The organism is Achromobacter sp. E1 (assembly GCF_037039475.1).
GTDB lineage: Bacteria > Pseudomonadota > Gammaproteobacteria > Burkholderiales > Burkholderiaceae_B > Achromobacter > Achromobacter mucicolens.
On record NZ_CP146253.1, the window covers coordinates 5,666,375 to 5,892,219 of the forward strand.

The following is a 225,845-nucleotide window of genomic DNA, read 5'->3' on the forward strand; positions in this document are numbered from 1 at the left end:
ACTCGGCCCGCCTGTCGTGGACCCGCGAGGAAGTGGATGCCCGCCTGCACGCCATCATGCGCGACATCCACGAAAACTGCGTGCGTCACGGCCACTCCGAGCGCGAGTACGTGAACTACCTGGACGGCGCCAACATCGCCGGCTTCGTGAAGGTCGCGGACGCCATGCGCCAGCAAGGCTTGTATTGATCGCTGCCCGCTTACCCTCGCCCGCAGCGGCGCAGGTAAGCGGACCAAGCAAAAGGCCGACTCATTGCGAGTCGGCCTTGTTATTGGCGGCGGCGGCAAGGCCGCAGCCGCTTGGCAAGCCTGCCGCGTCCCGGGGACGCGGGCCTGCCAGGATCAGTGCTTCATGCCGCCATGACCGTGGCTCATGCCGGGGTTGTGCGAGGCCGGCATGACCTTGAACTGCACCGCCACTTCGCCCGCCTTTTCGAACTTGAGCGTGGCGGGCACGGTGGCGCCGTCCTTGAACGGCGCCTTCAGCTTGATGAACATGACGTGGTAGCCGCCCGGGCTGAGCTTGACCTCGGTGTCGGCGGGCAGCGCGATGCCGCCTTCGACCTGACGCATCTTGGACACGCCGTTCTCGGTCTGCACGGTGTGCAGCTCCACGCGCTCGGCGGCGTCCGATGTCACGGAAAGCAGGCGGTCCGGTGCCTTGGCGTCGTTGTCGATATCCATGTAGCCCGCACCGTTGGCCTGGCCCGGCGCGGAAGCGCGCACCCAGAGATCGTCGATTTCGACCTGGCCAACCTTGTAGTCCTTGGCCCACGCCGAACCGGCGGTGCACAGGCCAATCGCGGCAATGGCGGCAAACTTGCGGATGTTCATGCGTGTCCTCCTGAGACGTTAACGGCGCCTGACCAGGCTGCGGGCGGCTGACAGCACCGCGTCGGTCAAGGCTGCCATGGCCTCGGAGTTTACCCGCCAATGCTGCCAGTAGAGCGGCACGTCCTCCCACGCCCGGCCGCGTAGCAGGACGAGTTGACCGGCATCAAGGTGTTCCTGCACCAGCGGCAGCGGGTTCATGGTCCAACCCAACCCGCCCAGCGTCGCCTGTACGAATGCGCGCGTGGACGGCACCCACCAGACCGGCGGCTCCCACGGCGCGGGATCGGCGATCTTGTGCGCAAAGCGCGCCTGCAGGGCGTCTTTGCGGTTGAACACCAGCACGGGCGCCCGGGCCAGCGTCTGCGCATTGACCCCCGACGCGAAGTAGCGCTTGTGGAAGTCGGGCGTGCAGGTAGCCACGTAGCGCATGCTGCCCAGCGCATGGATGCGGCAACCCTGCACGGGATCGGCCAGCGTGGTCACGGCGCCCAGCACGGAACCGTTGCGCAGCAGGGCAGCCGTGTGGTCCTGGTCTTCGGACAGCATGTCGAGCGTGGCGCGGGTGCGCGCGGCGAACTGCAGGGCGGCGTCGACGAACCAGGTTTCCAGGCTGTCGTGATTGACGGCGATCGGGATGCTGGCGTGGGGGATGTCGTCATCGGCAACGCCCAGCCGGTTCAGCGCGTCGTGCTCGAGCAAGGCGGTCTGCTCGGCCAATTGGACCAGCACCTGGCCGTCGGCCGTGGCGGCGGCCGGCACGGTGCGCTGGACCAGCAGCCGGCCCATGCGGTCTTCCAGGGCCTTGATCCGTTGCGACACCGCCGACGGCGTGACGCTGAGCGACAGCGCCGCGCGCTCGAAACTGCCTTCGCGCACCACCGCGGCCAGTGCGCGCAGGTTGCCGTGATCGATTCTCATAACATTAGCTATGCTTAATATAGTGAAGGAAAATTAGCTGTATTTCATACACATGGCAAGGGAAAATCACACCATGCCGCCCGCTCCACGCGCCCGGCAACCCATCGAAGCGCCGCCACAGGCGTTGCAGTCACCGGTTTCACAGGTATCCCTTCCATGTTTGCCACGTTGTCATCCCCCGCCTTCCTCACCGCCTGGGCCAGCGGCACGGCCACGGGCCTCGGCCTGTTCGCTGTCGTGGGCGCGCAAAGCGCGTTCATCCTGCGCCAGGGCCTCATGCGCGCGCACCTGCTCAGCGTGGTCGCCATCTGCGCGCTGATCGACCTGGTGTTCATCTTCGCGAGCGTGTCCGGCCTGCAGGCGCTGACCGCGTGGTTCCCCTGGCTGACGACGGCCGTGCTGTGGTTCGGCGTGGCCTTTTTGACCTGGTACGCGGCGCAGTCCGCGCGCCGCGCCTGGACGGCCACGGGCGGCCTGGCCGCCGCCCGCGACGTGGTGCCGTCGCGCCGCGCCGCCATGCTGGGCGCGCTGGGCTTTTCGCTGCTCAATCCGCATTTCTGGCTGGACATGGTGGTGGTGGGCTCGCTGGCGCACGGCTTCGAAGACGCCCGCATGGCCTTCGCGGCCGGCGCCTTCACGGCCAGCCTGCTGTGGCTCGCCGTGCTGGGCATCGGGTCGCGCCTCTTCGCCCCGTTCTTTGCCAGCGCGACGGCCTGGCGGGTCCTGGACGGCGTCATCGCCGCAGTCATGGCCGGGTTGGCGGTCAGCCTGGCGGTCAAGGGCGTCTGAGGCTCGCAGGCCCGCACTTTTATAATCGTTGCCTCACCACTTTCCGTCGGGCGCAGGGCCGGCCCGCCACCGCTCCATGCGCGGACCTTCCCCTTCCAAAGACGTGCGCCTGCCGCCGCTTGCCGCCATCCAGGCGTTCGAAGCCGCGGCCCGGCTGGGTTCTTTCGAGCGCGCCAGCGAAGAGCTCTTTGTCACCGCCAGCGCCATCGGCAAGCGCATTGCCTCGCTTGAAACGCTGCTGGACGTCACCCTGTTCATCCGCAGCAGCCGCGGCGCAACCTTGAGCGCGGCGGGACGCGAGTATCTGGAACAGGTGCGCACGGCGCTCGACCTGCTGTCGGACGCCTCGCTGCACAAGCGCAACGAACCCAAGCTGGAAACGCTGCGTGTGGTGTCCACACCCACGTTCGCGCGGCAGGTGCTCATCCCCGCCCTGCCCGGCTTCACCGCGGCACATCCCGATGTCGAACTGGAAATCATGCTGTCCATTCCCTACCTGGACATCATGCCGCCCAACGCCGATGTGTGGATCCGCTTCGGCAGCGGCAAGTATCCCGGCCTGCATGCACACCCCCTGACGCACGATCCCGTGTTCGCGGTGTGCTCGCCCGGCTATCAGGCGGCGCGCGGCCCGTTCCAGCGCCCGGCGGACCTGGCCCGCGCCGACCTGCTGCGTTGCCCGATGGAGCCTTGGCGTCCGTGGCTGGCGGCAGCGGGCCTGGACTGGCCCGAACCGTCGCGCGGCGTGTGGCTGGTGGACCTGGGCATGGTGCTCGCCGCCGCACGCGCGGGCCAGGGCGTGGCGCTGACGCGCCGGTCGCTGGCCGCCGAGTGGCTGGACGAAGGCAAGCTGGTCCGCCTGCTTGACGTGGAAATCCCCGGCGAGTCGCAGTACTACCTGTGCACCGAAACCACACGCGCACCTGGCGGCGCAGTCCAGGCGTTTTCCCTATGGCTGACCGAGGTCTGCCAGCGCGCAGCCCAATGGCCATGCGGGCCCGAGGCCAGTCAGGAATAAATTTCCACTCGATGGCGGAATGATTTTCCGCACGACGCCGCACCCTGATCGCTAGGATGCGGCCAGCACGTCTGCGCGCGCCCGGCGCATCGATAAGGCTACCGGCCCGCCATCAGGCTAACGATGTTCAGCAGTCTGAAAGGAACCTTGCAGCGGCACTAGGTATTTACGCGGAAAAGCGCCGCCGGGTCAGATTCGCGTAAGCGATTAAGCAGACAGTCACGACACGCAATAAAGGAGCGCGCCAACAAAACAACCCACGCCGACTGGCGCCGGCACACGGCTTTCCACGCAGTTCACCCAATTACAACGGAGACATCCATGGATTTTCGTTTGAAGCTGCTTGCAGGAACCCTTGCATTTGCCGTATCGGCCGCGTCCTACGCCGCCGACCCCATCAAGATCGGCGTGGCCGGCCCCTACACCGGCGGCTCGTCCTCCATGGGCGTCAGCATGCGCGACGGCGTGCGCCTGGCCATCGAAGAGATCAACAAGAACGGCGGCGTGCTGGGCCGCCAGCTCGTCGCCGTCGAACGCGATGACGAAGCCAAGAACGAGCGCGGCGTGCAGATCGCGCAGGAGCTGATCAACAAGGAACAGGTGACCGCCACCGTCGGCTACATCAATACGGGCGTGGCGCTGGCCTCCCAGCGCTTCTACCAGGACGCCAAGATTCCGGTGTTCAACAACGTGGCCACCGGCAGCGTGATCACCCATCAGTTCAAGGCGCCGGAATACCCGGACAACTACGTGTTCCGCAACGCGGCGCACGACAGCATCCAGGCCCCGATGATCGTCGAAGAAGCGATCACGCGCCGCGGCTTCAAGAAAGTGGCGATCCTGGCCGACTCCACCAACTACGGTCAGCTTGGCCGCGAGGATCTGGAGAAAGCGCTGGACGCCAAGGGCATCAAGCCCGTGGCCGTCGAAAAGTTCAACATCAAGGACGTCGACATGACGGCCCAGCTGCTCAAGGCCAAGGCCGCGGGCGCCGAAGCCGTGCTGACCTACGGCATCGGGCCCGAGCTGGCGCAGATCGCCAACGGCATGACCAAGCTGGGCTGGAAGGTGCCGATCATCGGCAGCTGGACGCTGTCCATGGCCAACTACATCGACAACTCCGGCGCCAACGGCGAAGGCGCGCGCATGCCGCAGACCTTCATCCAGGACCCGGACACGCCCAAGCGCAAGGCGTTCATCGACGCCTACCTGGCCAAGTTCAAGCCCAAGAACAACCGCATCGACTCGCCGGTGTCGGCCGCGCAGGGCTATGACTCGATCTTCCTGCTGGCAGCCGCCATCAAGCAGGCGAACTCCACGGACGGCCCCAAGGTGCGCGAAGCGCTTGAGAACCTGCAGACCCCGGTCGAGGGCGTGGTGATGACCTACAACAAGCCCTTCTCGCACGACAACCACGACGCGATCACCGCCAAGGAAGTGGTCATCGGCGAGGTCAAGGGCGGCCGGGTCGTCAAGGCCAACTAATCCCGACAAGCAGGAAGGCGGCGGCTGCCCGGCCGCCGCCGCCCGCGCCCCAAGCTCAGGGCGCGGGGCATGCAGCCGCCTGAAAACAGCGTTCTGCCCAAGGGGGTTGGGACGGAACACAGCGCCTCAAGACACACACCATGATTCTTCTACAGCTAATCTATAGCGGTATCGCGCTAGGCATGATCTACGCGGTCATTGCCTTTGGCTACCAGCTCACCTTCGCCACGTCCGGCACCTTGAACTTCGGCCAGGGCGAAGCCCTGATGCTGGGTGCGCTCGTCGGTCTGACGCTTGTCGGACTGGGCGTGAACTACTGGGTCATGATTCCCATCGTCTGCATCTTCGGCTTCGCACAAGGCGCGCTGGTCGAGCGCGTGGGCGTGCGGCCCGCCATCAAGACGCGATCCGAATTCGGCTGGATCATGGCCACCATTGCGCTGGGCATCATCTTCAAGAACGTGGCCGAGAACATCTGGGGCCGCGACGACCTGCGCTTTCCCTCGCCGCTGCCCGAGGCGCCCATCCAGGTGCTGGGCGCGAACGTCTTGCCGATGGAGTTGCTGGTGGTGTTCGGCGCGCTGGGCATGATGATCCTGGTGGAAATCTTCAACCGCAAGTCGATCTACGGCAAGGCCTTCGTCGCCACATCCAACGACCGCGACGCGGCCGGCCTGATGGGCATCAACACGGGCATGGTCATCACGTTCTCGTACGCGCTGTCGTCGCTGACCGCGGCGTTCGCAGGCGTGCTGGTCGCGCCGCTGACGCTGACCGGCGCCACGATGGGCGCGGTGCTCGGCCTGAAGGCGTTTGCCGTCGCGATCATTGGCGGCCTGTCCAGCGGGATGGGCGTCGTGGTGGGCGGGCTGATCCTGGGGATCGCCGAGACGACCACCGGTTTCTATCTATCAACGGGATACAAAGACGTGCCGGGATTGGTATTGCTGTTGCTCGTTCTGACCTTCAAGCCCGCCGGCCTGTTCGGCAAGACCGCGATCAAGAAGGTGTAAGCGATGAAACCCCTGCACCTTCTCCTATCCGTCGTGGCCGTGGCCTGCCTGGCCGCCGTGCCGCTGGGCGTGACCAACACGTATTACCTGCACCTGATTGAAACCATCATGATCTATTCGATCCTGCTGTTCGGGCTCGATATCGTGGTGGGATACACCGGCCAGGTGTCGCTGGGCCACGCAGGCCTGTTCGGCATCGGCTCGTATGTGGCCGGCGTGCTGGTCTTTCACCTGCAGATTCCGATCTGGCTGACGTTGCCCGCCGCCATCCTCATCGCCGCCGCTTTCGGCGCGGTGCTGGCCCTGCCGGCGCTGCGCGTCACGGGCCCCTATCTGGCGATGGTGACGCTGGCTTTCGGCACGATCATCCAGATCCTGATCAACGAAATGACCTTCCTGACCGAAGGCCCGCTCGGCATCAAGATCTCCAAGCCGTCCATCGCGGGGCACGTGCTGACCAAGGCCGAGTATTTCTGGCTGGTCGCCGCGCTACTGGTGATCTCGCTGATCGTGGTGCACCGGATCCTGAAGTCGCACCTGGGCCGCTCGTTCGAAGCCCTGCGTGACAGCCCGATCGCATCCGACTGCATGGGCGTGTCGGTGTACCGCCACAAGGTGATCGCCTTCGTCATCAGTGCCGGTTTCGCCGGCCTGGCGGGTGCGCTGTATTCGTATTCGGAACAGTACATCTCGCCGAACACGTACAACTTCGAACTCACGATCCTGTTCCTGCTGGCCATCATCATGGGCGGGCGCAAGAGCCGCACCGGCGCCTTGCTGGGCGCGTCGATCATCGTGCTGCTGCCCAAGATGCTGGACGACATCGGCACGTTCCGCCTGATCGCGCTGGCGGTGGCGATCCTGGTGACGGTAGGCAGCGCCGTGGCCATCTCGAAAGGCCGCACCGAACCGCGCAAGGTGGCGGTGCCGGTGATCGGGACGATCGTGCTGGCCATCTTCTCGTACTGGCTGGAGGCCGTGACCGACTGGCGACTGACCATCTTCGGCGCCATGATCCTGTTCGTCGTGTATTACCTGCCCGACGGCATCGTGGGCTTCGTGCGCAACCTGTTCTTCTCCTCGCGCCGCGCGGCGCTGGCGGTGAAGAAGGACCTGGTGAAGGAAAAGGACGCCGTGCCCGACGCGGTGGCCGGCAAGGGCGAAACCCTGCTGGCGGCCAAGAACGTGCTGATGCAGTTTGGCGGCCTGAAGGCGCTGAACGAAGTGGACCTGACCGTCAAACGCGGCACGATCCACGGGCTGATCGGACCGAACGGCTCCGGCAAGAGCACGATGATGAACGTGCTGACCGGCATCTACGTGCCCACGGCCGGTGCAGTGGAGTTTTCCGGCAAGTCGCTTGTCGGCCTGCCCCCGGCTCACATCGCAGAAGCCGGCATCGCCCGCACATTCCAGAACGTGCAGCTCTTTGGCGAGATGACCGCGCTGGAAAACGTGCTGGTGGGCCTGCACCACACCTTCACGACGGGCCTGGCGGCCATCGCGCTGCGCACGACCAAGTGGAAGACCGAAGAACAGGGCGCACGGGCGCGGGCCATGGCGCTGCTGGAGTTCGTGGGGCTGGAGTCGCTGGCCAACGAAGAGGCGCGCAATCTGCCGTACGGCAAGCAGCGCCTGCTTGAGATCGCACGCGCGCTGGCGCTGGATCCGCAACTGCTGCTGCTGGACGAACCGGCGGCCGGCCTGACAGCGCCCGACATCGTGGAACTGCTGGCCATCATCCGCAAGGTGCGCGACCACGGCATCACGCTGATCCTCATCGAACACCACATGGACGTGGTGATGGGCGTGTGCGACACCGTGTCGGTGCTGGACTTCGGCCAGAAGATCGCCGAAGGGCTGCCGAATGAAGTGCAAAGCAACGCCAAGGTGATCGAGGCGTATCTGGGCGGCGCGCCCGCCTGACTCCAAGGGGACAACAAGATGCTATCGATCAAGAATCTGGAAGCAGGCTACGGGAAGGTGAAGGTGCTGCACGGCATCAGCATGGAGGTGCCCAAGGCAAAGGTGGTCACGCTGATCGGCTCGAATGGGGCCGGCAAGACGACGACGATGCGGGCATTGTCGGGGATGATCCGGCCGACGGCGGGCGAGATCACGCTGGGCAGCAAGCGCATCGACGGGCTGGAGTCGCATCGCATCGCGCGGCTGGGGCTGGCGCATTCGCCGGAGGGCCGCCGGGTGTTTCCGACGCTGTCGGTGACGGACAACCTGCTGCTGGGCGCCTTTCCTCGCCTGACGGGCAGCCGGCCGAAGGGTGACGTACAGGCGGATCTGGGGCGGGCGATGGATCTCTTCCCTCGGCTGAAGGAACGGCGCGATCAGCTGGCAGGCACGTTATCGGGCGGCGAGCAGCAGATGCTGGCGATGGCGCGTGCGGTGATGCTGAATCCCGAACTGGTGCTGCTGGACGAGCCGTCGATGGGACTGGCGCCGATCCTGGTGGAGGAAGTGTTCCGGATCATTGCGCGGCTCAAGGAAGAAGGCGTGACGATGCTGCTGGTGGAGCAGTTCGCGGCGGCGGCGTTGAATGTCGCGGATTATGGGTATGTGCTGGAGAATGGGCGGATTTCTGTGCATGGGAGTGCGGATAAGCTGAAGCATGATCCGGCTGTGGTGGCGGCTTATTTGGGTGGGTCGCATTAGGTTTTATGGGAGTGTTTGTTGTTTAGGCTGGCGTTGTGGGGGGTTCTTTAGACGCCCGCCGCAGCGGGGGCGGGAGTGTCCGGATTTTTGTGTGCAGGCCTATGATGGTTTTCAAGGAGACCGACCATGGCACGCACCCCGAAGTCTGCGAAGCAGTCCAGCAAGCCGGCGCTGCCGGCCAGTGCTGAGCAGTTACTCGATGAGCTTGTAACCGGACCGATGACGGCTGAGGCGGTCCAGGACACGTTCATGCTGCTGAAGAAGGCGTTGATCGAACGGGCGCTGGGCGCCGAGCTGGGTCAGCACCTGGGATATCCGGCAGGACAGGCCCGTCCCGAGGCGTCCAGCAACCAGCGCAACGGCAAGAGCCGCAAGACGGTATTGACCGATGACGGGCCCCTGAAGCTCGATATCCCGCGTGATCGGGACGGCAGCTTCGCCCCGATCCTGATCCCCAAGCACGCCCGGCGTTTTACGGGGTTCGATGACAAGATCATCGCGATGTACGCCCGTGGCATGAGCGTGCGCGAGATCCGGGCATTTCTGGACGAGCAATACGGCACTGATGTGTCGCCGGAATTCATCAGCTCGGTGACTGATGAAGTCATGGAAGAGGTGCAGGCCTGGCAGAACCGGCCGCTGGATCCGATGCTGCCGGTGGTGTTCTTCGACGCACTACGGGTCAAGATCCGGGATGAAGGCCTGGTTCAGAACAAGGCGGTATATCTGGCGCTGGGCGTGCTGCCGGATGGCTCACGCGAGATTCTAGGTTTGTGGATCGAGACCACTGAAGGCGCCAAGTTCTGGATGCGGGTGTTCAACGACCTTAAAACGCGAGGCGTGCAGGACATCCTGATCGCGGTCACCGACGGTTTAAAAGGGATGCCGCAGGCGCTAGAGGTCGTGTTCCCGGCCACGACGCTGCAGACCTGCATCGTGCACCTGATCCGCAACAGTCTGAGCTACGCGGGCTGGAAGGAGCGGCGCACCATCGCCGCGGCACTGCGCCCGATCTACGCCGCCGTGAACGCTCAGGCCGCGCAAGAGGCGCTCGATGAGTTCGCTGCGAGCCCATGGGGACTGAAATACCCCATGATCGTTAAGGCCTGGAAGGACGCGTGGGAGCAGGTCATCCCATTCTTCGTGTTCCCGCCCGCGATCCGCCGCGTGATCTACACGACCAATGCGATAGAGAGCGTAAACGCGCAGCTTCGCAAGATCATCAAAACGCGCGGCCACTTCCCCACCGACGATGCAGCTATTAAGCTGCTCTGGCTGGCGCTCAGAAACATCGCCGTCAAATGGGGATCGGCCACACACCATTGGACCGAGGCCATGCAGCAGTTCGCCGTCCTCTATGAGGAACGATTTACCCGGCCCCGTATCGACTCACAGCCGGCTGGCTAGCTAATGATGCAACGTCAGAGCAAATGCCTAGAACACAAAAATTCTGACACTCCCGCGGGGGCCGAGGCGCGCGGGGCTACGATTGCGGTCCGGAGCCTTCGCTCCGGACTACCCCTTCGTCAACCTCGTACGCCTTCGGCTCCCTTCGGTTTCCCTCGGGCGCATCTACACGCCCCGCGCGCCTCGGCCCCCGCTGCGACGGGCTCTTGTAGATTCAGCTTTGCTGTCTGCGGGGCGAGTGGGGTTCTTTAGGTTCTTGCCCACGGTGGGGGAGAGAGAAAGATCTTGCGGGGCCCGCCCGCGGCGGCCGCGCGGGCGGCCTTCGGGGGCTTACGCGGCGTCTTGCGTCGGGGCGATGACGCTTCGCGTGTGGCTGCTTCTGCTCTAGGTGTCTGACACCCGGGGAGATTCGCGTCATACCCAGTGCATCTCCCAAGGGTGTCAGACACCGGCAGCGGCAGCGGCAGCGGCAGACGCTCTCGACAGAATGAGGTGTCTGACACCCTGCTGAGATTCGCTTCACACCGAGCGCGTCTCCCGAGGGTGTCAGACACCGGCAGCCGCAGACGCTCTTGGCAAGTTCAGACAGCGACGGCAACAGTCGTCAGTTGAACTCCAGTGCCCGATGGGCGGCGCGTACGGGTCGGCAAGTTGTAGCTGACCGTCGCCGCGCCGCCCATCACCGCTCTCCCCCCTCTGACGAGCGTCATTCGAACACCGATTTGCGCCCGCGCGCAAGCGCCCGCCGCCACGACGTCCCACTGCCCCGATGCCGATTGCCGCCGCCCGGGCGGCAGCAATTCGGCGGCCCCGCAGATCTCCTGCCCTGTCCACAGGTCTTGTAGCGCGCAAACCAAAGACCCTCGCAGCACGGCGTCGCGGTCACCGTGGGTGCGAGCGCCGTCGATGCGCCCGAGGGAATCTGAAGGGAGCCGAAGGCGGACGAAGATGACGAAGGGGCAAGTCCGGAGCGAAGGCTCCGGACCGCAATCGTGGGCGATCGTGCCCACGGTGACCGCGGCGTCGGGCGACCTACGAAGAACCTCGTGGCAGACCTACATATAACCTACGGAGACCCTAGTGGCACGAAGAGCGGTCGCCCTGAAGAAGTCACATCACAGCACGAGGATCATCAATCCACGAACCGTTGCGCCATAAAAAATGGGCCTATGCAGGCAACCGACCAACTCGGTCATCCCCTGCAAGGCCCACTTCGCCGTCACATCACCCTCAATGCGACGTCAACCTCAAACGATCGTCAGCGTCACATCGATGTTGCCGCGCGTGGCGTTCGAGTACGGGCACACGATGTGTGCGGCTGCGACCAGCTTTTCGGCTTCGGCACGGTCCAGGCCCGGCAGAGAGATCTTCAGTTCGACTTCAATGCCGAAGCCGGTGGGGATCGCGCCGATGCCGACGGTGCCGTTCACGGACACGTCTGCCGGGATCGCGATCTTGTCGCGGTTGGCGACGAACTTCATCGCGCCCAGGAAGCAGGCCGAGTAGCCGACGGCGAACAGTTGTTCCGGGTTCGTGCCCGCGGCGCCGGCGCCGCCCAGTTCGCGCGGGGTGGTCAGTTTGACGTCCAGGTTGCCGTCGTCGCTGACGCCACGGCCTTCGCGGCCTCCGGTGGCGGTGGCGTTGGCGCGGTAGAGGACTTTTTCGATAGACATGGTGTGGTTCCTTTGAATGAAGTTTGTACTGCTTGCCTTGCGGGACCCTTCCCGTGTTGGCGGTCAACGATGAACTTGCGGCTTGCCTGAAACTTTAAATCGTGAACAACAATATCGTGCGCTACTTATAAAACCGGATGATGACAGTCATCACCCGCAACCTCAAAGACTTTCGACCAGCTTTTCCCGCAGCGCGTGCAGCGTCTTCGTCATGCCCTGCGCTTCGTCCAGCGAACACTGCGCCGCCGCACCGACCGCATGCGGCACCGCTTCGGCCTTTTCGCGCAGGTCGCGGCCCTGCTTGGTCAGGCTCACGATCACCTGGCGTTCGTCGTTCACGGCGCGCTTGCGCGTCACCAGGCCGGCGGCTTCCAGGCGCTTGAGCAGCGGCGTCAGCGTGGCGGAATCCAGGAACAGGCGGTCGCCGATATCCGTCACCGTAATTTCGTCGCCTTCCCACAGCACCAGCATCACCAGGTATTGCGGATAGGTCAGATCCAGCCCGCGCAACAGCTTGCGGTACACCTTGTTCATCGCCAGCGAGGTCGAGTACAGGGCGAAGCACAACTGGCTGTCCAGCAGCAGCGGGTTGAAAGCGCCTTTGGTCTTGTTTCTGGATTTCATGGCGCAATATTAAATAGCGCGCGATTTATCGTCAACACTTTTTTTCGCGCCTTGGCTTGCCCCGGCTTACGCCGCCTGCTCCGTTTCCGACGTGCCCCGATCCGAGCCGTATTGCTTCAGGCCGTCCAGATCCAGCACGCGCACCGCACCGTATTCGACATTCAGCAAACCGGCTTCCTCCAGCTTGCGCAGCGCCTGATTGGCGCGCTGGCGCGAGACACGGGCCAGATAGCCGACTTCTTCCTGCGTAATCGTCAGGCGCATGCCCATGCCCGGATACAGCAAAGGGTTGAAGAGCTCGGCCAGACAGCGGGCGACGCGCGCGTCGGGATCCAGCAGACGGTCGTACTCCGCCTTGCCGATGAACTGCGCCACGCGCTCGTTCAATTGATGCAGCAGATAGCGGTTGAAGGGAATACTGGTATCCAGCAACCAGTCGAACGTCGCACCCGGCAGGCGCGCCACCACCGAGTCGCGCAGCGCCACGATGTCGTATTTGCGGACCTCGCGCTTCAGGAGCGAACCTTCGCCGATCCAGCCGCCGGCGGGCACGCCCGTCAGCGATGCGACCTTGCCTTCCGAATTGCCCACCGACACTTTCACCAGTCCCGCAAGCACACCGATCCATGCCTGGGCGAGTTCGCCTTTGCGCTCTATGATCGATCCGGCAACGACCTGCTGCACGGAAAGGTCCCGCTCCACGCGCGCTTGCTGTTCGGCGTCGAGTACGCGGAACCAGGCGGCGGCGAGTTGCAGGGAGTCGGATAGCTGCATCGGGAATACCCTAAAAGGTCCTTGAATGTCGCGATGGTGACAGTTGGTAGCAACCCAACCTTATACCTTAACTCCTGCCGTAAATCTAAAACCAACTGGTCAAGCACGCCGCCGCAGCCGCTTCAACGCAGGCACCGCGCGCGATGCGCCCAAACCGGAGGAGACAACGTGGCACATTCATCGCCCGCATCTGCACAGATGCCGGCGGCGCCGGACACCTTTCCGGCGCTGCTGCTCGCGCATGCCAACGTTCGTGGGTCGCGGCCCGCGATACGAGAGAAAGACCTGGGGATCTGGCAAACCCTGACCTGGTCCGAAGTGGCGGAGCATGTCCGTCACGTCGCGCAGGGTCTCGCATCGCTTGGCATCCAGCCCGGCATGCACGTGGCCGTCATCGGCGAGAACCGCCCGCGTCTGTACATGGCCATGATGGCCGCGCAGTCGCTCGGTGCGATTCCGGTTCCGCTCTATCAGGACGCCGTCGCGCAAGAAATGGTCTACGTGCTGCAGGATGCGGAGATCAGCGTCGCGATCGTCGAGGACCAGGAACAGGTCGACAAGATGATCGACGTGCGCGAGCAATGCCCTGCGCTCAAGCACGTCGTCTTCGACGACCCGCGCGGCCTGCGTCACTATGCCGATCCCATGCTGCTGTCTTATGAGCAACTGGAAGCGCTGGGTGGCGAATACGCGGCCAAGCACCCCGACTTTTACACGCGCGCCGTGGCCGCCGTGCAGCCGCAGGACCCCGCGGCGATGTTCTACACATCCGGCACGACGGGCAAGCCCAAGGGCGTCGTGCTGACGCACCACGCGCTCATCGACCGCGCGCGCGCCGTGTCCGACATGGAAAAGCTGACCGACCAGGAAGACGTGCTGGCCTACCTGCCGCCCGCCTGGATCGGCCAGAACATGTTCTCGTACACGCAGCTGCTGGTCACGGGCTTCACGGTGAATCATCCCGAGTCGCCCGATACCGTGTCGATCGACATGCGCGACATCGGCCCCACCTATTACTTTGCGCCGCCGCGCGTGCTGGAAGGGCTGCTGACGCACGTGATGATCCGCATGGAAGACGCGGGATATCTCAAGCGCAAGCTGTTTGGCGCCTGCATGAAGCTGGCGCGCCGCGTCGGCACCAAGATTCTGGACGGCGAGTCCGTGAACGCCTGGGACCGCATGCGCTATGCATTGGGCAACGTGCTGATCTATGGCCCGTTGCGCAACGCGCTGGGCATGAGCCGCGTGCGCGTGGCGTACACGGCTGGCGAAGCGATCGGGCCGGACCTCTTTGTGTTCTACCGCTCCATCGGCATCAACCTCAAGCAGTTGTACGGGTCCACCGAGACCTCGGTGTTCGTCTGCGTGCAGCCCGACGGGCAGGTGCGCGACGACACCGTCGGACCGCCCGTGGCGGGCGTGGAAATCCGCGTGGCCGACAACGGCGAGATCCTGGTCAAGAGCCCGGGCTTGTTCAAGGAGTACTACCGCAATCCGGACGCCACGGCCGAGGCGCGCAGCGCCGACGGCTGGTTCCACACAGGCGATGCCGGTTACCTGGACACCGACGGACAGCTCAAGATCATCGATCGCGCCAAGGACGTGGGCAAGCTGGCCAACGGCAGCCTCTTCGCGCCCAAGTACATCGAGAACAAGCTCAAGTTCTTCCAGCACATCAAGGAAGCGGTGGCGTTCGGCGCGAACCGCGAGGATGTGTGCGCGTTCATCAACATAGACCTGGAAGCCGTGGGCAACTGGGCCGAGCGCCGCGGCCTGGCCTACGCCGGCTACACCGACCTGGCGGGCAAGGACGAGGTCTATCAGCTCATTGCCGAATGCGTGGAGCAGGTCAATGCGGACCTGGCGACCGATCCCAAGCTGGCGGCCTCGCAGATCAGCCGCTTCCTGATCCTGCACAAGGAACTGGATCCCGATGACGACGAGCTGACCCGCACGCGCAAGGTGCGCCGCGCCTTCATCGCGCAGAAGTATGGCGTGCTGATCGATGCGCTCTTTGGCGGCAAGCAGTCGCAGTTCATCGAGACCGAAGTGAAATTCGAAGACGGACGCACCGGCAAGATTTCGGCGGATCTGCGGATCTGCCCGGTCAAGACGTTTCCCGCCATCACCGCCCGAGCCGCGTAGAGATCATGAGCCATAACGACCGCGACCAGCGTATCGGCGATGTCATGCTGGACATGCAGAACATCTCCCTGTCTTTCGGCGGCGTCAAGGCGCTGACCGATATTTCCTTCAACGTGCGCGAGCACGAGATCCGCGCCATCATCGGGCCCAACGGCGCGGGCAAGAGCTCCATGCTCAACGTCATCAACGGCGTGTACACGCCGCAGCAAGGCGGCATCGAATTCCGCAACCAACGGTTCTCGCGCATGAACCCGCGCCGCGCCGCCGAGATGGGCATCGCGCGCACGTTCCAGAACCTGGCGCTGTTCAAGGGCATGAGCGTGCTGGACAACATCATGACGGGCCGCAACCTGCGCATGAAGAGCGGCCTGCTGGCGCAGGCGTTCCGCCTGGGGCCTGCCGAGCGCGAAGAGATCCAGCATCGCGAGTTCGTCGAAAACATCATCGACTTCCTGGAAATCCAGGCCTACCGCAAGACGCCGGTCGGCCGCCTGCCCTACGGGCTGCAAAAACGTGTCGACCTGGGCCGCGCGCTGGCGATGGAGCCGCGCCTGTTGCTGCTGGACGAGCCGATGGCCGGGATGAACATCGAGGAAAAGCAGGACATGAGCCGCTTCATCCTGGATGTGAACGATGAGTTTGGCACGACCATCGTGCTGATCGAACACGACATGGGCGTGGTCATGGACATCTCGGACCGCGTGGTCGTGCTGGACTACGGCAAGAAGATCGGCGACGGCAAGCCCGATGAAGTTCGGGCAAATGAAGACGTCATTCGCGCCTATCTCGGCGTGTCGCACTAAGCCGGACAACCCAAGGCGGAAAGACATGGGATTTTTTCTAGAGACCTTATTCGGCGGCCTGATGAGCGGCATGCTGTACGCGCTGATCGGCCTGGGCTTCGTGCTGATCTTCAAGGCGTCCGGCGTCTTCAACTTCGCGCAGGGCGCGATGGTGCTGGTGGCGGCGCTGTCGATGGCGCGCTTTTCGGAATGGCTGCCGCGCTGGCTCGGCTTTGACAACATGATCCTGGCCAACGTGCTGGCGTTCATTGTCAGCGCGATCGTGATGTTCCTGCTGGCCGTGGCGATCGAACGCTTCGTGCTGCGCCATCTGGTCAACCAGGAAGCCACCACGCTCCTGATGGCCACGCTGGGCATCAGCTATTTCCTGGACGGACTGGGCCAGATCACGTTCGGCAGCTCGGTGTATTCCATCAATGTCGGCATGCCCAAGGATCCGCTGTTGATCCTGGACTCGGTGTTCGAGGGGGGGCTGCTCATCAACCTGGAGGACCTGACCGCCGCGGTCATTGCGGCGCTGCTGGTGGCGGCGCTGGCGCTCTTCTTCCAGTACACCTCGACGGGCCGTGCGCTGCGAGCGGTGGCCGACGACCATCAGGCCGCGCAGTCGATCGGCATTCCGCTGAACCGCATCTGGGTGATCGTGTGGAGCGTGGCGGGTCTGGTGGCGCTGGTGGCCGGGATCATCTGGGGATCGAAGTTCGGCGTGCAGTTCACGTTGTCCACCGCCGCGCTGCGCGCGTTGCCGGTGGTGATCCTGGGCGGTTTGACGTCGGTGCCGGGCGCCATTCTGGGCGGGCTCATCATCGGGGTGGGGGAAAAGCTGTCCGAGGTGTATCTGGGGTCGCTGGTGGGCGGCGGCATCGAAATCTGGTTCGCCTATGTGCTGGCGCTGGTGTTCCTGCTGTTCCGTCCGCAAGGGCTGTTCGGCGAGAAGATCATCGACCGCGTCTAAGCCTGCGTCACCGAGGATAAAACATGTTCTATCGCGAAAACGGCCAATTCAAGACCAGCTATCGCGCTGACCAGCAGATCTTCCCGATCCGCCAGGATCGCGTCTTCATCTGGCTGCTGATGGCGGTGGCGTTCATCGCCGTGCCGGCGATGGCCAGCGACTATCTGCTGCGCGCCATCCTGATTCCGTTCCTGATCCTGGCGCTGGCCGCCGTGGGCCTGAACATCCTGGTCGGCTACTGCGGCCAGATTTCGCTGGGCACGGGCGCCTTCATGGCGGTGGGCGCGTATGCGGCGTGGAACTTCGGCGTGCGCTTTCCCGGCATGCCGCTGGTGGTGCAGATTCTGTTGGGCGGCTGCTTTGCCACCCTTGTCGGCGTGATCTTCGGCATCCCCAGCCTGCGCATCCGTGGCCTGTACCTCGCGGTGGCGACACTGGCCGCGCAGTTCTTCGTGGACTGGGCGTTCCTGCGCATTCCCTTCTTCACCAACTATTCGTCCTCGGGCAGCGTGTCGGTGCCGCCGCTCACGGCCTTCGGGCTGCCGGTGCAGAGCGCCATGGAGAAGTACCTGTTCGTGCTGATCCTGGTCGTCATCTTCAGCCTGTTGGCCAAGAACCTGGTGCGCGGCGCCATCGGACGCCAATGGATGGCGATCCGCGACATGGACGTCGCCGCTTCCGTCATCGGCATCCGGCCCATGTACGCCAAGCTGACGGCGTTTGCCGTCAGCTCGTTCATCGTCGGCGTGGCCGGCGCGTTGTGGGGCTACATCCACCTGGGATCATGGGAGCCGCTGGCGTTCGACCTGGGCCGCTCGTTCCAGCTGCTGTTCATGGTCATCATCGGCGGGCTGGGCTCGATCATCGGGAGCTTCTTTGGCGCCGCGTTCATCGTGCTGGTGCCCGTGGCGCTGTCCAACATCCCGCACATGCTGGGCCTGCCGCTGTCAGTGGACACCGCCGCCCACATCGAGCACATGGTGTTCGGCGCGCTGATCGTGTTCTTCCTGATCGCCGAGCCGCACGGCCTGGCGCGGCTGTGGAGCATCGGCAAGGAGAAGTTGAGGATCTGGCCGTTCCCGCACTGATCGTGTTTCGTTTTGATTTCCGTGGGTTCATCGCAGCACAACCGCGCTGGACCCCCGCCCCGAATACCCGGCTCAAGACCGGGTCAATCCCGGTGTCACAGGGTTGACCGACCCAAACACCACGCAGGAGGTAAATGGAGATGAAGCGTCTTAACCTGAAGTTGGCGGCAGCCTTAATGGCCGCAGCCGGCGCCGCAGGCGCCGTGGCCACGCCGGCAATGGCGGCCGAAGAGCAGTTCGTTCCGTTGCTGGTGTATCGCACGGGATCGTTCGCGCCGCTGGGCATTCCCTGGGCCGATGGCAAGCTGGATTACCTGAAGCTCGTGAACGAGCGCGATGGCGGCGTGAACGGCGTCAAGATCACGTATGAAGAATGCGAAACCGCCTACGCCACGGACCGCGGCGTGGAATGCTACGAGCGCCTGAAGGGCAAGGGCACCGGCGCATCGGGCTTCGACACACAGTCCACCGGCATCACCTTCGCGGTCAGCGACAAGGCCATCGTCGACAAGGTGCCCGTGGAAACGATGGGCTACGGCCTGTCGCAATCGGTGGACGGCAGCGTGTTCGAGTGGAACTTCCCGCTCTTGGGCACGTACTGGACCGCCGCCGACGTGATGATCCAGGACATCGCCAAGAAAGAAGGCGGCATGGACAAGCTCAAGGGCAAGAAGATCGCCCTGGTTTATCACGACTCGCCCTACGGCAAGGAACCGATCCCCCTGCTGCAAAAACGCGCCGCCAAGGAAGGCTTTGAATTGCTGCTGTACCCGGTGACGGCGCCGGGCGTGGAGCAGAAGTCCACCTGGCTGCAGATCCGCCAGGCGCGCCCGAACTACGTGCTGCTGTGGAGCGCGGGCATCATGACGCCCACCGCCATCCGCGAAGCGCAGGCCAGCGGCTATCCGCGCGACAAGATGTACGCGATCTGGTGGGCCGGCTCGGAAGGCGACGTCAAGGACCTGGGCGATGTCGCCAAGGGCTACAACGCCATCACCATCCACAACAGCGGCGCCGACAGCGACAAGGTCTACGACGATCTGAAGAAGTACGTCTACGACAAGGGCCAGGGCGCGGACAAGACCGGCAAGACCACGTTGGGCACCATCGCCCACACGCGCGGCATGATGATCTCGATGCTGCAGGTCGAAGCGATCCGCGCCGCGCAGGAGAAGTACGGCAAGGGCAAGGCGCTGACGCCGGAGCAGGTGCGCTGGGGCTTCGAGAACCTGGACCTGACGCAGGAAAAGCTCGACAAGCTGGGCTTTGGCCAGATCATGCGTCCGGTCAAGACCTCGTGCGCCAACCACAAGGGCGACGACTGGGCCCGCATCGTGCAGTGGGACGGTTCCAAGTTCAAGGTCGTTTCCGACTGGTATCAGGCCGACAAGACGATCCTGGACCCGATGGTCAAGGAATCGGCGGCCAAGTACGCCAAGGAAAAGAACATTACGCCCCGCAAGTGTGAGTGATGCCCCTGGAGCGCCCGCGGCGGCCACGCCGCGGGTGCGCAACGCATGTTGATATGACCCGGCGGCCGGCTTTCCGGCCGGCCGCCGCCACGCTGCAGGAATGTTTATGAACGACGCCAATATTGCCGCCGCAGGCGCCCCGCCGGTGCTGCTCGATGTGAACGGCATCGAGGTGATCTACAACCACGTGATCCTGGTGCTCAAGGGCGTGTCCCTGCAGGTGCCCGAAGGCAGGATCGTGGCGCTGCTGGGCGCGAACGGCGCGGGCAAGACCACCACGCTGCGCGCGATCTCCAATCTGCTCAAGGGCGAGCGCGGCGACGTCACCAAAGGCCACATCCAGTACCGCGGCCAGCGCATCGAAAAGCTGACGCCGGCCGAGCTGGTCAAGCGCGGCGTCGTGCAGGTGATGGAAGGCCGGCACTGCTTCGCCCACCTCACCATCGAGGAAAACCTGCTGACCGGCGCCTATACGCGCAGCATGAGCCGCGGCGACACCACGGCCGCGCTTGAACGGGTCTACCAGTATTTCCCGCGCTTGAAGCAGCGGCGCACCAGCCAGTCCGGATACACCTCGGGCGGCGAGCAGCAGATGACCGCGATCGGCCGCGCGCTGATGGCCAACCCGAACATGATCCTGCTGGATGAACCGTCGATGGGTCTTGCGCCGCAGATCGTCGAAGAAATCTTCGAGATCGTGCGCGACCTGAACCAGCGCGAGCGCGTGAGCTTTCTGTTGGCCGAGCAGAACACCAACATCGCCCTGCGCTACGCCGATTACGGCTACATCCTGGAGAACGGGCGCGTGATGATGGACGGCGCCGCGTCCGACCTGGCGCAGAACGAGGACGTCAAGGAGTTTTACCTGGGCATCTCCAGCGGCGAGCGCAAGAGTTTCCGGGACAACAAGTTCTACCGCCGCCGCAAACGCTGGCTGGCCTGATTTCCGACGCGGGCAAGCCAGCGCTTGCCGCATGGCGCCGGCAACGGCGCCGCCAACCGGCACACGAGAAGGTGCGATTCCATGTCCGAGTTTTTCGATGACCTCGAAACCCGCGCGCCCGAGCAACGCGAGCGCGATCTGATGGCGGCCCTGCCTGGGGCGATTGCGCGGGCCATCGCGCGTGCGCCGGCCATCGCCGAGCAATTGCGCGGCGTGGACCCGGCCACGGTCACCTCGCGCGAGGCGCTGGCCCGGCTGCCGGTGCTGCGCAAGCACGAGCTGCTGGAACGCCAGCAGCACAGCCGCGATGACGCCGCCCGGCCCGCTGGGCCCGCCAAGGCCTTCGGCGGCTTTTCCGCGATCGGCTGGGGCGAAGCGATGCGGGTGTTTGCCTCGCCCGGCCCGATCTACGAACCGGAAAGCGCGCGCTCGGATTACTGGCGCTTTGCGCGCGCCCTGTACGCGGCGGGCTTTCGCGCCGGCGAACTGGCCTACAACTGCTTTTCCTATCACTTCACGCCGGCCGGCTCGATGATGGAGACAGCCGCGCACGCGGTGGGCTGCACCGTATTCCCCGGCGGTACCGGACAGACCGAACAGCAGGTGCGCGCGATCCAGGACTTGTCGCCCAGCGGCTACACCGGCACGCCCAGCTTCCTGAAGATCATCCTGGAAAAGTCCGATGAACTGGGCGTGAAGCTCGATTCGCTGCGCCGCGCGCTGGTTTCCGGAGAGGCCTTCCCGCCCTCGCTGCGCGACTGGCTGGCGGCGCGCGGCATTGACGGCTACCAGGCATACGGCAGCGCCGACCTGGGCATGATCGCTTTCGAGACGCCTGCCCGCGAGGGGCTGGTGGTGGGCGAGGACATCATCGTCGAAATCGTGCGTCCGGGCACTGGCGAGCCCGTGCGCGACGGCGAAGTTGGCGAGGTCGTGGTGACCACGCTGAACCCCGATTACCCGCTGGTGCGGTTCGGCACCGGCGACCTGTCGGCGGTGATGCCGGGCATTTCGCCGTGCGGGCGCACCAACACCCGCATCAAGGGCTGGATGGGGCGCGCCGACCAGACGACCAAGGTGCGCGGCATGTTCGTGCACCCCTCGCAGGTGGCCGACGTGGTCCGGCGGCATCCGGAAATCCTGCGGGCGCGGCTGGTCATCAGCGGCAGCACGGGCTCGGACCGCATGGTGCTCAAGGTGGAGTCGCGCGAGCAGAACGATGACCTGGCCAAGCGCATCGCCGATTCGGCGCGCGACGTGACCAAGCTGCGCGCCGATGTGCAATGGGTGGACGAAGGCGGCCTGCCGAACGACGGCAAGGTGATCGACGACATCCGCACGTACGAGTAAGGCGGCGGACGCGGGGTCAGGCCCCGCCGCGCCGGGCGCGTTCGATGATGGCGTGGATCGCCATCCCCGCAAGCATGGCGACCACAAAAATACCGGCCTCGCCGATGCCGGCCGCCGCGGCGACGACGGCGGGTCCGGGACAGAATCCCGCCACGCCCCAGCCCACGCCAAACGCCAGGCTGCCGCCGGCCAGACGCCAGTCCAGCTGCGTGGCCTGCGGCCAGCGCATGGGTTCGCCCGACAGGCTGGCGCGGCGGCGACGCAAGCGCGCAAATCCGATGCTGGCCACGACGACGGCGCCCCCCATCACGAACGCCAGGGTGGGATTCCACAAGCCCGCCAGGTCCAGAAAACCCAACACGCGCGCGGGGTCGGCAAGTCCCGACACCAACAGGCCGAATCCGAAGACGAGCCCGGCGGCAAAAGCGTAGATCGCAGCCATGTCAGCCTCCCACCGCGTGGCGCAAGACGTAGACCGTCACGAATCCGGCCGCCATGAAGATTGCCATTGCGACGAACGAACGGCGCGATCCGCGGGACAGGCCGCAGACGCCGTGGCCGCTGGTGCAGCCGGACCCGTATCGCGTGCCGATCCCGACGAGCAGGCCGGCCACGATCAGCCGGGGCGTGCTGGCATCGACGGTGATGGACGGCAGGGTGGCGAACAGCCGGTAGACCCACGGCGCGGCGCACAGTCCCAGCAGGAAGGCCACGCGCCAACCGTCGCCTCGCGTCGGGGTGAAAAGACCGCCCACGATGCCGCTGATGCCGGCAATGCGGCCGGCGCCAAGCATCAGCAAGACCGCGCCGGCGCCGATAAGGAGCCCCCCCGCCGTACCGGCGAGCGGCGTAAAGGCAGACCAGTCCACGTTCATTTGAGCGATTCCAGTGCGCGTCCGCAGTACAGGCTGGACAGGGTTTTCATCACCTGGCTGACCTCGAAACTGGCCATCTGGTAGTAGACGTACTTGCCTTCGCGCCGCGTGACGACGAGGCCTTCGTCGCGCAGCACGCCAAGCTGCTGCGAGAGCGTGGGCTGGCGGATCCCGGTCAGCGATTCCAGCTCGCCGACGTTGCGTTCGTGGTGGACCAGCTGGCACAGGAGGAGCAAGCGGTCTTCGTTGGCCAGGGCCTTGAGCAGCGTGCAGGCCTGGGAGGCCGATTCGCGCAGGGAGGAGACTTCACATTCGGTAAGCGGGGCATTCATGACGGGGCGCAGACAGTGGAGGAAAAACGAGGCAACAGCGTCGTCATTATATTTATGAATAAACTATTCGCAAATATTATTTTTTTACGTAAACTGTTCCGACGTGCCCGCCCTCCATTCCCGAGCCCCCATGAATCCGCACATCCAGGCCTTCTTTGATCCCGTCACCTCGACCATCACCTACGTCGTTCACGAGGCAGGGCCCGGCGGCGCCTGCGCCATCATTGATTCGGTGCTGGACTTCGACCCCAAGTCGGGCCGCACCAGCACCGCCAATGCGGACCGTGTGGCGGACTATGTCCGCGCGCGCGGCCTGCGGACGGTCTGGCTGCTGGAAACCCATGCCCACGCCGATCACCTGTCCGCCGCGCCTTATCTGCAACGGCAGTTGGGCGGCGTCATCGCCATCGGCCAAAGCATCCGCAGCGTGCAGGGCGTGTTCAAGAAGATCCTGAACCTGGAGCCGGCCTTTCAGCTCGACGGATCGCAGTTCGGCCATCTGTTCGCCGACGGCGAGACCTTTCAGATCGGCGCGCTGACCGCCACGGCGGTGCACGTGCCGGGACACACGCCGGCCGACATGGCCTACCTGATCGGCGACGCGGCATTCGTGGGCGACACGCTGTTCATGCCCGATGTCGGTACGGCGCGCTGCGATTTCCCGGGCGGCGATGCGCACCTGCTGTACCAGTCGATCCGGCGCCTCTTGAGCCTGCCCGACGACACGCGCCTCTTCATGTGTCACGACTATCCGCCCGAGGGCCGCGACGCTGCCTGGCAGACCACCGTGGCCGACCAGCGCCGCGGCAACATCCACGTGCGCGATGGCATCACCGAAGAAGAATTCGTCGCCATGCGCACCCGGCGGGACGCGACACTGTCGATGCCCACACTGATCCTGCCCGCCATCCAGGTGAACATCCGCGCGGGACATTTCCCGCCGGCCGAGGACAACGGCGTGCAGTATCTGAAGATTCCCGTCAACGCGCTTTGATACCTGGCCGCGGCGCACTTGCGCCGTACGGCCATATCCCGCAAGATCGCCCGATCGCAGCAACCCGATCCGACGCATCCATGTTCGCCGAAGCCGAAGCAGACCCTACTCTCTCCAAAGATGAATTCAAGGCGCTGGAAACGCGGCTGCGGGTCGGACTGCTGAATGCACAGTACGAACGCCTGCGCCAGGCCGACAAGACGCTTCTGGTCGTCGTGGCGGGCATCGACGGGGCCGGCAAGGGCGCCACGATCAACCTGCTCAACGAATGGATGGATCCTCGCCACATCCGCACGCTGGCCTATGGACCGCGCGAGGGCGACGAACTGGATCGCCCGCCGTTGTGGCGCTACTGGCGCGATCTGCCGCCCAAGGGCAGCACCGGCATCGTGTTCGGCTCCTGGTACACACCGCTGGTCATCGAGGCCGTGCGCAAGAAGCCCAACGCAGACGCCATCGAGGCCCATGCCGCCGCCATCATGCGCTTTGAAACGATGCTGGCCGCGGAAGGCGTGCAGATCGTCAAGCTGTGGTTCCACCTGTCGGCCAAGGCGCAAAAGGAACGGGCGCAGCGCCTGCTCGCCAGTCCCGAGACCGCCTGGCAGGTCAGCCCGATCGACATGAAGGTCAACAAGCGTTTCGACCGCATCCGGTCGGGCGCGCACGTCGTGCTCAATCACACGGATTGCGGTCACGCGCCCTGGGTGGTGATCCCCAGCGCCGACGAGAACATGCGCACCGCGCGCACGGCCGAAGCGGTGCTGACGGCGCTGCGCCGGCGCGGCGTGCCGCGCCTGCCGCCCGCCTTCGTGGCGCATTCCAGCACGACGCGCATCGTCGATCGCCTGGGCAAGCTGGACTATGACGCCAAGGTCGAGAAGGAAGACTACGAATCCGAACTCGGCCTGCTGCAAGGCCGGCTGGCGCTCGCCGCCCGCTCCGACAAGTTCAAGGATCGCTCGCTGATCGTGGTGTTCGAGGGACAGGATGCGGCCGGCAAGGGCGGCGCCATCCGCCGCGTCACGCACGCGCTGGACGCCCGGCAATTCGACATCACGCCCGTGTCCGCGCCCAGCTCGGAAGAATTGGCCCGTCCTTACCTGTGGCGGTTCTGGCGCCGCATTCCCCGCCATGGCCGGATCGCGATCTTCGACCGCTCCTGGTATGGCCGCGTGCTGGTCGAGCGCGTCGAGAAGCTGATTCCCCCCGCCAAGTGGCGCCGGGCCTACGCAGAGATCAACGACTTCGAAGAACAGCTGGCGGCCAGCGGCGCGCTGGTGCTCAAGTTCTGGCTGGCGGTCACGCCGGACGAACAGCTTGCCCGCTTTCGCGAACGCGAAAAATCGCCGTTCAAGAATTTCAAGATCACGCCCGAGGACTGGCGCAACCGCGAAAAATGGCCCGAATACGCCGCGGCGGCCAACGAGATGATGATGCGGACCGACGTGCCCTACGCGCCTTGGCATCTGGTGTCGGCCAACGACAAGCGTTACGCTCGGCTGCAAGTGCTGCGGCATATCGTCGAAGCCATGGAAAACCAACTCTGAATGCCGCCAGGAGGCTCCGCCCCATGAGTACCGCAGATATCCGTCCCATCGTTGCCGCTGACTTCGACGCATGGCTGCCGCTGTGGAAGGGCTACCAGGACTTCTACCGCGTCAGCATCGACGACGCCGTCACGCGCAACACGTGGGCGCGCTTCCTGGATCCGGCCGAGCCCATGCACGCGGCGCTGGCCTACGAAAGCGGCCGCGCGGTGGGCTTGGTGCACTGGATCTTCCACCGCTCCACCTGGACCGCGGGCGATTACTGCTATTTGCAGGATCTGTATGTGGACCAGGAGGCGCGCGGCACGGGCGCCGGGCGCAAGCTGATCGAACACGTCTACGCCGAAGCCGCCGCGGCCAATTGCGCCCGCGTCTACTGGCTGACGCACGAAACCAACGCAACCGCCATGCAGCTCTACGACCGCATTGCCGACCGGTCCGGCTTCATTCAGTACCGCAAGGTGATGGCTTGAGCGCGCGCGATCCCAACTGTCCGCTGTGCCAGGAAGACGGCGGCACGCTCTTGTGGCGGGGACCGCACCTGCGCATCATCGAGGTCGAGGACCCCGACTATCCGGGGTTTACGCGGGTGATCTGGAACGCTCACCTGGCCGAGATGACCAGCCTGTCCACGCACGGGCGCGACCTGCTCATGCGGGCGGTGTATGTGGTCGAGGAAACGCAGCAGGCGATCCTGACGCCCGACAAGGTCAACCTGGCATCGCTCGGCAACATGGTGCCGCATCTGCATTGGCACGTGATCCCGCGCTGGCGCGGCGACCGGCATTTTCCGGATCCGATCTGGGCGGCGCCGCGCATCGCGCCGGGCGCCGAGCCCGATTCCTGGAAGCGCCGGCAAGAAGCGGTGTCGGCCCTGCTGCCGCGCTACCGCGACCGTCTGGTCGAAGCGATGAACGCGCTGCTGTGGCATTGAGCGGTCCAGCGCACTGAGCGTTTTACCGCACTGGGCTTTCTACCGCACTGACCGTTCTACGGCATCGAGCCGCTGGGCGCCGCGGGGGCCCGCCCCCGCCGTTCTCCCAGCCAGCGTGCGTAGGCCGCTTCGACCAACTGCGCCGCGCGGTCGACGCTGAAAAGCCCCTGCCCCCGAATGAGCTCCCGGCCCGCTTCGCCCATGCGGCGGCGGCGTTCGGGGTCAGCCAGCAGGCTTTCCAGCGCGGCGGCCAACGCAGCGGGATCGCGCGGCGGCACCAGCAGGCCGGTCACGCCCGCCTGCATGGTTTCGGGAACTCCCCCCACGTCCGTGCCAATCACGGGCACGCCCATGGCGGCAGCTTCGACAAATGCCGTGCCGAAGGCTTCGCGATGGGTCGGCAAGGCGAATACGTCAAACGCCTGCAGCACGTTGCCGATGTCATGCCGCCGGCCCAGAAAGTGCACGCGGGACGCCAGGCCCAGCGCCTGAACCTGTCCCTTCAGGCGCTCGAACACCGGCATGCCGTCCCCGGCCAGCACCAGATGGGCTTGCGGAAACGCGGCCAGCACCCGCTGGAAGGCGTCGATCAGGTCGGCATGGCCCTTTTCCGTGCGCATGACGGCCACACAGCCCACGACCAGCGCATCGCCCGGCAGGCCGAGTTCCTGCCGCAGATTGCCCTTGCCGTCGCCTTCGGGCAACACAATCGGCGAATGGATGGTGGCGACGGCCTCGGGCGGCGCGCCGCCATCCAGCAATTGGCGCTGCACGTGCCGGCTCACGGCGATGACGCGGTGGGCCAGCCACGTGTAGGCATACAGCGAGTTGATCGGCTTGGCCAGGTGGCGGGTGCGCACGATGAGCGGGGTGCGGGCAAGGCGCGCGCCCATTGCCGCGCGCACCGTGTCGCTGCGGCTGTGCGTGTTGACCACGTCGAAGCGGCCGCGCGCCGCCACGCGCCGCACGAACGCCACGCTGCGCACGAAATTGACAGCGCCGTCCATGTTCACGGTGTGCACGGTGAAGCCGGCGTCGCGAAGCCGCTGCGCCAGTTCGGCGTGCGGCTGGCAGACCGCTTCCAGGTGATGGCCGCGCTCGCGCATGGCGACCATCTCCTTATAGATACAGAATTCCTGGCCGCCAAAGGCCGTGGCGGCTTCCGTATGCAGGATGCGCAAGGGGCCGCCCGTCCCGGCGTGGCTAGCGGGAAGATCGTCGGAATTCAGCATGGGCGGAGCAGCGGGCTGCTGCAGGCGGTTTGCGCAGGGGCCTGCCGATGCCGGCAAAGGGTGTCGGCGGTGCCAGGCAAGGCAAGGAGGACGGGATGATGGCGTGGCGGCATGACGGCAAGGGGCGCCAGGCAGCCTGGCCAAGCCACGACTGGTGGGCGTGGGTTCAAAAAAGGCCGACTGGGTCGGCCTCCAACGGAGTTGTTACATAGAATTTAAGCGAATGTAAACCACAACGCCGCAGCCCGACAAGCCTCTCTGTCGCCAGGCGGGGACACAGCCCGCAGATGACGTGACTTCGGTGGCAATAGACCTCGATTTCAGGGAAGAAAGACGCAGGTTATGTACATTCAGTTACCGTTCAGGTTATTGCCATGGCGGCTCAACGACGTGCGAGCTGACCGCGCGTGTGGCCTTGGGCGCTCGGCCCGTGAAGTAGACTGTCCGCACCCACGTCGCAGGAGTCGGCATGAAAACGTCCCGCATCATCGTGCAGCGCGTTTACGAAGGCACCGGTCCGCAAGGGCATTACCTTGCCCTCGTCGACCGCATGTGGCCTCGCGGCCTGCGGCGCGCGGACCTCGGCCTGGACGAATGGGCCCGCGACATCGCCCCCAGCGCTGAATTGTGCAAATGGTTCAGCCACGTCGAGGAACGCTGGGACGCATTCCGCGCCAAATACCTGGCCGAACTGGCCACGCCCGAGCAGCAAGCGCGCATGGCGGCCTTGCTGGAGGCCGCGGGCGATCGCCCCCTGACCCTGCTGTACGGTGCGCGCAACACCGAACACAATCAGGCCGTGGTGTTGCGCGACGCGCTCCTGGAATTCGCCCGCCATCACCGCAAGCGCGCGGCCTGAATCTCCCCCCGCTGTCTTGGTACGCTTATGCCCCGCCGGCGCCGCGCATCCTCGCGCGTGCGAGGCGACGCCTAAGAGGAATTTCATGTCTTTCAGCTCCGACGCCTGGACCCGCAACGCCGCGCTCTACGAAAAGACGCGCGACATGCCGTTCAACCGCGAACTGGCCAGCGGCCAGCTTGCCGAGGATGCGTTCAAGCACTACATGATCCAGGACGCGCACTATCTGGTCGCGTTTGGACGCGCGCTGGCCATTGCCGCCGCCAAGGCCGACGACGCAGACGGCGTCGTGCAGTTTGCCGAAGCCGCCAAGGGCGCCGTCGTGGCCGAACGCAGCCTGCATGCCGGATTCATGCAGCAGTTCGGCATCGATGCGGCCACGTTCGAGGCCACGCCGCTGACGCCGGCGAGCCATCACTACACCAGTTTCCTCATCGCCACCGCCTGGAGCGCACCCTATCCGGTCGCCCTGGCTGCCCTGCTCCCCTGCTTCTGGATCTACGCGGAGATCGGGCGCCACATCCACGCGCGCGCCGTTCGGCCCAATCCGTACGCCGCCTGGATCGACACCTACGCCGGCGATGACTTCCACGCGCTGGTCCGCGCGGTGATCGCCACCGTGGACCGGGCCGCCCAAACCGCCTCGCCCCAGATCGTCGAAGCGATGCACCAGGCCTACACGCGCGCCGCGCAACTTGAATGGATGTTCTGGGACTCGGCGCACCGGCAGGCCGGCTGGCCGGTCTGAACGGGCGGGCGGCACCGGTCGGGCTGACCAGGCGGATATGCCAAAATCGCGCCCATGCCGATCGACAACCGCCTTACACCCAACGCCCTGGCCACGCAGGCCGGGCAACTGCCTGCCGCCTGGCAGGCCGCCCTGTCCGCCGATCCCGCCGTGGCCGCGGCCCTTGCCGCCGCGACCAGCCATGTGGAAGCGCGCCTGGCGCAGGGCGCCGTGGTGTATCCCGCCACGCCCTTTCGCGCCCTGCAAGGCCTGGCGCCCTCGGATGTACGGGTCGTGATCCTGGGCCAGGACCCTTACCACGGCCCCGGCCAGGCGCAGGGGCTGGCGTTCTCGGTGCCGGACGACTGCAAGCGCCCCCCCAGCCTGCGCAACATCTTCAACGAGATTGCGCGCGACTATCCGGATCTGGGCGTTCCGGCAGGCAATGACCTCACCGCCTGGGCCGAGCAGGGCGTGCTGCTGCTGAACACGGCGCTCACCGTGGAAGACGGCCAGCCCGCCTCGCACGCCAAGCGCGGCTGGGAAACGGTGACCGATGCCCTCATCAAGCTCGTCGCGCGTGATCCGTCGCCCAAGGTGTTCATGCTGTGGGGCGCCCACGCCCAGGCCAAGCGGCTGTTGCTGCCGCCCGACAGCGGCCATCTGGTGCTGATGTCCAACCACCCCTCACCGCTGTCCGCCCGGCGCCCCCCGGTGCCGTTCCTGGGCTGCGGTCATTTCCGGGCCACCAACGCGTGGCTGGAAAACCAAGGGAAAAACCCTATTGATTGGGGACTGGACAAAAAAATAATTCCCTTGCAGGGTGAATTCAGGTTATGATCGCCGCACTGCACAAAACGAGTTCGGCATTTACCGCCTTGATTTAGCGGAATTTTTTGCAGTCCGCCGGGAAACCAACCCCCGGCCTCATGCCGAACTATCATCGATTCCTGACCCCTTTCCTTTCGCCCTGCGTTCCATCAGTACAAGAGAACGCGCCACGCGCATGGTTGATCCGGTCGGCACGATGCTCCATCAACCGTCGCCTGGATCCGGCCGCCTAATCCCCTGGCCCGACCAAGCACTGCGTCGCATTGATTGCGGCAAGGGAAAGTAATGTCTTTCGAAACCCTGGGTCTCGCGCCCGCCCTGTTGTCGGCCGTTCAAGAAGCTGGCTTCACCACCCCCACCACCGTTCAAGCCGCCGCCATTCCGCAAGCGCTGGCCGGCCATGACCTGATGGTGTCCTCGCAGACCGGCAGCGGCAAGACCGCGGCCTTCATGCTGCCCGCCCTGCACCGCATTGCCCAGATGCCCGCCAACAAGGGCGTCGGCGTGCAAGTGCTGGTGCTGACCCCGACCCGCGAACTGGCCCTGCAAGTCACGGAAGCCACCGCCACGTATGGCCGCAAGCTGGCCGACCTGCGCACCGCGACCGTCGTGGGCGGCATGCCCTACGGCGCGCAACTGAAGGCGCTGTCGCGCCGCGTCGACGTGCTGGTCGCCACCCCCGGCCGCCTGATTGATCACCTGCAATCGGGCCGCGTCAAGCTCAACACCGTGCACACCCTGGTGCTGGACGAAGCCGACCGCATGCTGGACATGGGCTTCATCGAAGATATCGAGACCATCATCGAGCGCCTGCCGCAAGAGCGCCAGACGCTGCTGTTCTCGGCCACCCTGGACGGCACCGTTGCCAAGCTGGCCGCGCGCATGATGCGCGAGCCGCAGCGCATCGAGATCGCCGGCGCCAAGGAAAAGCACACCAACATCACGCAAAGCCTGCTGTACGCGGACGACGCCAGCCACAAGATGCAGCTGCTGGACCACGTGCTGCGCGACGCCTCGCTGGATCAGGCCATCGTCTTCACGTCGACCAAGCGCGGCGCGGACGACCTGGCCGACCGCCTGGCCGACCAGGGCTTTGCCGCCGCCGCCCTGCACGGCGACATGAACCAGCGCCAGCGCACCCGCACGCTGTCGCAACTGCAACGCGGCCAGCTGCGCATCCTGGTGGCCACCGACGTGGCCGCCCGCGGCATCGACGTGCAAGGCATCAGCCACGCCGTCAACTTCGACCTGCCGATGCAGGCTGAAGACTACGTGCACCGCATCGGCCGTACGGGCCGCGCCGGCCGCAGCGGCCTGGCGTTCACGCTGGCCACGCATTCCGAGCGCCACAAGGTCCGCCGCATCGAGCACTACATCGGCCAGTCGATCACGCCTGAAGTGATCGCCGGTCTGGAACCCAAGCGCACCCCGCGTCCGTCCACCGGTGGCGGCGGCGGCAAGCCCTTTGGCAAGCCCTTCGGCAAGCGTCCCGGCGGCTTCGGCGGTTCGCGTCATGGGTCGGGCGGCTTTGCCGGCGCCCGCGATGGCGCCCGCGATGGCGCCCCGCGTGAAGGCCGTTCCTTCGGCGGCCCGCGTGGCGAGTTCAAGCCGCGCGACGGCGGCTACCAGGGCAACCGTTCCTTTGAAGACCGTCCGTTCGGCGACCGCCCGCAGCGTTCGTTTGGCGACCGTCCCAGCTTCGGCGATCGTCCGCAGCGCGAAGGCGGCTACCAGGGCAATCGCCCCTTCGGCGACCGCCCCCAGCGTGAAGGCGGCTTCCGTGGCGGCGACCGCGATTCGCGTCCCAGCTTTGGCGACCGCCCCAGCTACGGCGACCGTCCCCAGCGCGATGCCCGTCCGTTCAGCGAGCGCGGCCCCCGTGAAGGCGGTTTCCGCGGTGGCGATCGCGACGCGCGCCCCAGCTTTGGCGACCGTCCCAGCTTCGGCGACCGTCCCCAGCGCGAAGGCGGCTTCCGTGGCGGCGACCGTCCCGAAGGCGGCTTCCGTGGCAAGCCCTCGTTCGACAAGCGCCCCGGCGGCCCCGCCAAGCGTTTCACCAAGTCGACCGATCGCCGCGGCTAATCTGCCCGTCTGATCCGAAAAAAGCCCCGCGGCCATGCTGCGGGGCTTTTTTTTGGGAAAATGCCGGTTTGCCCCGTACCTTCCGCTCATGCAACGCCCCGCCCCCGCCAATCTTCCGCCCCTGTCCCCATCCGCGCGCGAACACAGCGACGCCACGGCCGCCCACCTGCGCGCCGCCATCGCGGCGAGCGGCGGCTGGCTGCCGTTCGATCACTGGATGGCCGAGGCCCTGTACGCGCCGGGACTGGGCTATTACGCGGCAGGCAACGTCAAGCTGGCCGATGCCGACGACGGCGGCAAGACACCCGCCGGCGACTTCGTGACCGCGCCGCAGCTCACGCCGCTGTTCTCGCGCACGCTGGCGCGCCAGGCGGCCGAGGTGCTGCGTCAGACGGACACGCGCGCCGTGCTGGAATTCGGGGCCGGCACCGGCGCGCTCGCCGAAGGCGTGCTGCGCGAACTGGACGCGTTGGGGCTGTCCGACACGCGCTATCTGATTCTGGAAGTGTCGGCGGACCTGCGTGCGCGCCAGGCCGAACGGCTGTCGCCCTTCGGCGACCGGGTGCAATGGCTGGACGCCCTGCCCCACGCGTTTTCCGGATGCGTGCTGGCTAACGAAGTGCTGGACGCGATGCCGGTTTCCCTTTTTGTCTGGAGCGACGCCGGCCAGGTGCTGGAACGCGGCGTGGCGGTGGATGCCGACGGCGGTTTCACCTGGGAAGATCGCCCCGCCCCGGCCACCCTGGCGGCCGCCGTCGCGGCGCGCATGCCGGCGCTGCCGGGCTACGTGTCGGAAATCAATCTGCAGGGCGAGGCGTGGATCGCGGCGATGGGCAGCTGGCTGGAACGCGGCGCGGCGCTGCTGGTGGACTATGGCTTTCCGCGCAGCGAGTACTACCACCCGCAGCGCGCGGGCGGCACGCTGATGTGCCACCTGCGGCACCACGCGCACGGCGACCCGTTCACCGCACCGGGCCTGCAGGACATCACGGCGCACGTGGATTTCACCGCGATGGCGGACGCCGCGCTGGCGGCGGGAATGCAGGTGCTGGGCTACACGTCGCAGGCGCGCTTCCTGATGAACGCGGGCCTCATGGACCTGCTGGCCGGACTGGATCCGTCCGATGCGCAGGCCTACGCGCAGGCGGTGGCACCGGTGCAGAAGCTGCTGTCGGAGGCGGAGATGGGCGAGTTGTTCAAGGTGCTGGCCGTCGGCCGCGGCATGACGGCGCCGTTGAGCGGGTTCTCGCGCGGCGACCGGCTGGGCAAGCTGTAGCGCGGAACCCGGATCAGACTGCCTGCAAATCGGCCAGACGCGCCAGGCGCGCCTGGCGCACGCTGTCCTTGATGCGCGCCGGCTCGCCCGCGCAAGCCTTGGCGATGGCGCCCGCGTCCACGCCGCGCACCGCCGCCACCCGCGATTGCCACGCGGGAAGGTCCACCGCGCGCAACACGGCCGCGGCATCCAACAGTTCAAAAAAGCGTTCCGGCTTGCGCAAGGCATCGGCGCGCTCCATCAGCGCCAACTGCGCATCGGCCCTGCCCGGGCCATCCGGCATGCCATCCTGCGCACCCAATGCGTCGAGGACTTCAGGCAAGAGTCGCGCGTAGTCGTTGCATTCCGTGGGCACGCGCATCCGCCGTCCCAGCGCTTCGCGCTGCGGCGTCAGGCGGCACATCAGCGCGTAGCGGCTTGCCAGCGGCAAGCCCTGCCGCGCGGCGCAATCCAACTGCGCAGCCACTTCGTCCACGCCCTGCAATTCGGGCATCACGCGCGCCAACGCGCCGGATTCGTTCAGCACGCCCAGCATGCGCGAAGGCGCCTGCGCCATCAGGCCGCGCGACAATTCCTTCCAGACGCGTTCTGCCACCAGCGCATCGGCCTCGCCGGCCTCGACCATGCGGCGGCACAGCGCCATCGTTTCCGGCGCAATGCTGAAATCGCCAAAGCGCGCGGCAAAGCGGGCGAGGCGCAGGATGCGTACGGGATCCTCTTCGAACGCATCGCCCACATGACGAAAGACCCGGGCGCGCAGGTCGTCCGCGCCGCCCAGCGGGTCCACGAGCCGGCCGTCTTCGTCCTGGGCAATGGCATTTACCGTCAGGTCGCGCCGGCGCAGGTCGTCCTCCAGCGTGACGTCCGCGCCCGTGTAGAAGGTGAAGCCCTTGTAGCCGCGCCCCGACTTGCGTTCGGTGCGCGCCAGGGCGTATTCCTCTTTGGTGCGGGGGTGCAGAAAGACGGGGAAATCGCCGCCGACGGGGATGAAGCCGCGGCCGGTCATGTCTTCAGGCGTGGCGCCCACCACGACCCAATCGTGATCGCCGTGCGGCAGGCCGAGCAGCGCATCTCGCACCGCGCCGCCAACGATATAGGCGCGCAGGCCCTCGGTCGCCGGATCGCGCGTCATGGCGCGGCGGCGGTTTCGGTGCCTGCCGGCACGACGTTGCCCAGGCGCTCCTTCAGCGATTGCGGCTGGCCGGTGAACATGGCCGCGTAATACGTGGCGTTGGACATCACGTTCTTGACGTAGATGCGGGTTTCGGTGAACGGAATGGTTTCGGCAAAGATGGCGCCTTCGACGGGATGCGTGAACGTCGAACGCCAATTACGCGGCCGGCCCGGACCCGCGTTGTAACCGGCGCTGGCCAGCATCTGCGAGCCGTCCAGGCCGCGCAGCACGATGTTCAGGTAGTTGGTGCCAAGCTCGGTGTTGGTGTCGAAATCGTTGACGCTGGCCGGCGTGAAGTCGCTCATGCCGATCTTGCCAGCCACCCACTTGGCCGTGGCGGGCATGAGCTGCATCAGCCCCGAGGCGCCCACGTGCGAGCGCGCATCCATGATGAAGCGCGATTCCTGGCGGATCAGCCCGTACACCCAGGCCGGATCCAGCGCGATGGCGTTGGCCTTGGCGGTGACGCGGCCCTCGAACGGCGCGATGAAGCGCTGGCTGAAGTCGAATTCCTTTTCGGTGCGGTCCGACGTGTTGACCACGCGGTCGTAGATGTTCTCGGCGCGGGCCAGCTCGGCGGCGGCCAATAGCTGGCGGTCGTTCATGCCGCGCAGCGTGAAGTTCCACTCGGGAACGGCTTCGGCGCGCCAGCCCAGGCGGAACAGCAGCACGGCGCGTTGCAGGCCCGGATTGGCGCGGGCCTCGGCGATCTCGCGGTCGCTGATGGGTGCGGGACGCGGCGGCACATTGATGCGGCGGCCCAGCTCTTCCGCGGCCAGCTGGCCGTAGAAATCAAAGCGGTCGGCGATGCTGGCGTAGGCGGCCTGCGCCTTGTCCTTGTTGCCCGTCGCGGCCTGGCCGCGGGCCTTCCAGTAGACCCAGACCGTCTCGGCCTGTTGCGAAGGCGGCATTTCGTCGATGGATTCGATGACCCACTTCCAGTCGATTTTCGGCTGGCGCAACGCGGCGCGCACCTTCCAGGCGGCGTTGTATTCGGTCATGCGGATATGGCCCGCCTCGCGGTACCAATCGTTCGCCCGGCTGTCCAGGCCCAGCGCGGCGGTCAGCGCGTACTGGCCGCGCACCCAGGCCAGGTTCGACTTGGACATCGACTTGGCCCATTCGCGGCGCAGGTAGGAGTCGGCGACGCTGACGTCCGAGCGCGCCAGGCGGGCCAGCGCGATCGTGACCAGTTCCTTTTCGTTGCGACCCACGGGCATGCGGTCCTGCCGCGTCAGCCACTTCATGGGGTCTTTCATGATGACGTCGTAGGTCTTCACGTCGCGCGGTTCGAACATGTACTGCACGAACTTGCGCGCATCGGTGGTCTTGTTGGCCTCGATGGCATCGCGCAGTTGCGGCTCGAGTTGCTCCCAGCCCAGGATGCCGTCGGCCACGAGCTGGTCGTACAGCGCCCAGCACGCGCTGCCGGGCGAGAACACGGCCATCGCCTGCGCGGCCGTGGCGCGCTGGCCGGTCATGTGCTTGCCGTCCAGGATGGCGCATTCGATCTGCGCGTTGCTGTTTTTGACGGGCGCCAGCTTGCGCACCGTTTCGAAGTCGCCGCTGCGGGCGGCGGCGAGCAGCCAGTCGCCGCGCAGGCGGTCGGCCAGGTAGGCGTCGCCATTGCTGTTGATGAACTGCTGCAGCGCCGCCACGGGCCGGCCCGAGGCGGGCGGCGTCCAGAGCTGATAGCGCAGCAGCCAGTATTCCGGATACATGCCCAGCGGGTCGCCCTTGGCCTGCGGCACCAGGGCGCCCAGCACCGACCACTGCTTGCGGTTCATGGCTTCGCGGGCGGCGACCACGGCGGCCAGCGCGGGCGTTTCCGCGGTCGGCGGCAGGCCCGCCAGCACCACGGGAGGCACGGCGATCATCGGCTGGGCCGCCTGCACGGCGGGCTGAGGCTGGGGATTGACGGCGGCGCTGCGCTGCTGCGCATCGACGGGCGCACAGGCAGCCGTGAAAAGCGCCACCAGCGGCAGCAAACGGCGCAGCCCGGCGCGGGCGTCGGCGGCTTGCAACGAGGAATTCTGATACCGTGGGGGCTGCCGGGCGCCTGTCTCGCGACGCACCCGCATGCTGAGCATACGCATGTTCGTCTTCAGCATGTTTGCCTTCATATTCAACCCCCCGGTTACAGCCACCGCATGACTACGCAAAATACTCCAGAGGATACCGCAGTCCACCGCACGCGATTGCGGAAATTGCGCACCGAAATGCCTGAAGACCAGCGCAGCCGGGGCGCTTTGCTCATGCGCGCACGCCTTTTCACCTGGCTGAATGTGGCCCGCGACCAGGCCGTGCAGGCCGGCAATCCGGCACCCACCACCGTGGCCGCGTTCTGGCCGATGGCCGACGAGCCCGATCTGCGCCCGCTCCTGACGCAATGGAGCGAGGCCGGCATGACGGTGGCGCTGCCGGTCGTGCGCGAGCGCAACGCGCCGCTCGCCTTCCTGCCCTGGACGCCCGAGGCCGAGCTGCGCGCCGGCCCCTACGGCATCCAGGAGCCCGTGGCCGGCCCGGAACTTCTGCCTGACGTGGTGCTGGTGCCCACGCTGGGTTACACCGAACTCGGCGACCGCCTGGGCTATGGCGGCGGCTATTACGACCGCACCCTGGCCGCCCTGCGCGACCGCGGCCACCCCTTCACTGCCGTCGGCATCGCATGGAGCTGCGGCGAGCTGGACCCGGGCTATGTCCCCGCCGCGCACGATGTCCGGTTGGACGCGGTGCTGACGCAGGACGGCTGGGTGCCGCACGCGCCGCTGGAGCAAGGCGGCAAGAGCGGATCGGTGCTGCATTCCTATCGCATGAATTGACGCGTCCCCGCTGACGCACCAGTTTCGTCCGGCGTGACGCACCAGCTTGGTGCGCGCGCCCGGGCAGCGCTCCAGCCGCCCTCGCCCCCCTGGCGGCCTCCCGTCCCCGGATTACGCCGTCGTCCGCCCCGGGGATGGCATTTCCCCCGCCCGCAGCGCATATTGATGCCGTATCGCCCCGTCTGCCGCCAAAGCTGGCATGCGGGTTGCTTGTACACCTTGACCGGCCGGCCACGGCCGGATGACGGCCGCGTGCAAGCGGCCGCAAGCATCTGCACGGAGGAGCCATGAAGGACCTACCCGCCCGTCCATCCGCCTTTGACGAAATGCGCGATGGCGAGAACCGCATCCGCTCCCATTACCAGGCATTCGAGCGCTGGCACAACGAGCAGTCGGACGAAGCCATGTCCGTGCGCCGGCTGGAGGCCGACCTGAGCTTTCGCCGCGTCGGCATCACGTTTTCGGTTGCGGGCGACGCCGCCGGCACCGAGCGCCTGATCCCTTTCGACCTCATCCCGCGCATCATTCCCGCCGAGGAATGGCGCCACCTGGAAGCCGGCCTCAAACAGCGCGTGCGCGCACTGAACCTGTTCATCCGCGACATCTATCACGGCCACGACATCGTGCGCGCGGGCATCGTGCCGGCCGAGCAGGTCTTCCTGAACGCGCAATACCGTCCGGAGATGCAGGACGTCGATGTTGCCGAGGACATCTACTGCCACATCGCCGGCGTGGACCTCGTGCGGGCGGGCGCCGGTGAATTCTATGTGCTGGAGGACAACCTGCGCGTGCCGTCGGGCGTGTCGTACATGCTGGAGAACCGCAAGATGTCGATGCGGCTCATGCCCGACGCGTTCGGCCGAATCAAGGTCGAACCCGTCGCGCACTACCCCGACCTGTTGCTGGACAACCTGCGCGAGGTCGCGCCGCACGGCGGCGACGATCCCACCGTGGTGGTGCTGACGCCGGGCATGTACAACTCCGCCTACTTCGAGCACGCCTTCCTGGCCCAGCAGATGGGCGTGGAACTGGTGGAAGGCCAGGACCTGTTCGTCGAGCAGAACACCGTCTACATGCGCACCACGCGCGGGCCGCGCAAGGTCGACGTGATCTACCGCCGGCTGGACGACGATTTTCTCGATCCGCTGTCCTTTCGCGCCGATTCCGCGCTGGGCGTGCCGGGCCTCTTGTCGGTGTATCGCGCCGGCCGCGTCACGCTCGCCAACGCGATCGGCACCGGCATCGCCGACGACAAGTCCACGTATCTCTACGTGCCCGACATGATCCGCTTCTATCTGGGCGAGGAACCCATCCTGTCGAACGTGCCGACCTGGCGCTGCGGCCGGCCGGACGAGCTGTCGCACGTGCTGGCCAACATGCAGGACCTGGTCGTCAAGGAAGTGCATGGCGCGGGCGGGTACGGGATGCTGGTGGGGCCGTCCGCCTCGCGCGCCGAGGTGGAATCGTTCCGGGACCGCGTGCGCGCCAATCCCGCCAACTACATCGCGCAGCCCACGCTGGCGCTGTCGACCACGCCCACCTACGTGGAATCGGGCGTCGCGCCGCGCCACGTGGATCTGCGGCCGTACGTGCTGTGCGGCAAGGAGATCCGCACCGTGCCGGGCGGCCTGTGCCGCGTGGCGCTGACCGAGGGCTCGCTGGTGGTCAACAGCAGCCAGGGCGGCGGCACGAAGGACACCTGGGTGCTGGAGGACTGATCATGCTGAGCCGAACCGCCGACAACCTGTTCTGGATGTGCCGCTACACCGAGCGCGCCGAAAACACCGCCCGCATGCTGGACGTGAACCTGCAGATGTCGCTGCTGCCGCAGGACACGCATACGCGCGAGGGCTCTTGGCTGGGCGTGCTGCGCATCTCCGAATTGCAGGGGCTGTATCAGAGCAAGTACGCGTCGATCTCGCCGCACGACGTGCTGGAATACATGGTGCGCGACCCGGAGAATTCCTCGTCGATCTATTCGTGCATGCGCGCCGCCCGCGAAAACGCGCGCGCCGTGCGCGGCAGCCTCACGACGGAAGTCTGGGAAACCTACAACACGACTTGGCTCGAGCTGCTCAAGCACCTGCACACCGGGCTGCTGGAACGCAATCCGGGCGAATTCTTCGAGTGGGTCAAGTTCCGTTCGCACCTGGCGCGCGGCGTCACCATCGGCACCATGCTGGAAGACGAGGCGCTGTACTTCATGCGCATCGGCATGCACCTGGAGCGCGCCGACAACACCGCCCGCATGCTGGACGTGAAGTTCCACGAACGCAGCAGCGCGGGCGCGCAGGAGAGCCGCGCGGAACCGGCCAGCGCCGCGGCCGTGCAAAGCGAGTTCTACCGCTGGTCGGCGCTGCTCAGCTCCGTGTCCGGCCTGGAGATCTACCGCAAGGTGTACCGTGACGTCATTACCCCCGACCGCGTGGCCGAACTGCTGATCCTGCATGGCGACATGCCGCGGTCGCTGCTGGCCTCGATGCGGGCGGTGGCCGACGACCTGGCGCGCGTGGCGAACCAGCGCTCGACCGAGACCGAGCGGCGCGCGGGCATGTTGTGTGCTGAGCTGCAGTACGGCCGCGTCGAGGACATCCTGGCGAGCGGACTGCACCGGTACCTGGACCGGTTCCTTGACCGCATCAACGACCTGGGCAACCGGATCAGCCAGGACTTCCTGGTGCCGCTGTCGGCATAACACGGAGACAGCCATGAAGCAGATCATCACGCACGTCACGCATTACCGCTACACCGCGCCGGTCAACTACAGCATCCAGACCCTGCGCCTGACGCCGCGCGACGACGAACACCAGCGCGTCTTGCGCTGGAACATCGAGGCGCCGGGCGAGCTGGACAAGCAGGTCGACGCCTACGGCAACATCACGCACACGCTGACGTTGAACCAGCCGCACAGCGACATCGAGCTGCGCGTGTCCGGCCAGGTGCTGGTGGCGCCGCTGGTGCGCGGCGTGCTGGGCGGCGAGGACAGCCGGCTGCCGGTGCATGCCTACTGCGTGCAGACGCGGCTGACGCAGGCGGACGAGACGGTTCTTGCGTTCGCGCGCGCGGTGCTGCCGAACGGGCTGTCGACCTCGGACGACATCCTGACGCTGGCGGGCGCCATCCACGGGCGCGTGGCGTACGAGCCCGGCACCACGGACGTCACCACCGCCGCCAACCAGGTGCTGGCGTTGGGTCATGGCGTATGCCAGGACCACGCCCACCTGTTCCTTGCCTGCGTGCGCGGCCTGAACGTGCCCGCACGCTATGTCAGCGGCTACCTGTACACCACGGCCGAGCACGCGGCCAGCCACGCCTGGGCCGACGTCTGGCTGCCCGACCTGGGCTGGACCAGCGTGGACATCACCAACAGCCAGTTCGCCTCGGAATGCCATTGCCGGCTGGCCGTGGGCCGGGATTACGACTCGGCGTCGCCCGTGCGGGGGGTGCGCACCGGCGGCGGCGAGGAGTCCATGGAAATCAGCGTCCAGGTCCAGGCCGGCGCGCAGCAGTAGGCCGTAACATCCGCCCCGCCCCGCCGCAATACAATGCGGGGTGGCTTTTCCCTCTTTCCGATCATGACCTACTGTGTAGCTGCCCGCCTGGACGCCGGCCTGGTGTTTCTTTCCGACTCCCGCACCAATGCCGGGGTCGACCAGATCAGTGTCTTTCGCAAGATGACCGTGTTCGAGCGGCCGGGCGAGCGCGTCATGGTCCTGATGACCTCCGGCAACCTGGCGGTCAGCCAGGCCGTGCTGAACGTGCTGACCCGCCAGCGCGAGGAAGGCGCCGACACCCTCTGGAACGCCCCCGACATGTTCACGGCCACGCGCCTGGTGGGCGCGGCGGTGCGCGAGGTCTATCACAGCGAGGCCGCCGCCCTGCACGAACAGGGTGTCGACTTCAACGTCAGCATGATCTTCGGCGGGCAGATCGGCATGGAGCAATGCCGCCTGTTCCAGGTGTATTCGGCCGGCAACTTCATCGAGGCGGGCCAGGAATGCCCGTACTTCCAGATCGGCGAGGCCAAATACGGCAAGCCCATCCTGGACCGCGTGCTGCAACCGGACACCTCGCTGGACGAGGCCGCCAAGTGCGCCTTGATCTCGATGGATTCCACACTGCGCTCGAACATCTCGGTGGGCCTGCCGCTGGACCTGCTGGTGTACGACGCCAATTCGCTGCGCGTCACGCACTTTGCCAGCATCGACGAGCACAACGAGTATTTCCGCATGATCCGCGGCACCTGGGGCGAACGCCTGCGCCAGGTCTTTGCCGAAATCCCCGATCCGCTGTGGACCAACCCCGACGCGCCGGGCTCGCTGGTGCCGCCGTCGCGCGTGCACCAACCCCTGCGCATGGAACCGGCCGATGCGGCGCGCGGCGCCTACGTGACGCCGCAGGTGCTCGCCGAAGACCCGGGCAAGGACCAGCCCAACTGATCAGGTTCGGGCGCCGCGCTGGGCGCCCTCCCTTTTGTCAGCGCCGCTCGAACTTCGGCGCGCGCTTTTCTTCGAATGCCTTGCGGCCTTCCTTGGCGTCGGCGGTGGCAAAGCAGATCGCCTGCAGATCGCGCTCGTATTCCACGGCCTTTTCCAGCGGCATCGACAACGCGGCGCGCAGATTGACGCGGGCCGTCTCGGCCGCAATGGGCGCGCGCGAGGCGATGGTGGCGGCAAGCGCCTGCGCGCGCTCGCGCAGCTGCTCCTGCGGCACCACCTCGCTCACCAGCCCCCAGGCCAGCGCCTGCTCGGCGCGGATGGGATCGCCCGTCAGTACCATCAGGGCGGCATTGCTCGGGCCGATCGCATGGACAAGCTGCGCGGTCATGCCGCCGCCGCCAATCCATCCCAGCTTGATCTCGGGCGCGCCCAGGCGCGCGTTGTCGGCAGCGATGCGGATATCGCAAGCCAATGCCATTTCCAGGCCGCCGCCGAACGTATAGCCGTTGATCGCGGCCACGGTGGGCTTCTTCAACATGCGCACGCAGTCGCAGTAATCGAGCCGGTTACGGAAATCCCAGGGCGTGGCGTAGCGGTCCAGCTCGGTGATGTCCGAGCCGGCGCAGAAGGCCTTGGGACCCGCGCCAGTCAGGATCACCGCGCGCACCTGCGCGTCGGCATTGCACGCTTCCACCGCGGCGATCAGCAGGTCGGCCATCTCGGGCGTCATCGCGTTGAGCTTCTCGGGACGGTTGAGTTCGATGATGGCGACATGGCCATCGATACTGAGATTGACGAGTGCGCTCACGTCGAAATCCTTATGCTGCGGGGTGCGGGGAGGCGGCGGCCAGGCTGGCCTGAAAGCGCTGGGTCAGGCCGCGCGCCAAGGTGTGGGAGGGTGCGCGTGCGGCAACGCCGTCGCGCAGGAACTGCGAGGCCTCGCCCTGGAAGGCGATGTAGCCGTCGTGCCGCGGCCGGATCGAGGCCGCTTCCAGTGTGCGGGCCGTGTTGGCATAGAAGTTGCCGCTGGCCGCGTTCACGTCTGCATCGGCCCAGCTGCCGCGATGGCTGGGCTGGCCTTCGTGCTGCGGGATGAAGCGGCTTTGGGTGTCGGCTGCCAGCAACCACAACAGGTGCGCGCGCAACTCTGGGCCCACGATGCAGCGCCGCGATATCGCAATGCCGGTCCCACCCAGGATCGATCCGGGCCGGCCAGCGTCGGCCTGGGGCGCGTCGCGGAACGTGAGCGGCTTGGCGACCGCGGAAGTGGCGTAGTTCACGTAGCCATAGACCAGCGGGCAGAGCGTGATGTCGTCGCGCGCGCTCATGTGGCCCAGCAGCGCGATCGGGTTGTAAGCCAGAGCGTGCGCGGGCGTGCGCCGCGCCAATTCGGAAAGCACGTCGCACGCGTCGGCGAGCGTCGCATCGTCGTGCCAGGCGCCGTGCGGCCGCAAGTCCGTATCGGGTGCGAGCGCGGCGGCGATCGACAGCAGCGACAGAAACGGATGTGGTCCGCCCCAGCTGAGCGCGACCGAGCCGCTGCGTTGTGACAGCGTCAGCACCTCATGCCAGGTGCGCGGCACGGGGCCGTCCAACCGGTCGGCGCGCGTGGCCATCACCTGCGTGGCGGCGTCCAGCGGCAGCGCCCATTGGCGGCCGGCCATGCGGTAACTGTCGTACGACAGCCCGATGCTGTCGCGCGCGATCCGCGCCAGCTCGTCGGGCGCGAACACGGTGTCCAGCGCTTGCAGGCAATCGTGCGCCAGGGCTTCGCCAAGATGGGGGTGATCCAGCACCACCAGGTCATAGCGGGCGCAGAGTTCGGCAATGGGCGCCGACTCGAAACCCTCGAGCGATTGCTTGTCCCAGTGCACCAGCGGCGTGTGGGCGGTGGCCGCGTGCAGGGCGTTGTAGCCGCGAGGGTGATCCCAGGTCAGGCCGCGATAGGGCAACGCACGCTCGCTCATTCCGAGGCCCCTCGCAGCACCGCGCCCGAGGCCGCATGTGCGGCGATCTCGTCGGCACTGAAGCCGAAATCGCGCAGCACTTCGTCGGTGTGCTGACCGGTAAGCGGCGCGCCGCGCACCACTTGGCTAGGGGTCTTGGAAAAGCGGATCGGAAAGCCCGGCGTCTTGATCCGGCCTTCGGTCGGATGCTCGTATTCGACGAACGTGCCGTTGTGCGCGATCTGCGGATCGTCGACCAGATCGGCGTAGCCATACACGGGGCTGCACCAGATGCCGGCGGCATCCAGCTTGGCGAACCAGTCGGCGGTCGAGGCGCGGGCCAACGTGTCGCGCACCAGCGCGTAGATCTCGTCGCGCTTTTCCCAACCGTCGCGCTCGCCGGCGTAGTCCGCCAGGCGCGGTTCTTCAGTCACGCGCGCCAGCACCTTCATGTCGGGCATGGCCAGCGCCAGATAGCCGTCGCTGGTCGCAAAGGTGCCATAGGGCGCGCGGATGTACACGTGCGCGTGCGGCTCGGCACTGCGCACCTGCGGTTTGTGCCCCACCGTGTACACCGAGAGCTCCTGCATCTGGATCGTGGTGATGGCATCCAGCATGTTGACCTCGACCTTCTGGCCTTCGCCGGTGCGCTCTCGGTGCAGCAGCGCGGCCAGCACGCCTTCGAACGCGCAATACGCGGTGACGGCGTCAACCACATACTGGCCCGCCGCGCGCGGCGCCTCGCCGGCCCGGCCCGACGACAGCATCGCGCCCGACATCGCCTGCAGCAGCAGATCCTGTCCGGGACGCGTGGCATAGGGGCCGTCCTCGCCGAAACCCGACATCGATACATAAATCAGACGCGGGTTCAGGGCCGACAAGGTCTCGTAGTCCACGCCCAGGCGGCCGGCGACACCCGGCCGGTAGTTCTGGATGAACACATCGGCCTGCGCCGCGAGCTTCTGGATGATCTCCTTGCCGCCGGCGCTCTTCAGGTCGATCGCCAGCGAACGTTTGTTGCGGTTCAGCGAAAGAAAGGACACGTTGATCTTGTTGCCCGTGATGCCGCCGGCGGGCGCGTGCCGCTGCCATTCGCCGATGGGCGGCTCGATCTTGATAACGTCGGCGCCCAGGTCGCCCAGGCGCTGCGCCGCGAACGGCCCCGCCATGGCGATGGAGCAGTCCAGAACCTTGTAGCCAGAAAGAATGCTCATTGCTTCTACCCTCTGCGTGGCGCCGATGCGCCTTTCAATGCATGACCCAGCCGCCGTCCACCGCCAGCGTCTGTCCGGAAATGAAACCCGCCTCGTCCGAGGCCAGGAACACGATGGCCGCGGCGATGTCGCCGGCGTGCCCGCGGCGCTTGACCGACTGGCGTTCAAGCACCATGCGGTTGTAGCCCTCGGGATCGGGATGGATCTTCTCGGCGTCGGTCGGAAACGCGCCCGGCGAGATGGCGTTGACCGTGATGCCCCACTTGCCAAACTCGCGGGCAAAGGCGCGCGTGACGCCCACCATCGCGCCTTTGGATTGCACGTAGGGCAGCAGGTTTTCCCACCCGCCCGACAGCGTGATCGACGAGATGTTGATCACGCGGCCCCATTGCTGTTCGCGCATGCCCGGCAGCGCCGCGCGCACGATCTGCACGGCGGCCTCCACGTTCACGCGGTGCACGCGCGCCAGCTCGGCATCGCTGTATTCCTCGAACGGGCGCGAGGGATAGATGGCCGCGTTGTTGATGACCACATCGATCGTGCCCTCGGTGGTCAGCCGCTCAAGGTGCGCTTGCAGCGCGCTGGCGTCGGCAAGGTCCGCCTGCAGGATCTGAAGCTGTCCGGCAAGCTGCGCCGGCACGGTGCTGCGCAGGCGATCGATATGCCCGGCGTGGTTGTCAAGCGCGATCACATGGGCGCCCGCTTGCAGCAGCGCGACCGTGGTGTCCACGCCAAATCCACCCGCCGCGCCTGTGTACAGAACACGGCGGCCTTGCAAGGAGAAGCGCGCGCTCATGGGCGCCCCGCGATGGGCGCAAAGCGACCCGACAATGGCGGATAGTCGGTCTCGGGCTGCTCCGCGATCGCGCGGATGCGTGCTTCGCAGGCCGCGATGTCGGCGGCCGAGCCCAGCGCGCTGAACGTCGTGTCGTAGCAGCGCTCCTCGCCATGCGCCAGCCAGATGAGCTCGTTGCGCTCGCGCGCCGCGCCCTGGCCCAGCACATGGTTGGTGGAGGGTTCGATGCCCATCGCGTACTGGCCCGATTGCAGGTTCTGCCACTGATACTGGCAGGGGAATTGATGCTTGTAGGTGCTGACCTGCATCCCGAGGCCCAGCGCATCGTTCACCAGGGCGACCGGCACGCTGCCGTCGGCCGCGGCGGCCATCTCGTGCTGCCACACCTGCTCATGAAAGCCCAGCTGCGGCGCCGGCATGCGGCGGTAGCCCACGCCCTGCTTGCGGTAGTCCTGCTCGTGCGCGGCCCACACCACCTCGCGGATCGGCGCCAGATAGCGCGAGCCGGCGTCCAGCACCGGATAGCCCAGGTTGATGTGATAGCAGAGCATATGGGGCGTGCGGTAAAAGCCGCGATTCACCACACGGTCCGACAGCTTGATGTCGTTGGCGCCCACCTCGATCTCGATGCGGCGGTGCAGCTCCAGATGCTCGCCAAAGACGGTGCCTTGGCTTACCACGCCTTCGGCCCACAGCACGCAGCGATCGCCGTCCCAGCGTTCGCCGTAGCCGGTCAGCCGCGCGGGAATGGTGCCGACGCGGCCATGGATGGATTGCTTGGCCGTCTTGCGCGGGCCATACACATAGTTGTCGGCCGGCGCGTCGTACATGAACAGGATGTGATCCAGCCCGCAGGTCACCATGAGTCCCGAAAACGAGCGCATCCAGCCCAGACCGCCCTCGCCTTCGTAGTCATGCAGTCCGGGATGGCGAAAGCCCGAGGGCGATTGCCATCCCATGGCAAATCCGCGGTATTCGCAATCGGCGATGTCCATGGCACGATCCACCAGCACCGTGAAACGCAGTCCCGTGCCGCTGCGGAACTCCAGCATGCGGATACCGCGCTCCAGCCCGTCGTCCAGCGTCATCAGGCGTACGCCGGCAAACTGCGCAAGCTGTCCGGTGCGCGCCTCTACGTCGCGGCGCGTCATCCAGGTTCCGTAAATATCAGGCATGAGTTCTCCCTGGCAGATGCGCGGGCGCGCGTCTGCCGGTGTCGGTGTTCAGAATCGTGTTCGAGCGGCGCGCCGCGGGCCTTGTTCGAGGATGGCTTCGCGGTGCGCCTGGCTTGCGTGCGGCGCCGGCCTACAGACCGTTCGCGCGCAGCCGCTCGTCGAGGAATTGCTTGGCGCGCGGCACGTCGTCTTCGGTCAGGTGTTCGATGATGATGGGGATGTTGGGGTGCTTCTTTGCCAGGCGCTGCAAGTACAGGTCGTAATTGAGCGCGCCCAGGCCCGGCGCCGGCAGCTCGATCTCGCCGACCCCCCGGAACGTATGGCTTTCCGCCGCGCCCTCGTCACCGATATCGCTGTGCTTTTCGGACTTGTCATCGCCCGAACGCTTCACGTCCTTGGCATGCGCGATGCAGATCTTGTCCGAGAGCGCGTCGAACACCTGATTGAGCGTGCGGTCCATCTGGTCGATGTTGTGCGCTTCGAAGTAGTTGGTCGGATCCATCAGGAGGCCCAGGCCCGGGTGATCCACCTCGGCAAACATGCGCAGCGTCTCCTCGACCGATCCCACCACGTTGTTCACGTAGGTCTCCAGCAGGAACACCGCGCCATGGTCATAGGCATGTTGCGACAGCTCGGCAATAACCGCGCGGCACTGGTCCCAGCCTTCCTCGGTCTTGTTCTTGGGGTGATGCACCCAGTCGCTTTCGGTGTCGAACGTGCCCGTTTCCGAGATCACGTAAGGCGAACCCAGCGGGCGCGCGTGCGTGAGTATCTCCTTGAGATAGCCGTTACGGCGCTGGCGCTCGGCGGGATCGGGATGAACGATATTGGTATAGGCCGAGATGCAGGACACCGGCAGGTCATAGTTGCGGAACGTGTCGCGGATCTGCGTGCATTTCTGCGCGGTCAGCTGCCCCGGGCCGAGCTCCATGTCCTTGAAATGCAAGTCCAGCTGCACGGTGTTGAAGCCGTGCGAGCGGATCACCTTGGCGGTGCGCTCCAGTTCATAAGGAAAGTAGCCCGAGAAGATTCCGGTCTGGATCATGATGGTTGTCTCCGTCTGTTTTTCTGTCTGGTTATTCAACAGCCGGCAGCCGTACCGTGCGGCCTTCGGCGATGGACGTATACGCGGCCTCGACCAGCGCCATCGTGCGTACGTTGTCGGTCACGCTCAACGCAGGCTCGGTGCCGCTGGCCAGCGCGTACTGCAACTGCTCCATCACGCCAATGAAGGCATGCGGAAACCACATCGTGTCCCACGTGGGCGTCACCCATCGGCCGTCGGTATGGCCTTGGGCCGCGCGCGAGGCGTAGCTCAGGGTCGACGGCTCGCCGGTGGGCCAGCCAATGGTGCCGCGCGCCACCCCCTCGGTGCCTTCCACGCGCCAGCGGATGTGCTGGTCGTCGGGGTATCCCTCGGCCCGCGGGCCGGACCACACGTCTTCGAGCGACAGCGCCAGCAGGCCGTTGCCAAATCGCAGCGTGGTGCAGACCAGCCCATCCCGATGCGCGAACTCGGTGCGCGGGTCGGGGCGGGTGATGCTGGTGATCTCGGTGGGCTCGCCAAACAGGTAGCGCAGGGCATCGAGGTGATGAACGCTCATGTTCGAGAGCGTCAGCCGGTCATAGCCGCGCAAGAAATCCTGCCAGTGCGGGATCGCGTGCATGTCGATCTGCGCGAACACCGGCGTGCCCAGCACGCCCTGGTCGAGCAGCTGCTTGAGCGTGCGCATCGACTGGTCGTAGCGCATGTTCTGGTTGACCGACAGGATCTTGCCGGCGGCGCGCGCCTCGTCGCGCAAGGCGCGGGCTTCCTCCAGCGAGAGGGCGAGGGGCTTTTGCGCCAGCACGCCGCGCACGTGCGGGGCGGCCAATGCGGCGCGAATCAGCGCGGGCTGAAGGTCGGGCGGATACGCGATGTCCACGATCTCGATCTGCGGATCGGCGATCAGGGCCAGGGGATCCTCGTGCACACGCGGGATGCCGTAGCGTTCGGCGACTGCGGCCGCTTTGCTGCGGGTACGCGACGCAATCGCCGCCACCGTGAAGCCGGCCTGCTGGTAGGCGGCCAGATGGCATTCGGCCATGATCATGCCGGCGCCGATGCAGCCGATGCGAAAGCGCCGTTCCCGGACGGGCGGGTCGGGCACCAAGGTAGGGTGCGACATGGTCTCCTCCTGCCGGCCTGGTGTGCCCTGTCGACTGCCTGGCACCCTGCCGTGCGGTGTTTGATGTATTGAGCCGCGATATTCACATCAAAACAATCAGGGGTAAAGGCGGTAGGCGCTCATAGGGCGGCGGCGTTACCTTTTTGATCTCGAATGATTGCAAATGATGGCTTATGATGGCCGCGCTGCCATCGTCCTGATGGTGTCTTGAGAGCCCGATCCCGCATGCGCCCCACCATTTCCCTCATTGCCCGCGAAGCCGGCATGTCTACCGCCACCGTGGACCGGGTACTGAACGACCGCGACGGCGTGCGCGGCAAGACCCGCGACCGCGTGCTGGCGATTGCCAATCGCCTGGGCTACTTCGTCCCGGGCGCCGAGGCCGCCAGTCAGGACGTCCGGGTCGATTTCGTTTTGCCCGCCGGCACCAACAGCTTCATGACCGCGTTGGGCCGGCACCTGCTCGAAGAAGCCGCCACCCGCCCCGATGTGCAGGCCCGCCTGCATCTGATCGAGGGGTTCGATGCGAACAAGCTTGCAAAGAAACTCTACGAGCTGCGCGAACAGACGCAGGCCGTTGGCCTGGTCGGACTGGACCATCCCCAGGTGCGCGACGCCATCATGGCGTTGCGCGACAGCGGCGTGCACGTAAGCACCCTGGTGTCGGACATTCCGATCTCGGCGCGCCTGGGGTACGTGGGCATCGACAACCGCGCCGCGGGCCGCCTGGCCGCGCTGTTGCTGGGGCGGTTTCTGCCGCAGCACACCGAACGGAAGGTCGCCGTGTTCGTCGGGTCATTGGCCTATCGCGGCCACGAAGAACGCGAGATGGGCTTTCGATCGCTGCTGAGCGAAGAGTTTCCGCACCTGCGCGTCGCCCACATTCTTGAGATCGGCGATGACCGCGACCGCGCCTTTGCCGTCACGCAGGATCTGCTGCGCAAGGACCCGCCGCACGCAATCTACAACATCGGCGCCGGCAATCAAGGCATCGCGCGGGCGCTGAAGGAGGCGCGGCCGGCTGAGGGATGGGCGGCCGACGCGGGGCCTGACGCGGCCCGGCCTGACGCGGCCCGGCCTGACGCGGCCCGGCCTGACGCGGCCCGGCCGATCACGGCGCCCTCTGCGTCTCGCATCGTCTTCGTCGGTCACGACCTTACCGAGGCCACGCGCCGCCTGCTGCTCGATCGCACCATGGACGCCGTGATCGACCAGAACCCGCGCGTCGAGGCGCGCGAGATCGTCAAGCTGCTGGTGGCGGCCGTCAAGGGCGCGCCCGAACCCAGCTACCTGCCGCGGCTGCAGGTGATCTTCCGGGAAAACATCCCGGAGCCGTGATGGCCCGGCGCGGGCGCATTCGGGAACCCGTGCGCGCAGTTCGCACCGGCCCGGCCCCAAGTGAGACCCTGCCCATCCGAGGCGCTACACGCACGCTTCTTATCGCTTCTGCGGGCAAATCCACGTAAACCCTCCTTTCCGCGCGCCGAAGCCCGGCTTGCGAAACCGCGAATTCCCAACCTCGCCCTTGTCGCGCCACACTGCCGATGCCTGCCCGCCATGCGCAGCATCGCGGGCCAAAGACACTACAAGGAGCGAGACATGTCCCACCGATACGCGCGCGCGATCAAACGCGCAGCCTGGCCCGTGCTGGCCCTGTCCTGCCTGGCTGTTGGCAACGCCGGCGCGCAAGGAGCCTACCCGAATCACCCGATTTCACTGGTCGTGCCGTTTGCCGCGGGCGGTCCCACCGACGTCGTGGCCCGCAGCCTGGGCGCCTCCATGGCCAAGACGCTGGGCCAGAGCGTCGTCATCGAAAACCGCACCGGCGCGGGCGGCACGCTGGCCTCGCAACACGTGGCCCGCGCCGCGCCCGACGGCTACACCTTCCTGATTCACCACAACGGCATGGCCACGGCGCCCGCGCTGTATCGCAAGCTGTCGTTCAATCCGCTGACCGACTTCGCCTATGTCGGCCAGGTCGCCGACGTGCCCATGACCCTGCTGGGCCGCAAGGATCTGCCGGCCGACGGCATGGCCAACTTCATCAAGTACGCCAAGGAAAACGGCAACAAGATCAACCTGGCCAATGCGGGCCTGGGCGCCGTGTCGCAGCTGTGCGGCATGCTGCTGCAGGAGTCGCTGGGCGTGCAGTTCACGACCGTGCCCTACGCGGGCACCGCGCCCGCCATGACGGCGCTGCTGGGCGGCCAGGTGGACGTGCTGTGCGACCAGACCACGCAGACCATCCCGCAGATCAAGGCCGAACGCGTCAAGCTGTACGGCGTCACCACCCAGGAACGCATCAAGACCCTGCCCGACGCGCCCACCCTGCAAGAAGGCGGCCTGAAGGGTTTCGAGGTCAAGGTGTGGCACGGTGTCTACGCCCCCAAGGGCACGCCGCCCGAGGCCATCAACAAGTTCAACGCCGCGCTGCGCGCCGCACTGAAGGACCCGGCTTTCACACAGAAGATGGCCGAGCTGGGCGCCGAAATCGTGCCCGAGGCCAAGCAGACGCCTGAGGGCCTGCAGACGTGGCTGAACTCTGAAGTCGACAAGTGGGGCGGAGTGATTCGCAAGGCGGGCGTGTACGCGGATTGAGGCCTGCGGCGCCCGCCTGGGCGCCGCGGCGGAACAAAACAAGGCCATCTCGGCAGCGCCCGTATGAAGGGGTACGCCTCCGAATGAAGGGGTACGCCTCCAAAGCGGTGGCCTTGTCGAAAAACACTTGATGCAGCCAGGGACGTTGGCGTTCGGACGGCTTCGCTCTAGGCGGTAGACCCGCGCTGGTTCACGATGACGCAGGCTTATGACGTCATCGCTTGAGCCTGCTCTAGGGGGGAATGCGGTCGCCGCTGATGCCAATGGCCCCTGGCTGGATATCGTCGAATCCGCACAGCTGGTCAATTTCCTTGGGAAACCGAGCGTAAGGCACGTTGTACTGAATGAAGGCCTCCACGCTGTCGGGGAAAACAATGATCAAGAGCCAGCCGATCCACAGCGGAATGGTGATCGGCGCTTTCAAGACGCCGTAGGGCCGAACGAGTCTGCCGCGCAATCCGGCATACCAGTCTCGGTAAGGTTGAAGGGTCTCTTGTGTGCGGCTAAGTCGAGGGGGTAACGGCGCAGGCTGGGGCAAACCTTCGGGTCCACGAGCCATAAAGGCTTGGAGATAAGACCACAGCGACTTGGCTGATCGGTCTCCGTCCAACAGGCCGAGGTTGCCGCATGCCGCACAGATTTCAGTTGGCGGATCCATCGCATAGTCGACGCCGATCAGGTAAAGCGGGTGTCGGCTGGTATAGCCGCTTGCTGAGACGATAGGGATGTAGCCGGCCATCGCTTCGAGCTCGTCCCAGTCGAGAACGTGAAGGAGCTTCCGGCTTGGATAGACGAAATACAGTTTACGAGTGCCTCGATGGATGCGTACGAACGCGCCACGACTTCTGTGGGCGCCGCTGGCGAGATAAAAGATAAACGCCATGACGGTCAGAGCAGGCGACAGGGCAATCATCATCATGGTCCGTTCCAGGGTCATATTTTCGAGGCCAACCGCAAGGACGCCGACGATAAATGTTGCGATGGCGATGTTTATGGACATGCCGATTGATGCTGCGGCACCGCGTTGTGCATAGTTGGCATAGGTATCGAGCTCAATGCAGTTCGCGTTGACCCTTCGTACGCCATCCGGTTCCGGACTTGCAGACAGGGCGTCCCTTTCAGATAGAGGTGTGCCTCCAAAGCGAAAGCTCTTTGGGAGGCGCTTTATTGTGCCGGTCATCTCGGCGCACCTATGGGTTCGAGTTTTGCCGGATCGATTGAGTTACGAAACCAACCACTCGAAGTGAATACCATTGGCGCAGGCGCATCAGGTTGTCGCAGCATGAGATCAGGGTGTTCATCGGGGTCGGGGAAGTAGAGATATTGCAGTTCTACTTTTGTGTCCTTATGCATTTGAATCGCCCAGCCGCACTCATTGCCAGTGCTGCCTAATGAGGTAACGAGGCATTCTCGGCGGTAGTCGATCGCGCTCGACCCGCGGGCGAGGATGATTGGTCCATGCACGGGAGAAAGCTTTATGCCGCTTAAGGAGAAGACCAGTTTTGTCTGGAATCTTTCTGCCGGCATGTCGCATATTCCAGGGATTTGGCAACTGATCCGGAGGTTGCCCACTGAATGATCTGGCGCATTATTCCAGGCGGGTGTCAAACGCGGTCGGTAGTACAAACTGTGGATAACGTCGAGTTCTTCATGGTTGGAATAATGACGTTCGTGAACCCCCCACGCACTGTGTTTAAGCCAGATTTCGACCGGACCGTGTTTGGCCAGGTCGGCACCGAATGCAAACCCCACAATGAAAATAACTGCGACGCCCGCGACAATTGTCCAGCCCAACGGAGTGAGCCCGAGGGCGGCAACGGCTGCCCCGCCATTGCTGATAGTCGCGGCTGCTGCCATGCCGCCTCCCCACGTGGCTGCGGTCAGCACGCCACCTGCTAACGCTGAACCCATCAGCATTCCCCCCAGGACAGGGTTACTGTCTTTAAAAGCGCTGATCGATCTGATGGAGTCAGATGCGGACACAAGTCCGGATCCCAATGCTCCAAAAACTGCCATCCCATATTTTGCTGAAAGGATTTTCATTCCCCTTTCGGCAAGTTTGCTCGCACGTCCTGTGGTCGTGCTGGAAACCATAGATGTGCCAAGTTCTATGCTGGCAGCGACGACCGTACTCATGGCTCCGAAAAGACCCACATAGTTGGCAACCGGAGCGCTGTTGTCTTTCTGTTTCTTCCAGGCACTAGCCAAGCCTTTTAAAGCTAAGAGCCCACCCAGACCGGAAAACAAATGTCCTAGGGGCCCTCGCACACGGTTCAACATATTGATGAACGGATTGCCCGTCATCTGAATTGAACGTGGTGCCGGGAGTGCAGATCGATCGCCTCGGATCGGATCAGTTGTTCGGGAAGTCGCGTCATCAACCTGCACCCAGTCAAAGACTGACGCCCTTCTTGCGGAGTCTGCGGGATTGATCTTCGGGGGCGGCATCTTCCACTCACGAAATTTCTCTTCGCCTAGGGCTTGATACCCTTGAAATTCGTAAGCTGCACGCTGCAAATCCGCAATTCCGAAGTCATATCGCACAATGGTGATGCCGGCTCTGATCTCCATCACGTGCCGCAGACGAGGCACAAATGCCTCCGCCACTTTGGATTCCGGCACAGCCTGCAGCAGCCCAATGAGGGCGTTGGAAGCTGCCGTTAGCTTGTGCTCTTCCAGAAACCTGTCCAAGACGCTGAAAAGATTCTTGGCAAGCTCCCCGGAACTGGCCTTCAGACGAGCAAGAAGCAGTTCACTGCCATTGGCCAGCGCGAGCCAAAAGGGACTTTTCTCGACCGGAAGATTGATCAGGTCATTCAACACCTGTATGCCATCTTTCGCGTGCACCAGACCGCCAATGCACTGCAGAACGGCGTCCTCATAGTCATGGGCGTTGTGGATCACGCCGCGATCAAAGCAACGCAGCGCCTTGCCCAGCAACCGCGAGGCGTCGATAAGGCGAACCCACGCAACGGAATCCGCTACCGCTGCTGCGATAGTGCGGTCAAACGCTTCGATTTCCTTGGCGTAGACGCCGGGGAATGACATGGCGCCGCTGTAGTTCACCAAGTTTTGCTGCCGCGTGATCGTGTTGGCGACGTCTGGGTTTCTACCCGCCTCTTTCTTCATCGCCTCGAAGTAATTGCGGATGAGCGTTGCGCTCTGCAATTTGTGCGCATTGCGTCCAGCGTATTCCGTCTTGCGGGTCACGGAATGGGTGACCCGATAATGAAGCTCGCTGGCAATCCCGATCGGATCCTGCAACGCAACCACCAGGGGCGTGAAGTCCTTGCGTGGCAGCAACGCGAGGTACATGTTGGCTTGAATGTTGTGGTGATTTGGCGCCTTTTCCGAGAACTGGGTTTCGCTCCATCCAAACGGCCGGGGCGCGCCATGTCCGGATGGCGAGACGAGTTCCGGTGCGGCCTCGCCCAGCAGCGTCGCGTCGAAGATGTGTTCTTGATACGCATTGCCCGCAGGCCTGCACTGTGTGCTCAATGCATCGCGAAGGCCGCCGTCATTGGTCTCGATGGCCCACAATGTGCGGTGAGACAGCAGCGTGTCGCTCACCAGGATGTGTACGGTTTCGGCAGTCTTTGCGTCCGGCGCGAAGAGATACGTCTGAGCGCCCACCGTATCGGGCCGGCTGAGCCGGCCCGGCGTGGCATCGTCGTCGTCCGCATCACTCCACCAGATACGGGCGAATCGGACGTCTTCGGTGACTTGGTAATGCTGCGTCCACATGCGCCCATTCTGGAAGTGGAAGAGGTAGACGTAGGTGCCCGGACGCAAGGTGCGCAATCCGTACGCTTTGCCTGCCGTGAGTGCGGGATAGCCCTCGGTGTTAAGGCGGGGAAACACCTCCCTGTCCCACGCGTGATCGGCAATGCCATAGCGCAGCGGATACAGGGGCACACCGCGTTCGCAGGGCGGTGGGGAGATGGCCTTGCCCAGGCGTTTTTCATTCGGGCGAATGGAGCCCAGTGCCTTTTTGTAGTTCACCGCTTTGTCGTCCACCTGATGAGGCTCCTTTACCGCGCCACAAGGGTCGAGAGCCGCGCTTCGGCGTCCACCAACCGCTGTTTTCCCGGAATGTGCCGGCTGGTCAGCATTTCGCGAAGCGCATTGTCTGTGGAGAAAAACGCTTGCGGGTAGCGAAAGCGCAGATCGACGTAGCGGCGAACGTCGCGTTCCAAGATGAGTGCGAGTTGATCGCCCGCCTCGTGCATGAAGAGGTCGATGCAACGCCACAGGACTGGTTCATTCTTTGGATCGTCGTAGGCCGGCGTTCGCTGGCGAACACTGCGCGCGCAGTCACGCATGAACCACGCGAGGCTGGCCTCGTCGAGTGAGATCTCATCGGCTTTCGTCAAGGCGATGGGCTCGTCCAGCGCGGTTGTGGCTTGCCCCGGGAAGGGAGAGTCCGCAACCAGCCATTCGCCCTGATGCTCGTCGCCCGCATACCAGATGAAGCGTTGGATGGGGCCGAACAGCCTGGCCAGGGCGTGCGCGTTCAAGCCTTCGCAGAACTCTTCAAGCACCCGCGCGCCGTTAAGGCTGAAGCTGATCGGAAGTCCGTCTGAACCCGTCAGTTGATGCAACTGTTGCAGATGGGCGACCAGGGTGTCGTGATCGTCAGAGGCGAGCAGGATGATCCCGGTTTGCTGACGGAACCAATGGTCAATGGCGTGATTGAACAAGGCCTCGTCGAGGGGCACGAGCAGGGGACCATGGCGATAGCCTGGGTTGCGGTACTCCCGAGGCGTGTCGCGCCACACCCACCGGTGCTCGAATGCCCTTGTGATTCGCAGAACGTCGCTTTCGAGTGCGTCGCTGCGGGCGCCGTCCAGAAAAATCCAGGGGCGGATACCGTGTTCCAGCGAGGTCCAATCCGGACATGGCAATGTACTTACCACCCGACGCGTCCATCTGGACGCATCGGCCATCAAATCAGTCGCCGCTCCCGCCATGTGAGTTTCACTCGTTGATTGAACAAAAAGTCGTTCAATCTAAGGCGGAGCCGCGCCCTTGCACATATGAATACTTCGAAACTGCTGAGGCGCGAGTCTGAGTTACCAGAAAGAAAAATCCCCACGCAGCGTAACGCTTCGTGGGGATCGATCTGACCAACTTATTAAGACCGGGGAAGACGCCGGCCTCTCACGACGGCAGCCCGCGGCATTTCCGCCGCCGCGCCGCCGACCGCTTACACCGTCAGTTCCTTCCAGATCGCCAGCGGCGCTTCGGAATGGTTCAGCGTGTAGAAATGCAGGCCGGGCGCGCCGTTGTCCAGCAGCGTCTGGCACAGCTCGGTCACGACGTCCACGCCAAAGGCGCGGATCGAAGCCTTGTCGTCGCCGAATTCGGCCAGGCGCAGGCGGATCCAGCGCGGGACTTCCGCGCCGCACATCTCCGAGAACCGCAGCAGCTGCGTGTGGTTCGTGATGGGCATGATGCCCGGCACGATCGGCACGTTCACGCCCTTGGCGCGGGCCCGGTCGACGAAGTCGAAATAGGCGTCGGCATTGAAGAAGTACTGCGTGATGGCGGCATCGGCGCCCGCCTTCACCTTGCTCACGAAATGATCCAGGTCGGCCGAGGGATTGGCGGCCTGGGGGTGCATTTCGGGATAGGCGGCCACTTCGATGTGGAACCAGTCGCCCGTTTCCTCGCGGATGAACGACACCAGCTCGTTGGCGTAGCGCAGCTCGCCCGCGTCGCCGCCCATGCCCGACGGCAGGTCGCCGCGCAGAGCCACCACGCGCCGCACGCCTTCGCGCTTGTAGGCCTGCAGGATGTCCCGCAGGTCCTGGCGCGAGGCGCCCACGCACGACAGGTGCGGCGCGGCGTCACAACCCAGGTTGCGCAGCGTGCGCACGGCGTCGGCGGTGCCGGCGCGCGTGGAGCCGCCCGCGCCGAACGTCACGCTGACGTACTTGGGCTGAATGGCCAGCATCTGCTTGGCCGCGCGCACCAGCCGCTCCTGGCCGGCCAGGTCGCGGGGAGGAAAGAATTCCAGACTGAAAGCAGGAGAAATCGATTCGGACATATCAGTATTTTTATGGCGCCATGCGCCGCATTCAGCAGGTGCCCCCTTCGCGGGGTGCCGCGGATCCGGGCTCCGCCGGTCCGCAGGCACGCCCCTGGGGGAAGCGCGCAGCGCTCGGGGGGGGCCCTCTACGGGATCAGCTTGGTCAGGAGACCGGAAATGATGCTGTACAGGATCGCGCCACCCACGGCCCACCAGAACCCGTTGACCTGGAATCCCTTGAGCACGGAGCCCACGAACCAGAACAGCAAGGCGTTGATGACGATGAGGAAAAGCCCGAGGGTAACGATCGTGATGGGCAGCGTCAGCAGCACCAGGACCGGCTTGACCAGCATGTTCACCAGGCCCAGCACCAGCGCGGCGATGAGCGCCGAACCGAAACTGGCCACCGTGATGCCGGGCAGCAGGTAGGCAACGGCCAGCAAGGCCACCGCGTTCAGGATCCAGACGAGTATCAGTGTCACCATGTTCGAACTCCTGTATTGACGCTCCGCGGACCCGTCGACGCCGGGCGAAGACGGGCGTGACCCGCAGATCGGAAAATCCGCGCCGACATGGCGCGGCATTTTCCTATTGTGCTACATCCATCAATAGCGGTAGTGATTGGGCTTGTAGGGGCCCTCGACCGGCACACTGATGTAGTCGGCCTGATCCTGGCGCAGCGTCGTGAGCTTGACGCCCAGCTTCTTCAGGTGCAGGCGGGCGACCTTCTCGTCCAGGTGCTTGGGCAGCACGTAGACTTCGCCGGACTTGTAGGCTTCGTTGCGCGTGAACAGTTCGATCTGGGCGATCGTCTGGTTGGCGAACGAGGACGACATCACGAACGAGGGATGGCCGGTGGCGCAGCCCAGGTTCACGAGACGGCCCTGCGCCAGCAGGATGATGCGCTTGCCGTCCGGGAAGATGACGTGGTCGACTTGGGGCTTGATTTCTTCCCACTGGCAGTCGGCCAGGGCAGCGACGTCGATTTCGTTGTCGAAGTGGCCGATGTTGCAGACGATGGCCTGGTCCTTCATGGCGTTCATGTGTTCGCGCGTGATCACATGGTAGTTGCCGGTGGCGGTGACAAAGATGTCGCCGTGGGCGGCGGCTTCTTCCATCGTCACGACCTTGAAGCCTTCCATGGCGGCCTGCAGGGCGCAGATCGGGTCGATTTCGGTGACCCACACTTGCGCGCGCAGCGCGACCAGCGCCTGGGCGCAGCCCTTGCCCACGTCGCCGTAACCGGCCACAACCGCAATCTTGCCGGCGACCATGACGTCGGTGGCGCGCTTGATGCCGTCGACCAGCGATTCGCGGCAGCCGTACAGGTTGTCGAACTTGGACTTGGTGACCGAGTCGTTGACGTTGATGGCGGCAAACGCCAGCTCGCCCTTCTGCGACATCTGGTACAGGCGATGCACGCCGGTGGTGGTTTCTTCGGTCACGCCCTTGATCAGCGCCAGGCGGGTCGAGTACCACTTCGGATCGCGCTTGAGCGTTTCCTTGATGGCGGCGAACAGGATGCGCTCTTCATCGCTGCCCGGGTTGGCCAGGACGGAGAGGTCCTTTTCGGCCTTGGTGCCCAGGTGCAGCATCAACGTGGCGTCGCCGCCATCGTCCAGGATCATGTTGGCGTTCTGGCCGTTGGGCCATTCGAAGATCTTGTGCGTGTACTGCCAGTACTCTTCCAGCGTCTCGCCCTTGACGGCGAAGACCGGCGTGCCGGACGCGGCGATGGCCGCGGCGGCGTGGTCCTGCGTGGAGAAGATGTTGCACGAGGCCCAACGCACTTCGGCGCCCAGCGCCACCAGCGTTTCGATCAGCACGCCGGTCTGGATGGTCATGTGCAGGCTGCCGGCGATGCGCGCGCCCTTGAGCGGCTGCGACGCGGCGAATTCCTCGCGGATGGCCATCAGGCCGGGCATTTCGGTTTCGGCGATGGCGAGTTCGCGGCGGCCCCAGCCGGCCAGCGACATGTCGGCGACGAGGTAGTCGGTAAAGGATTTATCAGTCACAGCGTTCATGGTGTGTAGGCTCCACGTAAATTCCGAACGGCGCACGAGATGGCCGGACAACGCGAATACACCACGACAGTCGAGTGCTCGCCTTTCCCGCCATACGCGACAAAAGTGAGCGCCGTTGCTGTAGCGACGCGCAAGGCGCGGCGCTTGAACAAGGATTCCTGAGCCTGGCGAGCCGGGGTCCGCATGGGGTGGCCGCGCAAGGGGGCCACCTGGGGGACCGCAGGGTCGTCGCAACGCTCCTCAGGATTGCCGGGCATTGTACAAGGTTGGCGCCCCGAACGGCCAGCACATCCGGGCCGCGCGTCTGTATCAGGTTGTGGTGGCCCAGGCGTCGGCCGCCCCGCGCGAATCCCCCTGCGTCAGCGGCACCAGTGCATCCAGCAGGTCCGCGGCGACCGAATCCCAGCTGCGGGTCAGCGCGTGTGCCCGCACGGCGTCGCGGTCCAGCGGCAGCGCGGCCAGGCAGGCGTGCTTCAGGTCGTCGCCCAGCCGGCCCGTGACGCCCTCCTGCACCACGGCAATGGGCGCCTCGCTGCGGAAGGCGGCAACCGGCGTGCCGCAGGCCATCGCCTCCAGCATGACAAGCCCGAAGGTATCGGTCAGGCTGGGAAACACGAAGACGTCGGCCGCCGCGTAATACCCCGGCAGCGCGCCGTCCTGCTGCATGCCGAGGAAGACGGCGTCCGGAAAGCGCTTTTTCAGGCGCGCCTCGTCGGGCCCCGCGCCCACCACCACCTTCGTGCCCGGCAGATCCAGGGACAGGAAGGCATCCAGGTTCTTTTCCTTGGCGACGCGGCCCACGCTCAGCCAGACGGGCCGGGGCAGATCCCGGAACGCCTGGCTGGACGCGGGCTGGAACTTGCGCGGATCCACCCCGCGCGACCAGACCCGCAGATTCGCCAGACCGCGCCGCACCAGGATGTCGCGCACCGTGGGCGTGGGCACCAGCACGCACTGCGATGGCCGGTGAAACCAGCGCAGGTAGCGCCACGGCAGCGCGGCGGGGATGCCCATGCGCGCCTCCAGGTAGTCCGGAAACATGGTGTGAAAGGACGTGGTGAAGCGCCAGCCGCGCCGCAGCGCCATGCGGCGGGCCGCCAGCCCCAGCGGGCCTTCCGTGGCGATGTGCAGCGCATCGGGAATAGTGTCGCCCAGCACGCGGCGCAATTGCCGGCCGGGCGTGAGGCATAGGCGCAGATCGGGTTCGGAAGGCGCGGGGATGGTTCGGCTGCCCTCGGGGCTCACCACGATCAGCTCGTGGCCCCATTCGCTGAGGATCTGCCGCATGGTCGTCCAGGTGCGGACGACGCCGTTGACTTGCGGATGCCAGGCATCCGTGACGAGAACGATGCGCATGATGGAGCCGGAAGTGGGCAATGGCGCTATTGAGCCTACGCCATATGACAAGCCCAAGACGGGGACAGGGTCCCGGCCCTCAACGCCACGAAAGCGGTGTGGCGCCCCCGGCGCGGCGCGTCAGTTGTTGCGCCGCGGATACCCTTGCGACTGGATGCGGATCCAGACTTCGCGCTTTTCGGCTTCCGACATGAACACCCAGTTGGCGACTTCCATGGCGGTGCGGCCGCAGCCGCGGCAGATGTCGTCAAACAGCGTGGAGCAGACGGCCACGCAGGGCGAATCCGAGGCCTTGAAGGCGCGTTGCGCGTCCTCGGCGTCGGGCAATTCGGAAAGATCGGCGAAGTAACGATTCATGGGGCGAAGGTTAACACCAGGGGTGCGTCCCTTTTTGGATATCCCTATCGCCCGCCAAGGCTTGGTTGACACGCGGACCCGCCCGGCCTGCCTCAGCGCCAACCGAAGAAATCGCCTGCCTCGGCCAGCACCGCGTCCGGTGATTCCTCGGCGAGATAATGCGCGCCGGGTAGCGGCCCGCCCGTCACGTCGTCGGCCACCGCGCGCCACAGCGCCAGCACATCGAAGTTGCGGCCGACGGCCCCGCGCTCGCCCCACATCGCGCGCACCGGCATGCGCAGGCGCTCGCCGGCCGCGCGGCCCGCTTCGTCATGCGCAAGATCGATCGTGGCCGAAGCGCGGTAGTCCTCGCAGATGCCCGTGGCCCACCCGGGCTGACGCGCGGCGCGCTCGTATTCCGCCATGGCCTCGTTGGAAAAGTGCGCCAGCCCGCCCGGCCGGCCGCCCATCACGGACCGCAGGTAGAAGACCGGGTCGTGTTCGATCATCGTTTCGGGCACAGGGGCCGGCTGGATCAGCCAGAACCAATGGAAATAGGCCTGCGCAAAGGCGCGCGTCGTGCCTTCGTACATGTCCAGCGTGGGCGCGATGTCCAGCAGCATCATGCGGGCGACGGCCTCGGGATGATCCAGCGCCAGCCGGTGCGCGACCCGCGCGCCGCGGTCATGGGCCAGGATTTCGAAGCGGTCGTGACCCAGCCCGCGCATCAACGCCACCATGTCCGCCGCCATGACCCGCTTGGAATGAGCGGCGTGATCGGCGCTGGCGGCGGGCTTGCCGCTGTCGCCATAGCCGCGCAGGTCCGCGGCCACGCAGGTGCGATGACGCGTCAGCTCGGGCCAGACGCGGTGCCAGATGGCGTGGGTCTGCGGATGCCCGTGCAAGAGCAGCAGCGGCGGACCCGAGCCGTCAATGCGGGCGGCGATCTCCAGACCGTTGGCGGCAAAGCGCCGCACCGGCAGGTCGAAAAAGGCGGTCATCTGCGTCATCTCCTATCGTCGTGGCGCGACAGCCGCGTCAGGCGGCGTCCAGCCGGTCGCGCACCTGGCGCGCCACGTCCTTCATCCACGGAAAGCGCGCCCAATGGCGGGCTTCGAAACGCGCGACGTCGGGCAACTGCTGCAGCGTCGCGCCCACCATGTCCTGCCCCTGCGCGAACATGCTGCGATGCCGCGCCGGCAGGTCAAAGCGGGCCTGCCAGCCATCGGCGGCGCGCACCTGGCCGGCCATCACGTCGATGCCGACGCGGTTGGATCCGGCCGCCGGGGTATTGGACACCTTCGAGAGCAGCGCGTCGACCTCGGCGGGCGGCAGCGTCACCAAGAGCAAGCCGTTGTTGAGCGCGTTGAAATAGAAGATCTCGCCAAAGCTGGACGCGATCACCGCCCGGATGCCGAACTGCTGCAAGCCCCAGACGGCGTGTTCACGGCTGGAGCCGCAGCCAAAGTTGGGGCCCGCCACCAGAATGCTGGCGCCCGCATAGGCCGGCTGGTTCAGCACGCAGTCCGGCCGCGGCGCGCCCTGCTCGTCAAAGCGCAGGTCGTACAGCAGGCCCTTGTCCAGCCCGGCCTTGTCGATGATGCGCAGAAACTGCTTGGGCATGATCTGGTCGGTGTCCAGATTGGAATACGGCAGCGGCGCGGCCACGCCTTCGATCATTGCAGTCATTTGGCGTCTCCCCATGCGCGCACGTCGACGATACGGCCGGCCAGCGCGGCGGCGGCGGCCATGGCGGGACTCATCAGGTGCGTGCGCCCTGCCCGCCCCTGGCGTCCCTCGAAATTCCGGTTGGTGGTGGATGCGCAGCGCTCGCCCGGGCGCAGCACGTCGTCGTTCATCGCCAGGCACATCGAACAGCCGGGCTGGCGCCATTCGAAGCCCGCCGCGATCAGGTCGGCCGCCAGCCCCTCGGCTTCGGCCTGGGCGCGCACGGCGCCGGACCCCGGCACCACCATCGCGCGCACCCCCTCGGCCACCTTCCTGCCGCGCGCCAGATCCGCGACGACGCGCAGGTCCTCGATTCGGCCATTGGTACAGGAGCCGATGAACACCCGATCGATCGGCACCCCGGCAATCGGCTCGCCGGCGGCAAGGCCGATATAGTCCATCGCCTTCTCCAGCGCCAGCCGGGCCAGCGTGTCCGGCTCGTCGCGCGGATCCGGCACCGCGCCGTCGACGGCAATCGCCTGGTCCGGGCTCGTGCCCCATGTCACGAAGGGCGCAATGCGGCTCGCGTCGAACACGTGTTCCACATCGAAGTGCGCGCCGTCGTCCGAGCGCAGCGTGGCCCACCAGGCGCGCGCCTCGTCCAGCAACGCGCCGCGCAGCTGCGGCGCGTGCGCCGTGACGTAGGCGTCGGTGACGGCGTCCGGTGCGATCAGCGCGGCGCGCGCGCCGGCCTCGACCGTCATGTTGCACAGGGTCATGCGCGCTTCGGCGGACAGCGCGGCCACGGCCTCGCCGCAGAACTCCACGGCATGGCCGCGCGCGCCCTGCGCGCCGATGCGGTGCACGATGTAGATGACCAGATCCTTGGCCGACACATGCGCCGGCAGCGTGCCGTCGATGCGGATCCGCATGTTGCGCGCCACGCGGTACACCAGCGTCTGCGTCGCCAGGATGTGCTCGACTTCGCTCGTGCCGATGCCAAAGCCCAGCGCGCCCAGCGCGCCATATGTGGTGGTGTGGCTGTCGCCGCACAGGACCACCATGCCGGGCAGGATCATGCCGTGTTCCGGCGCGATGACGTGCTCGATGCCCTGTAGCGGATCGGTGGTGTCAAAGAGCGCGATGCGCTGTTCGTCGCAATTGCGCTTCAGGTTCAGCGCCTGGCGCGACGAGGCGTCATCGGCGATCACGCGCAGCGCGGACGGCACGGGATGCGTGGGGATGATGTGGTCCACCACCGCCATCTGCTGACCCGGCCGCAACACGCCCCGGCCGCGCGCGGCCAGGCCGCTGAAGGCTTGCGGGCTGGTGTACTCGTTCATGATGTGCAGGTCGACGTAGAGCAGCACGTGCTCGCCGTCGATCCGGGCCACCTCATGGCTGGCCACCAGTTTGTCGTATAGCGTCATGCCGGGCATGTCTGTGCTTCCTTGCTTGAAGAATGCGCCCGCGGCGCGCGCGGGCGGGTAATGCGCGTTAAACCTTGGAAGGCGATCAATTCGCCTCGATCCCGGCTTCCTTGACGATGCCGGACCAGCGCGTCATCTCCGCGGCCACCATCGCATCGGTCTTGTCCGGCGACGTGATCAGGGGTTCGAAGCCCTCTTTCTGCATGCGCTGCGTCAGCGCGGCCGATTTCAGCGCCTGGCCAAGCTTGGCGTTCAGCGTGTCGATGACCGGCTGCGGCGTCCCGGCGGGCGCGCTGATGACGAACCAGGTGTTGAATTCGTAGCCGGGCAGGCCGGACTCGGCGATGGTCGGCACGTCGGGCAGCAGCGGCGAACGCGCCGTGCCCGTCACCCCGAGCGCGCGCAGCTTCTTGCCATCGACCTGCGGCTTGGCCGCGGACAGCACCGGAAAGCTCATCTGCACCTGTCCGCTGATCGTGTCCAGCATGGCGGGACCGCCGCCCTTGTACGGCACGTGCATGATCTGCGTCTTGGAAACGGACTTGAACAACTCGGCCGCCATGTGGAACGTGCTGCCAGTGCCGGCCGAGCCAAAGCTCAGGTCGTTGGCGGGACGGGCGCGCACATAGGCCAGCAGTTCGCTCACCGACTGCACGGGCAACGCATTGGTGACCGTCAGCACATGCTGCGACGTGCCCACCGTGCCCACCGATCGCAGGTCCTTCGCGGTATCGAACGGCATGGTCTTGAAGAGCGCCGGATTGATGGCCAGCGACATGGTGTTGATGCCCAGCGTGTAGCCGTTGGGCTCGGCACGCGCCACGGCCGTCATGCCGATGTTGCCGGACGCGCCGGCGCGGTTCTCCACGATCACGCTCTGCCCCAGTTCCTTGGCCCACGCGTCGGAGATCAGGCGGGCCGCGATGTCCACGCTGCCGCCCGGCGCGAACGGCACGATCAGCGTCACCGCACGCTCGGGAAAGGCGTTGCTGGCGGCGGCGGAATGGGCCCAACAGGATGCGGCAAGGGCGGCGCACAATGCGCCGGCCAATCTGGCTGTCTTCATTTTTCGGGTCTCCTCGGTTGGCCGCGTGGATGCGGCTCTGTATCGGTGAACCCAGTGTATAGACCCAGTCGGTTCTTATAATTCGGAGAAAAAATAAAGCTTTGTTAAATCGGATTTATAAATAGCCATGGATGCGCTCTCCGATCTCGCCTTTTTCTCGCTCGTGGTCAAGCACGGCAACCTGTCCGCCACCGCCCGCGAACTGGGGCTGACTCCGCCCGCGGTCAGCACGCGCCTGGCAAAGCTGGAGCAGCGCCTGGGGGTGCGCCTCTTGAACCGCACCACCCGCCGGGTCAGCGTGACGCAGGAAGGCGAGCTGTATCTTGCCGAGGGGTCCCGCATCCTGGCCGACCTGCAGGCGCTGGAGCGATCCGTGTCCAGTGCGCGCGCCCAGCCCCAGGGGCTGCTGCGGCTGAACGCCACGTTCGGCTTCGGACGGGCCCACATCGTGCCGGCCGTCTCGGACTTTTGCCGGCAGTACCCCGATGTGGAAGTGCAGATGCGGCTGACCGACAGGCCGCTGAACCTGATCGAGGAAGGCTTCGACGTGGCGGTGCGGTTCGGCGACCTGCCCGATGCGCGGCTGACCGCGCGCCGGATCGCGTCCAACCGGCGCCTGCTGTGCGCATCGCCCCGCTACCTGGAAACGCATGGCGAGCCGCGCACGCCCGGCGACCTGCAGCGCCACCGCTGCATCGTCGTGCGCGAGAACGACGTGGCCTACGGCACCTGGCGGCTGGAATCGGGCGCCCGCGCGGAAACCGTGAAGGTGCGCGGGCCGGTCAGTTCGAACGACGGCCAGAGCGCATTGGAATGGGCGCTGGACGGCCACGGCATCGTCATGCGCTCCGAATGGGAAACCGCGGCGCACCTGCGCGAAGGCCGGTTGCGCGAGGTCCTGAGGGACTGGCGCACCCCGCCCGCCGACATCCACGCGCTCTATCCGGAACGGCTGAACCTGCCGGCCAAGACGCTGGCCTTCGTCGACTTCCTGTCGCGGCGCTTTGCGCGCCGCGTGCGTGCGCCAGGTTCGGACGCCGCGGTGTGGTGAGCGCTCAGATCTCGTCGATGGGCGTGCGGGCGGCAGCGCCCGCGGGCGCGCTGTCCGCGTCGATGGCGTAGCGGTCGCGCGTGCGCACATAGAAGCTGGCGCCAAACCGCCCCACCGGAAAATAGTCCTGCAGCCGCACGCGCCACGTTTCCGTGTCGATCAGCCCGTCGCGCGCATGCAGCCAGCGGACCTGGCCGATGAAGATCTGGCGGCTGGCCGTCTCCAGGGTTTCAAAGAGCGTGCATTCGAACGCGACGGGGGCCTCTACGATGCGCGGCGGCGCCACGCGGTGGCTGGGCGCGGCGTCCAGGCCCGCATGCGCCAGTTCGCTGACATCGGACGGCACGCGGTCGCCGCAGCGGTGCATCTTTTCCGCCATGGCCTCGTCGGTCAGGTGGACCACGAATTCCTTGTCCCGCGCGATGTTGACCGCCGTGTCCTTCAGGCCGCCGTCTTCCAGGCGGTTGATGCTGACCATCACGATGGGCGGGTCCTCGCCCAGCATGTTGAACATGCTGAACGGCGCGGCGTTGACCACGCCGGTCTCGGACAGCGTGGTGATCAGCGCGATCGGCCGGGGCACGATCAGGCTGGCCATCAGCTTGTAGCGCTGGTATTCGGTGATAGCGTCGAAGTCGATTTCCATATCAGGCCAGTCCCAGCATCTGGGCAAGGGTTTGCGCGGGCTGCGGGCGCTCCAGGCTGATGCGCCGCTCCAGGTCCGCAAGGTGGTTGTCGTTGATCCGCACGGCTTCGGCCACGTCGCCGCGCTCCAGCATGTCCACGATCAGCACGTGCTCGCCGTGTTCGCACGCGGCATTGCCCGGCGGCTCGTACAGCGCCACGATGAGCGAACAGCGCGACACCAGCTCGGCCAGGTAGCCGTGCAGGATGGTGTTGCCGGACAGTTCGCCCAGGCGGACGTGAAAGGCGCTGGCCTGCCGCGCCCAGGCCGGTTGCCCGGCGCGATGCAGCAGCGCGTGCTCGTCGCGCAGCTGCCGGCGCAGCGAGGCGTAGTCGGCGCGCGTGGCGCGGGCCGCGGCCAGCGGCAGCAGCGCGGCTTCCAGCGCGCGGCGCGCCTGGAATATCTGGCGGGTGTCTTCAGGCGTCGGTTCGGCCACCACCGCGCCGCGGTTGTGATGCAGGTCCACCACATGCTCGTGCGCCAGCCGCTGCAACGCCTTGCGGGCCACCGACCGCGACACGCCGAACAGTTCGCAGATTGCGGCTTCGGGCAGCTTGGTGCCGGGCGTGAGCCGCTGGCTCATCACGCTTTCGTAGACCGCTTCGCAGATGCGGCGCTCCATGTCGGCGTCGGGCAGGACGTCATCGTCCGCGGCGGGCTTGGCGGACTTGGACCGCGCGGTGGCGGAACTGTTGGGTTTGGCGGCGCTTTTGGTGGACATGCGGGACTCGGTTCAACAAGGGAAACACATCAAGGGGCGGGACAGCGCCTAGTCGATCACGCCCGGCGGCAGGCTGTCCACGTGCCGGCAGATCTCGCCCGGCGTGGTGAACCAGATCTCGCCCCGGTCGCGGGCGGCGGCCAGCGGCGCCAGCGCGCGCCGCAGGTGACGCAGCCGGTACGGCTGGCCGACGATATAGGGATGCAGCGCGATGCCCATGACCAGCGGCTGGCGGACCGCCTGCGCGCGCATTTCCTCGAACTGGTCAAGGATCATATCGGCAAAATCGCGCGCGTCCATCTTGCGGCCCATGATCATCGGAATGTCGTTGAGCTCCTGCGGATAAGGAATCGCCCACAGGTCGCCCGCGCGGGTGCGCATGCGCATCGGCTGGTCGTCATGGCACCAGTTCAACGTGTACCGGTAGCCTGCCTCGGCCAGCAGGTCGGGCGTCGCGCGGCTCTCGGAGATCCAGGGCGACAGCCAGCCGGCCGGCTCGCTGCCCGCATGCCGCAGGATGCGGTCGCGGCAATGCGCAAGCAGCGCGCGCTCCTCGGCTTCGGGCAGCCCGCCCTGCCGGTGCGCGTTGCTGTACCCGTGGCCGATCAGCTCATCGCCGCGCGCGAGAAACGCATCCACCAGTTCCGGGCAGTGCTCGTACAGCGCGGTATTGATCAGCACGCCGGCCGGCAGGCGCAGTTCGTCGAACAGTTCCAGGCAGCGCCAGGCCCCCACGCGGTTGCCGTATTCGCGCCAGGCGTAGTTCAGGACGTCTGGATGCGGAGACGGCGGGCCCAGCTCGGCGCCCAGCCCCTCTCCGAAGGCAAAATGCTCGACGTTGAACCCCAGGTACACGGCCAGGCGCGCGCCATTGGGCCACGAATAATCGGCGCGGCCGGCGATGCCGCGATACGGAAAGCGGCCGTGGCAGGCCAGGGGTTGCGGCGTCCATGGGGACTGATCGTCGCGCCCCGGTTTAGTGCTTTGAAGCGAGGATGGATTCATTTTGGTGCAAATCCTGAAGCATGATTGTGAACAAAATCGCTGCGGTTTTGGCGACAAAATCCCGGCATCGGTGTGCACAAACCCCGTCTGCGCCGCCCGCGCCCTGCGGCGGCGGGGCGAAGTCGGCATACGGCGGGCGGCGTGGAACAGGTGGCATGGATCTTGCATGAGGGAACGAAGCAGCACTTAACCCCATGCAAGATTCATTCCACTTTTTCAGGAGTGTCCCGATGACCCCGACCCGTCGTTCCTTCATGCGCCGTGCGACCGCCGCCGCCCTTTTCGCCGCGGGCCTGGCCACGCAGCCGGCGCTGGCCGCGGACCCGATCAAGATCGGCCTGATCACCGCGCTGTCCGGAGAGTCGGCGCGCGCGGGCGAAGCGCTCACGCGCGGCATGACGGTCGCCATCGACGAGATCAACGCGCGCGGCGGCCTTCTGGGCGGCCGCCAGGTCGTGCTGGTGCGCCGCGACGACGAAGGCAATCCCGCCAAGGGCATGGCCGCCGCGCGCGAGCTGATCTACAAGGAAAAGGTTGCCGTGCTGTTTGGCGGCCTGGACACGCCGGTCTCCATGGCCATCGTGCCCATCGTGAACCAGGAGAAAGTGCCGTTCATGGGCCCGTGGGCCGCCGGCACGGCCATCACGCAGAACAAGGGCAACCCCAACTTCGTGTTTCGCGTGTCCGCGATGGACGAGATCGTCGACAGCGCAATGGTGCAGTACGCGCAAAAGACGTTCCAGAGCGCCAAGCCCGGAATGATCCTGGTGAACAACCCGTGGGGCGAATCCAACGAAAAAGGCTTGAACGCCGCGCTGGCCGCGGCCAAGGTCACGCCCGCCGGCGTCGAGAAATTCCAGCCCAATGACCTGGACATCGTGCCGCAACTGAGCCGCTTGAAGGCCGCGGGCGCCGACACCCTGTTCCTCGTGGGCAACGTGGGCCCGTCGGCGCAGGTGGTGAAGTCGCTGGACCGCATGGGCTGGAAGGTGCCGGTCGTCTCGCACTGGGGCCCTGCCGGCGGACGCTTCACCGAGCTGGCCGGCCCCAATGCCAATAACGTGCACTTCGTGCAGACCTATAGCTTCTTCGGCAAGCAGGGACCGGTGGGCGAGAAGGTGATGCAGGCGCTCAAGACCAAGTATTCCGACATCAAGGGACCGCAGGACATCACGCCCGCCGTGGGCGTGGCCAACGCCTACGACGGCATGCAGCTGGCCGCGCTGGCCATCGCGCAGGCCGGTTCCACCGACGGCGACGCGGTGCGCCAGGGCTTCTACAAGATCGGCAAGTACGAAGGCCTGATCAAGACGTACGAGCAGCCCTTCACGCCGGCCACGCACGACGCGCTGCGCCAGGACGACTACGTCTGGACGCACTTCATCGACAACCGCATCCTGCCCGTCAAGGGCACGCAGTAACGCGGCCGGACCACGCGGGAGACGCGCATGTTGTTGATGTCCGCCATCGTCAGCGGCCTGGGCCTGGGAAGCATGTACGGCCTGATGGCCCTGGGCTTTTACCTGACCTACGCCGTGTCCGGCACGGTGAATTTCGCCCAGGGCAGCTCCATGATGCTGGGCGCCGTGCTGACCTACACGTTCGCCCAGACGCTGGGCTGGCCGCTGGCCATCGCGCTGGTGTTCGCGCTGGCGCTGTGCGCGCTCTACGGCCTGGTCGTGGAAAGGCTGGCGGTCAGGCCGTTTGCCAGCCGCGGCTCGAACGCTTGGCTCATGTCCACCGTGGCGCTGGGTATCGTGCTGGACAACGTGGTCATGTTCACGTTCGGCAAGGAGCCACGCAGCCTGCCGTCGCCGCTGGCGCAAGCGCCGCTTGAAATCGGCGGACTGGGGTTGGGCATCTACCCGCTGCAACTGCTGATTCCGGTGGTCGGACTGGCGCTGGCGGCGGCGCTGCACACCTTGTCGCGCCGCACCCGCTGGGGCGTGGCGCTGCTTGCCGTGGTGCAGAACCCGAACGCCGCGCGGCTCATGGGCATCCCCGTGCGCCACGCCATCATGGCCGCCTTCGCGGTATCCACGCTGTTCGCGGGCGTGGCCGGCGCGCTGGTCGCGCCGCTCTTTAACGTGACGGCGGACATGGGCACGCTGTTCGGGCTGAAGGCCTACGTGGTCGCCATCCTGGGCGGCATCACCAGCGCATGGGGCGTGATGATCGCGGGCCTCCTGTTCGGCGTGGTCGAAGCGCTGATCACCGTGGCGCTGGGGTCGGGGTACACGCAGATCATCAGCTTCACGCTGGTGATCGTCATGTTGGCCGTGCTGCCCAATGGCCTGTTCGGGCGCGCCGATGTGAGGAAGGTCTGATGAACACGCAATCCGCAATGCGCTGGCTGCCGCCGGCGCTGTACGCCCTGCTGGCCGGAGTGGCCCTGATGCTGGCGGCCACCGTCAACGGCTACTACGTCTTCGTGCTGGGCAACGTGGCGCTGCTGGCGCTGGCCGGCATCGGCCTGAACGTGCTGCTGGGCCTGACCGGCCAGATGTCGTTCGGCCACGCGGGCTTTTACGCCATCGGCGCCTACACGGTCGCCATCCTGACCGGCCAGGCCGGGTGGAGCTTCTGGCTGGCGTGGCCTGCCGCCGCGCTGGTGTGCGCCGCGTTCGGCCTGCTGCTCGCGGTGCCGGCGCTACGCGTGAAAGGCCCCTACCTGGCGATGATCACGATTGCCTTCGGCTTCATCGTGGAGCACGCGCTGATCGAGGGCGGCGCCCTCACCGGCGGCCAGAACGGTCTGATGGGCATCGTGCAGCCCGCCATCGGCAGCCTGGGCGGCGACCGCGGCGTGGCCATGCTGGCCATCGTGGCGGTGTTTGCCGCGCTGATCGGTTATGCGCTGCTGTCGCGCGGCACATGGGGCGCGGCCATGCGCGCGGTCAAGGACAGCGAGACGGCCAGCGAATCGATCGGCATCAATCCGCTGGCGGTCAAGGCGGTGGCCTTCATGGTGTCGGCCGCCGTGGTCGGGCTGGCGGGCGGCCTGTATGCGCCGCTGACCGGCATGATCACGCCGCACAACTTCAACTTCATGCAGTCCATCCTGTTCGTGCTGGCGGTGACGATCGGCGGCGCGGGCTCGCTGGCCGGACCGCTGCTCGGCGCGGTGGTGGTGGGCCTGCTGCCGGAAATGCTGTCCAGCCTGGAGGAATACCGCCTGCTGTTCTTTGGCGCCTTCCTGCTGGTGGTGCTGTGGGCCGCACCCGAAGGCGCCGCCGGACTACTGGCGCGCTGGCGCCGGCGCGCGCAGACGCAGGGTCTGGCGCCCCGCCACGGCGCCATGCCCACGTCCGCGCGGGCGCGCCGCACGCTGCATGCCGACGCGCTCACCATGACCTTTGGCGGCGTGCGCGCGGTGCAGGCGGTGTCGTTCACCGTGCCGCCCGGCGCCGTGACCGCGCTGATCGGCCCCAACGGCGCGGGCAAGTCCACCGTCATCAATATGCTGAGCGGCTACTACCAGCCAACCAGCGGCAACGTGAAGCTGGGCGATGCGCCGCTGGCTGCGCTGGCGGCCCACCGCGTGGCGCGCAGCGGCATCGCCCGCACCTACCAGACCTCGCAGCTCTTTGACACGTTGAGCGTCGAGGACAACGTCGCGCTGGGAATGTTGCGCGGCCGGCTGGGCGGGCTGCTGGCCTCGCACCGATACCTGGCGGCCGACGTGCGCGAACGCGCGCGCGCCCTGCTCGCGTTCTGCGGCTACGAAGGCGCGCTGGACATCGCCGCCGCCGACCTGCCGCACGTGGACCGGCGGCTGGTGGAAATTGCGCGGGCGCTGGCCACCGACGCCGACGTGCTGCTGATGGACGAGCCCGCGGCGGGCCTCTCGCGCGAGGACAAGACGCGGCTGGCCGGACTGCTGCGGCGCATCGCCGACGCGGGCGCGGGCGTGCTGCTGGTCGAGCACGACATGACGCTGGTGATGGGCGTGTCCGATCACATCGTGGCGATCGACGCCGGACGCGAACTGGCGCAGGGCAGCGTCGCCGAGATCCAGCAATCCCCCGAGGTGCGGCAAGCCTACCTGGGCGACGAGGCCGCGCGCCGTGCGCCGGCCGCGCGGCACAGGCCCGCGGGCGAGGCGCTGCCGCCCGAGGTGCTGGGCGTGGGCAACCTGACAACCGGCTACGGCGCCAACCCCGTGCTGCACGGCATCGATCTGCAGGTCAGGCAGGGCGAGATGGTGGCGCTGTTGGGCGCGAACGGCGCGGGCAAATCCACGCTGATGCGCACGCTGGCGGGGCTGCACCGGCCGGCGCAGGGCGGCATGCACCTGCAGGGCCAGGAGCTGCACGGCCTGGCCGCGGACCGCATCGTCGCGCGCGGCCTGGTGCTGGTGCCCGAAGGCCGTCAGGTGTTTCCGGGGCTGAGCGTGCTGGACAACATCCGGCTCGGCGCCTTCCTGCATCCGGAGGACCGCGAGGCGCGCGTCGAGGAAATGCTGACGCGCTTTCCGCGCCTGCGCGAACGGCTGCACCAGCGCGCGGGGCTGCTTTCCGGCGGCGAGCAGCAGATGCTGGCGATTGCGCGCGGCCTGATGGCCAAGCCCGTGATCCTGCTGCTGGACGAGCCGTCGCTGGGCTTGGCGCCCAAGATCATCGACGAGCTGTTCGAGGCGCTGGACCGGCTGCGCAAGGAATCGATGACGATCCTGCTGGTGGATCAGATGGCCGCGCTGGCGCTGTCGCTGGCCGACCGCGCGTACGTGCTGGAATCCGGGCGGGTCGCGGCGCACGGCGCCGCGGCCGACATCGCGCAGGACGGCGCGCTGGCCCGCGCGTATCTCGGCGCCTGACCGGCGGGGCGGCGGCAGGACGGCTGCCCCGCTGACCGCCGTCTCCCCGTCACGCCGCGTCCGGATCCAGCCGCGCCCCCGCGCGCACAATGCCGCAACGCTTGTGCGCGCGCATCACCACGCCCACCTCGCTGTTCAGCACGCCGTCCAGTTCGCCCAGCCGGCGCGTCACTACGTCCCACAGATGCAGGCTGTCGCGGCACAGCACGTGCCAGAAGAGCTGCGAGGCGCCGCTGGTGCCAAACAGGCAGCGCGTGTTGGGGTCCAGCGCCAGATGCGCGGCCAGCGCGTCGACCGCCTGCGGCCGCACCTGCACGGAAATCACCGCCTCTACCGGAAAGCCCACCAACGCCGGCTCGACTTCGACGCGAAAGCTCAGCGCGCGGCGCTCCACCAGGTTCTGCAGCAGACGATGCGCGGTCGGTTCGCTGACGCCGGAGCGCTCGGCCAATTCGGCCAGGCTGGCGCGCCCGTCGCGCATCAGGTGCGACACCATGCGCTGCTCGGGATCCGTCAACGCCACGGGCGGCGACAGCCGCGGCGCGTCCGCATCGCCGCCGGCCTGCGGCTGGATGCGCCACTGGCCCGCGCGCCGGAACGGCCGCAGCACCAGCCGCGCCTCCACGTGTTCAACGCCATCGATGGACGGCAGCACGCGGGTCACCACATCCGGCATGTCGGCCGCGTCGGCAAGCGTCAGCTCGGCCATCAGGTCGGCAGACCCCGCCAGCGTCACGACGAGCTGGCTGATATCCAGCCGCGCCAGGCGCTCGGCCACATCGGGCACGCGGCCCGATCGGCAGCGCACCCACGCGTGCAGCACCACGCCACGGCCGGTGGCCAGCGGATCCGGTTCCGCGATGACGCGCAGCGCGTCCGCGTCCATCAGGCGCTTGATGCGCCGCGCCACGGTTCGTTCTGCGATGCCGGTTGCCGCGCCCAGCTCCCGCCAGGAGGCACGAGGCTGCGCCTGCAGCGCGACGAGGCACGCGAGATCCGTCTCGTCCAACGCGCCGATTAGGGAATTACCCTTACTTGACGTGACCATATTCATTAATCTAACGTTCGCGCATTGATAAAAACACAAATTTTATTGGTCTATTTGACCAAAAAACAAAACCCACTTTGAGGACGTCATGAGCAGCACATCCGCAACCTTGCGTCAGGCGCAAGGGGCAAGCGCCCCGCCCGTTTCGCGCGGCCGCACGATTCTGGCCGGTAGTGTAGGCAATGCGGTGGAATGGTTCGATTGGACCATCTACGCGTCGTTCGCCATCTTCTTTTCCAGCCAGTTCTTTCCGCCGGGCAACGAAACCACCGCCCTGCTCGCGACGTTCGGCATCTTTGCGGTGGGCTTTTTCATGCGTCCCGTCGGCGGCTGGGTGCTGGGTATCTTTTCAGACCGCTATGGCCGCAAGGCTGCGCTGGGCCTGACGATCCTCATGATGGCGGGCGGCTCGCTCATCATCGCCGTCACGCCCACCTACGCCACCATCGGCATTGCCGCCCCCCTGCTGCTGACCGCCGCGCGCCTGCTGCAAGGCCTGTCGCTGGGCGGAGAGTATGCCTCGGCCACGACCTTTCTGGCGGAAATGGCGCCGCCCAACAAGCGCGGCTTCTATTCCAGCTTCGTGTTCTTCAGCGCCGCGGTCGGCATCCTGGCCGCCTCGGCCGTGGGCTGGATCCTCACCACCGTTCTCACCAAGGCCGACATGGCCGAGTGGGGCTGGCGCATCCCGTTCATGCTGGGCGCGCTGGGCGGCCTGGCAGGCATGTGGATCCGTCGCGCCATCCCGGAAACCGAAGCGTTCTCGCACGCCAAGAAGGCCGGCGTTGAAAAGCAGCCGCTGCGCACGCTGCTGCGCGACCACCCGCGCGAAGTGCTGCGCATCGTCGGCTTCTCGGTCCTGACCACGTTCGCGTTCTACATCTTCGTGGCCTACGTGCCCACCTATGCCATCCGGCAGGTCGGCGCCGATCCCAAGACCGCGTTCGCGGCCAACACCGTCGCGCTGATCGTGTTCATGCTTGTGCAGCCGCTGTTCGGCATGCTGTCCGACCGCATCGGCCGCAAGCCGCAGCTCATCTTCTTTGCCGCGGGCTACCTGATCTTCTTCTACCCGATCATGACCACGCTCGGGCCGTCGTTCGGTTCGATCCTGGCGGTCGAGCTGTTCGGGCTGGTGCTGTACGCCATGTACACCGCGATTGCGCCCGCCATCATGTCCGAACAGTTTCCCACCAGCGTGCGCGCCGTCGGCATCGGCACGCCGTACAACCTGGTCGTCGCGCTGCTGGGCGGCACCACGCCCTACCTGCTGACCTGGCTGCAAAGCAAGGGCATGGAGCGCTGGTTCTTCTATTACGTGCTGGCTGGCGCCGTGATCACGCTGATCACCTTCATCCGCATGCCCGAGACGAAGGGCCAGGTCCTGAAATAGGCCGTCCTCTTCTCGCGCCCTTCCCACACATCGCTTTCCGGTCCCGCCGCGGACCGGAAGGCTTTTTCCTTTTCGATGAGACTTATGCCCGCCCAAGACATCGACCTGCATTTCCAGGATGCGCGCCAGCTTGCCCGCGCCATCCGCGAGCGCAAGCTGCGTTCGCGCGATCTCACCCTGCATTTCCTTGACCGGATCGAACGCGGCGCGGCGCTGGCGGCTTACAGCGTGGTCACGGCCGAGCGCGCGCTGGCGCAGGCCGAAGCGGCGGACCGGCTGCTGGACGCCGGCATTTGCGCTGGCCCCCTGCATGGCGTGCCCGTCGCGGTCAAGGACAGCGTGCAGTGGGAAGGCACCGTCGTCAGCGGCGGCTCTCAGGCGCGCGCAGGCGTCGTCAGCACCGAGACCGCCGCCGCGGCACGCGGACTGGCGGCAGCGGGCATGGTGATTCTGGGCAAGACGCGCATGACGGAATTCGCGTTCGGCCTGTCGGGACAGAACCCGACGCAGGGCACCGCCCGCAATCCGTGGGACGCCGACGTGGCGCGTGCGCCCGGCGGTTCGTCCAGCGGCGCGGGCGTGGCCGTGGCCGCTGGCCTGGCCCCGATCGCGCTGGGCGGCGACACGGGCGGCTCCGTGCGCGCGCCGGCGGCGCTGAACGGCGTCGTCGGCTACAAGCCGTCCTCCGGTCTCATCAGCCGGGCCGGCTGCCTGCCGCTGTCGGAAACGCTGGACGTGCTGGGCCCGATCGCGCGCACCGTCGCCGACGCGCGTCTGCTTACGCAACTGCTGGCCGCGCCGGACGTCGATGACGCCGCCACGCTTGCGCTGCCCGCCACCTGCTTCACCAGCCTGCGGCACAGCGCCCCCCGAAAGCCGGGCGCCGTCGCCGTGCTGGCGCCGCAGTCCTGGCCCGCCCCGCTTACCGACGAGGCGCTGCAAGCCTGGCACGCGGCGCAGCAACGCCTGGCGCAGGCCGGCTATACGCCCACCGCCTGGCATCCGCCCGCGTCGCTGTCCTTTGTCCGCATGGCCGACGACAACTCGCTGGTGCTGGCCTACGAGGCCTATCGGCATTTCGGCGCGCTGGCCGAAGACCCTTCGCAGCCGTTGTGGGACGTCGTGCGCGCGCGCATCGCCGCCGGCGGCCGGATCACGCAGGCCAGCTACGAGGCCGCGCTGTCGCGCCGCCAGGCCGACATGGCGGTCTTCGGACAGGCCATGCAGGGCATCGACGCCCTGCTCATGCCCGCGATCGATCAGGCCGCGCAGGCGCTGGACGCGCAGGACACGCGCCACGCCGGCCTGGGCAAGCTGCTGCGCCCGGCCAACTTCCTGGGTGCAGCAGCGATGGCGCTGCCGTCAGGCCTGGACGCGCAGGGCTTGCCGTGCGCCGTGCAATTGCTGGCGCCCGCGGGCGCCGATGCCGCGCTGCTCGATTGCGCGGCGGCGCTGGAGCCCGCGCTGTCGCCCGTGCCGCGGCATCCGGACCTGTCGGCCTGGGGACTCTGAAAAAGAAAAAGCGCCCGATCGGATCGGGCGCTTTTTTCAACCGGGGTAGCGGTTCGCGTCAGGCGGACTTCTTCAGTTCCTGGACCTTGTCCGTGGCTTCCCACGAGAACTCGGGCTCGGAGCGGCCGAAGTGGCCATAGGCGGCGGTCTTGGTGTAGATCGGGCGCAGCAGGTCCAGCATGTTCACGATGCCCTTCGGACGCAGGTCGAAGTGCTCGCGCACCAGCTTGGCGATCTGGTCGTCAGGGATGACGCCCGTGCCTTCCGTGTAGACGGTGATGTTGATGGGTTCGGCCACGCCGATGGCGTAGCTGACCTGCACCTGGCACTGGCGCGCCAGACCGGCGGCCACGATGTTCTTGGCCACGTAGCGGGCGGCGTAGGCGGCCGAACGGTCGACCTTGGACGGATCCTTGCCCGAGAACGCGCCGCCGCCGTGCGGGCAAGCGCCGCCGTACGTGTCGACGATGATCTTGCGGCCGGTCAGGCCGCAATCGCCTTGCGGGCCGCCGATGACGAAGCGGCCGGTCGGGTTGACCAGGAACTTGGTCTTGGGCGTGATCAGGCCTTCGGGGAAGCTGGGCTTGATGATGTCTTCGATGACCGCTTCGCGGATGGTCTCTTGCGAGACTTCCGGCGCATGCTGGGTCGACAGCACGACGGTGTCGACTTCGGCGGGACGGCCGTCGACATAGCGGAACGTGACCTGCGACTTGGCGTCCGGACGCAGCCAGCCAAGGCGGCCGTCCTTGCGCAGTTCGCTCTGGCGCTGCACCAGGCGGTGCGCGTACCAGATCGGGGCAGGCATCAGGTCGGGGGTTTCGTCGCAGGCGTAGCCGAACATCAGGCCTTGGTCGCCCGCGCCCTGGTTCAGGTAGTCTTCCGAACTGCGGTCCACGCCCTGCGCGATGTCGGGCGACTGCTTGTCGTAGGCGACCAGCACCGCGCAACCCTTGTAGTCGATGCCGTACTCGGTGTTGTCATAGCCGATGCGGCGGATCGTGTCGCGCGCGACCTGGATGTAGTCGACGTTGGCGGTGGTGGTGATTTCGCCAGCCAGCACGACCAGGCCCGTGTTGCACAGCGTTTCGGCTGCGACACGCGCGTTCGGGTCTTGCGTGAAGATGGCGTCGAGGATCGAATCGGAGATCTGATCGGCAACCTTGTCGGGGTGCCCTTCGGAGACGGATTCGGAAGTGAAAAGAAAATCGTTGTTGGCCACAGATGCGTCCTTAGTGTCCGGTCTTGCCGGCGCATAGGTTCTCGAGGCGCGTTGCACCCCGGTCTGCATGACAATGCCAACTGGGCGCGACGCTTTAGCGGATTTGGCACGGGCCGCGCTAAGCGCTTTACCCTTGCCGTCGCCCCGCAAGTTGTCGGTTAACTCGGCGACTGGGCGCATTTTAAGCGAAAATGCCGTTCTTATGCTTGCGGCCGGGGTGTATCCATATGCCTCGATCAGCGGTAATACCCTGCCCGATTTCAACCTTTTGAAGCATGTTGCTGCCCCTGTTCCGACTTTTTGCCGCCCTGCCGCTCCCCGTCGCGCATGCGATCGGGCGGTTCGCGGGGCGCGCCATCTACGCCTTGCCGGGCAAGTACCGGCGGCGCCTGCAGGCCAATGCGGCGCAGGCCGGCTACCCCGGCGCGGCGTTCGCGCGGCGCGCGGCAGCCGAAGCCGGCGCGATGATCCTGGAGAATCCCCGCGTCTGGTTCCGCAACCAGGAAAGCCTGGCGCAGGTGGTCTCGGACGATGACGACGTCGTTGCCGCCGCCCGCGCCGAGAACCGGGGCATCCTCTTTCTGACCCCCCACCTGGGCTGCTTCGAGATCACCGCCCGCTATCTGGCCCGCCAGATGCCCATGACGGTGATGTTCCGCCCCCCGCGCAAACAAGCGCTGGCGCCGCTGCTGGAAACGGCGCGCAACAGCTCGGCCGTCAATGCGGTGCCCGCCAACATGCAGGGCGTGCGGGAATTCGTGCGCGCGTTGCGCCGCGGCGAATCCGTCGGCATGCTGCCCGATCAGGCCCCCAGCGTGGGCGACGGCGTGTGGGTGCCCTTCTTCGGACGCCTGGCCTACACCATGACGCTGCCCGGCAAGCTCGCGTCGCAGACCAATGTCCCCATCATCCTCACTGCCGGCGAACGCCTGCCCAAGGGCCGCGGCTGGCGCATCCATTACGTCCGGGTGCCCGAGCCGCTTCCGGCCGAGCCCGAGGCCCAGGCCGCGCTCATCAACGCCGCGATGGAAACGCTGATCCACCGCTGCCCCGACCAGTACCTCTGGAGCTACAACCGCTACAAGACCCCGCGCGGCGCCACGCCGGCGCCCGGCGCCGAACCGCCGCCCCCGGCCGCCTGAGCCTTTCCGCCGATCCCGCCGCCAGGTCCCATTCCGCATCCATGAACGATAAAAAAACGCGCACGCTGGTCTCCCTGCTGAAATGGTTCGGCCGTATCAAGCCGTCGACGCGCCTGCGCATCGGCGCCGTGCTGGGCTGGCTGGCGCCCCGGCTGGCCAAGTCGCGCGCACGCATCGTGCGCCGCAACCTGGAACTGTGTTTTCCCGACCAGCCCGAGGCCGTGCGCGAACAATGGGTGGCCGACCACTTCCGCGCGCTGGCGCAGTCCATCGTCGACCGCGGCGTGCTCTGGTACGGCACGCCCGACGCCATCAAGGACATGGTCACGCAGACGGGCGCCGACCGCATCAATGCGCTGACCGCCGAAGGCCGCGCCGTCATCCTGCTCGCGCCGCACTTCATTGCGCTGGACGCGGCCGCCACCCGCCTCACCATGGAAGTGCCCAGCGCGGCCACCATGTACACGCCGCAAAGCGATCCGCACATCGACGCCGTCGTGGCCGCCGGGCGGGCGCGCTTCAATGAAGTGTTCCTCGTCAGCCGCAAGGACGGCGTGCGCGACCTGATCCGGCATCTGCGCGCGCCCCGCCCCGTCTACTACCTGCCCGACATGGACTTCGGCCGGCAGGGTTCGGTCTTCGTGCCGTTCTTCGGCGTGCCCGCCGCCACGCTGCTCGCCACGGCCCAACTTGCCCAGAAATGGAACGCCGCGGTCCTGCCGATCGTGGGATTCTGGAATCCGGACACCGGCAAGTACCACGTCGACGTGCTGCCGCCGCTTGAAGACTTCCCCGGCAGCGACAGCCTGGAAGCGGCCACCGCGCGCCTGAACCGCGAGCTCGAAAGCTGGGTGCGGCGCTGCCCCAGCCAGTATTACTGGGTCCATCGCCGCTTCAAGACGCGCCCTGAAGGCGAGCCCAAGCTGTACTGACCGCAGTCGCTCGCCGCGCCGCGAGAATGGGCGATAATCCCGTGATGAACTGGAACTTCACCAAAATGCACGGCGCGGGCAACGATTTCGTTGTGCTCGATGGCGTTCGCCAAACCATCGAGATGACGCCCGAACGCGCGCGCGCTCTCGGCGACCGCCACTTCGGCATCGGCGCCGACCAGATCCTGCTGGTCGAACGCGCCACGCGGCCGGACGCCGACTTCCGCTATCGCATTTTCAATTCCGACGGCAGCGAGGTCGAACACTGCGGCAACGGCGCCCGCTGCTTCGTGCGCTTCGTGCACGAGCAAGGCCTGTCCGACCGCAACCCGTTGCGCGCGGAAATCCCCACGGGCATCCTGGTCCTGGACGAAGGCGACGACGAGCAGGTCACCGTCGAAATGGGCAGTACCCGCTTCGACCCGGCGGCGCTGCCCTTTGACACCGCCGGCCTGCCTTCGGCCACGCAGGGCCAGGACACCGTCTGGGAACTGGACCTGGACGCGCCCGCCGGCCTGCCGCGCGTGGTCGCCGTGTCGGCGGTTGCCATCTCCAATCCGCACGCCGTTCAGGTCGTCGAGAACGTCGACACCGCACCCGTCGCCGTGCTGGGTCCGCTGATCGAAACCCATCCGCGCTTTGCCCGCCGCGTCAACGCCGGCTTCATGCAGGTTGTTGACCGCCACAACATCCGCCTGCGCGTCTTCGAACGCGGCGCCGGCGAAACGCTGGCCTGCGGCACGGGCGCCTGCGCCGCGGTCGCGGCCGGCATCCGCCGCGGCCTGCTCGATTCGCCCGTGCGCGTGCAAACGCGCGGCGGTGTGCTGACCGTCGCCTGGAACGGCGAACAACTGCGCATGACCGGCCCGGCCGAATCCGTCTTCACGGGCCAGGTCGACATCGACAAGCTCGTCTTCTCCATGGCGCTGAACCGATAACCCCTATGACCGATACCGCTTTCACCGCCCAGGACATCGCAGCCTTTCTGCAAGAAAACCCCGGTTTCTTCGACGAACACGCCGACGTCTTCGCCACCCTGCAGGTGCCGCACCCGCACGGCTCGCGCGCCATCTCGCTGGGCGAACGCCAGATCCTCACGCTGCGCGAGCGCACCCGTGAACTGGAATGGCGCCTGAATGAACTGGTGCGCAACGCCTCCGCCAACGAGACCATCGGTTCGCACGTGGCCAAGTGGTGCTGCCGCCTGTTGTCCGAATGCGATCCGCAGCTGGTGCCCGGCGAGATCGCGCTGGGCCTGGCCGAGCAATTCGAACTGAACCACGTGGCGCTGCGCCTGTGGAACCTGTCCGAATTGCCCAATCAAGGCTACGGCGAGCCCGTCTCCGAAGACGTGCGCACCTTCACCGACAGCCTGAAGACGCCTTATGTCGGCACCGACACTGCCTTCGAAGCGGTGGCCTGGCTGGACGCCAAGCCCAAGTCGCTGGCGCTGGTGCCCCTGCGCCTTGAGGCCGACGGCGCGGCCGTGGGCCTCTTGGTGCTGGGCTCCGACGACCCCGAACGCTTCACGCCCGAAATGGGCACGACGTTCCTGGAGTCGATCGCCCAACTCGCATCGGCCGCGCTGCATCGGCTGAATCCGGCCTCGCCCAAGGCGTAAGGCTGCCGGGGCGGACAAGGACAACGCGATGCGCGACACCGAGCCGAACGCCAATCCGCCCGCCCTGCCCGATCCGATGAGCGCCTGGCTGCGCCATCTGGAGACCAACCGCCGGTACTCGCCCCATACCTTGGATGGCTACCGGCGCGAACTGCACTTCTTGCGCGAACTCGCCGACAAGGCCGGCCTGCCGCTCGACAAGCTCGGCAACGGCCACATCCGCCAATTCGTGGCGCGCCTGCATGCGCAGGGCCGCGGCCCGCGCAGCCTGGCGCGCACGCTGGCGGCCTGGCGCGGCTTTTACCAATGGTGGGCGCCGGCCGCCGAGCTGGCTGGCAATCCCGTGGCGGGCGTGCGCGCCCCCAAGGCGCCCCGTGGCCTGCCCAAGGCGCTGTCGGTCGAGCAGACCCAGGCCCTCCTGGACAACGCGCCGGCCCAGGTCGCCACCGAACCGGCCGCCCTGCGCGACCAAGCCATGTTCGAACTGCTGTATTCCAGCGGATTGCGCCTGTCGGAGCTGGTGGGATTGGACCTGCGCTACACGCGCACTGCCGATTACGAGTCGCGCGGCTGGCTGAATCCGGACGAGGCCGAGGTCGTGGTGCTGGGCAAGGGCGGCAAGCGCCGCTCGGTGCCGGTAGGCCAGCAGGCCATGGCCGCGCTGCGCAAGTGGATCGAAGTTCGCCCGCAGCTCGCGCCGCCCTCGCCGCTGCCCGAAGACGCCGCCGCGCTGTTTCTGGGCGCGCGCGGACGCCGCATTTCGCCGCGCGTGGTGCAGTTGCAGCTCGCACGCATCGCGCAGACGGCCGGGGTGCCCACGCATGTGCATCCTCACGTCTTGCGCCACAGTTTTGCCAGCCACGTCTTGCAGTCCGCGCAGGACCTGCGCGCCGTGCAAGAGATGCTGGGACACGCCAACATCTCGACCACGCAAATCTATACGCGGCTCGATTTCCAGCATCTGGCCAAGGCCTACGACCAGGCGCATCCGCGCGCCGGGCGCAAGTCCTGACACCCGCGGGCCACGCCGCGAGTTGCCCGTCATCGACCGCTAGCCGCCCGCGGCGACCATGCCGCCCAGCAGCATCACCCCCAGCAACAGCACGGCAATCGCCGCCAGCGCCTCGATGCCATAACGCAGCCATGCCGCGCCCGCGCTGGACATGCGGCTGCCCAAGCGCGTGGCGGCGCCCCCGGCGGCGACGGCCAGGCAGGCCAGTGCCGCCACGGTCAGCCCCGTGCCCAATCCCATCGCCAGCGCGGATGCCACGCCTGCCATGAAAAAGCCTTGGGACAGCGCGAACACCAGCACGATCAACGCCCCGCTGCACGGCCGCAGGCCCACCGCCAGGATGGCGGACCACGCGCGCCGCCAGTTCAGCGGACCGGCGACCTGCTCGGGCGCGGGCACATGCGCGTGTCCGCAACCGCAGTCGTGATCGTGGAGATGGTCGTTGTGATCGTGGCCGTGATGATGCGCGCGGGCCTCCGCGTTTGCATGTGCATGTGCGTGCGCATGTGCGTGCGCCTGTGCGTGTTCGTGATCATGCGCATGTTCGTGATCATGCGCCTGCCCACGCGCGCCGGCCCGCCGCAGCAGCGGTCTCACCGCCTTGATCCACACCAGCCACACGCCCAGCAGCGTCACCAGCGCGTACGAAGCCAGCTCCAGCCAGCGCGTGGCTTCGTTCATGGTGGCCGCGGTGGCGTTGAACACGACCGCCAGCACCGCCACCATCACAATCGCCACCAGCGCCTGGATCAAAGACGACGCCAAGGCCAGCAGCGCCCCGTTGCGCGCCGTCTGGCGGTTGGCCAGCACATAGGATGAGATCACCGCCTTGCCGTGGCCCGGCCCCAGCGCATGAAAGACACCATAGGCAAAGGACAGGCCCATCAGGGCCCACGCCGCGCCGCCGTCCGCCTGCCAGGCGCGCACGGCGCCCGTCAGTTGCCGGTAGAAGTGCGACTGCCAGACGGACACGCTGCCAAAGAAGCTGGACAGCCAGCCGGGCCCTGCCAGCCCGCCCCCGCTTTCGGGTACGCCGAACGGATGCGCGCCTTGCGCGGCGGCCGCCGAGATACCGCCCAGCATCAGCAGCAGAACAACGGCCAGCGCGCGCTGCGGCCGGCTTACGGGCATCGCACCTCGATGCGGTGCGTGAGCCCCTTGGTGATGGCAAAAAGTTCGTCCGGCAAGGCGTCCGGGTCGGCCGGGATCGCGGCCAGTTCCTGCATGGTTTTCCAATCCAGTTCCTTGGGCTTGCGGTAGTCGGCCGTGCAGGCCGCGCCCTGCGGTCCGCCCAGCGACACCGCGCCCTTCTCGTCAAATGCGTAGGCCACGAAATAGGTGGGGTCGTAGATGTCCACTTGCGCGCCGCCCGCGCCCGGCGCGACGGGCTCGGCCAGCGGCAACGTGAAGGACAGCGTGAGCCGCGTGGTCTTGGGGTTCCAGTCGACGCGGGCGTCGCGCGGCGCGGCGAATGCCGCGCTCTTGCCGTTGACCGTGACCCGCGTGAAGTAGTGGGAGATCGGTTCGCCCAGCGCCTTCATCCAGTCCTGCGCCATGCCTTGCAGCGTTGCCGCAGGCAGGGATCCGTCCTTGCCCTTTTTCAGGCCCTGCGTCGCATAGGCGCCGAACATTTCGTCGAACCGCCACACCTGCCGCACGGCGGTGATGCGCTGCTCGGCATCGACATCGATCTGCGCGCGCGCATCGATCCACATGTGCGGGTGCGCGTTGGCGGCGCCCGCCGTCAGCAGCGCCGTCACGGCGCTCAGGGTTGCAAGGCCGCGGCAAGCTGGCGTGCGTTCCATTCAAACATTTCCAGATAGGTGGCGCCCGGCTGTCCGGGCTTGGACAGGGCATCGGAGTAGAGCGTACCACCCACCTTGGCGCCGGTCTCGCGGGCAATCTGCTGGACCAGTTTGGGACTGCTGATGTTCTCGACGAACACCGCCGGCACCTTGTCGCGCCGCACCTGTTCGATGATCGCGGCCACCTCGCGCGCCGACGGCTCGGCGTCCGTCGACACGCCCATCGCGGGGATGAACGTCACGCCATAGGCGTCGCCGAAGTAACCGAACGCGTCGTGCGAGGTCACAACCTTGCGCCGGTCGGCGCCAATGGCATCGAAGGTTTTGCGCACGCTGGCGTCCAGCGCCTGCAGCTTGGCGATATACGCGTCGGCGCGTTGGCGGTAGGCCTGCGCATGCGCGGGGTCCGCGGCCGCCAGACCGTTGGCCACATTGCGCGCGTAGATCACGCCGTTGGCCAGGCTCTGCCAGGCATGCGGATCGGCGTCGCCGTGATGATGATGATGGCCCGGCTCGTGATCGTGGTCGTGGTCATGGTCGTGGTCGTGGTCGCCCTTATGGTCGTCCTTGTGATCGCCCTTATGGTCGTCCTTATGGTCGTCCTTATGCCCATGGTCATGCTCTTCGCCATGCCCCGCGAACTTGCGCGGCGAGACGCCCTGTGACGCCGTCACCGTCTGTCCCGCGAAGCCCGACGCCTTTGTCAGCTTGGGCAGCCAGGTCTCGAAATCCAGCCCGTTCACCACCAGCACGCGCGCCTCGGCCAGCTTTCTTGCATCACCCGGCGTGGGCTCGTAGCCGTGCGCGTCGCCGTCGGGGCCGACCAGCGTGGTCAGGCTGATGTCGGCGCCGCCCACTTCCCGCACGATGTCGCCCAGGATGGAAAAGCTGGCCACCACCTTCAACGGCTCAGCCGCCTGCGCAGTGCCCAGGACGGCTGTCAGGCAAGCGCCCGCCAGGGCCAGCAGTGCGCGGCGTCGGGCCGGCAGAATCGAACGCATGGTCAATCTCCTTAGGAAGTCTCAGGCAGGTCGCGCGCGGCGCGTTGCCCGCAGCAGCCCGCCCTGCGGGCCGCCCACGATGGAAAACAGATAGCAGGCGCCGGCCGCCAGGATGATCGCGGGCGAGGCCGGCACGTCGAAGTGATAGGAGACCAGCAGCCCGGCCACGGAAGACGCCACGCCGATCGCCGCCGACAGCGGAATCTGCCGGGCCGCGCTGCGCACCCAGAACCGCGCCGCGGCGGCCGGCAGCATCATGATTCCCACCACCATCAGCGTGCCCAGCACCTGAAAGCCCGCCACCAGGTTCACGACCACCAGAACCAGGAAACCCATGTGCACAAGGCCGCCCATGCCGCCGCTCGCGCGCAGGAACCCCGGGTCCAGGCATTCGGCGACCAGCAGCCGGTAGATTGCCGCCAGGACAAGCAAGGTCACGCTGGCCGTGGCCGTCACGAGCAGCAGCGCGGCGTCGTCCAGCCCCAGCACCGTGCCGAACAGCACGTGCAGCAGGTCCATGTTGGAGCCGCGCAGCGACACCAGCAGCACGCCCAGCCCGAGCGAGATCAGGTAGAAGGCGGCAAAGCTGGCGTCTTCGCGCAGCGGCGTCAGCCGGGCCACCAGCCCGGCCAGCAGGGCCACGGCCAGGCCGGTGGCAATGCCGCCCAGCATCATCGCGCCCAGCGACAGGCCCGCCATCAGAAAGCCCGCGGCGACACCTGGCAGGATGGCGTGCGACATCGCGTCGCCCATCAGGCTCATGCGCCGCAATACGAGAAAAACGCCCAAGGGCGCCGCGCCCAGCGACAGCGCGCATGCGCCGGCCAGCGCGCGCCGCATGAAGCCGTAGTCCAGGAACGGCGACACCAGCCAGTGTGCAAGCGTCATGACCAGGCTCCCGCCTGCCGCTGCCGGGCTGCCTTCAGGTGGGCCTCGCTCAACGTCGCGGCCGTGTCGCCCCACGCCACCACCGAGCCCGACAGCAGCAGGCATTCCGGAAAGTGATCGCGAACCAGGTCCAGATCGTGCAGCACCGCGATCACGGTGCGGCCCTGTCCATGCAGGCCGCACAGCAGGGCCATCAGGTCCTCGGCCGTGTGGCTGTCCACGGCCGCGAAGGGCTCATCCAATAGCAGCACCGGCGCATCCTGCACCAGCATCCGCGCAAACAGGGCGCGCTGCATCTGCCCGCCCGACAGCGTGTCCACGCCCCGGTCCGCGGCATCGGCCAGGCGCACGGTTTCCAGCGCCTGCATGCAGCAGTCCAGTTCCTCGCCACCGAACCCGCGCCATCCGCCCACGCGTCGCCAGGCGCCCATGGCCACCAGGTCCAGCACCGTGGTGGGAAACGACCGGTCCAGTTCCGCCGCCTGCGGCAGCCACGCCAGCGCCGACCGCCCGGCGCCCTGGATGCGCACGCTGCCCGTCATCGGGCGCAGCACACCCATGATTCCCTTGATGAGCGTGGACTTGCCCGCGCCGTTGGGGCCGACCACGGCGGTCATGCCGCCCGCCGCGAAACTGCCCGACACCGAGCGCAGCGCGGGCCGCCCGTGCCAGCCGAACGAGGCGTCGGCCAGCTCGACGGTGATGGGCGCCGCCGTCATCGCAGCCACCCCTCAAGCGTCCACCAGTCCAGCGCCCAGCCGGTCAGCGCCCACAGCACGGCGGCGGCCACCGCGGCATACGCCATGCGGCGCCATGCGGAAACAAGAAATGCGGATCGGGCGGGCGCGCGCCGGCCGGGCGCGGCGCCGGACCGCGGGGGCAGGAGCGTGAAATGGGACATGGCAGGCAACAGCGGAAAACGGCAGCGGAAAGGAACGGCGATGGTTTTATTATGTTATATCATAACCAAACCGGACTAGCCTGCCGGCCAGTTCCCGGACTCAGGGGTTTTCTGCTACCTTCCAGGCATCTCGCGCGCGCATCGCGCGCGCTTCCCATTTAGATAAAGCCCGCCATGTCCGCACCGTCCCGTCCACCCCGCAACGACAGCGTAGGCGCTCAGCTCAGCGTCGCCGAAACGCTGTGCGCGCAGCGCGGACGCCGCCTGACCCCCATCCGCCGCAAGGTCCTTGAACTGCTGCTGCGCCATGGCCGCAGCCTGAAGGCCTACGAACTGCTGGACGCGATGCGCGCCGTTCACCCCGGCGCCGCGCCACCCACGGTGTACCGTGCGCTGGACTTCCTGATGGACGAAGGCCTGATACACCGCCTGGATGCCGTCAACGCCTGGAGCGCCTGCCACGACGCCGGCGGCGCGCCGCACGACCTGCTTGTCGTCTGTACCGGTTGCGGCGCCGTCGCCGAAGTCTCCGACCCGGCCATGAGCCGGCAGCTGGCCGAACGCGTCGCGCAGACGGGTTATGCGCTGGCCACGCACGAAACCGAGATCCGCGCCCTGTGCCCGCAGTGCCAAAAGACGCAGCCGGCCGACGCGGGTCACCACCACCATCACCACTGAACGGGGATCTTCCCCCTTTCGTTTCATCCGTTGGATGCGTCCGCCTGACCGGAACGTTTCAGCGCGGTTACCGCTTGGGCGTCCATGTGCTCTTGAAACCCCGCAAACCGCCCCAAAATAGGGGTATCGCCCCATACTTGACGGCGTACGGCTGCCATCTGGCGGCCACGGCCCCCCGGGTTGGCCCGGGGTTTGCCCCCTGCCCCCGACTGTGCTGTAATCCTGCGTCCGGCCGCTATCGGCGGCTGTCGCAGCCTGTGGCAGACATCTCCGGCAGGGACTGAAAACCCCGTCAGGCGCCGTGTTTCACGCCCCTGACATCACGCTAGCAGCTTCGCCATGAATACCCCGCGCAGTTTGGACAAAATGGTTCCCGTCACCATCCTCACCGGCTTCCTCGGTGCGGGCAAGACCACCCTGCTCAAACGCATCCTGACCGAATTCCATGGCCGCCGCGTCGCGGTCATCGAAAACGAATTCGGGCCGGAAAGCATCGACAACGACCTGCTCGTGCAGGACAGCGACGAAGAAATCATCGAACTGTCCAACGGGTGCGTCTGCTGCACGGTGCGCGGCGACCTGATGCGCACGCTGTCCGATCTTCGCGCCAAGCGCGAAGCCGGCGACCTGAATTTCGAACGCGTCATCCTCGAAACCACCGGCATGGCCAACCCCGGCCCCGTGTGCCAGACGTTCTTCATGGATGACGACATCGCCGAGTACTACCGCCTGGACGCGGTGGTCACGGTGGTCGATGCCAAGCACGGCATGGCCACGCTCGACGCACAACCCGAAGCCCAGAAGCAGGTCGGTTTCGCCGACCGCATCCTGATCTCGAAGAAAGACCTGGTCAACGAAGTCGACTACGAAGCGCTGCGCCACCGCCTGGTTCACATGAACCCGCGCGCGCCGATCACCGCCGTCAACTTCGGCGACGTCGACCTCAAGTCCATCATCGACATCAGCGGCTTCAACCTGAATTCCATTCTGGACATCGACCCGGAGTTCCTGGCCGATGAGCATCCGGACGCCGCGCACGACCACGCCCACGGACACGATCACGACCATGATCACGGCCACGGCCATGATCACGATCATGACCACGACGGCGAATGCGGCGCGCACTGCAATCATGCCCATCATCACCACCCCAAGCACGACGACGAAATCGGCGCGTTCGTGTTCCGTTCCAACAAGCCGTTCGATCCCGCGCGCCTTGAGGAATTCCTGGGCGGCGTCGTGCAGGTCTATGGCCCCGACCTGATGCGCTACAAGGGCATCCTGTACATGAAGGGCATCAACCGCCGCATGTTGTTCCAGGGTGTGCACATGATGATGGGCGCCGAACCCGGCAAGCCGTGGACCGCGGCCGAAAAACCGTCCACCAAGATGGTGTTCATCGGACGTAAGCTGCCCCAGGAGATTTTTACCCGGGGCTTGGAGCAGTGCCTGGCGGGGTAATCCCCATTCCTGCGTGACGCGATGCGACGAAGGCAGTACTGTGAGGTACGGATAGCGTAGGCAACAAGTAACACGGACCGGGACGGACGCCCGCGCCAGGATCGATTCATAGTGGAGTGTTTACATGGCTACCAAGGCAGCAACCAAAAAATCAAGCAAGTCGACGAGCGATACGGCGATTGATCTGCCCAGCGAGAAGGAATTGCTGGCCATGCCCGAGTCCGACTACATGAACGACCGCCAATTGGCGTTCTTCAAGGAACGGCTCAAACAACTCGAGCAGGACATTCTGGCCAACGCCGGCGAGACCACCGAGCACCTGCGTGAAACGCAATTCGTGCCCGATCCCGCCGACCGCGCCACCATCGAGGAAGAGCACGCCCTGGAACTGCGCACCCGCGACCGCGAGCGCAAGCTGCTCAAGAAGGTGCAGCAATCCATCGCCCGCATCGACAGCGGCGAATACGGCTGGTGCGAAGAAACGGGCGAGCCCATCGGCATCCCGCGCCTGCTCGCCCGCCCCACGGCCACCCTGTCGCTCGAAGCGCAGGAACGCCGCGAGATGCGTCAAAAGCTGTACGGCGACTGACCCGTCCCGCATTCGCTCCGTCCCCTGAAAGGCCATGCCGGTTTCCGCGCATGGCCTTTTTTATCGTCCCCGGGGCGCATGAAGTCCCCAGACCTTGATATCCCCGCGACCGCCCCCAGCTAACTTTTTCATAGGAAGGAACGCATGGAACAATTTCACGCCACCACCATCGTGTGTGTGCGCCGCGGCAACCGCGTCGCGCTGGGCGGCGATGGCCAGGTCACCCTGGGCAACATCGTCATCAAGGGCACTGCCCGCAAGATCCGCCGCCTCTATCACGACAAGATCCTCGCTGGCTTTGCCGGCGCCACCGCCGATGCGTTCACGCTGCAGGAACGCTTCGAGGCCAAGCTTGAAAAGCACCAGGGCAACCTGATGCGCGCCGCGGTCGAACTGACCCGCGACTGGCGCACCGACCGCGTCCTGCGCCGTCTGGAAGCCATGCTGATCGTGGCTGACGCCGAGCACACGCTGGTGCTCACCGGCAATGGCGACGTCCTGGAACCCGAGCACGGCCTGGCCGCCATCGGCTCCGGCGGCGCGTACGCCCAGTCGGCCGCCCTCGCGCTGCTGCGCAACACCGACCTGCCGCCCGAGACGATCATCAAGCAATCGCTCGAGATCGCCGGCGACCTGTGCATCTACACCAACCAGAACCACGTCATCGAAACGCTGGGCGAGTGACGCCCGCCACGCGGCGCAGCCTGCGCCGCGGCGCCCTCCCAGCCCGCCCTAGCATCAAGGATCCGCCCTCATGTCCGCATCCAACATGACGCCCGGAGAGATCGTCTCCGAACTCGACAAGTACATCGTCGGCCAGAACCGCGCCAAGCGCGCCGTCGCCGTGGCGCTGCGCAACCGCTGGCGCCGCCAGCAGGTCGCCGAGCCCCTGCGCCACGAAATCCATCCCAAGAACATCCTGATGATCGGCCCGACCGGCGTCGGCAAGACCGAGATCGCGCGCCGCCTGGCCAAGCTGGCCAACGCGCCGTTCATCAAGATCGAAGCCACCAAGTTCACCGAGGTTGGCTACGTGGGCCGCGACGTGGACACCATCATCCGCGACCTGACCGAATACTCCATCAAGCAGACCCGCGAGCTGGAAATGCGCCGCGTGCGCACCCAGGCCGAGGACGCCGCTGAAGACCGCATCCTGGACGCGCTGGTGCCTCCGCCCCGCAGCGCCTCGGGCGAACCGCAGCGCGGCGAAGACAACAGCGCACGCCAGACCTTCAGGAAGCGTCTGCGCGAAGGGCTGATCGACGATCTTGAGATCGAAATCGAAGTCGCCCAGACCGTGCCGCAAATGGACGTCATGACGCCCCCGGGCATGGAAGAAATGGCCGAGCAGCTGCGCGGCATGTTCGCGGGCATGGCGCGCGACAAGAAAAAGCCCAAGAAGATGAAGGTTCGCGAAGCCTTCAAGCTCATCGTCGACGAAGAAGCCGCCAAGCGCGTCAACGAAGAAGACCTGCGCAGCGTGGCGATCACCAACGTCGAGCAGAACGGCATCGTCTTCCTGGACGAGATCGACAAGATCGCCGCCCGCCAGGAATCCGGCGGCGCCGATGTCTCGCGCCAGGGCGTGCAGCGCGACCTGCTGCCGCTGGTTGAAGGCACCACCGTCAACACGCGCTACGGCATGGTCCGCACCGACCACATCCTGTTCATCGCGTCGGGCGCCTTTCACCTGTCGCGCCCGTCGGACCTGATCCCCGAGCTGCAGGGCCGCTTCCCGATCCGCGTCGAACTCGAATCGCTCACGGCCGAAGACTTCGTGCGCATTTTGTCCGACACGGATGCCTCGCTGACCAAGCAGTACACGGCGCTGATGGCCACCGAGGACGTCGAGCTCGAATTCACCGACGAAGGCGTGCGCCGCCTGGCGGAGCTGGCCTTCGAGGTCAACGAGACCACCGAGAACATCGGCGCCCGCCGTCTGTACACGGTGATGGAAAAGCTGCTCGACGAGCTTTCCTTCGATGCGACCTCCAGCCAGGACAGGCACGTCAAGATCGACGCCGCCTACGTCAACGCGCAGCTGGCCGAAGCCGCCAGCAGCCAGGACCTGGCGCGTTACGTGCTCTGATCCCGCCCCCGGCGCAACCCGGCGCAAAAAACCCCGCCGCAAGCGATTGCGGCGGGGTTTTTCATTAGGCCGGCGTCAATTCGAGATCGCCGTCACCACGTACTTGCCGTCCTTGCGCGTGGCGGTAAAGCGCACCTTGTCGCCCGCCTTGATATTGGCCAGCAACGCCGGATCGGCCTGATAGACCAGCGACATCGCCGGCAGGTCCAGCGCCTTGATGGCATCGTGCTTGATCGTGACCTTGCCCGCAGCGGCGTCCACGCGCCGCACCTCGCCCGTGGCGTCGGCCTGCTGCGCGAACGCCAGGGGCGTGGCCAGCGAGACGACGGCCATTGCGGTGGCAACGGCCATGGGCGTTGTGTATTTGCGGTTAAAACCCATATGAAACCTCCCTATGCGGTCCGAGCGGGCAAGATGCCGAGACGGTCTTGCCGCTTTTTACAGTGCTAGGATACTGCGCGAATGCAACAGTTCCGCTGCCAGTGCGCAACAATCCTGACGGTTGTTTGCTGACAGCCCCTGTTCGCGGCGGACGCGCTTACCGTCGGACGCAAGCCGCTTACCTCTTTCACCACACGCTTCTCACCACACCGAATCACATCGCCATGGCCAACCGCTTATCCGTCATTGCCACCCGCACCGGTGACGATGGCACCACTGGACTGGGGGACGGATCCCGGATCCCCAAGGACGCCCCCCGCATCGCCGCCCTGGGCGACGTGGACGAGCTGAACAGCGTCATCGGCCTGCTGCTGACCGAAGCCCTGCCCGAGGACGTGGCCGCCGACCTGCTCACCATCCAGCACGACCTCTTCGACATGGGCGCGGAGCTGTGCATCCCCGGCCACGTGGCGGTCAAGGACGAACAGGTTGCCCACCTGGATGCGCGCCTGGCGCATTACAACGCGGCGCTGCCGCCGCTGCGTGAATTCATCCTGCCTGGCGGTTCCCGGCCCGCGGCGCTGGCGCACATGGCCCGCACGGTGGCCCGGCGCGCCGAACGCGCCGTGGTGGCGCTGGCGGGCGTCGAGGCCGTCAACGCGCCGGTCAGGCAATACCTGAACCGGCTCTCGGACCTGATGTTCGTGCTGGCGCGCTACGTCAACCGGCATCTTGGTCAGCAGGACACCTTCTGGGCCGGCGCGCAGGCGCGCCGCTGACCGGTCCTCGCGCCTTCCGGAGCCCGCCCTAATGCCAAGCATCCTGTTATTGGGCAAGGACGGCCAGCTGGGCCGTGCGCTGCAGGCCGTCCTGCCGGCGGCGGGCGATCTGACGGCGCTGGGCCGGGATGCCCTGGACCTGCGCGACCAGGGGGCCATTACCGCGGTGCTGCACGCGCATCGCCCGGACATCATCGTCAACGCGGCCGCATGGACCGCGGTCGACCAGGCCGAGCGCGAACCCGAAGCAGCCGCCCAGGTGAACGCGGTGGCGGTGTCCACGCTGGCACGGCACGCTGCGGCCAGCGGCGCGCTGCTGGTTCACTACTCCACGGATTACGTCTTTGACGGCGCGCTTGCGCGGCCCTACACCGAAGCCGACACACCCAATCCCATCAATGTGTATGGCGCCACCAAACTGGCCGGAGAAGGCGCCATTGCGGCAAGCGGTTGCCAGGCGCTGGTGCTGCGCTGCAGCTGGATCCATTCGCTGCACGGGCATAATTTCTTTCGCACGATCCTGAACCTGGCCCGCACGCGTGCATCGCTACGTGTCGTGGCGGACCAGCACGGCACGCCGACGCCCGCTTCGCTGATCGCGCAAACCACGGTGCGCTGCATCGCCCTGCATCAGGCGCGGGCGCTGCCGTCGGGGCTTTATCACGTCGCGGCCGCAGGCTCCACAAGCTGGCATGCGTACGCGCAATACCTTGTCGCGGGCGCCCTCAAGCGGGGCGTCGATCTAACGCTGAAACCCGAGCATATTGCCGCCGTGGCGTCGGCGGACTATGCGGCAGACGCTGCGCGGCCGCGCAACTCACGGCTGGACACGACGGCCTTGATGTTGGCAACCGGCTTTGCGCCGGCCGACTGGACCGCGTATGTGGACGAGAGCCTGGATGCGCTCGTGGCTTGCGGCGTGGAGAAGTTTTTTTCGCAGGCGTAGCGGGCGCGGCCATGCAAGGCCACGCCCAGACCGATCAGACGATCAGTTCACGCCAGCCGCGTGCGCCTGCTCGTCGGCGTGGTACGAAGACCGCACCATCGCGCCGACCGCCGCATGCGAGAACCCCATCGCGTACGCTTCGCGCTCGAACATCGCGAACGTATCGGGGTGCACATAGCGCAGCACCGGCAGGTGGTGTTCGGACGGCTGCAGGTACTGGCCGATCGTGATCATGTCCACGTTGTGCTCGCGCATGTCGCGCATCACCTGCAGGATTTCCTCGTCGGTCTCGCCCAGGCCCAGCATCAGGCCCGATTTGGTGGGCACTTCGGGATGCAGCTTCTTGAACTCGGCCAGCAACTTCAGCGAGTGCATATAGTCCGAGCCCGGACGCGCCTGCTTGTACAGACGCGGCACGGTTTCCAGGTTGTGGTTCATGACGTCCGGAGGACCGGCGTTCAGGATGGTCAGCGCGCGGTCCAGGCGGCCGCGGAAGTCGGGCACCAGCACCTCGATGCGGGTGGTGGGCGACAGTTCGCGGATATGCGTGATGCAGTCCACGAAGTGGCCCGCGCCCCCATCGCGCAGGTCGTCGCGGTCGACCGAGGTGATCACCACGTACGACAGCTTCATGGCGGCGATGGTGCGCGCCAGGTTTTCGGGTTCCTTGGTGTCCAGCGGATCGGGCCGGCCGTGGCCTACATCACAGAACGGGCAGCGGCGCGTGCACTTGTCGCCCATGATCATGAAAGTGGCGGTGCCCTTGCCGAAGCATTCGCCGATGTTGGGGCACGAAGCCTCTTCACAGACCGTGTGCAGGTTGTGCTCGCGCAGGATGCGCTTGATGTCGTAGAAGCGCGAACCGGGCGCGGCGGCCTTCACGCGGATCCATTCGGGCTTCTTCAGGCGCTCGGCCGGAATGATCTTGATGGGAATGCGCGCCGTCTTGGCCTGCGATTTCTGCTTTTGCGTCGGATCGTAGACCGCCTCGGCAGGCGCGGCGGCGGATTCGTTCGAGGGCACAGGAGACTCGGCGAGCGTGGACATGGGACACCTTCGTGACCGGCGCGCAAAGACGGCCGGGTCTGGGAGAAAACAGGCATTTTACCCCTCACGGCCCGATCCGCCGCGGGAACGTCCCGCGCCCCCGGGGACCGCCGGCCCTGGGTTATCGTCTGGCCTGACGCATTTCCTGTCTTTTGCCATGCCCTGCCTGCCCTCGCCCGCCCCGATTGCCGTGATTGCCGCCCGTCTGGATGCCGGCCCGACCGCCCGTGCCCTCCAGGCGTGCAGCGAGCGGCTGGCCCCCGCCGGTTACTACCTGGCGGCGGCGCCCTGGCACGACGCCGCAGCGCTGCCGCTGCTGGAGGCACTGCGGCCAGCGGCCGCCTTCGTCGTCGGTCCCCTGGACAACGCCGCGCTGCGCGCGACGCTCGCCGCGCTGGAGATTCCGGTCGTCGAGACCTGGAGCCTTTCGCCCCAGATGCTGGACAGCGCCGTGGCGATCGACAACGCCGAAGCCGGCCGCATGGCGGCGCGGCACCTGGCCGAAAAGCGCCATTTGCGCGTCGCCTGCATCAGCGCCGACACGCCCTGGGAGCGCGCCCGGCGCGAAGGCTTCGTCGGCAGCGCCGCCGCGCTGGGCCTGGAACGGGTCGCCGACATCGTGCAGCCCGAGGTCCAGCACATGAACGACGGCCGCATGGCTTTTCTGCGCTTGCTGGCCACCAACACGATCTTCGATGCGGTGTTCTGCACGTCCGACCTGCTGGCGGCCGCCGCCGTGTCGGAAGCGCACAACCGCGACCTGCAGGTGCCGCAGGATCTGGCCGTGCTGGGGTTTTCGGATGACGGCAGCGCCGTGCAGTGGGTGCAGGGCCTGACCACGCTGGGTGTGGACGCCGCCGAACTGGGCCGGCGGGCCGGTCAGCTGCTGTTGGACCGGCTGGAGGGCGAGCGCGGCGCGGGCCAGCGCGACATGATCGATGTGGTGCTGGACCTGCGGCTCAGCACCTGATCCGCGTCAGTCCGCGACCTCGTACAGGGCGGGAAAGCCGCAGTCCTGCAGCATGCCGTTGGCTTCCTTCAGGAACGCCTGCGTGGCCGTTTCGGGAACGCGCACAAGCCACGCCACGGCATCTTCCTTGCGGCCCTGCAACAGCAGCATGCGGCCCAGGTGGAACATGCCCCGGAAATCGCCGCCCTCGGCGCAGCGCCGATAGCAGTCGAACGCGCGTTCCAGATCTTGCGGGACCACGTCGCCCGCTTCGTGATAGCGGCCCACCACGCCCATCGACTTCACGTGGCCGGCTTGAGCGGCCTGCTGGTACAGCGCCAGCGCCGCGGCCTGATTCTGCGTGACGCCGCCGCGGCCCGTGCGCAGCATGTGCGCGTAGTTGTACATGCCCCAATCCAGGCCCGCGTCCGCCGCACGCCGGAACCAGTAGGCCGCGACCGTATCGTCGGCCGCCACGCCCCAGCCGTTTTCATAGCAGCGCCCCACCATGTTGATGGCCATGGGGTGATCGGCGTGCGCCGCGCGCTTGAACCACGACAGTCCCTCGGCGGGTTGGCGTTCGACGCCCACGCCGTCCAGCAGCATCTGCCCGTAGATCGTCTGCGCCTCGGTCAGCCCCAGGTCGGCGGCGGCGCGGATCCATGCCGCGTATTCCTCGGGCGGCCCGGATTCGCGCAGCCGGGCAAGCTGTTCGGGCGTGGTCGCGGCGACCTCGGCCGCGGTGTAGGTCTTCAATTCGTGTTCCTTCGGCGATGCCAGGCGAGCGCCAGGTTCTGCGCCAGCAGGTCGCCCGTCTCGGTGGGCGTGCGGCGCACGCCACAGGCCGCCATGTCGACGGTGCGCAAGCCTTCGTAGCCACAGGGGTTGATGCCCAGGAACGGCGCCAGATCCATCTCGACGTTCAGCGACACGCCATGGTATGCGCGGCCGTTGCGGATCTTGATGCCTAGCGCCGCAATCTTGGCCAGCTCACCGCCTTCGGGATGCGGCACGTAGACGCCCGGCGCGCCGGGCTTGCGACAGGCCCCGCCCACGCCCAACTGCGCGAGCGTGTCGATGACGGCCGATTCCAGCAGCGCCACGTATTCCTTGACGTACATGTCGGCGCGGCGCAGGTCAAAGAGCGCGTAGGCCATGACCTGCCCGGGGCCGTGATAGGTCACCTGACCGCCGCGGTCGCAATGCACGATGGGAATGTTGCCGGGGTTGAGCACGTGCTCCGGCCGGCCCGCCTGGCCCAGCGTGTAGACCGGCGTGTGCTCGCACAGCCAGATTTCATCTGGCGTGGCGGCGTCGCGCTGACTGGTGTACGCCTGCATGTCCTGCCAGACCGGCAGGTAGTCCACCGGCCGCGCGAGCCACTTGATCACAGCGGTCTTGCCTTACAGGACGATGGACACCATGGGATGGCCATGCAGCGCGCGGTACAGCGCGTCGAGCTGCTCGCGCGAGGTCGCGCGCACGGTGAAGGTCAGGCCAAGATAGTTGCCGCCCTTGCTGGGGCGCATTTCGACGGTCGCGGCGTCGAATGCCGGATCGAACTGCAATACGACCTCGGTCAGCGTCTGCGCAAAGTCGGGATGGTGCTTGCCCATGACCTTGATGGGAAAGTCGCTGGGATATTCGATCAACGAATCTTCGGGCGGAATGTGCATGATGTGCCTAAAAAGAGTTGCCCCTGAATGTTCTTATATGGGGGCAAGCGGCGCGCCGGCAAGTGCCGGCGGGCGCCGCCGGGACGGGCGGCCAACCCGCAGGTATCGCAAGCGGGCCGCCCCGCGCCGGGACTACAGCGCGGCGATGCGGGCATCATAACCCGCACGCAATTGCCCAAAAACAGGGCCGGGCTTGCCCGAACCGACCGGTTTGCCGTCCAGCGAAACGATGGCCAGCACTTCCTTGGTGGCGGACGACAGCATCAGCTCGTCGGCCTGCTCCACCTCGGCTTGCGAGATCCGGCGGGACTCGAACGGGATGCCGGCCTCGGCGGCCAGTTCACCCATCAGGCCGTAGCGGATGCCTTCGAGGATCAGGTTGTTCTTGGGCGGGGCCAGCAGCTTTCCGCCGGACACGACCCAGATATTGGTGGACGCGCCTTCGGTCAGGTAGCCGTCGCGGAACTGCAGGACTTCGTCCACATGCGCATCCACGGCCTGCTGCTTGGCCAGCACGTTGCCCAACAGGGACACGGACTTGATCTCGCAGTGCAGCCAGCGTTCGTCGGGGATGCTGATGGCGGACAGGCCCTGTGCGCGTTGCGCGGCCGTCGGCGGCGACCAGGCCGCGATCATGCCGAACACCGTGGGGGTGACGGCCGGCGACGGGAACGGATGGTCGCGCTTGGCCACGCCGCGCGTCACCTGCAGATAGACGATGCAGGTGTCCAGGTTGGAGCGGTCCAGCAACTGCTCGATCAGGTTGATCCACCCGCTGCGGTCGAACGGCTGCGCGATGCGCAAGGCGGCCAGGCTGCGGTCAAGACGGTCAAGGTGTTCGGCCATGCGGAACGCATTGCCCTGGTACACGGGGACGACTTCGTAAATGCCGTCGCCGAAAATGAAGCCGCGGTCCAGGACGGAGACCTTGGCCTCGTCCATGCGCAGGAATTCACCGTTGAGATACACCTGGCTTTCGCCCGGCACGCCCGGAATCATGAGGCACTCCTGAATTTGAAATGGAACAGGGACGAGCCGCGCGGCCCGCCCCCGAAGAATGCAAAACGGGCGTTTCGCGCACGAAACGCCCGCTGCTAGCTTACACCCGCGGCCCCGGCCGCGGTGCGCCGATTTACTGGAACCAGCGCTTGACGGTGTCGACCATGCGGCCAAAGAACCCGGCGCGCTCGACGGCGTCCTGCACCACCAGCGGTTCGGTGCGCAGCACCTTGCCGTCCAGCGTGAACTGCAGCGTGCCGACCTGCTGACCCTTGGCCAGCGGCGCGATCAGCGGATCGGTGCGCTGGGCAACCGGCTTCAAGTCGCCGGCCTTGCCGCGCGGCACGGCGATGGACACCGGATTGGGCGGACCCAGCTTGACGTTTTCGGCGGTGCCTTCCCAGACGCGGGCGTCGATGCCGGGCTGGCTCTTGTCGAACAGCTTGACCGTGTCGAAGTTCTGGAAGCTCCAGTTCAGGAGCTTCAGGCTTTCTTCGGCGCGGGTGGCTTCGCTGTCGGTGCCCACCACGACCACCAGGATGCGGCGGTCGCCGCGCATGGCCGTGGAGACCAGGCAGTAACCGGCCGAGTCGGTATGGCCGGTCTTCATGCCATCGACCGAGGGGTCGGCCCACAACAGGCGATTGCGGTTGGGCTGCGTGATCTTGTTGTAGGTGTAGCTCTTCTGCTTGTAGTAGTGGAAGAAGTCCGGGTGATCCGTGATGAGGTGCGCGGACAGCGTGGCCAGATCGCGCGTGGACGTCACGTGCTGGGGATCGGGCAGGCCCGTGGCGTTCATGAAGTGCGTGTTCTTCATGCCCAGGCGCTCGGCCTCCTGGTTCATCAGCGCGGCAAAGGCGGATTCGCTGCCGCCCACGGCTTCGGCCAGCGCCACGGAGGCGTCGTTGCCCGATTGCACGATCATGCCCTGGTTCAGTTCGTCCACCGTGACCGGCTTGCGCGGCTCGATGAACATGCGCGAGCCGCCCGTGCGCCAAGCGTGCTCGGACACCGGCACGGTCTGCTCCAGCGTCAGGCGCTTTTCGTCCAGCGCGTTGAACACGACGTAGGCCGTCATGATCTTGGTGAGCGAGGCCGGCTCGACCTTCATGTCGGGGTTGGATGCGGCCAGCGTCTGGCCGCTATTCACGTCGATGACGATCCAGGCCTTGGCCGCGATGGTGGGGGCCGGGACGGCCGACACGTCGCCAACAGGCACTGCACCCGAGGGCGACGGCGCCGGGGCCGTCGCGGCCGGCGCGGCGGCGGGTGCGGCTGGCGCCTGCTGCGCCCACGCCGGCAGTGAGGCCGCCAGCATCGCTGACAACACGGCGCCCGAGATCAGGCGGCGGGTAAAGACAACGGGGGATTGAGCGGAGTGAGGCAATTTCTTCATCGGCAACGTGGGTCCAGGAATGACGCCCGCCGGCGCGGGGCAAGTGGCTGACAATTATAGGCAGTCGATCAGACCCATCCCGGCCGCGCAGGGTTCCCTGCGCGCCTAAAACATGCAACCTGATGCAACCTGCCGCGGCGGCAAGGCCCGTTTCAGTCCAGCGCGACCTTCAGGCGGGCCTGCACCAGCTGACGCAGCACGAGCAGCTTGCCGTGGAAAAAATGCGAGGCGCCCGGCACCACCACGACCGGAATCGAGCGCGGCCGCGCCCAGTCCATGGCTTCGGACAACGGCACCACCTCGTCTTCTTCGCCATGCACCATCAGCGTGTCGTCGGGCACCTGCACTTCGTGCGATTGGAAGCGGTTGACCGCCGGCCCCATCAGCATCAGCGCCGACGGCAGGACGGCGTCGCCCTGTTCGGCCAGCGCGGCGTAGGTCTGCGCGGCGACCGCCGTGCCAAACGAGAATCCCGCCAGCACCCACGGCGCCTGCGCCAGCTCGGGGTGCAGCTCGCGCATCTGCGCCACGACGGCCAGCATGTCTTCGGTTTCGCCGACGGATTTGTCGAACACGCCTTCGGAGTGGCCGACACCGCGGAAGTTGGGACGCACCGCCACCAGGCCGTGCTGCACGCAGGCGCGCGACAAGGTCGTGACCACCTTGTTCTCGCGTGCGCCGCCCTGCAGCGGATGCGGATGCAGCACCAGCGCCCAGCCGCGCGGCGCGCCGGCGGGCCAGTCGATGGCGCAATCGATACGGCCGGCGGCGCCGACGAATGCGTGGGTTTCAGTGCGTGCGGACATGGCGGGACTCAACGTGCGGAAAAAGGAACGATGTTAACCGCCCGGCCCGCGCGGCGAAATCCGGGTCAACCGTCAACGGCGCGCGCAAGCGCGAGCCAGAGCTCACTTTCCGCGCGCGGCGGCAGGCGGTCGCAGCGTCGCCGCCAGCCATTGCGCAAGCTGGTCGCTGGCCTCGTCGGTGGCCTGGCGCAGCGCGGCCACGCCGCCTGCGGCATCCTGCGTGGGCGCGGGCGCGGCCACCATGATGCGCTTCTGGTCCACGACCTCGCGCCCGTTCAGCAGCACGGCTTGCAGCAGCAGGCGTCCCTGGCTCGACTGGCCGTCCTCGGTGAACACCTGCTCGAACTGCGCCAGCGACACCTGCAATTGCGGCGTTTGCAACGTGACGCGGTCGCCCAGCACCGCGCCCTGGCGCGACAGGCGATCGGTGATGCGCTGGCGCACCAGCTCGGCGGGCGACGCCGCCCAGCGATAGGTGGCGTACGACCGGGGCGCGGCGCTGTCGCCCACGCGCCAGATCATGCCGGTGTCGGACAGCCCCGGCGCGGCCTGGAACGACAGCGCGATCGGATCGCGCGCCGGCAAGGCGGGCACCGGGCGCGCGTCCAGCCCCAGGTCGAACAACTGGGGCGGCGCGTCCACGCGGCCGATGCCGCAACCGGCCAGGGCCAGGGTCAGGATCAGAATGGCGCTGCGCATCTTCATGGGATCTATCTCCGGAATCCGGCAAAGCCGGGTTCGCCGGGTCCCGGCGCAATGGGCGCGGGACCGAACAGGAACGATTGCGGCGTGCTGTCCACACGGCGCAAGGTGGTGGTGGCGCCCCGTGCGGCCGTGCTGACATCGTTGGCCATGGTGGTGAAGGCCGGCAAGGTCTCGCCATCGAGCCGCGCGGCGGCCAGCGCGATGTCGTTCAGGCTGCGGGTCGCGACGGCCAGCGGGCCGTCGGGCGCGTTCAATCGCGCGAGCGACTGTCGGGCCTGCTGGGCCAGGTCGCCGATCTCGCGCGCGGCGCGGTCGGCCTGGCGCGAGGTGGTGTTCAAGGAATCCATCAGCGGACCGAGCTTGGCCAGCGTGGGCGCCAGATCACGGGTGGCGTCCTTCAGGGACTGCGAGATGTCGGTGGCGTTCTGCAGGCTGGCCGTGAGGGCCTGCACGTTCTGTTCGCTCAGCACGCGCTTCAATTGCTCCGTCGCCACCTCGACGTTGGAAATCAGCTTGTCGCCGCGCTTTTCGATGCGGTCCAGAAAGCCCGGACGCAGCGGAATGGCGGCCGGATGCTCGGCCGTGGACGTCAGGCGCTTGAGCGACGAGCCGTCATCGCGCAGGTCCACGTTGGCCATGCCGGTCACGCCCTGCACGCCCAGTTCGGCCCAGGTCGATTCGGTGATCGGCGTGTTGGGGGCCACGCCGATCCGGATGCGCACCTGCCCCGGCTTGTCGGGATTGAGCGCCAGCGACTGCACGCGGCCCACGGGCACGCCCTGGTAGCGCACGGCCGATTGCGGATTCAGGCCGGTGACGGCCGTGGCCGAAATGATTTCGTATGGCTGCAATTGCGTCCGGTCGCGGCCGATCCAGATGGCCGTCAGCGTCGCGGCAGCCAGCAGGACCAGCGTGAAGATACCGGCCATGAGCGCATGACTACGGTTTTCCATGGTGCATTCCCTTCGGTGCCAAATCTCCCAGCGCGCGCAAGCCGCGCTCGCCCAGGAAGAACGTATGAATGAACGGGTGATCGAACTTCAGGACTTCAGGCACCGTGTCGCAAATGATCACCCGTTTCTCGGCCAGCACGGCCACGCGCGTGGCCAGCGCCAGCAGCGTGTCAAGGTCGTGCGTCACCATGACGACGGTAAAGCCAAGCTGCCGGTGCAAACTGCGCACCAGGTCGACGAATTCGTCGGACCGCAGCGGATCGAGCCCCGCCGTGGGTTCGTCCAGGAACAGCAATTCCGGGTCCAGCGACAGCGCGCGCGCCAGCGCCACGCGCTTGACCATGCCGCCGGACAGGTCCGAGGGGCGCTTGTCCGCATCGCGCGACGACAGGCCCACCATCGCAAGCCGGCACATGACCACGTCGCGCACCAGGTCTTCGGGCACCGTGCGCAGTTCGCGCAGCGGCAGCGCCACGTTGTCGAACACCGACAGCGCCGAGAAAAGCGCGCCCGCCTGGAACAGCATGCCCCAGCGGTATGACAGGCGCCGGCGTTCGCCCGGAGACAGTTCCGAAAGCGTATGCCCCAGCACCTTCACGGTGCCCGCGGCCGGCACGTCCAGCCCGATGATCTGCCGCAGCAGCACCGTCTTGCCCGTGCCCGAGCCGCCGACCAGCACCAGGATTTCTCCGGGAAACACCGTCAGGTCCAGGTTCTCGTGCACCACGTGATCGCCGAAGGCCGTGCGAAGGCCGCGCACGGTGATGACCGGCTCGACGGTGACGCCCTCTTCGGTAAACAGCCGGTGTTGCGCGGCGCTATTCATCAGATGCCCACCGTGCTGAAGATGACCGCGTACACCGCATCCAGCAGAATCACGCCCGTGATCGACGTAACCACGGAAGTCGTGGTGCCGCGTCCCAGGCTTTCGGTGTTGGGCTGGATGCGCAGGCCGAAGTGGCACGCAATGAGCGCGATCAGGATGCCGAAGGTCACGCCCTTGAGCATGCCGATCCAGTAATTGGTCAGCGAGATCGCATCGGGCAGCGATTGCAAAAACCACTGCGCGGACACGCCCAGCTGCGCCATCGCCGCCAGCATGCCGCCCAAGAGCGCCATGGCGCTGGTCCACAGCACCAGCAGCGGCATCGTGACCGCCAGTGCCACCACCCGCGGCAGGATGAGACGCTGGCCGTGCGAAATGCCCATCACCAGCATCGCGTCCAGTTCCTGCGTCACGCGCATCACCCCGATCTGCGCCGTAATCGCGGATCCCGACCGGCCGGCCACGAGGATCGCCGCAAGCACCGGTCCCAGCTCGCGCACGATCGAGACCCCCAAAAGGCGCACGATGAAGCGGTCGGCGCCGAACATCTGAAGCTGCTGAGCCGACAGGTAAGACAGCACCACGCCGATCAGAAAGCCCACCAGCGCCGTGATGCCCAGCGCCTGCGCGCCGGTCCGGTACACCTGCGCGGAGATCTCGCGCCACGGGCCCAGCCAGGGCCGGCGCAGCATGGCGCCAACATCCAGCACGAGCTGGCCCAGCATGATGAGCAGCGCCTTGCCGTTTTCGGCGGCCTGCAGGACCGCGCCGCCGGTGGCGCGAACCCACGACCATGTCTCGGGCTTGGGCGCCGCCACGGGCGTCTCGCCCTTGTTCATCGCCAGCGTGTTGAAGACATCCTGCTGCCCGGCGCCCCAGCGCACGCGCTCGGGCAGCTTCTCGCCCCAGGCCTGCCAGATGATCAGCGCGCCGATGGTGTCCAGCCGGTGGATGCTGTGCATGTCCCAACGGGCGCCGTCCTTGGCCGCCTGCGCGAGGGCCGCGCGCCTGCGTTCGACTTCGCCCGACTCGGCCAGCGCCAGGACGCTCCAATCGCCGCCCACATGGCAAACCCCGCCTTCGTAGCGAAAAGGCGCGGCGGCGGTCGCAAGCAATGCGGAATGCGGCATGTCGTCGGGGTACCGATGCAAAATGTATCGCCAATCATAAACGCTGGGGCCCCGCAGCCGCGAGCGCGGCCCGCGTGCCCTACAATCGCGGCCATGCCCGCCCCCGTTTGCCCCATCGACCTGCCCGCCCCGGAAACGCTTGCCCGGACGCTCGCGGACCGCCTGCCCGCCTTCCAGGACATTGCCTGGACCCGCAGCACCGGATCGACCAATGCCGACCTGCTTGCGCGCGCGCGCTCGGGCGCCGGCGCGGGCAAGCCCTGGCTGCTGGGCACGCATCTGCAGGAGACCGGCCGGGGCCGCGCGGGCCGCCCGTGGCAGAACCGCTCGGGCTCCACGCTGATGTTCTCGTGCGCATTCGACGTGCACCTGCCGGCCACGCAACTGGCCGCGTTGTCGCCGCTGGCCGGCGTGGCCGCCTGCGAGGCGCTGCGCACCGTCGCCGGGCCCGAGCCGCGCGGCCTGTGCATGAAATGGCCCAACGACGTCCAATGGCACGACGCCAAGCTGGCCGGCATCCTGGTGGAAACCACCCGCAATCCGGGCGGCCGCGACGCCGGATACACCGTGGTGATCGGCATGGGCGTGAACCTCATCGATGCAGCCGAGCTGTCGCTTGCCCTGGGCCGCGAGGTCGCGGACTGGACTCAGGTGCAGGCCGGCGCCGCGCACGCGGCTGCGGCCGCCGACCTGGTCTGCGCCAGCGCCACGGCCTGGCACGAAGCGGTCCGCACGCTCGAACGCGAAGGCTTCGGCGTATTCCGGCAGCGTTTCGACCAGGTGGACGCCCTGGCGGGCCGCAAGGTGAACGTGCTGGACAAGGGCGCTATTCTTCTAAGCGGCACCGCCTGTGGCGTGGACGATCAAGGCCGCCTGCTGGTGCAAACGCCCGAGGGCGCCACACCGATCTCGGTCGGTGAAATTTCGATTCGACGCCAAGCATGATTATTCTCATCGACTCCGGCAACAGCCGACTCAAAGTGGGTTGGCTGGACGCCAGCAATCCGGACATGCCGCGCGAGCCCGCGGCCGTCGCCTTCGACGGCCTGGACCTGAACGCGCTGGATGACTGGCTGGCCGCCCTGCCGCGGCCGCCGCTGCGCGCGTTGGGCGTGAACGTGGCCGGCGCGGCCCGCGGCGACGCCATCGCGGACATCCTGAACAAACATGGCTGCGCGGTCACCTGGTCGCTGTCGCAAGCGACGACGCTGGGTCTGGTCAACAGTTATCGCACCCCCACCCAGCTGGGCGCCGACCGCTGGGCATCGCTGCTCGGCGTGCTCTCGCGCCTGCCGGGCACGCATCCGCCTTTCGTGCTGGCCAGCTTCGGCACCGCCACCACCATCGACACGGTCGGACCGGACAACGTCTTCGCGGGCGGCCTGATCCTGCCGGGCCCGGCCATGATGCGCACCTCGCTTGCACACGGCACGGCCAACCTGCCCATCGCCAACGGCCAGGTCGTGCCCTACCCCACGGACACGCACGAGGCCATCGCATCGGGCATTGCGGCGGCCCAGGCCGGCGCCGTCGTGCGCCAATGGCTGGCGGGCCGCCAGCGCTACGGCCAGACGCCGCAGATCTACGCGGCCGGCGGCGGCTGGCCCGAAGTGCATCAAGAAATCGAACGCCTGCTGGCCGATGCGGGCGGCGCATTTGGCGCGACGCCCGTTCCCGTCTACCTGGACCATCCCGTCCTGGACGGGCTGGCCGCCGTGGCGCGCGCCACGTTGAACACCTCTTTCTGACGAAGGTCCGGCATGCGCGTGCTCTTCATCCTGATCCTGCTTGCGAACCTGGGCGTCTTTGCGCTGGGACAGGGCTGGCTGGGCGCCCGGCCCGAGGACGAAGGCCGGGACGCGCGGCGGTTCAGCCAGGAATTGAACCCCGGCGCCGTGACGCTGACGCCGCGCAAAACGCCTTAACTAGCGCCCTGAAGAGCGCCCTGACGAACGCCTTACCGGCGCGCGGCCGGCTCGTCCAGCCAGGGCGCCAGCGCGGCCATCGTGCGCGCCGTCGCGCCGGCGTGCTGGTCGAACCAGGCCCTGGCCGCCTTGCTCGCCTGCCGCCTGCCGTCAGTATCGCTTAGCAGCGCCATCGCGGCGTCCACCGCTTGCGCCGGATCCGCCGCGCGGCGTGCCGCGCCGGCCTCGATGGCATCCTCGGCCGCCTGCTTGAAATTGAACGTATGCGGCCCGACGATCACGGGCACGCCCGCCGCGCAGGCTTCGATCAGGTTCTGGCCGCCCAGCGGCGCGAAACTGCCCGCCACGATCGCCACATCCGAAGCCGCGTAATAAAAAGCCATTTCGCCCAGCGTGTCGCCCAGCAGCACGGCCGTATCCGGCGATGCGGCGCCGCCCGCCGAGCGCCGTTCGAACGGCACTTTCGCGTTCGACAGCAGCCCCGCCGCTTCGTCAAAACGCTGCGGATGCCGCGGAATCAACAGAAAGAGCGGCGCGCCCGGTGCAGCCGCGTGGCGCTTGATTGCCGCGATGAACGGGGCGTCCTCGCCCTCGCGCGTGCTGGCCACGGCCACCACGGAACGACCCAGTTGCGCGCGCCAGGCGTGTCCTGCCTCGACCTGCGCGGCAGGCAGCACAAGGTCAAACTTGAGATTGCCGGTGATCTCGGCCGCGGGCGCCCCAGCCTGCGCCAGCCGGCCGGCATCTTCCGCCGTCTGCGCCAGCACTTTGTCCAGACCCGCCAGCGCCTCGCGCATCACGCTGCCCATCCGGCGCGCCTGCCGCAGCGACGACGCGGAATAGCGCGCGCTGACGAGCGCCATGGGCACCTTGGCCTGCCGGGCCGCTTCCAGCAGATTCGGCCAGATCTCACGCTCCATGAGCAGGCCGCAGCGCGGACGGTGCGCCGCCATGAAGCGGCGGGTCGCGCCAGGAAAATCGTAGGGAAGCCAGGCTTGGCGCAGCTGTCCCTGGGCGATTGCGTCCTTGAAGAGGCGCTCGCCCTCGGCGCGGCCCGTCGCCGTCGTGTGCGTCAGCAACACAGGCAAGCCTTGCGCCAGCAACGCGTTCAAGAGCGGCAGCGCGGCCCGTGTCTCGCCCAGGCTGACGGCATGCACCCAGACGGGGTTGTCCGGCGACTGCGAGGCGGGCTCGGGGCGGCCAAAACGCTCGGGTGAAAAGATCTCCCAGCGGCCGCCTGCGCGTTTGGCGCGGCGGGCCATCCACAGCCAGATCAGCGGCGCGAGGGTCCGGAGCGCCAGCGTGTAGACGCCGCGGTTCATGTCACTGTGCGGCGAGCGCCTGCTCGACCGAGGCCATGACGGCCTCACGCGACGGCGAGGCGCCGCGGTCGCCCAGGCTGGCGGTGTAGTTGGATCCGACCAGCGGGGTGCGCACCGGCGTGGATGCGCGGTAGATGCCGATCGTGGGACGGCCCAACGCGGCCGACAGATGCGTCAGGCCGCTGTCCAGCCCCACCATCAGGCGCGCGCCGGCAAGCAGCTTGGCCACCGCGGTCAGGTCCATGCGGGGCATCACCTCGGCCCCTTCCATGCCGGCCACCAGCAGTTGGGCGCGTTCGGCTTCCTGTTCGTTGCCCGCCAGCAGCTTGAGCGTGCAGCCGGCCTCGCGCAGGCGGCGAAACACCACGCGCCAGTCCTCTTCGGGCCACAGCTTGTCGTCGCGGCTGGCCGACGGCATGATCACTGCATAGCCGCGGTCCGTGTCCAGGTGGTGCAGCCGGGGCAGCTCGGCGGCGTTCAGGCCGCCGCTGCCCACTTCCACGACCGGCTCGGGCGCCTGTGTGGCCTGGCGCGCAAAGGATTGCAGCCCGAAATCCGGCAGGCCGGCGTGCTGGTAGCCGAACGTCAGGCCGGCCAGCTTGCGCTGGCGGATCACGGCGGGCTGCCAAAACTCGACGCGATGACGCACGTTGTAGAACAGCGAGGCCAGCGGTTCGCGTGCCGACCGCCAGTCCAGCCCGTGCTTGACGCCCTGCGTCTGGCGCACCAGCCAGGCCGATTTCAAGAGCGCCTGCATGTCCAGGACGATGTCGTAGCGCACGGCGCGCAGGCGCTCGCGCAGCGCGCGGCGCTCGGCCCGCACCTGGGCGGACCACCACGACTTACGCCAGCGCCGGTGCGCGACCTTGATGACTTCGTTGACGGCGGGATGCCACGTCGGGATCTCGGCAAACGCTTCCTCGACGACCCAGTCGATCTGCGCGTCCGGCACATGCCGGGCGATATCCGTGATCGCCGGCAGCATGTGGACGAGATCGCCCAGGGAAGACGTGCGGACAATGAGAATGCGAGTGGGCATCAAGAAGAATGCAATGGTTCAGGCCGTGTGCAAGCGTCGATCACGGTTGCTTGGACCAATTGAAAGGCAATGGAAAATCCCGAGAATTCCGGCAATTTACATCAAACGGCCGGATCCATGCGCGCCCGGTGCGTTGCCTAGGGTTCGAACTTTGAGGGCCGATAGCCCAGGTCGCGCTGAGCGTCGTCATGCGCGAACACCAGGTCTTCGTTCATGCGTTCGGCCATGCCGACCGACCAGTGCCGGTAGCGCGGCACGAGGCGCACGCCGGCCAGCGCAAGCTTGAAGATGCCCAGCGGCACGGTCAGGATTCGCGGGCGCTTGCCCATCGCCGCGAACACCCGGGCCACCATCTGCCGGTATTGCAGGGTTTCGCCGCCCGACAGGTTGTACGCCTGATTGGCCGCCGCCGGCGCGGTAACGGCCGCAACGCTTGCCGCCGCGATATCGGCAGCCTTGACGGGCTGGCGCAGGCCGCGCGCGGCGCCAAACACCGGGAACATGCCGAACCGGCGGATGAAACGGGCGATTTCGGAAATGTTGCCGTCGTGCTCGCCCCCGTAGATCAGGGTCGGACGCAGGATCACGTACTCGACGCCGGCCGCTTCAGCCCAGGCGATCAGCGCGGCCTCGGCGTCGATCAGCTTGCGCGCCAGGGCCTGTTCGGATTCCACCGAAGACGACGTCTTCGTGAACCGGCTGGTCGAGGACAGGGCGACAATTCGCTTGGCCCCGCTCGCGCGCAGCGCGTCGAAATACTGCGGCAGGATCCAGATGGGCGCCAACGACACCCATACCGGAATGTCCTGTTCGCCAAACACCGATTCCGGCTTGCCGCCGGCCTCGGGAAGCGCGCGCCACTGAACGCCATCGTCCGCGGACGCGGCGCGCCGGCGGGAATAGGCGATGGGCGCGAATGATTGGGCCTTCAGTTCGCTCAGCAGCGCGGCGCCCACCAGGCTGGTCGCGCCCAGCACGCCCACGCGACGCGTATCGGTGACGGCCGTCATGACGAGGCCTCCGTGCGCGCGGAAACGTGCGCCATCCCTTCGGACCCGGCCTCATGCGCCTTGGGCGTGTACTCCGGCACCCATCGCAACAATCCGGCGCGCACCACTTCGTCGCTGTAGGTCTTGCTGCTTTCGAGCCATTCGGTCAATTCCCGCAGGAACGCCGGCGGCACGGGCCGCGAGCGGGCGATGCGCAACTTGGTATGCGGCGTCGGCCGCGTCTGTTCGCAATCGGCCAGCAATTCTTCATAGAGCTTTTCGCCTGGCCGCAACCCGGTGAACTCGATCCGGATCTGCTCTTCGTCGTACCCCGACAGGCGAATCATGTTGCGTGCCAAATCCACGATCTTGACCGGATACCCCATGTCCAGCACGTGGATCTCGCCCCCGTCTCCCATGGCGGCCGCCTGCAGCACCAGCTGCGCGGCTTCGGGAATGGACATGAAATAGCGGGTGATGTCGGGATGCGTGACCGTGACCGGCCCGCCGTGCTGGATCTGCTGATGGAATTTCGGGATGACGCTGCCGGTGCTGCCCAGCACGTTGCCGAATCGGACGATGCCAAAGCGCGTCCCGCCCTTTTCGGCCTGGAAGGCCTCGCACACCATCTCGGCCAGGCGCTTGGTCGCGCCCATGACATTGGTGGGGTTGACCGCCTTGTCGGTGGAAATCAGGACGAAGCGTTCAGCCTTGTGCCGCTGCGCGCATTGGGCCACGACCAGCGTGCCACCCACGTTGTTGCGCACCGCCTGCCACGCGTTGTCGACCTCCATCAGGGGGACATGCTTGTACGCGGCGGCGTGGAAGATCACCTGCGGCCGGTAGCGCGCAAAGATCTCGTCCATGCGGTCGGCGTCCTTCACGTCGCCCGCCAGCGTGACCAGGCTGACGCCCGGCCAATGCGTGGAAAACCATTGTTCGATCTTGTAGAGCGCGTATTCGCTCGTTTCGACCAGCACGACGCGCGCCGGCGCAAAACGCACGAGCTGATGGCAAAGCTCGCTGCCGATCGACCCGCCGGCCCCGGTCACGAGCACGGTGGTGCCCCGCAAAAGGGTGCTGACGTGGGCCGAGTCGATCTGCACCGGGTCGCGGCCCAGCAGATCCTCGATCTCGACAGGCCGCATCTGGCTGATGGCGACGCGTCCGCTCATCAGGTCGTCCACCTCGGGCAGCACGAAGACCTGCGCGCCCGAATGCACGGCCAACTCCGTCACGCGGCGCTTGACGTCGGCCGCCGCGCCCGGCATGGCCAGGATGATGTGCCGCGCCTTGAACTCCTGCAACACGCTGGGCAGGCGATCCAGCGATCCCACGACGGGATAACCGCCCAGCTCCCGGCCCCACTTCTTGGGGTTGTCGTCGACCAGCGCGACGACCTGCCAGTCCGGGCTGCGCTCAAGCTCGCGCACCAGCGAAGCGGCGCGCATGCCCGCCCCCACCAGCACCACGGGTTTGCCTTGGGCGATCAGGCCGCCGTACAGCCGGTGCTCCTTCCACATCCGCCACGCCGCCCGGCCGCCGCCCATGAACAGGAGCAGCAGCAGCGGGTACAGCAGGAACAGCGAGCGGGGAATCGAAAACGAGGGGGGAACCAGGTTGGCGACGATCAGCAGCGCGATCGCCGAGACCGCCACGGCCTTCAGGACGCGCTTCAGATCGGGCAGGCTGGCGAAGAGCCATATGCCGCGATAAAGACCGGCCCAACGGCAAGCGATCGCGTGCACGATCAGCAGCAGCGGCAGGCCGAACAGCATCTGGTTGCCATAACCCACCGGCCATTCGAAATTGAAGCGCAGTAGAAAGCCCCCCACCCAGGCGACGAGGGCCGCCAACAGGTCGAACAGAAACACCATGAGGGAACGAAAAGCGATGGGTAATGGCACGGTTTACGTCCAGCGACGTCCAGTTAAGGGATTGACAACAAATTCGGTCAGGGCGAATCAATTGCTCAGCGCGGTTCCCGGGGGATACACCGTGTCCGGGGGAACGACCACGCCATAGCCCGCACAGCAGCCCGCCTGAAGCCAGGCGCCCGCGCCGACTTTCACGCCGCCGGCCAGATGCACGCCGGTGCCCAGGTGCGCATAGTTTTCCAGATGGGTATCGTGATCCGCGGTGCTGTGCGCGTTCAGGATGGACCCCGTGCCAATATAGGCGCTCGCACCCACCATCGCCATCGCCAGGATCGCAGTTCCTGCCTCGATGGTGGCGCTGGGACTGACGCAGGCCGCCGGATGAATCACCGTCGCCAGGGGCAAGCCCGCGGCTTCGATCGCCTTGACCCAGCCGGCGCGCAACGCGTTATTGCCGACTGCCGCAATCGCTTGGGCTTGATCGGCCGCCAAGCTGCTCAAGCCCGCCAGATTGGACACGACCTTGCGGCCCGCGGTCTCCTGCAAGGCGGGCCAGCGGTCGTCCACAAACAGGATTTCCTGCCAATGGCCGCTGAGCTCGGCGGCCTCGGCCACCGCGCGTCCGTGCATGCCCGCCCCGATAATCACTAGCGATCTCGCCATCGTCTCTTATTGTCCCTTTTTGTCACCCCAACCGAGCGGCATCTGCCGGAAACTCATGCCGCTCGTCATTGTGGGCGTTTGGTCTTCGTGGTCTCAATCCAAGACTCGAAATGAAAGTGTAGCAATACGGCCGCCAATCAAGCGGACCGGGAAAAACACATAACGGAGGTTTCCTCAATGCCGTCTTACGACGCCTGCGGATGGTGACCGGGGTTCTCGGGCACGCCCGCCTTGCAGGCTATCGCAAGCGCCAGCAAAGGGCCATACGCCAAAGGCACACCTGCCAGCGGCGAGAGCCAGCCGCGCGCCACGCAAAGCGCGATGGGGAACAGCCAGAACACATTCAACGCAATCACCGTCAGCAGAACCGGTTTGTGCGCGCCGAAGCGTCGCGTGGCGTGCTGGTATGCGTGCATACGATGCGCCAGATAGACGCGCTCGCCGCGTCCAAGCCGTCGCAAGAGCGTCCAGGTCGCATCCACGGCAAAGACGCCCAGCAGGATCAGCCAGGCCCACAGCAAGGCCGGTTGCTGCCACGCGCCGTGCAGCGCCAGACCACCCAGGACGATTCCCAGAAAGCTGCTGCCGGCATCGCCCATGAAAATGCGCGCCGGCGGGAAATTCCACAACAGAAAGCCCGCCACGGCCGCAGCCAGCAGCAGGGGCGCCACGATGGCGCCTTCATGGCCGGTCAGGACGTAGATCACGCTTGCCCCGACCGCCGCGCAGATCGCCTCCGACGCAGCCAGGCCGTCGATGCCATCCATGAAGTTGTACAGGTTGAGCAGCCAGACCAGCGCAAAAACACCCAGCACGCTTGCCACGGCCGCCCAGAAAGCGGACGCCTGGCCCAGGGCTTCCGCGGGCAGCCCGCCAAACCAGGCCATCAGCCAGGCCGCGCTGCCGAAATGAACCAGCAACCGCCACCGGACCGCGACATGGCCGCGGTCGTCCAGAAATCCGATGATGGCCACAGCCGTGCCCGCTCCGCCCAACGCCACCGCGGTCACCGCGGGCAGCAGGCCCAGCCAGACGAGCACCGGCAGGCCGAGCAGAAAGCTCAGCACAAAGGCCACGCCGCCGCCACGCGGGGTGGTGACCACATGCGAACTACGGCTGTTCGGGACGTCAAGCAGCCTGCGGCTGGCCAGGGCATACCGGCGCAGCGCGCCGGTAAGTACCCAGGCCAAACCCAAGGCCGCCGCCAGAATGCACCAGAAAATCACTGTAGGCATGATTCTGCAGTCAGGTGATTCAGGATTTCGACCACACAGTCCGGTTCACATAGTCCGTGTAGCTCAGCACCACGCGCACGACCTGCTTGGAGACCGGGCCGCCTTCGTAGTCCTTGACCACGGGAATCACGCGCTCGCCGCGGCGATGCTGGCTGGTGACCACACGAACCGCGTCCGCCACCCGCTCGGCCTTCAGGCCGCTCATGATCAACGTGCCCTCGTCCATGCCTTCGGGACGCTCGTGCGCATTGCGCACGGTGATGGCCGGCAGGTTCAGCAGCGACGCTTCTTCCGTGATCGTGCCGCTATCGGACAGCACGCAGAATGCGCCCATCTGCAGCTTGATGTAGTCAAGCAGGCCAAACGGCTTGACGAAGCGGATGAGCGGATGGTCCAGCGCGTCGCCCAACGCCTCCAGGCGCTTGCGGGTGCGCGGGTGCGTCGACACGACGATCGGGTACTCGTACGTGTCGGCCAGGTGGCGCAGCGTGTCGAGCAGATCGCGCAGGTTCTGCGGCGTGTCCACGTTTTCTTCGCGATGCACGCTGACCAGGAAGAACTTGTCTTCGGTCAGTCCTTCGCGCGCCAGCACGTCCGACTTCTGGATGTCGTCCATGTAGTACGCCAGCACCTCCTGCATGTGCGAGCCGGTCTTGATGATCGTCTCGGGACGGATGCCTTCGGCGATCAGGTAGCGGCGCGCATGCTCGGTCAGGACCATGTTGATGTCGCTCAGGTGGTCGAGCACCTTGCGGTTCAGCTCTTCGGGCACGCGCTGATCGAAACAGCGATTGCCCGCCTCCATGTGGAACACCGGAATCTTGCGGCGCTTGGCGGCGATCACCGCCAGGCAGGTGTTGGTGTCGCCGTACAGCAGCAGCGCGTCCGGCTTTTCCTGTTCGAAGATCTCGTCGGACTTGATGATGACGTCGCCGATCGTCTTGGCCGCGGTATCGCCCGCTGCGCCCAGAAAATAATCCGGCTTGCGAATCTGCAGGTCGTCGAAAAACACCTGATTCAGTTCGTAGTCGTAATTCTGGCCGGAATGCACCAGTACATGATCGACCTGCGCATCCAGTTCCGCGATGACGCGGCTCATCTTGATGAGTTCCGGACGCGTGCCGACCAGCGTCATGACCTTAAGCATCGATCTGCCCCCGGATGTATTCCAGATTCAACAGCAACTTCTTCACACCTTCGACATCCAGTCGCTCCGTGTTGTGCGACGTGTAATCGTCCAACTCGGAAATCTCGGTTTCGCCTTCGACGAAATACTTCTTGTAGTTCAGATCCCGGTTATCGGCGGGAATCCGGTAATAGCGGCCCATGTCTTCGGCCTTTGCCATTTCCTCGCGCGAAATCAGCGACTCGTACAGCTTTTCACCGTGCCGCGTGCCGATCACCTTGAGCGGGCTATCACCGCCAATCAGTTCCTTGAGCGCAACCGCCAGGTCGGCGACGGTGGAAGCCGGCGCCTTCTGGACAAAGATGTCTCCTTGCTTGGCGTGCTCGAACGCATGCAGCACCAGGTCCACCGAATCCTCGAGCGACATCAGGAAGCGCGTCATGTTGGGATCGGTGACGGTAAGCGGTTCGCCCGTCTTCAGCTGGCTGATGAACAGCGGAATCACCGAGCCGCGCGAGGCCATCACGTTGCCGTAGCGCGTCGCGCAGATCACCGGACCGTTATTGACGGCGACGCGGGACTTGGCCACCACCAGCTTCTCGGCCATTGCCTTGGAGATGCCCATGGCGTTGATCGGGTACACCGCCTTGTCCGTGCTCAGCACGACCACGCGTTGCACGCCGGCTGCAATCGCCGCGTTCAGGACGTTTTCCGTGCCAAGCACGTTGGTCTTGACCGCTTCCATGGGATAGAACTCGCAGGACGGCACCTGCTTGAGCGCGGCCGCGTGAAACACATAGTCCACGCCGATCATCGCCTGGGCGATGCTGTCGTAATCGCGCACGTCGCCGATGTGGAACTTGACCTTGTCGTCGGCCAAGGCAATGCGCATGTCCTCTTGTTTTTTTTCGTCGCGGCTGAAGACGCGGATCTCTCGCACATCCGTGGAAAGGAAACGCTTGAGCACCGTATGTCCAAAGGACCCGGTGCCGCCGGTAATCATGAGAACTTTATTGTCGAACATAAATTAACCATTCAATCCGTTAGGGAACCAGGCGATGCGCGTGCATTTCACGAATCAATTCCGGCCACGAGGGAGGCACATAACCCGTCGCCTGCAAGAGGCGCGTGGCATCCAGCGACCGGTCGATCTTCAATTGATCGTCTGCAATGATATCGATGTCCTTGCCATACACCTGCGCCACGAGCTTCAGAAGCGAATACTTGTCGATCGGCGCAACGGCGCAGTGATACAGGCCGTGCAGCTCGGGGTGGGGAATCACGAAGTCCTTCATCACCCGCGCCAGCTCGGTGGTCGGCAGGCCGGAAAACACGGCGCGCGTGAATCCCTTGACGGGGCCCGGTTGCGACAGGAACCAGTCCACCAGGGCCACATTGCTGCCCAATTCGTGGCCGATGATCGAGGTGCGCAGGGTGATGGCGTTGACGTCGGACGTCACCTCGCCAATGTACTTCGACTTGCCGTAAAGGTCCTCGGCATCGGAGGGATCCGATTCCAGGTACATCCCTTTGCGTCCATCGAACACGCAGTCGGTGCTGACGTGGATCAGGCGGGCCGACGCCAGCGCGCACAGGCGCGACAGCCGGTGCGGCAGCATGGCGTTCACCGGCAGCGCCGCCAAGGGATCCTTGGCATCGGCAAGCTGCTTGATCAAACCGACACAGTTGATGACCACGTCCGGCTTGACCCGGGCCATTACCGTCACGAGGGAATCATTATCCAGTACGTCGACGCCCGTCAGCAGATTATTGCGATGGCGCTCATCGAAATGGCGCAGGCCAGCCGCACCGCGCAGCGTCCCGTACGTCTCGAATGCCGGATCGTCGCTGAAGCGCGAAAAAACCGCGCTACCCAGCATGCCCGTTACCCCTAGAACCAAAATTTTCATGCTAAGCCTTCTCTTTCAATTCGAGTTTCTCGGAAAGAATACTCACTAATCGGTCGACCTGACGGGTTATCTCGTAATGCTCAAGGTAGAACCGGCGGCCGGAGGCGGCAAGCGCCTCGCGCTCGTCCTCATTCATTGCGCGCAGGCGTTCCATGCAATCGGCCAGACCATCCGAATCCTCTGCGGCGCATACCAGTCCGGCGCCCGCATCACGAATGACCTCGGCGCCCGCCCCGTCCAGCGCGCCGATGATCGGACGGCCCGCGGCCAAATACGCCTGCACTTTGCTGGGAATCGTCTGCGCCAGGATCGCGTCCCTATTTAAAGTGACCAGCAACGCCCCCGCCCTGCCAAAGATATGCGGCATCTGATCATTGGGAAAGCGCCCGGCAAGCACGACATTGGATAAGCCTTCTCGCTCCACCTCGTCGCGGATTCGCCCCAGCATGCTGCCGCTGCCCACCAGCACGATTCTGGAATCGTTGCGCCCTTTGAGCTTGCGCGCGGCGGCAAGGATTGTATGCAGCGATTGGGCAGTCCCAAGGTTACCTGCAAAGACGACGCAAAAATTGTCCTCCAGCGTTGCCAGCAGGGAGGCCGGCAACGTGCAAGGCTTCGGTTGCGTTGCGCGCGGATCGGGACTTGAATTGGGGTAGTAGACGATCTTGCGGTCAGAGGCCAGGCGTGCAACGGGCTCGCGGAATGCCTTGGACTGCACAAGCAGCAGCGATGCGGCCCCATATATCGCGCGCACCATCATGCCCACGCCAGCAAGAATCGTGCGGTTTCGCACGAAGCCGGTCGCGCTCAGGCTTTCCGGCCAGAGATCCTGAATCCAGATCGCCAGCGGCAGCTTCTTGCGCCATTTGAGGTAAATAGCGGGGATTACCGACGTGATCGGCGAAAATGCCACCGCCAGGACGACATCGAAATCCTTGTGCCCGACAGCCCGGTAACCATGGCGCAGCCCGTTGACGACAAACGACAGGTAATTGAGGACCAGATTCTTGCCACCGCCCGCGCGCCGCGTGCGCAGCGGCACCCGATGAATCACGGTGCCGTCATCCCACTGCTCGCTCGTGCAACCCTCTTCGGTATAGCCGTCGAAGATTTTGCCGTCCGGATAGTTGGGCTTGCCGGTCAGCACCTCGACCACATGCCCCTGCGCCGTCAATGCGCGCACGAAGTCGTTGATGAAGAACTGCTCCGGCCAGAAATACTGGCTGACGATCAGGATTCTCACGAGGCGCTCGCTACTGAGGAATCGGCACGGAGCCGGGCCCAGAACTGCGCGGGTGTTTCGGGCGCCACAACCGGGCTGGGCGCGTCCAGCTGGCGGCGCACCGCCCGCGCAATCGACGTGGCCGAGCCCGGATCGAACGTCTGGACGGGCACGCACACGTCGCGCACATAATCGAGCTCGGACGCCACGATCGGCAGGCCGGCATTGGCGGCCTCGATCAACGGCAGGCCAAACGATTCGCCGAACGATGGGAACACCAGCGCGCCCGCCTGCGCATACAGCGCCGCCACGCCTTCACGCGTCAGCTCGCCCCGGTTCTCGACCCGCAGCCCATGGCGGTCCGCCACGGCCAGAAGTTCCTGCGCCAAGACCTTGTCCCGGGGACCCAGAGTCAAAACGAGCGACGGTCGCAAACCGTCCTCAGCCAGCAGCCGCCAAGCTTCGAGGAGGCGCCGATGATTCTTGTGCGCCACGCCGTCGGCCACATAGACAAAATCCCACTGGCGGGTCCGCTCTGCCGGCACTGCGGGATCGCCCACGGTAATGTCGGCCACGAAAGGCGCGATCCTGACGGGCGGCACGCGCTCGGCGGCACCAAGCCAATCCAGCACCTCGCGGCGCATGGTCGGCGTCTGAACCACATACTCCGAAACCCGATGACGGAAACACCGCCCGATTGTCCGCTCGAAGATCAGGCGCAGCCGCGTGGGCAGCGGAAACTGCGACAGCCGCACGCCGCGCAGGTAATTCCGGTTCTGCAGGAATACCACGACGCGAGCGCGCGAAGGCAGCACCGGCGGCAGGCCATGAAAGCAGAAAAGGATGGCGTCTGGTCCCGCGGCCCGGCGCGCCGCGAATTCTCCCTTCAGGCGGGCAAGCGCCGTCGGCGCCACCCAATGCACGGCAGCGCCCTCGGGAATCTGCAACCGCGGTTCGTTGCGGGCATCCAGGAAAAGACGCAGCGGCGAACCGGCCGGCCAGGCGCCTAAAAGCGCCTGCAGCAGCACAAGGCCGCCGCCGGTGTGCACGTTGGGTGCGTATAAGACGACTTCTACAGCCATTTTGGTTAGTAGCTTATGGGCATGGATATGCGGGAACTGGCGTTGCCTGCGGGCAAGCCAGCGTCAGAGCCCCTCCAGGATCTTGCCAAAGCGCTGCGCGATCCAATTGCCGCTGAATGTATCGCGGTAGGCCTGATTGCACCAATCGGACCCGTCCTTGCGCAGCACGTGGTCCACGGCGCCCTCGACCGCCTTCTCGATATCCTCGACCTCGGACGGGCGGGCGTGCCAGCAGCCAAGGTGCTTCATTGCGTCCTCGGAGCCGCCCGGCGGCGTCAGGCCCACGATGGGCGTATCCGCGCCGATGTAGTCGGACAGTTTGCTGGGCAGGAACAGGTTCTGGCGCACATTGGCTTCGATCAGCAGCAGAATGTCCGCGTCGTACATCTGCTCCAGCGATTCGACGAACGACACGTTGCCGACGGCGCGCACGGTGCCCTCCGGCAGGCTCATGGCGGCCTCGGTGGCGAGCATCTCGGGCGGCACCAGGCCGATCAGCTCGAGGCAGAGCACGCCGCGCAGGTCCGGCCGCCGCTGAAACAGGCGCCCCAGTGCCTGGAACAGCGGTTCGGGCGAGCGGCGGCCGTACAGCACGCCCACATAACGCATGACGATGCGATCGTTCCTTGCTTTCGGCCGCTGCGGGAAGAGGGCTTCATCGAAGGCATGGGGAATCACATCGGTGCGGCGGCGCACGGATTCGGGCTGCCCCTGCATCATCAGATCCAGGGAATACCGCGAGCTGTGCACGATGAAATCGGCCGCTGCCACCGCGCGCGGCTCGTGCCGCGCGTTCCACAGTTTGGTCAGCCGGCTGACCTCAAGCGGATTGCCCGCCCAGGGGTCGCTGAACTGTGCCAGCCACTTCACGTTGCGCCGCGCCTTCTTCACGCGCGTCATCACGGCGTTGACCGAATGAAACGGCGACCAGGTCATCACGGCGTCGTACTGCGTGAGATCCATGTCCATGAGCTTGCTGTACGCGGATTCGCGCAGCACGGTCATCAGGTCCGGCACGCGATCGAGCTTGCGGATGGAGGATCGCACGAGGCTCATCAGGTTCTTCGCGGGCCGCAGCCGGTCGATCCGGCCGAAGGTCTTCTCGGCGAAAGGCAGCAGGCTGTGGTCCAGCGGCAATTCCGCGCAGAATGAGTCCGCGCACACGACGTCGACGTCGTATCCGGAACGGGCAAGCGCGGCCATCGGCTTGTAGACCGCTGCCGTCATCTGCACCTGCATGGGCGGGAAGGCGTAGCTCAACAACAGAATCCTGCCCTTGCGCGCGTTCGGATGGTCCATGGTGGTCGAATCGTTATCCGGCAACACGGCTGGCTCCCGGAATCAGGCGAATCGCGGCCGCGATAACGCCGCAGATGAAAAACGTGCTGAGAGAAATCAACAGGATCACGAACCCGGCAGGCAGGTGCTCCGTCGCAATGCGGATCGCGCTGCTGAAGCGAACATGCTCCAGCACCACCACATGCACGAAAAAGATGATGAAGGCGCGGTCGCTCAGCCATTTCGCAATCGCCGCGGACCGGGCCGACAAATCTACCGTCACGAACGCCAGAAACGCCGCGATCGACGCGATGACCACGTTAGGCGTGAAATAGACGTAGGCGCGTTCGACCGGCACGCCGGCCTTTTCGCTGAAACGCCACGTCAGATAGAACGTGATCGCCGAGCAGATGGCATAGACGGCAATACACGCCCAACGCGGGATGGCCTTGCGGTCAACGCCGGCCAAGAGGCCGCCCAGGATGAACAACCCGCCATACCCAAGAAAGCTGGTGAGCTGCATGATCCGCAGGACCGGCAGCGGCCAATACTGCGGCACGCTGGTGACGGCAAACCAGACTACGAAGAAATAGACGCTCAGCGCAGGCCGGCTGCGCAGCACTTCGTAGATTGCCTGCAGGAAAGGCAGCAGGACATACAGCCCGACGATCATGTACACGAACCACAGGTGGTACATCACCGGCTCGGAAAACATCGTGAGCAGGCCCGCGCCGTAACTGCCCAGCGCACCGTTGCGGTACAGGAACGCGGCGCTCCAGAAGACCAGCGGGATGAACACCTTCAGCACCCGGCGCAGGATGCTGCCGGTGGAGACCACCTGCATCCCCGGACGCATCAGCATCGCGCCCGAAATCATCACGAACAGCGGCACCGCCACGCGCACGGCGGAATCCAGCGCGTTGGCCGACAACCAGTCGGGCAACGGACTCTTGCCGAAGGCGTAGAACGCCGCCCCGCAGGAGTGAATCAGGATCACGCCATAGATGGCCACCACCCGGCACAGGTCCGCCCAGGCCGCTCTCTGTTTGCCAGGCACCGCGTCGGACTTCGGATCCGCAATCCTGGTGGTCAACGTATCCGCCGTTGTCATTTTCCCGACTGCCTTCCGTGGATCACACGTTCGTAAACGTCCACCATACGCTCGGCCTGCAAGCGTATGTCATAGTGCTGCTCGGCCAGCTGGCGCGATCTTGCGCCTCGTGCCAGCCGCTCCTGCGGATCGGCGATCAGCCGCTCCATCGCCGCCGCCAGCGCGGCCGAATCGCGGGACGGCACCGCCAGCCCCGCTTCCGGCGTGAACACGACCTCGGGCAAGGCGGTCCCTTCGAAGCAGATGGTGGGCTTGCCGCAAGCCATCGCCTCGACCGCCATCAACCCAAACGAATCGGCCAGCGACGGCATGAGGAACAGGTCAGTCGCACTATAGACGTCCTGCATCACGCTATCGTCATTCGTCCAGCCTAGTTCGACGACCTGGAACCTGTCCTTGAACTTCTCGATCCGGCCCTTGTCGTTGAGCGTCAAAAGGCAGATGGGCACCTGCGTCTGCAAGCGGTCCAGCGCCTCGATCACATACTGCAGGCCCTTGAAGTCGTTGACCACGGACCGGAAGCACAGCACCAGCCGATGCGGCTCGATGCCCAGGCGGACCTTGGCCGCTGCCTGGTCACCGGGTTTGAAGAAATCCAGGTCCAGGCCAAACGGCACCTTGTGAACGGGCACATCGTCCATCAGGGGCGACTGCCGGACCATGTTCTCCATCCAGCTCGAGGCCACCAGGATCTCGAAGTTCGAGCGCCGGTAGGCCATCCGCTTGAGCCGGAAGTTCAGCGCCGTCGTGTCGCGCTGGATCGCGAAATCCGTCTTCAGATCGGGGCACTGGCCGCAGCCCGTCTTCCATCGCTGGCACGAAAAAGGGTGAATACAGTGGCCGGTCATCGCCCACGGATCGTGCAGCGTCCAAAGCGAGGGCTTGTCGCCCGTCATCGCCGGCAGCGACTGCATGCTCAGAAAACCCGAATGGATGATGTGGTAGTGAACCAGATCCGCTTCGCGGAACGCCTCCATGCGGCGCATGTGCATGCCGTTGGAATACAGCTGCGATTGCAGCGACAACACTTTCTCGACGCCTCGCGTCAGCCGGTTGACCTTGCGCAGCAGCTTGCCGTGCAGGCTCACGACGCCTTCTTCCTGACGGTCCTGCTCCCACACGAAATGCTTGGACGAAACACCAAGCGCCTCGAGATGAGGCTTCAGGGAAAGCCCGTTGAAGCGGCGTCCGGGCGACTGGTATCCGTTAACTTGCAAAACTCTCATCGTGTGCCCGTCAATCCTCTTATGTCGAACCAGGCCTGTTGCGAACGCTGACCATGTACGTTTTTCATGGTTTCCCCTCCGCCTGGCGCTACATGGGATTTCATTCACTCTTGTAATGGCGACAATGCAACCATGCGCTACTGTCGTCGCCCCAAAAACCGCGTAAGGCTCAGGCGGACCGTCCAAACAACGCCCGGAACGCACGCCGCCACCGGGAGCCGGCTTCCGCAAGCGCCCTGCTTTGATACTGTTCCAGCGTCGTGCGCATGGCAGCGATCTCCGCGGCCTGCGTCTGGATCACCGCCTGCTGGTTTGCGTCGTGCGCCTTGGCGTCGTCAAGCAGCGCGCGCATGTGCCGGCCGTCGATGCGCACCACCAGCTTGGCGGATTTGACGTAGGTAACCCAAGGCGCGCCGATGCGGCCTTCAACGCCGCCGTTGATCCAGTGCTGCACGCTGGATTCCTGAGCGATGTACTTCTCGACGTGGTCATCGGTGATGCCGATGCTCTGCATCCGCAGCGACTCACGCAACAGTTCCAGGATTTCCAGCGGCGTGCCTTCGGCGGGCTGGGCGCAGCTGGAAACGCTGGCCAGACTGCCGAACAGGCCACGCAGGATCACGTAGGACAGCGTCAGGTCCGATTCGAGCTTCCATTCCTTGTCGAAGAAGGCCAGCTCGCCGGGCGCGACTTCCATGCAGTTCAAGGGGGTCCAGTCGAACAGGGCGCCGGGCACCGGCTTGTCCAGAGACAGCGACACCGCCGGGCCGAGATCCGCCTCGCGGCAGATCGCGTCGATCCAGGGCCGCGCCCAGTTGCACACGTCCATCGCCGACCAGCCCGGCGTGTTCAGCACCTTTACCAGGCCCAGCCACCAGAGATGGCCCTTCAGATACGGGCCATCGTCGATCGAATGGCTTACCGGCAACGCCGGCGCGGCTTCCTGCGTCACGCGGTCCCGCGCCGTGCGGACTTCGCCGCCGTCCAGGTAAAAGCGCTTCGCGGTGGCAAACGCCGGGTGGCGCTCGACGCTGTAGTGCCAGGCAAGATCCTGCGCTTCGCGCAGCGCGGCCACGGCCCGCTCCGACTTGCCGGCAATGATCAGAAACGAGTTCGCCAGGTCTTCGGCCAGGCCGTTTTCGTGGATCGAGGCCCAGGCCTGCTCCAGCGAGAAAGCCGGCACGATCCAGTCGGGCCGGGCGCGGTCGCGGCCAACCGTGCCGGTCAACAGCGGACGGGCGGCAAACTGGCCCTTCGGATCCAGCCCCTTCGAGGTCAGGAGCGACACCGGCATGTGATAGTCCGGCAGCGGGAAATACACTTCCTGCGCGCTCAGTCCGACGGAACCCAGGATGCCCTTGAGCTCATCCAGCCCAAACCGGATGATGGTCTCGGGCCCGTACTGCCCTTCCACGCCGTAGTAGGGCACGTCCACGTTCGGCTCGGGAAAGCCCGAGAAATACTTCAGGCCCAGCTTGTTCTGGATGGCGATGACCAGAACGCCGTCGTCATTGAGCTGGCGCGCGGCATTGGCCAGCAGGTCCAGCTCGGCGCGGTCGCCGCAATGGGAAAAAAGCCGGGCGTACTGCAATACGCCGATCATCGTCACGACGTCGAACTTCTTTTCGGCGTTGAAATCTTCGATGCGGTCGCAGACGACGGTGACATTGTTCAGGTCGACCGTGCGCTGGCGCGTGATCGAGGCGCGGTGAGCCGAGGCCTCCAGGGCCACGACATCGCCGCCCAGCTCGCCCAGATAGCGTGTGATGATGCCGCAGCCGGAGCCCAGTTCCAGCACGCGGCCGCGGCACAGCTTCTCGAGCGGGCGCAGGATGTTCGCGCGCACAGGCGACAGGTGGCAGGCGGACCGCCAGTCCCAGATGGCGCCCACCAATTCGCGCGAAAACAGCGAGCGATCCTTGGCATCGGCGATGATGCGCTCGATCTGCTGTTCGAAGTCGGCGCCATCGGTGTAGGTGAATTCGGGAATACTGCCATCCGTCTCCGGAAACAGCATTCCTTTGTGTTCTTTGTAATCCGTCGGAAGATTGTGCATTTCAGTTCTCTATCCTGCCAGGCGTCGCCGATTACTCGGAAACGGCATCCAGCAAGATCCTGGGTTGAAATCCGATGTCGAAAAGGCCAGTCGCGGGACGCGGCTCGTCCGCCATCACACGAAAGACAATCGCGTCGACAATACGATGATGCAATGAACCGTCTTCGCCCTGAGCGGCGAAGGTGCAAAAATACGTTGCCGGGTTCAGCGAGCATTCAAACTCGAATTCCAGGTCCAACGAGGTGCCGGCGGTGAAGTCGATGCCGTGTTCGTCCAGGATGGGATGGGCGCAGCCCGCCAGATCGATACCCGACGTGGTGCGGATCAGTGCGTAAAACCGGACCGCGGGGCAATCCTCGGTGAACTGCACGCTGCACTTGAGCTTGTAGCGATGGCCGCGAAGAATGTGATTGACCTGCGCGCCGCCCAGCGTCTGAAGCATCGGCGCGGACAGCTTGGCGCCCACTTCGTCGTAGGACAACGTATCCGGCACGAAGCTCGCGTCGAAGAACGGCTCAAGTCCGCCCGCCGGGACCGACCCGGCGGCAGCGGCCGGCTTGGCTTTGTCGGCCGCCGGCTCGGCCAGACTGGCCGCGCTCTCGCCCTCGGCGTCGATCCGGCGGATTTCCGCGATCAGCTCGACGGCTTTATCGCTGGTGGTGTTGCCGAGCTTCTGGCCAAAATAAACAGCCCGCTTCGGAATACCGGTGAACAGGCGTTCGCCAGCATTGAGCAGCACCGCGCGGTCGCACAGATTGATAATGGCCGCGCCCGAATGCGAAACAAACAGGATCGTGGCGCCGCGATTCTTGATCGCGTCGATTCGCGCAAAACATTTGCGCTGAAAGGGTTCGTCGCCAACAGCCAGCGCCTCGTCAACGACGAGGATATCCGGATCCACGTTGATCGCCACAGCGAAAGCCAGGCGGGCATACATGCCGCTGGAATAATGTTTGACCGGCTGCTCGATAAACTGGCCAATATCGGCAAATGCCGCAATCTCATCAAAACGCGCCTCGATTTCGGGCTGGCTCAACCCCAAAACCATCGCATTCAGAAACACATTTTCGCGCCCGGTGAACTCGGGGTTGAATCCCGCGCCCAGTTCCAGCAGAGCAGCAACGCGGCCTTGCGTCTCCACGGTGCCCGAGGTCGGCATCAGCGTGCCGCAGATCATCTGCAGCAAAGTGGACTTGCCCGAGCCATTGCGGCCAATGATGCCCACGGTCTCGCCGCGGCCCACATTGAAGGACACGTCGCGCAATGCCCAGAACTCGCGGAAATAGTTGACCGGCGGCCGGCCAAGCATGCTGCGCAGACGCGGCGCGACAAACTGCTTCAGCCGGTCATGCGGCCGATCGTAGATCTGATAACACTTGCTCAGGCGATCTACGCGAATGACATTGCCATCAGAGGACATCAGCGAACCCCTTGCGCGCCTTCTGGAACCACCAAAAACCTGCCCACGCAATCACCATGCTGATGGCCGCGTAAATACCAAGCGCGCCCCAATTCGGCAATTCGCCGTAAAGCAGCACCTTGCGGGATTCTTCAATAATCAAGGTAAGGGGATTGAGCATCACAACCATCTGCGCCTTAGGCGGCAGATTTGAAATCGGATAGAACACGGGAGAGACGAACAGCAGCACCGACATCAACAGGCCGATCGTCTGGCCGATGTCGCGCACATAAACACCCGTTGCGGACAGGAACCAGGCAAATCCCATGGTCACCATCAGCAGGGGCATCAGCACGACCGGGAAAAATATCGCCGTCCAGCTGATGGAGCCGCTGAGCACCAATTGAGCAATCAAGAGCACGCACACGCTGATAGCCGCATGAAAGAGCGCGGCGCCCATCGCCACCCACGGAAAGATCTCCAGGGGAAAGACGACCTTTTTCACGTAGGTCACGTTGCTGTGGATGAGGCCTGGCGCGCGGCTGATGCACTCGGAGAACAGCCCGTGAACGATCAGCCCGACGAACAGCACGACCGCGAAATTCGCGTGGCTGGCATCCTGGCTGACGCCCCAGCGAGCCTTAAACACTACGGTAAAGAAAAACGTGTATACAGTCAGCATGAGCAGCGGCGTGAAAAAAGACCACGCCAGCCCGAAGATCGAGCCGCGATAGCGGCCCAGGACTTCCCGCTTGCACATTTGAACCGCGAGCTTTCGATTGCTCCAGATGCTGTCGAACATCGCAGCCGGAGATACACGCTGTGCCTGATGAGGATTCACACTACCTATCCCGCTTGACCGTCCCGCTCCTTACGAAATCCGGGGCGGACATAAAGTTATTGGAAATAATTGCATTACTGACGCCGCCAAAAACCCGGGAGCGGCCATTCAGAGGCTGATTCATCAGGAAAAAAAGCGCCGTAATACCCTGCCGACCTATCGCTTTAAAGCCCGAACGTCCAAATTACAATCAGCAAATTATTCGCAACATTGGTTTTGCAAATTATTCAAGATGAACGGACGAAACCTCGGGGCGCAAGGTGCGCATACTAAGTTTTAGTGCAACTGAACATCATAACATGCTGAAAACGCAGGCCGAAGCGGATTTTCCGACGGTTTTACTCATTCAGATTTACAAACAATAGTACGTCTCACTATTACTGAGACCTGGCATTGCCGCCGTCTCGTGGCTATTTTCTCCAGACCGGTCCACAATGGATTCACAACACTGTTGGAACAGGGAGACAGCCATGCGCATTGCCGATGCCCAATGGATTCCTTCGACGCAGCACCAGACCTGGGATGCGTTGACCGACCCGCGAGTGTTACAGAAGTGCATTCCGGGGTGTGTGGAAGTCGCCATGCGCAGTCCGACCGAGTACGCGGTCACGCTGCGCGCCAAGATCGCCGGTATCGACACCGACTACGACGGCGAGATCCTGCTCTCCGATGTCAACGCCCCGAACAGCTGCACGCTGGTGTTCGAAGGCAAGGGGCGAGCCGCCTGCCTGGCGATCGGCACGGCTCAGGTCAACCTGACCACCAAGGACGAGGGCACCCGCGTGGCCTACACCGTTGCCGGCATGGCAGGCGGCAAGCTGGGCGAGTGCGGGGAAGGCGTGCTCCTGAAGGCCGCCGAGAAAATCGTCGACAAGTTCTTCACTGCCTTCATCGACCACATGGCGGCCCAGCCGCGTCTGGCACCCCCGCCACCGCCGCCCGAGCCCGAACCGCGGGGCCTGTCCAATTCCCGCTGGTCCTGGATGCTGGTCGTCTTGGTGATCGCCGTATTCTGGGGATACCACGCTTTTTACAAGTGATAACCCTAGGGTGCCGGTGATATCCTAGGCGGCATGACTCCGCCGCCGCCACCCGCTCAGCCAGCCACTGACCCCGCACGCTCAAGACGGGACTTGCTGATGGCGATGGCGGGGGTGTCGGCCACCGTGGTGCTTGCCGCCCTGGATTCCACCATCATCAGCACCACGCTGCCGCGCGTGGCCGAGGCCCTGAACGGCATGGCGCTGTATGCCTGGGTCGGCACGGGCTATCTGCTTGCCACGGCGGCTTCCATCCTGATCTTTGGCCGGCTGGGCGACATGTTCGGCCGCAAGCCCTTGATGCTGGTGTCGGTGCTCATCATCGCGCTTGGCTCCATTGCCTGTGGCCTGGCACAGTCCATGACGCAGTTGATCGTGTTCCGCACCCTGCAGGGGGTGGGCGGCGGCATGATGATCGCCACCGCCTTCGCCGCGCCGGCGGACCTGTTCCCCGACGCCAAGCAGCGGGTCAGATGGATGGCGTTGGTGTCCGCCGCTTTCGCCATGGCCAGCGGCATCGGTCCGGTGCTGGGCGGCGCGGCCACGCAGGCCCTGGGATGGCGCGCGGCGTTCTTCATCTCGCCCATCGCGGCCGCGGGCGCGTTTTTCCTACTGGCGCGTTATTTCCCGCGCATCCGGCCCATCCATGACGGCAGCCGCAAGATCGACTGGCTTGGCGCCATCCTGCTCGTGCTGGCCGTGGGCGCGCCGCTGGCCGCGCTGGAGCTTGCCTTTGCCAGCGGCGAACACGCGCACCCGATCCTTGGCCTGTCGCTGGCGCTGGTCGGCGCCGCCGCCATCGCCATCCTGATTCCCACCGAGCGCCGCGTGAAGTCGCCCATCTTCCCGCTGCGCGTGCTCTCGGGACACGAGCCGCGCCTGCTGAACGTGGCGGCGATGATGGTCGGCGCGGTGATGTTCATCCTGATCTTCTACAGCCCGTTGCTGCTGCAACAGGTGCTGGGCTATACGCCCAGCCAGGCGGGACTGCTGCTGACGCCGCTGGTGGCCGCGATCTCGGTGGGCAGCATCATCAACGGCCGGATGTTTCCCAAGCAGACCGAACCGCAGCGCCTGATGGTGTTCGGCGGCGTCCTGCTCGCGGCCGGATCGCTGATGGTGCTGCTGATTTCGCCAGGCACGTCGGCGTGGTGGATTCTTGGCGCATTCTTCGTCAACGGCTGTGCGCTGGGCTTTCTGCTGCCCAACCTGACGCTTTTCATGCAGATGCTCAGCGAGCGGCGCGACGTGGGCGTCGCCTCGGCGCTGGTGCAGACGACGCGCGCCATCGGCAGCGCGCTGGGCACCGCCGTGGTCGGCATCCTGATTTCCCACAGCACGGTGCTCTCGGGCGTGCGCACCGGCCTGATCCTGTGTATTTTCCTCTCCCTCACGTGCGCGGTGCTGGCGCACCGGGTGAAGATGAGAAACCTGGTCACGAGCCGCAGCCACGGTTGATTCAGAGCTGAACATGCAACGCCGCGATCTGCAGGACCTGTTGATTCTAGCCGCCGTCTGGGGCGGCTCTTTTCTTTTCATGCGCGTCGCCGTGCCGGAGTTCGGGCCTGTGGCGCTCATCGAACTGCGCGTGGGACTGGCCGCGCTCTTTCTCCTGCCCGCCGCGATCTGGCGCAACAAGCTGCCCTTGATCGCGCGCCGCTGGAAAGCCATTCTCGTGGTCGGCACCTTGAATGCCGCGCTGCCCTTCCTGCTTTACGCGTACGCCGCCCAGTCGTTGGGCGCGGGCTTTTTGTCCGTCGCCAACGCCGTGACGCCGGTGTGGGGCGCCGTGATCGGCTGGCTGTGGCTGAAAGACCGGTTGCCGTGGACGCGCTCGCTGGGACTGCTGATCGGTCTGTCCGGCATCGTGGTGCTGGTCTGGGACAAGCTCGACTTTCAATCCGGCGGCACGGGCTTTGCCGTGCTCGCCGCCGTCTCCGCGCCCGTCTTCTACGGCGTTGCCGCGAACTGGACGAAGCGGTTCCTGACAGGCGTGGACCCCTTGACCAGCGCAACGGGCAGCATGGTGTCGGCGGCATTGGTCCTGCTGCCCGCGGCCGTGGCCACCTGGCCGCAACAGCCGGTGTCCTGGGAGGCCTGGGGCGCGACGGTCCTGCTTGCCGTCGTGTGTACCGGCGCCGCATACATCGTGTTCTTCCGGCTGATCGCCAACGTGGGCCCGACCGGCGCGGTCAGCGTCACGTTCCTGGTTCCCATCTTCGGGGTGGTCTGGGGCGCGTGGTTCCTGGACGAAGCCATCACGGCGCCCATCCTAGCGGGCGCGGGCATCATTCTTGTGGGCACCGCGCTGGCGCTGGGACTGGTCGGGATGAAGCGCCCCCGCTGAACGCCCGGTCAGGCCGGCGCCATCCGCGGCGCTTGCGCCAGGGCGAGACCTCGCCGGTCGCTGTCGGACAATATCGGCTCGGCCTGCACCGGCCAGGCAATCGCAATCGCCGGGTCATTCCACATCACGCATTGCTGATGCGCCGGCAGGTAAGGCGCGGTCGTCTTGTAGACCACGTTGGCGTACTCGGACAGCACCAGGAATCCGTGCGCAAAGCCTTCGGGCACCCAGAGCTGGCGCAGGTTCTCTGACGACAGGATCTCGCTCGTCCATTGGCCGAACGTGGGCGATCCTTCCCGCATATCGACCGCGACATCGAAGATCTCGCCTTCGGTGACGCGCACCAGCTTGCCCTGCGGTTGCAGCGTCTGATAATGCAGGCCGCGCAGGACATGGCGCCGCGAGTGCGACTGGTTGTCCTGCAGAAAGCGGACCGGCCGGCCGGCTGCCGCGTCAAAGACCGATTGCACATAGGTCTCGACGAAATAGCCGCGGTCGTCCTGGTGCATCACGGGATCGATGCGCAGGACCTCGGGCAGGGACAAGGGCGTCACGCGCATCAATGAGGCAGCCGGGTAAGAAGGTTCATCAGGTACTGGCCATAGCCGCTTTTGACCAGCGGACGGGCCAGCGTTTCCAGTTGCGCCGCGTCGATCCAGCGCTTACGGAATGCGATCTCTTCAGGGCATGCCACCTTCAAGCCTTGCCGGCGTTCAAGCGTCGCAATGAACTGCGATGCATCGAGCAGGCTATCGTGCGTGCCCGTATCCAGCCACGCATGCCCTCGTCCCATGATTTCGACGTTGAGCGCCCCGAGTTCCAGGTACGCCTGATTCACGTCGGTGATTTCCAGCTCGTTGCGCGCGGACGGACGGATCTGGCGCGCCAGGTCGATCACCCGATTGTCGTAGAAATACAGTCCGGTCACCGCGTAGTTCGATTTGGGCGACGCGGGCTTTTCCTCGATACGCAGCGCGTTGCCGTGCGCGTCGAACTCGACCACGCCGTAGCGTTGCGGATCCTGGACATGATAGGCAAAGATGGTGGCGCCCGCCTGACGCGCCATGGCGCCGGCAAGCAGCTGGTGAAAATCGTGCCCGTAGAAAAGGTTGTCGCCCAGCACCAGCGCGCAGGGCGCCTGCCCGATGAAGTCCGCCCCGATCAAAAACGCCTGCGCCAGGCCTTCGGGCGCCGGCTGCACCGCGTATTCCAGCGACAGGCCCCACTGCCCGCCGTCGCCCAGCAACTGCCGGAATCGCGGCAGGTCGTCGGGGGTGGAGATGATCAGGATCTCGCGTATGCCGGCCAGCATCAGCGTGGTCAGCGGGTAATAGATCATGGGCTTGTCGTAAACGGGCATGAGCTGCTTGCTTACCGCCAGCGTCGCGGGATGCAGCCGCGTGCCCGACCCGCCCGCCAGGATGATCCCCTTGCGCGCGCCCGTTGCCGTCATGGCGCATCTCCTTCAGCCGGGCGCGCGTGCCCTGCCCCATCACGCAGCCACTGCGGATGATCCAGATACCACCGGACGGTCTTTTCCAGGCCCCAGGCAAACGTTTCGGCGGGCTGCCAACCCAACGTCTGCCGCGCCTTGTGCGCATCGATGGCGTAGCGGCGATCGTGGCCGGGCCGGTCGGCGACCAGCGCGATCAGGTCGCGGTACGCCCTGCCATCGGGCCGCGGCCGCAAGACATCCAGCAAGGCGCACACCGCCTCGACGACCTGCAGCGTGGTGCGCTCGTTACCCGCGCCCAGGTTGTAGGTTTCGCCAGGCCGGCCGCGTTCCAGCACCTTGCGCAAGCCGTCGCAATGGTCGGCGACATACAGCCAGTCGCGCGCGTGCAAGCCATCTCCGTAGACGGGCAGTGGCTTGCCCGCCAGCGCGTGATGGATCATCAGGGGAATCAGCTTTTCGGGAAACTGCCGGGGGCCGAAATTGTTCGAACAGTGCGTCATGAGCACCGGCAGTCCGTAGGTCTGCGCCCACGCGCGCACCAGATGGTCCCCGCCCGCCTTGCTGGCGGCGTAGGGATTGTTGGGCTGGTAGGGGCTGGTTTCGGTAAAGCCCGGATCGGATGGCGCCAGCGAGCCGTAGACCTCGTCCGTCGACACATGCAGGAATCGGAACGCATCGCGCGCGGCGCCGTCCAGTTCACTCCAGAACGTGCGGGCGGCTTCCAGCAAACCGAACGTGCCGCCGACGTTGGTCCTGACGAAATTGCCCGCGCCCGCGATCGAACGGTCGACGTGGGTTTCGGCGGCAAAATTGATGATGGCGCGCGGACGATGCTGGCGCAGCACCTCGGTCACCCGATGCGTGTCGGCGATGTCCGCCACGACCAGCACATGGCGCGCGTCGTGCGCCAGGCTGTCCAGATTGGCGCGGTTGCCTGCGTAGGTCAGCTTGTCCAGATTGACGACCGTCTCATCGCCAAGCGCCAGCCAATCCAGCACGAAGTTGGATCCGATGAACCCGGCGCCTCCGGTGACGAGAATGCTCATTGCGTTGTGCCTGATCGGAGGGCAGGCCTCCAAAGCGGGTAGTTTACTGCCGCGCCGGCGTGCGCCCGTGCTCAGTATTTGTCCGACGTTCCCGTGAACGCCACGCCGATCCGCAAGAGCGCATAGGACGCCGCGTCGATCCAACGCCGCACGAATCCCCGGCGCTGATAGTCCAGCGGCCGGATGAAGCGCCCGCCCTCGCGAATGGCGGTTTCCAGGCGTTCCTGCAGGTCCCACGCGAACGGCTGGCTGTCGACCACGACGTTGGCCTCGCGCGCCAGCAGCAGGCTGAAGGGGTCCAGGTTGGACGAGCCCACGGTGGCCACGTTGTCGATCACCGCGACCTTGGCGTGCAGGTAACCCGGCATGTACTCGTAGATCTCGATGCCGTCGCGCAAAAGCTTGTCATAAAGCGAACGCGTGGCGTGATACTGCATCCGGTATTCGACCTTGCCCTGCAAGAGCAGGCGCACCCGCACGCCGCGGGCCGCGGCCTTGGCCAGCGCGCGGCGAAAGCGCACGCCGGGAAAGAAATAGGCATTGGCGATCAGGATGTCGCGGCGCGCGCGCGAGATGCCGAACAGATAGGCGCGCTCGAACGTGCGCCGAAAGCGCAGGTTGTCGCGCAGCACCAGCGCGGCGCGCAGCATGCCGCCTGGCGGCGCGGGAACGTCGCGCGGCTTGAGCAACTGCAGGCGATGCCAGTCGCGCGGATGGCGCCGCAGACGCGCCCAATTCAGGCGCACCCACAACAGTTCCTGCGCGTGGGCCGCCTGCGTGACCAGCGGGCCTTCGACCTGCACGGCGAAATCGAACCGCGGTCCCGTCAGGCCGTCGGTCGGATCCAGATCGTCGTAGTCGTCGATGACGTTGATGCCGCCGATGAACGCCATGCGGCCATCGATGATCGTGACCTTGCGATGCAGGCGCCGCAGGCGGCTGCGCGACGGCACGTACCGCGCAAACCAGCGCGGCTCAGGCCGGAAGATGCGGCACTGCGCGCCTGCATTGGTCAGCGCGACCCGCACGCGCTCGCCATGCAGGGCGCTGCCAAACCCATCCAGCACCACGCGCACCTTCACGCCGCGGCGCGCGGCCGCCGCCAGGCACTCCAGCACCTTCGCGCCGGTGCGGTCGATCATGAAGATGTAGGTTTCCAGATGCACGCTCACGGTGGCGGCATCGATCGCCGCGCACAGCGCGGGAAAGAAGTCGGCGCCATTCTGGAGCAGACGGATATCGTTGCCCGGCACCCATTCCAGCCTGTCCTGCTCGTCCTTCACGGGAGTTCCAGCTCCGCGAGCAAGGGGGAGTGATCGGACAGCTTGGCCCACTCGCGGCCGCGCAGCACGCGGGCGCTGCGCACCGCGAAGCCGCGCTGGTAGATGCGGTCCAGGCGGAACCAGGGAAACACCGCCGGGAACGTTCGCGGCGGCGGCGCGAGCAACGAGCTTCCCCCCATGCCAAGCTGGTTGGTGCGCTCCATGACCGAGACGCCGCTATTGGGCAATCCGCGCAAAGCGTTGGACAGCCGCTTGACCGAGTCGCGCAGGCGCGGCAGATCGCCGCCATGGCTGCGCGGGGCATGCGAGAACACTTCGTACAACCCGAGCTGCTGCACGAACATCGGCGCCAGCCTGTCGTTCCAGTCGTTGAAATCGCCGGCGATGAGGATGGGCTCGCCATCGGGCACCATGCGCTTGATGCGCTCGGTCAGCGCCAGGATCTGGCGGCTGCGGCTGCCGGCGAACAGGCCCAGATGGACCACGAAGCAATGCACGGCACGATCCCCGACCTCGACGCGCGCGTGCAGAAGTCCACGCTGCTCGAGACGGTGATCGGAAATGTCGAGATTTTCGTGGTCGATGATGGGATAGCGCGAGAGCAGCGCGTTGCCATGATCGGTGGCATGGCGCACGGCGTTGCGGCCGTAGGCCACATCCAGCCGCAAGGCCGCGGCAAGGGATTCGTGCTGCGCGTCGAGCAGCGACTTATGCTCGTTGCGGCCCTGGACCTCCTGCAGGAAGACCAGATCTGGGCGCAGGCCATACAGGCCCAGGCGAAGTTCATTCAGGGAGTCGCGCCGGCCTAGTGCCGAACGGCCCTTGTGTATGTTGTAGCTGACGACTCGGATGAGCGACATGGAAGCAATGGCGCCTTTCAAATCTTGGGAACTGCCGGCCGGGTCCCGGAAGGTCCTCTGGCCAGCCGCCGCCGTGGTTGGCGGCGTTAGCCAGATTACTCCATTTCAGCCGGCCGTCCCATCTTTGCGGACAGCGCGAGCTCAGCACCGGTGTCTGACACCCCCGCGAGAGGCCCTTCAATCCGAGAGCCCCGCACCTGGGTGTCAGACACCGCTTCCGAAGCGCCAAAAACGCTTCGGAAGTGTTACGCCTTTTCGACGTTGCGCAGGCGGATGTGCAGCTCGCGCAGTTGCTTCTCGTCGACTTCCGAGGGCGCTTGCGTCAGCAGATCCTGGGCGCGCTGCGTCTTCGGGAAGGCAATCACGTCGCGGATCGATTCGGCGCCGGTCATCATGGTGACGATGCGGTCCAGGCCGAACGCGATGCCGCCGTGCGGAGGCGCGCCATACTGCAGCGCGTCCAGCAGGTAGCCGAATTTCTCGCGGGCTTCCTCGGCGCCGATCTTCAGCGCGCGGAACACCTTGCTCTGCACTTCCTCGCGGTGGATACGGACCGAGCCGCCGCCGATTTCCCAGCCGTTCAGCACCATGTCGTAGGCCTTGGCGAACGCCTTGCTGGGATCGGATTCCAGGAAGTCCTCGTGGCCGTCCTTGGGGCTGGTGAACGGGTGGTGGGCGGCGGTGTAGCGGCCGTCTTCCTCGTCATATTCGAACATCGGGAAGTCGACCACCCACAGCGGCTTCCAGCCGGCCGTGAACAGACCCGTCTTCTTGCCAAATTCGCTGTGGCCGATCTTCACGCGCAGCGCGCCGATGGCGTCGTTGACGACCTTCTCGCGGTCCGCGCCAAAGAAGATGATGTCGCCGTCCTGGGCGCCGGTGCGCTTGACCAGTTCAGCCAGCGCGGCGTCGTGCAGGTTCTTGACGATGGGCGATTGCAGGCCGTCGCGGCCCTTGGCCACTTCGTTGACCTTGATGTAGGCCAGGCCCTTGGCGCCGTAGATGCCGACGAACTGCGTGTAGGCGTCGATCTCGCTGCGCGACATTTCAGCGCCGCCCGGCACGCGCAGGGCGACCACACGGCTGCCGGGCGCCGTGGCGGCGGCGGCAAACACCTTGAAGTCCACGTCGCGCATCACGTCGGTGATGTCGGTGAACTCGAGTTGCACGCGCAGATCCGGCTTGTCCGAGCCGTAGCGGCGCATCGCTTCGGTCCAGGGCATGATCGGGAACGGCGACGGCAGGTCGACGCCCTGCACCACCTTGAACACGTGGCGGATCAGGTTCTCGAAGATCTCGCGGATTTCGATCTCGTTCAGGAACGAGGTCTCGCAATCGATCTGGGTGAATTCCGGCTGACGGTCGGCACGCAGGTCTTCGTCGCGGAAGCACTTGGTGATCTGGTAGTAACGGTCAAAACCCGACACCATCAGCATCTGCTTGAACAGCTGCGGCGACTGCGGCAGCGCGAAGAAGTGGCCGGCGTTCACACGCGAGGGCACCAGGTAGTCGCGCGCGCCTTCGGGCGTGCTCTTGGCCAGCATCGGGGTTTCGATGTCGATGAAGCCCAGCTCGTCCAGGAACTTGCGGGTTTCGATGGACACGCGGTAGCGCAGCATCAGGTTGCGCTGCATCTGCGGGCGGCGCAGGTCCAGCACGCGGTGCGTGAGGCGGGTGGTTTCCGACAGGTTGTCGTCGTCCAGCTGGAACGGCGGGGTGACCGACGCGTTCAGGATCTCGACTTCCTTGCAGAGCACTTCGACTTCGCCGGAGGCCAGTTCGGCGTTGGCCGTGCCCGCCGGACGCTCGCGCACCAGGCCGGTGACGCGGATGCAGAATTCATTGCGCAGGCGCTCGGCGGTGGCGAAGGCGGCGTTGTCCGGATCGAACACGATCTGCGCCAGGCCCGCGCGGTCGCGCAGGTCGATGAAGATGACCCCGCCGTGGTCGCGGCGGCGGTTCACCCAGCCGTACAGGGTGACGGTCTGGCCGAGATGGTCACGGCAAACCTGGCCGGTGTAGCAGGTACGCATGCGGGATGACTCCGTTGTGTGCTTGGTGTTTAAGGGTTACGAATCGGCGCGGGGTGCGTCCTGCACGCCCGGCGCCGGAGAGAGCGCAGCCGGCCGGACCACGGGCGTTGCCGCCGGGGCCGGGGCGACTACGCCCATGGAAACGATGTACTTCAGGGCCGCGTCCACGCTCATCTGAAGGTCGATCACCTCGGCGCGAGGCACCATCAGGAAAAAGCCGGACGTGGGGTTGGGCGTCGTCGGCACGTACACGCTGATGTGGTCGCCAGGCAGGCTGTCGGCCACTTCACCGCTGGGCGTGCCGGTGACGAAAGCGATGGTCCAGGCCCCCGCGCGCGGATACTGCACCAGCACCGCGCGGCGAAACGCCTGTCCGTTGGGGGCAAGCACGGTATCGCTGACCTGCTTGACCGAGTTGTAGATGGAGCGCACGAGCGGGATGCGGCCCAGCAGGCTTTCCCACTGGTCGACCATCGTGCGACCGATCAGGTTGGCGGCGAACACGCCCGTCAGAAGCACCACCGCGATCACCAGGACGAAGCGGAAACCGGGAATGTCCAGGCCGAACAGCGATTCGGAGGACAGAAAGCCAGGCACGAACCCTTCCAGAGTAGCGACCAGCAGCCCCAATACCCACACCGTGATGACCAGGGGAACCCAGATCAACAGCCCGGTGATGAAGTACTTCTTGATGACGCGCATTCGCATCGCGAGCGCTCTAGGAGGCGGCGCTGCCGGCAGCAGGCGCCGCCGGGGCGGGGGTGGCTGCCGGCGCCGCGGCAGGCGCGGCGGCGGGGGTGGCGCTTTCAGCCGGGGCTGACGCGCCTGCGGGCGCTGCGCCCTGGCTGCCGCCGCTGCCGTTGCCACGGAAGTCCGTGACATACCAGCCGGAGCCCTTGAGCTGGAATCCAGCCGCGGTCACCTGCTTGGAAAACGTGCTTTGACCGCATTCGGGGCATTCCGAAAGCGGCGCGTCAGAGATCTTCTGCAAGACGTCTTTGGCATGGCCGCAGGCGCTGCACTTGTAGGCATAGATGGGCATCGAGGACTCCCAGGCGAAAAGCCGGGCATATCAAAATCGGCCTGCCGCCGCGCGCGGGCGCGGGGCGCGGCCGCTGGGCCAGGCTAGAAAAATACGGGAAAGTCTTGAATTTTAGCGGTTTTTCATAAAGCGTCGGAGTCCGGCCCAGCGTGCAGGCCCCGGGCCGCGCCCGGGGGGCAGACCGCCCGGGCAGGCGGGCGGTTCGCTACACCGGCAGCAGGAACATCACGGCCGCCACCAGAGTCGGCGCCAGGGCGCACAGGAACAGGCGTCCGGACGAGATACTGCCGTCCGGGAAATGGTTCTTCAGGATCGCGAAACCGGCCGGGTTCGGCGCATTGGCGATCACCGTCAGCCCGCCGCCCGTGACCGCGCCGGCCACCAGCATGTAACGCCAGACATCGCTGGTGCCCTCCACGAGCGAACCCAGGTAGGTGAGCGCAGCGTTGTCGGTAATGGCCGTGAGCGCGGTCGCGCCCCAGAACAGGACGAAAGGCTCCAGCCCCCCCAAGAGGTCCTGCAGCCACCATTTCTGCAGTCCGCCCAGCACCACCAGCCCGGCCAGGAAGAAGCCCACCATCAAGCCCTCCTTGATCATCAGGCGGTCCTGGTGGCGCTTGTAGGCCTCGGAGAACCCGATGAACATCATCAACAAGCCCAGGAAAATCGCCGGATGATGCGCAGTCAGCACGATGGCGATGAGGAACACGAGGTGCACCGCGATCACCAGGGCGGGAACCGGGCCACGCTTGCCGGCGCCTTCGGGGGCATCGACGCCACCGCGGGTGCCCACCGAGCCTTCGAGCAGCGCCTTGCGGCAGACGAAGGTCAGCAGGCCCGCGTTGAGGCAAACCGCCACCGCCGCGCGCCAGCCAAAGTGCTGCATCATGAAGGCCGCATCCCAGCCGAACGTGCCCGCCACCATCAGGACGGGCGGCGCCGCGTAGGACGTCAGCACGCCGCCGATGGACACGTTCACGAACAGCACGCCGAGGGTCAGGTACTTGAAACCGGCCCGGCCGCTGCTGCGGAAGTAAGCGTCGCGCAGCAGGATCGCGGCCAGCGTCATTGCGGCCGGTTCGGTGATGAACGAGCCGCCCAACGGCACCATGGCCATCACGACGAAGAAGGTGGACAGCTCGCGCGGCATGGGCAGGGCTCGCGCAACGATGCGCACCAGCAGCCCCACCAGCTCAAGAATCGGCCGGCTGGCGGCCACGACCATGATCGCGAAAACGAACAGCGGCTCCGTGAAATTGCGCGTGTCCATGTAGTCGATGGCGCCCGCCGGTCCGGCCAGCGCGGCCATGGTCACAATCAGCGCGAACGCCCAGACGCCGAAGACGGCCTCGACCTCGGAGAACAGATGCCAGAAGCCCGCGTGCGGCCCCCCTCGATGCGCGAGCCGCGCGAAGAAGGGAACCGAGAAAGTATGGAGGACCGCCACGGCGAACAGGATGGTGGCGATGACCTCTAGCGTCTGGGGCATTTGCAGCATTTCCTAGGGTGCCGGGCGGCTACGGGCGCCGCCGGGCTTGTAAGACAAGCGTCGCAATATAGCCCAGCGCCCGGCCGGTGTAACGCCGGGTCAACACTGATCCCTGCCGCCTTTTCTATGCGATCGGGGCCGGCGGCTCGGCGCCCGCCTGCGCCGCCTTCATCTCCATCAGCAGGCTGTGCAGCATTTCCGTGGACAGCCCGTGCAGCACCAGCCGGTAGCCTGCGCGCAGCGTGGACATCGGCACCAGGGGATGGTTGTTGTTGACCAGGATGAGGTGCTGCGGGGCCCCCAGCAGCTTGGCCGCATAGATGCCCACGGTCTCGTCAAGCTGAAGCGAATTGGCCGCGCGCCAGAAATCGTTGTCGGTCAGCAAAAGCTGGTACAGCGGCGTGAACAGCTCGATGGCGCTTTGCAGGTCCAGGAAGTTCAGCTTGCCCTGCGGCATGTCCTCCAGCCGGATCGGCGGATCGCGCAGCATCGAATAGTCCACCTTCTGCGGGGCATGCATCTCCACGCCCGCGTCGCGCAGCGCCTGGTTCAGCCGGATGACGAAGTTAAAGAGGTTCAGGTCGTGCTTGACGAACAGGTCGTCCTTCAGATCGTCAATCGTCATCGGCTCAAGCGGCGTCGTGCTGATGGGCACCGGCGAGTTCGCGGCGATGAACGACAGCGCCTGCGCCCCCAGATGGAAGTGCCGCAAAATCAGCCAGTTCGCCTCGGGCGACACAAACCGCTTCAAGCCCCAGGCCAGGATGCGGTGCAGCAGCCGCGAATGCGACCAGCGGCGCGGCAGGAACGTCTTGACGATCTGGATCAGGATGATGAAGGCGCGCGCGATCGGCCGCAGGAACGGCAGCAGGTATTGCCGCGACGCGCAGCTGGAATCCGTCAGCCACGCTTTCTTGACCTTGTCCGGCAGCGGCGTGCTGCGATCCAGGTAAAGGGCCAGCCAGGGGCTGGGGTCTGCCGGATCGTGTTCCCGGGCAAGGAATTCGGGTTCCTGCTTCATGCCGCATCCGCCTCCATCACATGATGAAACTGCATCAGGTATAGCGCCGCCGTGCGGCGCGCGGTGTCGACGATGCGCTGTTCGGCGCGCCCATCCTCGTCGCAATCGAGCGCCAGTTCCACCGCCGACAGCCACCGCGCCAGATGGTGCTCATCGTTGTGGCCGTGGTATTCCAGGAAGCGGAAGGCGTCGGGCGGCAATTTCAGGCTGGCCTTGAGCAGCGGCAAGAGCGCAGGCACGATGCGTTGCCCCGTGCCTTCGATGATGTAGATCGCGCCCAAGAGTCCGATGGGGTCGCGCGTGGCGGCCAGGCTGTGCAGATAGGCGTTCAGCGCTTCGCCGCCCGGATTTCGGCGCAAGGCGTCGATGCTGTCCACCGCGCCGCCGGCGTTGCGATAGTCCTGGAACAGGATCTGGAAGTCGTTCTGCTCCTCGCCCGCGTGCATGTCGATCAGCGCGGCCAGCGGCGCGTATTGCTCGGTCAGCGACGCGGCGCCCTCGCGCATCCACTTGCTGCCTTCGCGCACCTGCGGAATCCAGTTCTCCATCCACGCCAGGTAGTCCTCGGTCTGGAACTGCCGGTTGCGCAGACGCCGGATCACCGGCGTGCGCCATACGCGCGAGCGGTAGTCGTGCCAGATCGCCGCCAGCTCGGTCAACAGTTGTCCCAGGCCCTGCGGCGCCATGTCGGGATCATGCGGCGGCGCGATCGCGTCGGCATCGGCGGACCCGGCATCCTCGCGCGCGGCCGCAGCGGGCGCACCGGCAGCCACCGCGGGCGTTGCGTGCACCGCTTCGACTTCCAGCAGCATGTAGGCCGCCATGAAGCGCCCGGATTCGGGGATGTAGCAGAAGATCTGCTCGCCCGGCTTGACCTCGCGCGTTTCCAGGAACTCGGCCAGCATGATCATGATCGATGCCGCGCCCGTGTTGCCGCGCCACGCCAGGTTGCTGAACCAGCGCTCGCGCGGGATCACCAGCCCGGCCTTCTCCATCAGGTCTTCCACAACGGGAATGAATTTCTCTGACGAGTAATGGCACAGGAAATGATCGACCTGGTCCGGATCCACCCATCCGTCGCGCACCAGCTTGGCGTACTCGTGGATGCCGATGTCGAACAGATGCGGCAAAAGGCGGATGTCCTGGCGCAGCGACAGCGCACCGTCGGTTTCAGCCTCGTTCCACGAGGGGTAGTCCAGATGCCCCTTGCTCCGGTCGGCGGACAGCCCGAGCTGCATGCACACCGGATAGTCGCCCGAGAACGAGCGCTGATGCACCCACTTCAGGCGCAACCGCACGCCCTGCGAGGCGCCAGGCAGCGGCCGTCCGCTGTTGCCCAGCAATACCGCGCCGGCCCCGTCCGACAGCATCCAGCGCAGGAAGTGCGCGTCGAAGTCGGCGTCGTAGCCGCGCGCGGCAAAACGCGAGCGCTTGAACAGGCGCGACGGCAATTCGCTGGCGACCGCCAGCGCGCTGGCATGCGCGCCCAGTTCGACGCCTTGCGCGGCCGCCTGGATCGCCGACACACCCGCGGCGCAGATGCCATGCACCGACAGCGTTTCCATGGGCGGCGCGGCCAGCTCGCCCTGGATCATGTTGGAAAACCCCGGCATCAGCGCATCGCCGCCGGACGAACCGCTGGCCAGCATCGATATGGCCGACAGGTCGGTGTCGTGGCGCCGCAGGCAATCGCGGATGGCGTTGGCCGCCAGCTGCGCATTGGAAAACACGGTCGCGCCCTCGGGGTCGATGGCGTAGTAGCGCTGCTTGATGCCGTTCTCAGCCAGGATGCGGGTCTTGATCCGGCTGGACATGCGGTTCAGCGGGGCGATGTAGTCATCCATGGCCTCGTTGGACACGGGCTCGCCCGGCATGAAATAACCGGCGCTCTCCAGGTAGACACGATGAAACGCAATGGGCATGACGGATCTCTGGTTAAAAAAGGGGGAGTGCGGCGCTAGCGGACGTGCTCGGGCGCCATGCAGGAACGGCTGCGAAACCTGGGGACGAAGGCGCCCAGCACGAACACGCGGAACATGTAGGGCGCGAGGCCGCGCTCATTCAATTCGGCGCGCACGCGGCCGCGGTAGTGCTCGCGATGCAGGCGGGTCAGTTCGGACCAGTGCGCGCGCGGATGTTCGTGGTGCGCAGTGTGCAGGCCGATGTTAAAGAGCAGCGGATTGACCAGCCCCTCGAAATTGCGCGCGTAGTTCAGGCCCGCCACCTGCCGCGGCCCGCCGTCCGCATGCGCGTGCTGCAGATAGTTGGTGGCCAGCAGCCAATGCAGGCCGTGAAGCTGCGGCACGATCACGAACACCAGCGCCTTGGCAGGATTCACGGCGATGAGGCCGGCCCACAGGCCCAGCCACGCGCCGTACTGCGCCATGCAATAGCGCCAGGCGCCTGGCCAATGCCGGCGCAACCGGCCCAGCCACGCAAAGAACAACGGATACAGCACCCAGGCCGCCTGCACCGGATGGATGAGGTAGCCCCACAGATGGTTGGTATCGCCGCCAAACCGATAGGTGCGCGCCACATCGCGCGCCCCGTGCTTGAAGCGGTGGTGATTGGCGACGTGGGCCGGGTAGAACACGAACGTGGGATGGCCCTGCAGCAACGTGATCCAGAAATCGGTGATGCGGTTGGCGCGGCGGCCGCGCCACATCCTCAGGTGCGTGTGATTGTGATGGATGACGCCGATGCCCAGCGTCAGGAACAGCATCAGCGCGTAGGCCGGCCACCAGAACCCGTGGAACCACTGCCAGCCGGCAAGCAGGGGCAGCGCGGCCAGGTAGGCCAGGCTCTGCCAATCGCGCCGATTGCGCAGCGCGGGCAGCGTGCGCCGCGGGCCCAAGCTTGGCGCCACTATGCGGAGCCTCGCAGGCCCGCGCCGGACTCGCGCTGGCGGTGGGCCTGCAACTGGCGTTCGGCGGCGTCCGCCCCCAGCCGCGTGCGGAACAGGCGATCCATGAAGGTGAACTGGAAGCCGTAGTTGCCGTTGTAGCAGGCATGGTGCAGATGGTGCCGGCGGCTGGCGGCAAACCAGTGCGCGTACGACACCTTGGGAAAGAAATCGTAGTTGGCGTGGCCGATGCAATTGAAGAACAGGCTGAACAGCGGCACCGACAGCAGCGACCAGAAGCTGAAATCATGCACCACCATCGGCAAGAGGATCACGTTGCCCAGCATCAGCGCCTCGATGGGATGAAAGCTGTAGGTCGAGAACGGCGTGGTCACGACCGAACGGTGGTGCGGCAGGTGAAAACGGCGCAGCAGCCGCGTATGCAGCAGCCGGTGGTTGATCCAGAAATGCACGTCGTTCCAGGCCACCAGCGCCAGGATTTCCAGCACGATCTGCTGCCAGCTCGCATCCGGGTCCAGGCGCGCCCAACCCAGTTGCAAGAGGCCCCACGGGAAGATCATGCCGGTGCCGAACAGCAGGATCGACAGACCCGATTGCGCCAGTTCGCGCCGCAGTTGTCCCGGCGCCAGGGGCCGCGGATCGAGCGGCCGGCCCAGGCCAAGGGCCGGCAGGATGTGCCGCGTCAGCAGCCAAGTGGCCGCGCCAAAGACCAGGTAGATGCCGCCGAAGAAAAGCAGCCCCGCCAGCATGACCTGCCAGGCGGACAAGGCTTCAAAAGCTTGGCCCATGAAGGTTTTGTTTCACCCCGAAGAATGGCCGCATCATAAGCAATCCGTCAGCTTCCCGGTAGGGCAAGTATTACCAATTGAATCCGGACGCCACAAACCGCTCATGCCGCGCGCAGCGCCGGCCCACCCGCCGGAAACCGCCGATCCAGCGCATCCACCGCGGCATCCAGCTGCGCCGCGAGCGCCGCGCTGGCCGGCAGCATGGGCAGGCGCAATTCGTTCGACAGCAGCCCCTGGCGGGCAAGTTGCGCCTTCAGCGGCCCCGGATTCGGCTCGCCGAACGTCAGCCGGATCATTGGCGCCAATGCATGAAACAGGGTCCTGGCCTCGTCCAGCCGCTGCGCCCGCACCGCGCGGTGCATGGCCACGAAAAGATCGGGACGCACGTGGGCGGCAGCGGCGATCATGCCCGTGGCCCCCAGGCACATTGCGGACAGCGACTGCAGGTCTTCGCCCGCCAGCACGTTCATCTGACCATCGGCAATCAGCGCCACCGTCTTTTCCAGGGATCCACCGCAGTCCTTGATGGCGGCGATATTCGGGTGCGCCGCCAGCGCCAGCAGCGTGGACGTGTCCAGCGTGGTGCCGGTCCGGTACGGAATGTCGTAGAGCACCAGCGGGAAACGCGAGGCATCGGCCAGGCAGCGGAAGTAGGCGGCGGCGCCTTCCTGGCCCGCGCGCACGTAATACGGCGCGGGCGCCAGGATGCCGGCCAGCGGCCGCGTGCCGAAGGCCGACAACCGCTGCAGCACATGGCCCTGGTGATTGCCGGCCAGTCCCATCACGATGGGCAGCGGGCCGGCTTCGGCCAGCACCGCGTCCAGCACGGCGAGCTGCTCGGCATCGTCCAGGGCCGCCGCCTCGCCGGTGCTGCCGCACACGACCAGGCCGTCCACGCCCGCCGCCAGATAGTGCCGCACGAGGCGGCGCAGGGCTCCGCCGTCGACATGGCCGCCCGAAAACGGCGTGACCAGGGGCACCCAGACACCCTGGAACAGAGATTGATTCGATTGCATGAGAACACTCCTTAGTATGGACCGTTGGGGGGGACCGTACAGAAGTGCTCGGGATATCAGTGGGGGTGCGCGCGGGTGCGCCAAAGCGCTGCCGGCAGGCCGCTGTTCCGTCGCCCATCTGACGGAACAGCATGCTCCGGTCAGATGAGCGGCTGTTTTTTGGATTTCAGGCCGGCGGCAGCCAGCACCACGCCAAGGGCGCGGAGGTGGCTAGCAGTCTGGTGGGCCTGATGAATCATGGATGAGCGGGGACGCGATAGGCGGCGGATGCAGCAATCTACCGGGCGGGCGCGGCGGTGTCAACGACGGGCATTTCGGGCCGAATTCGGTGGCCGCGGGAGGGCAGTCAGCCGAGCGTCGCGAGAAACACCTGGCACAGCGCTTCCATGCCCTTGCGGTCGTCTTCGTCGAAGCGGTCCGGCACGGGGCTGTCCACGTCCCACACGCCGATCAGTTCGCCCCGGTGCACCAGCGGCACCACGATTTCCGAACGAGAAGCCGCGTCGCAGGCGATGTGGCCGGGAAAAGCATGCACGTCCGGCACGAGCTGCGTCTGGCGCTGGCTGGCTGCTGCGCCGCACACGCCGCGATCAAGCGGAATGCGCACGCAGGCGGGCTTGCCCTGGAAGGGGCCCAGCACCAGTTCCGTGCCGTCGAAGAAATAAAACCCCACCCAGTTCAGTTCGGGCAGGGCCTGGAACGCCAGCGCGCTCAGGTTCGCGGCGTTGGCGATGCGGTCGGGCTCGCCTTGCAGCAGCGCACGCGCCTGGACGGTCAGTTCGGCATACAGGGCGGCTTTGGACTCGGCGACGATGGGAGCGGCTTCGAACATGGAATGTAACTGTACAGGCGGTTATCGATGCAGGTGATTTTAGGGGTTCCCCCCGATAAAGGGGCCGGGCTGTTACCGTATGGGACAATACTTTGTTGTCAACCGTATCACCCGACCCACCCTTCTTGATCAAGAAGCACTCCATGGACAAGCCTATCGAACCTGCGTTTTCCTTTTCGGAACGCGCCCTGCAACTCACCAGCTCCGCCATCCGCGAGATTCTCAAGGTCACCGAGCGCCCCGAAGTCATTTCGTTCGCAGGCGGTCTGCCCGCGCCCGGCGGCTTTCCGGTAGAAGTGGTGCGTGCGGCATTCGACAAGGTCCTGTCCACCAACGGCCGCGCGGCCCTGCAATACGGCCCCACCGAAGGTTATGCGCCCCTGCGCAAGTGGGTCGCCGATGAACTGACCGCGTCCGGCGCCGACGTCGCCCCCGACCAGGTCCTCATCGTCTCCGGCTCGCAGCAGGCGCTGGATCTGCTGGGCAAGGTGCTCATCGACAAGGACAGCAAGGTGCTGGTCGAAGACCCCAGCTATCTGGGCGCGCTGCAATCGTTCAGCCTGTACCAGCCGAACTTCGTGCCGGTGCCCACCGACGAAGGCGGTCTGATCCCCGAAGCCATCACGCCCGAACTAGCCGCTGGCGCCCGCTTCCTGTACGCCCTGCCCAACTTCCAGAACCCGACGGGCCGCACGCTCAACCTGGAACGCCGCATCGCGCTGGTCAAGCGCGCCGCCGAACTGGGCCTGACCATCGTCGAGGACGATCCCTACGGCGAACTGCGCTACGCCGGCGAGCCGCAGCCCGGCCTGATCGCGCTTGCCAAGGAATACGGCGCGAACGTCGTCCGCCTGGGCACGTTCTCCAAGGTGCTGGCGCCGGGCCTGCGCCTGGGCTACATCGTTGGCGGCCGCGCCCTGATCAACAAGCTGGTGCAGGCCAAGCAGGCCACGGACCTGCACACGCCCACGCTGACCCAGATGGCCGTGTACGAGATCGTCAAGGACGGCTTCCTGGCCGAACACCTGCCGAACGTGCGCGAGATCTACCGCGCCCAGGGCAGCTGCATGCTGGACGCCATCCAGAAGGAATTCCCGTCCACCGTCAGCTGGACCAAGCCGGAGGGCGGCATGTTCATCTGGCTGACGCTGCCCGAGCACATCGACAGCACCAAGCTGCTCGAAAAAGCCATCGCGCAGAACGTGGCCTTCGTGCCCGGCGCGCCGTTCTACAGCGGCCAAGGCAAGCGCAACACGCTGCGCCTCAGTTTCGCGACCGTGCCGGAAGACAAGATCCGCACCGGCATCGCCATCCTGGGCAAGCTGTTGAAGGCGGAATGACAACGTCCGCCGCCGCCCCCGCAGGGGCGGCGCGGATGCGTTGATCACCGATCGGCCGGGCGCAGCGCCCGGCCGTTGTTTTATGCTGTCGGCTTTCCCGACCTCTTTTGACCGACACAGTGAGCGCTTCGCAACCTTCCCCCGCCGACCTCAGTGACATCGTCTTCACCGACTGGGTCGAACGCTGGCTTCCGAAGTCATGGCGTCCCTATGCCCGCCTGTGCCGCCTGGACCGCCCCATCGGCACCTGGCTGACCCTGCTGCCGGCGATCGCCGCGCTGGTCCAGGCCGCGGGCGGGCTGCCCGACCTCAAACGCCTCATCGTGTTCTCGCTGGGCGCGTTGCTCATGCGCGGCATCGGCTGCACCGTCAACGACATGTGCGACCGCAACTTCGACAAGCACGTCGAACGCACGCGCTTTCGTCCGCTGACCAGCGGCCAGCTGACGATGAAGAACGCCGTCTGGTTCCTGCTCGGCCAGCTGCTGGTCTGCGGCTCGCTGCTCTTTTTCCTGAACGACATGAGCCGCTGGCTGGCCGTGGCGGTCCTGCCCTTCGTCTTCATCTATCCGCTGTGCAAGCGCGTCACGTACTGGCCGCAGGTCGTGCTGGGCATCTGCTTTAACTGGGGCATGCTCATGGCCTGGTCGGACACGCAGAACCATGTGCCGCTTGCCGCCATCGCCATGTGGCTGGGTGCCGTGCTGTGGCAGGTGGGCTACGACAGCATCTACGCCTACGTGGATGTGCGCGACGATCGCAGCCTCGGCCTGCACTCGACCGCCATGCGCTTTGGCGACCAGGGCAAGCTCTGGATCGGCGGTTTCTACGTGGGAACGGTGCTGCTGTGGGCCTGGGGCGGGCATGCGATGGGCCTGTCGTGGGCCTATCAGGTGGGCATGATCGCCGTGGCGGCGCACCTCGCGTGGCAATTGAAAGTCTTCGACATTCAGCGCCCCGACCGTAACTTCATGCTCTTTCGCGCCAACCTGTGGCTGGGCGCGCTGCTTGTCGTAGCCGCGCTGGCGGGTGCGCTGATCCGCTGATCCCCGGCAAACGCCACGGCGCCCGGCCGTGGCGTTTGCCGCTTTGGCCCGCCTGTTTGCGGGATTGCCGCACACGGGCGATGATGGCCTTTCCGCCCACGTCACGGAGTCACCGCATGCCCGCATCGTTCAAATCCCTGACTGTCGCCGCCGCCGCGTGCGTCCTCTTTGCCGCATTGCCGGCACAGGCCGCCACCGACTGCGCACCGCTGCGCGGTTGCGCGGCCAAGTTCTGCCATATTGAAAACGACATCGCCGCCGCGCAGGCGCAGAACAACACACGCCGCGAGGCGGGCCTGCGCAAGGCGCTGTCCGAGGCCAAGGCAAGCTGCACCGACAGCCGCCTGCAATCGCAGCGCGAGGCCGACGTGCGCGAGAAGCAATCCAAGGTCACTGAGCGCCAGCAGGAGCTGAAAGAGGCTAAGGCCAAGGGCAAACAGGACAAAATCGACAAGGCCCAACGCAAACTCGACGAAGCGCAGGCCGAATACAACGACGCACTGGCCGATCTGAACCGCTGATCCGCCGCTGTCTGCTGGCCAGGGCGGCTCGCCGCGCTGGCCACCTCCTTCCGGCCGACTTCCGGCCATCTCCTTCTGGCCGACTTCTGGCCCTCCCCCTGTCTTCGCTGCACCCGCCAGCCCCCGGCGCGCTGCCGGAAATCTGACACGTCATCCCATGGAAATATCGCCACCCATGGCGTCAACATGGACAATCCATGTCGATTAGCCATGATTATGGAAAGATGTTTTCAAGGAATAAGGGTTTATCCCAGGGTTGTTTAGGCACAGAATGCCTCTCATCGGGACACAGCAAGCGAGCCCCAGGCAATCAGGTCTGAGGCTCGAATCCCAAGCTCACAAGACTCGGAGGTCTGCCATGAAAACCCTTGCTACCGCATTGATGTTGTCCATGTCCGTTCTGGCCGCCGGCGCCCAAGCCGCCGAAGCCGACCAAGCCCCTACCCGCGCTCAGGTTCAAGCCGAGCTGCAACAAGCCAAGGTTTCGGGCCAATACACCTTCGGCGAAGAAGGCTACCCCGCCCCCATCGCCCAGCGCAGCAGCCTGACCTCGCAGCAAGTGCAAGCTGAACTGGCCCAGGCCAAGAATGCCGGTCAGGTCACCTTCGGCAACATGGACTACCCGCCCGTCGCGGCTTCGGCTTCCGCCTCGACGCTGACCCGCGCCCAGGTTGAATCGCAACTGGCGCAAGCCAAGACCGAAGGCCTGGTGACCTTCGGCAACATGGACTATCCCCCCCACCTGGGCAGCTGATCCACGGGCCGCGCCGGCCGTGAATCACAACCAGGCAGCCCTCTGGCCACAAGCCAGAGGGCTTTTTGTTTGACGCTTCGACAGATAAATAAGTCATATCGACGTTACTTAAAGCCAATTCGACATTTTTGCTGCTACAAATCGACAGCACTCCCGCATAGGATTGAGGCCACTTCCCTTCCCTCTCATTGCAGGAGCAGCATCATGTCCACGCACACCAAACCCATCGTTCTGCTGGGCGCCGGAAAAATCGGTTTCGCGATCGCGCTGATGCTGGAACGCAGCGGCGATTACTCGGTTCTGGTCGCGGACCAGGACGCCGGCCGCCTTGCCGTGCTGGCTGAACTGGGCTGCGAAACGCGTCAGGTAAGCGACGACGCGGGCGTGGCCCGCTGCATCGAAGGCGCTTACGCCGTGGTCAATGCGCTGCCCTTTCATCGCGCAGTCGCGGTGGCTGGCCTATGTACCAAGGCCGGCGTGCATTACTTCGACCTCACCGAAGACGTCGCCAGCACGCATGCGATCCAGGCGCTGGCCAGCGAAGCGCGCGGCGTGCTCATGCCGCAATGCGGCCTGGCGCCCGGCTTCATCGGCATCGTCGGCAACGCGCTCGCGCGCCGCTTCGACACCCTGCTGGACCTGCGGATGCGGGTCGGCGCGCTGCCGCGCTATCCGTCCAACAGCCTGCGCTACAACCTGACGTGGAGCACCGAGGGGCTCATCAACGAATACTGCAATCCGTGCGAGGCCATCGTCGACGGGCAACTGACCAGCGTGCCCGCGCTGGAAGGCTATGAAACCTTTGCGCTGGACGGCGTCGAATACGAGGCCTTCAACACCTCCGGCGGCCTGGGTACCCTGCCCGCCACGCTGCTGGGCCGCGCCCGCAATGTCGACTACAAGTCGGTGCGCTATCCCGGTCATTGCAGCATCATGAAGCTGCTGCTCAATGACCTGCGCCTGCGCGATCGCCGCGATCTGCTCAAGGACATCTTCGAGTCGGCCATCCCCACCACCGAGCAGGACGTGATCGTCATCCAGGCATCGGCCTCAGGCTATCGGCATGGCCGCCTGGAAGAAGAGTCGTATCCGATCCGCGTGTTCGGCGCCGAGGTGGACGGCCATCGGCTCAGCGCGATCCAGCTGTCCACCGCTGCCGGCATCTGCGCCGCGCTCGATCTGGTGGCGCACGGGGTGCTGGCGCAGCAGGGCTTTGTGGGACAAGAGGCCATCGGTCTGGATGCGCTCCTCACCAACCGCTTCGGCCGCATCTATGCGGGCAAGCCCCTGGCGCTGGCCGGCTGCGCGGTAGCCGACCGCTAGCGGTCCCGGGGCCGCACGCGCGACCAGCACGTCGCGCTAGCGGCGTTACGTCCAGCCTTCCAGGCGCAGCGTCGCACGCACCAGGCGCTGTTCTTCCTGCTCGATGTCCGCCAGGCTCTGGCGTACGCTATCCACATGGTCGGCCGCCGCCTTGCGGGCCTGCTCGGGCTGGCGCCCGATCACGGCATTAAAGAGCCGCGTGTGCTGCCGGTCGATCTGCCGCTTTTCCGGTTCGCGGTGATACAGGTTGTTCACGCAGGCGAACACCGACCCCAGCAGCAGATCCGTCAGCGATTGCAGCGTATGCACCAGCACGGGATTGTGCGAGGCTTCGCAGATCGCCAGATGAAAGGCGTGATCCAGATGCGCATGGGTGGCGGTGTCGGTGGCGGCGCCCTGCGCGGACACCATCTCGTCATACCGGCGCCGTATCATGATGAAATCCGCCTCGGTTCCGCGAATGGCCGCCAGCCGCGCCGATTCGGCCTCCAGCAACGACCGCACTTCCAGCAGGTCGTACAGCGTGCGCGGCTGCGAATTGAACAGATGCATCAGCGGGCCGGCGTCCACCTTCGAGATGTGTGCCACGAACGAGCCCTTGCCTTGCGCGGTGTGGATGATCTCGCGCGCGCGCAACAGCTTCAGGCCCTCGCGCAGCGCCGTGCGCGACACGCCAAGCTTTTCGGTCAGGCGCCGCTCGGACGGCAGGGCCTGTCCCGCCTTGAGCACGCCGTCCAAAATCAGGCGCTCTATCCGTTCGGCGACTTCATCGGCCACCTGACGGGGCTTTTCTTCGATTTCCGCGTGCATGCAATCTCCGCACCAGTGGTATGACCATGCGCGGTCGACGCTTGCGCGGGTCGGCCTTGCCTAGGTAAGTGGCTGATATCAAACCATAAAAATCGTCGCTTCGCCCGACGCTCGCGTCACAAACTGGTATGACCAGCTGGTTTGCGTATGGACATCGGCGCGGGCGCGGACGATGATGTCAGCACCCCTCACCCGGCGCGGCGCGCCGGTCTGCCTTACTTATCGCCAGAGATCCGCATGACTCAACGCATCCAGCACCACGGCCTGCAAGTGGCGGCCAATCTCAGTCAATTCATCGAACAGGAAGCGCTGCCCGGCTCCGGCCTGGATGTCGACGGCTTCTGGCAAGGCTTTGCAGCCCTGGTGCACGATCTGGCGCCGAAGAACCGTGCCTTGCTCGCCGAGCGCGACCGCCTGCAGGCCGAGCTCGACGCCTGGCATCGCGCCCATCCTGGCCCCATCACGGACCCGGCCGCCTACCGCAAGTTTCTTGAAGGCATCGGCTACCTGCTGCCGCAACCGGCCACCGTGCGCGCCACTACCGACAACGTGGACACCGAAATCTCGCAACAGGCCGGCCCGCAGCTCGTCGTGCCGATGTCCAACCCCCGTTATGCGCTGAACGCCGCCAACGCACGTTGGGGCAGCCTGTACGACGCCCTGTACGGCACCGACGCCATCCCAGCCACGCCCGGCGACACGGGCCGCGGCTACAACCCGGAACGCGGCGCCGCCGTCATCGCGCGCGCGCGCAGCTTCCTGGACACGGCCGCGCCGCTTGCGCAGGGCTCGCACGCCGATGCCAAGGGCTACACGGTCGAAGGCGGTGAGCTGCGCGTGGCGCTTGCCACCGGCGCAACCGGCCTCAAGTCCGGCGCGCAATTCGTCGGCTACCAGGGCGATGCGTCCGCCCCCACGGCCATCCTGCTCAAGAACAACGGCCTGCATTTCGAGATCCAGATCGACCGCGCCAGCACCATTGGCAGCACCGACGCGGCGGGTGTCAAGGACGTGGTGGTCGAAGCGGCGCTGACCACCATCATGGACTGCGAAGACTCGGTCGCGGCGGTCGACGCCGACGACAAGGTCCAGATCTATCGCAACTGGCTCGGCCTGATGAAGGGCGATCTGACCGAGGACGTCACCAAGGGCGGCAAGACCTTCACCCGCAAGCTCAACGCAGACCGCAGCTACACGCAGCCGGATGGTTCGGCGCTGACGCTGCATGGCCGCTCGCTCATGTTCGTGCGCAACGTGGGCCATCTGATGACCAACCCGGCCGTGCTGGACCGCGACGGCCAGGAAATTCCCGAAGGCATCCTGGACGCCGTCGTCACCAGCCTGGCCGCGCTGCAGGACCGCCAGAAGAAGCTCAATTCCCGCACGGGCTCGGTCTACATCGTCAAGCCCAAGATGCACGGCCCCGCCGAAGCCGCGTTCGCCAGCGAGCTCTTCGACCGCGTCGAAGACTTGATCCGCGTGCCGCGCAACACCCTGAAAATGGGCATCATGGACGAAGAGCGCCGCACCAGCGTCAACCTGAAGGCCTGCATCGAAGCCGCCGCCTCTCGCGTCGCCTTCATCAACACGGGCTTTCTGGACCGCACCGGCGACGAGATGCACTCGGGCATGGAAGCCGGCCCCATGATGCGCAAGGGCGACATGAAGTCCAGCGCATGGATCGCCGCCTACGAACGCAACAACGTGCTGGTCGGGCTGGACGCCGGCCTGCGCGGCCGCGCCCAGATCGGCAAGGGCATGTGGGCCATGCCCGACCTGATGGCCGCCATGCTCGAACAGAAGATCGCGCATCCCAAGGCGGGCGCCAATACCGCCTGGGTGCCCTCGCCCACGGCCGCCACGCTGCACGCGCTGCATTACCACCAGATCGACGTGCAGGCGGTCCAGCAGGAACTCGAACGCACCCGGCTGGACAGCGTGCGCGACGAGCTTCTGAATGGCCTGCTCACCGTGCCGGTCGGCGATCCTTCCAAATGGTCCGCCGCCGACATCCAGCAAGAGCTGGACAACAACGTGCAAGGCATTCTTGGCTATGTGGTGCGCTGGATCGACCAGGGCGTGGGCTGCTCGAAGGTGCCCGACATCCACAACGTGGGGCTGATGGAAGACCGCGCCACGTTGCGCATCTCCAGCCAGCACATCGCCAACTGGCTGCGCCACGGCATCACGAACCGCGATCAGGTCATGGAGACCTTCAAGCGCATGGCCAAGATCGTCGACGGGCAGAATGCGGGCGATCCGCTCTACCAGCCGATGGCAGGCAACTTCGATACCTCGCTGGCGTTCAAGGCCGCGTGCGCGCTGGTGTTCGAAGGGCTGACGCAACCCAACGGCTACACCGAGCCGCTGCTGCACAAGTACCGCCTGGAGTACAAGGCCGCACGCGCCTGATCCAGGCTGTGCAAGCGTGACCACGCCGGACGGCATTGCCGTCCGGCTTTTTTTTCGGCTGACGCTGCCCACAAAGCCGGTCGCGCAAGCCGTATCTCACGCCAGCACCCGCCCCGAATTAAAGGCAGCGACCTTTTCGCACGATCGTGCTAAATTTTCGCCATGACAGCAAAAACCGAGAAAAGCGAACTCACCTTCGCGGCGATCGTGAACACGGCGCTCGACATGGCCGCCGCGCAAGGTATGGAAAGCCTTTCGCTGGGCCAGGTCGCCAAGCGGCTCGGCATCAGCAAGAGCGGCGTGTTCTCGCGCGTCGGCTCGCTGGAAGCCCTGCAGCAGGCGGTGCTCGATGAATACGACCGGCGCTTCGTCGAAGCCGTCTTCACGCCAGCCATGGCGTATCCGCGCGGTCTGCCGCGCCTGAATGCCCTGGTTTCGCTGTGGATCGACCGCGCCAGCAATGTCGAGACGCTTACCGGCTGCATCTACGTGGCCGGCGCATTTGAATACGACGACGTCGACTCCCCGCTACGCTCGGTGCTGGAACACAACCTGAAACGCTGGCGCGCCGCCATGGTGCGCACGGTGAACCAGGCGCTGGAGGCCGGGCATTTGCGTCCCGACACCGATCCGCAGCAGCTGGTGTTCGAGGTCTACAGCCTGATGATCGGCTTGATGCACGACGCCCGGTTCCTTCGCGACCCGAAGGCGCACGAGCGCGTGAAGGCAGGTTACGAACGCCTCATCTCCACGTACCGCAGCTTCAAGTACATCGAGTAGTCCCACCTCGCCGGCTCCGTCCCGGCATTTACTTTCGCTAAATTTCGCACGACCGTGCGAATCTTGACAGGAGCATGCCATGTGGATTCTCATTCCGATAGGCGCATTAGGCGTATCCTCCGTCCTTTGGCGCCAGTGGCGCGCGCTGCTGCGCCAGTTGCCCGACCGCGCCGACCATCTTGTGCTGTTCTGAGGCCGGGCGCCCGGGAATACCGTCCGGTTTCCACTCCGCCCCACACACCATGACGCGCTCCATTCATCTGCTGATCGTCGACCCGCAAAACGATTTTTGCGACCTGCCCGACGCTTATCGGCCCACCGATCCCCTGACCGGATCGCCGGTCGAGCCCGCCCTGCCCATCGCAGGCGCGCACGCGGACATGCAGCGGCTGGCGCGCTTCATCGACGCCACCGCTCACGCGCTCTCGTCGATCACGGTCACACTCGATTCGCACCACCGGCTGGATATCGCGCACCCCACCTTCTGGCGCATGGGCAACGGCGACCCGGTGCCGCCCTTCACGCCGATCACGGCCGCTCAGTTGCGCGCGGGCGAATTCGTGCCACGGCATGATGACGACGTGCCGCGCACTCTGAACTACCTGGACGAACTTGAAGCCCGCGGCCGTTACACCCTGATGGCGTGGCCGGTGCATTGCGAAATCGGCACCTGGGGCCACAACGTGCATGCCGACGTGCGCGCCGCCTACGGCCGCTGGGAGGAAGACCGCCAGTTCATCGTGCGCAAGGTGCCCAAAGGCGCCAACCCCTGGACGGAACACTACAGCGCACTGATGGCCGAGGTGCCGGACGCCGACGATCCGCGCAGCCAGCTCAACCGCGGCTTGCTGGATTCGCTGGACCGCGCGGATCTGATTCTTGTGGCGGGCGAAGCGGGCAGCCACTGCGTGAAGGCCACCGTCGAGCACCTGGCCGAGCATCTGCCCGGCGGCAATCTGTCGCGCATCGTGCTGCTGACCGACTGCATGAGTCCGGTCGCGGGTTTTGCCAACGCGCAGGCCGGTTTTCTGCATCGCATGCGGGATCTTGGCGTGCAGCAACGCACCAGTACCGACATGGCGCGCGCGTTGGCGTAGAACCGCTGCTACGAGACCCGCGGGCCCAATGCCAACGGCCGCCCGCAAGCGCAAGGCGGCCGTGAATCAGTAAAAGGCGGGTGCCGAAGCACAACGTTCAGGCTGCGTGTTTCGTCGTCTTGCCTTCGCATTCGACGTAAAGCGCGCTGATCGCTTCGCACAGCGCCGGCGGCTGCTGAAACAGTCGCGACACCAGCAGGCAGCCCTGGATCGTCGCGAACACGGCGCGCCCCGCGGCTTCGGGCGTTCCGGAAAACTTCAAGGTGCCCTGCGCCGCGCCTTCGGCCAGCACGCGAGCCAACCACGCTTCGTGCGCGCGGAAGAATCCCTGCAACGCGCCGCGGACCCGCTCGGACAGGCTCATCACGTCGGCGGCCAGCATGCCGCCCAGACAGAGTTCACCGGAACCGCAAGCGGCCGATTCCATCATCGAGAGGTATTTCTCAAGCTGCGCCTGTGCCGGCAGCGTGGTATCGATTCCACGCACCGCGCCGAGTGCGCGCGTGCTGTAGGCTTCGACGGCTTCGTACAGCAGGTCGTCCTTGCCCGGAAAGTAGTAGTGGATGCTGGACGTCTTCACGCCCACATGCTCAGCCAGGTCGCGGTAGCTGAAGCCGTTGCATCCGCGCATGCGGATCAGCTTCTCGGCATGCGCCAGAAGCAATTCGCGAGTGGTGTTGGAAGTCGGAGTATCCATGGCTGCATATTACCTACTAATAGGTCGGCTCGTCATTGGGACGGTCCCTGATCGGTATTGCCGAAAGGGCCGCTCAAGCCGCCGACAGTGCCAGCGAACCCCGGCCGGGAATGATCCCGTTCCCGGGGTCCGCTTCAATTGCCATCTGCTTCAGCCTTGCACGGGCGGGTAGTTCAGTTCGCCGCCGTCGGTCAGGCCTTGGGCGCGGGCGGCGGCCAGTTCCTGCTTCACTTGGGCACGGGTCTTGTCGCCGGCGTGGGCATACGCGGTGGCGGCGTAGCCTTCTTCGCCCGACACCAGTTCACCGTTGGCGCGTGCGGCGGCCAGTTCTTGCTGCACCTGAGCGCGGGTCACCGTACTTTGCGTGTTCAAGGCGGGCGGGTAGTCCAGTTCGCCAGCTTGGGCGGCGCCGATGAAGGAAGCGGACAGGATCAGGGCGGATACGAGGGTCTTCATGAGAATGCTCCAGTCAGTGTGAGTTGCTGTATCGAAGTTGGGTTAGTGCTATCTAGTTGTAGATAGATAAGTGGCCGGAAAAAATCAGCCTTGAACGGGCGGGTAGTCCAGTTCGGCGCTGTCGGTCAGGCCCTGGGCGCGGGCGGCAGCCAGTTCTTGCTTCACTTGGGCGCGGGTCTTGTCACCGGCGAAAGCGATCGGGGCGGCGGCGTAGCCTTCTTCGCCAAACACCAGTTCACCGTTGGCGCGGGCGGCGGCCAATTCTTGCTGCACTTGAGCACGGGTCACGGTGCTTTGGGTGTTCAGTTCGGGCGGATAGTCCAGTTCGCCGGCTTGAGCGGCGCCGATGAACGAAGCGGAGAGGATCAGGGCGGATACGAGGGTCTTCATGAGAATGCTCCAGTCAGTGTGAGTTGCTGTATCGAAGTCGGGTTAGTGCTATCTAGTTGTAGATAGATAAGTGGCCGGAGAAAATCAGCCTTGAACGGGCGGGTAGTCCAGTTCGGCGCTGTCGGTCAGCCCTTGGGCGCGGGCGGCAGCCAGTTCTTGCTTCACTTGGGCGCGGGTCTTGTCACCGGCGAAAGCGATCGGGGCGGCGGCGTAGCCTTCTTCGCCGAACACCAGTTCACCGTTGGCGCGGGCGGCGGCCAATTCTTGCTGCACTTGAGCACGGGTCACGGTGCTTTGGGTGTTCAGTTCGGGCGGATAGTCCAGTTCGCCGGCTTGGGCGGCGCCGATGAACGAAGCGGAAAGAATCAGGGCGGATACGAGGGTCTTCATGGTCAATCTCCGAGATAAGTTAAAGTGTGCGTTTCAGTTGGCTATCTACTTGTAGGTAGATGTCGTGCGAAATAAAAAAGCGGTCCTACTGTATTTCTGGGTTCGGCGCCGGGCGGTTTGTTGGGTGCGCTGCGTCGATGGATGAATCTTACCTACTACTAGATAGACAGCGCAAGCGGTTTAAGTGAAACAATTTATTTCGTGGGGCAGATTGGCAACACGACTTGTACGGACCCCGCGGCACGCGCAACGCTGCGCTGGGCGGTCCGGCGACTCAGCCGACGGAGCCGCCCCACCCTGCGTCACGCCGACAGTGCGCGCATGACCGCATACAGATCCGACTTGCCCTCGAAGCCGATGCCAGGCAGATCAGGCATCGTCACATGGCCAGCTTCCACCTTCACGCCATCCGGAAACCCGCCGAACGGCTGGAACAGATCCGGATAACTTTCATTGCCGCCAAGCCCCAGGCCCGCCGCGATGTTTAATGACATCTGGTGCCCGCCATGGGGCACGCAACGGCTGGCAGACCAGCCGTGCTGACGAAGCATCGCCAATGTGCGCAGATACTCCACCAGCCCGTAACTGAGCGCGCAATCGAACTGCAGATAGTCTCGGTCCGCGCGCATGCCGCCGTAGCGGATCAGGTTGCGGGCATCCTGCATCGAAAAGAGATTTTCGCCCGTCGCCATGGGCTTGTCGTAGTAGTTGCGCAGCGTCGCCTGAAGCTCGAAGTCCAGCGGATCGCCGGCCTCCTCGTACCAGAACAGATCGTACTGGGACAGCGCCTTGGCGTACGCAATCGCCGTGTCCAGATCGAACCGCCCGTTGGCGTCGACAGCCAGCTTCTGGCCGTCCTGCAGAACGCTCAGCACCGAGTCGATCCGGCGCAGATCTTCGTCCAGCGATGCACCGCCGATCTTCTTTTTCACGACCGTATAGCCGCGGTCCAGGTAGCTGCGCATCTCGTCCTTGAGCTTGGCGTGGTCCTGTCCCGGATGGTAGTACCCGCCCGCGGCGTAGACGAACACGCGCCGATCGGGCTGACCATTGCCGTAGCGTTCGGCCAGCAATTGGAAAAGCGGCTTGCCTTCGATCTTCGCCACCGCGTCCCAGACGGCCATGTCGATCGTGCCGATCGCCACCGATCGCTCGCCGTGGCCGCCGGGCTTCTCGTTCCTGAACATTGCATCCCAGACCTTGTGCGGGTCCAGGTTGCGCCCCGTGGCATCCGTGAGCGAATCCGGGTCCGCCTCCAGCACGCGCGGGATGAAGCGCTCGCGCATCAGCTTGCCCTGACCATAGCGGCCGTTGGAGTTGAACCCGTAACCGACCACCGGCTTGCCGTCGCGGATAGCGTCGGTGATCACCGCGACCAGGCTTAGCGTCATCTTGCTGAAATCGATGTAGGCGTTGCGGATAGGTGAACTGATGGGCAGGGTCTGCTCGCGGATATCGACGATTCTCATGGCTTGTCTCCAGGTGGGGCGCATCGTGAATCGATAGATTAGTGGCGCATCCCTGCCCTAGAATTCACCCAAGTTCATTTGATTATTAACTTTCAGTGAAAGCGGACCTTGCCTCAGAGCTGCAATTCTTTGTGCTGATCGCGCGGCTGGGCAGCCTGGCCGCGGCGGCGCGTCAGCTGGACCTGACGCCTCCCGCGGCCACCAAGCGGCTCGCGCTGATGGAAAAGCGCCTCGGCGTGCGGCTGGTCAACCGCACGACGCGCAGCATCAGTCTGACCAATGAAGGCGAAACCTATCTGACTTACGCGACCCGGATTCTTGCCGACCTGCGGGAAATGGAAGACGTGGTGTCGAGCAGCAGCGCGCAACCGCGCGGCCTTATCCGCGTCAACGCCACGCTGGGTTTCGGCCGCACGACCATCGCGCCGCTGGTCTCGGACTTTGCAAGGCGCTATCCGCAGGTCCAGGTCGAACTGGAGGTGACCGACCGTCCCATCGACCTGGTGGAAGGCGGCTTCGACCTGGCCATCCGCTTCGGCGAACTCCCCGACAAGCGTCTTGCCGCGCGGCGCATCTTGACCAATCGCCGCTTTCTTTGCGCCTCGCCTCACTACCTGAAGGCGCACGGCACGCCAGCCACCCTTGCCGACCTCGCCCATCACCAATGCATTCTTCATCGGCAAAACGACGAAGCGCACGGCGTCTGGCGCTTCACGCATCAAGGCAGCGTGGAAGTGGTGAAGGTCGAAGGTGGGCTTTCCAGCAACGACGGTGACATCGTCCTGGGCTGGGCGCTGGAGGGCCACGGCATCCTGATCCGGTCAGAATGGGATCTGGCCAAATACCTGGAAAGCGGCCGGCTGCGGGTGGTGTTGCCCGATTTCGCGCTGCCGTCGGCCGACCTGTTCGTCTACTATCCGCAGCGCCGCAATCAGACGGCCCGCGCGCGCGCCTTCATCGATTTTCTGGTGCAGGCCTTTCTTCCGGCCGGCGCCCCACCGACGCCAGCCCCCGGGAAAAAGTAGCCGCCGCCACCGGCAGCGTCTGGCGGGTCAGCGCTTGACCGCCTTGTCCCAACTCCAATGACGGCCCGCCATGTGCGCCTTGAGCACCGCCGGCGTCTGAGCCACCGTATCGATGGCACCGGTATATTCCCGCCCGCCGGCAACCGTGGGACGCAATGCCCGGCGCAGGAGCCTGACGAGGCGCTGGCGGCGATAACGCCTTTTCTCGAATGCCACTTTCTTGAGGAAATCGGACCGCGGCATGCCGACGATGCCTGCGGCAAGCGGGATCGCCTGCTCAATTTCGGAAGCGTACTCGCCATGCAACGTCTGACACACGGCGATCAACCGCGCGAAATTGAATTGCGACACCTCGGCCGGGGATATTTTTGCAATGGTTTCCAGCGCCGCATGCGCCCAGACGGTTTCAACGGAAAAAAAGCGCGGCACCCCTTCCGTCCAACCGGCGCTTACGAACGCCTTGGTTTGCGATTCGACGCCCAGCTTTCCCTTGTGCTGGTTCATGGCGCTGCGGCCTGTATTGCTGCCGCCCGATGCGCCGGGGATGGTCAAGGGATAGTCGATCTCCACGAACCGGCCACCGCACAGCGCCAAGCCTATCGCGCCGGACACATCGGGGCTGGATCCATGGAAAAAGGCGCCAGACAGCGTCCTCATTTTTTCGAGCAGGCTGCGCCGCACGATCCCGTGGTAGATCTTGGGAAGGCCGTCCGTTCCCTGGGCGGCATTAAACAAGGCTGCGGACAGGCTGTCGGAAGACTCGCGAACAACCACGGGGCCGATCCGGCTCGGCAGATACAACCTGCCGGCGTGCCCCGCGCCAAAAATCTTGGACCTGAAATCCGGCCACACGTAATTGGACATGACCTTCGGCGCGATAACGTCGATCTGATTTTCCTTGGCCCACCGCGCCGCCAGCAACGCGTCTTCCGTGATGGTGTCGTCGTCGCCGATCAGGCAGACAAACTCTCCGGAGGCGGCGCCGATCACATTATTGTGATTCCCGGTCATATCCAGCTTTTCTGCGGGCCGCAAATATTTGAAGCGGGGATCATCGCAGGGCGGATTATCACCTTGGCGAACCAACTCTTCGAGCAGTCCGTCTGTACTGGTGTCACTGACAACCAGTTCCAGGCTGCGATCCCCGATGGCCAGTATGGAGCGAACCGCATGAATCGCATACTTGGAGCGATTGTGCGTGGGAATCACAACGGATAGCAATATTTCCATTTTCTGAATAACTTATCGCAATTATCATCAGTCTTCCCGAGCCGGCGGGGAGGGCGTGTGTCAGTGCCAGAATCAACATGAATACAAGCAACACTTCGAATGCTGCCGAACCCACCAGGGGCTCGAACAGGGAAAACACCAGCAGTACAACAAAAACCACACGCAGATAGCGGAACCACGGCGACTTCTGCTCTGCCCGGACCAAGTGCCTATAGATTAGCCGCAAGTACCATCCATACAATACGGCCCCGAATAGTCCGTAATTCAGAAGCAGCTGGAGGATGGAGTTATGCGTCCCCCAGACGTCCTCGATGCCCGGGTTGGCCTCGATGAACGTCCTGAATGTATTGGGGCCAATGCCAAACCAAGGGTGCTGAAGCCACAGGTCGAAGCTGAACGCCCACAGCAACATGCGATTTACCGCGGAGCTCAGTTCGCTGGCAAACGGCCCACCATAGTCACGAAGCTGGCTTTGACCATCAATCGAAAAAAATAGAATCGCCAACGCGAATCCGACCACGGGTACGACCCACACGAGCCACAGCAGCCGCTTCCTGTCCATCAGTAGCGCAAGGAGGAACAACGCCAATATGATTGCACCGCCGCGGGACATCGTGCACAAAATGGCGATCGCAAAAAGCCACCGCAGGACGCGCATTCTGGCCGACGCAAGTGCAAACAAAAATACGAGAAAGGCGGCAAGATAATTCGATCTACCAAGCGGTGTCGCGATGAATAACTTACGCGCGTAATAATCGCCCGGGCTATATGCAGCGATGTAGAACAGCACAATGACGGTCAGTGCCAGCACGGCGCCGCCGGCCAGCATCATGCGCACGATCCAATCCTGCTTGATGAACTGATGAAACTGCGCGTAAAAAATCAACGTGCAAATTGCATAGATCATCGGCAAGGCGCCGGCGGCCGCCCGCATATATGCGCCCTCGGGCGTCATCGCCACGCCAACCGCCCCAAAAACTACCGCTCCCGCCAGCAATATGGCGGGCGCGGGAATCACAATCCGGGGAAGCGCAATTGCCGTGAGCAGCAGCGGCAGGACAATGAATAATCCCATCGGCACGGTCATCGTGCTTACGCCCACCGGCACCTGTATATCGCCGACAAACAACAGAAAGAACGGCAGCAGGATGACAAACAACGCAAGCCGCGTGTCGAAACGGTAAGGCAACGCCATATCCTGAGTCATGCCCTGCTCCCACGGCCGAAACGCGCGCTGCCGCGCACAGCAATCAACAGCACCAGTGCGACAATCGCAACCAGCCAGGCGGCACGGAGCGATGGACTGGGCACGATCGCTCCCACGAACCCCACTACCGCCAGGGCCGAAACCGAGAGCAGTCGAAGTCTCGCACTGGTGAACATCGAACGGTTCAACACGAGCTTGACGCCCCAGAACATCAAAATGGCGTCAACCGCGACACGGAGAAACCACGCAAATGCGGCTCCCGTCAGACCATAATTTCGCGAGAGAAGAAGCAGCGCTCCCAGAAATAGCGGCACCTCGATCAGATGAAATATGGCTGTCAAATGCGATTTTCCGGCGCCTTGGATGACGGTAAAGGGTATTTGAGCAATACAGGTAATGAACATGCCAGCCGAGAATATCTGCAGCAACACATAGCTTTGCGACGCAAAGGATTCGCCCACCCACAGAGTCAAAAGCTCTTTGGCAAAAATCGCGATGGCCACCGTAATGGGCAACAGGGTCAGGAAAATCCAGCCGACTGCCTTGTTTATCAATGGCATTACCGCTTTGTCCTGCCGGGCAATCTGCGCCGCCAAGGCCGGGAACAACACGGCCGTCAAGGCGCCCGGCAGGATCGACAATTTGGTGATCAACTCTTGCGGCGTAACATAATAAGCAACGGCGGCCGACGAGATAACAGCGCCCACAATGAACCGATCAGCGTAGCTCATGACGGGGCTGACAATATTGCTAATTGTCATCCACCCCCCTGAACTGCATAGCGGCCGAATCAGTGACTTGTCGAACTTGAAGGGCCCCACATCGTCCGGCAGGTAGCGCTTCGCGTACCACGCATGCAATGCGCACGTCACCACACGCCCACCGGCCAGAACCATCGTTATCACGTCCAGCCGGGGCGGGCCATAAAGCACCACGGCCAGAGGCCCCAAAAAGGTCAACAGGCCCATCGGCAGCCTGATCAGATTGATGACCGCGAATGCGTGCCTGGCCTCCAGAATCCCTCGAAAGCCTGCAGTCAACACGACAGCGGGCATGGCCAGCGCCATGATCCAGATGGCATTGAGCACTTCCGCCTGGTCCGGCACGGCGCTGATGAATCCCAGCCCCCAGGGGCCCAACGCAGCCATCAATGCGCCAGCAACGATGCTGAAAAGCGCAATCACTGCGATAGCGGTAACCACCAGGGCGCCCACGCGCCGCCGCTCCTTGCCTTCGAGCATCACCGCAAGATGCTGCGTCAACGCACGGCCGAGTCCCAGGTCAAACAGACTCAAGTAGCTGACGATTGCCCAGATCAGCGTCAACAGCCCAAACCGGGCATCCCCCAACTCGCGGATGAGAACCGGAATGCTGAATACTGCGGTGAGTAGCGGAAGCCCCAGGCCGAGCAGGTTGTAAACGGAATGTCGGATTAATTTCACGGATAGACCAAAGGAAGTTTCCGTAACATAAAGGATGCTCTAGGGCTGACATTCGAAGCCCTTCCAGGCAATCTTCGTTGCTACGAACCCACAAGCCGTCAAGGATGCCGCGGGCGCCGCGTCAAGACGTCAATTGCTACTTCAAAAGAACAAAACGCGTCTTGCCTCGAATAACCAAAAAGATGAAGCCGCACAAAATCCCCAGCAACATCGCGGGAGGCAGCAGATTTCTCAGTCTTGGAAATACCGGCTGCACAAGAATTTCGGCTTGGGCGACATCCGCCGAATAGTGCCCCGCCAAAGCAATGCGATCATCCAACTCGTCTATGGACCGGCGCAAAATTCCGATCATCAGCTCGCTCTGGGAAATCTCGGCTCTTAATTGCGGAGCAAGCCAAAGCGACACCTCAGGATCGCCCCTCACCACGTAGTTGTACTTGCGGCCCAAGCTCTCAAATTTTCTACCCTCCGCCGCGACCTCGCCATCATATTTATTACGTAAGTCAATCAGCGCTTCCAAGCGCGCGTCCATCACCTCGTCTTGAGACGCGCGTACCTGCTTTTCAATTGCGTTGACATAGGCCTGCAGTTGGTAGTGCGAATACCCCAGGTAATCCACTCTAAGCAGTTGGGTGCCGGGAATCGCCTTCGCCGTCAGCGTCTCACGAAAGAGCTCGGCGTCGCGTGAATCGCCACCAGGCTGGCCGGGCGACGCAGCATTCGCCGACGACACTACTGCGTCAACGAATTCGCGGCGTTTTATCCACTCCGAGGTCAGCGAGACCTGTTCCAGCAATTCGGGTTTCAGCTCATGCCCTGCTCTGACATCACCGACGCGGACGATAAGAATCGCCGGCCATTTCTTCGGCACGACAAAATAAGCCGCGATGCCGCAGGCGACTCCAAACACCGCAGCGATTGCCAATGCTTTCCAGTTACAGAATAAACGCCGCCAAAAAATGTCCCGTTGATAATCGCCAAGCGGCGTCGCCGGCGCTTCAGCGCCGTTATCCCGGGCCGCGGCGTTCATCAAGTTATTGTCGCCCACTATCGATGTTCCTTTTTCGCAGCATTTTAGGCCAGTGACGGACCATTTTTTCAGAACAATCGGTTGACCGCCGAAAAGGCTATCAGAGAGTCAGGCGCGGGGCAAGCGGCAGCGCACGTTTCAAACGGATGAAAAACCCGGGAGCGCTTAGATCAACAGGTGGAGTCAAACTCCGATTTTCATATTGTTACCAATACCAACGAACCTTTGCGATAATTGCCAGAAAACTCTTGGAAAGGCTTGCGGTTTCAACAGCGATTCAGTTGTTACAGAGAAATTTCATTTTTCCGGGAGATTTTCCAACCGCTAAATAAAAAAAGCGCCTTCTATGAGGCGCATCTTGGGGTACCCACACCTACTGCCCAATTGAAAAGCGCAGTAATGCGTGCAAATGCTGTCATTTCGCGGGCAGCAGATCCCGATGCTGCGACAACAGGGCCAGCAAGCCGCCCGGGATGTTTACCAGGAACATGCCCAGGCGAAACGTCAGATAGATGGTCGCAAAAGGTCCAACCATCCCGGACAGTTCCTCGACCACTTTCGCAAACGCTACCTCGCCAACGCCAAGCCCGCCAGGAGAGATTGGGATTGCGGAAAACAAATTGCCAAACACGCCAGCTACTGCCGCGACCAAAGGGTCCGGGCGAAATGGAAAGATCTTTGCGATGAGGACGATACTAAGCGCAACCAACGCGCTAGCGGCAACCGATACCACCGCACAGAATACCAATTCAAGCCATTTCGTCTTGTACACCCTGGCATTCTGGCGGAGTATGCGCGCATACTCGACCAACCGGGCAGGCAAGAACCGGCCCAGATTGAAAAACCTGGCCGCCCCGAAAACGATCAGCGTCGCGATGCCGGCTGCACAAGCTGCAATGAAGATCCATTCAATGCCTTCAATATAGGAAGCCGCCTTTGCACCTTTATCCGAAGACATGACGAGATACACACTGAGCAGACAGGCTGCGCCCAACAACCCGAAAAGGGAAAACACCCGATCCGACACAATGGATAGCGTGGCGGCGCCGCGCCCCTGCCCCTTCTTCATGCCTCTGAAAACATACATGGCCCGCACTACGTCGCCGCCGGCGGCACCAGGCATGTAAATAGAAAAAAAGCCACTCATCAGTTGAATGCGCAATATTGCAGGCAGTTCGACAGGAAAGCCCGCAATACGAAGGAGCAGCCACCATCGAAACCCGCCTGCAACGATGCCGATGAACATCAGGATAAGCGCCGGCGCGAAATAGGCGGGCTCGGTGAAAGCCAGGATCAACGCCTCGCCGTCAATGTAGTCACCCTTGAACAGCGCAACCACGAGCAGAGCGCCAAATGCGATCTTCAGCGCGTTAATTATCCAGCGTCTCGGATTATTCATGATCTGACCCCACCTATCTCGGTTTTACCTGAGATGGGAACGCCAAGACCGCGCAAAAAGCGGTCCAGCCGTTTGCGGAATGCGAAAATCAGAAGCAGCAAGGCAAGACTTGCCATGCTCAGGTACAACGCAAATGAAAGGGTCTTTGGACGATACTCCAATTCAACGCGAAAGTCCCCCGAGGGCACCGCTACCCCTCGAAATATCCCATTGACTCGCAATACTGGCGCTGGCTGCCCGTTGACCTTGGCGCTCCAATTCGGATGCCAGTTGTCGGTCAACACCGCAATGCCCGGTTCTGCGGCCCGGCCAGACAGGACGACTTCAGCGTTCCTGTATCGGGCGATCTCGACTGGAGCGGCCACGGCCCGATAGTCTTTATCCAATGTGAGTTCTTCGCTCTGACCCGATCCAGCTCGGGGAACGACGAAAGCCCTCGGCATGACCGTTGGATTCTCGAAAATTATCGTGCCTGGATAGTCAAAGACGAGACGCAACCCGTGGTCCAGAAACGCCTTTTTGTAGTTCAAATACGATGAAGGCATAACGAAATACTTGATCCCCAGCAAATCGATCGCTGACCAATCAATCTTCATCTTCTCCGGGGCGTCCTGCAGGCTGAACAGACTGGGAAACGGCCCTCTCTTTATGCGCGCGCTATAGCCAAACTGCTGTGAAGGATCCATATCGAATGCTGCATAAAAGTAATCCCGGAAGTACGGCAAATTTCCTTCGTTCGTTGAACTCACTTCCTGGATTCCGAACGCCGAGCCCAGATCCGGATACAAAGCCGTGGTTCCAAAGTTTGCCGTTCGGTAATTCCCGGCATTCTTCAACAGGAACGCAATGGCGTCCGTTGGATTCTCAAAAAAGTCATTACGCTCGTAACGAATCATCTTTGAAGAAACCAGCAACTCTGCGAACATCGCGGCCACAAAAACCACCGCGAGTGTCTTGAGCGCCCATCCGGCCTTGGTAAATCGAGCAACCGACAGTCCAATGACCAGGCCCACCAACAGCAATCCCGTGCCCAACAGGGCTTTCTTCTTGAACTCAAGATTGGGCTCGCCCAGTCCATAGACATGCCATAGATAAATGGCGCCTGCAATTGCGACGCCCAAGACGGCAAGTGCGGGCAACATCCGGGATTGTCCGGCGCGAATGTTGTCCAGGCCGAGCCCTACGAGCACGATCAACGGCACGACAACCGACATCCACCAATATTGATTGCCGATGCTTCCAATAATGGGCAGCGCAGCGACGATCGGCCGCAAGAGGGGTAGACCATATATGTTCCCCAGGAAAAACAGAACCGCCGCGGAACAAACCCACGCGACTAGTCGAAATTTGCCTTTTTGCCTGTAGATGGCACAAGCCGCGAGGACGGCCGCGACCAATCCGAAGTGGTAAACCGTATTGACATATACCTGCTTGATTGCAGTTGTCGATTCACGCAGGTTATAAGATTCGAAGAACAGCGAGGGGGAGAACAGAGCGAGAATTCCAGCGGGGAAAGCTGCTGGAAAATAAACGCGAGCGACATAGTTCTTCAACATGGCGGTGCTCTCCAGGTTTTCGATCACCGGAAGATAAATCACCGCGAGGATTGAAAAAGCCACGACACCTGCCAGTGCTTGAAGTCCTACCGTGTAGGCCGCTGCTTTGAATGAAATCTCGCGGCTTGCCACGCGATGTGACAGATACGCCAGAACAACGACATACACGCCGATGATGCTCACGATGGTCGTCGGCGCAAACGTGCAACTCAACACCAACGCGAAGGTGAGACACAATCCGATGAACCTGAGCGCACCAGGAGACCTTGCGTGCATCAGCGCCGCGTATAGACAGATCGGGATGAACGGATAGCTCTGCGCCACGTTCGATCCCAGGTTGGCGACGGCGTACCCATTCAACAGGAAAAAAATCGCGGCGCCGATCGCCGCTGTCTTGGACAACCCGAAAACTCGGGTCATCGTCAGGATCAAAAAATACACGCCGAGCACGAAATAAATCAACGCGCTCACGTTGTAGCTCAAGCTTGAACCGCCCGTCAGGGCCGTCACAATCGTGGGCACGGAGAACTTCATATCCACAAGGCTTTCCGGGCCCAGTGCACCGCCGGCAGCGTAGGGATTCCAATAAGGCGAATCGCCGGTTTCGATCACCCGGCGCATGAATTCGACCATGGGCTCCGATTGGAATACTGCGCCTCCCGTATCGTTATAAGGCCCCCACCACTGGACGTGTTCCGGTGTTGGATAAAATGGACGCAATTCCTTGCCGCCATAATATGTGGCCGCCATATGATCCGTCATACGAAGGCTTGCGCCTTCAAAGATCACATCGGGAAACACCGCGACCACGAGCGCAAGCGCAATGGCGGTGCAAACCAGATACTGGCGCACCGCCCATTTTTTAAGGAAGGACATTGATATGGGAAAGCCGGAGTTCTAGTTTTGAGTCGCGATCAAAACCAGTATGCGATTTTGTATCGGTGCAAGAAGGAGCGCAGCAGGCAATACGAGAACCCGATGCCTTCCTTTCGGAAAATGAATTTGGACACGCCTCTTGCACGCACGCCCTGTGCGCCAGGAATATATTTGACCTGCCCGCCCGTCAGGATCGCCTTGAAAGTGATCTCGGGGCTGATACTGAACCGGTTTTGGCTCAAGCCCATGCCAAGAAGCTCGCGGCGGCGGAACATCTTGAACGCGTACGTCGAGTCCGGAATGTACTGGCCGAGCGCGATGCGCACGCCAATTCTGAAAAAGAACTGAAAGAACTTGTACTTGAAAGGGATGGTCGAGTCATCGCCTTTTTCCAGGTATCTCGAGCACTGGGCCAATACCGCGCCCTTCTCCATCTCGTCGTAAAGCTTCGGAATCAGATCGATCGGATCGACGGCATCTGCGGAGACAAAGATGCCGTAACGGCCCACGCCGTGGGCGGCCCCGTAGCGAACGACGGCGCCGTATCCGCGCCGCTGCAATTCGCGACGCACCACGCGCACGGGAATCACGTTCCTGTTTTCCGCCGCCCACTGCGTGGCACGCTCATAGGTGGCATCGTCGCTTTGATCGTCGACGACAACGATTTCGCTCGTGAACTTCTGACCTGCGACCGCCTGTTTGACGTTATCCAGAATATCCACGATATTTTCCTCTTCATTGAGGCAGGGGATAACGATCGTCAGGTCAAGGGGGTCAACGCTGGAACTCAAGATTTTTCTCGCAGAAAGGTTGTTGGCCGCCCCCGACCTCCAGGCTAGCCTGGCAATTCGAATTTTGATGATTGAAAATTGCCGCAACAATTATACTTACATCCCTCGGTCTAGGCCCAATTCGAATTTGGGCTCATATTGGGCGTTCCCTCCCCAATTGCCATCCTGCTTTTCTTGACCCCAGCGCCCCAAGGCGCTCCTTTCGTCGCGATCAGCCCAACACTTGCCGGCGTGGCCGAGTGGGCGCGATGGCCGTGCCGATGGGTTGTCCAGACGCCGGCACCGCGCGTTCGCGGCCCCACGCGCGGATGCTCTCGATCTGCTCCGGCGCGGTCTTCGACAGCGGCACGACGTTGCGGAAGCTATCTCGAAACACGTCGGGCGTGGCGGCGGCATCGCCGTTCAGATAGGCCTCCTTCACGACCTCGCGCACGGCGGCTTCCAGGTCGGAGCCCGCAAAGCCGTCCGACAGTTCCACCAGCTCTTCCATCAAGGCCTGCGGCTGCGCGGCCTTCAGGCCGCGCTTGACGTAGATGTCGATGATTTCGAGCCGCTCCTGAGGGGTGGGCAGATCCACGAAAAACAGCTCGTCAAACCGGCCGCGGCGCAACAGCTCTGGCGGCAGCTTGGAGACGTCGTTGGCGGTGGCGACCACGAAAACGCGCGCGCGCGCCTCCTGAAGCCAATAGAGAAACTGGCCGACCAGACGCGTCGATGTGCCACCGTCGCCGGAACCTTGCGCTCCTGCCAGGCCCTTCTCGATTTCGTCGATCCAAAGAATGCAGGGCGACACATGGTCCGCCGTTGCAAGTGCATCCTTCAAGCGCGACTCGCTTTGTCCGAGGTATTGACCGTGAATGGTGGACAGGTCCAATCGATACAGTGGCAGGCTCCAGCTGGCGGCGATAGCCTTGGCAGAGAGCGATTTGCCGCAACCTGGCACCCCAACCAGCAATACCCCGCGCGGCGGCCGGATGCCACGCTCGCGCAAATCGGCGGTGAGGAGCGGGCGCTCCTTGTCGAGCCATGCCTTGAGTCCGCCGAGCCCGCCTACGCTCAATTCAGTGCCCCGGACCGTCACCCGCTCGATGCCGCTGATGTCCGCAAAAATTCGATCCTTCGCATGCATGAGTTCGACCATGTCGCTCTTCGCAATGCGGCCGTTCGCCAACAGCGTGGCGATAATGTTTTCGGCCTCGATGCGCGAAATACCCGCGAGGATAGCGGCCGCCCGGCGCTCGTCATCGCTATCCCACTCGATCTCGAAGTGGCCGCGATAAGCCTCAAGCGTGTCATGAATGATGGCGTACATTTCGTCCTCGCTGGGCGCGGACAGCGTCAGCGCCATGCCGGCACGCTGCAATTGCCCCCACACGGGCTTTGTTGTGATGACGACAACCACGCCGCTATGCTCGGCGGCCAGCATCACAACGTCGAGCAGGTGCCGCGCGGACGCGGTGTCGTCTTCGATGTCCGAGATTTCAGTCAGCACGCACGACAGGTTCTGACGCTGCGCGAACTGCTGGCTGGCAAAGTCCACGGCGCCGGTGACCGAGCGGTCCTCATTCACGCTGCGACCCGTAGTCAGCTCGCGTGTTCCTTGAGACAGGGTGTGCACGAACACGGGAGCATTAAGTGGCGCCACCACCTCTCGCAGGAGCTCAAGCACCCGGCTGCGCTCGGCGCTTCGTATAGAAATGAAGGGGATGCGGGCCTTGAGATAGCGCGTCAGCGTGGCTTTGAACTCGGTCGTGTCGCTCATGGGTCGATGTCAGAGAATGATGTTGCGCCGGCGCACGCCGGCTTGCGTGAGAGGCGCTTGCGCGGGCGCCATGGCCGTCTTTGCGGCTGGGATCTCGGCGGAAGGGTCCGGTGTGGCAGGCTCGTAGCGGGGCAACGGATTGTTGCGCAGCAGCACCAATAGGCGTCCACTTCGGTCTCCTTTGGCGCTGTCCTCCAACGACTGCTGCGCTCGCTGCGCAAACTTGCGCACTTCGTCGGTGAGGTGGCTGCGAAGCGTGTCGGGAAATATCTCGACCTGCGCCAGGCGATGCAAGAAGGTCAGGTGCGTGCGCGCGTTCAGAATGGCGCGCACGACCAGGTTTTCATCGCCGCCGATACGCAGATCGCGAGTCAGGTGTTCTGAGCAACGCGTCAAGCGAGCGTTGAACTCGCCGGCCAGACGCTGAGAAAACAGGGTAATCACCGCGCCGCTGGCATTGAGCTCTCCTGCACGCATGGCCTCCAGGCACGCCTCATCCTGGAGGCCCTCGGCCAGGCGATCCAGGCAGGCGGACCATTGCGCATAGCTGCGCGGTGTTTCGATAAGCGCGGACGCGGCGCTCACTTGACGCGGCGAATGAAGGGCGTGGCAGGCAGGAGATCCCACGCGGGCAACGCGCCGGCCAGCGCGTCGCGCGTATCGGCAGGCGCTGCGGCCGTCGCCGGGCCCGTGGCAGGCGCGTTAACCGGTTCAGCGGCAGGTACGGCGTCGGGCGCGAGCGTGGGGCCGGGAGAAATCTGGCGGATCATCATCGTTCCTTATGCCTTGAGCATGACGCGGCGTACCGAATCATGGGAGGAGAGTACGTGCTGTTCTGGGCTGATGCCCTCCAGCAGTTGGGTCACGCGAGCCGAAACGTCGTCCCGGATCGCAATATCGCGTCGCAGCTCAACGACCTCGGCCAAGCAGGCGCGTAGCGCATCACCAGCCTGCTGGCGCAATTTGGCGTACTGTGCCTTCACCTGCGCCCGTTTGACCTCCATCTGCCGGTGAGAGAGGTAAGCCCACAGAAGTCCGGCGCCGCCGAGCAGCAGAGGCACAATACCCGCGCTGACGGCCCCCAAAATGAGCGCCGCGCTAAGCGCCACGCCCAACCAGTGTTTGGCGCTGAACTTAATGACCGCCAAATCCCGGGCTTGGCGTGCGGCAATTTCATCTTCCAGACTGCGCAGCAGATCGGCCTCGTTCGCGCCATCCTGCGTGACGCCTTGCCAGCCTTCGATCTCAAGGTGGACGTCCGCCGGTATCGCCATGCGCGCCTTGGCGGTTACGTCGGCATGGCCGTCCAGAATCCAGTCTCGCGAGTGAGCCACGGCAAAGCGTTGGGTCGCGCGCGTCACGTGGGACACCTCCGGGTGCATGGCGGCGTTGGTCAGAAGCTGAGTGAAATCGACCTCTTCGTCCAACGCGGCGCTCTGCAGGTCAAAGCGATTCTGCGCCGCGCGGCGGTCGCCGCCTTCCTCGATGATCAGGCGGCACAGCTCTTCCTGGCGGCGCAGGGGCAATTCTTCGTCATCGAAGCGCGTGACCAGCTTGCTCAGCAGATCATCAACCGCCACAAGCACGCTGGCGGCGGGCCGGATTTCGCCCTGGAAGACGCCTTCAAAGTGCGCCAGCACAGCCGCATGCATGGCTACACCATTGATTGCCCGGTTCAGCTCGGGCCAGGTGGGGCTCATGCGCTTGAGGTGCGAATAGCGGTTGCCGTAATCGTCATTCGGCGCCTTCGACAACAACGCGCGTCCCCATTGCGTGCGCTGCGCTTCCACGAAGCCAGCCTGGGCCGACAGCTCGTCAATCCAATCGGTGATGCGCTTGCTGCAATGCAGGGCAACATCGGCGCCGAACACGCCGTTGGCGAGCGCGTCCACCATGATCACCGTCTGCCGATCGAGCTTGAACGGATTTTGCAGGCCGAAATAGCGGTCCAGCCACGTGCGATTGAGCTCGTTGCGACCGGCCCGGCGGGCGATCAGCGCAAAAAACAGTGATGTCTTTTCGTCGTCACGGCGTATGGCTTCGGCAAGCGCGCGTTCCGCGAGGGCACGGTTATCGCCCAGCCAGGCGGACAGGGCCACCAGCGCCGGAGCCAGCCAGTAGCGCGGCGCGGAAATCATGAGTTCTTCGGTGGCGCTGCGCAGCGTTTCCGTGCGCACAAGCTGGATATCGGAGGCCTGAAGAATGCCGGTCGCTTGGCGCCGCACGACCCCGTAATACTCATAGGTGGTGTCCAATTCCTGGCGCACTTTCACTTGGCGCGTCTCGGCCAGCGCAAGCTCCTTGGCCTTGAGGTCGGACGCCACGAAATCGGCGAACGCCTGCTCGAGTCGAGACAGCTCTTCCCGGGTCTGATTCAGCTCGCGGCCCACCGAACCCACCTGGTCCGACACCGTGCCGATATCGCCCTGCAAATTTCGCAGCGACCCGAGGATGTTGCTCAGGTCCGCGGTCTGGATAATGCGCTCTGCCATATGTCTTGATGCTCAGTTGTCGATGATGGCGGTCTGACCATTGCCGCCCACGGCGATCAACTTGTCGGTATAGACCTCTATAAAGGTGTAGTGGCCGCTACAAGCCAGCGACCGCGCGCGCTCCATGCCTTGCGGCAACGATTCGCCACGCTTGAAATGCTGGATGATGCTTCCGGTGACGTCCAAGGTATGCACCTCGTACGGCGCACCCAAAAAACACTTGGCGATGATCCCCAGCGGCCAGGCGTCGATCTGCACATCCGGAAATTCCGCGCGGATCGCCTCCATGAGTGCCTCGGTGGCGGCCTTGCCGTGCATGTGGCCGCCGGCATCCAGCCGGGTCATTGCCTCGACATAGGCGGATGAGCGCTTTTTACGCAAGCGCGCCTGCAGCGCAAGAGGGCTTAGGCGCGAACGCGCTGCGGTATTGACGCTCACTTGGGTGTTGAGCGCGACTTTAGGGCTTGCCGCCCCCAGGATGGAACGCACCATTTCGACGAACAGGGCCAGAGCGGCCCCGATGCAAAAAATTGTGACGGATCGGATCTTATCCTGTTCTGGCGCACATTTTCATTAAGAACACGCGTCCAAACCTGCCTCAGCCAAGCAGAATGGATAAAGGCTTGCAGCGCGCTATTGACGCGCGCAACAAAAAGCCCACCAGGACGGTGGGCTTTCAAAGCATTGCTGGTGATCAGAACGGAATATCGTCGTCCATGTCCGCCAGATTGGCGCCGCTGCTGGCCGGGGCGGCTGCGGGGGCCGCCGGGCGCTGCTGGGGCGCGGGGCGCTGGGCCGGGGCGGCGCGTTGCTGGCGCGGGGCGTCGTCGTAGCCGCCACCGCCACCGTAGCTGCCGCCACCGCCGCCGCCGTCTTCGCGGCCGCCCAGCATTTGCATCTGGTCAGCGACGATTTCGGTGCTGTAGCGGTCGGCGCCGGTGTCCTTGTCTTGCCACTTGCGCGTCTTGAGGCGGCCTTCGATGTAGACCGAACGGCCTTTCTTCAGGTATTCGCCGGCGATTTCAGCCAGGCGGTTGTACATGACGACGCGGTGCCATTCGGTTTCTTCGCGCTTTTCGCCGCTGGCCTTGTCCTTCCAGGACGAGGTCGTGGCGATCGACATGTTGCAGATTGCCGCCCCGTCGGGGCTGTAGCGGACTTCCGGGTCGCGACCCAGATTGCCCACGAGTATGACTTTGTTAACCGATGCCATGCCGATGTCCCTCTGTTGTTGACAGCCTGCGATTCGCGTTGCCGCGAGCGCGCCGGCAACAACATAAAAAAGCGATGTTGAAGACCGGCTTCATGAAAGTCGCCGGTCAGCGAAGCGATGACCGGCGATTGCTCAGGTGAAGCCTGTGTTGATGCGTATTATCGACGAAAGCGCTCGCCGCGCCAAACGGGTTCGGTGACAAATCGATCACCGCTGGCAAACCATTTCGGCGCTGTTGGACGCCGTTTGCGACCAGATCGGCGACTTTCCTCACGCTGCGGGAAAGTCCCAGCGATCACGCCAAAGGGCGCAGCGCCCAGGTGACCGCCAGCCAGATCGCCGACAGCACCGCGGCGGCCACAAACACCGCGCTGGCGCCCGAATGCGCGGCCAGCCATCCGCCCAGGGCTCCACCCGCAAATAGCCCCGCCGCCTGCGCCGTGTTGTAAAAGCCCAGCGCCAGCCCCTTGTAGGCCGCCGGCGCCACGCGCGACACGAGCGAGGGCTGCAAGGCCTCCAGCACGTTGAAGGCGACGAAAAAGCCGGTCAGGGCGATGGCCAGCGTGTAGAAGCCGTGACTGGCGGCCGGCAGCAGCGTGCAGACCAGCACCAGCCCGGCCACCGACGCCCGCAGCGCGCCGCGGTGCGCCCGCCGCTTTTCCGCCACGAACACCACAGGCACCATCAGAACGAAAGACACCAGGATGACCGGCAGGTAGACCTTCCAGAGGTCGCGCGCGTCCAGCCCGCCGACCTTGGCCAGCAGCGCCGGCACCACGACAAAGAGCGACACCTGGATCAGATGCAGCACGAACACGCCGAAATTCAGCCGGAGCAGGTCGCGATGGGTCAGGACCTCGCGCGGCCTGGCCGCCTGCATGGTGCGGGCCTGCGTGCGAGGCACCACCGGCACCACCCAGCGCGCCACGGCCAGGCAGACGACGCCCAGGCAGGCGATCGTCCAGAACAATCCCGACAGCCCCCACCAGCCCACCAGCACGGGCGAAAGCACCAGCGATACGGCGAACGACAGGCCGATCGATCCGCCCACCATCGCCATGGCGCGCGTGCGCACCTCGTCGCGGGTGGCATCGGCCAACCAGGCGGTGACGGCCGCGGAAATGGCCCCCGCCCCCTGGATGGCGCGGCCGATCGTGATCCAGAACACATCGGTCGCCTGCGCACAGACGACACTGCCGATGACGAATAGCAGCAGCCCGAAAAGCACGACGGGGCGGCGCCCCCACCGGTCGGACGCGAGGCCAAAGGGAATCTGCATGAAAGCCTGGGTCAGCCCGTACATGCCCAGGGCGAGGCCGACGCGGGCGGGATCGTCGCCGCCCGGCATGCCGCTTGCGGCCACTGCAAAGACCGGCAGCAACAGGAACAGTCCCAGCATCCGCGCGGCAAACAGGCCGGCCAAGGCCACGCTGGCGCGGCGCTCGGAAGGGGTCAATTTCAGTTTGGTGTCTGCCGGCATGCGGAAATTTCAACGATGACTAGGGCGGCGCGCATGCATCTGACGTCATACGCTCACGGTCTGATTCTGGCGGTGCGGCGCCGGCCCCGGTTCCGTCCCACCAGATGGAGGACCTTGAACGCGAGGGGATTCGGCGCGCTATAGTACCAAGTTGGCCTTTGAAACCGCTTAAATGCGCCCAAAGGGTGCGCGGGATCAAAGGCGTCTTCGACGCAACTGGACGTTACCCATACAGACGTGAGCATACGCATCCGGGGTGCCCGCACCCACAATCTCAAGAACGTCTCGCTGGACCTGCCGCGCCACAAGCTGGTGGTGGTCACAGGTCTGTCCGGGTCCGGCAAATCCTCGCTGGCGTTCGACACGCTGTACGCGGAGGGCCAACGGCGCTATGTGGAAAGTCTTTCCGCCTACGCCCGCCAGTTCCTGCAACTGATGGACAAGCCTGACGTGGATCTCATCGAGGGGCTGTCGCCGGCCATCTCGATCGAGCAGAAGGCCGCGGGACACAATCCCCGCTCCACGGTCGGCACCATCACCGAGATCCACGACTACCTGCGCCTGCTCTACGCACGGGTGGGCACGCCCTACTGCCCCGATCACGGCCTGCCGCTGCAGGCTCAGAGCGTCAGCCAGATGGTCGACGCGGTGCTGGGCTGGACGCCCGAGACGCGGCTGGCCGTGCTGGCCCCCATCGCGCGCGGCAAGAAGGGCAGCTTCGAGGACGAATGCGCCAGCCTGCAGGCGCAGGGCTATGTGCGCCTGCGCGTCGACGGCCAGATGATGGAAATCGACGGCATGGCGCCGCTGAAAAAGACTGAGAAGCACGACATCGACGTCGTCATCGACCGCCTGCGCATCCGGCCCGAGAGCAAGCAGCGCCTGGCCGAGAGCTTCGAAACCGCCCTGCAGCTTGCCGAAGGCCGCGCCCTGGCGCTGGACATGGACAACGAGCGCGAGCAGGTCTTCTCCAGCCGCTACGCCTGCCCGGTGTGCAGCCACAGCCTGCCCGAGCTGGAGCCACGCCTGTTCAGTTTCAACAATCCGATGGGCGCCTGCCCCAGCTGCGACGGCATCGGGCAGGTGGGCTTCTTCGATCCGAAGCGGGTCGTCGCCTTTCCGGAACTGAGCCTGGCCGCCGGCGCGATCCGCGGCTGGGACCGCCGCAATGCGTTCACGCACTCGCTGCTGACCAGCCTGGCCGCCCATTACGAATTCGACATCGAGGCGCCCTTCGAGGAGCTGCCCGAGGCGCTGCGCGACAAGGTCCTGTACGGGTCAGGCGAAGAAGAGATCTCGTTCCTGTACCTGAACGAAAAAGGCCGCAGCACCGTCAAGCGCCATACGTTCGAAGGCGTCATCCCGAACCTGGAGCGCCGGTGGCGCGAAACGGACTCGGCGACGGTGCGCGAGGAACTGGGCAAGTACCGCAACATCAAGACCTGCCCCGACTGCGCGGGCTCGCGGCTGCGCCCCGAAGCGCGCAACGTGCTCATCGGGCACGACCCGCGCGGCGGCGAGCGCCACGGCCAGGCCATCTATGAAGTCGAGTCCATGCCGCTGTCCAGCTGCCTGGACTGGTTTCGCAACCTGAACCTGACCGGCGCCAAACAGGAGATCGCGCAGCGCATCGTGCGCGAGATCGAGGCGCGGCTCAGCTTCCTGAACAACGTGGGCCTGAACTATCTGTCGCTGGATCGCAGCGCGGACACGATCTCCGGCGGCGAAGCGCAGCGCATTCGTCTGGCCAGCCAGATCGGTTCGGGCCTGACGGGCGTGATGTACGTGCTGGACGAGCCGTCCATCGGCCTGCACCAGCGCGACAACGACCGCCTGATCGGCACGCTGCAGCACCTGCGCGATCTCGGCAACAGCGTCATCGTCGTCGAGCACGACGAAGACATGATCCGCATGGCCGACTGGGTGGTGGACATGGGCCCCGGCGCCGGCGAACACGGCGGCGAGGTAGTCGCCCAGGGCGACCCCGAGACCGTGCAGCGCGATCCCAATTCGCTGACGGGCCAGTACCTGAGCGGCGCGCGTGCCATCGCCATTCCGAAGCGCCGTCCCGTCGACGACGAACTGCCATGGTTGACGCTGACCGGCGCCACCGGCAACAACCTCAAGAACGTCGAACTGCGTGTGCCGGCCGGCCGTCTCGTGTGCGTGACGGGCGTGTCCGGTTCGGGCAAGTCCACGCTCATCAACGACACGCTGGCCGTGGCCGTATCGCGCCAGCTGCACCACGCGCAGAGCGAGCCCGCCCCCTACGTGTCGATGCAGGGGCTGGAGAACTTCGACAAGATCATCAGCGTCGACCAAAGCCCCATCGGGCGCACGCCGCGCAGCAACCCGGCCACCTATACGGGCCTGTTCACGCCCATCCGCGAGCTTTTCGCGGGCGTGCCGGAAGCGCGCACGCGCGGCTACGATCCGGGCCGTTTCAGCTTTAACGTGAAGGGCGGCCGGTGCGAAGCCTGCCAGGGCGACGGCGTGGTCAAGGTCGAGATGCATTTCCTGCCGGACATGTACGTGCCTTGCGACGTCTGCCACGGCAAGCGCTACAACCGCGAAACGCTCGAGATCCGCTACCGCGGCCGCAACATCAGCGAAGTGCTGGACCTGACCGTGGAGCAGGCGCTCGAGTACTTCGAATCGGTACCCGCCATCTCGCGCAAGCTGCACACGCTCATCGACGTGGGCCTGTCGTATATCCGCCTGGGGCAAAGCGCGACCACGCTGTCCGGCGGTGAAGCGCAGCGCGTGAAGCTGTCGCAGGAGCTGTCGCGCCGCAGCACCGGCCGCACGCTGTACATCCTGGACGAACCGACCACGGGCCTGCACTTTCGCGACATCGAACTGCTGCTGCAGGTGCTCAATCAATTGGTGGACGCCGGCAATACCGTGCTCATCATCGAGCACAACCTGGACGTCATCAAGACCGCAGATTGGCTGGTCGACATGGGCCCCGAGGGCGGAGACGGCGGCGGCCGTGTCGTGGCGCAAGGCACGCCGGAGACGGTTGCGGCGGCCAAGGCCAGCCACACCGGCCAGTACCTGGGCAAGCTACTGCGCCGCAAGCCGGCCGACTGAACCTTCCCTGTCTGCATAGGAAACGCCAGCATGTACACCCTCATCATCGGCAACAAGAACTACTCTTCCTGGTCCATGCGTCCGTGGATCGCCCTGCGCGCCGCCGGCATCGCATTCACGGAGCAGAAGGTAGGCCTGTTCACCGAGGCGTTTTCAGAGCGGGTGGCGCAGGTGTCGCCTGCGGGCCTTGTACCTGTGCTGCTGGACGGCGACTTTGCCGTGTGGGATTCGCTGGCCATCTGCGAGTACGCCGCCGAGCGCCACCCCGAGGCCGCCTTGTGGCCCCAGGACGCCAAGGCACGCGCGCGTGCGCGTTCGCTGGCCGCGCAGATGCACAGCGGTTTTGGCGCACTGCGCCAGGCCATGCCGATGAACGTCGAAGCCCACTTGCCGGGCATCGAATTTCCGGAAGCGGCGCGCGCGGACGTCGCGCGCGTGCAGGCCATCTGGCAGGAAACGCGTGCACAATTCGGCCAGGGCGGCCCCTTCCTGTTTGGCGCGTTTTCGATTGCCGACGCGTTCTTCGCGCCGGTGGTCTCGCGCTTCACGACCTACGACATTGCGGCCGCAGGCCCCGTGCGCGAGTACATGGATGCCATGCTGGCGCTGCCCGCCATGCAGGAATGGACGCGCGACGCGCTGGCCGAAGCCACCTTCGTCGAAGCGGACGAGCCCTACCGCAAGCATCGCTGAAGACGGGCTTGCCCGCGGCGCGGCTACGCCATGTCGAACAGCCGCTTGTGTTCGCGGATGGCGTAGCGGTCGGTCATGCCGGCGATGTAGTCGGCGATGGCGCGGGCCTGTTCGTTGAACTGCTCGCGGCGGTAATCGGGCGGCAAGAGGCGCGGATCGTCCAGAAAGGCCGCAAACAGCTCGCGCACGATGCGGCGCGCCTTGCTTGTCATGCGCAGCACGCGGTAGTGCCGGTACAGGTTGTCGAACAGGAATTTCTTCAGCGTGTCCGCTTCGCGGCGGATATCGTCGGAGAAACCCGCCAGCGGCGGAGAGCGCCGCACATCGTCCGCGCTGGCCGGCGCCGCGTCGCGGATGCGCGCCAGCGACGTGCGGGTCAGATCGACGATCAGCGTGTTGATCATGCGGCGTATCGTTTCGGCCACCGCACGCCGCGGCGCCAGGCCAGGATAGCGGTCCAGCACATACGCATGGTGGCGCTCGAAAATCGACACGTCTTTCAACTGATCCAGCGTGATCAACCCCGAGCGCAAACCGTCGTCGACGTCGTGGTTGTTGTACGCGATCTCGTCGGCCAGATTGGCAAGCTGCGCCTCCAGCGACGGCTGCGTGCGGTTCAGGAACCGTTCGCCGACCTCCCCCAGCATCCGTGCATGGGCAACCGAGCAATGCTTGAGGATGCCCTCGCGCGTCTCGAAGCACAGGTTCAGGCCGTTGAAGTCGGCATAGCGTTCTTCAAGCTCGTCCACCACGCGCAGGCTTTGCAGGTTGTGTTCGAAGCCGCCCGCCTGCGGCGCCAGTTCGCGCATGCAGGCATTGAGCTCGTCCTGCCCGGCGTGGCCGAACGGCGTGTGGCCCAGGTCATGCGCCAGCGAGATGGCTTCGGTCAGGTCTTCGGACAGCCCCATGCTGCGCGCCAGCGTGCGCGCGATCTGGGCCACTTCCAGGCTGTGCGTCAGGCGCGTGCGAAAGAGGTCGCCTTCATGGTTGACGAAGACCTGCGTCTTGTATTCCAGCCGCCGGAAGGCGCTGGAATGCACGATGCGATCGCGGTCGCGCTGGAACTCCGTGCGGTTTTCCGGCGGCGGCTCGGCGTGGGTCCGGCCGCGCGATCGGGACGGGTGAGAAGCATAGGAAGCCAGTTCATTCATCTGCAACACCGTCCATCACTGCGTTTACTGGGTGGTTCGGGCCAGCACGGCGCGCACCGCATCGTCGGGCGCCGGCCGCATCACGGCCTCGCCGAGGCGCGGCATGAGCACGTAGCGGATCGAGCCCCCTTCCGTTTTCTTGTCCACCTGCATCAGGTCCAGCCAGCGGTCCGCACCCAGGTCGGGCGCGACGACCGGGCACCCGATAGCCTGCACCAGCGCACGCACACGCGCCACGTCGGCGCGATCAAAGCCCGCCACATCGGCCGAGAGCTCGGCTGCCTGCACCATGCCGCAACCCACTGCCTCGCCGTGCAGCCAGGCGCCGTAGCCCAGACCCGACTCGATGGCGTGGCCAAATGTGTGGCCCAGGTTCAGGATGGCGCGCAACCCGGATTCGCGCTCGTCCTTGCCCACCACCTGCGCCTTCAGTTCGCACGAGCGGCGGATCGCGTAGGCCACGGCGTCGCCGTCCAGGGCGCGCAGCTTCTGCGCGTTGTCCTCGCACCAGCTCCAGAACGCCGGATCCAGGATGAGGCCGTACTTGATGACCTCGGCCAGGCCGGCCGAGACCTCGCGCGCGGGCAAGGTGTTCAGCACATCGGTGTCGATTTCCACCGCGATCGGCTGATAGAACGCGCCGATCATGTTCTTGCCCAGCGGGTGGTTTACGGCGGTCTTGCCGCCCACCGACGAGTCCACCTGCGCCAGCAGCGTCGTGGGCACCTGCAGGAAGCGCACGCCGCGCATGTACACGGCCGCGGCAAAGCCGGTCATGTCGCCGATGACGCCGCCGCCCAGCGCAACCAGCACGCACCGGCGGTCCAGGCGGTTGCCGAGCAGCGCGTCGAAGATCAGGTTAAGAGACTGCCAGTCCTTGTAGGCTTCGCCATCAGGCAGTTCGATGCGCAGCACGCGCTTGCCCGTGCGCGCCAGCGCCGCTTCGGCGCGCTCGCCGTACAGGGCCGCCACCGTGGGGTTGGTGACCACGGCGATCGCGGTCGCGTCCGCGGGAATGCATTGATCCAGGGAATCCAGGCGGCCAGGTCCGATGTGGATCGGATAGATTCCACCCGGGGTGTCGACGTCAACAACGTTCATATGCGCTTCTCGAAAGCTTGTAATTGCGGCAGCAGCGCCTTGACCAGGGTGTGGATGGGCATGGACCCCGTTTCCACCACCAGGTCGGCCACTTCCTTGTATAGCGGCTCGCGCCGGGTCATCAGGTCGCGCAGCGTGCCGCGCGGATCGGCGGTGGCCAACAGGGGCCGGTTGCGGTCGCGGCAGGTCCGGCGGAACAATTCATCCACGCTGGCCCTCAGATAGACGACAATCCCGCGCTGACGCAAGAGCTCCCGGTTTTCCGGGGCCAGAATGGCGCCGCCGCCGGTGGCAAGAATTATGTTGCGCCGTTGGGTACACTCTTCCAAGGCGGCGGACTCTCGGCGACGAAAACCGGCTTCGCCCTCGATTTCGAAGATTACCGGCACCCGTACGCCGCAACGCGCCTCGAGCTCATGATCCAGATCCATAAAGTCGCGCCCCAGCGCACGCGCCAGGCTACGGCCTATGGTTGTCTTGCCCGCGCCCATCATTCCGACCAAGAATACCGGCAGGTCGTGCGGCAACGACACGGTCTTGCCCGTGCACTCGACGGCGCAGGGCTGGCTTTCAGGCGCTGCGTCGGCGCGCGCCGGGTCCGGGGCTGCCTCCGGACATGAGTTAGCGGCAAAGTTCATGCCGGCATTATCACATTTGCCGCAGTTGCCCGCGCACCACACTGACCTATTTTGTTACAGAAACCGATCCCCCGCGATAAGGCGGGACCGGAGATACCCGTAAAATCGCCGCGATGAGCAAGCCCCAGAATTCCTCCAAGAAAGACAAGCCCGCCAGCAGCGGCTCCCCGATACTGCGGTTCTTCGTAAAAACCGGCATTCTTTTCGCCGGCCTGTTCCTGTGCGGTGTGTTGCTCGCGGGCATGGCGCTGGCGCTCGCGTGGCCCAACCTGCCCGACCTGAACGCCATGACGGACTACCGGCCGCGGGTGCCGCTGCGCGTGTACACCGCAGACCGCGTCCTGATCGGCGAGTTCGGCGAAGAACGCCGCAACGTGCTGCGCTTTAACGAAATCCCGGACGTCATGAAGTCCGCGGTGCTGGCGGCCGAGGACGACCGCTTCTACCAGCACGGCGGCATCGACTGGATGGGCGTGGTGCGCGCCGGCCTGACCAACCTGATCAGCATGTCCAAGACGCAGGGCGCCAGCACGATCACGATGCAGGTTGCGCGTAACTTTTACCTGTCGTCCGAAAAGACCTATTCGCGCAAGTTCTACGAACTGCTGCTGACATTCAAAATTGAATCCGAGCTCACCAAGGACCAGATCCTCGAGCTCTACATGAACCAGATCTACCTGGGCCACCGTGCCTACGGCTTTGCGGCCGCCTCGCGCACGTACTTCGGCAAGCCGCTGTCGGAAGTCACGCCGGCCGAAGCCGCCATGCTGGCCGGCATCCCGAAGGCACCCTCGCGCTTCAACCCCATCGCCAACCGCCCCCGCGCCGAACTGCGCCAGCGCTACGTGCTGGGCCGCATGCATTCGCTGGGCTACCTGACCGAACCGGAATACAAGCAGGCGATGGCGCAGCCCATCGTCATGAAGTCCGCGGAAGGCACGCCGGCCGGCGGCTATTCCATCCATGGCGAGTACGTGGCCGAGCTGGCGCGCCAGCTGCTCTACAACGTGTACCAGGACAACGTCTATTCGCGCGGCATCAACATCTACACGACCGTGCAGTCCAAGGACCAGGAAGCCGCCTACCGCGCCGTGCGCGAAGGCGTGCTGGAATACACGCGCCGCGCGCCCTATCCCGGCCCGGAAGAGCAGCTCGACCTGCCCCCGGGCACCGAGAACAACCCCGCCGCGCTCGACGAATTCCTGGATGGCGTGTTCGACAAGTTCTCCGACAGCGGCGACCTGCTGACCGCAGTGGTGCTGTCGGCCAGCCCCACCGAAGTGAAGCTGGCGCGCAGCTCGCGCGAAATCATCACCGTCACGGACAAGAAGGTGCTGGGCGTGGTGGCCCGCGCGCTGAACGACAAGGCCAAGCCGGAACAGCGCATCAAGCGCGGTTCCGTGGTCTACATCCGCAAGTTCGGCGACAACTGGGAAATCATCAACATGCCTTCGGTGCAGGCGGCCTTCGTGGCGTTGTCGCCGCAGGACGGCGCCATCCGCGCCATGGTCGGCGGCTTTGATTTCTACCGCGGCAATTTCAACCGTGTGACGCAGGCATGGCGCCAGCCGGGCTCGAACATCAAGCCCTTCATCTACGCCGCCTCGCTGGAGCGCGGTCTGACGCCGGGCACGCAGATCTCGGACCAGCCGTTCGAGCTGACCGCCGCGCAAACGGGATCCAAGGCCTGGAATCCCAAGAACTACGGCAACCAGTACGAGCCCATGCTGACGCTGCGTCAGGGCCTGTACAAGTCCAAGAACATGGTTTCGATCCGCATCCTGCAGGCCATCGGTCCGCAGTACGCGCAGGACTATCTCACGCGCTTCGGCTTTGACAAGGCGCGCCAGCCGGCCGTGCTGCCGCTGGCGCTGGGCGCCGGCTCGGTCACGCCGCTGCAGCTGGCAGGCGCCTTCTCGGTGTTCGCCAATGGCGGCTACCGCGTCACGCCCTACCTGATCGACCGCGTCACCGACAGCAGCGGCAAGGTCATCATGCAGTCCAAGCCGGTTGTCGCTGGCGACGCCGCAGCCCGCGCCATCGACCCGCGCACCGCCTGGGTCATGGACGACATCCTTCGCGGCGTCACCACGTACGGCACCGCGGCGCGTGCGCGCGCATTGCTCAAGCGCGGCGACATCGCCGGCAAGACGGGCACGACCAACGAATCCGTGGACGCCTGGTTCTCGGGCTATACGCCCACGCTGGCCGCGACCGCCTGGCTGGGCTTTGACCAGCCCAAGTCGCTGGGTTCGCGCGAAACCGGCGGCGGCGTGGCCATGCCGATCTGGGTGGATTACATGCAGAGCGTGCTCAAGGGCGTGCCGGAAGAAAAGCAGCGCCCGCGTCCGGACGGCCTGCTCGTGGAAAACGGCGAGTTCTACTTCTCCGAGTTCCCGCCCGGACAGGCAGTGGCCCGTCTGGGACTGCCGGAAGCCGACACGCTGGGTGAATTCCTGAACGGCCTCACCAGCGGCTCCGGCGAAGACACCCGGATCAAGGTCGCGCCGGGCGTGGGCACGCAGACCGCCACGCCCTGGTCGCAGAAGATTCCCTTCTGATGCAGAAAGGCCGGCCCATCGGGCCGGCCTTTTTTACAGCCGGATCGTCACGGGGACGCCGGCGGCAGCCGAGCAGATCTGGGACAGGGCGTCCGGCAACTGCGGTCCGCCCCGGGTATCGTTCCAGTGCTGGCCATCGTAGCGGTAGTGAAAGCCGCCGGTGCGCGCGGCGACCCACAGCTCCTGCATGGCAGCCTGGCTGTTCACCACGACGTGGGTGTTGTCCTCGAAAACCATGGTCAGCACATTGCCGCTGCGGCTGGTTTCCACATCGACGTCGAGCGAAGCCGCCCAGTCATCGGCCTGGCTTTCGATGCTGTCCAGCACCTGGTCGATCAACGCAAGAAATTCGGTTTCGGTCATAATCGAGCCTGCAAGAATTACGGAGTTCCCAGTGTTCCAATTGGCATACAGCCGCATGGCTCTTCGCATTGTAGCCACGCTCCTGGCGACCGGCATGGTGGCGGCCTGCGGGTACAAGGGGCCGCTCTTCATGCCGCCGCCCCCTGAAGGCAAGGCGCCGGCCCGCACGCAGCAAACGCCGCCGCCTGCGCAAATCCCTCCGGCCCCGTCCCTCCCATGACGCCCCCGTTCCCCACCCCGCCAGAATTGGCCGGCCATCCCTACTTCCAGTACCGCAATAATGCGTTGTACGCCGAGGATGTGCCGCTTGACCATCTGGCCGAACGGTTGGGAACGCCCCTTTACGTCTACTCCCGCGCGGCGCTGAAAGCCGCGTGGCAATCCTATTGCAGCGCCATCGGCCAGCGTCCGGTATTAGTCTGCTACGGCATGAAGGCCAATTCCAACCTGGCGGTGCTGGGCGAATTCGCCCGGTTGGGCGCCGGCTTTGACATCGTGTCGGGCGGTGAACTGCATCGCGCGCTCGCCGCGGGCGCGGACGCGTCTCGAATCGTGTTCTCGGGCGTGGGCAAGCAGGCCTGGGAAATGCGCGACGCCCTCCTCGCCGGCGTGAAGTGCTTCAACGTCGAATCGGTGGACGAACTGCATCGCCTGTCGGACGTCGCGGCAAACATGGGCCTGCGCGCCCCGGTGTCGCTACGCGTGAATCCGGATGTGGACGCCCGCACACACCCTTATATCTCGACCGGCCTGAAAGAAAACAAGTTCGGCATCGCCATCGGGCAGGCGCTGGCTGCCTACCGCACCGCGCAGTCGCTGCCCGGCCTGCGTATCGTCGGCGTGGACTGCCATATCGGCTCGCAGCTGACCGATATCAGTCCCTACTTCGATGCGCTGGAAAAGCTGCTGGACCTGATCGAAAGCCTGGAACAGGCGGGCATCCGCATCGAACACCTGGACCTGGGCGGCGGACTGGGCATCCGCTACCAGGACGAAACGCCCCCATCGCCACGCGCCCTGCTGGACCGCGTCTTCGAGCGGCTGAACGCGCGCGGCCAGGGGCATCTGCATCTGGTCCTGGAACCGGGACGCTCGCTCGTCGGCAATGCCGGCATGCTGCTCACCACCGTCCAATACATCAAGCACGCCGAAGCCCGCAATTTCGCCATCGTCGACGCGGCCATGAACGACCTGCTGCGCCCGGCGCTCTACGAGGCCTTTCACGGCGTGCAGCCCCTGCACCCGCGCGCCGGCGACACCGCCGAATACGACATCGTCGGCCCCGTCTGCGAAAGCGCCGACTGGCTGGCAAAACAGCGCCTGCTGGCCATCCGCCAAGGCGACGTGCTGGCGGTGGAATCGGCCGGCGCCTACGGCATGACCATGGCCAGCAACTACAACTCGCGCGGCCGCCCGGCCGAGGTCATGGTCGACGGTGACAAATACTATGTCGTGCGCCAGCGCGAAACGCTGGCCGATCAGCTCCGCGGCGAATCGCTGCTTCCCTGAATCGGCGCCCCGCAAAACACAAAGGCCCCTGCATGCAGGGGCCTTTTTTGTACACCGCGCTGGCGCGGGCTTAGAGCTGGCCGTACGAGTGCAGGCCCGACAGGAACATGTTCACACCCAGGAAGGCAAAGCCCGTGATCAGCAGGCCCAGCAGCGCCCAGTAGGCCGCCATGGCGCCGCGCAGGCCCTTGATGAGGCGCATGTGCAGCCATGCCGCGTAGTTCAGCCAGACGATCAGCGCCCAGGTTTCCTTGGGGTCCCACTGCCAATACGCGCCCCACGCATCGGCCGCCCACAGCGCACCCAGGATGGTGGCGACGGTAAAGAAGGCAAATCCGATCGCGATGGCGCGATACATGATGTCGTCCAGCACTTCCAGCGAAGGCAGCGCGTCCGCAATACGGCGGCGGCCCAGCAGGATGGCGCCCACGATCACGGCCCCCACGCCGAAGTACAGCATCCAGGTCGCGGAAAGGCCATCGGTGCGAAACACCATGGGCTCGGCGCACAGCAACACGCCCAGGATGAACAGCGGCGCAAGCTTGGCCCACGAGGTCGTGTGGCCATGCTGCTTGACCAGATATGCGAAGCCCACCATCGCCGCCAGCGAGAACGTGCCGTAGCCGATGAAGTTGGCCGGCACGTGCAGTTTCATCCACCAGCTCTTGAGCGCAGGCACCAGCGGCTGGATCTGTCCGGCGTCGCGCGTGAACGAATACCAGAGCAGGAACACGACGGCCGAGGTCACCACCAGCATCACGAAGCCGCCGAGCGCGCGCGTGGCGTACTTACGTTCGTAGTACAGGTAGAAAAGCGCGGTGATGAGCGAAAACAGGACGAAGACTTCGTACAGGTTGCTGACCGGGATATGGCCCAGGTCCGGACCCATCAGATGGCCCTCGCGCCAGCGCACGAGCAGGCCCGTGACGCCCGCGAACACCGCGCCCCAGCTCAGCGCCGTGCCCAGCCAGGCGGCGGTCGGGCTGAACAGGCCAATCCAGTAACACACCATCGACAGCGCAAACAGCGCGCTCATCCACAGGATCGCGGACTGCGAGGAAAACAGGTACTTCAGGAAGAACACCTGCTCGGCGCGAGCCAGATCGTTGCCGTACAGCATCAGCGCGAAGCCCGCGGAGATCGCACAGGCGATCATCAAACGGCGCAGCGGACGCCACAGCCAGCCCAGCCAGGCCACCGCCGGCACCGTGCCGCACAGGATGATCTTCTCGTAATAGTCCATCGCGTGCCCGTAGCGGGTCAGCGCGAAACCTGCCCCCACCGCCAGCAGCAGGAAAAAGACGATGTCAGTCCAGTCGGGCTTTCCGCGTTGCGCGCGGCTGTCGCCGGTTTCGGACAAGGCGTCCTGCCAAAGCGATTCAGGCGACGGGGGTGGCGTGGTGGTCGTGGTGGACATAAATAACCTTAAGACCCTTTTTTCTGGCGCAGCAGCGCCTGCTTGAAGCGTTCGAACTCTTGATTGAAGTCAAGTGTACGCTTCTGTGACGTCATGGCCGCCAGGACGCTGCTGCCGCCGCCTTGCGGTTTGACCCAGATCCAGACGCGGCGGTCACGGATATAGAACATCGAAAACACGCCCAGGACCAGCAACAGACTGCCCAGATAGACGGTGTTCTTGCCCGGCGTGCGGCTGACCTGGAAGACGCTGGCCTGCACGTGATTGAAGTCGGCCAGCGACAGGAACACGGGTGCGGGATAGACGGTCAGGTCCGACAGCGCGGCCACGGCCAGGCGCGACCACACTGCCGCGCGCTCGCCTTCCGGACCATCGACGGCCACCGGCTGCTGACCGGCGCGTTCGCGTGCGATGGCGCGCAATTCGTTCATGCTGGCGCCGATCAGGCGAATCACGACATCGGCGGCGCGCTCCAGATCGGCGGCGGGGGTATTGGCTTGCAGGAACGCCGCGACGGCCTGCAGGCCGCCGGCGGCAAAGGTGTCCAGCGCACGTTCGGCCGCGGTTTCCAGCGGCTGGCGATCGGCCCCCGACGGGCTGTTGCGCTCGGCAAAACGGCGGGCGGCTTCCTTGCGCGCGGCCGGATCGGCCAGCGTGGCGCGCAGGCGCATGAATTCGGCGATGGAGCTGTCGTCGTCGGCCGGGATGCGCAGATAGCGGAAGGGCTCGCCGGCATTGTTGCGCACGCCGGCCAGGAACACGGCCGCGCCGTCCAGTTCGACGGGCAGCATGTAGTTCTGGAACTCGTGCGCCTGACCCGCATCGTCGATCAGCTTGTATTCGACGCTGGGCCCCACGTTGCGCAGATTTTCGTTCTTCTTGCCGGCCGCGCTGCCCGCGACCGAGGCCACGTGTTCGGCAAAGCTCTGGTCGGCGCCCTTGGGGTCGCCGCGGGTCAGGTCTTCGACATTGATCGGACGCATGGCCGTGACCTCGATGCCCATGCTGCGCGGGCCCTTGGCCGTCTGCGCCGTCAGCTCGCTGGTCTTGCCCACCGTGCCGTCGACCGAGAACGTCGCGTCGTTGACGCCCACCAGCGGGTACCCCTTGAGCACGACTGTGCTGCCGCCGTCGTCAAAGCTCGACTGATACACCGTCATGCCCTTGAAGCGCAGCGGCTCGTTCACTTCGATGGTCGAATCGAAGGTCTTGCCCGTGTCCGGATCCGTGACCTCGACTTCGCTGGCAAAGCGGCTGGGCATGCCGGTGGAGTAGTAGTCAACGATGAACTTCTTGAGCTTGAGCGTGAAAGGCATGGGCTGCACCAGCGCGCCATCGCCCACCATCACGACCGCCGTGCTGGCCTGGCCGCCCTCGGGCACCAGGACGCTTGCGCGAAAGCTCGGGTTGTTGACCGACAGGCGCCCGCTTTCAGGCACCTCGGAAATCAGCATGTTTTCGACGATGGGCTGCTTGCCGCCGAACATGACCTGCAGGCGCACCGGCAGTTCGCTGTCGAGCAGCCCGCCGATACAGATGATGACCATGGCGGCGTGAGCAAACACATAGCCCAGCCGGTTGGCGCTGCCCTTCTTGGCGGCCAGCAGGACGCCATCCTGGGCCTCGCGCACGCGCACCGCGTAACCCATGCGGCCCAGCAGCGCCTTCAGGCCGGTCACCGTCTGCGGCACGCCGGTGGGCTCGGTGGTCTCTACGCGATGCGGAAAGGCGCGCAGGCTGCCTTCGCGCACGTGCTCGCGAAACGATCGCGCGTCGCGAAGCATCTTGGGGGCATTTCGGATCAGACACACCGAGGTCGATACGACCAGAAAGCCCATGATCAGCAGGAACCACCAGCTGTTGTAGACGTGCCAGATGGAGAACTTGTCAAAGACCTCGAACCAGAACGGCCCGAACTGGTCGATGTAATTGTTGGACGATCGGTTCTGCTGCAGCACCGTACCCACCAGGCTGGCCACGCAGATGAACATCAGCAGGCTGACGGCAAAACGCATCGAACCCAGAAGTTCAAAGAGATCGCCTGGCAGGCTGCGCAGAGAGGGGCGGGAGTGGGTTCGGGTCGAATTCATGAAAAAAGGGGGGCCGCGCTATCGGCTACCCCCCTCATAGACAGTGCGAGCCGGAACGAGGTTCCGGCGCGCGCAAGTTGCATCAACGCGGACCGGCCGCGCACGTTGCGGCCAATTGCTTACCGAAGGCCAGCCGCGTAGTCCGACACCGCCTTGATGTCGGCATCCGACATGCGGTCCGCGATGGCGTGCATGACGTCGTTCTTGCGGTCGCCGCTGCGGAATAGCTTCAGCTGCTCTTCGATATACACGGGGAACTGCCCCGACAAACGGGGGTACTGGCCAGGGATGCCCGCGCCATTGGCAGAATGGCACGCCGCGCAAGCCGGGACGTTGCGGTCAGGCAAACCGCCACGCCAGATCTTTTGACCTAGCTCAACCAAGTTCTCATGGCCGGCGGTGGCGGGTTCCTTCAGGGGCTGCTGCGCCAGATACAGAGCAATGTTCTGCATGTCTGCCGGCGTCAGGTTCTGCACCATGGCGGTCATGGGGCTGGGATTGCCGTCGGGGCCATTGCGCACGGGGGTCTTGGCGCCTTCCTTCACCTTGAAGTCGGCAAGCTGCTTGGCCAGGTACTCGTGCGGTTGCGCGGCAAGGTTCGGGTTCACCGGAATGGTGCTGTTACCCGCCGCGCCGTGACAGGAAGCACAGGCAATGATGCCGCGGGACGCGTCGCCCTGGTCAAACAGCTGACCGCCCTTGGCGGCGTCTGGTTTGGCCGGGCCCGCAGCGCCATTGGCGGCGAAACTCGTAGCAGAGAAGGCGGAGGCGCCGAGCAACAGCCCGCTCGCAACCAACATCCGGGACAGCACACGCTTCATGAAGACCTCGACGATCACATCGATCAAGGCGCAAAAAGGCGCCCACGCCTGCCCGCACTTGCAGTAAACCGTATCCAACCTGTTTTGCTTGTCCTGCTTTGCGATCTTGCTGCGGTGCTGCATCCATCGGCCCAAGAAGGGCTACAAAACGTCTGGATGGCAGCTAAACAGTAAGCAAAAAAGACGGCTCCGCACACGCGGACCACTGTAGCAAACGCCGGATTATACAATAGGGCTCGAAACCAACCGTATCGAAAGCCATCCGTGTCCCTCCTACATCGCGCCTCCTTCCTCACCTCCGCGGCTCGCCTCGACCAGTTGCCGCCCGCCGGCGCTCCCGAGGTCTGCTTCGTTGGCCGCTCCAACGCCGGCAAATCCACGGCCATCAACGTGCTGTGCAACCAGCGCCGCCTTGCGTTCTCCAGCAAGACGCCGGGCCGCACGCGCCTGATCAACATGTTCAGCCTGCCCGACCCGCTGGACCCGGAAGCCCACATCGGCTATCTGGTCGACCTGCCCGGCTACGGCTATGCGTCCGTGGCCCGCAACGAAAAGGAAAAGTGGGCAGACATCCTGGGCGGCTATCTGCGCGACCGTGAATCGCTGGTCGGCATCGTCCTGCTCATCGACATCCGCCGCGGCGTGACCGAACTGGACCGGCGCCTGGCCAACTTCATCGCGCCCACCGGCCGCCCGGTGCTGGCCCTGCTGACCAAGGCCGACAAGCTGCCGTACGGCCAGCGCATGCGCACCGTCTTCTCGGTCCGCAAGGACCTCGCCGACATCGGCGCGCTGCATACGGTCCCCTTCTCGGCGCCCGAGCGCATCGGGCTCGAAGAGGCCGGCGCTCACATCGAAAATTGGATTTCCCCGAAGGTCGTACCATGAACCCGCAGATCATCACCCCTGAGTTTCCGGTTTCCCGCCCCCGCCGCCTGCGTCGCGACGACTTCACCCGCCGTCTGGTGCGCGAGAACGCCCTGACGGTCAATGACCTGATCTACCCGGTCTTCGTGGCCGAAGGCTCCGGCCTGCGCCAGCCGGTGGCGTCCCTGCCCGGCGTGGTCCGCTATTCGCTGGACACCCTGCTGCCCGTGGCCGAGGAATGCGTGGCGCTGGGCATTCCGGTGCTGTCGCTGTTTCCCGCCATCGACCCGGCGCTCAAGACCCCGGACGGCATCGAAGCCACCAATCCCGACGGCCTCATCCCGCGCGTGGTCCGCGAACTGAAGTCGCGTTTCCCGGAACTGGGCGTGCTGTGCGATGTGGCGCTGGACCCGTACACCAGCCACGGCCAGGATGGCGTCATCGACGCGGACGGCTACGTCGTCAACGAGCCCACCGTCGAGATCCTGGTCAAGCAGGCGCTCACGCAGGCCGAAGCCGGCGTGGACATGGTCGCCCCCAGCGACATGATGGACGGCCGCATCGGCGCGGTGCGCCGCGCGCTCGAGGCCAACGGTCACATCCACACGCGCATCATGGCCTATTCGGCCAAGTACGCCAGCGCGTTCTACGGTCCGTTCCGTGACGCCGTGGGCTCGGCCACCAATCTGGGCAAGTCCAACAAGATGGCCTACCAGATGGATCCGGGCAACATCGACGAGGCGCTGCGCGAAGTGGCCGGCGATCTGCAGGAAGGCGCCGACATGGTCATGGTCAAGCCGGGCATGCCGTACCTGGACGTGCTGCGCCGGGTCAAGGACACGTTCCGCGTGCCGACTTTCGCCTATCAGGTGAGCGGCGAATACGCCATGATCAAGGCCGCCGCCGCCAATGGCTGGCTCGACCACGACAAGGTCATGATGGAGGCGCTGCTCGCCTTCAAGCGCGCCGGCGCCGACGGCATCCTGACGTACTTCGCCATCGAAGCGGCAAAGCTGCTGAAAAGCCAGCGCTAAAGCCGGCGGGCGCGGCGGACTGCCGTCCGCGCCCTTTCCCCTGCTTTGCCGGCCGGCCCACCCGCAACCCCCATCGAATCAGGCCTTTGCAGCGGCAGCGCGTGCCGGCTGCGCGCCGCGGCGCAGGCCCAGCCACGTTCCGCCCAGTACACACCCCAGTCCGACGACATGGGTCAGCGTGACGTGCTCGTCAAGGAACAGGGCCGCGAACAGCAGCCCGAAAATCGGCAACCAATTCACGAACAGCGCGGCGCGGCTGATCCCCAGCCGCGCGATGCCCGCGTTCCAGACGATGTTGCTGACACCCGAGGCGATCACCGCCGAAAACATCAGCACGGCCCAGGGCCACCATGCCATCTGCCACGTGCCCGCCTGGTACGAAGACGGCGTCAGCGCGGCATGCCCGACCAGCATCAATCCGCCGGCCAGATACATGTACCAAAGCATGCCCAGCGGATCCATCATCCGCGACATCCGCTGAATCACCAGGCCGCCAAACACAAAGACGAGCACGGCCACGAACACCACCGCGTCGCCCCAGCCCGTCAGTCCGAGTTGCGCGCCGCTGCCCACCACCACCATGCCCACACCCAACAGGCCCAGCAGCGCGCCGGCGATGCGGGTGGTCGTGAGCTTTTCGCGGTAGAAGATGGCGGCCAGGAAGGCGGACAGCAACGGGCTGGTGGCCATGATCAGCGTGCCGTTGGCTGCCGATGAAAAGCGCAGTCCCGACACCAGTGCCACCTGATGCGCGTACACCACCAGGAACCCGGCCAGCGCCACCCAGCCCAACTGCGCGCCGCCCAGCTTCGGGATGCGGCCGCGGCGCGCCTTGATGATGAGAGTGACGGTGACAAACGCAATGACGATCCGAACGGCGGCCAGCGCCTGGATGTCCATGTGCTGCGTCAGATACTTGATGGAGACGATGTTCAGGCCCCAGGTGGCCATGACGAACATCAATTGAAGATAGATCAGACCATGCCGGTCCTGACTTGCATCAACGGTGGGGGACGTCACGGCGTCAGCCTGGGGAAAGAGATGGATGCGCCGCGCGGGCAGCGAAGCGATCATGGTATATCGCCCCTTCCCTCGATTCAATGCGCGGCGGGCCGAGTTGTGCGCATCAGACGATGGCGCACTGCCTGCTTGTCCGCCGCGCCCTCAGCGGACCAGGACGCGGTCCAGCGACTCGGTAAAGCGCTTGGCGTCCTGGAATCCCACGACGCGAGCTTCCGCGATCTCCTTGCCGCCGGGCTCGAAGAACATGATGCCCGGCGGGCCGAACAGTCGAAATCGCTTGAGCAGCGCACGGTCGGCGGCATTGTTCGCCGTCACGTCGGCCTGCACCAGCACCATTCCAGCCATGCGCTGCGCGACCCCCGCATCGGTAAAGGTGAATCGCTCCATCTCGCGGCACGACACGCACCAGTCCGCATAGAAGTCCAGCATCACTGGCCGGGTGCTCTGCGCCAGCACCGCGTCCAGTTCGGCGTTGCTGCGAACCCGGGTGAACTGGACCTCGCCCGCCGCGGCCCCGCCAGCTGCCGGCGCTTCACCGCGCGCGGCCAGGTGCGAGAGCGGCTGCAGGACGTCGCGGCCCCCGCTGGCGGCCCCCACCAGCCACGCCGCGGCCGCCACGGCGAGCAGCAGGCCCAGCCCCTTGCCAAACATGCGACCGGCGCCTGCGCCCGGCGGCAGGGCATCAAAGGCGCGCAGCATCACGGCCGACACGACGGCCAGGAATGCCCAGCCCGTCATCTGCACCCACGTCGGCACGACGGGAATGAGCATCCACCACGCCGTCGCCAGCAACAGCATGCCGAACAGCCGCTTGACGCCGTCCATCCAGGGACCGGCCTTGGGCAGCAATGCCGAAGACGACGCGCCGACAATCAACAGCGGCACGCCCATGCCCCACGCCATTGCAAAGAGCGCCGATCCGCCCAAGACCACGTCGCCTGTCTGCGAGATGTACAGCAAGGCGCCAGCAAGCGGAGCCGCAACGCAGGGACCCACGATCAGGGCCGACAGCGCGCCCATCACCAGCGCCCCGGTATATCGTCCGCCCGGCATGCGCGAGGACCGGTCCGACAGCATGGCCTGGATGCCGGAAGGCATCTGGAACGTGAACACGTCGAACATGGCCAGCGCCAGCACGGCCAGCAGGATGGCGAAAAGCGACAGGATCCACGGCGTCTGCAGCCAGGCGGCAAGCCCCGCGCCGCTCAGCCCGGCCGCCACGCCCAGCGCGGTGTACACGACCGACATGCCCAGCACGTACGTCGCGGCCAGCGCCAGACCGCGGCTGCGGCTCGGCCGGTGGTGCGGCGCCCCGCCCAGCACGATCGACGACAGGATGGGAATCATGGGCAGCACACATGGCGTGAAAGCCAGCAGCAGGCCCAGCACCAAAAAGACGCCCGCTGTCTTGATCCAGCCCAGACCGCCCAAGGCATCGGCCAGGCCCGTGTCGCCCGCGTTCACCAACGCGGACAATCCGCCGGAAGTTGCCGGCGCCGCGGACGCGGCCCCGCCAATTCCCGTGCCAGCCACCGCATAACCGCCGGCCACGGGCGTGAGTTTGACGGTGCTGTCCATCGGCGGATAGCACAGCCCGGCATCCGCGCAGCCTTGGCCCGTCAACGTCAGCGTGAAGGGCTGTCCTCCCGCGCCGACGGGGACGCGGATCGTCACGTCCTTGTGAAAGACCTCCATGTCTTTTTCGAAGGTCGGGTCGTATTTGACTTCGCCCTTAGGATAAACGGCTTGCCCGAGCGTGGTGGCGTCGGCCGGGGTGATCGCAATCCCGAAGCGCTCGCGGTACATGTAGTAGCCGGGCGCGACGCGATAGTGCAATTCGAGCGTATCCGGCGACGCCATCTGCGCGCTGAACACAAAGGCCTTTTCCGGTTCGAGGAATTCGGCTTGCGCCCGCGCGGCGGTCTGCCATCCGAGCAGCAGAAGCATCACTGCCAGCAATGCCAGGCAGTGCCTCAGGATCGAAGGCGTCACGCTGAGGGCGCGCCCGCGCGCGCCAACCGTACCGGCAAGTTGCAACATCAGTTTCTCTTGTTCTGCGTAATGGCCGTCTGCTCGCGCACCCAGTCCAGGTATGGCGCCGCGCCGCCGATGACTGGCAGCACGATGATCTCGGGAACGTCGTAGGGGTGCATCTGCGACAGGGCCTGCACGACGGCGGCATGCCGCGCGTAGGTCGTCTTGATGTGGATGGGAATTTCCTCCGTCCCTTCGACCTCTCCGTTCCACAGGTAAATGGACAACCCCGGCGCGCCAAGGTTCACGCAGGCCGCCAGCCCGTCCTCGACGAGCACGTGCGCGATACGCTTGGCCAGAAGCAGATCCGGCGCATTGCTGATGACCAGCACGACGTCGTCATCGCGCAACATGGAACCTCCTTGGGATACCCGCGTGGGATGTAACTCGAGGTATTTTATCGATATTGCGGCCAACTCCCCGGCGCTGCCGGTCGCGCGGCCGCCGCGCCATCCCTTTTCACGCCGAGGCAAGCATGTCCGACAACTGCCTGTTCTGCCGCATCGCCCGTCACGAGATCCCCGCGCACGTCGTCCACGAAGACGACCGCCTCCTGGCCTTCCTGGATATCCACCCCGTGCGCGCCGGCCACACGCTCATCATCCCCAAGCAGCACTATCCCTACTACGAGGACATGCCGGCCGACCTGGCGGCCAACATCGTCAACCTGGGTCAGCGGCTGGGGCGCCAGATGAAGCGCCTGTACGGCGTTGAGCGCGTGGGTTTTGCCTTCACGGGGATCCACGTTGCGCACGCGCATGCGCACGTCATCCCGATGCACCACCCGCAGGACGTGACATCGACGCAGTACATCGAGCAGCAGGATCTGACGTTCAAGATGCCGCCTCAGTCGCCGGCGGAAGCGCTGGCCGCCACGGCGGCGCAATTGCGCGGGCAACTGCGCGGGCAACTGCGCGGCGGCCCCGAACGTGGAGAATGAGCGCGGCGAATGCGCGCAGTAAGCGAAGGAAGGCGAAAAAAACAAGGGCGGGTCCGAAGACCCGCCCTTGTCGCTTATCTAGCTGCCGAAATTACTCGGCGCTGTCCTCAGCGGCTTCATCGACTTCCGGACGGTCAACCAGTTCCATGAAAGCCATGGGAGCGTTGTCGCCTTGACGAAAGCCCATCTTCAGCACGCGGGTGTAGCCGCCGTTACGGGCCGCGTAGCGCGGGCCGATTTCGGCAAACAGCTTCACAACCGCATCGCGATCGCGCAGACGGGCAAACGCCAGACGCTTGTTCGCGAGGGTGGGCTCCTTGCCCAGCGTGATCAGGGGTTCGATGACGCGGCGCAATTCTTTCGCCTTCGGCAGCGTGGTCTTGATTGCTTCGTGAGTGATCAGCGAAACAGCCATGTTGCGGAACATGGCAAGACGGTGACTGCTGGTGCGGTTGAGCTTACGCAAGCCATTACCGTGACGCATGATAAGTTTCCTTTGAATCTAAAGACGGCGTTTCCGCCATCGGGTTGCCGGCTCTTCTATCAGCCTGCAATCAGGCTGCGGTCCGGTAGAAAACGGGGCATTTTACGACGATTTCGCAAATCGCCCGGCAACCAAGGCCGGGCGCTGCGGGAGACGCCCCTTCGCAGGGGCGGCACCCTTTCAAGACTTAGGGACGCTCCAGGCCCAGGGGCGGCCAGTTCTCGAGCTTCATGCCGAGGGTCAGGCCACGTGCAGCCAGCACTTCCTTGATCTCGTTGAGCGACTTGCGACCCAGGTTCGGGGTCTTGAGCAGCTCGTTTTCGGTACGCTGGATCAGGTCGCCGATGTAGTAGATGTTTTCGGCCTTCAGGCAGTTGGCCGAACGCACCGTCAGCTCCAGGTCGTCGACCGGGCGCAGCAGCACCGGATCGATCTGCGGCGTGCCGCGGACCGGGGCTTCGTACGAATCGCCGGCGCCTTCCAGGGCGGCGAACACCGAGATCTGGTCCATCAGGATGCGGGCCGATTGGCGCACCGCTTCCTCGGGCGAGATCACGCCGTTGGTTTCGATGTCCAGAACCAGCTTGTCCAGGTCGGTGCGTTGTTCCACGCGGGCGCTTTCAACGGCGTAGCTCACGCGGCGAACCGGGCTGAACGAGGCGTCCAGAACGATGCGGCCGATGGTGTGCGTGCGGTCTTCCGACAGCGCGCGCACGTTGCCGGGCACATAGCCGCGGCCCTTCTCGACCTTGATCTGCATTTCCAGCTTGCCCGCTTCCGTCAGGTTGCAGATGGCATGGCCGGGGTTGATGATCTCGACGTCGTGCGGCAGCTCGATGTCGCTGGCCAGCACGGTGCCGGCGCCGGACTTGCGCAGAACCAGCGTCACTTCGTCGCGGTTGTGCAGCTTGAAGACCACGCCCTTCAGGTTCAGCAGGATGTCGACGACATCTTCGCGAACGCCCGGGATGGTCGAGTATTCGTGCACCACACCGGTCATCTGGACTTCGGTCGGCGCGTAGCCGGTCATCGAAGACAACAGGATGCGGCGCAGGGCGTTGCCCAGCGTGTGACCGTAGCCACGCTCGAACGGCTCCATCACGATCTTGGCATGGTGCGTGCCGACCGGTTCGACTTCAATGGAGCGCGGCTTCAGGAAACCTTGAGTGGACATGTACTGAATTCCTTTTCAATACCCTCGGCTCGTTACACCGATAAGGCTGATGGACAGGGTGAGACGGTAAAGCTTGAAACACGGGCTGCGAAAAAGCCGCCCGATACTTACCGCAAAGCCCGCTCCACCAAAACGGCGAAAGCGGGCTGCTGCGGGACGTGCAAACGGGTCGACCGGGTCGCGGGACCAGCTTGCCAGCACCTTGCGAAGGAGGTGCCGGCAGGCGTGATTAACGCGAGTACAGTTCGACGACCATCGATTCGTTGATGTCGCGAGCGACGTCAGCGCGATCGGGGGCCGACTTGAACGTGCCGGTCAGCTTGGCCGCGTCGACTTCCACCCACTGGGGGATGCCGATGCTGGTGGCCAGGTCGAGCGATTCCTTGATACGGCCTTGCTTCTTGGCCTTTTCACGAACCGAGATGACGTCGCCAGCCTTGACCAGCATCGAAGCGATGTCAGCCGTGTGGCCGTTCAGTTCGATGGCGCGGTGGCTCACCAGCTGGCGAGCTTCGGCGCGCGTCGAGCCGAAGCCCATGCGGTAGACGACGTTGTCCAGGCGCGATTCCAGCAGCTGGATCAGCGTTTCGCCGGTGTTGCCACGGCGACGCTCGGCTTCAGCGAAGTACTTGCGGAATTGCTTTTCCAGCACGCCGTACATGCGCTTGAGCTTTTGCTTTTCGCGCAGCTGCAGGCCGTAGTCGGAAGTGCGGGCACCCGAAGTGCGGCCGTGTTGGCCAGGCTTGGAATCCAGCTTGCACTTGGAATCCAGCGAGCGGCGGGCGCTCTTCAGGAACAGGTCAGTACCCTCGCGGCGCGAGAGCTTGCATTTGGGTCCAATATAACGTGCCATGTGGATTCCCTTTAGATACGACGACGCTTCGGCGGACGGCAGCCGTTGTGCGGAACGGGCGTGATGTCGGCGATGGACGAGATCTTGATGCCCAGCGCGTTCAGCGCGCGAACCGACGACTCGCGGCCAGGACCGGGGCCCTTGATGCGGACTTCCAGCGTCTTGATGCCGTACTCGAGCGCAACGCGGCCGGCCGTTTCAGCGGCAACCTGCGCGGCAAACGGGGTCGACTTACGCGAACCCTTGAAGCCAGCACCGCCCGACGTGGCCCACGACAGCGCGTTGCCCTGACGGTCGGTGATGGTGATGATGGTGTTGTTGAACGAAGCGTGAACGTGCGCGATGCCGTCCGAGACGTTCTTCTTGACCTTTTTGCGCACGCGCGAAGCGCCGCTGGTGGAAGCTTTCGCCATAATCCTGTTCCTCGATTATTTCTTCAGGGACGCAGCAGCACGACGCGGGCCCTTGCGGGTCCGGGCGTTGGTGCGAGTGCGCTGGCCGCGCACGGGCAAACCGCGCTTGTGACGCATACCGCGGTAGGTTCCCAGGTCGATCAAACGCTTGATCGAGAGCTGTACTTCACGACGCAGGTCGCCTTCAACCGTGAACAAACCAACATGTTCGCGGACGCGTTCCAATTCAGCGTCGCTCAGATCCTTGACCTTTTTGTCAAAGGGTACGTTTGCCGCTTCGCAAATCTTGCGAGCGCGCGTACGACCGATGCCAAAAATGGCGGTCAGGCCGATCTCGGCGTGCTGTTGCGGCGGAATGTTAATGCCAGCAATACGGGCCATGACTGTTCCTTGAATAAATCCGTTGCGTAGTCGCTAACCCGAGTTAGCCTTGACGCTGCTTGTGACGCGGGTCGGTGCAGATAACGCGCACCACGCCGTGACGTTTGATAACTTTGCAGTTGCGGCAGATCCGCTTAACCGATGCCATTACTTTCATGGTTGACTCCTAATTTTCCGTAATCCGGTTTCGCTCACTTGGAGCGGAAAACAATCCTGGCTCGCGTCAGATCATAGGGCGTGAGCTCCACTGTGACCTTGTCACCCGGCAGGATCCGGATGTAATGCATACGCATCTTGCCGGAAATATGGCCCAACACCACGTGGCCGTTTTCGAGCTTGACGCGAAATGTCGCGTTCGGGAGGTTCTCAAGAACCTCACCTTGCATCTGAATGACGTCGTCCTTGGACATTCTTTTGCTTACCGCATCGGCAAACCCGCGCCCTTGAAGTTGGCCTTCTTGAGCAACGAGTCGTACTGGTGAGACATCATGTAGGCCTGAACCTGCGCCATGAAATCCATCGTCACCACCACAATGATCAACAGAGACGTACCACCGAAGTAGAAAGGAACGTTCCAGCGCATCACCAAGAATTCCGGCAACAGGCACACCAACGTGATGTAGATGGCACCTGCGAGCGTCAAACGCATCAGGATCTTGTCGATGTAGCGCGCCGTTTGCTCGCCCGGACGGATGCCCGGAACAAACGCACCACTCTTCTTCAGGTTGTCCGCCGTTTCGCGGCTGTTGAAAACCAGAGCCGTGTAGAAAAAGCAGAAGAAAATAATCGCGACCGAGTACAGCGTGATGTAGAGCGGTTGACGAGGCGACAGGGCCGCAGCCAGGTCGCTAAGCCAGCGCATGTTCTCGCTGCTGGAGAACCAGCTCGTGATCGTGGCCGGGAACAGAATGATCGACGACGCGAAGATCGGCGGAATCACCCCTGCCATGTTCAGCTTCAGCGGCAGATGCGAGCTCTGACCACCGTAGACCTTGTTGCCGACCTGACGCTTGGCGTAGTTCACCGTGATCTTGCGCTGTCCGCGTTCCACGAACACCACAAAAGCGGTAACCAGCACCACCAGAGCCACGATGAACAGCGCCGAAAGCACAGACATCGCGTTGGTGCGGACCAGGTCCAGCAGTGCAGCCAGCGCCGCGGGCAGACCCGCAACGATACCTGCGAAGATCAGGATGGAGATCCCGTTGCCCAGACCGCGCTCCGTGATTTGCTCACCCAGCCACATGACGAACATGGTGCCGGTGACCAAGGTCACGACGGTCGTGAAGCGGAACAGCATGCCCGGATCGATCACCAGTCCCTGTTGGGACTCCAACGCCACCGAAATGCCCACTGCTTGCACCAGCGCCAGCACGACCGTGCCGTAGCGGGTGTATTGGGTAATCTTCCGACGACCGGACTCGCCCTCTTTCTTGAGCGCTTCCAGCGACGGCACCACCACCGACATCAACTGCATGATGATGGATGCCGAAATGTACGGCATGATCCCCAGGGCAAAAATCGAGAAACGCGAGAGCGCCCCGCCCGAGAACATGTTGAACAGGCCCAGGATCCCGCCCTGGTTCTGACGGAACAAGTCCGCCAGCGCGTCCGGGTTGATACCCGGAACCGGGATGTGTGTACCCAAACGGTAAACCACCAGGGCGAGCACCAGGAACACCAGACGGCGCTTCAAATCGCCGTATCGTGCTCCGGATTTGCCCAATGCCTGCGCGTTAGCCACTCGTCACCTCTGATCAAGCAAGCGAGCCGCCCGCGGCTTCGATGGCGGCGCGAGCGCCGGCCGTCGCGGTAATGCCCTTGAGCACGACCTTGCGCGAGAGTTCACCAGACTTGATGACCTTGGCGTAACGAACCGCCTGGCCAATCACGCCGGCCGCCTTCAGCGCTTGCACATCGATTTCGTCGATGGGCAGGGCTTCGAGGTCCGACAAGAGAACTTGTGCATACAGGTGTTGACCCAGCGGGGTGAAACCACGCTTGGGCAGGCGACGTTGCAGCGGCATTTGACCGCCTTCGAAGCCAACCTTGTGGAAACCGCCCGAGCGCGACTTCTGACCCTTGTGGCCACGGCCGGCGGTCTTACCCAGACCCGAACCGATGCCACGGCCGACGCGGCGCTTGGCGTGCTTGCTGCCCTCGGCGGGCTTCAGCGTATTAAGTTGCATATCCGACATGGTGATTCCTTAGGCTTCCGAGACGGAAACGAGATAATCCACCTTACGGATCATCCCACGCACCTCGGGCGTATCGACCAGCACGCGGCTGCTGTTGATGCGACCCAAGCCCAAACCGCGAACCGTATCACGGTGCGATTGCTTGGTACCGATCACCGAGCGCACGAGGGTCACTTTGATCTGCTTCTGAGCCATGATTTACCCCAGGATTTCTTCGACCGTCTTGCCGCGCTTGGCAGCAACATCGGCCGGGGTCAGGGAGGCGCGCAGGCCGTTCAACGTGGCGCGAACCATGTTGTAGGGGTTGCTCGAGCCCAGGCTCTTGGCAACCACGTTACGCACACCCATCACTTCGAAAATAGCGCGCATCGGGCCGCCGGCGATAACGCCAGTACCTTCAGCAGCGGGCGAAATCAGCACGGTAGCGGCGCCATGCTTGCCAACCACGGTGTGGTGCAGCGTGCCGTTCTTCAGAGCGACCTTGAACATGCCGCGACGGGCTTGTTCCATGGCCTTCTGAACGGACACCGGCACTTCACGCGCCTTGCCCTTACCCATGCCGATGCGGCCATCGCCATCGCCAACCACGGTCAGCGCGGCAAAGCTCATGGTGCGACCACCCTTGACCACTTTGCTCACGCGGTTGACCGCGATCATCTTTTCGCGGAGGCCGTCATCGTTCTCTTTTTCCGCGGCGTTCTTGCCTTGTACTTTAGCCATTTGACAGATCCTCGCTTAGAACTTCAGGCCGGCTTCACGCGCGGCATCGGCCAGCGCCTTGACGCGGCCATGGTAACGAAAGCCCGAGCGATCGAAAGCGACCAGTTCGATACCGGCAGCCTTGGCCTTTTCGGCCACGCGCTTGCCAACCAGCGTCGCAGCGGCTTTGTTGCCACCCTGACCGGTTTGGCCGGCCAGTTGCGCACGCACTTCGGCTTCCACCGTCGAGGCGCTGACCAGAACGCGATCGCCTTCCGGCGAAATGATGTTGGCGTAGATGTGCTGGTTCGAGCGGAAAATCGAGAGGCGATGAACGCGCAGCTCGTTGATCTTCCGGCGAGTCGGAACCGCACGACGCAAACGGGAAACTTTTTTGTCCATGATTCGTCCTTGCGTGCGCCGTTATTTCTTCTTGGTTTCTTTGATGACGACGCGTTCGTCCGAGTAACGCACGCCCTTGCCCTTGTAGGGTTCGGGTTCGCGGTACGCGCGGATTTCAGCGGCCACCTGACCGACGACTTGCTTGTTGGAGCCCTTGATGACGATTTCCGTCTGAGTGGGGCATTCGGCCTTGATACCGGCCGGCAACTGATGCAAAACGTCGTGCGAGAAACCGAGCTGCAGCTTAACGGCGTCGCCTTGAACCGAGGCGCGGTAACCCACGCCAACCAGGTTCAGCTTGCGCTCGAATCCCTTGCTCACACCGTTGACCATGTTGGCCACCAGCGCGCGCACGGTGCCCGACATGGCATTGGCGTGACGGGAATCGTTGGCAGCGGCAAACGTGAGCTTGCCACCGTCCAGCGAAATCGTGACGTCGCCAGTCAGGGGTTGGGTCAAGGAACCCAGCGGGCCCTTGACGGTGATCTGATCCTGCTTGATGTCAGCTTCGACACCCTTGGGCAGTTCGACCGGATACTTAGCGATACGTGACATTCGAATTTCTCCTTAGGCCACGTAGCACAGCACTTCGCCGCCGACGCCGTTGGCGCGAGCCTTACGGTCGGTCATGACGCCGCGCGAGGTCGAAACGATAGCCACGCCCAGGCCGTTCATGACCTGAGGAATGCTGGTACGGCCCTTGTAGATACGCAGACCAGGACGCGAGACGCGTTCGATGCGCTCGATGACCGGACGGCCAGCGTAGTACTTCAGGGTGATCTCGAGCTCAGGCTTGGCCTGGGTGCCCTTGATTTCAAAGCTGTCGATGTAGCCTTCGTCTTTCAGCACAGCGGCAATAGCCGCCTTCAGCTTCGAGGAGGGCATGCTCACCGTAACTTTGTCCACTTGCTGCGCATTGCGAATGCGGGTCAGCATATCGGCGATGGGATCGCTCATGCTCATATTGTTTCTCCTACCAGCTGGCCTTGGTGATGCCGGGGATTTCACCCTTCATCGCCATTTCACGCAGTTTGTGGCGCGTCAGACCGAACTTGCGGAACACACCGCGAGGACGACCGGTGACCACGCAACGGTTGCGTTGACGCGTCGGGTTGGCATTGCGCGGCAGCTGTTGCAGCTTGAGCCGAGCTTGGTAACGTTCTTCGTCGGTCTTCGACTGGTCGTCGATGATCGCCTTCAACTCAGCGCGCTTGGCAGCGAACTTGTCAGCCAGCTTGGCGCGCTTGATGTCGCGATTGATGAGGGAAAGTTTAGCCACGTCATCAGCCCCTTAGTTACGGAACGGGAAGCTGAAGGCCGTCAACAGCGCCTTGGCTTCTTCGTCGGTCTTCGCGGAGGTGGTGATGCTGATGTTCAGCCCACGCAGCGCGTCGATCTTGTCGTACTCGATTTCGGGGAAAATGATCTGCTCTTTCACCCCGATGTTGTAGTTGCCACGGCCGTCGAACGCACGACCCGAGATACCGCGGAAGTCGCGCACGCGAGGCAGCGCAACCGCCACCAGGCGATCCAGGAATTCGTACATGCGTTGACCACGCAGCGTGACCATGCAACCAATCGGGTAGTTTTCGCGGATCTTGAAACCGGCGATAGCCTTCTTGGTCTTCGTCACGACAGGCTTCTGGCCGGCGATCTTGGTCAGATCCGACACAGCGTGTTCAATGACTTTCTTGTCGGAGACCGCTTCCGAGACACCCATGTTCAGGGTGATCTTGGTGATGCGCGGCACTTCCATGACGCTCTTGTAGCCAAACTTGGCCTGCAGGTCGCCTGCGACCTTGCTCTTGTAGAAATCTTGCAAACGAGACATGTCTATCGCCCCTTACGCCTTGGCGCCGACAACGGCACCATTGGAACGGAACACGCGGACCTTGCGACCTTCGACTTCTTGAACGCCCACGCGGTCGCCACGACCGGTTGCGGGGTTGAAGAGCGCCACATTCGAGATGTGGATCGGCATGGTCTTTTCGACAATCCCGCCCGGGTTGTTAGCCATCGGGTTGGCTTTCACGTGCTTCTTGGCAACGTTGACGCCTTCGACCAGGACGTGGTCGGCGCCAACGCGGGCCAGCACGGTACCGCGACGCTTCTTGTCGCGGCCGGTCAGGACGATGACTTCGTCGCCTTTACGAATGTTGTTCATCGTAGGGCTCCTTACAGCACTTCCGGGGCCAGCGACACGATCTTCATGAACTTCTCGGTACGCAGTTCACGCGTAACGGGTCCGAAGATGCGGGTGCCGATAGGCTCCAGCTTGGCGTTGAGCAACACGGCGGCATTGCCACCGAAACGAATCAGCGAACCGTCTTTACGGCGCACGCCCTTGGCGGTACGAACCACCACGGCATTGTAAATTTCGCCTTTCTTGACGCGTCCGCGCGGAGCCGCATCTTTGACGCTCACCTTGATGATGTCGCCGATACCGGCATAACGGCGCTTGGAGCCACCGAGCACCTTAATGCACATGACATGACGCGCACCAGTGTTATCGGCCACGTCCAGCGTGGTCTGCATTTGGATCATGATTTTTCCTGTTCCAACTTAACTGGAAATACGGTTTTCCCAACAAGGGAACACTGCAATTCCTGCCAGTTTTGGTCCCGTCAGGTCAGCCGCCCTGCTTTTATGTCGGCAAGTCCGTAACTACTTGGACCAGCAACCGGTTGGCAACGCAACGACCCTGGGTTGAAATCCTGCGGGTATTCCCCCCGACGCGCTCATCTAGCCTTCGGCTTCGATGAATCGACAATCTGGGAAAGCTGATAATTCTAACGTGGTTAATTTTTGAGCGCAAGCACTTTGTTGGGATTGCGCACAAAAGACCACGCCCCCTGTCAAGGGGGTCGGTTTGGCGGACCATCCGCCCCTATTTCTGGCGGTAGTAGCCCTTCTCCCAGGCGTCATGATTTGCCTTGCCGCGACGGATTTCGTCCGTGAACGGCGCAGCCATGAGCACCAGGCGATTCAACCATTTTACAGGAGCGCGGCACGGACGCTCGAAGTCCAAGAAAAGCACGGCCCGCAGGCCATCGGTGTCGTTGTGCACCTGATGGGGATACAGGTCGTCGAAGACGACAGCCTGGCCTTCGCGCCAGCTATAGCGTTGGCCGCCCACCTCTATCCAGCACTGCTCGGGCGGCTCGGGGACGACCAGGCCCAGGTGCAGGCGCAACACGCCGTTGTACGGCCCCGTGTGCAGCGGAATGCGCTTGCCGGCCTCGAGGATGGAGAAGAAGGCGGTGCGGATGCCCGGAATGTCCTGCAGCGCGCGGGCGGTAGCCGGGCAGCGCGCAAGATTGCGTTCGGAGCGCAGGCCGTAGCCCATGAAGACGAAGGTCTTCCATTGGTCGTCGGACGTGATCATGCCCACGTCCGGTGAAATCTGATGGAAGGCAGGCAAGGCCTGGCGGTCGGCCAAGAGGCCGGTCAGTTCGGCGCGGATGGCGGGCGCCCGCGCTTCGAGGGCGGCAATCCAGGGGAACTGGCTGTTCTGGAATATGGGTTTGTCGCCCACCAGCGAGGCCTGCGCGATGCGCTGGCGCAGCCAGTCGATGAAGCCGAAAAACACCCGGGAGTAGAGGCTGGGATGGGTGGCCGGGCGCGCATCGACGGGTTGCACCATAGGTAGACAAAAAGACAGCCGAAGATTCCCTATTTTTGCCCCTGGCGATGCGCGCGCGCAAGCGTGCGATGAGCCCAATGGCCCCAAGCTCACATCGGGGATTGGCTCCCTTTGACCGGGACAAGCTGGTTTAGACTGCCGTGGGCAGCAGCAGCCGCTGCTCCTTTCCGCTACCCATTCCTATTTCGCAAGGAACGACAGGCATGTATGAACAGTTGGCGCTGTATATCGACGGCGAATTCGTCGCCGGCGAGGGCAGGCGCACCCAGGACGTCATCAACCCGGCCACGCTCGAGGTGCTCGGCCAACTGCCCCACGCCACGCAAGCGGATCTGGATCGCGCCCTTGCCGCCGCCCAGCGCGCTTTCGAATCGTGGAAGAAATCCTCGCCCATGGACCGCTCGGCGATCCTGCGCAAGGTCGCCACGCTGTCGCGAGAGCGCGCCCAGGAGATCGGCCGCAACATGACGCTGGATCAGGGCAAGCCGCTGGCCGAAGCCGTCGGCGAAGTCACCTCCTGCGCCGAACACGCCGATTGGCACGCCGAGGAATGCCGGCGCATCTACGGCCGCGTTATCCAGCCGCGCAATCCCGACGTCCGCCAGATCGTGGTGCGCGAGCCCATCGGCGTCTGCGCCGCCTTCACGCCCTGGAACTTCCCGTACAACCAGGCCATCCGCAAGATCGCCGCCGCCATCGGCGCCGGCTGCACGGTCGTGCTCAAGGGGCCCGAGGATTCGCCCAGCGCGGTCATGGCCATTGCGCGCATGTTCCACGACGCCGGTCTGCCCAAGGGCTGCCTGAACATCGTCTGGGGCGAGCCCGCCATGATCTCGGACTACCTTATCCGTTCGCCGATCGTGCGCAAGGTGTCGTTCACGGGCTCCGTGCCGGTGGGCAAGCAGCTTGCGGCGCTGGCCGGCGCGCACATGAAGCGCGTCACCATGGAACTGGGCGGCCATTCGCCCGTGCTCGTGTTCGACGACGCGGACATCGACCGTGCGGCCGAGATGCTGGCCAAGTTCAAGGTGCGCAACGCCGGCCAGGTCTGCGTGTCGCCCACCCGCTTCTATGTGCAGGACGGCGCGTACGAGCAGTTTCTTGCACGGTTCTCGGAAGTGCTCAAGAACATCAAGGTGGGCGACGGCCTGGAAGCCGGCACCGAAATGGGGCCGCTCGCCCATGAGCGCCGCGTGCCCGCCATGAGCGCCTTCATCAACGACGCCAGGAAGCATGGCGCGAAGGTGGTGGTCGGCGGCGGTCCGCTGGATCGCAAGGGTTTCTTCTTTGCGCCCACCGTGGTCACCGACCTGCCCGACAACGCCATGCTGATGACCGAGGAGCCCTTCGGTCCGGTCGCACCCGTGGTTCGTTTCAGCGACACCGATGAGGTGCTGCGCCGCGCCAACAGCCTGCCGTTCGGCCTGTCTTCGTACGTGTTCACGAACTCGCTGAAGACCGCGACCAAGGTCTCCAACGGCCTGGAAGCCGGCATGGTCAACATCAACCACTTCGGCAGCGCCCTGGCCGAGACGCCCTTCGGCGGCATCAAGGACAGCGGCATCGGCAGCGAAGGCGGCACGGAAACCTTCGAAGGCTACCTGGTCACGAAGTTCATCACGCACGTCTGATCCTGCGACCGTCGCATCGCAAAGCCCCGCACCTGACGTGCGGGGCTTTTTTTGCCTGTCGCGTGGCGCGGACCGGTTCGGCATTCATGACGCTGTCATGCGGGTCAGTGAGCATTGGGCCCGCTTACAAGTCGCTGACCCAAAAAACTGTCCCAGGCAGCTGACCCGCGGCTGCCGGCTCGGCATGGCCAACACCCCTGCCAGAACGCCGCCGCACCGAACTATCCAGGATATCCACGCCCGATGACGCTTCGCCCTTACCGCCCCGTCCGCGCCGCAGCCTCGCTGCTGCTCGTTGCCCTACTCGCCGCATGCGGCGGCGACAAGGACGACGACAACACGACGCCGCCCGTTGCCGAGACGCCGCCCCCGACCGAAACGCCCGCGCAGCCGCCCGCCCCCGTGCAGGTTGCATTCATGCCCGACATCCACTTCCATGACGTCTACGCGGACTTCAAGGATGGCTCGTTCCCCGGCATTCCGAACCCGAAGGCCGGCGACAACGCGACCATCCGCACGATGTACGCGCAACTGACGTCCACGCGTCTGTTCAACGAGAACTACTTTGCGTTCCTGGCCGCGCTGGACGATGCCGCAAAGCGCGGCGTGAAGTACATCGCGCTGCCGGGCGACTTCTCGGACGACGGCCAGCCCGTGCACATGCGCGGCCTGGTCAAGATCATGGATGACTATTCGAAGAAGCACGGCATCCAGTTCTTCGCCGCACCGGGCAACCACGATCCCAACCGCCCCTTCAACCAGCCGGCCGGCAAGAGCGACTATCTTGGCCTGGATCCCGTGACGGGCGCGATCGGTTTCTCGCAACCGATCTACAGCCGCGGCGCCAATGTGTGCAACACGGCCTACAGCGGCGACTGGACGCGGATCGGCAATACGTACTGCACCGAGGAAGTGCTGCACATGGGCTACTCGGGCATCACGGCCGCGCTCGAGCAGCACGGCTTCATGCCCCAGCCGCAGAACGTGTACTACGAGACGCCTTACAGCACCTACAAGTACGAAGACTACGACTACGCGACCGCGGCGGCGCAAGCCAACTGGATCAACCGCCAGTACGAGATCTGTGCCGAAGGCACGGGCGGCCCGAACAAGCCGCAGAACTACACGCTTTGCAAGATGGTGCCCGACACGTCCTACGTGGTCGAACCCGTCAAGGGCGTGTGGCTGGTGGGCCTGGACGCCAACGTCTACGTGCCCACGGGCCCGGGCGCAAACGACTTCACCGGTTCGGGCGACCAGGGCTACAACAAGATGCTGACCCACAAGACCCACGTCATCAAGTGGCTGGCCGACGTGGTCGCGCGCGGCAAGGCGCAGGGCAAGCAGGTCATCGCCTTCAGCCACTTCCCGATGTCCGAGTTCTTCAATGGCGCGTCCGATGACATCGAGGCGCTGCTGGGCGCCAACAAGATGCAGATGATCCGCCGACCCGCGGAGAACACCACCCGCGCGCTGGCCGAGACCGGCTTGAAGGTGCACGTGGGCGGCCACATGCACTTCAATGACATGGCCTTGCGCAACTACGGCGGCGAACACGCGCTCTTCAACATCCAGGCGCCCTCCATGGCGGCCTACGTGCCCGCGTACAAACTCATGACGCTGCAGAGCGCCGACGAGATCGAAGTGCAGACCATCCGTCTGGACGAGGTGCCGCGCTTTGATGAACTGTTCGACCTCTACCGCGCCGAGAACGCCTACACCGTGCCGCCGCGCTGGGACGTGTCGATCCTGGACGCCAAGGACTACGGCGACTTCACGTATCGCTACATGAGCGAGCTGGTGCGCCTGCGTCTGCTCAACGACGACTGGCGCTGCGAAATGCGCGAACTGGTCAAGAGCCCGTTGACCGGCGCAGACCTGCTGGCGTTGTCCCAGCTGCAGACGACGGTGACGCTGAAGGAACTGGCAAACACCGGCAACCAGAACAACCTGACGCCCGCGTTCTTCGCGTGCCTGTCGGATGGCGGCGGCAGCGGCGCGAGCAATGCGGCCTATGCCGCGGATGCGGCAAACGCCCAGGCGCGCGCACAAGCCCTGGCCCAGGCCAACGGCATGCAGCTATCGGACTTCGCGCAGTGGACGGCGCTGGAAATGGCGGGCGACTTCGTGCGCCTTGCCAATGCGGGCGACCTGGCGTTCACGGATATTCCGGCGCAGCGCGCCAGCCAGTACAAACTGCTGGCCCAGGCGCTTAATCAGACTAACGCCGCCGTGCAGATGAACGGCAACAACGTCAGCAACGCCAACACGCCGGCCGATCTGTTCAAGGCGCGCTTCAAGCCGTTGATGGCGATCATGCTGAAGCTGGCAAACGGCGCGCCGTCCGAGCACATCCGCCTGGACCTGACCACCAACAGCATCGTCAACCTGTCCAACCAGCCTTCGCCGTTCTAAGCGGGTTTCACCTGCCCTGAAAGGCCAACGGCCCGCTGATCCAGCGGGCCGTTGTGCATTGGCGATTCGTGCTCAATCCTGGGAGGCACGGCCGCCTGCCCGCAGATCCCGGGGCGTCACGCCAAAGCGCTGCTTGAACAGCCGGCTGAAATGCGAAGGGTGGGAAAATCCCACCTGATACGCCAGCTCGGCGATGCCGCGATGACGATGCCGCGCGTCCAGGAGCAGTTCGCGGCATCGGTCCAGCCGCTGCTCGAAGATGAATGACTCCACGGACAGTCCGCCCGCGCGCAGGATGCGGTGCAGATAGGCGACGGAAACGCCGCAGCCCTGCGCCACCCGCGAGGGCGACAGATCCGGATCGGCGAGGTGCTGGCGGATGTAAGCCAGCACGCGCGCGCGATGCGCCACCGTGACGCTGCTGTCCGCCTCCGACACCTGCCCGTGTCCGGGCTGCACCAGAAAGAGCACGATGAGATCGATCAACCGCTCGCCCAGTTCGGCCGCTTCGGTATCGGACCAGCCTTCCATGCCCTTGAACAGGTGATCCATGTAGCCGGCCAGGAGCGCACCGCGCGGCGATCCGTCGTCGGTGCGCAGCTTGTAGAAGGCGCCGATGCGCGAATCCCGCTGCGACAACGCGCTACGGGGAAACGAGACGCTCAGGCTTCGATAGCCCGTCGCGCCGTTGGCGGTGGCCTGGTAGGGCAGGCTCTGGTTCATCAGGTACACGCAACCCGGTTCCACCTGGAATTCCCGGCCCTGCTGACGCACCGCCAGCGGACCGGCCAGCGGCAGGCCAAACGTGTAGAACTCCTGGTCCAGCCGCGACACATTGCCCGCGGTGCGTTCCAACCGCTGGCCCTGGTAATGCAGGTCGTTGAATTGCAGGCTGGCGCGGCGCGCGTAGCGGACGTGGCCCGCAAACTGACCGGCTTTGCCGCCGTGCACCTCAAACGGCCCGAAGGCATCGGCCAGCGCGGCGCGCCACTGATCGCGCCGGTCGGCGCCGGCGCTGGCCGAAATGGCGAATTCCGTATCTGGCATGGCACGTCTCCTGGTGCACGGGCGCGCAAATTGATCTTGCGTCTACATATTGTTGACTCACCCTGCTGTGGGGTGGACGGCGCATTGTGGGCGCGCGTGTCGCAAGTCTATATTCAGCCCGATAAGCACACAACCTGGCCAACCCGGGAGGAGACCCATGGACGAGGCAGGGACGGCGGGCGCGCCCCCCACGCCGGCGTCGCGCTATCTGCGCTGCGCGGGGCGCGAGCTGCACTACACCGAATGGGGCCATGCCGAAGCGCCCCCCATCATCATGTGGCATGGCCTGGCCCGCACGGGCCGCGACTTCGACGAACTGGCGCGGGCCCTTGCCGGCGACTACCGCGTCATCTGTCCCGATGCGATCGGCCGAGGCCTGTCGCAATGGAGTCCCGATCCGGTGGCCGAATACCGGCTCGACTTCTACGCCACGCTGGCGCGCGCATTGGTGGACGGTCTGTCGCTCACGCGTGTGCGCTGGGTGGGAACCTCCATGGGCGGCGCCACGGGCATGCACGCCGCGGCAACCACGTTGCGCGATCGCATTTCGCACCTGATCGTCAACGACATCGGACCGGAACTGCCACAGCCAGCCATCGAGCGCATCCTGGCCTATGCCGGCAACCCGCCCGCCTTCGACACGGTGACGGAACTGGAAGCCTGGCTGCGCGCCGCCTACAAGCCTTACGGCTGGCAAAGCGACGAACAATGGCGCCGCATGACCGAGACCTCCGTGCGCCGTCTGCCCGATGGCAAGGTCACTGCCCACTACGACCCGGCCATCGTCGGCCAGTTCAGCCATCATCCCCATGACTACGACCGGTGGGCGGGATACGACACGCTGCGCATGCCAACCCTGCTGCTGCGCGGCGCCGATTCGGACCTGCTGCTGCCGGAGGTCGCACACGCCATGACGCAGCGCGGTCCCCGCGCGCACCGCATCGACTTTCCCGGCTGCGGTCACGCCCCCGCCCTGAATGTGGCATCCCAGATAGACCCCATCCGCCAATTCCTTGCCGCACCGGACGACACCGCCACGCGCGCCCACTGATACCAGGAGACTTCCATGAAACGCATTTTGCTCGCCGCAATGGCCAGCCTGTGCATGAGTTCCGCGCTGGCGGCAAAGGACTTCGTTGTCGCGCATGTCTATGACAAGACCGGCCCGCTGGAGGCCTACGCCAAGCAGACGCAGAACGGGCTGATGCTGGGACTCGAGTACGCCACGCAGGGCACCATGACGGTGGCCGGGCGCAAGATCCGCGTCATCGAGAAGGACAACCAGGGCAAGCCCGACGTCGCCCGCGCGCAGCTGGCGTCCGCCTATGCCGACGACAACGCCGACATCGCCGTGGGTCCCACGTCGTCAGGCGTGGCGCTGGCCATGCTGCCCATCGCCGAAGAGTACGAAAAGATCCTGCTCGTGGAGCCGGCGGTGGCGGACTCGATCACCGGCGAAAAATGGAACAAGTACATCTTCCGCACCGGCCGCAACTCCTCGCAGGACGCCATCGCGAACGCCGTGGCATTCGACCAGGAAGGCACGTCGATCGCGATGCTGGCGCAGGACTACGCCTTTGGCCGCGACGGCGTGAAGGCATTCAAGGGCGCGCTCAAGAATGCCAAGATCGTGCACGAGGAATACCTGCCCGCCAACGCGACAGACTTTACCGCGGGCGCGCAGCGGCTGTTCGATGCGCTCAAGGACAAGCCCGGCCGCAAGATCATCTTCATCCTGTGGGCCGGCGCCGGCAACCCGTTCAAGATAGTCGATCTGGATCCCAAACGTTACGGCATCGAGATCGCGACGGGCGGCAACACGCTGACGGCCATGACCCCGCTCAAGTCGCTGGCGGGCATGGAAGGCGCCACGTATTACTACTACGGCATCCCCAAGAATCCGGTGAACGACTGGCTGGTGGCCGAGCACCAGAAGCGCTTTGGCCAGCCGCCCGACTTCTTCACGGCCGGCGGCATGGCATCGGGCATCGCCATCGTTGCCGCCTTGAACAAGACGGGTGGCAAATCGGACACCGACACGCTGATCAAGGCGATGGAGGGCATGAGCTTTGACACGCCCAAGGGCAAGATGACCTTCCGGCCGGAAGATCACCAGGCCATGCAATCGATGTACCACTTCCGGATCAAGAACGACCCGTCGGTGCCATGGGCGGTGCAGGACCTGGTCAAGGAAATCACGCCAGACCAGATGGCCGTTCCCATCCAGAACAAGCGCTGATGCCCCGCACTCATGCTTGAGACCCAATTGCTAACGGTGCGGTTCGGCGGCCACGTGGCGGTCAACGATGTCAGCTGCGCCTACGCGCCCGGCACCTTGACCGCCATCGTCGGCCCGAACGGCGCTGGCAAGACGACGTACTTCAACCTGATCTCGGGCCAGCTACGCGCCAGCACCGGAACCGTGGCATTGAACGGACGAGACCTGACCACGCTGTCGGCCCCGGCGCGCATGCACGCAGGGCTGGGACGCGCGTTTCAGCTCACGCAGCTCTTTCCCCGGCTGAGCGTTCACGAGAACGTGCGGCTGGCGCTGCAGTCGCGGCAGCAGGGCATGGGGTGGCGCCACATCCGGTTCTGGCGCACATGGCGCGACGATCGCGGCCTCATCGACCGCGCCGACGCGCTGCTCGAGCGAACGCGGCTCGCGGCGCGCCGTGACCAGCCCGCCGCCGACCTGCCGCATGGCGATCAGCGCAAGCTTGAAATCGCCATGCTCATCGCGCTGGAGCCGGCGGTGTTCATGTTCGACGAACCCACCGCCGGCATGAGCGTGGATGATGTGCCCATCGTGCTGGACCTCATCCGCGAACTGAAGGCTGACGCGTCCAAGACCATCCTGCTCGTCGAGCACAAGATGGACGTCGTGCGCGAACTGGCCGACCGGATCGTCGTGCTGCACAACGGCCGGCTGATGGCCGATGGCGATCCGGCCACCGTGATCGCATCGCCGATCGTGCAGCAGGCCTACCTCGGCATCAGCGCGCCGGAGGCATCATGACCTTGCAGCCGCTTTTGGAACTGAAGGACGTCCATACGCACATCGGCGCGTATCACATCCTGCACGGCGTAAACCTGTCGGTGCCGGCGTCTGCCGTGACGATGCTGCTCGGGCGCAATGGTGCCGGCAAGACAACGACGCTGCGCACCATCATGGGACTGTGGCGCGCGACGCAGGGCCAGGTCTGCCTGGACGGCACGCCAATCGGCGGTCCTGGCACGCGCACCTCTCCGCCCGACATGGCGCGCATGGGCATGGCGTACGTGCCCGAGAACATGGGCATTTTCGGCGACCTGTCCGTGAAGGAGAACATCCTTCTGGCCGCGCGCATGGCCAGGAATGCCGCGCAACTGGACACCGCGCGGCTGGAATGGATCTTCGGGTTCTTCCCTGCGCTCAAGAAGTTCTGGCTGCATCCGGCGGGCAAGCTGTCGGGCGGGCAAAAGCAGATGCTGGCGATGGCGCGCGCGATCATCGAACCGCGGCGCCTGCTGCTGGTCGATGAACCCAGCAAGGGCCTGGCGCCCGCCATCATCCAGAACATGATCGACGCGTTCATCGAACTCAAGCAGTCCAGCACCACCATCCTGCTGGTCGAACAAAACTTCAACTTCGCCCGCCGCGTTGGCGACTTCGCGGCGATCATGGACAACGGCCAGGTCGTGCACGCGGGCACGATGGCCGAGTTGGCCGAGGACGAGGCGCTGCAGACGCGCCTCTTGGGCCTGTCATTGGGAAGCCATCAATGAGCACGCTGGACATCGAAGCTCCCCTGCCCCGCGCGCGCGCGGATCTCATGCCCGTGCTGCTGGTGCTGGCGCTGGCTGCGGTCGCGCTGCCGCTGGTCGGGTCGTTTTCCACCTGGGTGACGCTCACCTTCGCCGGCCTGGCAATGGGCATGATCATCTTCATCGTGGCGTCGGGCATGACGCTCGTCTTCGGGCTGATGGACGTGCTGAACTTCGGGCATGGCCTGTTCATCGCGATCGGCGCCTACATGGCGGCCACCGTGCTGGGTTCCATGGCGGACTGGACGCAGTCGGGCAGCCTGTGGACCAATCTGGCCGCGGTGCTGCCAGCCATGATCGTGGGCATGCTGGTGGCGGGCGCGGTCGGCCTTGCCTTCGAGCGCGTGATCGTGCGCCCGGTTTACGGTCAGCACCTCAAGCAGATCCTCATCACCATGGGCGGCATGATCATCGGCGAAGAGATCATCAAGATGATGTGGGGACCGCAGGCGATCACGCTGCCCTTGCCGGAGTCGTTGCGTGGCGCATTTCTGCTGGGCGACGCCGCCATCGAGAAATACCGCGTCGTCGCGCTAGCGGTGGGCCTCATCGTGCTGGGCGGCATGCTGTGGGTGCTCAACCGCACCAAGCTTGGCCTGCTGATCCGTGCCGGCGTCGAGGACCGCGAAATGGTCGAAAGCCTGGGCTACCGGATCCGGCATCTGTTTGTCGGCGTCTTCGTCGCCGGGTCGATGCTGGCCGGCCTGGGCGGCGTGCTGTGGGGGATGTATCAGCAGTCGATCGTGCCGCAGCTGGGCGCACAGGTGAACGTGCTGATCTTCATCGTCATCATGATCGGCGGCCTGGGTTCCACGGTGGGTTGCCTGATCGGCGCATTGCTGGTCGGGTTGATGGCCAACTACACAGGCTTTCTGATGCCCAAGGCCGCCCTGTTCTCGAACATCGCGCTGATGGTCGCCATTTTGTTGTGGCGACCGCAAGGCGTGTATCCGGTCACCAACCGCTAGGAGCCGCCGACATGTCGTTTCGTCTGCTTTCCGGCGATCCGCCGCGCAGCGCGATCCTGGCGCTACTGCTTGTTGCAATCGTGGCCGCGCTGGCCGCGGCGCCCTTCCTGTTCCCCGGCCCCAAGGCCTTGGCGGTCGCGGCAAAGGTCCTGGTCTTCATCGTCCTAGTTGCGAGCTACGACCTGTTATTAGGTTACACCGGCATCGTCAGCTTCGCGCACACCATGTTCTTCGGCATCGGCGCCTACGGCGTGGCGATTGCCAGCATCCGCATGGAACCGGGATGGACCGCAGTGCTTGCCGGCACCGCCGCCGGCCTGGCGGTGTCGCTCGCCTTTGCGTTGGTGATCGGTCTGGCCAGCCTGCGCGTGCGCGCCATCTTTTACGCGATGATCACACTGGCAGTTGCCGCGGCGTTTCAGACGCTGGTATCGCAGCTATCCGAACTGACGGGCGGCGAGGACGGCTTGAACTTCAAGGTCCCGCAGATGCTGCGGCCCGCGTTTCGCCCTTTGTCCGAGCCCCTGTTCGGCGTCACCGTGGACGGTCGGATCATCACCTACTACCTGATTGCAGCAGTCTGCGTGGTGCTGTTCCTGATGCTGCTACGCATCGTGAACTCGCCCTTTGGCCGCGTGCTGCAAGCCATTCGCGAAAACCCCTTTCGCGCCGAGGCGATCGGCTATCGCACCGTGCTCTACCGCAGCCTCTCGAACCTGCTTGCCGCCGCGTTCGCGACGCTGGCCGGCGCGCTGTATGCGCTCTGGCTGCGCTACAACGGCCCTGATACGACGCTGTCGTTCGAGATCATGCTCAACATCCTGCTGATGGTGGTGATTGGCGGGATGGGCACGATGTACGGCGCGGTGGTCGGAGCCACCCTGTTCGTGTTCGCCCAGAGCTACCTGCAGGACGGCCTGCACGCCGTGCACGAGGTCGTTTCCGGCATCCCGCCGCTGGCGCTTTTGTTCGAGCCGGATCGCTGGCTGCTGTGGCTTGGGATTCTGTTCGTGCTGTCGGTGTACTACTTTCCGAGCGGTGTCGCCGGACGGCTCAGGGAGCTTGCAAGACGCACGTAGCGCACAGGCGATCGCGCGCTTGCGGCATGACTTACTTGCGGTACCCCGGCGCTTGTCCTGACCCAGGCCCAGGCTATTTGCCGCCCTGCCTCAGCGCATCGGCCTCCCGTCTCAGTCCGTCGACGCGCCGCTGCATGTCGTCGACGCTGCGCCGGGTCTCGCTGCGATGCTGATCCTGTTGCGAACCGGAAGGCGCAGGCAGCAACTGCGGCACATTCATGGGACGCCCGGAAGTCAGGGGAATCATCGCGGGCGCATGAGAATCGGCGCCCGGCGGCGGCGCGTTCAGCACGCGTTCCAGAACCTTGAGCTGGTCGCGCTGCGCCTGCAGCGCGCGTTCCTGATCCAGCAAGGCCCGTTCATCCGGGTCATCGGTGCCAAAGATGGCCGCATGGTCGCGGGATCTGCCGTCCAGTTCCACCCGAGGGTCCGGTCCGGCGTTCAGCAGTTGCTGGCCGAGCGTCGTGGCGTCCGTCGGGGATGGCGACGGCTTCGGAGACGGTGCCGGCGGCGGCAGGTCGGGCTGCACGGGCGCGGCGCGCTCCTGCGCCATCGCCGCGCCGGCGGTCATGACCATCCAGCACAGGGCCGCACCGGCAAGCCGGGCTGATTTGCTGATGCTGAGCATGCTTACTTCCAGGTTTCCCAAGTGCGAGACATAAAAAAACGGCAAGGGTTTTGGCCCTTGCCGTTTTATATCAGAACGGCGAACCGTTCCGAGGTGCAGCTTTCACTTAGATGATACGTGCGGCTTCAACCAGACGCACCACACGCCACGACTTCGAGCGCGAGATGGGACGGCCTTCAGCGATTTCAACCGTATCGCCTTCGTTGTACTGGTTCGATTCATCGTGCGCCTTGTACTTCGCGGAACGCATGATGATCTTGCCGAAGATGGGGTGCTTGACGCGGCGCTCAACCAGAACGACGACAGTCTTGTCCATCTTGTTGCTGACGACCTTGCCAACCAGCGTGCGCTGGCGCTTGGCCACTTGGGTGTTTTGAGTTTCGCTCATCTTTATTTCCCTGCCTTCTCGGTCAGCAAGGTGCGGACGCGAGCGATGTCGCGGCGCACGTTGCGCAGCTGGCTGGTGTTGGCCAGTTGCTGCGTGGCTTTCTGCATGCGCAGACCGAATTGTGCCTTCAGCAGGCTTTCGAGCTCTTTGCCGAGCTCGGCGGCGTCTTTCGAACGGAGTTCGCTAGCTTTCATGTTAGTACTCCTTAAGCACCGATATGACGCGCGACGAACGTGGTCGAAATCGGCAGCTTGGCAGCGGCCAGGCGGAAAGCTTCACGCGCGAGCTCTTCGCTAACCCCTTCCATTTCGTAGAGCACCTTGCCGGGCTGGATTTCAGCAACCCAGTACTCCGGGTTGCCCTTACCGTTACCCATACGGACTTCGGCAGGCTTCTGCGAGATGGGCTTATCCGGGAAAATGCGAATCCAGATACGGCCGCCACGCTTGATGTGACGATTAATGGCGCGACGAGCAGCTTCGATCTGACGAGCGGTCAGACGGCCACGGCCGGTAGCCTTCAGGCCGAACTCGCCGAACGACACGTGGGTACCACGGGTCGCCAGACCGGTGTTGCGGCCCTTCTGCTCTTTGCGATACTTTCTGCGGGAGGGTTGCAGCATGGTTATTCTCCTTCAGGCGCCGGAGCAGCATCCGCCTTGCGGGGAGCGCGGCCACGACCACCCGGACGACCGGTGCGAGCACCGTCCGGACGATCGCCACGCGGAGCGCGGCGCGGACGACGTTCTTCTTCACGCGGGGCTGCGGTTTCCGGCGGCAATTCGCCGTTAGCCAGCATGTCGCCCTTGTAGACCCACACCTTGATGCCGATCACGCCGTACGTGGTGTGGGCTTCGGAGGTGCCGTAGTCGATGTTGGCCTTGAGGGTGTGCAGCGGCACACGGCCTTCGCGATACCACTCGGTGCGAGCAATTTCGATACCGTTCAGACGGCCCGAGCTCATGATCTTGATGCCTTGGGCACCCAGACGCATGGCGTTCTGCATCGCGCGCTTCATGGCGCGGCGGAACATGATGCGCTTCTCGAGCTGTTGCGAGATCGAGTCGGCGATCAGTTGAGCATCGGTTTCCGGCTTGCGGATTTCTTCGATGTTGACGTGCACGGGCACGCCCATCAGACGCTGCAGATCAGCCTTCAGGCTTTCGATGTCTTCGCCGCGCTTGCCGATCACCACGCCCGGACGAGCCGAGTAGACGGTGATGCGGGCATTCTTGGCGGGACGCTCGATGATCACGCGACCAACGGAGGCGCTCTTGAGCTTCTTCTTCAGGTACTCGCGAACGCGAATGTCTTCGGCCAGCATCGAGCCGAAGGCCTTGTCGTCGGCGAACCAACGCGAGGACCAATTACGGGTGACCGCGAGACGGAACCCAGTGGGGTGAATTTTCTGACCCATCGTGACTCCTTAAGCTCCGACCTTGACCGTGATGTGGCAGGTCTGCTTCTCGATACGGTTGCCGCGGCCCTTGGCGCGAGCGGAGAAGCGCTTCATCGACTGAGCCTTGTCCACAAAAATCGTGGTGACTTTCAGTTCGTCGATGTCGGCGCCGTCGTTGTGCTCGGCGTTGGCGATGGCGGACTCGACAGCCTTCTTCAGGATGACGGCAGCCTTCTTCGGCGAGAAGGTGAGGATTTCCAGGGCACGGCCGACCTTCTGGCCACGGATCAGGTCCGCAACCAAACGGGTCTTCTGTGCGGAGATGTGAACTCCACGGATAATGGCAGTAGTTTCCATCGCTTACCTCTTCGCCTTCTTGTCCGCGGCGTGACCCTTGAACGTACGGGTCAGCGCGAACTCGCCCAGCTTGTGACCGACCATGTTCTCGTTGATGTACACGGGAACATGCTGCTTGCCGTTGTGCACAGCGATCGTCAGACCGATGAACTCGGGCAGGATCGTGGAACGACGCGACCAGGTCTTGATCGGCTTCTTGTCTTTGCCCGCGACGGCCGTGTCCACCTTTTTGATCAGGTGAGCATCGACAAACGGGCCTTTCTTGATCGAACGTGACATAGTGTTCGCCTCTTACTTGCGCTTGCGCCGTTGGACGATCATATTGTTCGTCCGCTTGTTGCGACGGGTCTTGTAACCCTTCGACGGAGTGCCCCACGGGCTGACCGGCTCGCGTGCTTCACCGGTACGGCCTTCACCGCCACCGTGCGGGTGATCCACCGGGTTCATGGCAACGCCACGAACGGTCGGGCGGACACCGCGCCAACGCATTGCACCGGCCTTGCCGATTTGGCGCAGGCTGTGTTCTTCGTTACCGACTTCACCGATGGTGGCGCGGCATTCGATGTGCACACGGCGGACTTCACCCGAGCGCAGACGCACCTGAGCGTAGATGCCTTCGCGAGCCAGCAGGACGGCGGAAGCGCCGGCCGAGCGGACCATCTGAGCACCCTTGCCGGGGAGCATTTCGACGCAGTGGATCGTCGTACCGACCGGGATATTGCGGATCGGCAGCGTGTTGCCAGCGCGGATCGGAGCATCGGTGCCCGACAGCACGGTTGCACCGACTTCCAGGCCACGGGGAGCGATGATGTAACGACGTTCGCCGTCGGCGTAGCACAGCAGAGCGATGTGCGCCGTACGGTTGGGGTCATATTCCAGACGCTCGACCTTTGCCGGGATGCCGTCCTTATCGCGACGGAAGTCGACGATACGGTAGTGCTGCTTGTGACCACCGCCACGATGACGGATCGTGATGTGACCGTTGTTGTTACGGCCAGAACCACGGGTCTTCTTTTCGAGCAGCGGCGCGTAGGGCTCACCCTTGTGCAGGTTCGGGCTGACAACCTTCACCATGCCACGGCGGCCAGCCGAAGTCGGCTTAACTTTTACGAGGGCCATTTACTTCACCTCCGCAAAGTCGATTTCCTGGCCGTCCTTGAGCGAGACGTAGGCCTTGCGCTCATTACGGCGGCGGCCAACGAATCGGCCAAAGCGCTTGACTTTGCCCTTACGGTTGAGGACCTGCACGGACTCGACCTGCACCTTGAAGAGCAGTTCGACGGCAGCCTTGATTTCCGGCTTGGTAGCGTCAGCCACGACACGGAAAGCGACTTGCTGATTCTTCTCAGCGACGAACGTGGCCTTTTCGGTCACGATCGGAGCCAGAATGACTTGCATCAAGCGTTCAGCGTTCATCCCAGCATCTCCTCGAGTTGAGCGATGGCCGGCTTGGTGATCAGCACTTTCTTGTAGTGGACCAGCGACAACGGATCGGCATAACGGGGCTCGACAACGGCAACGTGCGGCAGGTTGCGGGTGGCGAGGTAAACATTTTCATCGACGCTGTCGGTGATGATCAGGACCGAGTCCAGGCCCAGGCTCTTCAGCTTTGCAGCAGCAGCCTTGGTCTTGGGCGATTCCAGATCAAACGATTCAACGACGGCGATGCGGTCTTCGCGAGCGAGCTGCGACAGGATCGAACGGATCCCGGCGCGGTACATCTTCTTGTTGACCTTCTGGCTGAAGTTCTCTTCGGGCGAGTTCGGGAAAGTCCGACCACCGCCACGCCACAGCGGTGACGAAGTCATACCGGCGCGAGCGCGGCCAGTACCCTTTTGACGCCAGGGCTTCTTGGTGGAGTGCTTGACTTCCGTACGATCCTTCTGAGCACGATTGCCGGAGCGCGCGTTGGCTTGGAAAGCCACGACGATCTGGTGAATCAGCGCTTCGTTGAAGTCACGGCCGAAGATCGTGTCGGGCGCGCTGAACGTAGCAGCGGCCTGACCTTGGTCGTTCAGGAGCTTGAGATCCATTTACTTACGCTCCCTTCTTGGCCGGGGCCTTGATGGCCGGGCGCACAACGATG

227 protein-coding genes and 1 riboswitch (2 of these 228 running past the window's edge) are annotated in these 225,845 nt (G+C 65.0%); of the genes, 81 read left to right on the forward strand and 146 right to left on the reverse strand.

Annotated features, from left to right (window positions below; all coding sequences use genetic code 11):
* On the forward strand, positions 1-188 hold the final stretch of the coding sequence (gene gdhA / locus V6V88_RS26135) for an NADP-specific glutamate dehydrogenase (protein WP_056319526.1). It extends 1,159 nt beyond the left edge of the window; only the last 188 of its 1,347 coding nucleotides appear in the window; its start codon lies beyond the left edge, outside the window; it ends in the stop codon at positions 186-188.
* A 153-nt stretch (positions 189-341) separates the two neighbouring features.
* Here the strand turns inward: gdhA and V6V88_RS26140 are convergent, their stop codons facing one another.
* Entirely contained in the window at positions 342-833 is a 492-nt protein-coding gene (locus V6V88_RS26140) for a copper chaperone PCu(A)C (protein ID WP_062838924.1), read from the reverse strand.
* A gap of 18 nt (positions 834-851) precedes the next feature.
* Complete coding sequence (locus tag V6V88_RS26145; protein WP_338616996.1) at positions 852-1,751, reverse strand: LysR family transcriptional regulator ArgP; 900 nt, start codon at positions 1,749-1,751, stop codon at positions 852-854.
* Between the two features lie 156 nt (positions 1,752-1,907).
* On the opposite strand from V6V88_RS26145, the gene V6V88_RS26150 reads away from it, so the two are divergent.
* The 7 genes from V6V88_RS26150 (at position 1,908) to V6V88_RS26180 (ending at position 10,130) form a co-directional block, all read left to right on the forward strand.
* Positions 1,908-2,540, forward strand: coding sequence for a LysE family transporter (locus tag V6V88_RS26150; RefSeq protein WP_056319516.1), 633 nt, complete (start codon positions 1,908-1,910; stop codon positions 2,538-2,540).
* 76 nt (positions 2,541-2,616) lie between these two features.
* Complete coding sequence (locus tag V6V88_RS26155) at positions 2,617-3,558, forward strand: LysR substrate-binding domain-containing protein (RefSeq protein ID WP_338616999.1); 942 nt, start codon at positions 2,617-2,619, stop codon at positions 3,556-3,558.
* 321 nt (positions 3,559-3,879) lie between these two features.
* Positions 3,880-5,043 carry an ABC transporter substrate-binding protein gene (locus V6V88_RS26160; RefSeq protein WP_056319508.1) on the forward strand — a complete coding sequence of 388 codons (1,164 nt, stop codon included), beginning with the start codon at positions 3,880-3,882 and terminating at the stop codon, positions 5,041-5,043.
* A 140-nt stretch (positions 5,044-5,183) separates the two neighbouring features.
* Entirely contained in the window at positions 5,184-6,056 is an 873-nt protein-coding gene (locus tag V6V88_RS26165) for a branched-chain amino acid ABC transporter permease (RefSeq protein WP_006216335.1), read from the forward strand.
* Between the two features lie 3 nt (positions 6,057-6,059).
* Positions 6,060-7,982, forward strand: a complete 1,923-nt coding sequence (locus V6V88_RS26170; protein WP_338617000.1) for a branched-chain amino acid ABC transporter ATP-binding protein/permease — start codon at positions 6,060-6,062, stop codon at positions 7,980-7,982.
* Between the two features lie 18 nt (positions 7,983-8,000).
* A complete protein-coding gene (locus tag V6V88_RS26175) occupies positions 8,001-8,723 on the forward strand; it encodes an ABC transporter ATP-binding protein (protein ID WP_056319502.1) in 723 nt (240 codons plus the stop codon).
* A gap of 126 nt (positions 8,724-8,849) precedes the next feature.
* A complete protein-coding gene (locus V6V88_RS26180) occupies positions 8,850-10,130 on the forward strand; it encodes an IS256 family transposase (protein WP_179690854.1) in 1,281 nt (426 codons plus the stop codon).
* Positions 10,131-11,377: 1,247 nt separating this feature from the next.
* On the opposite strand, the gene V6V88_RS26185 is transcribed toward V6V88_RS26180, so the two are convergent.
* The 3 genes from V6V88_RS26185 to V6V88_RS26195 all read right to left on the reverse strand — a co-directional run bounded on the left by V6V88_RS26185 (position 11,378) and on the right by V6V88_RS26195 (position 13,201).
* Entirely contained in the window at positions 11,378-11,803 is a 426-nt protein-coding gene (locus V6V88_RS26185; protein ID WP_056327382.1) for an organic hydroperoxide resistance protein, read from the reverse strand.
* 162 nt (positions 11,804-11,965) lie between these two features.
* A complete protein-coding gene (locus V6V88_RS26190; RefSeq protein ID WP_056327380.1) occupies positions 11,966-12,427 on the reverse strand; it encodes a MarR family transcriptional regulator in 462 nt (153 codons plus the stop codon).
* A 66-nt stretch (positions 12,428-12,493) separates the two neighbouring features.
* Complete coding sequence (locus tag V6V88_RS26195) at positions 12,494-13,201, reverse strand: Crp/Fnr family transcriptional regulator (protein ID WP_056327378.1); 708 nt, start codon at positions 13,199-13,201, stop codon at positions 12,494-12,496.
* 168 nt (positions 13,202-13,369) lie between these two features.
* On the opposite strand from V6V88_RS26195, the gene V6V88_RS26200 reads away from it, so the two are divergent.
* The 7 genes from V6V88_RS26200 (at position 13,370) to V6V88_RS26230 (ending at position 21,957) form a co-directional block, all read left to right on the forward strand.
* Positions 13,370-15,346, forward strand: coding sequence for an AMP-binding protein (locus tag V6V88_RS26200; protein ID WP_338617005.1), 1,977 nt, complete (start codon positions 13,370-13,372; stop codon positions 15,344-15,346).
* A gap of 5 nt (positions 15,347-15,351) precedes the next feature.
* Positions 15,352-16,149: an ABC transporter ATP-binding protein gene (locus V6V88_RS26205; RefSeq protein WP_056327375.1), complete on the forward strand. Its 798-nt coding sequence runs from the start codon at positions 15,352-15,354 to the stop codon at positions 16,147-16,149.
* Between the two features lie 25 nt (positions 16,150-16,174).
* Positions 16,175-17,104: a branched-chain amino acid ABC transporter permease gene (locus V6V88_RS26210; RefSeq protein WP_056327372.1), complete on the forward strand. Its 930-nt coding sequence runs from the start codon at positions 16,175-16,177 to the stop codon at positions 17,102-17,104.
* Between the two features lie 23 nt (positions 17,105-17,127).
* Entirely contained in the window at positions 17,128-18,192 is a 1,065-nt protein-coding gene (locus V6V88_RS26215) for a branched-chain amino acid ABC transporter permease (RefSeq protein ID WP_056327370.1), read from the forward strand.
* A gap of 134 nt (positions 18,193-18,326) precedes the next feature.
* The gene (locus V6V88_RS26220; RefSeq protein WP_081100873.1) at positions 18,327-19,664 is read left to right on the forward strand and encodes an ABC transporter substrate-binding protein; all 1,338 of its coding nucleotides are present in this window, start codon (positions 18,327-18,329) and stop codon (positions 19,662-19,664) included.
* A 106-nt stretch (positions 19,665-19,770) separates the two neighbouring features.
* A complete protein-coding gene (locus V6V88_RS26225) occupies positions 19,771-20,607 on the forward strand; it encodes an ABC transporter ATP-binding protein (protein WP_338617007.1) in 837 nt (278 codons plus the stop codon).
* Positions 20,608-20,688: 81 nt separating this feature from the next.
* Entirely contained in the window at positions 20,689-21,957 is a 1,269-nt protein-coding gene (locus V6V88_RS26230) for an AMP-binding protein (protein ID WP_142052402.1), read from the forward strand.
* A 16-nt stretch (positions 21,958-21,973) separates the two neighbouring features.
* On the opposite strand, the gene V6V88_RS26235 is transcribed toward V6V88_RS26230, so the two are convergent.
* From V6V88_RS26235 to V6V88_RS26245, 3 genes are read right to left on the reverse strand one after another with little or no spacing between them, the layout of a single operon-like run.
* Positions 21,974-22,399, reverse strand: a complete 426-nt coding sequence (locus V6V88_RS26235) for a DUF6691 family protein (RefSeq protein WP_142052401.1) — start codon at positions 22,397-22,399, stop codon at positions 21,974-21,976.
* 1 nt (position 22,400) lies between these two features.
* Positions 22,401-22,832, reverse strand: a complete 432-nt coding sequence (locus V6V88_RS26240) for a YeeE/YedE family protein (RefSeq protein WP_338617009.1) — start codon at positions 22,830-22,832, stop codon at positions 22,401-22,403.
* The gene (locus V6V88_RS26245) at positions 22,829-23,164 is read right to left on the reverse strand and encodes a metalloregulator ArsR/SmtB family transcription factor (protein ID WP_056327361.1); all 336 of its coding nucleotides are present in this window, start codon (positions 23,162-23,164) and stop codon (positions 22,829-22,831) included. The genes V6V88_RS26240 and V6V88_RS26245 overlap by 4 nt, the downstream gene beginning before the upstream one ends.
* 130 nt (positions 23,165-23,294) lie before the next feature.
* On the opposite strand from V6V88_RS26245, the gene V6V88_RS26250 reads away from it, so the two are divergent.
* The 4 genes from V6V88_RS26250 (at position 23,295) to V6V88_RS26265 (ending at position 26,639) form a co-directional block, all read left to right on the forward strand.
* Positions 23,295-24,158: an MBL fold metallo-hydrolase gene (locus tag V6V88_RS26250; RefSeq protein WP_338617012.1), complete on the forward strand. Its 864-nt coding sequence runs from the start codon at positions 23,295-23,297 to the stop codon at positions 24,156-24,158.
* Positions 24,159-24,238: 80 nt separating this feature from the next.
* Entirely contained in the window at positions 24,239-25,705 is a 1,467-nt protein-coding gene (gene pap, locus V6V88_RS26255; protein WP_338617013.1) for a polyphosphate:AMP phosphotransferase, read from the forward strand.
* Positions 25,706-25,728: 23 nt separating this feature from the next.
* Positions 25,729-26,178 (forward strand): GNAT family N-acetyltransferase, encoded by a 450-nt coding sequence (locus tag V6V88_RS26260; RefSeq protein ID WP_128829567.1) that lies wholly within the window; start codon positions 25,729-25,731, stop codon positions 26,176-26,178.
* Complete coding sequence (locus tag V6V88_RS26265; protein WP_056327353.1) at positions 26,175-26,639, forward strand: HIT family protein; 465 nt, start codon at positions 26,175-26,177, stop codon at positions 26,637-26,639. Before V6V88_RS26260 ends, V6V88_RS26265 begins: the two co-directional genes overlap by 4 nt.
* 56 nt (positions 26,640-26,695) lie before the next feature.
* On the opposite strand, the gene V6V88_RS26270 is transcribed toward V6V88_RS26265, so the two are convergent.
* Complete coding sequence (locus tag V6V88_RS26270) at positions 26,696-27,871, reverse strand: glycosyltransferase (protein WP_338617014.1); 1,176 nt, start codon at positions 27,869-27,871, stop codon at positions 26,696-26,698.
* Positions 27,872-28,340: 469 nt separating this feature from the next.
* Between V6V88_RS26270 and V6V88_RS26275 the strand changes: the two genes are divergently transcribed.
* The 5 genes from V6V88_RS26275 to V6V88_RS26295 all read left to right on the forward strand — a co-directional run bounded on the left by V6V88_RS26275 (position 28,341) and on the right by V6V88_RS26295 (position 33,646).
* A complete protein-coding gene (locus tag V6V88_RS26275; protein WP_152382912.1) occupies positions 28,341-28,730 on the forward strand; it encodes a DUF488 family protein in 390 nt (129 codons plus the stop codon).
* An 85-nt stretch (positions 28,731-28,815) separates the two neighbouring features.
* Positions 28,816-29,478, forward strand: a complete 663-nt coding sequence (gene tenA / locus V6V88_RS26280) for a thiaminase II (RefSeq protein WP_338617015.1) — start codon at positions 28,816-28,818, stop codon at positions 29,476-29,478.
* 54 nt (positions 29,479-29,532) lie between these two features.
* A complete protein-coding gene (locus V6V88_RS26285; protein WP_338617016.1) occupies positions 29,533-30,297 on the forward strand; it encodes a uracil-DNA glycosylase in 765 nt (254 codons plus the stop codon).
* A gap of 276 nt (positions 30,298-30,573) precedes the next feature.
* On the forward strand, positions 30,574-32,370 hold the full coding sequence (locus V6V88_RS26290) for a DEAD/DEAH box helicase (protein WP_062838908.1): 1,797 nt from the start codon (positions 30,574-30,576) through the stop codon (positions 32,368-32,370).
* Positions 32,371-32,458: 88 nt separating this feature from the next.
* Positions 32,459-33,646 carry an SAM-dependent methyltransferase gene (locus V6V88_RS26295; RefSeq protein WP_062839045.1) on the forward strand — a complete coding sequence of 396 codons (1,188 nt, stop codon included), beginning with the start codon at positions 32,459-32,461 and terminating at the stop codon, positions 33,644-33,646.
* Between the two features lie 13 nt (positions 33,647-33,659).
* Here V6V88_RS26295 and V6V88_RS26300 read toward each other — a convergent pair whose 3' ends face one another.
* Positions 33,660-34,778, reverse strand: a complete 1,119-nt coding sequence (locus V6V88_RS26300) for a CCA tRNA nucleotidyltransferase (RefSeq protein WP_338617018.1) — start codon at positions 34,776-34,778, stop codon at positions 33,660-33,662.
* The gene (locus V6V88_RS26305; protein WP_155721782.1) at positions 34,775-36,901 is read right to left on the reverse strand and encodes a lytic transglycosylase domain-containing protein; all 2,127 of its coding nucleotides are present in this window, start codon (positions 36,899-36,901) and stop codon (positions 34,775-34,777) included. Before V6V88_RS26305 ends, V6V88_RS26300 begins: the two co-directional genes overlap by 4 nt.
* 69 nt (positions 36,902-36,970) lie before the next feature.
* Between V6V88_RS26305 and V6V88_RS26310 the strand changes: the two genes are divergently transcribed.
* The 5 genes from V6V88_RS26310 (at position 36,971) to V6V88_RS26330 (ending at position 42,081) form a co-directional block, all read left to right on the forward strand.
* Positions 36,971-37,642, forward strand: coding sequence for a 5-formyltetrahydrofolate cyclo-ligase (locus V6V88_RS26310; RefSeq protein WP_334166359.1), 672 nt, complete (start codon positions 36,971-36,973; stop codon positions 37,640-37,642).
* A 287-nt stretch (positions 37,643-37,929) separates the two neighbouring features.
* Positions 37,930-39,360 (forward strand): circularly permuted type 2 ATP-grasp protein, encoded by a 1,431-nt coding sequence (locus V6V88_RS26315; protein WP_062838905.1) that lies wholly within the window; start codon positions 37,930-37,932, stop codon positions 39,358-39,360.
* 2 nt (positions 39,361-39,362) lie between these two features.
* Positions 39,363-40,337: an alpha-E domain-containing protein gene (locus V6V88_RS26320; RefSeq protein ID WP_056327334.1), complete on the forward strand. Its 975-nt coding sequence runs from the start codon at positions 39,363-39,365 to the stop codon at positions 40,335-40,337.
* Between the two features lie 13 nt (positions 40,338-40,350).
* Positions 40,351-41,154 (forward strand): transglutaminase family protein, encoded by an 804-nt coding sequence (locus V6V88_RS26325; RefSeq protein WP_142052372.1) that lies wholly within the window; start codon positions 40,351-40,353, stop codon positions 41,152-41,154.
* Positions 41,155-41,217: 63 nt separating this feature from the next.
* The gene (locus V6V88_RS26330; RefSeq protein ID WP_338617019.1) at positions 41,218-42,081 is read left to right on the forward strand and encodes a proteasome-type protease; all 864 of its coding nucleotides are present in this window, start codon (positions 41,218-41,220) and stop codon (positions 42,079-42,081) included.
* Between the two features lie 37 nt (positions 42,082-42,118).
* Here the strand turns inward: V6V88_RS26330 and V6V88_RS26335 are convergent, their stop codons facing one another.
* From V6V88_RS26335 to V6V88_RS26365, 7 genes are all read right to left on the reverse strand, one after another.
* Positions 42,119-42,889: an enoyl-CoA hydratase/isomerase family protein gene (locus tag V6V88_RS26335; protein ID WP_108007273.1), complete on the reverse strand. Its 771-nt coding sequence runs from the start codon at positions 42,887-42,889 to the stop codon at positions 42,119-42,121.
* Between the two features lie 10 nt (positions 42,890-42,899).
* Positions 42,900-44,048 (reverse strand): hypothetical protein, encoded by a 1,149-nt coding sequence (locus V6V88_RS26340; protein WP_338617021.1) that lies wholly within the window; start codon positions 44,046-44,048, stop codon positions 42,900-42,902.
* Positions 44,045-45,241, reverse strand: a complete 1,197-nt coding sequence (locus V6V88_RS26345) for a CoA transferase (RefSeq protein WP_338617023.1) — start codon at positions 45,239-45,241, stop codon at positions 44,045-44,047. The genes V6V88_RS26340 and V6V88_RS26345 overlap by 4 nt, the downstream gene beginning before the upstream one ends.
* 34 nt (positions 45,242-45,275) lie before the next feature.
* Positions 45,276-46,037, reverse strand: a complete 762-nt coding sequence (locus V6V88_RS26350; RefSeq protein ID WP_062838899.1) for an SDR family oxidoreductase — start codon at positions 46,035-46,037, stop codon at positions 45,276-45,278.
* Positions 46,034-47,212, reverse strand: coding sequence for an aldose 1-epimerase family protein (locus tag V6V88_RS26355; RefSeq protein ID WP_338617025.1), 1,179 nt, complete (start codon positions 47,210-47,212; stop codon positions 46,034-46,036). The genes V6V88_RS26350 and V6V88_RS26355 overlap by 4 nt, the downstream gene beginning before the upstream one ends.
* A 130-nt stretch (positions 47,213-47,342) precedes the next feature.
* Positions 47,343-48,257 carry a sugar phosphate isomerase/epimerase gene (locus V6V88_RS26360; protein WP_338617027.1) on the reverse strand — a complete coding sequence of 305 codons (915 nt, stop codon included), beginning with the start codon at positions 48,255-48,257 and terminating at the stop codon, positions 47,343-47,345.
* Between the two features lie 31 nt (positions 48,258-48,288).
* Positions 48,289-49,380: a Gfo/Idh/MocA family oxidoreductase gene (locus V6V88_RS26365; RefSeq protein WP_223573579.1), complete on the reverse strand. Its 1,092-nt coding sequence runs from the start codon at positions 49,378-49,380 to the stop codon at positions 48,289-48,291.
* A gap of 264 nt (positions 49,381-49,644) precedes the next feature.
* On the opposite strand from V6V88_RS26365, the gene V6V88_RS26370 reads away from it, so the two are divergent.
* Complete coding sequence (locus tag V6V88_RS26370; protein ID WP_338617029.1) at positions 49,645-50,718, forward strand: LacI family DNA-binding transcriptional regulator; 1,074 nt, start codon at positions 49,645-49,647, stop codon at positions 50,716-50,718.
* Between the two features lie 261 nt (positions 50,719-50,979).
* Complete coding sequence (locus V6V88_RS26375) at positions 50,980-51,978, forward strand: tripartite tricarboxylate transporter substrate-binding protein (RefSeq protein ID WP_223573581.1); 999 nt, start codon at positions 50,980-50,982, stop codon at positions 51,976-51,978.
* A gap of 232 nt (positions 51,979-52,210) precedes the next feature.
* Here V6V88_RS26375 and V6V88_RS26380 read toward each other — a convergent pair whose 3' ends face one another.
* The 12 genes from V6V88_RS26380 to V6V88_RS26435 form a co-directional block, all read right to left on the reverse strand.
* A complete protein-coding gene (locus V6V88_RS26380; protein WP_223573583.1) occupies positions 52,211-53,158 on the reverse strand; it encodes a DUF6708 domain-containing protein in 948 nt (315 codons plus the stop codon).
* Positions 53,155-55,995 (reverse strand): toxin VasX, encoded by a 2,841-nt coding sequence (locus V6V88_RS26385; RefSeq protein WP_338617031.1) that lies wholly within the window; start codon positions 55,993-55,995, stop codon positions 53,155-53,157. Before V6V88_RS26385 ends, V6V88_RS26380 begins: the two co-directional genes overlap by 4 nt.
* A 14-nt stretch (positions 55,996-56,009) precedes the next feature.
* Positions 56,010-56,924 (reverse strand): DUF4123 domain-containing protein, encoded by a 915-nt coding sequence (locus tag V6V88_RS26390; RefSeq protein ID WP_280003715.1) that lies wholly within the window; start codon positions 56,922-56,924, stop codon positions 56,010-56,012.
* 260 nt (positions 56,925-57,184) lie between these two features.
* Positions 57,185-58,027, reverse strand: coding sequence for a methylenetetrahydrofolate reductase [NAD(P)H] (gene metF, locus V6V88_RS26395; RefSeq protein WP_280003716.1), 843 nt, complete (start codon positions 58,025-58,027; stop codon positions 57,185-57,187).
* 128 nt (positions 58,028-58,155) lie between these two features.
* Positions 58,156-58,491 carry a phage holin family protein gene (locus V6V88_RS26400; RefSeq protein WP_056327402.1) on the reverse strand — a complete coding sequence of 112 codons (336 nt, stop codon included), beginning with the start codon at positions 58,489-58,491 and terminating at the stop codon, positions 58,156-58,158.
* 123 nt (positions 58,492-58,614) lie between these two features.
* Complete coding sequence (gene ahcY / locus V6V88_RS26405) at positions 58,615-60,033, reverse strand: adenosylhomocysteinase (RefSeq protein ID WP_056327303.1); 1,419 nt, start codon at positions 60,031-60,033, stop codon at positions 58,615-58,617.
* A gap of 100 nt (positions 60,034-60,133) precedes the next feature.
* Positions 60,134-60,281: riboswitch (S-adenosyl-L-homocysteine riboswitch) on the reverse strand.
* 61 nt (positions 60,282-60,342) lie between these two features.
* Positions 60,343-61,389 carry a glycosyltransferase family 1 protein gene (locus V6V88_RS26410; protein WP_280003717.1) on the reverse strand — a complete coding sequence of 349 codons (1,047 nt, stop codon included), beginning with the start codon at positions 61,387-61,389 and terminating at the stop codon, positions 60,343-60,345.
* 120 nt (positions 61,390-61,509) lie between these two features.
* Positions 61,510-61,746, reverse strand: a complete 237-nt coding sequence (locus V6V88_RS26415; protein WP_062838887.1) for a DUF1289 domain-containing protein — start codon at positions 61,744-61,746, stop codon at positions 61,510-61,512.
* 92 nt (positions 61,747-61,838) lie between these two features.
* Complete coding sequence (locus V6V88_RS26420) at positions 61,839-62,726, reverse strand: alpha/beta hydrolase (protein ID WP_280003718.1); 888 nt, start codon at positions 62,724-62,726, stop codon at positions 61,839-61,841.
* A gap of 37 nt (positions 62,727-62,763) precedes the next feature.
* A complete protein-coding gene (leuD, locus tag V6V88_RS26425) occupies positions 62,764-63,414 on the reverse strand; it encodes a 3-isopropylmalate dehydratase small subunit (protein ID WP_062838886.1) in 651 nt (216 codons plus the stop codon).
* Positions 63,411-64,832, reverse strand: coding sequence for a 3-isopropylmalate dehydratase large subunit (gene leuC / locus V6V88_RS26430; protein WP_062838885.1), 1,422 nt, complete (start codon positions 64,830-64,832; stop codon positions 63,411-63,413). Before leuC ends, leuD begins: the two co-directional genes overlap by 4 nt.
* A gap of 76 nt (positions 64,833-64,908) precedes the next feature.
* Complete coding sequence (locus V6V88_RS26435; protein WP_056327290.1) at positions 64,909-65,889, reverse strand: tripartite tricarboxylate transporter substrate binding protein; 981 nt, start codon at positions 65,887-65,889, stop codon at positions 64,909-64,911.
* A 127-nt stretch (positions 65,890-66,016) separates the two neighbouring features.
* Between V6V88_RS26435 and V6V88_RS26440 the strand changes: the two genes are divergently transcribed.
* Entirely contained in the window at positions 66,017-66,940 is a 924-nt protein-coding gene (locus tag V6V88_RS26440) for a LysR family transcriptional regulator (RefSeq protein ID WP_062838884.1), read from the forward strand.
* A 4-nt stretch (positions 66,941-66,944) separates the two neighbouring features.
* On the opposite strand, the gene V6V88_RS26445 is transcribed toward V6V88_RS26440, so the two are convergent.
* Genes V6V88_RS26445 through V6V88_RS26455 form a run of 3 tightly spaced genes read right to left on the reverse strand, consistent with a single transcriptional unit; the run spans position 66,945 to position 69,351 of the window.
* Entirely contained in the window at positions 66,945-67,586 is a 642-nt protein-coding gene (locus V6V88_RS26445; protein WP_338617035.1) for a flavin reductase family protein, read from the reverse strand.
* A gap of 1 nt (position 67,587) precedes the next feature.
* Positions 67,588-68,346, reverse strand: a complete 759-nt coding sequence (locus V6V88_RS26450) for a GntR family transcriptional regulator (protein ID WP_056327284.1) — start codon at positions 68,344-68,346, stop codon at positions 67,588-67,590.
* 48 nt (positions 68,347-68,394) lie between these two features.
* On the reverse strand, positions 68,395-69,351 hold the full coding sequence (locus tag V6V88_RS26455; RefSeq protein WP_338617037.1) for a polysaccharide deacetylase family protein: 957 nt from the start codon (positions 69,349-69,351) through the stop codon (positions 68,395-68,397).
* Between the two features lie 230 nt (positions 69,352-69,581).
* Between V6V88_RS26455 and V6V88_RS26460 the strand changes: the two genes are divergently transcribed.
* From V6V88_RS26460 to V6V88_RS26470, 3 genes are read left to right on the forward strand one after another with little or no spacing between them, the layout of a single operon-like run.
* Positions 69,582-70,772, forward strand: coding sequence for an ABC transporter substrate-binding protein (locus V6V88_RS26460; protein ID WP_338617038.1), 1,191 nt, complete (start codon positions 69,582-69,584; stop codon positions 70,770-70,772).
* Between the two features lie 27 nt (positions 70,773-70,799).
* Positions 70,800-71,678: a branched-chain amino acid ABC transporter permease gene (locus V6V88_RS26465; RefSeq protein WP_056327280.1), complete on the forward strand. Its 879-nt coding sequence runs from the start codon at positions 70,800-70,802 to the stop codon at positions 71,676-71,678.
* The gene (locus V6V88_RS26470) at positions 71,678-74,167 is read left to right on the forward strand and encodes a branched-chain amino acid ABC transporter ATP-binding protein/permease (RefSeq protein ID WP_338617039.1); all 2,490 of its coding nucleotides are present in this window, start codon (positions 71,678-71,680) and stop codon (positions 74,165-74,167) included. Before V6V88_RS26465 ends, V6V88_RS26470 begins: the two co-directional genes overlap by 1 nt.
* Before the next feature lie 49 nt (positions 74,168-74,216).
* Here the strand turns inward: V6V88_RS26470 and V6V88_RS26475 are convergent, their stop codons facing one another.
* Entirely contained in the window at positions 74,217-75,221 is a 1,005-nt protein-coding gene (locus tag V6V88_RS26475; RefSeq protein ID WP_056327276.1) for an Lrp/AsnC family transcriptional regulator, read from the reverse strand.
* A gap of 82 nt (positions 75,222-75,303) precedes the next feature.
* Here V6V88_RS26475 and V6V88_RS26480 point away from each other — a divergent pair, with 82 nt between their 5' ends.
* The gene (locus V6V88_RS26480) at positions 75,304-76,608 is read left to right on the forward strand and encodes an MFS transporter (protein ID WP_280001524.1); all 1,305 of its coding nucleotides are present in this window, start codon (positions 75,304-75,306) and stop codon (positions 76,606-76,608) included.
* Between the two features lie 84 nt (positions 76,609-76,692).
* A complete protein-coding gene (locus V6V88_RS26485; protein ID WP_280001523.1) occupies positions 76,693-78,120 on the forward strand; it encodes an amidase in 1,428 nt (475 codons plus the stop codon).
* A gap of 58 nt (positions 78,121-78,178) precedes the next feature.
* Here the strand turns inward: V6V88_RS26485 and metK are convergent, their stop codons facing one another.
* Entirely contained in the window at positions 78,179-79,342 is a 1,164-nt protein-coding gene (gene metK / locus V6V88_RS26490; protein ID WP_056327270.1) for a methionine adenosyltransferase, read from the reverse strand.
* Between the two features lie 275 nt (positions 79,343-79,617).
* On the opposite strand from metK, the gene V6V88_RS26495 reads away from it, so the two are divergent.
* From V6V88_RS26495 to xerC, 5 genes are read left to right on the forward strand one after another with little or no spacing between them, the layout of a single operon-like run.
* Positions 79,618-80,484: a lysophospholipid acyltransferase family protein gene (locus V6V88_RS26495; protein WP_223573596.1), complete on the forward strand. Its 867-nt coding sequence runs from the start codon at positions 79,618-79,620 to the stop codon at positions 80,482-80,484.
* 41 nt (positions 80,485-80,525) lie between these two features.
* On the forward strand, positions 80,526-81,416 hold the full coding sequence (locus V6V88_RS26500) for a lysophospholipid acyltransferase family protein (RefSeq protein ID WP_175156922.1): 891 nt from the start codon (positions 80,526-80,528) through the stop codon (positions 81,414-81,416).
* Between the two features lie 26 nt (positions 81,417-81,442).
* Positions 81,443-82,354: a diaminopimelate epimerase gene (dapF, locus tag V6V88_RS26505; protein WP_223573598.1), complete on the forward strand. Its 912-nt coding sequence runs from the start codon at positions 81,443-81,445 to the stop codon at positions 82,352-82,354.
* Positions 82,355-82,359: 5 nt separating this feature from the next.
* On the forward strand, positions 82,360-83,037 hold the full coding sequence (locus V6V88_RS26510; RefSeq protein ID WP_062838876.1) for a DUF484 family protein: 678 nt from the start codon (positions 82,360-82,362) through the stop codon (positions 83,035-83,037).
* Between the two features lie 28 nt (positions 83,038-83,065).
* On the forward strand, positions 83,066-84,049 hold the full coding sequence (xerC, locus tag V6V88_RS26515) for a tyrosine recombinase XerC (protein WP_223573600.1): 984 nt from the start codon (positions 83,066-83,068) through the stop codon (positions 84,047-84,049).
* Positions 84,050-84,088: 39 nt separating this feature from the next.
* Here xerC and V6V88_RS26520 read toward each other — a convergent pair whose 3' ends face one another.
* The 6 genes from V6V88_RS26520 to V6V88_RS26545 are packed head-to-tail and all read right to left on the reverse strand — an operon-like array spanning position 84,089 to position 88,644.
* Positions 84,089-85,180 carry a nickel/cobalt transporter gene (locus tag V6V88_RS26520; RefSeq protein ID WP_223573602.1) on the reverse strand — a complete coding sequence of 364 codons (1,092 nt, stop codon included), beginning with the start codon at positions 85,178-85,180 and terminating at the stop codon, positions 84,089-84,091.
* Entirely contained in the window at positions 85,171-85,764 is a 594-nt protein-coding gene (locus V6V88_RS26525; RefSeq protein WP_233461941.1) for a DUF1007 family protein, read from the reverse strand. Before V6V88_RS26525 ends, V6V88_RS26520 begins: the two co-directional genes overlap by 10 nt.
* A gap of 50 nt (positions 85,765-85,814) precedes the next feature.
* A complete protein-coding gene (locus V6V88_RS26530) occupies positions 85,815-86,855 on the reverse strand; it encodes a zinc ABC transporter substrate-binding protein (RefSeq protein WP_223573606.1) in 1,041 nt (346 codons plus the stop codon).
* 21 nt (positions 86,856-86,876) lie between these two features.
* A complete protein-coding gene (locus V6V88_RS26535; protein ID WP_062838871.1) occupies positions 86,877-87,743 on the reverse strand; it encodes a metal ABC transporter permease in 867 nt (288 codons plus the stop codon).
* Positions 87,740-88,462 (reverse strand): ABC transporter ATP-binding protein, encoded by a 723-nt coding sequence (locus tag V6V88_RS26540; protein ID WP_223573608.1) that lies wholly within the window; start codon positions 88,460-88,462, stop codon positions 87,740-87,742. Before V6V88_RS26540 ends, V6V88_RS26535 begins: the two co-directional genes overlap by 4 nt.
* On the reverse strand, positions 88,459-88,644 hold the full coding sequence (locus tag V6V88_RS26545; protein WP_142052313.1) for a hypothetical protein: 186 nt from the start codon (positions 88,642-88,644) through the stop codon (positions 88,459-88,461). The genes V6V88_RS26540 and V6V88_RS26545 overlap by 4 nt, the downstream gene beginning before the upstream one ends.
* 174 nt (positions 88,645-88,818) lie before the next feature.
* On the opposite strand from V6V88_RS26545, the gene V6V88_RS26550 reads away from it, so the two are divergent.
* The 5 genes from V6V88_RS26550 (at position 88,819) to hslU (ending at position 93,461) form a co-directional block, all read left to right on the forward strand.
* Positions 88,819-89,322 carry a Fur family transcriptional regulator gene (locus V6V88_RS26550; protein ID WP_056327248.1) on the forward strand — a complete coding sequence of 168 codons (504 nt, stop codon included), beginning with the start codon at positions 88,819-88,821 and terminating at the stop codon, positions 89,320-89,322.
* Positions 89,323-89,661: 339 nt separating this feature from the next.
* Positions 89,662-90,783, forward strand: a complete 1,122-nt coding sequence (locus tag V6V88_RS26555; protein ID WP_223573610.1) for a GTP-binding protein — start codon at positions 89,662-89,664, stop codon at positions 90,781-90,783.
* A gap of 124 nt (positions 90,784-90,907) precedes the next feature.
* Positions 90,908-91,372, forward strand: coding sequence for an RNA polymerase-binding protein DksA (gene dksA / locus V6V88_RS26560; RefSeq protein ID WP_056327244.1), 465 nt, complete (start codon positions 90,908-90,910; stop codon positions 91,370-91,372).
* 144 nt (positions 91,373-91,516) lie between these two features.
* Positions 91,517-92,056, forward strand: coding sequence for an ATP-dependent protease subunit HslV (hslV, locus tag V6V88_RS26565; RefSeq protein ID WP_062838867.1), 540 nt, complete (start codon positions 91,517-91,519; stop codon positions 92,054-92,056).
* A gap of 70 nt (positions 92,057-92,126) precedes the next feature.
* A complete protein-coding gene (gene hslU / locus V6V88_RS26570; protein WP_062838866.1) occupies positions 92,127-93,461 on the forward strand; it encodes an ATP-dependent protease ATPase subunit HslU in 1,335 nt (444 codons plus the stop codon).
* A 75-nt stretch (positions 93,462-93,536) separates the two neighbouring features.
* Here the strand turns inward: hslU and V6V88_RS26575 are convergent, their stop codons facing one another.
* Complete coding sequence (locus V6V88_RS26575) at positions 93,537-93,842, reverse strand: copper-binding protein (protein ID WP_056327239.1); 306 nt, start codon at positions 93,840-93,842, stop codon at positions 93,537-93,539.
* 224 nt (positions 93,843-94,066) lie between these two features.
* Between V6V88_RS26575 and V6V88_RS26580 the strand changes: the two genes are divergently transcribed.
* Both V6V88_RS26580 and rfbD read left to right on the forward strand, forming a co-directional pair.
* Complete coding sequence (locus V6V88_RS26580; protein ID WP_180097133.1) at positions 94,067-94,621, forward strand: cob(I)yrinic acid a,c-diamide adenosyltransferase; 555 nt, start codon at positions 94,067-94,069, stop codon at positions 94,619-94,621.
* 31 nt (positions 94,622-94,652) lie between these two features.
* On the forward strand, positions 94,653-95,567 hold the full coding sequence (gene rfbD, locus V6V88_RS26585; protein ID WP_223573612.1) for a dTDP-4-dehydrorhamnose reductase: 915 nt from the start codon (positions 94,653-94,655) through the stop codon (positions 95,565-95,567).
* Positions 95,568-95,609: 42 nt separating this feature from the next.
* Here rfbD and lipA read toward each other — a convergent pair whose 3' ends face one another.
* A complete protein-coding gene (lipA, locus tag V6V88_RS26590) occupies positions 95,610-96,614 on the reverse strand; it encodes a lipoyl synthase (protein WP_056327233.1) in 1,005 nt (334 codons plus the stop codon).
* A 157-nt stretch (positions 96,615-96,771) separates the two neighbouring features.
* Between lipA and V6V88_RS26595 the strand changes: the two genes are divergently transcribed.
* Positions 96,772-97,584, forward strand: coding sequence for a substrate-binding domain-containing protein (locus V6V88_RS26595; RefSeq protein WP_223573614.1), 813 nt, complete (start codon positions 96,772-96,774; stop codon positions 97,582-97,584).
* Between the two features lie 6 nt (positions 97,585-97,590).
* On the opposite strand, the gene V6V88_RS26600 is transcribed toward V6V88_RS26595, so the two are convergent.
* The 10 genes from V6V88_RS26600 to V6V88_RS26645 all read right to left on the reverse strand — a co-directional run bounded on the left by V6V88_RS26600 (position 97,591) and on the right by V6V88_RS26645 (position 106,054).
* Complete coding sequence (locus tag V6V88_RS26600; protein ID WP_062838862.1) at positions 97,591-98,319, reverse strand: tetratricopeptide repeat protein; 729 nt, start codon at positions 98,317-98,319, stop codon at positions 97,591-97,593.
* Positions 98,316-98,954 (reverse strand): lipoyl(octanoyl) transferase LipB, encoded by a 639-nt coding sequence (lipB, locus tag V6V88_RS26605; protein ID WP_223573616.1) that lies wholly within the window; start codon positions 98,952-98,954, stop codon positions 98,316-98,318. The genes V6V88_RS26600 and lipB overlap by 4 nt, the downstream gene beginning before the upstream one ends.
* Before the next feature lie 12 nt (positions 98,955-98,966).
* Complete coding sequence (locus V6V88_RS26610; RefSeq protein ID WP_056327226.1) at positions 98,967-99,239, reverse strand: YbeD family protein; 273 nt, start codon at positions 99,237-99,239, stop codon at positions 98,967-98,969.
* 132 nt (positions 99,240-99,371) lie between these two features.
* A complete protein-coding gene (locus V6V88_RS26615; RefSeq protein WP_223573618.1) occupies positions 99,372-100,238 on the reverse strand; it encodes a D-amino acid aminotransferase in 867 nt (288 codons plus the stop codon).
* A 133-nt stretch (positions 100,239-100,371) separates the two neighbouring features.
* Positions 100,372-101,634, reverse strand: coding sequence for a D-alanyl-D-alanine carboxypeptidase family protein (locus tag V6V88_RS26620; RefSeq protein ID WP_142052305.1), 1,263 nt, complete (start codon positions 101,632-101,634; stop codon positions 100,372-100,374).
* A 152-nt stretch (positions 101,635-101,786) separates the two neighbouring features.
* On the reverse strand, positions 101,787-102,440 hold the full coding sequence (locus tag V6V88_RS26625) for a CocE/NonD family hydrolase (protein WP_223573620.1): 654 nt from the start codon (positions 102,438-102,440) through the stop codon (positions 101,787-101,789).
* Between the two features lie 102 nt (positions 102,441-102,542).
* Positions 102,543-103,145 (reverse strand): ABC-type transport auxiliary lipoprotein family protein, encoded by a 603-nt coding sequence (locus V6V88_RS26630; RefSeq protein ID WP_056327217.1) that lies wholly within the window; start codon positions 103,143-103,145, stop codon positions 102,543-102,545.
* Between the two features lie 5 nt (positions 103,146-103,150).
* Complete coding sequence (locus V6V88_RS26635; RefSeq protein ID WP_056327214.1) at positions 103,151-104,098, reverse strand: MlaD family protein; 948 nt, start codon at positions 104,096-104,098, stop codon at positions 103,151-103,153.
* Complete coding sequence (locus V6V88_RS26640; protein ID WP_056327212.1) at positions 104,085-104,924, reverse strand: ATP-binding cassette domain-containing protein; 840 nt, start codon at positions 104,922-104,924, stop codon at positions 104,085-104,087. Before V6V88_RS26640 ends, V6V88_RS26635 begins: the two co-directional genes overlap by 14 nt.
* Entirely contained in the window at positions 104,924-106,054 is a 1,131-nt protein-coding gene (locus V6V88_RS26645; RefSeq protein ID WP_128829611.1) for an ABC transporter permease, read from the reverse strand. Before V6V88_RS26645 ends, V6V88_RS26640 begins: the two co-directional genes overlap by 1 nt.
* Before the next feature lie 93 nt (positions 106,055-106,147).
* Between V6V88_RS26645 and V6V88_RS26650 the strand changes: the two genes are divergently transcribed.
* From V6V88_RS26650 to V6V88_RS26660, 3 genes are read left to right on the forward strand one after another with little or no spacing between them, the layout of a single operon-like run.
* Positions 106,148-106,999: a biotin--[acetyl-CoA-carboxylase] ligase gene (locus V6V88_RS26650; RefSeq protein WP_062838857.1), complete on the forward strand. Its 852-nt coding sequence runs from the start codon at positions 106,148-106,150 to the stop codon at positions 106,997-106,999.
* Positions 106,996-107,802: a type III pantothenate kinase gene (locus V6V88_RS26655; protein ID WP_056327205.1), complete on the forward strand. Its 807-nt coding sequence runs from the start codon at positions 106,996-106,998 to the stop codon at positions 107,800-107,802. Before V6V88_RS26650 ends, V6V88_RS26655 begins: the two co-directional genes overlap by 4 nt.
* A 12-nt stretch (positions 107,803-107,814) precedes the next feature.
* Entirely contained in the window at positions 107,815-107,979 is a 165-nt protein-coding gene (locus V6V88_RS26660) for a hypothetical protein (RefSeq protein ID WP_174245407.1), read from the forward strand.
* A 32-nt stretch (positions 107,980-108,011) separates the two neighbouring features.
* Here the strand turns inward: V6V88_RS26660 and V6V88_RS26665 are convergent, their stop codons facing one another.
* The 17 genes from V6V88_RS26665 to V6V88_RS26745 form a co-directional block, all read right to left on the reverse strand.
* A complete protein-coding gene (locus V6V88_RS26665) occupies positions 108,012-109,301 on the reverse strand; it encodes a 3-deoxy-D-manno-octulosonic acid transferase (protein ID WP_338617052.1) in 1,290 nt (429 codons plus the stop codon).
* Between the two features lies 1 nt (position 109,302).
* The gene (gene waaC, locus V6V88_RS26670; protein WP_062838855.1) at positions 109,303-110,340 is read right to left on the reverse strand and encodes a lipopolysaccharide heptosyltransferase I; all 1,038 of its coding nucleotides are present in this window, start codon (positions 110,338-110,340) and stop codon (positions 109,303-109,305) included.
* Between the two features lie 137 nt (positions 110,341-110,477).
* Positions 110,478-111,350: an NAD-dependent epimerase/dehydratase family protein gene (locus tag V6V88_RS26675; protein WP_062838854.1), complete on the reverse strand. Its 873-nt coding sequence runs from the start codon at positions 111,348-111,350 to the stop codon at positions 110,478-110,480.
* Positions 111,347-113,236, reverse strand: a complete 1,890-nt coding sequence (locus tag V6V88_RS26680; RefSeq protein WP_338128450.1) for a nucleoside-diphosphate sugar epimerase/dehydratase — start codon at positions 113,234-113,236, stop codon at positions 111,347-111,349. The genes V6V88_RS26675 and V6V88_RS26680 overlap by 4 nt, the downstream gene beginning before the upstream one ends.
* A gap of 57 nt (positions 113,237-113,293) precedes the next feature.
* A complete protein-coding gene (locus V6V88_RS26685; protein WP_230964901.1) occupies positions 113,294-113,836 on the reverse strand; it encodes an acetyltransferase in 543 nt (180 codons plus the stop codon).
* A gap of 218 nt (positions 113,837-114,054) precedes the next feature.
* Complete coding sequence (locus tag V6V88_RS26690) at positions 114,055-115,104, reverse strand: glycosyltransferase family 4 protein (RefSeq protein WP_062838851.1); 1,050 nt, start codon at positions 115,102-115,104, stop codon at positions 114,055-114,057.
* 19 nt (positions 115,105-115,123) lie between these two features.
* Positions 115,124-116,251 carry a UDP-N-acetylglucosamine 2-epimerase (non-hydrolyzing) gene (wecB, locus tag V6V88_RS26695; protein WP_223573628.1) on the reverse strand — a complete coding sequence of 376 codons (1,128 nt, stop codon included), beginning with the start codon at positions 116,249-116,251 and terminating at the stop codon, positions 115,124-115,126.
* On the reverse strand, positions 116,244-117,254 hold the full coding sequence (locus V6V88_RS26700) for a polysaccharide biosynthesis protein (protein WP_056327192.1): 1,011 nt from the start codon (positions 117,252-117,254) through the stop codon (positions 116,244-116,246). Before V6V88_RS26700 ends, wecB begins: the two co-directional genes overlap by 8 nt.
* A 19-nt stretch (positions 117,255-117,273) precedes the next feature.
* Positions 117,274-118,140: an SDR family oxidoreductase gene (locus tag V6V88_RS26705; protein ID WP_062838849.1), complete on the reverse strand. Its 867-nt coding sequence runs from the start codon at positions 118,138-118,140 to the stop codon at positions 117,274-117,276.
* A 1-nt stretch (position 118,141) separates the two neighbouring features.
* Positions 118,142-119,383 (reverse strand): glycosyltransferase family 4 protein, encoded by a 1,242-nt coding sequence (locus tag V6V88_RS26710; protein ID WP_223573630.1) that lies wholly within the window; start codon positions 119,381-119,383, stop codon positions 118,142-118,144.
* Positions 119,380-120,444 carry a glycosyltransferase gene (locus tag V6V88_RS26715; protein ID WP_223573632.1) on the reverse strand — a complete coding sequence of 355 codons (1,065 nt, stop codon included), beginning with the start codon at positions 120,442-120,444 and terminating at the stop codon, positions 119,380-119,382. Before V6V88_RS26715 ends, V6V88_RS26710 begins: the two co-directional genes overlap by 4 nt.
* Positions 120,445-120,507: 63 nt before the next feature.
* A complete protein-coding gene (locus V6V88_RS26720) occupies positions 120,508-121,770 on the reverse strand; it encodes a hypothetical protein (RefSeq protein WP_280001515.1) in 1,263 nt (420 codons plus the stop codon).
* Positions 121,757-122,815 (reverse strand): acyltransferase family protein, encoded by a 1,059-nt coding sequence (locus V6V88_RS26725; RefSeq protein WP_196589456.1) that lies wholly within the window; start codon positions 122,813-122,815, stop codon positions 121,757-121,759. The genes V6V88_RS26720 and V6V88_RS26725 overlap by 14 nt, the downstream gene beginning before the upstream one ends.
* A 14-nt stretch (positions 122,816-122,829) precedes the next feature.
* Positions 122,830-124,050, reverse strand: a complete 1,221-nt coding sequence (locus V6V88_RS26730; RefSeq protein ID WP_338617055.1) for a glycosyltransferase family 4 protein — start codon at positions 124,048-124,050, stop codon at positions 122,830-122,832.
* A 178-nt stretch (positions 124,051-124,228) separates the two neighbouring features.
* Positions 124,229-126,076 carry a methyltransferase gene (locus V6V88_RS26735; protein ID WP_280001514.1) on the reverse strand — a complete coding sequence of 616 codons (1,848 nt, stop codon included), beginning with the start codon at positions 126,074-126,076 and terminating at the stop codon, positions 124,229-124,231.
* A 70-nt stretch (positions 126,077-126,146) separates the two neighbouring features.
* Positions 126,147-127,535 (reverse strand): ABC transporter ATP-binding protein, encoded by a 1,389-nt coding sequence (locus V6V88_RS26740; RefSeq protein WP_062838842.1) that lies wholly within the window; start codon positions 127,533-127,535, stop codon positions 126,147-126,149.
* The gene (locus V6V88_RS26745) at positions 127,525-128,316 is read right to left on the reverse strand and encodes an ABC transporter permease (protein WP_062838841.1); all 792 of its coding nucleotides are present in this window, start codon (positions 128,314-128,316) and stop codon (positions 127,525-127,527) included. The genes V6V88_RS26740 and V6V88_RS26745 overlap by 11 nt, the downstream gene beginning before the upstream one ends.
* Before the next feature lie 509 nt (positions 128,317-128,825).
* Here V6V88_RS26745 and V6V88_RS26750 point away from each other — a divergent pair.
* The 3 genes from V6V88_RS26750 (at position 128,826) to V6V88_RS26760 (ending at position 131,742) form a co-directional block, all read left to right on the forward strand.
* Entirely contained in the window at positions 128,826-129,395 is a 570-nt protein-coding gene (locus tag V6V88_RS26750) for a carbon monoxide dehydrogenase subunit G (protein ID WP_056327172.1), read from the forward strand.
* Between the two features lie 99 nt (positions 129,396-129,494).
* Positions 129,495-130,853: an MFS transporter gene (locus V6V88_RS26755; protein WP_062839040.1), complete on the forward strand. Its 1,359-nt coding sequence runs from the start codon at positions 129,495-129,497 to the stop codon at positions 130,851-130,853.
* 13 nt (positions 130,854-130,866) lie between these two features.
* Positions 130,867-131,742, forward strand: a complete 876-nt coding sequence (locus tag V6V88_RS26760; RefSeq protein WP_056327168.1) for a DMT family transporter — start codon at positions 130,867-130,869, stop codon at positions 131,740-131,742.
* An 8-nt stretch (positions 131,743-131,750) separates the two neighbouring features.
* On the opposite strand, the gene rfbC is transcribed toward V6V88_RS26760, so the two are convergent.
* The 15 genes from rfbC to V6V88_RS26835 all read right to left on the reverse strand — a co-directional run bounded on the left by rfbC (position 131,751) and on the right by V6V88_RS26835 (position 147,471).
* On the reverse strand, positions 131,751-132,302 hold the full coding sequence (gene rfbC / locus V6V88_RS26765) for a dTDP-4-dehydrorhamnose 3,5-epimerase (protein WP_062838840.1): 552 nt from the start codon (positions 132,300-132,302) through the stop codon (positions 131,751-131,753).
* Positions 132,302-133,195 carry a glucose-1-phosphate thymidylyltransferase RfbA gene (gene rfbA, locus V6V88_RS26770; protein WP_142052271.1) on the reverse strand — a complete coding sequence of 298 codons (894 nt, stop codon included), beginning with the start codon at positions 133,193-133,195 and terminating at the stop codon, positions 132,302-132,304. Before rfbA ends, rfbC begins: the two co-directional genes overlap by 1 nt.
* Positions 133,192-134,244, reverse strand: coding sequence for a dTDP-glucose 4,6-dehydratase (gene rfbB / locus V6V88_RS26775; protein WP_338617056.1), 1,053 nt, complete (start codon positions 134,242-134,244; stop codon positions 133,192-133,194). The genes rfbA and rfbB overlap by 4 nt, the downstream gene beginning before the upstream one ends.
* A 71-nt stretch (positions 134,245-134,315) precedes the next feature.
* Positions 134,316-135,527 carry a cardiolipin synthase ClsB gene (clsB, locus tag V6V88_RS26780; protein WP_056327161.1) on the reverse strand — a complete coding sequence of 404 codons (1,212 nt, stop codon included), beginning with the start codon at positions 135,525-135,527 and terminating at the stop codon, positions 134,316-134,318.
* Complete coding sequence (locus V6V88_RS26785; RefSeq protein WP_056327159.1) at positions 135,524-136,387, reverse strand: endonuclease/exonuclease/phosphatase family protein; 864 nt, start codon at positions 136,385-136,387, stop codon at positions 135,524-135,526. Before V6V88_RS26785 ends, clsB begins: the two co-directional genes overlap by 4 nt.
* A 245-nt stretch (positions 136,388-136,632) precedes the next feature.
* A complete protein-coding gene (aspS, locus tag V6V88_RS26790; RefSeq protein ID WP_056327158.1) occupies positions 136,633-138,420 on the reverse strand; it encodes an aspartate--tRNA ligase in 1,788 nt (595 codons plus the stop codon).
* Positions 138,421-138,456: 36 nt separating this feature from the next.
* A complete protein-coding gene (locus V6V88_RS26795; RefSeq protein WP_062838837.1) occupies positions 138,457-139,128 on the reverse strand; it encodes a DUF502 domain-containing protein in 672 nt (223 codons plus the stop codon).
* A gap of 10 nt (positions 139,129-139,138) precedes the next feature.
* Positions 139,139-139,462 (reverse strand): FmdB family zinc ribbon protein, encoded by a 324-nt coding sequence (locus V6V88_RS26800; protein WP_338617058.1) that lies wholly within the window; start codon positions 139,460-139,462, stop codon positions 139,139-139,141.
* A 205-nt stretch (positions 139,463-139,667) separates the two neighbouring features.
* Entirely contained in the window at positions 139,668-140,951 is a 1,284-nt protein-coding gene (locus V6V88_RS26805; protein WP_338617059.1) for a putative Na+/H+ antiporter, read from the reverse strand.
* Between the two features lie 124 nt (positions 140,952-141,075).
* Positions 141,076-141,972, reverse strand: coding sequence for a hypothetical protein (locus V6V88_RS26810; protein ID WP_338617060.1), 897 nt, complete (start codon positions 141,970-141,972; stop codon positions 141,076-141,078).
* On the reverse strand, positions 141,969-143,894 hold the full coding sequence (locus V6V88_RS26815; RefSeq protein ID WP_280001509.1) for an iron-containing redox enzyme family protein: 1,926 nt from the start codon (positions 143,892-143,894) through the stop codon (positions 141,969-141,971). Before V6V88_RS26815 ends, V6V88_RS26810 begins: the two co-directional genes overlap by 4 nt.
* 35 nt (positions 143,895-143,929) lie before the next feature.
* Positions 143,930-144,838, reverse strand: a complete 909-nt coding sequence (locus tag V6V88_RS26820; RefSeq protein WP_338617062.1) for a fatty acid desaturase — start codon at positions 144,836-144,838, stop codon at positions 143,930-143,932.
* Positions 144,838-145,623 (reverse strand): sterol desaturase family protein, encoded by a 786-nt coding sequence (locus tag V6V88_RS26825; RefSeq protein ID WP_056327145.1) that lies wholly within the window; start codon positions 145,621-145,623, stop codon positions 144,838-144,840. The genes V6V88_RS26820 and V6V88_RS26825 overlap by 1 nt, the downstream gene beginning before the upstream one ends.
* Positions 145,624-145,724: 101 nt before the next feature.
* Positions 145,725-146,639: a 4-hydroxy-tetrahydrodipicolinate synthase gene (gene dapA, locus V6V88_RS26830; protein ID WP_338617063.1), complete on the reverse strand. Its 915-nt coding sequence runs from the start codon at positions 146,637-146,639 to the stop codon at positions 145,725-145,727.
* A 346-nt stretch (positions 146,640-146,985) separates the two neighbouring features.
* Positions 146,986-147,471: a GAF domain-containing protein gene (locus V6V88_RS26835; RefSeq protein WP_056327139.1), complete on the reverse strand. Its 486-nt coding sequence runs from the start codon at positions 147,469-147,471 to the stop codon at positions 146,986-146,988.
* A 143-nt stretch (positions 147,472-147,614) separates the two neighbouring features.
* Between V6V88_RS26835 and V6V88_RS26840 the strand changes: the two genes are divergently transcribed.
* The 5 genes from V6V88_RS26840 (at position 147,615) to V6V88_RS26860 (ending at position 152,455) form a co-directional block, all read left to right on the forward strand.
* Positions 147,615-148,811: a PLP-dependent aminotransferase family protein gene (locus tag V6V88_RS26840; protein ID WP_223573643.1), complete on the forward strand. Its 1,197-nt coding sequence runs from the start codon at positions 147,615-147,617 to the stop codon at positions 148,809-148,811.
* Positions 148,812-148,930: 119 nt separating this feature from the next.
* Positions 148,931-149,857 carry a 4-hydroxybenzoate octaprenyltransferase gene (gene ubiA / locus V6V88_RS26845; protein ID WP_062839039.1) on the forward strand — a complete coding sequence of 309 codons (927 nt, stop codon included), beginning with the start codon at positions 148,931-148,933 and terminating at the stop codon, positions 149,855-149,857.
* 116 nt (positions 149,858-149,973) lie between these two features.
* Positions 149,974-150,378 (forward strand): DUF1090 domain-containing protein, encoded by a 405-nt coding sequence (locus V6V88_RS26850; protein ID WP_338617064.1) that lies wholly within the window; start codon positions 149,974-149,976, stop codon positions 150,376-150,378.
* Positions 150,379-150,736: 358 nt separating this feature from the next.
* Positions 150,737-151,132, forward strand: a complete 396-nt coding sequence (locus V6V88_RS26855; RefSeq protein ID WP_081100865.1) for a DUF4148 domain-containing protein — start codon at positions 150,737-150,739, stop codon at positions 151,130-151,132.
* 204 nt (positions 151,133-151,336) lie between these two features.
* Positions 151,337-152,455 (forward strand): saccharopine dehydrogenase C-terminal domain-containing protein, encoded by a 1,119-nt coding sequence (locus V6V88_RS26860; RefSeq protein WP_223573647.1) that lies wholly within the window; start codon positions 151,337-151,339, stop codon positions 152,453-152,455.
* Between the two features lie 45 nt (positions 152,456-152,500).
* Here V6V88_RS26860 and glcC read toward each other — a convergent pair whose 3' ends face one another.
* On the reverse strand, positions 152,501-153,265 hold the full coding sequence (glcC, locus tag V6V88_RS26865) for a transcriptional regulator GlcC (RefSeq protein ID WP_063953670.1): 765 nt from the start codon (positions 153,263-153,265) through the stop codon (positions 152,501-152,503).
* Between the two features lie 237 nt (positions 153,266-153,502).
* Between glcC and V6V88_RS26870 the strand changes: the two genes are divergently transcribed.
* The 3 genes from V6V88_RS26870 to V6V88_RS26880 all read left to right on the forward strand — a co-directional run bounded on the left by V6V88_RS26870 (position 153,503) and on the right by V6V88_RS26880 (position 157,554).
* Positions 153,503-155,677: a malate synthase G gene (locus V6V88_RS26870; protein ID WP_338617066.1), complete on the forward strand. Its 2,175-nt coding sequence runs from the start codon at positions 153,503-153,505 to the stop codon at positions 155,675-155,677.
* Positions 155,678-155,839: 162 nt separating this feature from the next.
* Positions 155,840-156,457 carry a TetR/AcrR family transcriptional regulator gene (locus tag V6V88_RS26875; RefSeq protein ID WP_056327123.1) on the forward strand — a complete coding sequence of 206 codons (618 nt, stop codon included), beginning with the start codon at positions 155,840-155,842 and terminating at the stop codon, positions 156,455-156,457.
* 242 nt (positions 156,458-156,699) lie between these two features.
* On the forward strand, positions 156,700-157,554 hold the full coding sequence (locus V6V88_RS26880) for a cysteine hydrolase (RefSeq protein ID WP_108696302.1): 855 nt from the start codon (positions 156,700-156,702) through the stop codon (positions 157,552-157,554).
* Between the two features lie 97 nt (positions 157,555-157,651).
* Here V6V88_RS26880 and V6V88_RS26885 read toward each other — a convergent pair whose 3' ends face one another.
* From V6V88_RS26885 to V6V88_RS26905, 5 genes are all read right to left on the reverse strand, one after another.
* Entirely contained in the window at positions 157,652-158,251 is a 600-nt protein-coding gene (locus tag V6V88_RS26885) for a TetR/AcrR family transcriptional regulator (protein WP_062838822.1), read from the reverse strand.
* A gap of 150 nt (positions 158,252-158,401) precedes the next feature.
* Entirely contained in the window at positions 158,402-158,707 is a 306-nt protein-coding gene (locus V6V88_RS26890; protein ID WP_062838821.1) for a DUF4148 domain-containing protein, read from the reverse strand.
* A gap of 84 nt (positions 158,708-158,791) precedes the next feature.
* Positions 158,792-159,097, reverse strand: coding sequence for a DUF4148 domain-containing protein (locus V6V88_RS26895; protein ID WP_062838819.1), 306 nt, complete (start codon positions 159,095-159,097; stop codon positions 158,792-158,794).
* Between the two features lie 84 nt (positions 159,098-159,181).
* Complete coding sequence (locus V6V88_RS26900; RefSeq protein ID WP_062838819.1) at positions 159,182-159,487, reverse strand: DUF4148 domain-containing protein; 306 nt, start codon at positions 159,485-159,487, stop codon at positions 159,182-159,184.
* A gap of 302 nt (positions 159,488-159,789) precedes the next feature.
* The gene (locus V6V88_RS26905) at positions 159,790-160,956 is read right to left on the reverse strand and encodes a mandelate racemase/muconate lactonizing enzyme family protein (protein ID WP_280001494.1); all 1,167 of its coding nucleotides are present in this window, start codon (positions 160,954-160,956) and stop codon (positions 159,790-159,792) included.
* A gap of 95 nt (positions 160,957-161,051) precedes the next feature.
* On the opposite strand from V6V88_RS26905, the gene V6V88_RS26910 reads away from it, so the two are divergent.
* Complete coding sequence (locus V6V88_RS26910) at positions 161,052-161,981, forward strand: LysR substrate-binding domain-containing protein (RefSeq protein WP_338617068.1); 930 nt, start codon at positions 161,052-161,054, stop codon at positions 161,979-161,981.
* Positions 161,982-162,008: 27 nt separating this feature from the next.
* Here V6V88_RS26910 and V6V88_RS26915 read toward each other — a convergent pair whose 3' ends face one another.
* From V6V88_RS26915 to V6V88_RS26980, 14 genes are all read right to left on the reverse strand, one after another.
* Entirely contained in the window at positions 162,009-163,190 is a 1,182-nt protein-coding gene (locus V6V88_RS26915; protein WP_196589454.1) for a glycosyltransferase, read from the reverse strand.
* A complete protein-coding gene (locus tag V6V88_RS26920; protein ID WP_280001488.1) occupies positions 163,096-164,418 on the reverse strand; it encodes an O-antigen ligase family protein in 1,323 nt (440 codons plus the stop codon). The genes V6V88_RS26915 and V6V88_RS26920 overlap by 95 nt, the downstream gene beginning before the upstream one ends.
* Positions 164,415-165,860 (reverse strand): flippase, encoded by a 1,446-nt coding sequence (locus V6V88_RS26925; RefSeq protein ID WP_223573657.1) that lies wholly within the window; start codon positions 165,858-165,860, stop codon positions 164,415-164,417. Before V6V88_RS26925 ends, V6V88_RS26920 begins: the two co-directional genes overlap by 4 nt.
* Before the next feature lie 136 nt (positions 165,861-165,996).
* Positions 165,997-166,908: a hypothetical protein gene (locus V6V88_RS26930; protein ID WP_223573658.1), complete on the reverse strand. Its 912-nt coding sequence runs from the start codon at positions 166,906-166,908 to the stop codon at positions 165,997-165,999.
* A 397-nt stretch (positions 166,909-167,305) separates the two neighbouring features.
* Positions 167,306-168,289, reverse strand: a complete 984-nt coding sequence (locus tag V6V88_RS26935; protein WP_062838812.1) for a lysylphosphatidylglycerol synthase transmembrane domain-containing protein — start codon at positions 168,287-168,289, stop codon at positions 167,306-167,308.
* Complete coding sequence (locus tag V6V88_RS26940) at positions 168,286-170,721, reverse strand: hypothetical protein (protein WP_062838811.1); 2,436 nt, start codon at positions 170,719-170,721, stop codon at positions 168,286-168,288. Before V6V88_RS26940 ends, V6V88_RS26935 begins: the two co-directional genes overlap by 4 nt.
* A 38-nt stretch (positions 170,722-170,759) precedes the next feature.
* The gene (locus V6V88_RS26945) at positions 170,760-171,443 is read right to left on the reverse strand and encodes a glycosyltransferase family 2 protein (protein ID WP_254595371.1); all 684 of its coding nucleotides are present in this window, start codon (positions 171,441-171,443) and stop codon (positions 170,760-170,762) included.
* Positions 171,444-171,723: 280 nt separating this feature from the next.
* Entirely contained in the window at positions 171,724-173,274 is a 1,551-nt protein-coding gene (locus V6V88_RS26950; protein WP_223573660.1) for an AAA family ATPase, read from the reverse strand.
* Positions 173,275-173,283: 9 nt separating this feature from the next.
* The gene (locus V6V88_RS26955; RefSeq protein ID WP_223573662.1) at positions 173,284-173,859 is read right to left on the reverse strand and encodes a hypothetical protein; all 576 of its coding nucleotides are present in this window, start codon (positions 173,857-173,859) and stop codon (positions 173,284-173,286) included.
* Positions 173,856-174,044: a hypothetical protein gene (locus V6V88_RS26960; RefSeq protein ID WP_223573664.1), complete on the reverse strand. Its 189-nt coding sequence runs from the start codon at positions 174,042-174,044 to the stop codon at positions 173,856-173,858. The genes V6V88_RS26955 and V6V88_RS26960 overlap by 4 nt, the downstream gene beginning before the upstream one ends.
* Positions 174,045-174,053: 9 nt before the next feature.
* Entirely contained in the window at positions 174,054-175,766 is a 1,713-nt protein-coding gene (locus V6V88_RS26965) for a hypothetical protein (RefSeq protein ID WP_223573666.1), read from the reverse strand.
* 12 nt (positions 175,767-175,778) lie between these two features.
* The gene (locus V6V88_RS26970; protein WP_223573668.1) at positions 175,779-176,258 is read right to left on the reverse strand and encodes a hypothetical protein; all 480 of its coding nucleotides are present in this window, start codon (positions 176,256-176,258) and stop codon (positions 175,779-175,781) included.
* Between the two features lie 202 nt (positions 176,259-176,460).
* Complete coding sequence (ssb, locus tag V6V88_RS26975) at positions 176,461-176,979, reverse strand: single-stranded DNA-binding protein (protein ID WP_062838810.1); 519 nt, start codon at positions 176,977-176,979, stop codon at positions 176,461-176,463.
* Positions 176,980-177,274: 295 nt separating this feature from the next.
* Complete coding sequence (locus tag V6V88_RS26980) at positions 177,275-178,459, reverse strand: MFS transporter (protein WP_338617071.1); 1,185 nt, start codon at positions 178,457-178,459, stop codon at positions 177,275-177,277.
* A gap of 237 nt (positions 178,460-178,696) precedes the next feature.
* Between V6V88_RS26980 and uvrA the strand changes: the two genes are divergently transcribed.
* The gene (uvrA, locus tag V6V88_RS26985; RefSeq protein WP_062838809.1) at positions 178,697-181,552 is read left to right on the forward strand and encodes an excinuclease ABC subunit UvrA; all 2,856 of its coding nucleotides are present in this window, start codon (positions 178,697-178,699) and stop codon (positions 181,550-181,552) included.
* Positions 181,553-181,582: 30 nt separating this feature from the next.
* Complete coding sequence (locus V6V88_RS26990) at positions 181,583-182,245, forward strand: glutathione S-transferase family protein (protein WP_338617072.1); 663 nt, start codon at positions 181,583-181,585, stop codon at positions 182,243-182,245.
* A gap of 23 nt (positions 182,246-182,268) precedes the next feature.
* On the opposite strand, the gene V6V88_RS26995 is transcribed toward V6V88_RS26990, so the two are convergent.
* The 3 genes from V6V88_RS26995 to V6V88_RS27005 are packed head-to-tail and all read right to left on the reverse strand — an operon-like array spanning position 182,269 to position 184,991.
* Positions 182,269-183,396, reverse strand: coding sequence for a deoxyguanosinetriphosphate triphosphohydrolase (locus V6V88_RS26995; RefSeq protein WP_142052198.1), 1,128 nt, complete (start codon positions 183,394-183,396; stop codon positions 182,269-182,271).
* A 24-nt stretch (positions 183,397-183,420) separates the two neighbouring features.
* Positions 183,421-184,497: a 3-dehydroquinate synthase gene (aroB, locus tag V6V88_RS27000; RefSeq protein ID WP_338617073.1), complete on the reverse strand. Its 1,077-nt coding sequence runs from the start codon at positions 184,495-184,497 to the stop codon at positions 183,421-183,423.
* Positions 184,494-184,991: a shikimate kinase gene (locus V6V88_RS27005; RefSeq protein WP_223576574.1), complete on the reverse strand. Its 498-nt coding sequence runs from the start codon at positions 184,989-184,991 to the stop codon at positions 184,494-184,496. The genes aroB and V6V88_RS27005 overlap by 4 nt, the downstream gene beginning before the upstream one ends.
* A 257-nt stretch (positions 184,992-185,248) precedes the next feature.
* Between V6V88_RS27005 and V6V88_RS27010 the strand changes: the two genes are divergently transcribed.
* Positions 185,249-187,696 (forward strand): PBP1A family penicillin-binding protein, encoded by a 2,448-nt coding sequence (locus V6V88_RS27010; protein ID WP_056327085.1) that lies wholly within the window; start codon positions 185,249-185,251, stop codon positions 187,694-187,696.
* A gap of 33 nt (positions 187,697-187,729) precedes the next feature.
* On the opposite strand, the gene cyaY is transcribed toward V6V88_RS27010, so the two are convergent.
* A complete protein-coding gene (gene cyaY, locus V6V88_RS27015) occupies positions 187,730-188,059 on the reverse strand; it encodes an iron donor protein CyaY (protein ID WP_062838804.1) in 330 nt (109 codons plus the stop codon).
* A 55-nt stretch (positions 188,060-188,114) separates the two neighbouring features.
* Between cyaY and V6V88_RS27020 the strand changes: the two genes are divergently transcribed.
* Together V6V88_RS27020 and lysA are read left to right on the forward strand one after the other, a co-directional pair.
* Positions 188,115-188,279 (forward strand): lipoprotein, encoded by a 165-nt coding sequence (locus V6V88_RS27020; protein ID WP_223573676.1) that lies wholly within the window; start codon positions 188,115-188,117, stop codon positions 188,277-188,279.
* Positions 188,276-189,568, forward strand: coding sequence for a diaminopimelate decarboxylase (lysA, locus tag V6V88_RS27025; RefSeq protein ID WP_056327080.1), 1,293 nt, complete (start codon positions 188,276-188,278; stop codon positions 189,566-189,568). Before V6V88_RS27020 ends, lysA begins: the two co-directional genes overlap by 4 nt.
* A gap of 70 nt (positions 189,569-189,638) precedes the next feature.
* On the opposite strand, the gene ccsB is transcribed toward lysA, so the two are convergent.
* The 3 genes from ccsB to V6V88_RS27040 all read right to left on the reverse strand — a co-directional run bounded on the left by ccsB (position 189,639) and on the right by V6V88_RS27040 (position 193,896).
* A complete protein-coding gene (gene ccsB / locus V6V88_RS27030) occupies positions 189,639-190,985 on the reverse strand; it encodes a c-type cytochrome biogenesis protein CcsB (RefSeq protein WP_056327078.1) in 1,347 nt (448 codons plus the stop codon).
* Positions 190,986-190,993: 8 nt separating this feature from the next.
* On the reverse strand, positions 190,994-193,075 hold the full coding sequence (locus V6V88_RS27035; RefSeq protein ID WP_279989094.1) for a cytochrome c biogenesis protein ResB: 2,082 nt from the start codon (positions 193,073-193,075) through the stop codon (positions 190,994-190,996).
* Between the two features lie 119 nt (positions 193,076-193,194).
* Positions 193,195-193,896, reverse strand: a complete 702-nt coding sequence (locus V6V88_RS27040) for a c-type cytochrome (RefSeq protein ID WP_108006863.1) — start codon at positions 193,894-193,896, stop codon at positions 193,195-193,197.
* 264 nt (positions 193,897-194,160) lie between these two features.
* Between V6V88_RS27040 and yihA the strand changes: the two genes are divergently transcribed.
* Both yihA and hemB read left to right on the forward strand, forming a co-directional pair.
* Positions 194,161-194,784, forward strand: a complete 624-nt coding sequence (gene yihA, locus V6V88_RS27045) for a ribosome biogenesis GTP-binding protein YihA/YsxC (RefSeq protein ID WP_056327074.1) — start codon at positions 194,161-194,163, stop codon at positions 194,782-194,784.
* On the forward strand, positions 194,781-195,797 hold the full coding sequence (gene hemB, locus V6V88_RS27050; protein ID WP_062838801.1) for a porphobilinogen synthase: 1,017 nt from the start codon (positions 194,781-194,783) through the stop codon (positions 195,795-195,797). The genes yihA and hemB overlap by 4 nt, the downstream gene beginning before the upstream one ends.
* A 78-nt stretch (positions 195,798-195,875) precedes the next feature.
* Here the strand turns inward: hemB and V6V88_RS27055 are convergent, their stop codons facing one another.
* The 3 genes from V6V88_RS27055 to cutA form a co-directional block, all read right to left on the reverse strand.
* Complete coding sequence (locus V6V88_RS27055) at positions 195,876-196,757, reverse strand: DMT family transporter (protein WP_152385387.1); 882 nt, start codon at positions 196,755-196,757, stop codon at positions 195,876-195,878.
* 204 nt (positions 196,758-196,961) lie between these two features.
* Positions 196,962-198,767: a protein-disulfide reductase DsbD gene (gene dsbD, locus V6V88_RS27060; RefSeq protein ID WP_338619738.1), complete on the reverse strand. Its 1,806-nt coding sequence runs from the start codon at positions 198,765-198,767 to the stop codon at positions 196,962-196,964.
* Positions 198,768-198,859: 92 nt separating this feature from the next.
* The gene (cutA, locus tag V6V88_RS27065; RefSeq protein ID WP_056327070.1) at positions 198,860-199,207 is read right to left on the reverse strand and encodes a divalent-cation tolerance protein CutA; all 348 of its coding nucleotides are present in this window, start codon (positions 199,205-199,207) and stop codon (positions 198,860-198,862) included.
* Positions 199,208-199,329: 122 nt separating this feature from the next.
* Between cutA and V6V88_RS27070 the strand changes: the two genes are divergently transcribed.
* Positions 199,330-199,794: an HIT family protein gene (locus V6V88_RS27070; RefSeq protein WP_338617077.1), complete on the forward strand. Its 465-nt coding sequence runs from the start codon at positions 199,330-199,332 to the stop codon at positions 199,792-199,794.
* A 91-nt stretch (positions 199,795-199,885) separates the two neighbouring features.
* Here V6V88_RS27070 and rplQ read toward each other — a convergent pair whose 3' ends face one another.
* The 19 genes from rplQ to V6V88_RS27165 all read right to left on the reverse strand — a co-directional run bounded on the left by rplQ (position 199,886) and on the right by V6V88_RS27165 (position 210,041).
* Positions 199,886-200,278, reverse strand: coding sequence for a 50S ribosomal protein L17 (gene rplQ / locus V6V88_RS27075; RefSeq protein WP_006389635.1), 393 nt, complete (start codon positions 200,276-200,278; stop codon positions 199,886-199,888).
* A 187-nt stretch (positions 200,279-200,465) separates the two neighbouring features.
* Positions 200,466-201,452 carry a DNA-directed RNA polymerase subunit alpha gene (gene rpoA / locus V6V88_RS27080; protein ID WP_008169002.1) on the reverse strand — a complete coding sequence of 329 codons (987 nt, stop codon included), beginning with the start codon at positions 201,450-201,452 and terminating at the stop codon, positions 200,466-200,468.
* A 229-nt stretch (positions 201,453-201,681) separates the two neighbouring features.
* Complete coding sequence (gene rpsD / locus V6V88_RS27085; protein WP_056327065.1) at positions 201,682-202,305, reverse strand: 30S ribosomal protein S4; 624 nt, start codon at positions 202,303-202,305, stop codon at positions 201,682-201,684.
* Between the two features lie 11 nt (positions 202,306-202,316).
* The gene (rpsK, locus tag V6V88_RS27090) at positions 202,317-202,718 is read right to left on the reverse strand and encodes a 30S ribosomal protein S11 (protein WP_006216516.1); all 402 of its coding nucleotides are present in this window, start codon (positions 202,716-202,718) and stop codon (positions 202,317-202,319) included.
* A gap of 15 nt (positions 202,719-202,733) precedes the next feature.
* On the reverse strand, positions 202,734-203,099 hold the full coding sequence (rpsM, locus tag V6V88_RS27095; protein ID WP_008168996.1) for a 30S ribosomal protein S13: 366 nt from the start codon (positions 203,097-203,099) through the stop codon (positions 202,734-202,736).
* Between the two features lie 43 nt (positions 203,100-203,142).
* Positions 203,143-203,256 (reverse strand): 50S ribosomal protein L36, encoded by a 114-nt coding sequence (gene rpmJ, locus V6V88_RS27100; RefSeq protein ID WP_003806928.1) that lies wholly within the window; start codon positions 203,254-203,256, stop codon positions 203,143-203,145.
* Between the two features lie 34 nt (positions 203,257-203,290).
* Entirely contained in the window at positions 203,291-203,509 is a 219-nt protein-coding gene (gene infA / locus V6V88_RS27105) for a translation initiation factor IF-1 (protein WP_003806927.1), read from the reverse strand.
* An 8-nt stretch (positions 203,510-203,517) separates the two neighbouring features.
* On the reverse strand, positions 203,518-204,843 hold the full coding sequence (gene secY / locus V6V88_RS27110; RefSeq protein ID WP_056327063.1) for a preprotein translocase subunit SecY: 1,326 nt from the start codon (positions 204,841-204,843) through the stop codon (positions 203,518-203,520).
* A gap of 13 nt (positions 204,844-204,856) precedes the next feature.
* A complete protein-coding gene (rplO, locus tag V6V88_RS27115; protein WP_056327061.1) occupies positions 204,857-205,297 on the reverse strand; it encodes a 50S ribosomal protein L15 in 441 nt (146 codons plus the stop codon).
* A gap of 9 nt (positions 205,298-205,306) precedes the next feature.
* Complete coding sequence (gene rpmD / locus V6V88_RS27120) at positions 205,307-205,492, reverse strand: 50S ribosomal protein L30 (protein WP_006216520.1); 186 nt, start codon at positions 205,490-205,492, stop codon at positions 205,307-205,309.
* Between the two features lie 3 nt (positions 205,493-205,495).
* Entirely contained in the window at positions 205,496-206,017 is a 522-nt protein-coding gene (gene rpsE, locus V6V88_RS27125; RefSeq protein WP_008168987.1) for a 30S ribosomal protein S5, read from the reverse strand.
* A gap of 15 nt (positions 206,018-206,032) precedes the next feature.
* A complete protein-coding gene (rplR, locus tag V6V88_RS27130; RefSeq protein ID WP_008168985.1) occupies positions 206,033-206,398 on the reverse strand; it encodes a 50S ribosomal protein L18 in 366 nt (121 codons plus the stop codon).
* Between the two features lie 21 nt (positions 206,399-206,419).
* Positions 206,420-206,953: a 50S ribosomal protein L6 gene (gene rplF, locus V6V88_RS27135; protein ID WP_062838799.1), complete on the reverse strand. Its 534-nt coding sequence runs from the start codon at positions 206,951-206,953 to the stop codon at positions 206,420-206,422.
* Positions 206,954-206,965: 12 nt separating this feature from the next.
* Positions 206,966-207,361 (reverse strand): 30S ribosomal protein S8, encoded by a 396-nt coding sequence (gene rpsH, locus V6V88_RS27140; RefSeq protein WP_006216525.1) that lies wholly within the window; start codon positions 207,359-207,361, stop codon positions 206,966-206,968.
* A 10-nt stretch (positions 207,362-207,371) separates the two neighbouring features.
* Positions 207,372-207,677: a 30S ribosomal protein S14 gene (gene rpsN / locus V6V88_RS27145; RefSeq protein WP_006216527.1), complete on the reverse strand. Its 306-nt coding sequence runs from the start codon at positions 207,675-207,677 to the stop codon at positions 207,372-207,374.
* Between the two features lie 12 nt (positions 207,678-207,689).
* The gene (gene rplE / locus V6V88_RS27150) at positions 207,690-208,229 is read right to left on the reverse strand and encodes a 50S ribosomal protein L5 (RefSeq protein ID WP_006216529.1); all 540 of its coding nucleotides are present in this window, start codon (positions 208,227-208,229) and stop codon (positions 207,690-207,692) included.
* A gap of 12 nt (positions 208,230-208,241) precedes the next feature.
* Positions 208,242-208,562, reverse strand: coding sequence for a 50S ribosomal protein L24 (gene rplX / locus V6V88_RS27155; RefSeq protein ID WP_008168975.1), 321 nt, complete (start codon positions 208,560-208,562; stop codon positions 208,242-208,244).
* A gap of 11 nt (positions 208,563-208,573) precedes the next feature.
* On the reverse strand, positions 208,574-208,942 hold the full coding sequence (rplN, locus tag V6V88_RS27160; protein WP_006216531.1) for a 50S ribosomal protein L14: 369 nt from the start codon (positions 208,940-208,942) through the stop codon (positions 208,574-208,576).
* A 343-nt stretch (positions 208,943-209,285) separates the two neighbouring features.
* The gene (locus V6V88_RS27165; protein WP_338617084.1) at positions 209,286-210,041 is read right to left on the reverse strand and encodes an aspartyl/asparaginyl beta-hydroxylase domain-containing protein; all 756 of its coding nucleotides are present in this window, start codon (positions 210,039-210,041) and stop codon (positions 209,286-209,288) included.
* Positions 210,042-210,244: 203 nt separating this feature from the next.
* On the opposite strand from V6V88_RS27165, the gene V6V88_RS27170 reads away from it, so the two are divergent.
* A complete protein-coding gene (locus tag V6V88_RS27170; RefSeq protein ID WP_338617085.1) occupies positions 210,245-211,672 on the forward strand; it encodes an NAD-dependent succinate-semialdehyde dehydrogenase in 1,428 nt (475 codons plus the stop codon).
* A 243-nt stretch (positions 211,673-211,915) separates the two neighbouring features.
* Complete coding sequence (locus V6V88_RS27175; RefSeq protein ID WP_338617086.1) at positions 211,916-214,087, forward strand: metallophosphoesterase; 2,172 nt, start codon at positions 211,916-211,918, stop codon at positions 214,085-214,087.
* 72 nt (positions 214,088-214,159) lie between these two features.
* Here V6V88_RS27175 and V6V88_RS27180 read toward each other — a convergent pair whose 3' ends face one another.
* Positions 214,160-215,134, reverse strand: a complete 975-nt coding sequence (locus V6V88_RS27180; protein WP_063953643.1) for a helix-turn-helix domain-containing protein — start codon at positions 215,132-215,134, stop codon at positions 214,160-214,162.
* 157 nt (positions 215,135-215,291) lie between these two features.
* Here V6V88_RS27180 and V6V88_RS27185 point away from each other — a divergent pair, with 157 nt between their 5' ends.
* The 6 genes from V6V88_RS27185 to V6V88_RS27210 are packed head-to-tail and all read left to right on the forward strand — an operon-like array spanning position 215,292 to position 220,988.
* Positions 215,292-216,185, forward strand: coding sequence for an alpha/beta hydrolase (locus tag V6V88_RS27185; protein WP_338617088.1), 894 nt, complete (start codon positions 215,292-215,294; stop codon positions 216,183-216,185).
* Positions 216,186-216,200: 15 nt separating this feature from the next.
* Positions 216,201-217,373, forward strand: a complete 1,173-nt coding sequence (locus V6V88_RS27190) for a substrate-binding domain-containing protein (RefSeq protein WP_338617089.1) — start codon at positions 216,201-216,203, stop codon at positions 217,371-217,373.
* Between the two features lie 12 nt (positions 217,374-217,385).
* Entirely contained in the window at positions 217,386-218,153 is a 768-nt protein-coding gene (locus tag V6V88_RS27195) for an ABC transporter ATP-binding protein (protein WP_338617090.1), read from the forward strand.
* A complete protein-coding gene (locus V6V88_RS27200) occupies positions 218,150-218,902 on the forward strand; it encodes an ABC transporter ATP-binding protein (protein ID WP_062839260.1) in 753 nt (250 codons plus the stop codon). Before V6V88_RS27195 ends, V6V88_RS27200 begins: the two co-directional genes overlap by 4 nt.
* On the forward strand, positions 218,899-219,909 hold the full coding sequence (locus V6V88_RS27205) for a branched-chain amino acid ABC transporter permease (protein ID WP_062839261.1): 1,011 nt from the start codon (positions 218,899-218,901) through the stop codon (positions 219,907-219,909). The genes V6V88_RS27200 and V6V88_RS27205 overlap by 4 nt, the downstream gene beginning before the upstream one ends.
* A gap of 11 nt (positions 219,910-219,920) precedes the next feature.
* Positions 219,921-220,988, forward strand: a complete 1,068-nt coding sequence (locus V6V88_RS27210) for a branched-chain amino acid ABC transporter permease (protein ID WP_338617091.1) — start codon at positions 219,921-219,923, stop codon at positions 220,986-220,988.
* 73 nt (positions 220,989-221,061) lie between these two features.
* On the opposite strand, the gene V6V88_RS27215 is transcribed toward V6V88_RS27210, so the two are convergent.
* The 11 genes from V6V88_RS27215 to rplC form a co-directional block, all read right to left on the reverse strand.
* Positions 221,062-221,616 carry a hypothetical protein gene (locus V6V88_RS27215; RefSeq protein WP_338617092.1) on the reverse strand — a complete coding sequence of 185 codons (555 nt, stop codon included), beginning with the start codon at positions 221,614-221,616 and terminating at the stop codon, positions 221,062-221,064.
* A gap of 106 nt (positions 221,617-221,722) precedes the next feature.
* Positions 221,723-222,004: a 30S ribosomal protein S17 gene (rpsQ, locus tag V6V88_RS27220; RefSeq protein WP_006216549.1), complete on the reverse strand. Its 282-nt coding sequence runs from the start codon at positions 222,002-222,004 to the stop codon at positions 221,723-221,725.
* A gap of 2 nt (positions 222,005-222,006) precedes the next feature.
* On the reverse strand, positions 222,007-222,198 hold the full coding sequence (rpmC, locus tag V6V88_RS27225; protein WP_003806912.1) for a 50S ribosomal protein L29: 192 nt from the start codon (positions 222,196-222,198) through the stop codon (positions 222,007-222,009).
* A gap of 11 nt (positions 222,199-222,209) precedes the next feature.
* Complete coding sequence (rplP, locus tag V6V88_RS27230) at positions 222,210-222,626, reverse strand: 50S ribosomal protein L16 (protein ID WP_006389610.1); 417 nt, start codon at positions 222,624-222,626, stop codon at positions 222,210-222,212.
* A gap of 2 nt (positions 222,627-222,628) precedes the next feature.
* Positions 222,629-223,420, reverse strand: coding sequence for a 30S ribosomal protein S3 (gene rpsC / locus V6V88_RS27235; protein ID WP_008168950.1), 792 nt, complete (start codon positions 223,418-223,420; stop codon positions 222,629-222,631).
* A gap of 9 nt (positions 223,421-223,429) precedes the next feature.
* Positions 223,430-223,759 carry a 50S ribosomal protein L22 gene (rplV, locus tag V6V88_RS27240; RefSeq protein ID WP_006227021.1) on the reverse strand — a complete coding sequence of 110 codons (330 nt, stop codon included), beginning with the start codon at positions 223,757-223,759 and terminating at the stop codon, positions 223,430-223,432.
* Positions 223,760-223,762: 3 nt separating this feature from the next.
* Positions 223,763-224,038 carry a 30S ribosomal protein S19 gene (gene rpsS / locus V6V88_RS27245; RefSeq protein WP_006216555.1) on the reverse strand — a complete coding sequence of 92 codons (276 nt, stop codon included), beginning with the start codon at positions 224,036-224,038 and terminating at the stop codon, positions 223,763-223,765.
* A gap of 12 nt (positions 224,039-224,050) precedes the next feature.
* Positions 224,051-224,878 carry a 50S ribosomal protein L2 gene (rplB, locus tag V6V88_RS27250; protein WP_056327037.1) on the reverse strand — a complete coding sequence of 276 codons (828 nt, stop codon included), beginning with the start codon at positions 224,876-224,878 and terminating at the stop codon, positions 224,051-224,053.
* Positions 224,879-225,175, reverse strand: a complete 297-nt coding sequence (rplW, locus tag V6V88_RS27255) for a 50S ribosomal protein L23 (protein ID WP_006216557.1) — start codon at positions 225,173-225,175, stop codon at positions 224,879-224,881.
* The gene (gene rplD, locus V6V88_RS27260; RefSeq protein WP_008168948.1) at positions 225,172-225,792 is read right to left on the reverse strand and encodes a 50S ribosomal protein L4; all 621 of its coding nucleotides are present in this window, start codon (positions 225,790-225,792) and stop codon (positions 225,172-225,174) included. Before rplD ends, rplW begins: the two co-directional genes overlap by 4 nt.
* A gap of 4 nt (positions 225,793-225,796) precedes the next feature.
* A protein-coding gene (rplC, locus tag V6V88_RS27265) for a 50S ribosomal protein L3 (RefSeq protein WP_056327035.1) crosses the window boundary here: on the reverse strand, positions 225,797-225,845 show its 3' end. It continues 641 nt past the right edge of the window; 49 of the gene's 690 nt are visible here — the last part of the coding sequence; its start codon lies off the right edge, out of view; the stop codon is at positions 225,797-225,799.

Coding starts and splice junctions, on each gene's coding strand:
- V6V88_RS26140 (WP_062838924.1), bottom strand. CDS start 833: ATGAACATCCGCAAGTTTGCCGCCATTGCCGCGATTGGCCTGTGCACC.
- V6V88_RS26145 (WP_338616996.1), bottom strand. CDS start 1,751: ATGAGAATCGATCACGGCAACCTGCGCGCACTGGCCGCGGTGGTGCGC.
- V6V88_RS26150 (WP_056319516.1), top strand. CDS start 1,908: ATGTTTGCCACGTTGTCATCCCCCGCCTTCCTCACCGCCTGGGCCAGC.
- V6V88_RS26155 (WP_338616999.1), top strand. CDS start 2,617: ATGCGCGGACCTTCCCCTTCCAAAGACGTGCGCCTGCCGCCGCTTGCC.
- V6V88_RS26160 (WP_056319508.1), top strand. CDS start 3,880: ATGGATTTTCGTTTGAAGCTGCTTGCAGGAACCCTTGCATTTGCCGTA.
- V6V88_RS26165 (WP_006216335.1), top strand. CDS start 5,184: ATGATTCTTCTACAGCTAATCTATAGCGGTATCGCGCTAGGCATGATC.
- V6V88_RS26170 (WP_338617000.1), top strand. CDS start 6,060: ATGAAACCCCTGCACCTTCTCCTATCCGTCGTGGCCGTGGCCTGCCTG.
- V6V88_RS26175 (WP_056319502.1), top strand. CDS start 8,001: ATGCTATCGATCAAGAATCTGGAAGCAGGCTACGGGAAGGTGAAGGTG.
- V6V88_RS26180 (WP_179690854.1), top strand. CDS start 8,850: ATGGCACGCACCCCGAAGTCTGCGAAGCAGTCCAGCAAGCCGGCGCTG.
- V6V88_RS26185 (WP_056327382.1), bottom strand. CDS start 11,803: ATGTCTATCGAAAAAGTCCTCTACCGCGCCAACGCCACCGCCACCGGA.
- V6V88_RS26190 (WP_056327380.1), bottom strand. CDS start 12,427: ATGAAATCCAGAAACAAGACCAAAGGCGCTTTCAACCCGCTGCTGCTG.
- V6V88_RS26195 (WP_056327378.1), bottom strand. CDS start 13,201: ATGCAGCTATCCGACTCCCTGCAACTCGCCGCCGCCTGGTTCCGCGTA.
- V6V88_RS26205 (WP_056327375.1), top strand. CDS start 15,352: ATGAGCCATAACGACCGCGACCAGCGTATCGGCGATGTCATGCTGGAC.
- V6V88_RS26210 (WP_056327372.1), top strand. CDS start 16,175: ATGGGATTTTTTCTAGAGACCTTATTCGGCGGCCTGATGAGCGGCATG.
- V6V88_RS26215 (WP_056327370.1), top strand. CDS start 17,128: ATGTTCTATCGCGAAAACGGCCAATTCAAGACCAGCTATCGCGCTGAC.
- V6V88_RS26220 (WP_081100873.1), top strand. CDS start 18,327: ATGGAGATGAAGCGTCTTAACCTGAAGTTGGCGGCAGCCTTAATGGCC.
- V6V88_RS26225 (WP_338617007.1), top strand. CDS start 19,771: ATGAACGACGCCAATATTGCCGCCGCAGGCGCCCCGCCGGTGCTGCTC.
- V6V88_RS26230 (WP_142052402.1), top strand. CDS start 20,689: ATGTCCGAGTTTTTCGATGACCTCGAAACCCGCGCGCCCGAGCAACGC.
- V6V88_RS26235 (WP_142052401.1), bottom strand. CDS start 22,399: ATGGCTGCGATCTACGCTTTTGCCGCCGGGCTCGTCTTCGGATTCGGC.
- V6V88_RS26240 (WP_338617009.1), bottom strand. CDS start 22,832: ATGAACGTGGACTGGTCTGCCTTTACGCCGCTCGCCGGTACGGCGGGG.
- V6V88_RS26245 (WP_056327361.1), bottom strand. CDS start 23,164: ATGAATGCCCCGCTTACCGAATGTGAAGTCTCCTCCCTGCGCGAATCG.
- V6V88_RS26250 (WP_338617012.1), top strand. CDS start 23,295: ATGAATCCGCACATCCAGGCCTTCTTTGATCCCGTCACCTCGACCATC.
- pap (WP_338617013.1), top strand. CDS start 24,239: ATGTTCGCCGAAGCCGAAGCAGACCCTACTCTCTCCAAAGATGAATTC.
- V6V88_RS26260 (WP_128829567.1), top strand. CDS start 25,729: ATGAGTACCGCAGATATCCGTCCCATCGTTGCCGCTGACTTCGACGCA.
- V6V88_RS26270 (WP_338617014.1), bottom strand. CDS start 27,871: ATGCTGAATTCCGACGATCTTCCCGCTAGCCACGCCGGGACGGGCGGC.
- V6V88_RS26275 (WP_152382912.1), top strand. CDS start 28,341: ATGAAAACGTCCCGCATCATCGTGCAGCGCGTTTACGAAGGCACCGGT.
- tenA (WP_338617015.1), top strand. CDS start 28,816: ATGTCTTTCAGCTCCGACGCCTGGACCCGCAACGCCGCGCTCTACGAA.
- V6V88_RS26285 (WP_338617016.1), top strand. CDS start 29,533: ATGCCGATCGACAACCGCCTTACACCCAACGCCCTGGCCACGCAGGCC.
- V6V88_RS26290 (WP_062838908.1), top strand. CDS start 30,574: ATGTCTTTCGAAACCCTGGGTCTCGCGCCCGCCCTGTTGTCGGCCGTT.
- V6V88_RS26295 (WP_062839045.1), top strand. CDS start 32,459: ATGCAACGCCCCGCCCCCGCCAATCTTCCGCCCCTGTCCCCATCCGCG.
- V6V88_RS26300 (WP_338617018.1), bottom strand. CDS start 34,778: ATGACGCGCGATCCGGCGACCGAGGGCCTGCGCGCCTATATCGTTGGC.
- V6V88_RS26305 (WP_155721782.1), bottom strand. CDS start 36,901: ATGCGGGTGCGTCGCGAGACAGGCGCCCGGCAGCCCCCACGGTATCAG.
- V6V88_RS26310 (WP_334166359.1), top strand. CDS start 36,971: ATGACTACGCAAAATACTCCAGAGGATACCGCAGTCCACCGCACGCGA.
- V6V88_RS26315 (WP_062838905.1), top strand. CDS start 37,930: ATGAAGGACCTACCCGCCCGTCCATCCGCCTTTGACGAAATGCGCGAT.
- V6V88_RS26320 (WP_056327334.1), top strand. CDS start 39,363: ATGCTGAGCCGAACCGCCGACAACCTGTTCTGGATGTGCCGCTACACC.
- V6V88_RS26325 (WP_142052372.1), top strand. CDS start 40,351: ATGAAGCAGATCATCACGCACGTCACGCATTACCGCTACACCGCGCCG.
- V6V88_RS26330 (WP_338617019.1), top strand. CDS start 41,218: ATGACCTACTGTGTAGCTGCCCGCCTGGACGCCGGCCTGGTGTTTCTT.
- V6V88_RS26340 (WP_338617021.1), bottom strand. CDS start 44,048: ATGAGCGAGCGTGCGTTGCCCTATCGCGGCCTGACCTGGGATCACCCT.
- V6V88_RS26345 (WP_338617023.1), bottom strand. CDS start 45,241: ATGAGCATTCTTTCTGGCTACAAGGTTCTGGACTGCTCCATCGCCATG.
- V6V88_RS26350 (WP_062838899.1), bottom strand. CDS start 46,037: ATGAGCGCGCGCTTCTCCTTGCAAGGCCGCCGTGTTCTGTACACAGGC.
- V6V88_RS26355 (WP_338617025.1), bottom strand. CDS start 47,212: ATGCCTGATATTTACGGAACCTGGATGACGCGCCGCGACGTAGAGGCG.
- V6V88_RS26360 (WP_338617027.1), bottom strand. CDS start 48,257: ATGATCCAGACCGGAATCTTCTCGGGCTACTTTCCTTATGAACTGGAG.
- V6V88_RS26365 (WP_223573579.1), bottom strand. CDS start 49,380: ATGTCGCACCCTACCTTGGTGCCCGACCCGCCCGTCCGGGAACGGCGC.
- V6V88_RS26370 (WP_338617029.1), top strand. CDS start 49,645: ATGTCTACCGCCACCGTGGACCGGGTACTGAACGACCGCGACGGCGTG.
- V6V88_RS26375 (WP_223573581.1), top strand. CDS start 50,980: ATGTCCCACCGATACGCGCGCGCGATCAAACGCGCAGCCTGGCCCGTG.
- V6V88_RS26380 (WP_223573583.1), bottom strand. CDS start 53,158: ATGACCGGCACAATAAAGCGCCTCCCAAAGAGCTTTCGCTTTGGAGGC.
- V6V88_RS26390 (WP_280003715.1), bottom strand. CDS start 56,924: ATGGCCGATGCGTCCAGATGGACGCGTCGGGTGGTAAGTACATTGCCA.
- metF (WP_280003716.1), bottom strand. CDS start 58,027: ATGTCCGAATCGATTTCTCCTGCTTTCAGTCTGGAATTCTTTCCTCCC.
- ahcY (WP_056327303.1), bottom strand. CDS start 60,033: ATGAACGCTGTGACTGATAAATCCTTTACCGACTACCTCGTCGCCGAC.
- V6V88_RS26410 (WP_280003717.1), bottom strand. CDS start 61,389: ATGCGCATCGTTCTCGTCACGGATGCCTGGCATCCGCAAGTCAACGGC.
- V6V88_RS26415 (WP_062838887.1), bottom strand. CDS start 61,746: ATGAATCGTTACTTCGCCGATCTTTCCGAATTGCCCGACGCCGAGGAC.
- V6V88_RS26420 (WP_280003718.1), bottom strand. CDS start 62,726: ATGACCGCCTTTTTCGACCTGCCGGTGCGGCGCTTTGCCGCCAACGGT.
- leuD (WP_062838886.1), bottom strand. CDS start 63,414: ATGACTGCAATGATCGAAGGCGTGGCCGCGCCGCTGCCGTATTCCAAT.
- leuC (WP_062838885.1), bottom strand. CDS start 64,832: ATGCCCGGCATGACGCTATACGACAAACTGGTGGCCAGCCATGAGGTG.
- V6V88_RS26435 (WP_056327290.1), bottom strand. CDS start 65,889: ATGAAGACAGCCAGATTGGCCGGCGCATTGTGCGCCGCCCTTGCCGCA.
- V6V88_RS26440 (WP_062838884.1), top strand. CDS start 66,017: ATGGATGCGCTCTCCGATCTCGCCTTTTTCTCGCTCGTGGTCAAGCAC.
- V6V88_RS26445 (WP_338617035.1), bottom strand. CDS start 67,586: ATGGAAATCGACTTCGACGCTATCACCGAATACCAGCGCTACAAGCTG.
- V6V88_RS26450 (WP_056327284.1), bottom strand. CDS start 68,346: ATGTCCACCAAAAGCGCCGCCAAACCCAACAGTTCCGCCACCGCGCGG.
- V6V88_RS26455 (WP_338617037.1), bottom strand. CDS start 69,351: ATGAATCCATCCTCGCTTCAAAGCACTAAACCGGGGCGCGACGATCAG.
- V6V88_RS26460 (WP_338617038.1), top strand. CDS start 69,582: ATGACCCCGACCCGTCGTTCCTTCATGCGCCGTGCGACCGCCGCCGCC.
- V6V88_RS26465 (WP_056327280.1), top strand. CDS start 70,800: ATGTTGTTGATGTCCGCCATCGTCAGCGGCCTGGGCCTGGGAAGCATG.
- V6V88_RS26470 (WP_338617039.1), top strand. CDS start 71,678: ATGAACACGCAATCCGCAATGCGCTGGCTGCCGCCGGCGCTGTACGCC.
- V6V88_RS26475 (WP_056327276.1), bottom strand. CDS start 75,221: ATGAATATGGTCACGTCAAGTAAGGGTAATTCCCTAATCGGCGCGTTG.
- V6V88_RS26480 (WP_280001524.1), top strand. CDS start 75,304: ATGAGCAGCACATCCGCAACCTTGCGTCAGGCGCAAGGGGCAAGCGCC.
- V6V88_RS26485 (WP_280001523.1), top strand. CDS start 76,693: ATGCCCGCCCAAGACATCGACCTGCATTTCCAGGATGCGCGCCAGCTT.
- V6V88_RS26495 (WP_223573596.1), top strand. CDS start 79,618: ATGTTGCTGCCCCTGTTCCGACTTTTTGCCGCCCTGCCGCTCCCCGTC.
- V6V88_RS26500 (WP_175156922.1), top strand. CDS start 80,526: ATGAACGATAAAAAAACGCGCACGCTGGTCTCCCTGCTGAAATGGTTC.
- dapF (WP_223573598.1), top strand. CDS start 81,443: ATGGGCGATAATCCCGTGATGAACTGGAACTTCACCAAAATGCACGGC.
- V6V88_RS26510 (WP_062838876.1), top strand. CDS start 82,360: ATGACCGATACCGCTTTCACCGCCCAGGACATCGCAGCCTTTCTGCAA.
- xerC (WP_223573600.1), top strand. CDS start 83,066: ATGCGCGACACCGAGCCGAACGCCAATCCGCCCGCCCTGCCCGATCCG.
- V6V88_RS26520 (WP_223573602.1), bottom strand. CDS start 85,180: ATGCCCGTAAGCCGGCCGCAGCGCGCGCTGGCCGTTGTTCTGCTGCTG.
- V6V88_RS26525 (WP_233461941.1), bottom strand. CDS start 85,764: ATGTGGATCGATGCGCGCGCGCAGATCGATGTCGATGCCGAGCAGCGC.
- V6V88_RS26530 (WP_223573606.1), bottom strand. CDS start 86,855: ATGCGTTCGATTCTGCCGGCCCGACGCCGCGCACTGCTGGCCCTGGCG.
- V6V88_RS26535 (WP_062838871.1), bottom strand. CDS start 87,743: ATGACGCTTGCACACTGGCTGGTGTCGCCGTTCCTGGACTACGGCTTC.
- V6V88_RS26540 (WP_223573608.1), bottom strand. CDS start 88,462: ATGACGGCGGCGCCCATCACCGTCGAGCTGGCCGACGCCTCGTTCGGC.
- V6V88_RS26545 (WP_142052313.1), bottom strand. CDS start 88,644: ATGTCCCATTTCACGCTCCTGCCCCCGCGGTCCGGCGCCGCGCCCGGC.
- V6V88_RS26550 (WP_056327248.1), top strand. CDS start 88,819: ATGTCCGCACCGTCCCGTCCACCCCGCAACGACAGCGTAGGCGCTCAG.
- V6V88_RS26555 (WP_223573610.1), top strand. CDS start 89,662: ATGAATACCCCGCGCAGTTTGGACAAAATGGTTCCCGTCACCATCCTC.
- dksA (WP_056327244.1), top strand. CDS start 90,908: ATGGCTACCAAGGCAGCAACCAAAAAATCAAGCAAGTCGACGAGCGAT.
- hslV (WP_062838867.1), top strand. CDS start 91,517: ATGGAACAATTTCACGCCACCACCATCGTGTGTGTGCGCCGCGGCAAC.
- hslU (WP_062838866.1), top strand. CDS start 92,127: ATGTCCGCATCCAACATGACGCCCGGAGAGATCGTCTCCGAACTCGAC.
- V6V88_RS26575 (WP_056327239.1), bottom strand. CDS start 93,842: ATGGGTTTTAACCGCAAATACACAACGCCCATGGCCGTTGCCACCGCA.
- V6V88_RS26580 (WP_180097133.1), top strand. CDS start 94,067: ATGGCCAACCGCTTATCCGTCATTGCCACCCGCACCGGTGACGATGGC.
- rfbD (WP_223573612.1), top strand. CDS start 94,653: ATGCCAAGCATCCTGTTATTGGGCAAGGACGGCCAGCTGGGCCGTGCG.
- lipA (WP_056327233.1), bottom strand. CDS start 96,614: ATGTCCACGCTCGCCGAGTCTCCTGTGCCCTCGAACGAATCCGCCGCC.
- V6V88_RS26595 (WP_223573614.1), top strand. CDS start 96,772: ATGCCCTGCCTGCCCTCGCCCGCCCCGATTGCCGTGATTGCCGCCCGT.
- V6V88_RS26610 (WP_056327226.1), bottom strand. CDS start 99,239: ATGCACATTCCGCCCGAAGATTCGTTGATCGAATATCCCAGCGACTTT.
- V6V88_RS26615 (WP_223573618.1), bottom strand. CDS start 100,238: ATGATTCCGGGCGTGCCGGGCGAAAGCCAGGTGTATCTCAACGGTGAA.
- V6V88_RS26620 (WP_142052305.1), bottom strand. CDS start 101,634: ATGAAGAAATTGCCTCACTCCGCTCAATCCCCCGTTGTCTTTACCCGC.
- V6V88_RS26625 (WP_223573620.1), bottom strand. CDS start 102,440: ATGTCCGCACGCACTGAAACCCACGCATTCGTCGGCGCCGCCGGCCGT.
- V6V88_RS26630 (WP_056327217.1), bottom strand. CDS start 103,145: ATGAAGATGCGCAGCGCCATTCTGATCCTGACCCTGGCCCTGGCCGGT.
- V6V88_RS26635 (WP_056327214.1), bottom strand. CDS start 104,098: ATGGAAAACCGTAGTCATGCGCTCATGGCCGGTATCTTCACGCTGGTC.
- V6V88_RS26640 (WP_056327212.1), bottom strand. CDS start 104,924: ATGAATAGCGCCGCGCAACACCGGCTGTTTACCGAAGAGGGCGTCACC.
- V6V88_RS26645 (WP_128829611.1), bottom strand. CDS start 106,054: ATGCCGCATTCCGCATTGCTTGCGACCGCCGCCGCGCCTTTTCGCTAC.
- V6V88_RS26650 (WP_062838857.1), top strand. CDS start 106,148: ATGCCCGCCCCCGTTTGCCCCATCGACCTGCCCGCCCCGGAAACGCTT.
- V6V88_RS26655 (WP_056327205.1), top strand. CDS start 106,996: ATGATTATTCTCATCGACTCCGGCAACAGCCGACTCAAAGTGGGTTGG.
- V6V88_RS26660 (WP_174245407.1), top strand. CDS start 107,815: ATGCGCGTGCTCTTCATCCTGATCCTGCTTGCGAACCTGGGCGTCTTT.
- V6V88_RS26665 (WP_338617052.1), bottom strand. CDS start 109,301: ATGAACCGCGGCGTCTACACGCTGGCGCTCCGGACCCTCGCGCCGCTG.
- waaC (WP_062838855.1), bottom strand. CDS start 110,340: ATGCCCACTCGCATTCTCATTGTCCGCACGTCTTCCCTGGGCGATCTC.
- V6V88_RS26675 (WP_062838854.1), bottom strand. CDS start 111,350: ATGACGGCCGTCACCGATACGCGTCGCGTGGGCGTGCTGGGCGCGACC.
- V6V88_RS26685 (WP_230964901.1), bottom strand. CDS start 113,836: ATGCACGGACGCGCGGTGGCCGAGGCCGCCGAGCTCAGCGGCCATTGG.
- V6V88_RS26690 (WP_062838851.1), bottom strand. CDS start 115,104: ATGCCTACAGTGATTTTCTGGTGCATTCTGGCGGCGGCCTTGGGTTTG.
- wecB (WP_223573628.1), bottom strand. CDS start 116,251: ATGCTTAAGGTCATGACGCTGGTCGGCACGCGTCCGGAACTCATCAAG.
- V6V88_RS26700 (WP_056327192.1), bottom strand. CDS start 117,254: ATGTTCGACAATAAAGTTCTCATGATTACCGGCGGCACCGGGTCCTTT.
- V6V88_RS26705 (WP_062838849.1), bottom strand. CDS start 118,140: ATGAAAATTTTGGTTCTAGGGGTAACGGGCATGCTGGGTAGCGCGGTT.
- V6V88_RS26715 (WP_223573632.1), bottom strand. CDS start 120,444: ATGGCTGTAGAAGTCGTCTTATACGCACCCAACGTGCACACCGGCGGC.
- V6V88_RS26735 (WP_280001514.1), bottom strand. CDS start 126,076: ATGCTGTTTCCGGAGACGGATGGCAGTATTCCCGAATTCACCTACACC.
- V6V88_RS26740 (WP_062838842.1), bottom strand. CDS start 127,535: ATGTCCTCTGATGGCAATGTCATTCGCGTAGATCGCCTGAGCAAGTGT.
- V6V88_RS26745 (WP_062838841.1), bottom strand. CDS start 128,316: ATGTTCGACAGCATCTGGAGCAATCGAAAGCTCGCGGTTCAAATGTGC.
- V6V88_RS26750 (WP_056327172.1), top strand. CDS start 128,826: ATGCGCATTGCCGATGCCCAATGGATTCCTTCGACGCAGCACCAGACC.
- V6V88_RS26755 (WP_062839040.1), top strand. CDS start 129,495: ATGGCGATGGCGGGGGTGTCGGCCACCGTGGTGCTTGCCGCCCTGGAT.
- V6V88_RS26760 (WP_056327168.1), top strand. CDS start 130,867: ATGCAACGCCGCGATCTGCAGGACCTGTTGATTCTAGCCGCCGTCTGG.
- rfbC (WP_062838840.1), bottom strand. CDS start 132,302: ATGCGCGTGACGCCCTTGTCCCTGCCCGAGGTCCTGCGCATCGATCCC.
- rfbA (WP_142052271.1), bottom strand. CDS start 133,195: ATGACGGCAACGGGCGCGCGCAAGGGGATCATCCTGGCGGGCGGGTCG.
- rfbB (WP_338617056.1), bottom strand. CDS start 134,244: ATGAGCATTCTCGTCACCGGAGGCGCCGGGTTCATCGGATCCAACTTC.
- V6V88_RS26785 (WP_056327159.1), bottom strand. CDS start 136,387: ATGTCGCTCATCCGAGTCGTCAGCTACAACATACACAAGGGCCGTTCG.
- aspS (WP_056327158.1), bottom strand. CDS start 138,420: ATGCGTACCTGCTACACCGGCCAGGTTTGCCGTGACCATCTCGGCCAG.
- V6V88_RS26795 (WP_062838837.1), bottom strand. CDS start 139,128: ATGCGAATGCGCGTCATCAAGAAGTACTTCATCACCGGGCTGTTGATC.
- V6V88_RS26800 (WP_338617058.1), bottom strand. CDS start 139,462: ATGCCCATCTATGCCTACAAGTGCAGCGCCTGCGGCCATGCCAAAGAC.
- V6V88_RS26805 (WP_338617059.1), bottom strand. CDS start 140,951: ATGCCCCAGACGCTAGAGGTCATCGCCACCATCCTGTTCGCCGTGGCG.
- V6V88_RS26810 (WP_338617060.1), bottom strand. CDS start 141,972: ATGAAGCAGGAACCCGAATTCCTTGCCCGGGAACACGATCCGGCAGAC.
- V6V88_RS26815 (WP_280001509.1), bottom strand. CDS start 143,894: ATGCCCATTGCGTTTCATCGTGTCTACCTGGAGAGCGCCGGTTATTTC.
- V6V88_RS26825 (WP_056327145.1), bottom strand. CDS start 145,623: ATGGGCCAAGCTTTTGAAGCCTTGTCCGCCTGGCAGGTCATGCTGGCG.
- dapA (WP_338617063.1), bottom strand. CDS start 146,639: ATGCAATCGAATCAATCTCTGTTCCAGGGTGTCTGGGTGCCCCTGGTC.
- V6V88_RS26835 (WP_056327139.1), bottom strand. CDS start 147,471: ATGTTCGAAGCCGCTCCCATCGTCGCCGAGTCCAAAGCCGCCCTGTAT.
- V6V88_RS26840 (WP_223573643.1), top strand. CDS start 147,615: ATGGACAAGCCTATCGAACCTGCGTTTTCCTTTTCGGAACGCGCCCTG.
- V6V88_RS26850 (WP_338617064.1), top strand. CDS start 149,974: ATGCCCGCATCGTTCAAATCCCTGACTGTCGCCGCCGCCGCGTGCGTC.
- V6V88_RS26855 (WP_081100865.1), top strand. CDS start 150,737: ATGAAAACCCTTGCTACCGCATTGATGTTGTCCATGTCCGTTCTGGCC.
- V6V88_RS26860 (WP_223573647.1), top strand. CDS start 151,337: ATGTCCACGCACACCAAACCCATCGTTCTGCTGGGCGCCGGAAAAATC.
- glcC (WP_063953670.1), bottom strand. CDS start 153,265: ATGCACGCGGAAATCGAAGAAAAGCCCCGTCAGGTGGCCGATGAAGTC.
- V6V88_RS26870 (WP_338617066.1), top strand. CDS start 153,503: ATGACTCAACGCATCCAGCACCACGGCCTGCAAGTGGCGGCCAATCTC.
- V6V88_RS26875 (WP_056327123.1), top strand. CDS start 155,840: ATGACAGCAAAAACCGAGAAAAGCGAACTCACCTTCGCGGCGATCGTG.
- V6V88_RS26880 (WP_108696302.1), top strand. CDS start 156,700: ATGACGCGCTCCATTCATCTGCTGATCGTCGACCCGCAAAACGATTTT.
- V6V88_RS26885 (WP_062838822.1), bottom strand. CDS start 158,251: ATGGATACTCCGACTTCCAACACCACTCGCGAATTGCTTCTGGCGCAT.
- V6V88_RS26890 (WP_062838821.1), bottom strand. CDS start 158,707: ATGAAGACCCTCGTATCCGCCCTGATCCTGTCCGCTTCCTTCATCGGC.
- V6V88_RS26895 (WP_062838819.1), bottom strand. CDS start 159,097: ATGAAGACCCTCGTATCCGCCCTGATCCTCTCCGCTTCGTTCATCGGC.
- V6V88_RS26900 (WP_062838819.1), bottom strand. CDS start 159,487: ATGAAGACCCTCGTATCCGCCCTGATTCTTTCCGCTTCGTTCATCGGC.
- V6V88_RS26905 (WP_280001494.1), bottom strand. CDS start 160,956: ATGAGAATCGTCGATATCCGCGAGCAGACCCTGCCCATCAGTTCACCT.
- V6V88_RS26920 (WP_280001488.1), bottom strand. CDS start 164,418: ATGACTCAGGATATGGCGTTGCCTTACCGTTTCGACACGCGGCTTGCG.
- V6V88_RS26935 (WP_062838812.1), bottom strand. CDS start 168,289: ATGAATAATCCGAGACGCTGGATAATTAACGCGCTGAAGATCGCATTT.
- V6V88_RS26940 (WP_062838811.1), bottom strand. CDS start 170,721: ATGTCCTTCCTTAAAAAATGGGCGGTGCGCCAGTATCTGGTTTGCACC.
- V6V88_RS26950 (WP_223573660.1), bottom strand. CDS start 173,274: ATGAGCGACACGACCGAGTTCAAAGCCACGCTGACGCGCTATCTCAAG.
- V6V88_RS26960 (WP_223573664.1), bottom strand. CDS start 174,044: ATGATCCGCCAGATTTCTCCCGGCCCCACGCTCGCGCCCGACGCCGTA.
- V6V88_RS26965 (WP_223573666.1), bottom strand. CDS start 175,766: ATGGCAGAGCGCATTATCCAGACCGCGGACCTGAGCAACATCCTCGGG.
- V6V88_RS26970 (WP_223573668.1), bottom strand. CDS start 176,258: ATGGTGCGTTCCATCCTGGGGGCGGCAAGCCCTAAAGTCGCGCTCAAC.
- ssb (WP_062838810.1), bottom strand. CDS start 176,979: ATGGCATCGGTTAACAAAGTCATACTCGTGGGCAATCTGGGTCGCGAC.
- V6V88_RS26980 (WP_338617071.1), bottom strand. CDS start 178,459: ATGCCGGCAGACACCAAACTGAAATTGACCCCTTCCGAGCGCCGCGCC.
- V6V88_RS26990 (WP_338617072.1), top strand. CDS start 181,583: ATGTACACCCTCATCATCGGCAACAAGAACTACTCTTCCTGGTCCATG.
- V6V88_RS26995 (WP_142052198.1), bottom strand. CDS start 183,396: ATGAATGAACTGGCTTCCTATGCTTCTCACCCGTCCCGATCGCGCGGC.
- aroB (WP_338617073.1), bottom strand. CDS start 184,497: ATGAACGTTGTTGACGTCGACACCCCGGGTGGAATCTATCCGATCCAC.
- V6V88_RS27005 (WP_223576574.1), bottom strand. CDS start 184,991: ATGATGGGCGCGGGCAAGACAACCATAGGCCGTAGCCTGGCGCGTGCG.
- V6V88_RS27010 (WP_056327085.1), top strand. CDS start 185,249: ATGAGCAAGCCCCAGAATTCCTCCAAGAAAGACAAGCCCGCCAGCAGC.
- cyaY (WP_062838804.1), bottom strand. CDS start 188,059: ATGACCGAAACCGAATTTCTTGCGTTGATCGACCAGGTGCTGGACAGC.
- V6V88_RS27020 (WP_223573676.1), top strand. CDS start 188,115: ATGGCTCTTCGCATTGTAGCCACGCTCCTGGCGACCGGCATGGTGGCG.
- lysA (WP_056327080.1), top strand. CDS start 188,276: ATGACGCCCCCGTTCCCCACCCCGCCAGAATTGGCCGGCCATCCCTAC.
- ccsB (WP_056327078.1), bottom strand. CDS start 190,985: ATGTCCACCACGACCACCACGCCACCCCCGTCGCCTGAATCGCTTTGG.
- V6V88_RS27035 (WP_279989094.1), bottom strand. CDS start 193,075: ATGAATTCGACCCGAACCCACTCCCGCCCCTCTCTGCGCAGCCTGCCA.
- V6V88_RS27040 (WP_108006863.1), bottom strand. CDS start 193,896: ATGAAGCGTGTGCTGTCCCGGATGTTGGTTGCGAGCGGGCTGTTGCTC.
- hemB (WP_062838801.1), top strand. CDS start 194,781: ATGAACCCGCAGATCATCACCCCTGAGTTTCCGGTTTCCCGCCCCCGC.
- V6V88_RS27055 (WP_152385387.1), bottom strand. CDS start 196,757: ATGTTCGTCATGGCCACCTGGGGCCTGAACATCGTCTCCATCAAGTAT.
- dsbD (WP_338619738.1), bottom strand. CDS start 198,767: ATGCTTCTGCTGCTCGGATGGCAGACCGCCGCGCGGGCGCAAGCCGAA.
- cutA (WP_056327070.1), bottom strand. CDS start 199,207: ATGTTGCGCGATGACGACGTCGTGCTGGTCATCAGCAATGCGCCGGAT.
- V6V88_RS27070 (WP_338617077.1), top strand. CDS start 199,330: ATGTCCGACAACTGCCTGTTCTGCCGCATCGCCCGTCACGAGATCCCC.
- rplQ (WP_006389635.1), bottom strand. CDS start 200,278: ATGCGTCACGGTAATGGCTTGCGTAAGCTCAACCGCACCAGCAGTCAC.
- rpoA (WP_008169002.1), bottom strand. CDS start 201,452: ATGTCCACTCAAGGTTTCCTGAAGCCGCGCTCCATTGAAGTCGAACCG.
- rpsD (WP_056327065.1), bottom strand. CDS start 202,305: ATGGCACGTTATATTGGACCCAAATGCAAGCTCTCGCGCCGCGAGGGT.
- rpsK (WP_006216516.1), bottom strand. CDS start 202,718: ATGGCGAAAGCTTCCACCAGCGGCGCTTCGCGCGTGCGCAAAAAGGTC.
- rpsM (WP_008168996.1), bottom strand. CDS start 203,099: ATGGCCCGTATTGCTGGCATTAACATTCCGCCGCAACAGCACGCCGAG.
- rpmJ (WP_003806928.1), bottom strand. CDS start 203,256: ATGAAAGTAATGGCATCGGTTAAGCGGATCTGCCGCAACTGCAAAGTT.
- infA (WP_003806927.1), bottom strand. CDS start 203,509: ATGTCCAAGGACGACGTCATTCAGATGCAAGGTGAGGTTCTTGAGAAC.
- rplO (WP_056327061.1), bottom strand. CDS start 205,297: ATGTCGGATATGCAACTTAATACGCTGAAGCCCGCCGAGGGCAGCAAG.
- rpmD (WP_006216520.1), bottom strand. CDS start 205,492: ATGGCTCAGAAGCAGATCAAAGTGACCCTCGTGCGCTCGGTGATCGGT.
- rpsE (WP_008168987.1), bottom strand. CDS start 206,017: ATGGCTAAAGTACAAGGCAAGAACGCCGCGGAAAAAGAGAACGATGAC.
- rplR (WP_008168985.1), bottom strand. CDS start 206,398: ATGGACAAAAAAGTTTCCCGTTTGCGTCGTGCGGTTCCGACTCGCCGG.
- rplF (WP_062838799.1), bottom strand. CDS start 206,953: ATGTCACGTATCGCTAAGTATCCGGTCGAACTGCCCAAGGGTGTCGAA.
- rpsH (WP_006216525.1), bottom strand. CDS start 207,361: ATGAGCATGAGCGATCCCATCGCCGATATGCTGACCCGCATTCGCAAT.
- rplE (WP_006216529.1), bottom strand. CDS start 208,229: ATGTCTCGTTTGCAAGATTTCTACAAGAGCAAGGTCGCAGGCGACCTG.
- rplX (WP_008168975.1), bottom strand. CDS start 208,562: ATGAACAACATTCGTAAAGGCGACGAAGTCATCGTCCTGACCGGCCGC.
- rplN (WP_006216531.1), bottom strand. CDS start 208,942: ATGATCCAAATGCAGACCACGCTGGACGTGGCCGATAACACTGGTGCG.
- V6V88_RS27165 (WP_338617084.1), bottom strand. CDS start 210,041: ATGGTGCAACCCGTCGATGCGCGCCCGGCCACCCATCCCAGCCTCTAC.
- V6V88_RS27170 (WP_338617085.1), top strand. CDS start 210,245: ATGTATGAACAGTTGGCGCTGTATATCGACGGCGAATTCGTCGCCGGC.
- V6V88_RS27175 (WP_338617086.1), top strand. CDS start 211,916: ATGACGCTTCGCCCTTACCGCCCCGTCCGCGCCGCAGCCTCGCTGCTG.
- V6V88_RS27180 (WP_063953643.1), bottom strand. CDS start 215,134: ATGCCAGATACGGAATTCGCCATTTCGGCCAGCGCCGGCGCCGACCGG.
- V6V88_RS27185 (WP_338617088.1), top strand. CDS start 215,292: ATGGACGAGGCAGGGACGGCGGGCGCGCCCCCCACGCCGGCGTCGCGC.
- V6V88_RS27190 (WP_338617089.1), top strand. CDS start 216,201: ATGAAACGCATTTTGCTCGCCGCAATGGCCAGCCTGTGCATGAGTTCC.
- V6V88_RS27195 (WP_338617090.1), top strand. CDS start 217,386: ATGCTTGAGACCCAATTGCTAACGGTGCGGTTCGGCGGCCACGTGGCG.
- V6V88_RS27200 (WP_062839260.1), top strand. CDS start 218,150: ATGACCTTGCAGCCGCTTTTGGAACTGAAGGACGTCCATACGCACATC.
- V6V88_RS27205 (WP_062839261.1), top strand. CDS start 218,899: ATGAGCACGCTGGACATCGAAGCTCCCCTGCCCCGCGCGCGCGCGGAT.
- V6V88_RS27210 (WP_338617091.1), top strand. CDS start 219,921: ATGTCGTTTCGTCTGCTTTCCGGCGATCCGCCGCGCAGCGCGATCCTG.
- V6V88_RS27215 (WP_338617092.1), bottom strand. CDS start 221,616: ATGCTCAGCATCAGCAAATCAGCCCGGCTTGCCGGTGCGGCCCTGTGC.
- rpsQ (WP_006216549.1), bottom strand. CDS start 222,004: ATGAGCGAAACTCAAAACACCCAAGTGGCCAAGCGCCAGCGCACGCTG.
- rpmC (WP_003806912.1), bottom strand. CDS start 222,198: ATGAAAGCTAGCGAACTCCGTTCGAAAGACGCCGCCGAGCTCGGCAAA.
- rplP (WP_006389610.1), bottom strand. CDS start 222,626: ATGCTGCAACCCTCCCGCAGAAAGTATCGCAAAGAGCAGAAGGGCCGC.
- rpsC (WP_008168950.1), bottom strand. CDS start 223,420: ATGGGTCAGAAAATTCACCCCACTGGGTTCCGTCTCGCGGTCACCCGT.
- rplV (WP_006227021.1), bottom strand. CDS start 223,759: ATGGAAACTACTGCCATTATCCGTGGAGTTCACATCTCCGCACAGAAG.
- rpsS (WP_006216555.1), bottom strand. CDS start 224,038: ATGTCACGTTCGATCAAGAAAGGCCCGTTTGTCGATGCTCACCTGATC.
- rplB (WP_056327037.1), bottom strand. CDS start 224,878: ATGGCCCTCGTAAAAGTTAAGCCGACTTCGGCTGGCCGCCGTGGCATG.
- rplW (WP_006216557.1), bottom strand. CDS start 225,175: ATGAACGCTGAACGCTTGATGCAAGTCATTCTGGCTCCGATCGTGACC.
- rplD (WP_008168948.1), bottom strand. CDS start 225,792: ATGGATCTCAAGCTCCTGAACGACCAAGGTCAGGCCGCTGCTACGTTC.